This is a genomic window from Paraburkholderia sp. HC6.4b (assembly GCF_014200875.1).
Taxonomy (GTDB): Bacteria; Pseudomonadota; Gammaproteobacteria; order Burkholderiales; family Burkholderiaceae; genus Paraburkholderia; species Paraburkholderia tuberum.
This window is the reverse complement of the sequence record NZ_JACHDC010000003.1, coordinates 1-226,722: the sequence shown is the minus strand read 5'-3', so window position 1 is coordinate 226,722 and position 226,722 is coordinate 1. Positions and strand designations below refer to the sequence as shown.

Genomic DNA, 226,722 nt, shown 5'->3' with positions numbered 1-226,722 from the left:
ACCCGTCATCCCGAAGCGCTGGATCCATTGCCTGATCAGCGCCTGCCGCTCGAAGTGCGGCCGCTCGTGCGTGCGCTGAACGGGCTGCTGCAGCGGCTCGCGACCGCGCTCGATATCCAGAAGGCGTTCGTCGCCGATGCCGCGCACGAATTGCGCACGCCGCTCGCCGCGGTACAGATTCAGGCGCAACTGGTCGCGCGCGCGAAGGACGACACAGCCCGCAGCGAGGCGCTCGTCGATCTGCAGGCCGGTGTCACGCGCGCGACGCGCCTCGCCGAGCAACTGCTCGCGCTCGCGCGCGCCGAGCCGGACGGCGCCGCCGGCGCAGTGATGCTCGATCTGCGCGAGCTGCTGCAGGAGTGCGTCGCGACCTACGCGCCGCTCGCGATGAATCGCGGCGTCGACCTCGGCATCGAGGCGAGCGAGGCCGCCAGCGTGACCGGCGACGCCGAAGCGCTGCGCGTGATGTTCAACAACCTCGTCGACAACGCGACCAAGTACACGCCGCGTGGCGGCCGCGTCGACGTCAGCCTGCGTGTCGAGGACGGCCATCCGGTCGTGCGGATCGCCGATAGCGGCCCCGGTATCGATCCCGCCGATCGCGAGCGCGTGTTCGACCGGTTCTATCGCGCGGGAGCGGGCGCGAATCGCGCGCGCACCGACGTGGCGGGCAGCGGCCTCGGTCTCGCGATCGTGCGTCGGATCGCCACCCAACATCATGCGCAAGTGTCGCTCGATGACTCGCCGGCCGGTGGTTTGCAGGTCATCGTACGCTTCTGATCATGGTGATTTACTGTTCGGCCAACGCTGGCGTTCGTGCTGACGCGGCGGTCCGTAGCGGCCGGTCCGATAAGGTTCCCATGATCTGGCGCTGCTTAAGACTCTTTTAAGTGATGCCCCTTACGCTCCTCGACATCCAAAGTCACTTTGTCCAGTCAGGAGCTCATGATGAACGCGAAAACCTTGTCCCGCGGCGCCGTTGCGGTAGCTGTGGCCGCTGCGCTTTCAGCCGGCTATGTGGCGGGCCATCGCGACGTGCCAGCACCGCAGATCATCTCGCCGGCGCAAGCCGCCGCGATGATGCCAGCCGAAGCAGCCGCCAAAACCGGTATCCCCGATTTCTCCGGGCTCGTCGAGACCTACGGTCCGGCCGTCGTCAACATCAGCGCGAAGCACGTGGTCAAGCAAACCGCGATGCGTGGTAATGGCGGCAACCTCAACGGCAACCAGCTGCCGATCGATCCGAACGATCCGTTCTATCAGTTCTACAAGCGGTTCTTCGGCGGCGTGCCCGGCATGCAGGGCGGCGACGGCGGAGACGCGCCCGACCAGCCGAGCGCGAGCCTCGGCTCGGGCTTCATCATCAGCAATGACGGCTACATTCTGACGAACGCGCACGTGGTCGATGGCGCGAACGTCGTCACCGTGAAGCTCACCGACAAGCGCGAATTCAAGGCGAAGGTGGTCGGTGCCGACAAGCAGTCCGACGTCGCCGTGCTGAAGATCAACGCGAGCGATCTGCCGACGGTGAAGATTGGCGATCCGCGCCAAAGCAAGGTTGGTCAGTGGGTCGTCGCGATCGGCTCACCGTACGGCTTCGACAACACCGTGACCTCGGGCATCATCAGCGCGAAGTCGCGTTCGCTGCCTAACGAGAACTACACGCCGTTCATCCAGACCGATGTGCCGGTGAACCCTGGCAACTCGGGCGGTCCGCTCTTTAATCTGCAAGGCGAAGTGATCGGCATCAACTCGATGATCTACTCGCAGACGGGCGGCTTCCAGGGCCTGTCGTTCGCGATCCCGATCAACGAGGCGATCAAGGTCAAAGACGATCTCGTCAAGACCGGTCACGTGAGCCGCGGCCGCCTCGGCGTCGCAGTACAAGGCTTGAACCAGACGCTCGCCGAGTCGTTCGGCATGCAGAAGCCGCAAGGCGCGCTGGTCAGCTCGGTCGACGCCAACGGGCCAGCGGCCAAGGCTGGCTTGCAGCCGGGCGACGTGATCCTGTCGGTGAATGGCGACGAAGTGAGCGATTCGACGGATCTGCCGGCGAAGATCGCAGGTCTCGCGCCGGGCAGCTCGGCCACGCTGAAAGTGTGGCGTGACAAGGCCAGCAAGGACGTGAAGGTGACGATCGGCTCGTTCTCGGACGCAAAGGTTGCGTCGGCGAACAAGACCGATCAGCAGACCCAGTTGCAAGGCCGTCTCGGCGTCGCGGTGCGGCCGCTGACGCCGGAAGAGAAGAGCAGCGCGTCGGTGTCGCACGGTCTGCTCGTGCAGCAGGCAGGCGGCGCGGCGGCGAGCGCCGGCATCCAGGCGGGCGACGTGATTCTCGCGGTCAATGGCCGTCCGGTCACGAACATCGATCAGCTGAAGCAGATGATTTCGGGCGCAGGCAACAGCATTGCGCTGCTGATCCAGCGGGATAACGCGCAGATTTTCGTGCCCGTAGATCTCGGCTGATCCAGTATCCGGGCGGTTCGAACGGATCGCCCATCCCAGTTTGAGCTGTAGTAGCGATTGCCGGTCCTTTGCATTTACTGCAAGGACCGGTTTTTTTTCGCCTGTCCGCCCCGTGCTACGGCGAGCAGCGCGGACAGGGCGAAACGCGCCACGCGGCTTGTTGCCACGGTCGCGCATGTCCAGTCGACGCAACCGGATGGTTGGCACGCAGGTTGCTTCGACCTTGATTTGGGCCTGTTCGGGGACTGGGCAAGGACTGCAACAAGGAGAGCGAACCGATGAAAACCCAACGCAATCAGCAAAGGATCGTAGCCGTCGCGCTGTGCGCGGCGCTCGCGCTCGGACTGGCGGGCGGTGCGTACGCGCAGCAGGCGGGCGTGACCGGTGGCTCGACGACCGACAACACCAGCGCGGGCAACACCAACGGCGGCGGTCTGCCGCAAGTCCAGCAGCAGGGCGACGTGTCGTACGTGTCGGGCGGCGTCGGCCTCGACGAATCGCGGGCGTTGCGACAAGCGCAAAGCCAGTGGCCACTGACGTTGCGCTTCACCGGACCCAACGCCGAGTTTCTCGCGGATGTGCACGTGCGTATCGTCGATGCCCATAACGGCGAAGTGCTGAACACGACGTCGCGCGGACCGTTCATGCTGGTGCGCTTGAGCCCCGGCCGCTATACGGTGCACGCGAAATACAACGACAGCGAGCAAACCCGCTCGGTTAGCGTGCCGGCGCACGGCAACGTCAAATCCGCGTTCATCTGGAACGCGAAGTAACGGGTCGATCGGTCCGCCGCCGCGCAGTAAGCTTGCGCAATCGGCCGAAGTTTGGCCGATAATGAAGCCACGGGCCGCTCCCGTGGCTTTGCCGTTCCGGCGGCAACAGCCGGCAGTGCAGCACCCACCCCATCACGGAGCCTGGACATGAGCGATGCGTCGACATCTGCGGGACGGCTGGACGGCCATACCATCGTGATCCGCGACAACGGTCACCGCGTGCGCGTGATTCACGGCGGCGTGACGATGGCCGACACCAAGGCCGCGCTGACGCTATCGGAGACCGGCCTCGCCGACGTGTTCTATTTCCCGCGCGAGCACGTGAACATGGCCCGGCTCGAACGCTCGACGCACACGTCGCATTGCCCGTTCAAGGGCGACGCGTCGTACTTCCATCTGCGCACCGAAGATGGCGTGATCGAGAACGCGGTGTGGTGCTACGAGGCGCCGTTCGAGCCGGTCAGTCGCATCAAGGGCTATCTCGCTTTTTACGCATCGCGCGTCGACCGCATCGATCAGACGTCCTGATCCCGCAGTCGGCGCGTTCATCGGGGAGGTTGTCATGGAACTGAACGACGCGTTACGGATTCCGCTGGCGCCGTCCGAGGTCTGGGACGCGTTGCAGGACCTCGCGCTGTTGCGTGCCAGCCTCGACAACTGCGAGTCGTTCGTGCGTCTCGCCCACGGCGAATACGCGCTGACGATGACCGTGCCGCTCGGCCCGTTGCGCGCGCATTATCAGGCGCGCGCGCACGTCGCCGGCCAGGATTCCGGCCCGGCGGACGCGCAGCGCCGCACCATCAACTTCAAGGCCTTGGCCGAGGGCATCGGCGCGTTGCGCGGTCAGATCGAAGTGCGTTTGCGCGCGGACGAGGGGCGGGAGCGCGGCACGCGCATCGACTACACACTGTGGGCAACGTCGTCGGGACCGCTAGCCGAGCTGCCGACGCGCCAGCTCGAGAACGCCTTGCGTCAGATCGCCGACGATTTTTTCGCCGAGTTCGACGCCGTCGTGCGCGCCAAGCACGGCAAAGGGCCGAACCGCGCGCGTGGCACGGCGCCGCGTCGCCAGTACGTGTTTTTGCGGCCGATCACGCTCGGCGGCATCGCGCGGCGAGCGCGCATCGAGCACAGCCATGCGCTGTCGGGGCGCGCGGCGAGCGCGTCGCATAGCTGGTCGCATCACGAGCCCGGTCAGCATGTCGTGCCGTACTGGGCGTGGGCCGGGATGATCTTTCTGGTCGCACTATTGTTGTATGTCGCGCGCTGGTTCAGCGAGCATTGAGGCCGCGAGCCGCGCGCAGCCCCTGATGGAACGCGCGACAAACATCCCGCGCGACTACGAAATCCCGGTGACGCACTACGAAATAGCGGTGCTCCCGCCGCCTTCATCTAATCCCCGCGAAACTCCCGCCGCCAAGCGCTCGGCGACGTGCGAAACGCGTCCGCGAAATGCTGCCGCAGCGATGCGGCCGAGCCGAATCCGGCGCTCGCCGCGATCGCTTCGACCGACCCGTCGGTGCTTTCCAGCAGCTGTTGCGCACGCGCGAGCCGCTGCGCGAGCAGCCACGCGCCGACGGTGGTGCCGGTCGCGAGCCGGAAGCGCCGCGTGAAGGTGCGGCGGCTCATCAACGCGCGCGCGGCGAGCGTGTCGAGCGTATGCGGCGCGGCCAGGTTGCCGCTCACCCAGTCGAGCAGGCCGGACAGGCGATCGCCGCGCGGGTTCGGCGGCATCGGCTGCTGCACGTATTGCGCCTGGCCGCCCTGGCGATGCGGCGATACGACGAGCCGGCGCGCGACGTGGTTCGCCACCCGCGCGCCGCAGATCTTGCGCAGCACATGGAGGCAGCAGTCGAGGCCGGCGGCGGTGCCGGCCGAGGTCAGCACGTTGCCGTCGTCGACGTACAGCACGTCGGCGTCGAGCCGCACGCGCGGGTAGCGGCGCGCGAAGTCGTCGGCCCAGGCCCAGTGCGTCGAAGCGGGCCGTCCATCGAGGATGCCCGCGGCGGCCAGCACGAAAGCGCCGAGGCACAGGCCGACGAGCAGCGCGCCGCGCGCATGCGCGGCCCTCAGCGCGTCGAGCAGCGCGGCGGGCGGGGTTTCGGCGGGATCGCGCCAGCTCGGCACGATGATCGTCTGCGCGTCGGCAAGCGCTTCGAGTCCGTGTATGACCGCGATCGAAAAGCCCGCGGTCGTCGCCAGCGCGCCTGTCTCCGCGGCGCAGACGCGGAAGTCGAAGTCGGGAACACCGCCGCCGCGACGGTCCTCGCCGAACACGACGCACGGAACCGACAGATGGAACGGGCTGATGCGGTCGAACGCGACGACGGCGACGACGTGGCGCGGCGCCTGATCGGAGACGTCGTCGGAAGATGCGAAGGTGGTCATGCCGGGCGCCTCATGAAAGCCATAAGTATGGCCCGATTCTAGCGAAGGTTGACATTCGGGCCGCTGTCGACAGGCGGGCAGCGGAGCAACAATGCCGTCATTGCCGTTGCGCCGCGGCCACCGCGCTGGGCGCGCACCATCGACCGCTTTTTCTGACAAGGAGCCTTGCCATGAGCACACCCGCGCCGCGCCGTGCGCTGATCGTCATCGACGTGCAGAACGAATACGTGAGCGGCGACCTGCCGATCGAATTTCCGGACGTGCGCACGTCGCTCGCCAACATCGGTCGCGCGATCGATGCAGCGCGCGCCGCCAGCGTGCCGGTCGTGATCGTGCAGAACGTTGCGCCCGCCACCTCGCCGCTGTTCGCGCGCGGCAGCGCGGGCGCGGAACTGCACACGGTCGTGAGCTCGCGCGCTCATGATCATTTCGTCGAGAAGTCGCTGCCGAGCGCATTCGCTGGGACCGATCTGGGCGACTGGCTCGCCGCCCGGCAGATCGATACGCTGAGCGTCACCGGCTACATGACCCACAATTGCGATGCCTCGACGATCAACCACGCGGTGCATGCTGGCCTCGCCGTCGAGTTCCTGCACGACGCAACCGGCTCGGTGCCGTATGAAAACAGCGCGGGCTTCGCGAGCGCGGAGGAGATTCATCGCGTGTTCAGCGTGGTGCTGCAGTCGCGCTTCGCGGCGGTCGCGAGCACCGATCAATGGATCGCGGCGCTAAAGAGCGGCGCGCCGCTCGATCGCGGCAACATCTATGCGTCGAATCAGGCGGCGCGAGCGCGCCGGGCGGTTGCCTGAACCCGGCGCAGGGGCGGTGGTCCGGTCCAAAAACAGAAACGGGCGGTTCACCGAACCGCCCGCTGTTCCAATCCGTCACCCTCGCGCGCCTTCTACGCCGCCTTCCTGCGCAACGCCGGACTCAGGCGCAAGGCGTCGAACATCGCTTCCACCATCTGCTGCGCATGCGCGCCGAAGTCGGTCGCGTCGGGCAAAAACAGCATGTCGCGTAACGAGCCGCCGACGAACGCGTGGACCATCGCCGCGGCAAGCTTCGTGTCGAGGTCGGCGGGCATCTGGCCTTTGGAGATCGCATTGCGCAGACCGCCCTCGATCTTCGCGAGCCCCTCGCGCATATTGGTCTGATACCGTTCCATCACCGGCCCCATGTCTTCGACCAGCTCGCACTTCAGAAACAGGATGTCGAACACGCGGCGGCGGCGCGGATCGTTGGCGGTGTCGCGCAGGCAGACGATGCAGACTTCCATCAGTCGCCCGAGCGGGTCAGCTTCGTTGGGATCGAGCGACGCCGCCTTCAGTTCGTCGAGCGGCAGCAGCACGCGGTCGAACATTTCGGTGAACAGCTCGCTCTTATGCGCGAAATGCCAATAAATGGCGCCGCGCGTGACGCCCGCGGCCTGGGCGATATCGGCCAGCGACGTGCGCGATACACCCTTCTCGAAGAAGACCAGTTCGGCCGCGTCGAGAATCCGGTTGCGCGTCTCCAGCGCCTCTTCTTTGGTTCTTCTGACCATATTGGTGTAGCCTGCGCTGATCCTGGGGTTTATGCGGACAGTTTTAAGTCAGTCTGATGACGCTTTGACTACTTCTGAAGCGAATTGCGACGCGAATCTGCGGTACCCCACCCTCGGAAGATATAAATGCACTTTTACATGCATTCATGAATGTATATATAATAGCACCCCACGATCGGATAGCCCAAGCCGTGACGAGCGGTTAATATCCGTCACTGTTGCCTTTCGAAAGCGCTTTCGCGGCCGCCAAACGGCGGCGTTGCGCGGCATTCCCCGGTATGGCGCATTCGTAGCAGGGTGCCCTGCAGGCGCAGGTTTGCATCCATGGGCTTCCGGTCGAGCGTCGCGAGACGCTTGTGTGCGCTGTCGTCCCCGGGGTAGGGATGCGCGCACTTTTTCATTACTCAGTCTTTGACAGAGGTCGCTCCATGCGCGTCGAACGGGTTCCATTCCGCTTAATCAGTGCCGCGACGGCTGCCATCTTGCTGGCGGCGTGCGGACCAAAACAATCTGCCCCGCCGCCACAGACGCCCGAAGTCGGCGTCGTCACCCTCCAGCCGACGACCGTGCCCGTCGTCACCGAACTTCCCGGCCGTACCAGTGCCTTCCTCGTCGCGCAGGTGCGCGCGCGGGTCGACGGCATCGTGTTGCGCCGTGAGTTCACCGAGGGTAGTGAGGTCAAGGCCGGCCAGCGTCTGTACAAGATCGATCCGGCGCCGTACATCGCGTCGTTGAACAACGCGAAGGCATCGCTCGCGAAGGCGCAGGCGAACCTGGTGACGACCACCGCGCAGGCCAATCGCTACAAGGTGCTGGTCGCGGCGAACGCGGTCAGCAAGCAGGACTACGACAACGCGGTCGCCGCCGAAGGCCAGGCCGCCGCCGACGTCGCCGCGGGCAAGGCCGCGGTCGATACCGCGCAGATCAACCTCGGCTATACCGACGTGACCTCGCCCGTGACCGGCCGGATCGGCGTGTCGCAGGTCACGCCGGGCGCATTCGTGCAGCAGAGTGCGGCCACGCTGATGGCCACGGTCCAGCAGCTCGACCCGGTGTACGCCGACCTCACGCAATCGAGCCTCGAAGGTCTGAAGCTGCGCCGCGACATGCAGGAAGGGCGTCTCAAGACGACCGGCCCGGGCGCCGCGCAGGTCACGCTGGTGCTGGAAGACGGCCGCGTCTACTCCGAGAAGGGCAAGCTGCAGTTCACCGACGTGACCGTCGACCAGGGCACCGGCTCGGTCACGGTGCGCGCGATCTTCAAGAACCCGAACCACGTGCTGCTGCCGGGCATGTTCGTGCGCGCGAAGATCGACGAGGGCGTCAACCAGAACGCGCTGATCGTGCCGCAAGTCGGCGTCACGCACGACCAGAAGGGTCAGCCCACCGCGCTCGTCGTCGGCAACGACAACAAGGTCGAGCTGCGTCAGCTCGTCACCTCGGGCACCTTCGGCTCGTACTGGGTGGTCTCGGACGGCCTGAAGCCGGGTGACCGCGTGGTCGTCCAGGGCACCGACAAGGCGCGTCCCGGCCAGCAGGTCAAGCCCGTGCCGGCGCAGCTGCCCGGCAACCCGGCTTCCGAGGCCGCCGCAAACGGCGCCCAGACAGGTCAACCCGCGGCTCAGCCTGCCTCCGCCGCTTCGGGCGCGTAATAACAGGGAGCCCGCCTCATGGCAAAGTTCTTTATTGATCGCCCGATTTTTGCATGGGTGATCGCCATCATCCTGATGCTCGCGGGTATCGCGTCGGTGTTCACGCTGCCGATCGCGCAATACCCGACCATCGCGCCGCCGTCCATCCAGATCAGCGCAACCTATCCGGGTGCTTCGGCGAAGACGGTGGAAAACACCGTTACGCAGGTGATCGAGCAGCAGATGAGTGGTCTTGACCACCTGCTGTACCTCGCGTCGACCTCGGACGACTCAGGCACGGCCACCATCACGCTGACGTTCGCGGCCGGCACCAACCCTGACATCGCGCAGGTGCAGGTGCAAAACAAGCTGCAGCTCGCCACGCCGCTGCTTCCGCAAGCGGTGCAGCAGCTCGGCACCAAGGTCACGAAGTCGAGCAGCAGCTTCCTGATGGTGATGGCGTTCGTGTCGACCGACGGCAGCATGAACAAGTACGACCTCGCGAACTACGTGGCGTCGAACATTCAGGATCCGATCAGCCGTATCGACGGCGTGGGTACGGTGACGCTGTTCGGCTCGCAGTACGCGATGCGGATCTGGCTCGACGCGAACAAGCTGAACAACTTCGGCCTGACGCCGCTCGACGTCTCCTCCGCGCTGCAGGCGCAAAACGTGCAGGTCGCGGGCGGCTCGCTCGGCGGTACGCCGTCGGTGCCGGGGCAGGTGCTGCAGGCCACGATCACGCAGGCCACGCTGCTCAATACGCCCGAGCAGTTCGGCAACATCCTGCTGAAGGTGAACCAGGACGGCTCGCAGGTGCGTCTGCGCGACGTGGCGCGCGTCGAACTGGGCGGCGAAAACTACAACTTCGACACCAAGTACAACGGTCAGCCGACGGCAGGCTTCGGTATCCAGCTGGCCACGGGCGCGAACGCGCTCGCCACCGCGAAGGCGGTGCGCACGAAGATCGCCGAACTGTCGAAGTACTTCCCGCACGGTCTGGTGGTGCAGTACCCGTACGACACGACGCCGTTCGTGCGCCTGTCGATCGAGGAAGTGGTCAAGACGCTGCTCGAAGGTATCGTGCTGGTGTTCCTCGTCATGTACCTGTTCCTGCAGAACCTGCGCGCCACGCTGATCCCGACGATCGCGGTGCCGGTGGTGCTGCTCGGTACCTTCGCGATCATGAGCGTGGTCGGTTTCTCGATCAACGTGCTGTCGATGTTCGGTCTCGTGCTCGCGATCGGCCTTTTGGTGGACGACGCGATCGTGGTGGTGGAAAACGTCGAGCGGGTGATGCAGGAGGAGGGCTTATCGCCTCGCGAAGCAACCCGCAAGGCGATGGACCAGATCACCGGCGCGCTCGTTGGCGTGGCGCTCGTGCTGTCGGCGGTGTTCGTGCCGGTGGCGTTCTCGGGCGGCTCGGTGGGTGCGATTTACCGGCAGTTCTCGCTGACGATCGTCGCGGCGATGGTGCTGTCCGTGCTCGTCGCGCTGGTTCTGACGCCGGCGCTGTGCGCGACGATCCTGAAGCCGATTCCGAAGGGTCATCACGAAAAAGCGACCGGCTTCTTCGGCTGGTTCAACCGTACCTTCAACACCAGCCGCGACAAATACCACTCGGGCGTGCACCACGTGATCAAGCGCTCGGGCCGCTGGCTCATCATCTACATGGTGGTGATCTTCGCGGTGGGGCTGCTGTTCGTGCGTCTGCCGAAGTCGTTCCTGCCTGACGAAGACCAGGGCACGATGTTCGTGCTGGTGCAAACGCCATCGGGCTCGACGCAGGAAACCACCGCCCGCGCGCTGAAGGACGTGTCGGACTATCTGCTGAACGACGAGAAAGCGATCGTCGAATCGACCTTCACGGTGAACGGCTTCAGCTTCGCGGGTCGTGGCCAGAACGCGGGTCTCGTGTTCGTGCGGATGAAGGACTACGCGCAGCGTCAGCACGCGGACCAGAAAGTGCAGGCACTGGTTGGGCGTCTGTTCATGCACTTCAGCAGCTACAAGAACGCGGTCGTGTATCCGGTCAATCCGCCGTCGATTCCTGAACTCGGCACCGCGGCGGGCTTCGACTTCCAGCTGCAGGACCGCGGGGGTCTCGGTCACGCGAAGCTGATGGAAGCGCGCAACATGCTGCTCGGTCTGGCGGCGAAAGATCCGACGCTCGCGCAGGTGCGTCCGAACGGCCTGAACGATACGCCGCAGTTCAAGGTGAGCATCGACCACGAGAAGGCTTCGGCGCTCGGCGTGTCGCTTGCCTCGATCGACCAGACGTTCTCGATCGCTTGGGCCTCGTCGTACGTGAACAACTTCCTCGACACGGACGGCCGGATCAAGAAGGTTTACCTGCAGGGCGACGCACCGTTCCGGATGAAACCGGAAGACGTGAATGCCTGGTTCGTGCGCAACGGCGCGGGCGCGATGGTGCCGTTCTCGGCCTTCGCGAGCACCGAGTGGACCTACGGTTCGCCGAAGCTCGAGCGCTACAACGGTATTTCGTCGGTTGAAATCCAGGGTGCGGCCGCGCCGGGCAAGTCGACCGGTCAGGCGATGGCGGCGATGGAACAGATCGTCACCAAGCTGCCGGCGGGAGTCGGCTACGAGTGGACGGGTCTGTCGCTGCAAGAGCGTCAGTCGGGTTCGCAGGCGCCAATCCTGTACGGCATCTCGATTCTCGTCGTGTTCCTGTGTCTCGCGGCGCTGTATGAAAGCTGGTCGATCCCGTTCTCGGTGATCATGGTGGTGCCGCTCGGCGTGATCGGCGCACTGCTGGCCGCGACGCTGCGCGGGCTCGAGAACGACGTGTTCTTCCAGGTGGGTCTGCTGACCACCGTGGGTCTGTCGGCGAAGAACGCGATTCTGATCGTGGAATTCGCGCGAGAACTGCAGCAGGGTGGAGGCATGGGACCGATCGAAGCCGCGCTCGAAGCGGCGCGTCTGCGGTTGCGTCCGATCCTGATGACCTCGCTTGCGTTCATTCTCGGCGTGCTGCCGCTCGCGATCAGTAACGGCGCGGGGTCGGCCAGCCAGCACGCGATCGGTACCGGCGTGATCGGCGGCATGTTGACGGCGACCTTCCTCGCGATCTTCATGATCCCGATGTTCTTCGTCGTGATTCGCGCGAAGTTCGGCGGTGAGAAGGAAGACCCGGATGAGGCGCTGCGCCACTATGAACAGCACCATCCGCACGATCCGCAAGGCGGCGCGGCGGGTGGCACGACCGACGGGTCGGATGGCAATGGCTCGGGCAAGGATGGGCATTGAGATGCAAAAACACTCTTTGATTGCAGTAGCGGTCGCGCTGCTCGCCGCGGGTTGCACGCTGGCGCCGCACTACCAGCGGCCCGCCGCGCCCGTGACGGCGACTTTCCCGACGGGCGGCGTGTACGACCAGCAGCCGGGCGCGCAGGGCGCGCGCGGCGCGAACGGCCTGGCTGCCGGCGACATCGGCTGGCGCGACTTTTTCGTCGATCCGCGTCTGCAGCAGCTGATCGAAATCGCGCTGAAGAACAACCGTGATCTGCGTGTGTCGGTGCTGAACATGCAGGCGTCGGCGGCGCAGTACCGTATCGTGCGCGCGGGCCTGTTCCCGACGCTCGACGCCGCGGCTTCGCAAAGCCGGCAGCGCACGCCGCGCGATCTGCTGGCGTTGCCCAACGGCCCGACGATTAGCAACACGTATTCGGTGGGCTTGAACGCGTCGTGGGAAATCGACTTCTTCGGGCGCGTGCAGAGCCTTAAGGATCAGGCGTTGGCCACGTACCTCGGCACCGCGCAGGCGCGCAAGTCCGCGGAAATCGCGCTGGTGTCGCAGGTGGCGAACCAGTACATGACGGTGCTCGAACTGGACGATCTGCTGAAGGTCACGCAGAACACGCTGAAGACGGCGCAGGAGTCGTTTCGGATCACCAAGCTGCAGTTCGACAACGGCACCGGTTCGGAACTCGATCTGCGCCAGTCGCAAACGGTTGTCGAAACCGCGAGCGCGGACCTGCAGGCGCAGATGCGTTTGCGGGCTCAGGCTGACAACGCGCTGGTGCTGCTGATCGGCGAGCCGTTGCCGGCTGATCTTGCGCCAGGCCTGCCGCTGAGCGACCAGAGCCTGCTCACGGATATTCCGGCGGGCCTGCCGTCCGATCTGCTGACGCGCCGTCCCGACATCATGGAGGCCGAGGAAAATCTGCTCGCGGCCAACGCGAACATCGGCGCGGCGCGCGCCGCGTTCTTCCCCAAGGTCACGCTGACCGGCAGCGCCGGCACGCTGAGCCCGACGCTCGGCGGGCTGTTCAAGCCGGGTTCGGCGGCGTGGAGCTTCGCGCCGTCGATCACGCTGCCGATCTTCGAGGGCGGTCAGAACATGGCCAACCTCGATCTCGCCAACATCGAGAAGAACGTGCAGATCGCCACGTATGAAAAGGCGATCCAGACGGCCTTCCGCGAAGTGGCGGACGGACTGGCCGCGCGCGGCACGTACGACGAGCAGATCGCGGCGCTCGAGCGGGATGTCGCGGCCGAGCAGCGCCGGCTGGATCTGTCGACCCTCCGTTATACGAACGGTGTCGACAGCTATCTTTCGGTGCTGACCGCGCAGACCTCGTTGTACGTGGCTCAGCAGGCGCTGGTCACCGCGCGCATGGAACGTCTGCAGAACCTGGTCACGCTGTACCAGGCGCTCGGCGGCGGCTGGATCGAGCACAACGGCGACCAGCCGCGTCCCGCCGACGCGCCGGTCGACTACGGTGCGGCGAGCGCACCGGTCGCGGCTTCGGCGGCGACGGCAGGCTAAGCGCTGCGGCTCGACGAACCGCTGAAGTGAAGCAAAAACGCCACGGCATGCCGTGGCGTTTTTGTTGATTCGCGGCGTTCGGTGCCGCTCGCCGCATCATCGCTGCATCAAAAGCTCAATGCAGATCCGCCGCCCGCAGCATCTCGTTGCTCTGCGGTGCGCCGCCCGCGCTGGCGTCGAGATCGTGCCCGGCGCGGCGAAGCTCGCTCTTCGCCTTCTTCTCGCTCTTCACGCCGTTGAAGATCAGGTTCAGCGCGACCGCCGACACCGACGCGAGCAGAATCCCGCTATGTAGCAGCGGCGACAACGCCGGCGGCAGTTGCGAGAAGAAGTGCGGCGAGACGACCGGCACGAGGCCGAGCCCGATGCTGACCGCGACGATGAAGAGGTTGTGCTGATTCCTCACGAAGTCGACGCGCGACAGCACCTTGATGCCGTTCGCCGCGACCATGCCGAACATCACGATGCCCGCGCCGCCGAGCACGAACGCCGGCACCGACGCGACCACCTGCGCCATCTTCGGGAAGAGGCCGAGCAGCACGAGGATCACGCCGCCCATCGCGCACACGAAGCGGCTCTTCACGCCGGTCACGCCGATCAACCCGACGTTCTGCGAGAACGACGTATGCGGGAACGAGTTGAAGATGCCACCGATCAGCGTGCCGAGACCGTCGACGCGCAAGCCACGCACCAGCGTTTTCTGATCGACCGGACGATCGACCATGTCGCCGACCGCGAGAAACATGCCGGTCGATTCGATGAACGTGACGAACATCACGGTGACCATCGTCGCGATCGACAGCGCATCGAAGTGCGGCAGACCGAAGTGGAACGGCATCACGAAGCCGACCCACGGCGCGTGCATGACGCCGTCCAGGTTGACGCGGCCGAGCATCAGCGCGATCGCGAAGCCCGCGACGATGCCGAGCAGCACCGAGATATTGGCGACGAACCCCTTGGCAAACTTGTTGATCAGCAGGATCAGCGTCAGCACGAGCAGCGCCAGGCCGAGATAGACCGGATTGCCGTAGTCGGGATTGCCGACACCGCCGGCCGCCCAGTTGATGCCGACCTCCATCAGCGACAGGCCGATCACCGAAATCACGACGCCGATCACGACCGGCGGGAAGAAGCGCAACAGCTTGCCGACCGCGGGCGCGAGCAGAATGCCGATCACGCCGGCCGCGATCGTCGAGCCGAAGATGTCGAGGATGCCGAGCGAAGGATTGGTGCCGATCGCGACCATCGGGCCGACGGCCGCGAACGTGCAGCCCATGATGACGGGCAGGCGGATGCCGAAGATCCACAGTCCGAGCGTCTGGATCAGCGTGGCGATGCCGCAGGAAAACAGATCGGCGCTGATCAGGAAGGCGACCTGGTCTTTCGGCAGCTTCAGCGCCGCGCCGATGATCAGCGGCACCGCGACCGCGCCAGCGTACATGACCAGCACGTGCTGGATGCCGAGAGTGAGCAACTGGCCCGCCGGTAGGCGCTCGTCGCACGGGTGAACCGTGTTCGCTTGCATATCGTCTGTCTCCACCATCTCGTTTTGGGATGACTCCAAGGTATCGGGGACGAAAAGTCGCAACAAGACCATACGTGGCTATTCCGGCATTCCCGGCGGCGATATGCAGAGACCTGTTTTGAAAGGCAAATTAAAGCCACGCGTGGGACGGATCGGCCGTCGGATGCCAGAGAACCCTATGCAGTGGGGGCCGCGGGCGGTGCATGGCGTGCGCGGCGCGGGTTCGTCGCGCGAGGGGATATGTGTGAGAATCAATGACGTGTATCACGCTTCACGCATAGTCCTGTTTTGATGACGCTCGCAGCACGGCGGGGTTAACCCGCGAATGGTTTTTTTTCGCGTGTTTTCCGAGCCGTTTGTTCAACGTTCGCGACGTCTGTGCAGCTTCGCCTTTGAGCTTCGCTTTCCCACTTCGTCGCCAGTCTCGCTGGCTCCTTCTTCACCTCGTTTCAACGTCCCTGCGCTCATGAGTTTTCTCGGCATCGATCTCGGCACCGGCTCCCTGAAAGCGGCAATCGTCGACGAACATGGACGCGAGCAGGCGGTATCGAGCGTCGCTTATGCGCTCGTTACGCCGCACGCGGGTTGGGCCGAAATCGACGTCGAGACCTGGTGGAACGCGCTCGTCCATGCGATGGCGGGCCTGCCGCGCGAGCTGCGTGACGGCGTGCGCGCGATTGGCTTCTCTGGCCAGATGCACGGCGTCGTGCTGCTCGATGCAAACGGCGCAGCGGTGCGGCGCGCCATGCTGTGGCCGGACTCGCGCGCGCTCGCCATGCTCGACGCGTGGCCCGAGCCGCAACCGAATCCGGTCGCGCCCGGCATGGCCGGACCGCTGCTGCGCTGGCTCGTGCTGCAAGAACCGGAAGCCGCGCGCCGCACGCGCTGGGCGCTGCAGCCGAAGGACTGGCTGCGCGTCGCGCTCGGCGGCGCGTGCGTGACCGATGCGTCCGACGCGTGCGCGACCGCGCTCGCCGATCCCGCCGGCGCGTGGGACACGGCGCTGCTGCAACGCCTCGAGATTCCGTCTGAGTGGTTCGCGCCTGTGGCGCCGTCGTATGCGGCGGCGGGCGCGCTGTCGCCGCAGGCCGCGCAGGCACTTGGCTTACGGGCCGGTATCGTGCTCGCAGCCGGCGCCGCGGATACGCCGTGCGCGGCGCTCGGCAGCGGACTCGTGCGTGACGGCGACGCGCTGCTGACGACCGGCACCGGCGGACAGATCGTCGTGCTCGCGAACGACGAGCCTGCGCCGCTGAAGGGCTTGCATCGCTATCGCGCGGCGAGCGATCACTGGTATCGGATGGCGGCGATGCAGAACGTCGGCATCGCGCTGGAGCGGGTGCGCGGGTGGCTGTCGTTTGGGTGGGCGGAGGCTTACCGAGAGGCATTTGACGATGCGGCTGATGCAAGCGCTCATGCCGCCGCTGAAGTGGCGTCGACGCTGAGCTTCCTGCCGTACCTGACGGGCGAGCGCACGCCGTGGCTGAACCCGCAGGCGCGCGGCGGCTGGCTCGGTTTGTCGCTCGAGCATACGCGCGGCGCGATGATGCGTGCCGCGTTCGAGGGCGTCGCGTTCTCGTTGCGCGCGGGGCTCGACGCGATTCGCGCGAGCGGCGCGCCGGTGACGGCGCTCAAGCTCGCGGGCGGCGGCTCCGTCGATGCGCGCTGGCGACAACTGCTCGCCGATGCGCTCGACGTCGACCTGCATGCGGTCGATTGCCCGAACGCGGCGCCGCGCGGCGCGGCGATCCTCGGCGGTCTCGCGTGCGGCCACTGGCAGACGCGCGATCTCGCCGCGCTCGCGCCGGGCGCGACGCGCGTCGCGGGTCCACGCGGCGATGCGGCGCTCGCTGAACGCTATGCGCGCTTCGTCGATCTGTATGGCCTGGTCGAGCCGTGGTTCGGTGGTAGCGCGCCGGGCGAACCGCAGTGACAGCGACGGCGTTGAACACGGTGCCGAGCGCAGCCATCGGCGAGGCAGCCTTCACGCACTATGCAATACCATGACGCTTTTCGCGCGCCACGTAGTCGCCGGCACGCGATGCCATTTCGCATTCACGGACTCACGGACTCACAGGAGCATTGACGATGAAGACCAAAGCAGCAATCGCATGGAAAGCCGGCGCCCCGTTGACGATCGAGGAAGTCGATCTCGAAGGTCCGCGCGCCGGTGAAGTCCTGATCGAAGTGAAGGCGACGGGCATCTGCCACACCGACTACTACACGCTGTCGGGCGCCGATCCCGAAGGCATCTTCCCGGCGATTCTCGGCCACGAAGGCGCGGGCGTGATCGTCGATGTCGGGCCGGGCGTCGGCACGCTGAAGAAGGGCGATCACGTGATTCCGCTCTACACGCCCGAATGCCGTCAGTGCAAGTTCTGCCTGTCGCGCAAAACGAATCTCTGCCAGGCGATCCGCGCGACGCAGGGCAAAGGCCTGATGCCCGACGCGACCTCGCGCTTCTCGCTCGATGGCAAGCCGCTGTTTCACTACATGGGCACGTCGACGTTCTCGAACTACATCGTCGTGCCGGAGATCGCGGTCGCGAAGGTGCGTGAAGACGCGCCGTTCGACAAGATCTGCTACATCGGCTGCGGTGTGACGACCGGCGTCGGCGCGGTCGTGTATTCGGCGAAGGTCGAGGCGGGTGCGAACGTGGTGGTGTTCGGGCTCGGCGGTATCGGGCTGAACGTGATTCAAGGCGCGAAGATGGTCGGCGCGGACAAGATCATCGGTGTCGATCTCAACCCGGGCCGCGTCGAGCTAGCGAAGAAGTTCGGCATGACGCACTTCATCAACCCGAACGAAGTCGAGAACGTCGTCGATCACATCGTGCAGCTGACCGACGGCGGCGCCGACTACTCGTTCGAATGCATCGGCAACGTGAAGGTGATGCGCCAGGCGCTCGAATGCACGCACAAGGGTTGGGGGCAGTCGTTCATCATCGGCGTCGCGGCGGCGGGCGAGGAGATCAGCACGCGGCCGTTCCAGCTGGTGACGGGCCGCGAGTGGAAGGGCTCGGCGTTCGGCGGCGCGCGAGGCCGCACCGACGTGCCGAAGATCGTCGACTGGTACATGGAAGGCAAGATCAATATCGACGATCTGATTACGCACCGTCTGCCGCTCGAGCGCATCAACGAGGGCTTCGAGCTGATGAAGAAGGGCGAGTCGATCCGCTCGGTCGTGCTCTACTAAGCGAGGAGGGTCGCGATGCTCGAACTACTATCGTCGCACGCCTGCCACGGCGGCGAGCAGCGCTTTTACCGGCACGAGTCGCGCACCGTCGGTCTGCCGATGCGCTTCTCGGTCTATCTGCCGCCGCAGGCGTTGCAGGGCAATGCGAAGGTGCCCGCGCTGTTCTACCTAGCGGGGCTGACCTGCACCGAAGAGACCTTCGCGATCAAGGCCGGCGCGCAGCGCTTCGCGGCCCGGCACGGCATCGCGCTGATCGCGCCGGATACGAGCCCTCGCGGCGCGGGCGTGCCAGGCGAGAGCGATGCGTGGGACTTCGGCGTCGGCGCGGGCTTTTATGTCGACGCGACCGAGCAGCCGTGGGCGCGGAACTACCGCATGTACTCGTACGTGCGCGACGAGCTGCGCGAAACGGCGCTTGCGAACCTGCCGATCGATGGCGCGCGTCTCGGCATCTTCGGTCATTCGATGGGCGGGCACGGCGCGCTGATGCTCGCGCTGCGAAATCCGGACATTTATCGGTCGGTGTCGGCGTTCGCGCCGATCGCGGCGCCGATGCGTTGTCCCTGGGGCGAGAAGGCGTTTAGCGGTTATCTCGGCGAGAACCGTCAAGCGTGGAAGCAGTACGACGCGAGCGAGCTGGTTTCGCACGCGACGCACAAGTTCGCGGAAGGGATTCTCGTCGATCAGGGGCTCGCGGATCAGTTCCTGCCCAGGCAGCTCAATCCCGACGTATTCGAAGCGGCGTGCAAGGCCGCGGGTCAGCCACTGACGTTGCGCCGGCATGCGGGTTACGACCACGGCTACTACTTCATCTCGACGTTCGTCGAGGATCATCTCGCGCATCACGCGAAGGTATTGCTCGGCTGAACAACGTCGTAAAACGCGGGGCAAAAAAAAACGGCGGCACTTCATGTGCCGCCGTTTTTTCATTTGCTCGGCGTAAGCGCCGCTCAATGCCGCTTCAACAGACTCCCGCCATACACCACCGCCGACAGCGCGGTGATCCAGAAGCTCGTCGGGCAATCGGTATAGAACGCGAGCGTCAGCCCGAGCCACGCCTGCGCGAGCGCGAACCCGGCCGCGAGCACGAGACCCGTCGACAGCCGCGTGCTCAGGTTCTGCGCGGCGGCGGCCGGCCCCACCATCAGCGTGAACACGAGCAGCACGCCGACGATCTGCGTGCAAGCGGCGACGGCTAGCGCGGCGATCGCGAGAAACAGCACCGACACGCGGCGCAGCGACACGCCCTTCGCTTCGGCCAGCTCCGGTTGCAGCGACGCGAACAGCAGCGGCCGCATGATGGCCGCGAGCGCGGCCAGACTGACGACGCCCAACGCCGCGAGCACACCGAGCGTCGCTGCATTGACGCCGAGCACGTTGCCAAACAGCAGCGCCGTCACCTGCGTCGCGTAGGCGGTGAAGAAATGCAGAAACAGCAGCCCAAAGCCGAGCGACAAGGAAAGGATTACGCCGATCGCGACGTCGCGGCCGGCGAGCCGTTCGCCGAGCGCGCCCATGCCCACACCGGCCGCGAGCGTGAAGCCGATCATCCCCCAGAGAGGCGGGAGGCCGATCAGCACCGCGCCGGTCGCGCCGGTGAAGCCGACGTGCGACAACGCGTGGCCCGCGAACGTCTGTCCGCGCATCACGAGAAAATAGCCGACCACGCCTGCCAGCACCGCGACGATCCCCGAGGCCGCGAAGGCGTTCACCATGAAATCGTATTCAAACATCGTGCGTGTGTCCGTCGCGTGAGTCTTGCGGGTCTGGATGACTGTGTGAGTGGCTGTGCGAATGCGTATGTCCGCCGTCCTCGTCGTGTTCGTGCCCGTGATCGTGCTTCTCGACTTCGACGCCGCCCGACATCACGAAGATGCGGCCGTTCACGCGCATCACGTCGATCGGCGAGCCGTACAGACGCGACAGCACCGGCCGTGTGATCACTTCGTCGACGGTGCCGAGCGCCGCGACGCCGCTGCCGAGATACAGCACGCGATCGATCGAGTTCAGCAGCGGATTGAGTTCGTGCGCGGAGAACAGCACCGCGATGCCGAGCTCCTGCTGCACGCGCCGCACCAGTTCGACGACGCTCTTCTGGTGATGCGGATCGAGACTGATCAACGGTTCATCGAGCAGCAGCAGTTTCGGATTGCCGAGCAGGCATTGCGCGAGCAGGAGCCGCTGCCGTTCGCCGCCCGACAACTCCGACAGTGGCCGCTTCGACAGAGTCGTCCCGCCGACGAGCTCGAGCACCCGATCGACGTCCGCGCGCGTTTTTGCATCCGCATGCGGCAAGCCCCAGCGATGACCATCGGCTGCCATCGCGACCAGATCGCGGCCGCGCACGCGACGGCCGGCGAGCGCGCTGCGCGTCTGCGGCATATAGCCGATCGACGCGTTGCCGCGCTCGACCGTCTGCCCGAGCACGCGGATCGCGCCGCCCGCGGCCGGCACGAGGCCGAGCACCGCGCGCATCAGCGTCGTCTTGCCCGCGCCGTTGGGCCCGAGCACGCCGATGAACTCGCCCTGGTTCACGACGAAGCTGGTGTCGCGCAGGATCGTGCGGCCGCCCAGATCGAGCGTCACGTTGTCGAGTTCGAGCACGGGCCGGTCGCCGCGCGCGGTGGGTGCGCCTGATTGCGCACCTGCTGGCGTTTGATGGCCAGTCGGAATCATGGAGCCTTGCCTTTCGCGCTCGCGCTGGTCGCGCCGATCGCGCCGTTCGTGTCACCCGCCGCGAGCGCTTTCTGCAACGCATCGAGCTGCGTCAGCATCCACGTCTGATAGGTCTTGCCGGGCGGCAGGGTTTCGGTGACGCTCATCGTCGGTACCTTCGATTGTTGCGCGAGCTTCAGCATGCGTTTGGTCAGCGCCTCGGTGGCCTGGCTGTTATAGATCAGCACGCGCACGCGCCGCTCGCGCAGATCGCGTTCGAACGCGGCGATATCGGCCGCGCTCGCTTCGGTGTCGTTCATCGTGGCGAGCTGGAAGCGCTGGTTGCGCATGGCGAGGCCAATCGCGTCAGACATATAGCCGAACACCGGCTCCGTCGCCGTGACCGGCAAGCCCGCATAGCGGCCGTGCAGCTCGGCGACCTTCGCGTCGATCGGCTTCAGCGAATCGAGAAACTTCGCGAGGTTCGCATCGTACGCCGGCTTGTGCGCCGGGTCAGCAGCGCCGAGTGCGTCGCAGACCGCGCGCGCGACTTTCGGCATCGTCGCCGGGTCGTACCACAGGTGCGGATTGTCGCCGCCTTTTTTGCCGACGAGGTCGGCCGCGATGATCACCGTGCGATGCGCGCCTTTCGACGCGGCCAGCAGCTTCACCATCCACGGATCGTAGTCGGCGCCGTTGTAGACGACGAGGCTCGCATGCTGTAACGCGCGCGCGGTGGCCGGGCTCGCTTCGAACAGATGCGGGTCCTGGTCCGGGTTGCTGAGGATGCTGGTCACGTCGACGCGATCGCCGCCGAGTTGCCGGACCACGTCGCCATAAAAGTTCTCCGCGGCGACGACCGGAATTTTCGCGTCGGCGGCGAACGCGTTGTGGCCGAAGCCGAGCGCCGCGATCGCGAGCAGGCAGGTGCACAGATGGGTGCGCACAGACATCGAACGCTTCAGCGCGCGGTGCGCTCTAGACAACATCGAACCGATTGTTTTCATCGTTGTTTCCTGCTGGGTGAGAGTTGAATCAGCCACTCGCGGTGGCAAGGCCAAATACGGGGTGGCACGGGGTGGTGCTTAGCGCGGCGCCGCGCCTCTGATCACGACGAATTGCCTGCTGCGCCGCCGGCGCCGCCAGGCTTCGCCGCTCGCGCACATGGCCCGCACAGTCCACTTAGCTCGATCACCTGACGATGCACCTCGAAGCCATGCGCGGGTGAGCTGTGCGACAGGCGGTCGGCGAGCTCGTCGCCGGGAATCTCGACGGTCGCGCCGCAACCGTCGCACAGCAGGAACTGGCTGCGATGCGGCACGCCGATTTCGCAGCAGGCGACGAACGCGTTCTTCGATTCGATCCGGTGTACGAAGCCGTGCACGACGAGGAAGTCGAGCGCGCGATAGACGGTGGTCGGCGACATGCGACCGCGCTCGGGGGCGAGCGCGTCGAGCAACTCGTACGCGCCGACCGGCCGCTCGCTCGCGACGATCGCCGCGTACACCTGGCGGCGCAGCGGCGTCAGCGCGAGCCCCTGCGCCGCGGCGTGCGCGTCCGCATGCGCGAGCCGCATGGCGTGCTGTTCGGCGAGCGAGGTAGTCATCGGCGTGAATCTCCTGACATGGCGGCCCCCGAGCGGGCTGCAAGGTCGAAATGATATAACGTAGCGCGATTTTTTGTCAGCGGTGCGAATCTTCGCACGGCGGCACGCAGCGAACGCGTCGTGGCGACCGATGGCGCAATGGGCTTGCTCCTGCCGCGCTGCACCATCGAAATTCGTCCGCGTGCCTTGACATGATCCGGTCCGTATCCGATCATTCGATCACTAGCCGAGCAATTGTTCGCGTGATGAGCGTTCGCTCACCGCGCGCCAAAATGTAAAAACGAAGCGGAGACAGGCAGTGGCACGATTGCAGGACAAAGTCGCCATTCTGACGGGCGCGGCCAGCGGTATCGGTGAAGCGGTAGCCCTGCGCTATCTCGACGAGGGCGCGCGCTGCGTGCTGGTCGACGTGAAGCCGACCGACAGCCTCGGCGGCGCGCTGCGCGGCATCTACGGCGAGCGCGTGTTGAGCGTCAGCGCCGACGTCCGGCGCCGCGAGGACATCGAGCGCATCGTCACGAGCACGCTCGGCTGCTTCGGCCAGATCGACATCCTGTTCAACAATGCGGCGCTGTTCGACATGCGCCCGCTCCTCGACGAATCCTGGGACGTGTTCGACCGCCTGTTCGCGGTCAACGTGAAGGGCATGTTCTTCCTGATGCAGGCGGTCGCGCGGCAGATGGTCGAGCAGGGCCGCGGCGGCAAGATCATCAACATGTCGTCGCAGGCCGGGCGCCGCGGCGAGGCGCTCGTGTCGCACTACTGCGCGACCAAGGCGGCGGTGTTGAGCTATACGCAGTCCGCGGCGCTCGCGCTCGCGCCGCATAAGATCAATGTGAACGGCATCGCACCGGGCGTCGTCGACACGCCGATGTGGAACGAGGTCGACGCGCTGTTCGCGCGCTACGAGAACCGGCCGCTCGGCGAGAAGAAGCGCCTCGTCGGCGAGGCCGTGCCGCTCGGCCGCATGGGCGTGCCCGACGACCTGACCGGCGCCGCGCTGTTCCTCGCGTCGGCCGATGCCGACTACATCACCGCGCAGACGCTGAACGTCGACGGCGGCAACTGGATGAGCTGAATAAAGAGCAGGGAGCGGGCACGTTGACTGCTCTGAGCGGCGCGTCATTCCGTCAAACGAACGCAGCATCACATAACGTACGAGAAAGGAGACAACGATGAAACCAGCTTTCAAATTCGTGCTGAAGGCGGCCGGCGCCGGCGCGGCCACCTGCTTCGCGCTGAGCGCATCGGCGGCGACGGTGACGATCGCGACGCTGAACAATCCGGACATGATCGAGTTGAAGAAGCTGTCGCCCGCGTTCGAAAAAGCGAATCCGGACATCAAGCTGAACTGGGTGATCCTCGAGGAAAACGTGCTGCGTCAGCGCGCGACGACCGACATCACGACCGGCAGCGGCCAGTTCGACGTAATGACGATCGGCGCGTATGAAACCCCGCAATGGGGCAAGCGCGGCTGGCTCGCGCCGATCACCAACCTGCCGGCGAGCTATGACCTCAACGACGTCGTGAAGACGGCCCGCGACGGCCTGTCCGCGAACGGCCAGCTGTACGCGCTGCCGTTCTACGTCGAAAGCTCGATGACCTATTACCGCAAGGATCTGTTCGACAAGGCCGGTCTGAAGATGCCCGACCAGCCGACCTACGACCAGATCGCCCAATTCGCCGACAAGCTCACCGACAAGTCCAAGGAGCAATACGGCATCTGCCTGCGCGGCAAGGCGGGCTGGGGCGAGAATATGGCGTACGCCACGACGGTCGTGAACACCTTCGGCGGCCGCTGGTTCGACGAGAAGTGGAACGCGCAGCTGACCTCGCCGGAATGGAAGAAGGCGATAACGTTCTACGTCGATCTGCTGAGGAAGGACGGTCCTCCGGGAGCGAGCTCGAACGGCTTCAACGAAAACCTGACGCTGATGTCGTCGGGCAAGTGCGCGATGTGGATCGACGCGACGGTCGCGGCCGGCATGCTCTACAACAAGCAGCAGTCGCAGATCGCCGACAAGGTCGGATTCGCGGCCGCGCCGATCGAGGTCACGCCGAAGGGCTCGCACTGGCTGTGGGCGTGGGCGCTCGCGATTCCGAAGTCGTCGAAGCAGCAAGATGCGGCGAAGAAGTTCATCGAGTGGTCGACCTCGAAGGAGTACATTGAAATGGTCGCGAAGGATGAGGGCTGGGCCTCGGTGCCGCCGGGCACGCGCGAGTCCACCTACGCGCGCCCCGAGTACAAGCAGGCCGCGCCGTTCGGCGACTTCGTGCTAAAGGCGATCCAGACCGCCGACCCGGATCATCCGACCTTGAAGCCGGTCCCGTACACGGGTGTGCAGTTCGTCGGAATTCCCGAATTCCAGTCGTTCGGCACGGTGGTCGGGCAGAGCATCTCCGGCGCGATCGCCGGTCAGATGACGGTCGACCAGGCACTCGCGGCCGGCAACGCGGCCGCGAATCGCGCGGTCAAGCAGGCGGGTTATCAGAAGTAACCCGGCAGGTCCGCCGCATCGACCGATGCGGCTCATGCAGCAGGGCGGCCGTTCGTCTGCGCCCGATGCGATGCGGCGCGTGTCGTGCGCCATTCAGGCACGGCACGCCGCGTCGCACATACGCGGCTCCGGCGAACGCTCCGCGCATTACCGAACAGGTGGTCCATCATGCGTCCTTTGCGCCTACCTCTGATGCAAACCCATCCCCAGACAGAAAAAGAACGCGAGGAGCGTAAGGCCAATTCGGCCCGCTGGCTCGTGGCGCCGTCGGTCGGCGTGCTCGTGCTGTGGATGGTCATTCCGCTCGCGATGACGATCTGGTTCTCGTTCTCGCACTACAACCTGCTCAATCCCGATCTGCGCGGCTTCGCCGGCTTCGACAACTACCGCTATCTCGCGACCGATCCGTCGTTCGGTCCGTCGATCGCGCATACGATCGAGCTGATCGTGTGGGTGCTCGTGATCACCGTGGGCGGCGGCGTGCTGATGGCGATCCTGTTCGATCGCAAGTTCTACGGGCAGGGCGTGGCACGCCTGCTCGCGATCGGCCCGTTCTTCGTGATGCCGACGGTCAGCGCGTTGATCTGGAAGAACATGATCCTGCACCCGGTGTACGGCCTCGTCGCGCAGGGCATGCGCGCGCTCGGCATGCAGCCGATCGACTGGTTCGCCGACTATCCGCTCACCGCGGTGATCATGATCGTCGCGTGGCAGTGGCTGCCGTTCGCGTTCCTGATCCTGTTCACGTCGATCCAGTCGCTCGACCAGGAGCAGAAGGAAGCCGCGAAGATCGACGGCGCCGGTCCGTTCTCGATGTTCTTCTACATCACGCTGCCGCACCTGCGACGTGCAATCGCGGTCGTCGTGATGATGGAGACGATTTTCCTGCTGTCGATCTTCGCCGAGATCTATACGACCACGGGCGGCGGTCCGGGCAACGCGACCACCACCCTGTCGTACCTGATCTTCGCGCTGGGCCTGCAGCAGTTCGACGTCGGTCTCGCCTCGGCGGGCGGTATTCTCGCGGTCGTGCTGGCCAACATCGTGTCGATCTTCCTCGTGCGGATGCTCGCGAAGAACCTGAAAGGGGAGTACGAAAAATGAGCCACGTTGCCTCCACTACGGCATCGACGACGCAGCCGGTCGCGGTGCCGACCAAATCGCCGTTCGACACGATTCGTCGCGGCATTCCCGGCGTGATCGCGTGGCTCGTCGCGCTGCTGCTGTTCTTCCCGATCTTCTGGATGACGATCACCGCGTTCAAGACCGAGCAGCAGGCCTATGCGTCGTCGCTGTTTTTCGTGCCGACGCTCGACAGCTTCCGCGAGGTGTTCGCGCGCAGCAACTACTTCGCGTTCGCGTGGAACTCGATACTGATCTCGGTCGGCGTCACACTGCTGTGCCTGATCCTCGCGGTGCCGTGCGCGTACGCGATGGCGTTTTTCCCGACGCGCCGCACGCAGAAAGTGCTGCTGTGGATGCTGTCGACGAAGATGATGCCGTCGGTCGGCGTGCTGGTGCCGATCTATCTGCTGTGGAAAAACACCGGCCTTCTGGATACCGTGTCGGGCCTGATCATCGTCTACACGCTGATCAATCTGCCGATCGCGGTCTGGATGGCGTTCACGTACTTCGCCGAGATTCCGCGCGACATTCTCGAAGCCGGGCGCATCGACGGCGCGGCGACGTGGCAGGAGATCGTCTATCTGCTGATGCCGATGGCGCTGCCCGGGCTCGCGTCGACCGCGCTGTTGCTCGTGATCCTGGCGTGGAACGAGGCGTTCTGGAGCATCAACCTGTCGAGCTCGAACGCGGCGCCGCTGACCGTGTTCATCGCGTCGTATTCGAGTCCTGAAGGTTTGTTCTGGGCCAAGTTGTCGGCCGCTTCGTTGCTGGCGGTCGCGCCGATCCTGATCGTCGGCTGGCTGTCGCAGAAGCAGTTGGTGCGCGGGCTCACGTTCGGGGCCGTCAAATGACGGCTGGCCCGGGCATCGCGCGCTATGCGTTGATTTGCGATTGCGACGGCGTGCTGATCGACAGCGAAGCGGTGGCCGCGCGCATGCTGGTGCGCGAACTCGAGGCGCGCTGGCCCGGCATCGACGCCGCGCCGGTCGTGCTGCCGCTGCTCGGGCTGCGCATCGAGCGCGTGTTGCAGGACACCGCGACTCAGCTCGGCAAACAGCTCGGTGCCGACGATATCGATGCGATCCGCCGCGCGGTCGAAGCGGCGGCGATCGAGGCGCCCGCGGTCGATGGCATCGAGATGGCGCTGACCCAGGTGCCGCTCGTCAAAGGCTGCGCGAGCAATAGCTTCCGGCCCTACGTCGAGACGGTGCTGGCGCGCACGGGCCTGAAGCGTTTCTTCGGCGAGCGGCTGTTCTGCGCCGACGCGGTGCCGAATCCGAAGCCCGCGCCGGACGTGTACCTGGCGGCGGCGCAAGGCTTCGGGCTCGCGCCGGGTGCGTGCCTCGTCGTCGAGGACAGCGTGACCGGCGTCACGGCGGCGGCCACGGCGGGCATGGCGGTGCTGGGGTTTATCGGCGGCGGTCATGCGAGCGATGCGCAGATCGATCGATTGCACGCGGCGGGCGCGCGTCATGTGTTCGAGGACATGCGGCAGTTGCCCGACCTCGTCGCGCAATGGACGCTCTCCGCGACGGCCGCGGCGCCATGAGCGCACGAATGCACGCGACGTGACACGGCATCAGGTAGCAGCACGAAGTAACGAGCAGCATCGAACAGCATTACACGGAGACACATCATGGCAAGCGTAACCTTGCGCGACATCAGAAAGGCCTACGACGACAACGAAGTGATGCGCGACATCAATCTCGACATCGCCGATGGCGAGTTCGTCGTGTTCGTCGGGCCGAGCGGTTGCGGCAAATCGACCCTGATGCGGATGATCGCGGGCCTCGAGGACATCACGGGCGGCGATCTGAACATCGACGCCGTGCGCATGAACGACGTGCCGCCGGCCAAGCGCGGCATCGCAATGGTGTTCCAGTCGTACGCGCTGTATCCGCACATGACGCTGTACGACAACATGGCGTTCGGCCTGAAGCTTGCCGGCGCGAAGAAGCCGGAGATCGACTCAGCCGTGCGCAACGCGGCGAAGATCCTGCACATCGACCATCTGCTCGATCGCAAGCCGAAGCAGCTGTCGGGTGGCCAGCGTCAGCGCGTCGCGATCGGCCGCGCGATCACGCGCAAGCCGAAGGTGTTCCTGTTCGACGAGCCGCTGTCGAATCTCGACGCCGCGCTGCGCGTGAAGATGCGCCTCGAGTTCGCACGCCTGCACGACGAGCTGAAGACGACGATGATCTACGTGACGCACGACCAGGTCGAGGCGATGACTTTGGCCGACAAGATCGTCGTGTTGTCGGCGGGCAATCTGGAGCAGGTCGGCAGTCCGACGATGCTGTATCACGCGCCGGCGAACCGCTTCGTCGCCGGCTTCATCGGCTCGCCGAAGATGAACTTCATGGAAGGCGTCGTGCAGTCGGTGTCGCATGACGGCGTCTCGGTGCGTTACGAGACCGGCGAGACGCAGCGCGTGTTGGTCGAGCCGGGCGCGGCCAAGCAGGGCGACAAGGTGACGGTCGGCATCCGCCCCGAGCATCTGCACGTCAGCACGACCGAGGATGGTATCGAGGCACGCACGATGACGGTCGAATCGCTCGGCGATGCCGCGTATCTGTACGCGGAGTCGAGCGTCGCGCCCGATGGTTTGATCGCGCGGATTCCGCCGCTCGAACGGCATGCGAAGGGCAATACGCAGAAGCTCGGCGCGACGCCCGAGCATTGCCATCTGTTTGATAGCGAAGGCAAGGCGTTCCAGCGCAAGATTGTTGAGGTGCTGGCGGCGTGATCGCGCGATGACGCATTGCATAAGCAGGCGGCGCACGCAAGGCGCTGTCCGTGGAAGGTGTTAGGCGCGTTCGCTTGCCAAGGTGAAACGAACGCACGAAAAACCTACCGGACGGCGGGGAGTCGTCCGGTTCGGGGAAAACGAGGTTACTCGCTCATGAGACGCTTAAGTTCATTAAGAAAAGACTCGGTGGTGTGTCCCCACAGTGTCGGATCAAAACCCGCTCCATAGCTTGTTTCGAACGCAGAATCCAGATCGGTCGAGTGCTCATCCATGAACGAATTGATTTCACGAATCAAATCCGAATATGTGTGGGGACTGTCCTTCTTGTAACAAGCCACGATTTCAGCAATGGTTTCGCCAAACAGGTCAAAATCCTGACCAAAATACACGTGGAATATGCGGCGCATCGCCGGGTAGCGTTCGGGCGACATCGTTTCCCTTCAGTCAATGTAAGCGGTAAGCACGTAATATGACATGCCATTATAGGGTTCGTACTTTAGAAAGACTGTAACCCTGTTCATCTTCGTTAGCTTTCCTGTTGCCCTCGATATCCCATATCCAACGTCACCCGCGACGTGCTTAATCAGTGTGAGAGTAATATCTCGCGTCGGATTCTGCGCCCACGTGCGGATTCTACCTACGTTTGAAGACATAACTTCCGATATAGCCCATTCCGCAGTCCCGCGGCTTGTGAACGACGACACGATTTTCCGCTTCGGCTCATTTACCAATCTTTCCCGCAACTGCGCTTCGGTCCGTCCGACATGTTTCAAGAGCGTATGTCCACCGATCCGGCTGCCCGCCTTCGCCTCATGCATGTCCAGGTTGATCCGGCCCATCGTGACGCGCGCAGCGCGTGCCGCCTTGATCGAGCCGGCAAAGCCGAATGGCACGGCGATATCGAGCGACAGGCCGATATTGTTCGCCATGTCGGGGCTCGCCTTCATCGCTTCAGCGAGTTTCGTCGTGCCCTGCTGGGTCAGCGTGGCCGTATCCTGACCAGTCCAGACCTGCCGCAGGCCCGCCGCCGCCGAGTCCGAACCATGTACCCCGAACACGACACACCCGGCTTTGCTCGCCATCGTCGGGTCGGGCAAAACGCACAGCGCACCCGCACCGACCATTTCCAGCACGCCGCCGACGAGCTGTAACCCGCCCCAAAGCCGGTTGGAAAGCATCTCGGTCTGGCTGATCGACTGGCGGGATAGCACGGCCGCGAGTTGCGGAGCGCTCAGTACAACCTTCACTCCGTCGGCATTATCTGCACCGGGCATATCGAACCCCTCTGATGTTTTTATGGGGTTCCGATGCTGCCGTGCGGACCGTCTCTCAAGATTCGGACGACTCCGAATTTTCCGTAGCCCGATGCACGAGACCCGTTCTGCATCAAGCAGGAATAGCCGCAGCATGATGCTCGCCGTGACTGTTTCGTCATAACGGCGCTACAGGCAGGGAATCGACATTTGATTCGGGTACTGTGATAAGTAGTGGAGATGGTCAATATTTCTGTATCTGGCTTGAAGATGAAGACTGATTTGGCAAGCGAGTAGACAATCGCTCTGGATAGATTAAACAGAAGGCACGCTTCTTCTGCGGGCGCTTTTTTATGCCTTGCGTTGAAAGAATCATGCGTGTCAAAGGCACGCACTGCAGATCGTCAAGCGTGAGCGGTGCTTGCGGGCGTTGACGCGATAGAGCGCGACCGGCACGCATTCGAAACTCACGCCTCCAACGCCGCCCGCGCACACAACTCATCGGTCACGAGCCCCGACAACCACCCCCCCTTGAGCACCGCGATCAGCGCCTCGCGCTTGCGCAGCCCGCCCGCGAAGCCGATGGTCGGCCGGCGTGGCGGCGTGTCGAGCGCGATGCTCGTCACGCGTCGGCCGGTCGGCGATTCGACGTGCGCGCCGGCCGCATCGATCGGCAGGCCGAGCATTTCGGCGACCGCGCCGTTCTGCATCAGCTCGTTCACCTCGCCTTCCGTGATGAAGCCGTCCTCGTGCAACGGACAGGTCATCCCAATGTTGCCGATGCCGACGAACGCGACATCGGCCTGCGCCGACAGCGATTCGACGATCCGATAGAGACGGTGATTGCACCACTGCGCGCGCTCGGCCTCGCTGTCGGCGAGCAGCGGCGCGGGCAGCAGAAAATGCTTGCCCCCGGTCTTTTCCGAAATGTGCAGCGCGACGTCGTAACGGTTCGAGGAGCCGTCCTGCGCGATCGCGCCGACCATCGATACCAGCCGATGCTGCGGACGGTCAAGCTGCGCGATCTGATCGACCGCGGCCTTCAGCGTGCGGCCGCTGCTGACCGCGACGACCATCGGCTTTTCCTCGCTCAGATAGCGCTCCATTACCTGCGCGCCGGCCACCGCAAGCTTGCGGTCGACTTCCTCGGGCGTATCGCCGTCGATCGGCACGATCTCGCATAGGCTGAGGCCGTAGCGCTTCGACAGCTGATCGGCGAGCGACAGGCAATCAGCGAGCTTGTGATCGACCCGCACGCGGATCAGGTTCTTTTCGACCGCGAACGCGACGAGCCGCTGCGCGACCGGCCGCGATACCTGCAGCTTCTCGGCAATTTCGTTCTGGGTATTGCCCGCGACGTAATAAAGCCACGCGGCGCGTGTGGCGAGATCGAGTTTTTCTGTGGACCTGGGCACGATGAGGTTTCGGTTGAAGTGCGCCGATGATAGCGGCCGGCGGCGCGTCTGTCGCGCGGGCCGGCCGCGGTTGACGCTCAGGCGAGCGGTGCGCGCGCGGGATCGAACAGCGGCCGTACGTGTCGATACAGCGCGCGATACGCTTCGAGCCGGGTGCGCAATTGCGCGTGGCGGCGCGGATTCGGTGTGAACTCCTTTTCGACAGGCGGCTTGGTCAGCACGGTGGCCGGCTCGCCACCGGCGGCGAGCCAGCCGAGACGCGCCGCGCCGAGCGCCGCGCCGGTTTCGCCGCCGCCGTGCTTGACGGTGACGGTGTCGAGCGCATCGGCGAGCAACTGGGCCCAGTAGTCGCTGCGTGCGCCGCCGCCGAGCAGCGACAACACCTTCGCCTCGGTGCCGGCCGCGCGCAGCGCGTCGAGGCCGTCGGTCAGCGCGAGCGTCACGCCTTCGAGCACCGCGTAGCCGAGCAGCGCGCGGTCGGTTGCGTGAGTCATGCCGAAGAATACGCCTTGCGCATAGGGGTCGTTGTGCGGCGTGCGCTCGCCCGACAGATACGGCAAAAAGAGCGGCGCGGTGGTCAAGGCCTCGGCGGGCAGCGCCTCGATTTCGGCGAGCAGCGTCGGCTCGTCGGTCGACGTCAGCTTGCAGACCCAGCGCAAACAGCTCGCCGCCGACAGCACCACGCTCATCTGATGCCAGCGGTCCGGGATCGCATGACAGAACGCGTGCACGGCGGAGGCCGGGTTCGGGCGGAAGCTGTCGCCGACCACGCACAGCACGCCCGAGGTGCCCAACGACACGAAGCCGTCGCCCGGTTGCGTCGCGCCGATGCCGATCGCGCTGGTCGCGTTGTCGCCGCCGCCGGCCGCGACGATCACGTCGTCGCGCAGGCCGAATTCGCGCGCGAGTTCCGGCAGCAGCGTGCCGGCCGGCGCGCTGCCTTCGCGCAGCGCCGGCATCTGCGCGCGCGTCATGTTGCAGGCAGCGAGCAGCGAATCGGACCAATCGCGTTTCGCGACGTCGAGCCACAATGTGCCGGCCGCGTCCGATGGATCGGACACCTTGCCGCCCGTCAGTTGCAGGCGCAGATAGTCTTTCGGCAGCAGCACGCAGGCAGTCCTCGCGAAAATCTCCGGCTCGTGACGCGCGACCCACAGCAGCTTCGGCGCCGTGAAACCGGGCATCGCCAGATTGCCGGCGACGCTGTGCAGTTCCGGCGCGCGCTCGGTCAGCTCCGCGCACTCCTTGTCGCTGCGCATGTCGTTCCACAGGATCGCGGGCCGCAGCACGCGGTTTTCCGCGTCGAGCAGCACCGCGCCGTGCATCTGCCCCGACAGGCCGATGCCGCGAATCTGCGCGAATTCGTCGGGATGACGCGCGCGCAACGCGGCGAGCGCCGTGCGCGTGCCGGCCCACCAGTCTTCGGGATTCTGCTCGGCCCAGCGCTGGTGCGGACGCGAAACGGTGAACGGCGAGCCTGCGGTGCCGATCACGCGGCCGTCGGAGGCGAGCAGCAGAACTTTCACTTCGGACGTGCCGAGGTCGATGCCAAGGTACATGGGAGCGAAACCTTCGTCGTTGGGGATGCGCTACTTTAGCGGTTCATCGCGCGCGCTGTCATGCGCATTAAGCCTGGCTAGTCGCGCCGCGTTCGGCGAGCCATGCGTCGACCCGCGCGAGCGCGCCCGCGAGCGCCGCTTCGAGCTCGGGCGTCTGCGCCATGCCGCCCCACAGCAGCCGGTCGGCCGCGAACGCGCGCAGCGGATCGGGCGCCGTGAAAAAGGCGTGCGCGACGCGCTCTTCCATCACGCCGTCCTGATACGCGTAGGGCAGCTTGCCCGTGTGCCAGCGTTGCAGAAAGCGGAAGAACAATGCGGGCAGCATCGCGCTCGCCGCCGGCGTGACGCCGCGCTCGAAGCATTCGGCGAGTGTCGGCGCGATGAAGCCGGGCAACTTCGAGAAGCCATCGGCGGCGACGCGCTGGTTCGTGTCGAGGATATGCGGGTTGCTGAAGCGCTCGAGCACGACGTCGCGATAGCGTTCGAGATCGAGCGGACTCGGTGTCAGACACGGGATCACGTCCTCGGTCACGTAGTCATACGCGAACTGGCGGATGTCGGCATCGAGCGTGCCTTCGTGGATGTAGTTCAGGCCGACCAGCGTGCCCGCCCACGCGATGCAGCTATGCGTCGCGTTGAGAATGCGGATCTTCGCTTCCTCGTACGGCAGCACCGAATCGACGAGTTCCGCGCCGACCTTCTCCCAGGCGGGCCGTCCCGCGATGAAGCGGTCTTCGATCACCCACTGGATGAACGCCTCGCCCATCACCGGACTCGCGTCGTCGACGCCGGTCGCGGCCTTCACGCGCTCGCGCACGTCGGGCGTCGGACGCGGCGTGATGCGATCGACCATCGAACACGGGCATGACGTGTTGTCGTCGAACCATTGCGCGAGTTCGTTCGCGCCGCGTCGTTCGAGAAACTCGCTCATGCCCGCATGAAAGCGCTCGCCGTTGCTGCGCAGGTTGTCGCAGGTCTGCAGCGTGACGGGTCCCGCGCCGCGCTTCACGCGCGCGTCGAGAATCGCCGCGAGCGCGCCGTAGATCGTCGTGTGGCCGCCGGCGAGGTCGGCGGCGAGATCGGCATTCGCGGTGTCGAGCCGGTCGTGTTCGTCGAGGTAATAGCCGCCTTCGGTCACGGTGAACGCGATGATCTTGCAAGCTGGATCGGCGCCCGCGTCGATCAGTCCGTCGAGGCTTTCGCTCCACGGCAGCACGCGCTCGATCGAGCGGATCGTCTCGTAGGCGCGCTCGCCTTGCGGCGTGACGGTTTCGAGCGTGTAGACGCCGTTCTGCGCGGCGAGCGCTTCGAGCACCGGGTTCATGTCGCCGCGGATATTGCCCACGCTCAGCGACCAGCGCGGCTCGCCGGCCGTGCTCGCTTCGTTCAGCCGGTGCAGATACCACGCCTGATGCGCGCGATGAAACGATCCCGCGCCGATGTGCAGGATCACGTGTGCGGCCGCGCCACTGTCTTGCCCGCTGTTCATGTTGTGTCTCCAAAAACTTGTCCGCGGCGCTCGCGGCGCGCGTTCTGTGCGTGCAGAGCATTTGCTCTGTATGTGAGCGAATGATCGTACCCGGAGAAACGAAAGTCAAGGCAAGGGGCGGGCTTTTGATGGCGCAGCGCGGCATGGGCGATGCGCCGGCGGCAGCGACGAGCGCCCGAGGCGAGAAAACGAGTCGCGCCGCTCATATTGCATTGCATCAAATTTGACCGCGCACGCGTCGGGGCTAACCCGAATACAAAAAAGTATCGGTCCGCGGTTTCTTTTAAAGTGGTCGCCAACGCGTTTGGCGGTTACTTTTCGCTTTACAAGATCAAGATCGGCGGCGCCTCCCGCGCGCCGCTTCATGGAGGCAGACTGTGCAACCTGATCTCGAAATCGTGGCCGTACGCCACGACGAATCGTTCAAAGTGTGGTCGCATGGCTATCCGTATCGCACGGTGCGCTGGCACTTTCATCCGGAGTACGAAATCCATCTGATCGTCGCGACGACCGGCAAGATGTTCGTCGGCGATCACATCGGCAGCTTCGCGCCCGGCAACCTCGTGCTGATGGGGCCGAACCTGCCGCACAACTGGGTCAGCGACGTGCCCGAAGGCGAGAGCGTCGCGCAGCGCAATCTGGTCGTGCAATTCGGCCAGGAGTTCGTATCGAACTGTCTCGAGAGTTTTCCGGAGTGGCGTCAGGTCGAGGCGCTGCTCGCCGATGCGCGTCGCGGCCTGTCGTTCGGCCTGGAGACATCCGCGCAGATCAAGCCGCTCTTTCTCGAACTGCTCGCGGCGCGCGGGCTGCGCCGGCTCGTGCTGTTCATGTCGATGCTCGAGATCCTGATCAACGCGCCGGATCGCGACACACTCGCGAGTCCCGCTTATCAGGCCGATCCGACCAGCTTCGCGGCGACCCGCATCAATCACGTGCTCGCGTATATCGGCATGAACCTCGCGAACGAGTTGCGCGAGTCGGAGCTTGCGCAACTCGCCGGCCAGAGCGTCAGCGCGTTTTCGCGTTATTTCCGCCGCCATACCGGGCTGCCGTTCGTGCAGTACGTGAACCGCATGCGCATCAATCTCGCGTGCCAGTTGCTGACCGATGGCGAACTGAGCGTGACCGACATCTGCTTCAAGGCGGGCTTCAACAACCTGTCGAATTTCAACCGGCAGTTTCTTGCGATGAAGGGCATGGCGCCGTCGACGTTTCGCCGTTATCAGCAACTGAACGATGCGAGCCGCGATGCTTCCGAGCAGGCGGCCGCGCATGGCAGGGGCATCGACAACGCGCCGGCGATCGTGCTCGCGCCGGGCTTGTCGCGTAGCGGCGTCGCGTACCCGGTCACATAGTGCCCATCCGGTAGTTCACAGCTTTATTCCACTCGCGTTTCAACACGCATCGATCGCGCTGTGCGCCCACAGCGCGACGGGGCGTGCTCACTTCAAAAAATGGAGACAACCATGAAGCCGTCTACTCTTTCGCTTAACCCTTCGATGATGTTCGCGCGCCGTGTCGCCGCGCTCGCGTTCGGTTTGTCGCTAGTCGCTGTGTCGGCCGCGCAGACCGCGCAGGCCGCGCCGCTGAAAATCGGCATGACGTTCCAGGAACTGAACAACCCGTACTTCGTGACGATGCAGAAAGCGCTGAACGACGCGGCCGCGTCGACTGGCGCGACGGTCATCGTCACCGACGCGCATCACGACGTCAGCAAGCAGGTCAGCGACGTCGAAGACATGCTGCAAAAGAAGATCGACATCCTGCTCGTCAATCCGACCGACTCGACCGGCATCCAGTCGGCGGTCATGTCGGCGAAGAAGGCGGGCGTCGTCGTGGTCGCGGTCGATGCGAACGCGAACGGTCCGGTCGATTCGTTCGTCGGCTCGAAGAACTACGACGCGGGCGTGATGGCGTGCGACTACCTCGCGAAGTCGATCGGCGGCAGCGGCGAAGTGGCGATTCTCGACGGCATTCCGGTCGTGCCGATTCTCGAACGCGTGCGCGGCTGCAAGGCGGCGCTCGCGAAGTCGCCGGGCGTGAAGCTCGTCGATACGCAGAACGGCAAGCAGGAACGCGCGACCGCGTTGTCCGTCACCGAGAACATGATCCAGGCGCATCCGAATCTGAAGGGCGTGTTCAGCGTGAACGACGGCGGCTCGATGGGCGCGCTGTCGGCGATCGAATCGTCGGGCAAGGACATCAAGCTGACGAGCGTCGACGGCGCACCGGAAGCGATCGCCGCGATCCAGAAGCCGAATTCGAAATTCGTCGAGACGTCTGCGCAATTCCCGGCCGACCAGGTGCGCATCGCGCTCGGCATCGCGCTCGCGAAGAAGTGGGGCGCCAATGTGCCGAAAGCGATTCCGGTCGACGTGAAGATGATCGACAAGAGCAACGCCAAGGGCTTCAGCTGGTAATGCAAGCGCAGGCTGCCGCGCGTGCGGATCATGCGCGGCGGCGCGCGGCACAGGAACACGCGATGGACACGATTCTGAAGCTCGACAACATCAGCAAGAGCTTTCCCGGCGTGAAGGCGCTGCAAGGCATTCACCTCGAGATCGCGCGCGGCGAGATTCACGCGCTGCTCGGCGAGAACGGCGCGGGCAAGTCGACGCTAATGAAGATTCTGTGCGGTATCTACCAGCCCGACGAAGGCACGATCACGCTCGACGGCGAGCAACGCCATTTCGCGAACTATCACGACGCGGTGGCCGCGGGCGTCGGTATCGTGTTTCAGGAGTTCAGCCTGATTCCGTATCTGAACGCGGTGGAGAACATGTTTCTCGGCCGTGAATTGCGCAACCGCTTCGGTCTGCTCGAACGCGGCAGCATGCGGCGCGCGGCGGCGCGGATTTTTGAGCGGCTAGGCGTAGCGATCGATCTGTCGGTGCCGATCCGGGAACTGTCGGTAGCGCAGCAGCAGTTCGTCGAAATCGGCAAGGCGTTGTCGCTCGATGCGCGCGTGCTGATTCTCGACGAACCGACCGCGACGCTGACGCCCGCCGAGGCCGCGCATCTGTTCACGATCATGCGCGAGCTGAAGCAGCAGGGCGTCGCGATGATCTTCATCTCGCACCACCTCGAAGAGATTTTCGAGGTGTGCGACCGCATCACGGTGCTGCGCGACGGCCAGTACGTCGGCACGACCGAGGTCGCGCAATCCGACGTGAGCCGGCTCGTGCAGATGATGGTGGGACGCCGCATCGAAAGCAGCTTTCCGCCGAAGCCGACGCCGCGCGCCGACGCGAAGGTCGTGCTCGACGTCGTGCGCTTGCAGCTGTTCAAAGACAGCCCCGAGCTGAGCTTCACGCTGCGCGAGGGCGAGATTCTCGGCTTCGCGGGACTCGTCGGTTCGGGGCGCACCGAGACCGCGCTCGCGGTGATCGGCGCGGACCGTGCGTACGCGAAGGAAATTCGCGTCAACGGCGCGGCCGCGAAGCTCGCCGACCCGGCCGATGCGCTGCGCGCGGGCGTCGGCATTCTGCCCGAGAGCCGCAAGACCGAAGGGCTCATCACCGAGTTCTCGATCAAGCAGAACATCTCGATCAACAACCTCGGCAAGTACCGGTCGCTACGTTTCTTCATCGACCAACGTAGCGAAGCGCGCGCGACCGCCGACATCATGAAGCGCGTCGGCGTGAAGGCCCCAACGATGCACACCGAAGTCGCGACGCTGTCGGGCGGCAATCAGCAGAAGGTCGTGATCGCGCGCTGGCTCAATCACCACACCAACATCCTGATCTTCGACGAACCGACGCGCGGCATCGACGTCGGCGCGAAGGCCGAAATCTATCTGCTGATGCGCGAACTGACCGCGCGCGGCTACTCGATCATCATGATCTCGTCCGAGTTGCCGGAGATCGTCGGCATGTGCGACCGCGTCGCCGTATTCCGGCAGGGCCGCATCGAAGCGCTGCTCGAAGGCGACGCGATCGAATCGAATGCCGTGATGACCTATGCGACCGCCGGTTCGGCTGGAGCCTCTCATGAACATGCCTAATCCTTTCTCTTCGCCGAAAACATCGAGTGTCAACAGCGACACGCCGGGCGCGCCGGTGCGCTTCACGTGGGCCGCGCTCAAGCGCTCGACGCTGTTCTATCCGTTCATCGGCCTGCTGGTCGTCTGCATCGTGATGGTGTTCGCGAGCGACAGCTTTCTGTCGGCCGCGAACATCGAGAACGTGCTGCGCCAGGTGTCGATCAACGCGATCATCGCGGTCGGCATGACCTGCGTGATCCTGACGGGCGGCATCGATCTGTCGGTCGGCTCGGTGATGGCGCTCTCGGGCACGCTGTCGGCCGGCCTGATGGTCGCCGGCATGAATGGGGTGGCCGCGCTTGCGGTCGGCCTCGCGGTCGGTCTCGGCTTCGGCGCGGCCAACGGCTTTTTCGTCGCGTTTGCCGGCATGCCGCCGATCATCGTCACACTCGCGACGATGGGTATCGCGCGCGGCCTCGCGCTGATCTACACGGGCGGCTATCCGATCGATGGTCTGCCCGACTGGGTCAGCTTCTTCGGCAGCGGCAAGATTCTCGGCGTCCAGGCACCGGTCGTGATCATGGCGGTGATCTATCTGATCGCGTGGGTGTTGCTCGAACGGATGCCGTTTGGCCGCTACGTGTATGCGATCGGCGGTAACGAGCAGGCGACGCGATTGTCCGGCGTGCGCGTCGCGCGCGTGAAGCTGATCGTCTACACGATCGCCGGCTTGACGTCAGCGTTTGCCGCGATCGTGCTGACCGCGCGCCTGATGAGCGGCCAGCCGAACGCGGGCGTCGGTTTCGAACTCGACGCGATCGCCGCCGTCGTGATGGGCGGCACGTCGATCTCCGGTGGGCGCGGCTCGATCATCGGCACGCTGATCGGCGCGCTGTTACTCGGCGTCCTGAATAACGGCCTGAACATGGTCGGCGTGAATCCATACGTGCAGAACGTGATCAAGGGCGGAATCATTCTGCTCGCAATCTATATCAGCCGCGACCGCAGAAAGTAACGCTCGCTTCCCCACATCCCTCTTTTCGCAGGACCATGCAATGACGACTCAATCCGACCAGCAGAACATGACCGCCATCGTCTGTCATGCACCGAAAGACTATCGAGTCGAGCAGGTACAGAAACCACGCGCGCGCGCGCACGAACTCGTGATCCGCATCGCCGCGTGCGGCATCTGCGCGAGCGACTGCAAATGCCATTCGGGCGCGAAGATGTTCTGGGGCGGCCCGAGCCCATGGGTCAAGGCACCGGTGATTCCGGGTCATGAGTTCTTCGGCTATGTCGAGGAACTGGGCGAGGGCGCGGCCGAGCATTTCGGCGTGCAGAAGGGCGAGCGCGTGATCGCCGAGCAGATCGTGCCGTGCGGCAAGTGCCGCTACTGCAAATCCGGCCAGTACTGGATGTGCGAAGTGCACAACATTTTCGGCTTTCAGCGCGAGGTGGCGGACGGTGGCATGGCCGAGTACATGCGCATTCCGCCGACCGCGATCGTCCACAAGATTCCCGACGGCATCTCGCTCGAAGACGCCGCGATCATCGAGCCGCTCGCGTGTGCGATTCACACGGTCAATCGCGGCGATCTGCAACTCGACGACGTGGTCGTGATCGCGGGCGCGGGGCCGCTCGGTCTGATGATGACGCAGGTCGCGCATCTGAAGACGCCGAAGCAGCTCGTCGTGATCGATCTCGTCGAAGAACGGCTCGCACTCGCGCGCGAATATGGCGCGGACGTGACGATCAATCCTCGGAAGGACGACGCGCTCGCGATCATCCATTCACTGACGGACGGCTACGGCTGCGACGTCTATATCGAAACGACGGGTGCGCCGATCGGGGTGAATCAGGGGATGGACCTGATCCGCAAGCTCGGGCGCTTCGTCGAATTCTCGGTGTTCGGCGCGGATACGACGCTCGACTGGTCGGTGATCGGCGATCGCAAGGAACTCGACGTGCGCGGCGCGCATCTTGGGCCCTATTGCTATCCGATCGCAATCGATCTGCTCGCGCGCGGGCTCGTCACGTCGAAGGGCATCGTCACGCACGGCTTTTCGTTGGAAGAATGGGACGAAGCGATCAGGATCGCGAACTCGCTCGATTCGATCAAAGTGCTGATGAAGCCGCGCGCGTGAATCTGGGGCGCGGCGTTTCAACGGAGACTCTATGAACTACGTCATCGGCGTCGATATCGGCACGCAGAGCACGAAGGCGCTGCTGGTCGACGAGCAAGGCGCGATCGTCGCGCAGCATGCGTCGAGCTATCAGCCCGATACGCCGAAGCCATTGTGGGCCGAGCAGTGGCCCGCGGTGTGGCTGAAGGCCGTGGTCGAATGCGTGGCCGCGTGCGTGGGCGACGCGAAGGCGGCCGGCATCGCGCCGGGCGCGATCAAGGCACTGTGCGTGAGTAGCCTTTACGGCGGCTCGGGCATTGCGGTCGACAACGACATGCGGCCGCTGGCGCCGTGCCTGATCTGGATGGACCGGCGCGCGACCGCGCAGGTCGACTGGGTGCGCGAGAACATCGATCTCGAACGGCTCTATACGATCACCGGCAACGGAGTGGACAGCTACTACGGTTACACGAAGATGCTGTGGCTGCGCGAGAACGAGCCGGACGTGTGGGCGCATACGCGCTATTTTTTGCCGCCGAACGCATACGTGATCTACATGCTGACCGGCGAGGTCGCCGTCGATCACAGCTCGGCCGGCAATATCGGCGGCGTCTACGATATCGCGCGGCGCGACTGGTCGGACGAAGCGCTCGACATGCTCGGCATTCCCGCGACGATGATGCCGGAGCGGCTCGTCGAATCGTCGGAGGTGGTGGGCGGGCTGTTGTCGCAATGGACCGCGCAGCTCGGGCTCGACGCGGGCACGGCGATCGTCGCGGGTGGCGTCGATGCGGCGATGGCGACGTTCGCGGCCGGCGTCACGCGCGCGGGGCAGCACGTTGCGATGATCGGCACCAGCATGTGCTGGGGTTACATCAATCAGCGTGTCGACGCACGGCACGGTTTGATCAGCATGCCGCACGTTTTCAACGGGCAGCACGACATCTACGTATTCGGCGGCGCGATTACCGCGGGCGCGTCGGTCACCTGGTATCGCGAGCAGTTCTGTCATGCGGAGATCGAGGCCGCGCGCGCGACACCGCATGGCGATCCGCATCGGCTGCTCGAAGAGAGCGCCGCGCAAGTGCCGGCCGGCGCCGACGGCGTGCTGTTCCTGCCGTATCTGATGGGCGAGCGCAGCCCGGTGTGGGATGCGAAAGCGAGCGGCGCGTTCGTCGGGCTGTCGCTGTTTCATACGCGCGCGCATCTGTATCGCGCGGTGCTCGAAGGCGTGTCGTTCGCGCTGAAGCACAACATCGAGGCGGGGCGCAAAGGCGCGCAATCGCTCGACGACAAGCTGATCGTGGTCGGCGGCGCCGCGCATTCGGACCTGTGGATGCAGATCATCGCCGACGTCACCGGCTATCCGGTCTACACGATCGAGCAGGACGTCGAAGCCGCGATGGGCGCCGCGCTGCTCGCCGCGCTCGGCGTCGGTCTCGTGTCGCGCGAAGCGGCGCAAGGCGGCTGGGTCACGCTGATCGAGCGCGCGCAGCCCGAGGCACGGCGCATGGCGCTATACAAAGAGCGCTTCGGCGTGTACACGGACCTCTATCCGGCGTTGAAGCCAGTCATGCATCGCTTGCAATCATCATGAACGCTACTTTCGATTTTTCCGGCCGCTCGATTCTGGTGACGGGCGCCTCCAGCGGCATCGGCCGCGCGACGGTCGAGGCGCTGTGCGCGAGCGGCGCGTCGGTCGTCGCGGCCGCGCGCAACCTGAACGAGCTCGCGCGGCTCGCCGAGGAAACCGGCTGCGAGACGTTGAGGCTCGACATCAGCGACGAAGCCGTGATCGACGAAGCAATGGCCTCGCTCGAACCGTTCGACGGTCTGGTGAATTGCGCGGGCATCGCGTTGCTCGAACGCGCGGTGGAAACGACGGCCGCAAGCTTCGATCGCGTGATGGCGGTGAATGCGCGCGGGGCGGTGCTAGTCGCGAAGCACGTCGCGCGTGGCATGCTCGACGCGGGGCGCGCGGGCAGCATCGTCAACGTGTCGAGCCAGGCCGCGCTCGTCGCGCTCGACGATCATCTGAGCTATTCGGCATCGAAGGCCGCGCTCGATGCGATCACGCGCGCGTTGTGCATCGAGCTGGGGCCGTACGGAATTCGCGTGAACAGCGTGAACCCGACGGTCACGCTGACGCCGATGGCGGTGCTGGCGTGGAGCGATCCTGTCAAACGCGATCCCGCTTTGCAGGCGATTCCGCTCAGGCGCTTTGCCGAATCGGCGGAAGTCGCCGCGCCGATTCTGTTTCTGTTGAGCGACGCGGCGTCGATGATCAGCGGGGTGTGTTTGCCGATCGATGGTGGTTATACCGCGCGCTAGCGGGTGTCAGGCACTGTCGGTTGCCGGGTGAAATGGAAGTACGCGGAGGCCCTACCAGACGGTGTGGGGCCGTCCGGTGGGAGGAAGTGCGGGCTACTCACTCAGAAGAAGACGCTTAAGTTTGTCGAGAAAAGCCTCAGTGGTCTGCTCCCACACGGTCGGATCGCACTGGTAGCCAAAATTTTCCTCAAACGCTGCGTCAAGGTTCCCCGCATGATCGCTCTTGAATCGGTCTATCTCGGCCACCGTCGCGTAAATCTCTTCCGGTGTGCATTCGCATGTAAAAGACAAAACCAATTCCTCAATTGTGTTTCCGAACAAGTCGAAATCTTCATGGAAGCGGCCACCAATCAATTGATACAAATTTTCGTATCTCAGATTGATCGACTGGCCGGATAGCACAGCCGCGAGTTGCTGAGCACTCAGTACAACCTTCAGTCCTTCGTCGTCATCGGCACCGGGCATATCGAAACACTCTGATGTTTTTATGGGGTTCCGATGCTGCCATGCTGACCATCTCTCAAGATTCGGATAACTCCGAACTTGCGTAATAGTGTTGGCTTGCTCTTTGTTCCCCGCCAGGATGCCAGGTTTGCCCGGGAAGTGCCTTACGCGCGCTAACCGCTACAGCATCGTCCGCACGTGCCACAGCTCGGGAAACAGCACCACGTCGAGCATCTTGCGCAGATACTGCGCGCCGCTCGTGCCGCCGGTGCCCTGCTTGAAGCCGATGATGCGCTCGACCGTCGTCACGTGGCGGAAGCGCCACTGGCGGAACGCATCCTCCAGATCGACGAGTTCCTCGGCCATCTCGTACAGATCCCAATGCTCGGACGGATTGCGATACACCTCGAGCCACGCCGCTTCGACCGATGCATCATGTTCGGTCGGCTTCGTCCAGTCGCGTTCGAGCCGCGCGGGCGAAATCCTGAAGCCGCGGCGCGCGAGCAGCCTCACCACTTCGTCGTAGAACGACGGCGCTTCGAGTGATGCCTTCACTTGCGCGTACACGTCGGCGCGATGCGCGTGCGGCTTCAGCATCTGCTCGTTCTTGTTGCCGAGCAGGAATTCGATCTGCCGGTACTGATACGACTGAAAGCCCGACGAACTGCCGAGGTACGGCCGCATCGCCGTGTATTCGGACGGCGTCATCGTCGCGAGCACGCTCCACGCCTGCACCAGCTGCTCCATGATTCGCGACACGCGCGCAAGCATCTTGAACGCGGGCGGCAGGTCGTCGCGATGCACGGCCGCGAGCGCCGCGCGCAGTTCGTACAGCGCGAGCTTCATCCATAGCTCGCTCGTCTGATGCTGGATGATGAACAGCATCTCGTTGTGATCCGGCGACAACGGATGCTGCGCGTCCAGCACCGTGCCGAGCGACAGATAATCGCCGTAGCTCATCGACTCCGAGAAGTCGAGCTGCGCGTCGTGCCAGCCGCTGTCGGCCGCGCTCGCGGACGGCGCCGACGCCGTCCGTCCGTGCCCGAACGGGCAGCCTTGTGCCGCCGGTTCTTCTGGCAAGCCCGGCGTGTGCATGTGATCGGTCATTCTGTCGTCCTCAGGTAACGGCGCCGCGCTGGGCGAATTCAGGAGCCCGCCAGGTCTCGCGGGTGAGCACGTCGCGCAAGATTTCGACGGCGTCCCATACGTCGACGAAGCGCGTGTACAGCGGCGTGAAGCCGAAGCGCAGCACGTGCGGCTCGCGATAGTCGCCGATCACGCCGTGCGAGATCAGCGCCTGCATCACCTCGTAGCCGTGCGGATGTTCGAAGCTAGCGTGCGAGCCGCGCTGCGCATGCTCACGCGGCGTCACGAGCTTCAGTGGAAATTCGCTGCAACGTGTCTCGACGAGTTCGATGAACAGATCGGTCAGCGCGAGCGACTTCTGGCGGACCGCCTGCATAGACGTTTGCAGGAACACGTCGAGCCCGCATTCGACGAGCGCCATCGACACCATCGGCTGCGTGCCGCACAGGTAGCGGCCCACGCCGTTGTCGGGCTGATACGTCGGGTTCATCTCGAACGGCGCGCGATGCCCCCACCAGCCCGACAGCGGTTGCGCAAACTCGTTCTGGTGACGTCTGGGCACCCACACGAACGCGGGCGAACCGGGACCGCCGTTCAGGTACTTGTACGTGCAGCCGACCGCGTAGTCGGCACCGACGTCGTTCAGATCGACCGGCACCGCGCCCGCCGAATGCGCGAGATCCCACAGCGCGAGCGCGCCCCTGTCGTGAATCAGCTTCGTCAGCGCGGCCATGTCGTGCATGTAGCCGGTGCGGTAGTTCACGTGCGTGATCATCGCGATCGCGGTGTCCTCGCCGATCGCGTCGGGCAGTTCGGACGGATCGTCGACGAGGCGCAGCTCGTAGCCGCGATCGAGCTGCTCGATCAGGCCCTGCGCGATATACAGATCGCTCGGGAAGTTCGAGCGCTCGGACACGATCACGCGACGTTTCGGATCGCGCGCATTGGCGAGCCGCACGGCGGCCGACAGCAGTTTGAACAGGTTGATCGAGATCGTGTCGGTAATCACGACTTCGTCTTCGGCCGCACCGATCAGCGGCGCGAGCTTGTTGCCGAGTCGGCGCGGCAGCGCAAACCAGCCGGCATTGTTCCAACTGCGGATCAGTCCTTCGCCCCATTCGGCGGCGATCACGGTCTGCGCGCGCTGCGCGGCGGCGGCCGGCGGCACGCCGAGCGAGTTGCCGTCGAGATAGATGGTCGTCGGCGACAGCGCGAACTGTTCGCGCAGCGCTGCGAGCGGGTCGGCGCTGTCGAGCGCCACGGCTTCATCACGATGGTTCATGGTGGTTCGATGGGTTGGGTTGTCGGGTAGATCGCTCGCCGGGGAGCGTGCCTGAGCGCGAGCCGGGCAGTGCACGCAGCACCGCGCGCACCGGGCTCGCGTCGAGCGTGGTCAGCTTCAGCGGCAGCGCGATCAGCTCGTAGTCGCCGGGTTCGACCGCGTCGAGCACGATGCCCTCGAGAATCGCCATCCGGTGCGCGCGAATGCGGTGATGCGCATCCATCGTCTTCGATTCCTGCGGATCGAGCGACGGCGTATCGATGCCGAGCAGCGTCACGCCGCGCGCGGCGAGCAGGTCGACGGTCTCGGGCGCGACCGCGCAGAACGCACTATCCCACTCGCGCGTCGGCGCTTTTCTGTAAGTGCGCAGTAAGACTCGCGGCGGCAAATCGTCGAGCGAGCCGGCCAGATGTTGTGGCGTCACAACAGGCAACGCGCCGATACAGTCAATCACTCTGCATAAACCGAGATATGCGTCGAGCGGCACGTTGCCGATCGCGGCGCCGTCGGCGTCGTAGTGCAGCGGCGCGTCGGTATGCGCGCCGGTGTGCGGCGAGATCGTCAGACGCGCGACATTGACCGGCGAGCCAGCCTCCATGCGCCAGACGCGCTCGATGCCGACCGGCGTGTCGCCCGGCCAGACGGGCGTGGCGGTATCGACGGCGGGGGTGATGTCCCAGAGTGCTCGCATGAGGGTGTCGACGGTTGGTGACGATCTCTAAATGATAGAGGTCAAGCTGTGAAATGTGATTGCGAAAAAATCTCCTTACCAGCCGTGTCTTGGAACATAATTTGAGTCAAACAGGAAAGGGAGACCGAATATGAACGCGATCTCGCTCGACGCCACCGATTGCCGTATCTTGACGGTGCTTCAGCAGGAAGGACGGATCAGCAATCTCGACTTGGCGGAGCGCATCTCGCTCTCGCCATCGGCCTGTCTGCGACGCCTGCGTCTGCTGGAAGAGCAGGGCGTCATCGAACACTACCGAGCGTGCCTGAACCGCGAAGTTTTGGGGTTCGAGCTGGAAGCGTTCGTGCAGGTATCGATGCGCAACGACCAGCAGAACTGGCACGAGAGTTTTGCCGAAGCGTTGCGCGACTGGCCCGAAGTGGTCGGCGCTTTCGTCGTGACCGGCGAAACCCACTATCTGCTGCGCGTGCTCGCGCACAACCTCAAGCACTATTCGGACTTCGTGCTCAATCGCCTGTACAAGGCGCCGGGGGTGATGGACATCCGCTCGAACATCGTGCTCGAAACGCTGAAGGAAGATTCGGGCGTGCCGGTGTCGCTCGTGAAGAAGAACAGCGGGCACGGAGCCACGCATAGCGACCGTTCAGGATGATGAGGGCGGGGCGCGCCGTTTTCGACGCGTCCGACCGACAGGCGCTACAGACGCCAGGGAAGCGCCGAGCCGCTCAAAGCGGCTTCAGGCCGTGGAACTGCGCGCTCTGGAACACGAGCGGCAGCATGTCCGCGGCATTTTCATGCACACCGCAGCGCTCCACTTCGCCGACGAAAATCACGTGGTCGCCTTCCTCATAGCGGCTGCGGTTATGGCATTCGAACCACGCGAGTGCGCCGTCGAGCACCGGCATGCCGCTGTCGCCCGCCGCGTGCGACACGCCCTCGAAGCGGTCGCCCTTCACGGTCGCGAAGCGCTTGCACAGATCGAGCTGCGTCGAGGCCAACACATTGATCACGTAGTGACTGTTGGCGCGGAACACCGGCATCGACGCGGAGCGCGTCGCGAGACTCCACAGCACGAGCGGCGGAGAGAGCGACACCGAGTTGAACGAACTGGCCGTGATGCCGATCAGTTGGCCGGACGCGGCGCGCGTCGTAATCACGGTGACGCCGGTCGCGAACTGGCTGAGCGCCTGTTTGAACGCGGACGGGTCGAAGTTGGGTGGGCTCGCGCGCTTCATCGGGGCGAGGCCCCCGTCGCGCGCCGTGTGAAAGAACGACTGCAGCGCGAATCAAGGCGCGAATTGAAGCGCGAATTGAAGCGTATACCCGCGCGGCGGGAAGCGGATGTTTCGAAAGTCATGGTGAAAATCGTTGATTTCCGCCAATTTTAACTGCAATCGCCGCGCGCGCCGCAGCACAATGCGTGCGGCGCGTGGCAGCCGGGCGGTTGCATCGACGATCTCCTCGAAAGGCTGCACCCGAAAATTTGCCGATCGTGCTGGATCGAGGCGCGGGCGCGGCGCTTGCGGGTGTGAGGCACGGTTATTCACACGTCGCGTGCCGGCGTTTCTATACTCGATATCTGCACGGCCGGATTTGCGGTCATTGCGCGACGGGTGCCTGACTCGTGCCTGACTGCGCCTTTCAGAACGCGTGTTCGGCCATATATTCGGGTGCGGTGGCAGATACGGCGGCGCTACGCAGGCCGGCTGCCGATCATTGTGTGAATCTGATCCTGGGGTGAAGCTTATGAACGAGACAGCAACGCTCGGCGGTGGGTGTTTCTGGTGCCTCGAAGCGGTGTATCTGGGCGTCGAGGGCGTCAATGCGGTGGAGTCGGGTTATGCGGGCGGTCACGCGCGCCATCCGAGCTACGAGCAGGTCTGCGACGGCGACACCGGTCACGCGGAAGTGGTCAAGGTCGACTTCGATCCGGCCAAGATCAGCTATCGCGAGATTCTCGACATCTTGTTCGCGATCCACGATCCGACCCAGCTGAACCGGCAGGGCAACGACGTCGGCACGCAATACCGCTCGGTGATCTTCACGCATTCCGACGCGCAGCACGAAACCGCGCTGCAGGCGATTCGCGAGATCGGCGAACAGCGCATCTACGACGGCAAGCTCGTGACCGAGGTGCTGCCGCTCGGCGACAACTACTGGCCCGCCGAGGCCTACCACCAGAACTATTTCGCGCAGCATCCGAATCAGGGCTACTGCTCGTTCGTGGTAGCGCCGAAAGTCGCGAAATTCCGCCAGAAGTTCGCGCATCGGATCAAGGCGGGTTAACGGCGCAGCGTGGGGATTGGAGTCGGCAACGGGCGGATGCGGGAGACCGCCCGCTGCTGTTCGTCACTGCGGTTCCTGTGCTCGCGATGGCACCTCGTCGCCGTTATCGCCGCGTCCCTGCGTGACACGCACGCAGGCTTCGACGATTTCTTCGGCCAGTTTCACGCAGCTGAGCGGCGCCGATCCCTCCGCCTTGTTGTTGACCGCGATCACGACCGGCTGACCAGCGAGCGCGTAACGCGCGGCCAGTTCGGCGAGCGATTCGCGCGTCGCCGGATCTTCGTCGACGAGCCGGTTGAACGGCTCGTACTTCGCCTTCGCCTGTTCGTACTTGAAACCGCCGTGCAGGCTCCAGCGCACGATCAGCGGACCGGCCGGCTCGCCATCGAGCAGCGCGAGCGCCGCGGCCTGGCGCAGCGGATCGGGCATCCGCGCATGAACGCCGACGCAGTAGCGCACGCCAGCCGTCTTCAGCATGCGGATGAAGCGCGGCGTGAGCAGGCTCGCGTCGCGAATCTCGACCGCGTAGCAACTGCCGTCGGGCAGCCCGGGCAGCGCGTCGAAAAACTCCCCCAGTCGTTCGATGAATACCGCCGGCTGCGCGAGCATCTGATCCGGCAGCGGCGAGAACTGGAACACCAGCGCGCCGGCCTTTGCGCCGAGGCCTTCGAGGCAGGGCGTGACGAAATCGTCGATCGCCATCTGTGCGTTCAGGAAGCACGGGTTCAGCGACACCGGCTCGCCGCGCTCGGCGCGCACGGTGGCGTCGGTGATCGTCATCGGCGCCTTGACGATGAAGCGGAAGTGCTCGGGCACCTGCTGCGCGTAGCGCAGGTATTCGGTGACCGTCAACGCCTGGTAGAACGAGCGGTCGATGCTGACCGTCTTCAGCAGCGGATGTGCGCCGTACGCACTCAAGCCCTCGCGCGACAGTTTGCTGTTGCTGTAGTCGTCGCCGTAGACGATGCCTGTCCAACCCGGGAACGACCATGTCGACGTGCCGAGGTGGATCTGCGGCGGCAATTGCGCCGCGAGCGCGAGCAGCTCAGGCGAGGGCGGTGCAGCGAGCACGGCGCGGCTGCGGCGCTTTTTCGGGGCGTCGGCGGAGACCGGGGCGCAGTCTGGTTCAGGAGCGGGGCTGTCGGGCGGGGTGTCGGCTTCGAACAGCGACGCGGGGGCGTTGGATATTGCGGTCTTCGGCGTGCGCTTGTGCTCTGGCTGCGCGGCAGCGCTTGCGGCCGAATCGGCTTCACGTGCGGACATGGCCGGCGCTTCAGCCGCGGCCTCCACCGGCATCCCGAACAGATCGAACTGCTGCGCGGCCTGATGCGCCGCATCGTCCGCGCTGCCGTCCTTGCCGTTTAACGGCTCTTCAACGTCACTCGTCCTGCTCTGGTCCATCAATGTTCGGCCTGCTGTTCATCAGAATTGCGCCGCGGCGGGCGCTCCATGCACGCCGCCGCGGCGCGACCGGTCACAAACCAGGTCACAGCCGGGTCACAGCCGGGTCACAGCGGTTTTTCGTACATGTAGCGGCGCGACCACGGCAGGGTTTTCGCGCTGCGGCCGGCTTTGCGGCACACCACCTGGAAAATCGACACGTCGTCGTTTTCGAACGCATACGCGCAGCCGGCCAGATACACGCGCCAGATGCGGAATTTTTCGTCGTCGACGAGCTTGCGCGCCTGGTCTGCGTGGGCTTCGAAATTTTCCGCCCAGATGTCGAGCGTGTGCGCATAGTGACGGCGCAGGCTTTCGACGTCAACCGGTTCGAGCCCGCCGCGCTGCATCGATTCGAGCGCGAGGCTGATGTGCGGCAGTTCGCCGTCCGGGAACACGAAGCGGTCGATGAACTCACCGCCGCCGAGCGCGGTTTCGCCGCTATCGGCGTCGCTCGACGTGATGCCGTGGTTCATCGCGATGCCGTCGTCGGCGAGCAGATCGTGCATCTTCTGGAAATAGCCGGGCAGGTTCTTGCGGCCGACGTGCTCGAACATGCCGACGCTCGTGATGCGGTCGAACTGCCCCTTGATGTCGCGATAGTCCTGCAGGCGGATATCGATCTGGTTTTCGAGGCCCGCCGCTTTCACGCGCGCGGTGGCGAGATCGAACTGGTTCTGCGACAGCGTGACGCCGACGCACTTCGCGCCGAACTTTTGCGCGGCGCGCAGCACGAGCGCGCCCCAGCCGCAGCCGATGTCGAGCAGACGCTGCCCGGGCTGCAGCTGGATTTTGGTCAGAATGTGATCGATTTTCTTCAGCTGCGCGGTCGCGAGGTCTTCGCTGCCGGTCTCGAAGTACGCGCACGAGTAGACCATGTTCTCGTCGAGCCACAACCTGTAGAACTCGTTCGACACGTCGTAGTGATACTGGATCGCTTTCTTATCCGACGTCTTCGAGTGATTGAAGTAGCGCCGCACGCGCGCGAGCTTGCCGGCGCTCGTCACGGTGCTGCGCGCGAGCTGATAGCCGATATTGATGATGTCCGACAGCTTGCCCTCGATGTCGATCTTGCCTTTGACATAGGCTTCGCCAAGATTGTCGAGGCTCGGTTCGAGCAGATAGGGCAGCGCGGTTGCGCTCTTCACGTGTAGCGTGACCCGGGGCGCGGCGAACTGCCCGAAGTCGTGTTGCTGACCGTCCCACAGCACGAGGCGTGCGGGCAGGTTAGCTGTGGTTTTGACATCTTCAACCCACTGCGCCAGCTTTTTCTCCCAGAACATGTGATCTCTCCGTGTTCGTTGATTTAAAGCAAAGCTATGTGGATCGCGACATGGCGCGGCGCATTCCGCGGGCCGCGCAACGCAATCCCGCCGACGCGCGCCGCTACGTTGGCGCCGCCGCCGGCCTCATTCGTCCGGTCGTCGACCGGTCAGGGCGACAGGCGTGCGATCAGCCAGTTGGCGCTTTCTTCCGCGCGCGTGTAAAGCAGACGATCGTGCAGCCGAGACGGCCGCCCCTGCCAGAATTCGATCGCGTCGGGCACCAGACGGTAGCCACCCCAGTGCGGCGGACGCGGAGGATTTTCGCCGTATTGCAGGCTGATTTCGCGTTCGCGTACTTCGAGCTGCGAACGGCTTTCAATCACCTGACTCTGATTCGATGCCCATGCGCCGATCCGCGAGCCGAGCGGACGGGACGCGAAATACGCGTCACTGTCTGCCTCGCTCGTTTTGACGACGCGGCCCTCGATGCGCACCTGGCGTTCGAGTTCGATCCAGTGAAACAGCAGGCTCGCGTAGGGGTTCACGTTCAGTTCGCGGCCCTTGCGGCTTTCATAGTTGGTGAAGAATACGAAACCGCGCTCGTCGACGCCCTTGATGAGCACGATGCGTGCCGAAGGCCGGCCGCGCGCGTCGACCGTGGCCAGCGTCATTGCATTCGGCTCGGGCAGCTTGGCGTCGATGGCCTGCTGGAACCACGTGTCGAATTGACGGAACGGATCGTGGTTGACGTCGGCAACGTCCAGTGAACCCAGCGAGTAGTTTTTTCGAAGCTCGGCGAGTGAGATCATGTTCTTATGCGAACGCTACAGTGTGGGCCAAGTATAGCTAAGGCGTCAGGTTTTTGCGCGCGAACGGAGCAACGTATGGCACGGCGCATGTTGCGCCGGCGCAAGTCTGCAACATTGCGTCGCTGCTCGTGGTCCTGCGCGGCTGTTTTCACGTGTTCAGGCAAAATACGGGCTGCGCGCCCCATTTGCCAAAGCAATTTGCCCAGGCGAATTGCCAAAGCGCCGCCGCCTGCTTTGTTCCGCCTGTGTTTTCGAGCCCTGCCATCATGTCCAGCACCGCCGCGCAATCCGATCTTACTACCAGCCTCGACGCGAACGAAACCGCCGACCGCGCGCGCCGTTTCGGCGGCATCGCCCGTCTGTATGGCGCGCCCGCGCTCGCCGCATTCGAGGGTGCGCACGTCGCGGTGATCGGCATCGGCGGGGTGGGGTCGTGGGTCGCGGAGGCGTTTGCGCGCAGCGCGCTCGGCACGCTGACGCTGATCGATCTCGACAACGTCGCGGAAAGCAACACGAACCGGCAGATTCACGCGCTCGACGGCAACTACGGAAAACCGAAGGTCGAAGCGATGGCCGAACGCATCGCGGCAATCAATCCGTACTGCGAGGTGCGGCTGATCGAGGACTTCGTCGAGCCGGACAATTTCGCGGCCACGCTCGGCGGCGGCTTCGACTATGTGATCGACGCGATCGACAGCGTGCGCACGAAGACCGCGCTGATCGCATGGTGCGTCGAGCGCAACCAGCCGCTGATCACGGTCGGCGGCGCGGGCGGTCAGCTCGACCCGACGCGGATCCGCATCGACGATCTCGCGCTGACGATCCAGGACCCGCTGCTGTCGAAGGTGCGCGGGCAGTTGCGCAAGCAGCATGGCTTTCCGCGCGGGCCGAAGGCGAAGTTCAAGGTGAACGCCGTGTATTCCGACGAGCCGCTGATCTATCCGGAAGCGGCCGTCTGCGATATCGATGAAGAAGCCGAACACGTGAGCACGTCGCCGGGACATACGGGGCCGGTCGGCTTGAACTGCGCGGGGTTTGGCTCCAGCGTGTGCGTGACCGCGAGCTTTGGTTTTGCGGCCGCGGCGTACGTGTTGCGGGAGCTGGCGAAGAAGGCGACGGTTTAGGTGGCAGCCCGGGCGGCGGTTTCAACCGCGCTGACCCAGGCTGCCATCGGGCAAAACATCACAATCGATCAATACAACGACGCGCTCAGCCTGCGCCGCCACTGCGACACCAGCTCCGGCTGATGTGCGGCCAGATCGAACACCGACAACATCGTCTTGCGGCCGATATCGTCGCGGAACGCGCGGTCGCGTTGCACGATCGCGAGCAGATGTTCGAGCGCCTGCGCGTATTTGCGTCGCGCGATAAACGCATTCGCAAGATCGAAGCGTGCTTCGAGATCGTCGGGGTGGCCGGCGACGCGCGCTTCGAGCGCATCGGTGGGCGGCAGGTCCGCGGCGGCGTCCACCGCGTCGAGCCGAGTCTTGATCGCGTTGAAACGCGCGTCGATGCCTTGCGTGGTTTTCGGCGACAGCAGATCGACTTCGTTGCGGGCCTCATCGATGCGGTTGTCTTCGAGCAGTAACTCGATGCGGTCCATGCGCGCGTCGTCGAAGCCCGGGTCGTAAGCGAGCGCCGCTTGCAGCAGGTCGTAGGCGTCGTCGCGGCGGCCTTCGGCGAGCGCGGTCTGCGCTTCGATGCGCGCGGCCGGCGCCCCTTGCGGCACGAGCCGGTCGAGGAACTCGCGCAGCTGTCCTTCCGTCAGCACGCCGACGAACTGATCGACGGCCTGGCCGTCGGCGAACGCGATCACGTGCGGAATGCTGCGCACCTGGAAGTGCGCGGCCAGCTCGTGGTTCTCGTCCACGTTGACCTTCACGAGCTTCCATTTGCCGGCGGCTTCGGCTTCGAGCTTTTCGAGCATCGGGCCGAGACTCTTGCAGGGGCCGCACCACGGCGCCCAGAAATCGACCAGCACGGGGGCCAGCATCGACGCCTTGATGACGTCCTGTTCGAAAGTGGCCAGAGTGGTGTCCATTGCGTCCTCGTCGATAGAAACGGTTTGTGGCTAGCTGGGGCCGAATCGCACGAATTCAATGCCCACCCTGGCGCGTGGCCCGGCGCCGTCACTTGCGCTGCGGCAGCGGAATCCATTCGGTTTCGCCGGGCACGTGGCCCATTTCCTGATTGGTCCACGCGAGCTTCGCGGCTTCGATCTTCTCGCGCGAGCTCGCGACGAAATTCCATTCGATGAAGCGCTCGCCGTCGAGCTTCTCGCCGCCGAGCAGCATCGCGCGCGCGCCGTGCGTGCTGGCGAGCGTGACGGTTTCGTCGAGCGCGAGCACGGCCATCTGGCCCGCTTCGAGCGGCGTGCCGTCGATCTCCAGATCGCCTTCCACCAGATATACACCGCGCTCCTCGTGCTCCGGTTCGAGCGCGAACGCGCTGCCCGGCGTGAAGTCGGCGGCGACGTACAGCGTGCCCGAAAACGTCGCGACCGGCGACACCGCGCCGAACGCGGTGCCCGCGATCACGCGCAGCGTCACGCCGTTGCGCTCGACGACCGGCAAGGTCGCCGCCGCGTGATGCGCGAACGACGGTTCGGCGTCTTCATCGGCGAGCGGCAGCGCGACCCAGGTCTGGATGCCGTGAATCGTCTGGCCGCGCGCGCGGTCTTCCGGCGGCGTTCGCTCCGAATGGACGATGCCGCGCCCGGCCGTCATCCAGTTGACGTCGCCGGGGACGATCTTCTGCTCGGAGCCGAGGCTGTCGCGATGCATGATCGCGCCGTCGAACAGATAGGTGACGGTCGCGAGGCCGATATGCGGATGCGGGCGCACGTCGAGGCCGCTGCCGGGTTCGAGGGTCGCGGGGCCCATGTGGTCGAAGAAAATGAACGGGCCGACGAGGCGCGCCGCCATCGCAGGCAGGACACGCCGCACGGTCAGATTGCCGATGTCGCGTAAGTGCGGTTTGAGGACGGCTTTGATCGAGGAAGTCATGGGCAAGCTCGACGGGAAAGTGAAGGAGAAGACTCGAATGGTCGATTCTACTGCGCGTCGCGCGCTGCCGACGGCAACGGCGCACGCTCGCCACGAGCGGGCGCAACGAAGCGAATTTGCGGCCTCCGTTACACTGCCAGATCGAACCATTTCTTTGGAGACCCGGATGTCGCCCAGGGACTTGCTGCTCGCGCTGATCGTCGTGCTCGCGTGGGGCGTCAATTTCGTCGTGATCAAGGTCGGCCTGCACGGCGTGCCGCCGATGCTGCTCGGCGCGCTGCGCTTTACGCTCGCTGCGGTCCCGGCGGTGTTTTTCGTCAAGCGGCCGCAGATGCCGTGGCGGTGGCTGTTCGCCTACGGCGCGACGATCTCGTTCGGGCAATTCGCGTTCCTGTTCTCGGCGATGTACGTCGGCATGCCGGCGGGGCTTGCATCGCTGGTGCTTCAGGCGCAGGCGTTTTTCACGCTGATCTTCGCGGCGCTGTTTCTGCACGAGCGCTTCCGTTTGCCGAACGTCGCGGGTCTGCTGATCGCCGCGGCGGGGCTCGCGGTGATCGGCCTGCAAGGCGGCCACACGATGTCCGTCGCTGGTTTCCTGCTGACGCTGTGCGCCGCGTGCATGTGGGCACTCGGCAACATCGTGACGAAGAAGGTCGGCAAGGTCGATCTGGTCGGACTCGTCGTGTGGGGGAGCCTGATTCCGCCGCTGCCGTTTTTCGCGGCGTCGTTCGTGTTCGAAGGGCCCCGCGAGATCGCCGCCGCGTTGACTGGTATCAGCGCGCTGTCGATCTTCGCGATCGTCTATCTGGCGTTTATCGCGACGCTGGTCGGCTATGGCTTGTGGAGCCGTCTGCTGTCGCGCTATCCGGCGAGCCAGGTCGCGCCGTTCTCGCTGCTGGTGCCAATCGTCGGACTCGCGTCGGCGTCGTGGCTGCTCGGCGAGCAACTGTCTGCGATGCAGGTGGCGGGCGCGTTGCTCGTGATGGCGGGGCTCGCGGTCAACGTGTTCGGCGGCTGGGTCGTGCAGCGCTTGATACCGGCACGCTGAGCAACCGTTGCGCCACGGGTTGCGAGCGTGAATCACAAAACGGCCGGAGGGCCGTTTTGTGATTGGTTCGTGTGTGCCGACATCACGTCATGCGGCCCTTTGCGAGCGGCGGATTCGCCGCGAAATAGCGCTTGATGCCGGTCAGGATCGCGCTGGCCATCTTGTCGCGATACGCGTCGTCGTTCAGGCGACGCTCTTCGTCCGGATTGCTGATGAACGCGGTCTCGACGAGGATCGACGGAATGTCCGGCGCCTTCAGCACCGCGAAGCCGGCCTGCTCGACCGAGCCCTTGTGCAGCTTGTTGATGTCGCCGATCTCTTTGAGCACGAAGTTGCCGTAGCGCATCGAGTCGCGAATCTGCGCGGTGGTCGACATGTCGAACAGTGCGCGATTCACGGTGGCGTCGGCGGACTTGATGTTGATGCCGCCGATCAGATCCGACGAGTTCTCCTTGTTCGCCATCCAGCGCGCGGCCGCGCTCGACGCGCCGTGCTCCGACAGCGCGAACACCGAGGAGCCCTTCGCCTCGGGCGTCGTGAACGCGTCCGCGTGGATCGACACGAACAGGTCCGCGCCGACGCGGCGCGCTTTCTGCACGCGCACGTTCAGCGGCACGAAGAAGTCGGCGTCGCGCGTCATCATCGCGCGCATGTTGGGCTGCGCGTCGATCTTCGCGCGCAGCTTCTTCGCGATGTCGAGCGCGACGTGCTTCTCGTAGGTGCCTGCGCCGCCGATCGCGCCCGGGTCCTCGCCGCCATGACCCGGATCGATTGCGACGGTGAGCAGTCGCACGGTGTTGCTGCGGCTCGACTTCGGTGTGGTGAATGCGTAGGTGTCGCCGCTGTCGCCGAGGTTGTCGTTGTCGCTGTCGAGACCGCGTGCGGTGCTGTTGCTGTTGGCGTTGCCACCCTTGTTGCGCGCCAGTGCGGCAGGCGGCGCGGAGGGCGCGGACGGCGACGCCTGCCTGCCGGCAATGACCGGCGCGGACGGCGCCGTCGTGCCATGCGTGGGCGGATGCGGTACGCCCGCGGCGCCATTGCCGGCGCCACCGTTCTGCGCGTAGTGCTCGAAGAACGCTTCGCTGTTGTCGACCGGCGGCGCCGTGCCGGGGCCGGCAAGCGTCGCGGGCGGCGCGCTGTTTTCTTCGTTGAGCGCCTGCTGCTTGCGCTCGGTCTGCGCGAGCAGGTCCATCAACGGATCGGGCGCGACAGCCGGATACAGGTCGAACACGAGCCGGTACTTGTACGCGCCGACCGGCGGCAGCGCGAACACCTGCGGCTTCACCGAGCCCTTCAGGTCGAACACCATGCGCACCACGTGCGGCTGATACTGCCCGACCCGCACCGACGAAATCTGCGGATCGTTCGGCGTGATCTTCGAGACCAGCTCCTTCAGCGCCTGATCGAGGTCGAGGCCGTCCAGATCGACGACGAGCCGGTCCGGTCCCTGCAGCAGTTGCTGTGTGTTCTGCAGCGGCTGATCGGATTCGATCGTCACGCGCGTGTAGTCGCGCGCGGGCCACACGCGCACGCCGAGCACCGAGCTCGCAAACGCGAGACGCGGGGCGACGAGGCCGAGCACCAGCGTCGACGCACCGGCGCGCAGGATCTGCCGGCGCCGCCAGTTATGCGTTGCGCCCGCCGCCGATTCGATCGAATGGAATGGTTTGATTAACATCTTTCGAGACATGCCTTTCCTGATTCGCTATAAGCGCGTGCGACGAGTACGCGTGCGTCCGCGTTTGCGTCTGTGTTGCCGACGAGCCCGAGCGAGAAGACGAGATCCGGCACGCCGAGCAGCGCTCCCGCGCGTTGCGGCCATTCGACGAGGCAGACCGCGCCGCTGTCGAAATATTCGCGAAAGCCCGCGTCGGCCCATTCGGCCGGATCGGTGAATCTGTACAGATCGAAGTGATAGAGCGCGAGTTCCCCGGCGGGCCGCTCGAGCACATACGGTTCGACGAGCGTGTAGGTCGGACTGCGCACGCGGCCGGTGTGGCCGAGGCCGCGCAAGGTCGCGCGCACGAGCGTGGTTTTGCCGGCGCCGAGGTCGCCGACCAGTTGGACTTGCAGGCCGTGGAACGCGGGGCCGCTTACAGCGCCAGGCTGGGCTGGCTGTGCCTGATGCGAGGCCGCGCGCACGCTTTCGATCGCCTGTGCGAAGCGCGCGCCGAACGCCTGCGTGGCGGCTTCGTCCGCGAGCGCGACAGAGCGTTCGAGCAGCACGGGAGCGGACGGTAGGGGCGCGTGATCGGGATTGACAGGCATTCTCGTAAAATGGCGTGATGAACCGAAGTCCGAAGTCCCCTGTTTTCTGCACGCCCGCATCGGCCGATGATGCCATGCGAGCTTCTGGCGCAACGTCCCGTTTCGACGAGGCGGCGCTTCGTGCGCTCGCGCTCGACATCAAGACGTGGGGCCGTGAACTCGGTTTCGGGGCGATCGGCATTAGCGATACCGATCTGTCGGCCGCCGAAGCGCCGCTTGCAGCGTGGCTCGAAGCGGGTTGCCACGGCGAGATGGATTATATGGCCAAACACGGCATGAAACGCGCGCGGCCGGCCGAGCTTGTGGCCGGCACGCGACGCGTGATCACCGCGCGCATCGCCTATTTGCCTGCGCAGACGCTGGAAGCAGAGGCGGCTGAAGGGGCGCATGAAGGGGGCCATGAAAGCGCGCCTGAAAGCATGCCGCAAGACGTAACGCAACCCGCCTCACGCGCGACACCCCGCGCGCGCGACTGGCGCGCGGCCGAGCACGCGCGGCTCGCGGACCCGTCGACGGCGGTCGTGTCGATCTACGCGCGCGGCCGCGACTATCACAAGGTGATGCGTCAGCGCCTGCAACAACTGGCCGACCGGATCGAAGCGGCGATCGGGCCGTTCGGCTATCGCGTGTTCACCGATTCGGCGCCGGTGCTGGAAGTCGAGCTTGCGCAGAAGGCCGGCATCGGCTGGCGCGGCAAGCACACATTGTTGCTGCAGCGCGACGCCGGCTCGCTGTTTTTCCTCGGCGAGATCTATGTCGACGTCCCGCTGCCGACCGACGCCGAAACCTCGCCCGAGGCCGCGCCCGAAACGCCGGGCTCGCATTGCGGCAGCTGCGCGCGCTGCATCGGCGCCTGTCCGACCGGTGCGATCGTCGCGCCGTACAAGGTCGACGCGCGGCGTTGCATCTCGTATCTGACGATCGAGCTGAAGGGCAGTATTCCGCTCGACCTGCGGCCGCTGATCGGCAATCGGGTGTACGGCTGTGACGATTGCCAGCTCGTGTGTCCCTGGAACAAGTTCGCGCAGGCCGCACCGGTCGCCGATTTCGACGTGCGGCACGGGCTCGATCGCGCGTCGCTGGTCGAACTGTTCGCGTGGAGCGCCGAGGAGTTCGATACGCGCATGCAGGGCAGCGCGATTCGCCGCATCGGCTACGAGAGCTGGCTGCGCAATCTCGCGGTCGGCATGGGTAACGCGTTGCGCGCCGCGCCAGCAAGTCTCGACCTCGATGCCCGTGCCGCGATCGTGCTGGCTTTGAGGCAGCGAGCCGACGATCCGTCGGCGGTCGTGCGCGAGCATGTGGAGTGGGCGCTCGAAGCGGCGTAAAGTCGTGGCAATTCGGTGCCGGCGATCTGGCACGCTAGGGTCTGTTTACATATGGAACGCACGTGCGTTGCCGCGAGAAGGGCCGCTCGCAAGGATTGTGACGCCGCGAATACTCGACGTATTCGCAAGGAGCATGACGCAGCGAGCGGCCCTTCTCGCGGCAACCCCAGTTCTGAATTTCATTCCAGGGGAATGCCCACTATCGGCCGTCCCTTGGGGGACCGCCGATAGTGGGCATTCGCACGTGCGTTCCATATGTAAACAGACCCTAGAGGAGCAGGCAATCATGTTCAACGCAGTGATCGATGCGCCGTTCGGCAAGATCGGCATCCGGCTCGAAGGCGAAGCCGTGCGCGAGATCGTCTATCTGCCCGACTCGACGCCCAACGTCGCGCCCGACACGCCGCTCGCACGCGAGGTGGCCGAACAGATCGAGCGTTATTTCGAGCACGCCTCAGCGAAATTCGAGCTGCCGCTCGCCGAGTGCGGCACCGCGTTCCAGCGGCGCGTGTGGCAGGCGATCAGCGACATCCCGCCCGGCGTCGTGCTGACTTACGGACAACTCGCGAAGCAGCTCGGCAGCGTGCCGCGCGCGGTCGGCCAGGCGTGCGGCGCCAATTTCTTTCCGATCGTGATTCCGTGTCACCGCGTGGTGAGTTCGAGCGGCATCGGCGGCTTCGCGCATGATGGCGGCGACGGCTTCTTCCGCAACGTGAAGCGCTGGTTGCTCGCGCATGAAGGTGTGCCGTACGTATGAGCACGAGCACCACCACCAATACCGCCGTATACGTCGAAGACACAGCCGCCGCATCACCGCTGCTGCTGACCAGCTCCGCATCGATCGACGCCTTCTGCGACGCGCTGTGGCTCGAGCATGGCCTGTCGCGCAACACGCTCGACGCGTATCGCCGCGACTTGCGGCTCTTCTGCGAATGGCTCGCGCACGCGCGCAATGCTTCGCTCGACACCGCGAGCGAAGCCGACCTGAGCGCCTACAGCGCGGCGCGGCAAAAGGACAAGGCGACTTCGGCGAACCGCCGGCTGTCGGTGTTTCGCCGCTATTACGCGTGGGCGGTGCGCGAGCATCGCGCGGCCGCCGATCCGACCTTGCGCATCCGCTCGGCGAAGCAGCCGCCGCGATTTCCTTCGACGTTGAGCGAGGTCCAGGTCGAAGCGTTGCTCGGCGCACCCGACATCGACACGCCGCTCGGCTTGCGCGATCGCACGATGCTCGAGTTGATGTACGCGAGCGGCTTGCGCGTGACCGAACTGGTCACGCTGAAAACCGTCGAGGTGGGACTCAACGAAGGCGTCGTGCGCGTCACTGGCAAGGGCTCGAAGGAGCGGCTGGTTCCGTTCGGCGAAGAGGCGCACGCGTGGATCGAGCGCTATCTGCGCGAGGCGCGCCCGGCGCTCCTCGGCCCGCGCGCGGCCGATGCGCTATTCGTGACGACACGCGCGGAAGGCATGACGCGCCAGCAGTTCTGGAACATCATCAAGCGACACGCGCAGGCCGCGGGCGTCCATGCGCCGTTGTCGCCGCACACGCTGCGGCACGCGTTCGCGACCCATCTGCTCAATCACGGCGCGGATCTGCGCGTCGTGCAATTGCTGCTCGGTCACACCGATATTTCGACGACGCAGATCTACACGCACGTCGCGCGAGAGCGGCTGAAATCGCTGCATGCGCAGCATCATCCGCGCGGGTGAGCACGACGTGAAGCGCGCGGGTGCCCGCGCGCTTCACACGAACTCGCGTAACCGGTGCTTGAGAATCTTGCCGGTCGATGCGGCCGGCAGCGCCGCGAGCACCTTCAGCTCGGCTGGCCGCTTATACGGCGCGAGCCGCTCGCCGCACCACGCGATCAACTCCGCGGGCGTGACCGTCGCGCCGGAAACCAGTTCGACGAACGCGATCACCTCCTCGTTGCCCTCGACCGCGCGTCCGATCACCGCCGACTGCACGACCTGCGGATGCGCGTTCAGCACGTGCTCGACCTCGGCCGGATACACGTTGAAGCCCGAGCGGATGATCAGCTCCTTGCTGCGCCCGACGATATGCAACGCGCCGTCCGCGGCCTGCCGCGCGAGGTCGCCGGTCTTCAGCCAGCCATCCTCGGTGACGCTCGCGCGAGTCTGCTCGGGGTTGCGGTAATAGCCGAGCATCACGTTCGGCCCGCGCACCCATAGCTCGCCGATCTCGCCCGGCGCGGCTTCGGCGCCGTCGAGCCCGACGAACTTCACTTCGACGCCCGGAATGACTTCGCCGACCGAGCAATCGGCGCGCGGCGCGTCGACCATCGTCTGCGACACGGTCGGGCTGCTTTCGGTCATGCCGTAGCCGTTGTGCAGCGGCAGACCGTACACCGCTTCGGCCTGCGCCTTCAGCGCGGCGTCGAGCGGCGAGCCGCCCGAGTACGCGAAGCGCAGTCGCGGCGCGGACCATGCGTGGCCGTGCGTGTGCAGATGTTCGAGCAGCTTCGCGTGCATCGCCGGCACGCCCTGGAAGATCGAGACGTGCTCGGTGGCGAGGGCGAGGCGCACCGCTTCCGGCACGAAGCGCGGCGCGAGCCGCAACGTCGCGCCCGCACGCAGGCTGCCGAGACACACCGACGCGAAGCCGTACACATGCGAGATCGGCAGCACCGCATAGACGACGTCGTCGGGCCCGACCTGGCGCAGCCGGCTCGACACGGCCGCGATGTACAGCAGATTGCGATGCGACAGCATCACGCCTTTCGGCGTGCCGGTGGTGCCGGTCGTGTAGATCAGCGCCGCGCATTGGCGGTCGCTGGCGGCTTCGACGGCTTCGGCTTGCACGCTGCTGTCCACAGCATACGACCATGCGCCGATGTCCGGCGACAGCGTGGGTGCGTGCGTCGCTCGATGCCGCTCAGCATGCTGGCGTGCGTCGGGCGAGCTTTCGAGCACATACGCGACGACGCGCGGTTGCGCATGCGCGCGGATCGAATCGAGTTCGGCGGCCGACAGTCGGGCGTTCGACACGAGCGCCCACGCATCGAGCTTCGCGGTCGCGAACAGCAGCACGATTTGCGCGATGCTGTTCTCCGCGACGATCATCACGCGATCGCCGCCGCGCACGCCCCAGTCGCGCAGCAGCGCGGCGGCCGCATCGACGGCCTCGCGCAGTTGCGCGTTGGTCAGGCGGCGCGCATCTTCGATCAACGCGACATGCCGCGGATCGCGTGCGGCGGCGAGCGCCGGAATGTCGCCGATGCGCGCGGGCAGGGCGGCGAGCAGCGCGGGGATATCGATCGTGGAACGGATGGATGAAGCCTGCTTCAACACTGTCTCCTCTTTACCAATTCGTAGCCTGCGCGCAGTATCTCGCACCACGCCGGCATATTTTCGAACGATCGTGCCACAAGTGTCGAACCCGCACAATTGGCCATCCGGCAAATAGCCGTTGTGCAAACTCGCCATTACAATGCGCCGATGAGCAAATCCAGACATGTGTCGGAAACACCCGCCACGCAGCTGCTGCGCCGTCACGGCGTCACGTTCGGCGAGCATCCTTACGACTACGTCGAGCATGGCGGCACCGCGGAATCGTCGTGCCAGCTCGGCGTTGACGAGCATCACGTCGTGAAGACGCTGGTGATGGAAGACGAGCACGCGAAGCCGTTGATCGTGCTGATGCACGGCGATCGTACCGTCAGCACCAAGAACCTCGCGCGGCAGATCGGCGCGAAGCGCGTCGAGCCGTGCAAGCCCGAGGTCGCGAACCGGCATTCGGGTTATCTGATCGGCGGCACGTCGCCGTTCGGCACGCGCAAGCAGATGCCGGTGTACGTCGAATCGACCATTCTCGAGATGGACAAAATCTGGTTGAACGGCGGGCGGCGCGGCTTTCTCGTCAGCATCGAGCCGAAGGTGCTCACCGATCTGCTCGCGGCGAAGCCGGTGCAATGCGCGAGCGTGGACTGACGCCGATGAGCGGGTTGACGTTTGCCTGAATGTTTTTCGCGCGGACGCGTTCGGTAAAATGTGCGCCGCCCTGATTCGACGGGCATGCCCTGTTGCGGTTGGGGTATCGAATGTCAGACCGCGATCCTTATAAGAGTCCCAGATGCAAAACCTGATCGTCGCTGTCGTTGCCTATCTGATCGGTTCGTTGTCGTTTGCCGTGATCGTGAGCGCCGCGATGGGTCTCGACGACCCGCGCTCGTACGGCTCGGGCAACCCGGGCGCCACCAACGTGCTGCGCAGCGGCAGCAAGAAGGCCGCGATTCTGACGCTGATCGGCGACGCCTTCAAGGGCTGGCTGCCGGTATGGCTGGTCGTGCATTTCGGCGCGCGTTACGGGCTCGACGAGCGCGCGATCGCGATTGCGTCGCTTGCGGTGTTTCTCGGTCACCTGTATCCGATTTTCTTCCGCTTCAAGGGCGGCAAAGGCGTCGCGACCGCCGCGGGCGTGCTGCTCGCGATCAACCCGACGCTTGGCGTCGCGACCTTGCTAACCTGGCTGATCGTCGCGTTCTTTACGCGCTACTCGTCGCTCGCGGCGCTGTGCTCGGCGCTGTTCGCGCCGCTGTTCTACGTGTTTCTGTTCGGGCCGCGCATCGTCGCGCTCGCGGTTCTGGTGATGAGCCTGCTGCTCGTGTGGCGGCATCGCGGCAATATTGCGAAGCTGATGCGGGGGCAGGAGAGCCGTATCGGCGACAAAAAGAAGGCAGCCGGTCCGGCGGCGGGCAACGATCTTTGAAGTGGGCTGAGCGCTTCGCCCGGCCCGATGGCCCGATGCGAAGCGCTTCCGGGTCCGCGTGAGGCTCGTTGCAAGCCAGGCGCGCCGTGCCGCTTAGTCGCGGAAGTTGTTGAAGTCGAGCGGCGTGTCGGTCACGTCCTTGCGCAGCATCGCGATCACGCTTTGCAGATCATCGCGCTTCGCACCGGTGATGCGCACCGCATCGCCCTGAATGCTCGCCTGCACCTTGATCTTGCTGTCCTTCACCAGACGCACGATTTTCTTCGACAGATCGCCCGAGACGCCCTTCTTGATCTTGATGACCTGCTTGACCTTGTCGCCGCCGATCTTCTCGATCTTGCCGTAGTCGAGGAAGCGCACGTCGACGTTGCGCTTGGCCATTTTCGACAGCAGCACGTCCTTCACCTGGCCGAGCTTGAAGTCGTCGTCGGCGTACGCGGTGATTTCGTTTTCCTTGTGTTCGACGCGCGCGTCGGACCCCTTGAAGTCGAAACGCGTCGAAATTTCCTTGTTGGACTGCTCGATCGCGTTCTTGACTTCGATCATGTTCGCTTCGCAGACGACGTCAAACGATGGCATTGCTTTCTCCCAATAGTGCGGCAGTGCGCGACACAGCCGGTCGGCTGAGCGCGAGGCACTCGCTATAATCACGGACCGGACGTCATTTTACCGACGCCGCTCTCTTTTGCCCAAGGCCGCCGCGCGGCGTCGCGACGGCGGGCAATCCCGCGTCGGGCGGCGCCGCTCGTGTCGTCAGGCGCGTCATTGGTGGTTTTTGTCGTTTCCTGTTGCTTCCCGTCGTTGCCCTGTTGCCATTCCGATGTCCCAATCCGCTCTTGCCGCTCCCGCTGTCGCGTCCCTCATGGCCGGCTATCCGCTGAAGGCCCACAACACCTTCGGCTTCGACGTGCGCGCGCAGTTCGCGTGCCTGATCGAGCGTGAGGAACAGTTGCTCGCCGCGGTGCGCGATCCGCGCGTCGAGGGCCTGCCGCGCCTCGTGCTGGGCGGTGGCAGCAACGTCATGCTGACCGGCGACTTCGCCGGGCTCGTGCTGCTGGTGGCGCTGCGCGGGCGCCGCGTGGTGGGCGAGGATCAGGATGCGTGGTATGTCGAGGCGGCTGGCGGCGAGCCGTGGCACGAGTTCGTCGCGTGGACGTTGGCGCAGGGCATGCCCGGCCTCGAGAATCTCGCGCTGATACCTGGCACGGTCGGCGCGGCGCCAATCCAGAACATCGGCGCGTACGGGCTCGAAATGTGCGAACGCTTCGCGTCGCTGCGGGCGATCGAGCTCGTGACCGGCGAGGCCGTCGAACTCGACGGCGATGCGTGCCGGTTCGGCTATCGCGACAGCCTTTTCAAGCGGGAAGGGCGCGAGCGCTTCGTGATTGCGTCGGTGACGTTCCGTTTGCCGAAGGCGTGGCAGCCGCGCGCGGGCTACGCGGATCTCGCACGCGAGCTGGCGGCGCGCGGCCATGCGGCGAGCGCTGGCCAAGCCGAGGGTGCGGCCGCGCAGCCGACCGCGCAAGCCATTTTCGATGCGGTCGTCGCCGTGCGGCGTGCGAAGCTGCCCGATCCGCTCGAACTGGGCAACGCGGGGAGCTTCTTCAAGAATCCGGTAATCGATGCCGCCCAGTTCGAGGCGCTGAAGCGTCGCGAGCCGGAAGTCGTGTCGTATGTGCAAGCGGATGGGCGGGTGAAGCTGGCGGCCGGCTGGCTGATCGACCGATGCGGCTGGAAGGGCCGCGCGATGGGCGCGGCGGCCGTGCATGAGCGACAGGCGCTGGTGCTGGTGAATCGCGGTGGCGCGAGCGGCACGGAAGTGTTGGCGCTGGCACGGGCGATCCAGCACGACGTGTTCGAGCGATTCGGCGTGGAACTGGAGGCGGAGCCAGTTTGCCTGTGAGCGGCAGTTCTCTCTTTTCGCGCTGAGTTGCCCCGCGGAGCGTCGCCGCCGACGAATGCAAAAGGCGCCGGGAGTTTCCTCCCGGCGCCTTTTTTGTGCCCGCGGTTCCGGCGCGTGTATGGACCAGCGGCTCGCTCAGTGATTGAGCTTGCCGAGCAGCAGGTATTCCATCAACGCCTTCTGCACGTGCAGACGGTTTTCCGCCTCATCCCACACGACGCTCTGCGCTCCGTCGATCACTTCCGCGCTGACTTCTTCGCCGCGATGCGCGGGCAGGCAGTGCATGAAGAGCGCGTCGGGATTCGCGCGCGCCATCATGTCGGCGTCGACGCACCAGTCTGCGAAGGCCTTCTTGCGCGCTTCGTTCTCGGCCTCGAAGCCCATGCTGGTCCACACGTCGGTGGTGACGAGATCGGCGCCCGTGCAGGCTTCGTTCGGGTCGTCGAATTCCTCGTAGAACGACGCGCTTTGCGCCGCGACGAGCGCGCGGTCGAGCTTGTAGCCGGGCGGCGTGGAGAGGCGCAGCCTGAAGCCGAGAATCTGCGCGGCTTCGATCCACGTGTACAGCATGTTATTCGCGTCGCCGACCCACGCGACCGTCTTGTCGCGAATTGGACCGCGATGCTCGAAGTACGTGAAGATGTCTGCGAGCACCTGACACGGGTGGTATTCGTTCGTGAGCCCGTTGATCACCGGCACGCGCGAATTCTCGGCGAAGCGCTGGATGATGTCCTGGCCGAACGTGCGGATCATGATGATGTCGACCATGCGCGAGATGACCTGCGCGGCGTCTTCGATCGGCTCGCCGCGGCCGAGCTGCGTGTCGCGCGTGCTCATGAACACGGCGTGGCCGCCCAGCTGGAAGATGCCGGCTTCGAACGACAGGCGCGTGCGTGTCGAATTCTTTTCGAAGATCATCGCCAGCGTGCGGTCATGCAGCGGGTGATAGGTCTCGTAGTTCTTGAATTTGCGTTTCAGGATGCGCGCGCGCTCCAGCACGTACTCGTAGTCTTCCAGCGAGAAGTCCTTGAACTGCAGGTAGTGGCGAATTTTCTTGGCGGTCATGAAACAAATACGGCGGTCTCACCCGGCAGGGTTGCCGGACTGCGCCGCCGTCGGTTTGGTGGTAACTCCATGCAGCATAAAGGATTTCGCCTCGTTTGACGAGTCGGCGGGAGGGCGCAGAAAGCGATTCGAAAGCGTCGTATCGGGCTTCGCGGGGTCGTCGGAAGGCGCTTGTGTGCGCTGCGGAAAAGGGCCCGCTGCGCTATAATCTGCGGGTTATCCCAAAGCCCAGCAGGCCGGCGTTTCGCTTGAAGAAACGCGGCTCGCGCGGCGCGGAAAGCCTGTCACGGCGTGGCCGTCATGACAGACGCCAGAGCGGTTCAGCCGGTTCGCCGCAGCGGTTCTCGTGGTGCGGTTCGTCATTGTTGCGTTAGCGCCAGATCCCACGCACGTCGCAGGTGGCTGCAAGCGCTTGCCGTACATGCCGCTTGCGGTGAGTTCGAGCGTACAACTGGCGTCGCCGGTTGGTCGTCATTCCGCTGGGCAGTCACACAGGTATTTCTACATGGCCGAAGCAGCTCCAATCGAATATTTCATTCAGGGCATTACGTCGACCGGAAAAAAATTTCGGCCGAGCGACTGGTCGGAGCGGCTCGCGGGCGTCATGTCGTCGTTCGGGCCCGGCGTGAGGAAGGGGCCGAACGCCTATATGCAGTACTCGCTGTACGTGCGGCCGACCATGATCGGCGACCTCAAATGTGTGATTCTCGATTCGCGGCTGCGCGACATCGAACCAATGGCCTTCGATTTCGTTATGAACTTCGCGAAAGACAACGACCTGCTGGTCACCGAGGCGTGTGAGCTGGAACTCGAGCATGCGCCTGCGCCGCAAGCCAAACGGCACGTCATCTGATGTAAGTCGACCGGATCGGCAAAAGCAAAAAAACCAAAACCCGCAAGCAGCGGGTTTTTTTGTGGCTGGCAATTCAACCAAAACAAAAAAGCCCGCCAAAGCGGGCTTCTTGTGCAGCGGAAACAGGAGGTAGCCCGCCGAAGCGGGCCGACCGGAATTACTGCGCTGCGGGCGCTTGCAGACCCTTGACGGCTGCAGCGAGGCGGCTCTTGTTGCGAGCTGCCTTGTTCTTGTGAACGATGTTCTTGTCGGCGATGATGTCGATGGTCTTCGACGATGCCTTGAAGATTTCGGCGGCCTTAGCGTGATCGCCTGCGTCGATTGCCTTGCGGACAGCCTTGATAGCCGTGCGGAACTTCGAGCGCAGTGCCGAGTTGTGCGAGTTTGCCTTCGCGGCCTGGCGGGCGCGCTTGCGTGCTTGTGCGGAGTTAGCCATGACGGTTCCTTATCCTGTTCCTGTTTCCAGTACCCGGCCTTCAATGATGAGGCGAGGTGCTGCTTCTCGATCCGAACCCTTGGAAGCGATTGCCCAAGGGCGCAAAAGTGTCGAAAAAATCGATCGAACTACGCGAAGGCGGGCCCGTGTTTCAAGGCATCCGGATGTATTGACAGGCGGCGCTGCGCCAACCTGAGAACCGCGTCCGAAGACCATTCGAAAACTGAGCAAGCTTCGAAACCGACGATTATAGCAACAAAATCAGGCACGTGACAACGGAAAACACGCGCCGGCGCCACAATGACCGGAGCGGCGTCATGTCGGCGCGTATGTGCTGGCCCTCCTGCGAGGGCGCCGATGGAAGGCGGGGGCGCTGCCGGGAAGACCGCAGAAAACACAAAAAATCGCGCTTTCCAGCCGATCGCGGCGAACGTCCGCGTGGCAAATCGGTCCGAATCGCGTTCTGGCTCGTCGCCCGCATTGGCGGGACCCGTATAATAAGCGCCCCATGAATCTATTACGAGCCCTGCTGACGGTCAGCGGCTTCACGCTGCTGTCGCGCGTGACCGGACTGGCCCGTGAAACGTTGATCGCCCGTGCGTTCGGCGCCAGTCAATACACCGACGCTTTCTACGTCGCCTTTCGCATTCCGAACCTGCTGCGTCGCATTTCCGCCGAAGGCGCGTTCTCGCAGGCCTTCGTGCCGATCCTCGCGGAGTTCAAGAACCAGCAAGGCCACGACGCCACCAAGGCGCTCGTCGACGCGACCTCGACCGTGCTCGCGTGGGCGCTCGCCGTGCTGTCAGTGATCGGCGTGGTCGGCGCGTCGGGCGTCGTGTTCGTCGTCGCGTCGGGCCTCGCGCACGAGGGCCACGCGTACCAGCTTGCGGTCGCGATGACGCGCATCATGTTCCCATACATCATTTTCATCTCGCTGACGTCGCTGGCGTCGGGCGTGCTGAACACGTACAAGAACTTTTCGTTGCCCGCGTTCGCGCCCGTACTGCTGAACGTCGCGTTCATCGTCTCCGCCGTATTCCTCGCGCCGCGCCTGCAAACGCCGGTCTATGCGCTCGCCTGGGCAGTGATCGTCGGCGGCGTGCTGCAATTCGTCGTGCAGCTGCCGGGCCTCAAGAAGATCGACATGGTGCCGCTCATCGGCCTGAACCCGCTGCGCGCGCTCGCGCATCGCGGCGTAAAGCGGGTGCTCGCGAAGATGGTGCCGGCGATGTTCGCGGTGTCGGTCGCGCAGATCAGCCTGATCATCAACACCAACATCGCGTCGCACATCGGCCCCGGCGCGGTGTCGTGGATCAACTACGCCGACCGGCTGATGGAGTTTCCGACCGCGCTGCTCGGCGTCGCGCTGGGCACGATCCTGCTGCCGAGCCTGTCGAAGGCGCACGTCGATGCCGACTCGCATGAGTATTCGTCGCTGCTCGACTGGGGACTGCGCGTCACGTTCCTGCTGGCCGCGCCGAGCGCGATCGCGCTGTTCTTTTTCGCCCAGCCGCTGACAGCGGTGCTGTTCAACTACGGCAAGTTCGACGGCAATGCGGTCGTGATGGTGAGCCGCGCGCTCGCCGCCTACGGAGTCGGCCTGATCGGCCTGATCCTGATCAAGATCCTCGCGCCGGGCTTTTACGCGAAGCAGGACATCAAGACGCCAGTGAAGATCGGCATCGGCGTGCTGGTCGTCACGCAGTTGAGCAACTACGTGTTCGTGCCGGTGTTCGCGCATGCGGGTCTCACGCTGAGCGTAGGGCTCGGCGCTTGCGTCAATGCGTTGCTGCTATTCATTGGTCTGCGCAAACGTGGCATTTATATGCCGTCGAGCGGCTGGCTCAAGTTTTTCGTGCAGTTGCTTGGGGCGTGCCTCGTGCTCGCCGGCGTGATGCGCTGGCTCGCGATCAGCTTCGACTGGATCGGCATGCATACCCAGCCGGTCAGCCGCATGGTGTTGCTCGGTGCGTGTCTCGTGCTGTTCGCCGCGCTGTATTTCGGTATGCTTTGGCTGATGGGCTTCAAGTACGCGTATTTCAGAAGGCGAGTGAAGTGATCACCATGTCGCGGGTTCTCGATTATTTCAGTACGCTCGTCGCCGAAGACGAGAGCCTGCCGCTGACCGAGACGGCGCTCTCGATCGCGCAGGATGCCTATCCCGACCTCGATCTGCAGTCGGTGCTCGCCGAGATCGACGAGCTGGTGCTGCGTCTGCGGCGCCGCATGCCCGACGATGCCGACATCCGTCAGAAGGTTGGCATCCTCAATCGTTTCTTTTTCCGCGAACTCGGTTTCGCGAGCAACCTGAACGATTACTACGACCCCGACAACAGCCATCTGAACGTCGTACTCAAACGTCGCCGCGGCATTCCGATTTCGCTCGCGGTGCTCTATCTGGAGATGGCCGAGCAATTCGGCGTTCCGGTGCGTGGGGTGTCGTTTCCAGGCCACTTCCTGCTGCGCGTGACGATGCCCGACGGCGACGTGATGCTCGATCCGACCAGCGGTCATTCGCTGTCCGAAGCGCAGATGGTCGAGATGCTCGAGCCGTACGTCGCGTCGGCTGGCGATTCGGTCGGGCGCGCGCTACGCATGCTGCTGCAACCGGCCACGCATCGCGAGATCGTCGCGCGGATGTTGCGCAACCTGAAGGCGATCTATCTGCAGACCGAGCGTTGGCAACGTCTGCTCGCGGTGCAGCAACGGCTCGTCATTCTGCTGCCGGACAATATCGAGGAAGTGCGGGATCGCGGTTTCGCGTATGCGCGGCTCGATTATCTACGGCCCGCGCTCGAGGACCTCGAAAGCTATCTCGGCGATCGCCCCGATGCGGAAGATGCCACCGTGGTCGAGTCGCAGTTGCATGAATTGCGGCAGCGCACGCGGCATGATGGCGGCGAATAGCGACGCGCGTTTTCACGCTGCATAAAGCACAAACGCCTGCACATGTCGCACATGCACAGGCGTTTTTTTATCACCGGGTGTAGGCCTTGGCCTAGCATCGGCGACCAGATCGATCGCTAAGCGATCCTCACTTCGGCTGCATGCGGATCGCGCCGTCCAGCCGGATCACCTCGCCGTTCAGCATCGGATTGTCGAAGATCTGCTTGGCGAGCATCGCGTATTCGGCCGGTTTGCCGAGGCGCGGCGGGAACGGCACCATCGCACCGAGCGCGTCCTGCACTTCCTGCGGCATGCCGAGCAGCATCGGCGTTTCGAAGAGGCCGGGGGCGATCGTCATCACGCGGATCGCGTTGCGCGACAGGTCTCGCGCGATCGGCAGCGTCATACCGACCACGCCAGCCTTCGACGCGGAGTAGGCCGCCTGGCCGATCTGGCCGTCGAACGCGGCGACCGATGCGGTGTTGATGATCACGCCGCGCTCGCCGTTGGCGTTCGGCTCGTTCTTCGACATTTGCACCGCGGCGAGCCGGATCATGTTGAACGTGCCGATCAGATTGATCGAGATCGTGCGCGTGAACAGATCGAGCGAATGGGGGCCATCCTTGCCGACGGTCTTCGCGGCCGGCGCGACGCCCGCGCAGTTGACGAGACCGCGCAGCGTACCGAGCTTCGTCGCGGCTTCGACGGCCTGTTGCGCGTCCTCTTCCCGGCTCACGTCGCATTTGACGAAAGCGCCGCCGAGTTCCTTTGCGAGCGCCTCGCCCGCGTCCAGATTCAGGTCGGCGAGGACGACTTTGCCGCCGTTCTCGACGAGCAGGCGCGCGGTGGCAGCGCCGAGCCCTGATGCGCCGCCGGTGATCAGGAACACGTTGTCACGAATTTCCATGTCTTCTCCTTTGCTACGGTTGTTCAGTGCGGTCTCGAGCGAAGCATTTTTCGACGACGATCGATTGTAGCGGCTGTGCTGCGCTGCGGAAAGCAAAGCGGGCGGCGGCATGCAAGCGCTATGGAAACCTAACTGGTTCCACTGGGCGTTCCCCACCGCTTGCCGCTTTTGGTTTGCGCACCAAGCCAAATAAAAAAACCCGCCCAACGTGGGCGGGTTTTGGTCAACGAAAACAGCGGTAATGTTTGGACCAAGCCGGCTTACTTCAGCGCGTCGAACGCGCGGGCGCGAATTTCATCGACGCTGCCGAGGCCCGAAATGCGGCGATATTGGGGCGCCTTCACCGAGCTCGACGTATCGCCGTTCTTCGCCCAGCCGTTGTAGTACTCGATCAGCGGCTTGGTTTGCGATTCGTACACTTCCAGACGCTTCTTGACCGTTTCTTCCTTGTCGTCGTCGCGCTGGATCAGCGGCTCGCCGGTCACGTCGTCGATGCCCTCGACCTTCGGCGGATTGAACGTCACGTGATAGGTGCGGCCCGACGCGGGGTGCGAGCGACGGCCGCTCATGCGCACGATGATCTCGTCGAACGGCACGTCGATTTCGAGCACGTAGTCGATCGCGACACCGGCCTGCTTCATTGCTTCGGCTTGCGGAATCGTGCGCGGGAAGCCGTCGAACAGATAGCCGTTCGCGCAGTCCGGCTGCCGGAGACGTTCCTTCACGAGGTTGATGATCAGCTCATCCGTGACGAGCTCGCCGGCGTCCATAAAGCGCTTTGCTTCGAGGCCGAGCGGCGTGCCGGCCTTGACGGCCGCGCGCAGCATGTCGCCGGTCGAAATTTGCGGGATGCCGAACTTTTCCTTGATGAAGTTGGCCTGAGTGCCTTTGCCGGCACCCGGTGCACCCAACAGGATCAAACGCATGGATATCTCCAGATCTATGTGAATTCTTTGTTGACGCGGCATGCTTCCCGGCGATTCTCGCAGGTTCCGCATCGGCTACCGTTGGCTACCTCGCGCTGCACGTCGAATACGACGGCGCTGCAAGATCCGCACGGCGCGACCGGGATAACCCGAGTGTCGCCTGCGCTGGGAGGCGCGCATAACCGTTCGATTATGCCACGGCTTCCCGCGCTCAAGACCCGAATAAGGCCCGTACGCGCGCGAGATCGGCGGGGGTATCGACCCCCGCCAACGGTACGTCTTGCGTGACGAGGACCGCGATGCGCTCGCCATGCCACATCGCGCGCAGTTGTTCGAGCGCTTCGACCTGCTCGATCGGCGAGATCGCGAGGCTCGGGTACGTGCGCAGAAATTTCGCGCGATACGCGTACAGGCCGATGTGCCGGTATACGACGGCGGGCGCGGCCGGCGTCGGCATCGATGCGACGTTGGGCCAGTGCGGTTGCCATGCGTCGCGCGCCCACGGGATCGGCGCGCGCGAGAAATACAGCGCGACGCCGCGCGCATCGGGCACGACCTTGACGACGTTCGGATTGAAAATTTCGGCGGGATCGGTGATCGGATGCGCGGCCGTCGCGATCGCGCAGTCGCTCGTCGTTGCCAGATGCGCGGCGACGCCGCGCACGAGCGCCGGGTCGATCAGCGGCTCGTCGCCCTGCACGTTGACGACGATCGTGTCGTCGCTCCAGCCGAAACGCGTCGCCACTTCCGCGAGACGGTCGGTGCCCGACGGATGGTCGGCGCGCGTGAGTACCGCGTCGAAGCCGTGGTCTCGCGCCGCGTCGAGCACTTCCTGCGCGTCCGACGCGACCAGCACCTGTTGTGCGCCCGATTCGCGCGCGCGCTCCGCGACGCGCACGACCATCGGTTTGCCGCCGATGTCCGCGAGCGGCTTGTTGGGCAGACGCGTCGACGCGAGGCGGGCCGGCACGACGGCGATAAACAACGAATGAGGGGTGGTGTGGATCATCGGATCAGGAACGGTCGGCGATCAGGCCGGAGGAAGAGGCTGCGCGCGCGACGCTCACGCAGGGTCGGACATGAGCCGGAGCGGCGAAAACGGCTGCGGATCGATTTTGGAGCGCATGCGGGTAGGGGGCGGTGGCATCGATGAAGCCTGCCTTGACCCGCGCGCGAGCGAGACGTCGCGGCGCCTCGGTGCCGCGACGCGGCGGGTCAGGCGACCGAGCCTGGATTCAGATCGACCGGCGTGCCTTCGACGGTCTGCCTCGCTTCGTCGACGAGCATCACGGGAATGCCGTCGCGGATCGGATAGGCGAGCTTGTCCGCGTTGCAGATCAGTTCCTGCGCGGCGCGGTCGTAGCTGAGCGGGCCCTTGCAGATCGGGCAGACGAGGATTTCAAGCAGGCGAGCGTCCACGGACTTTCTCCACAACTAATGCAGTGAGGCGGTGATCAAGCGCGGCTTCGACCGGGACTACCCAGATGCGCGCGTCGTGCCAGGCCCCCAATTTTACCGCATCCTTTTCCGTAATCAGGATCGCGTCGGCGTCGACGTCGGTGAACGGATTGCGCTCGAACGCGTAGTGGTCGGGCAGCGCGCGCGTCGTGGGCGCGAGGCCGGCCGCGCGCACTGTCGCGAAAAAGCGTTCCGGCGCGCCGATGCCGGCCGCGGCCAGCACGCGTTGACCGGCGAATTGCGCAAGCGGGCGGCGCAGCGCGGGATTGTCGAGATGCCACGCGTCGGCAGGGGCGAGCTGCAGTGCGAACGTATTCGGCCACGCGGGCAGCGTGCGCGCATACGGATCGTTGATCAGCGTCGCGTCGCGGCGGCGCGACAGCGGCTCGCGTAGCGGCCCGGCCGGTAGCAGGAAACCGTTGCCGCCGAGCCGGTGATCGAACACGACGAGTTCGACGTCGCGCGCGAGGCGATAGTGCTGCAAGCCGTCGTCGCTGACGATCACGTCGACGTCGCGATGCGCGGCGCACAGCGCCTGCGCGGCGGCGACGCGGTCCGGACAAACCCACACGGGTGCGCCGGTGCGGCGCGCGATCAGCAACGGCTCGTCTCCGCCGACCCGTGCCGACGAACCGGGCGTGACCCGGGTCGGCGTGCTCACGCGCGCGCCGTAGCCGCGCGACACGATGCCGGGCGTTAAGCCCGCGGCGCGCAACGCTTCGACCAGCGCGATGACGGTCGGCGTCTTGCCAGTGCCCCCGACCGTCACGTTGCCGACCACCACCACCGGCACGCCGACGCGCACCGATTTCAGCCAGCCGAGCGAAAACACGGCGCGGCGCGCGGCCGCGACTGCGCCGAACACGCAGGCGAGCGGCGTCAGCGCCCAGGCGAGCGGTCCACGTTGCTGCCATTCGCGCGCGAGGCGCGCTCCGAGACGGTCGCTGAGTTCGCTCATGGGCGGGTTGCGAGCACGGACTGCGCGCCGTGCGCACTACGCGGGATCAACATCAACGCGGTTCTCCGGGCAATCGAGTGCGAATACGGGTCGAAAAACGAGGTGCGAGCGGCGCGGCGAAAGGCCCGCGCCCAGTGGCCTCGGGCCGGGCAAGCTCTCCGCCGCGCTGCGCGATCGACATGCCGTCGAACCCGGCACTGTAGCGCGCGGGCGTCCCGCCCGGCAAGTCGCGTAAGGTCCAACGCGCGCCGCTCCACGCTATGTGCGGTTGCTCACAGTCTGTGGATAACTTTGTGGAGAACCTGCCGTCCGATCGTCCCGAAGGGCCATTCCGTGCGCTTTGGATCGTAGTACTCGCTCGCTATCGAGATGCAAACGCCATATAAATCAAGGCTCTGCCAGGAATTTATTGACGTTGGCGGGCGTTCTGGCGGAATTCGTCAGGCGGTTCCCGCCATGTGGACACTTTTAACAATCCTGCGATTCCGGCTGGACGCCGCTCTTCGCTCGGTCTATCGTCTGTCCGGCCAGCGCTATTTATTCCTTGCATGAACCCCGAAAATCCTTTTGCTTCTGCGGCCACACCTGGCGGTGAGGTCGTCGTTCCCGTCTCCGCGCTCAATCGCGCGATCGGCACGATGCTCGAACGCTCGTTTCCACTCGTTTGGGTCGCGGGCGAAGTGTCGAACTTCACGCGCGCCGCGAGCGGCCATTGGTACTTCTCGATCAAGGACGCGCAGGCGCAGATGCGCTGCGTGATGTTCCGCGGTCGAGCTCAGTACGCCGAATTCATGCCGCGCGAAGGCGATCGCATCGAAGTGCGCGCCCTCGTCACGATGTACGAGCCGCGCGGCGAACTGCAGCTTAATGTCGAAGCGGTGCGCCGCACCGGCCAGGGGCGTCTGTACGAAGCGTTTCTGCGGTTGAAGGCGCAACTCGAGGCCGAGGGGCTGTTCGCCGCCGAGCGCAAGCGCGCGCTGCCGACGCATCCGCGCGCGATCGGTATCGTCACGTCGTTGCAGGCGGCCGCATTGCGCGATGTGCTGACGACGCTGTCGCGTCGCGCACCGCATATTCCGGTGATCGTTTATCCGGCGCCGGTGCAGGGCGCGGGCGTCAGCGCGAAGCTCGCGGCGATGATCGAGGCGGCTGGCGCGCGCCGCGAGGTCGACGTGCTGATCGTGTGTCGCGGCGGCGGCTCGATCGAAGATCTGTGGGCGTTCAACGAAGAAGTGCTCGCGCGCGCGATTGCGGAAAGCGTCATACCCGTGGTGAGCGGCGTCGGTCACGAGACCGATTTCACGATTGCCGATTTCGCCGCCGACGTACGGGCACCGACGCCGACCGGTGCCGCCGAACTCGTCAGTCCACAGCGCGTCATGCTGCTGCGCGAACTCGATCATCGGCACGCGACGCTCGCGCGCGCGTTCGGCCGCATGATGGAGCGGCGCGCGCAGCAGCTCGACTGGCTGGCGCGCCGGCTCGTGTCGCCCGCCGAGCGGCTTGCTCGGCAGCGCACGCATCTGCAGCAGTTGCGCGTTCGGCTCGCGTCGGCGGGCGCCCGGCCGGTGCGCGACGCTCGTGCGCGATTTTCGTTGCTGCAGGTGCGCTGGCAACGCTGGCGTCCGGATCTCGCGGCCGAGCGCACGCGCGTCAACGTGTTGGCGCAGCGTCTGAATGCGGCGCTATCGCGCCGGCATGAACGACAGGTCGCGCGCATCGACATGCTCAGCGCGCGACTCGAAGTGCTGAGTCCACAGCGCACGCTCGAGCGCGGTTATGCGGCCGTGCTCGATGCGCAAAGCGGTCGGGCGATTCGCACGCCGTCGTCGCTGAACCCTGGACGTCGTCTGACGATGCATCTCGCCGAAGGCTCGGCCGATGTCGCGCTCGCCGACGTGCAGGCGCGTCTGACCAACGGTTTCTGACGTTTCGCCGGTGGGCGCGTGACGCCTGTTTACGGTCTTCCGATGAGCCGGGCACGCGCCATGCGCGCCCTTCTCATGGGCCATGCGCACGGCGTGTTCGACATGCCGGACATAAAGGCCGTTGGTTTGCGGGGTTATTCCAACTCGCCTACAATCGAGTGCTCGATAGCGTCATCCGCAGACTCCCCACAACAGATACAGAGAAGGAAAGCACCATGGAACATACGCTCCCGCCGCTGCCGTTTGCGAAAAACGCGCTCGCTCCGCACATGTCGGAAGAGACGCTCGAGTTTCACTATGGCAAGCATCACCAGACCTATGTGACCAACCTGAACAATCTGATCAAGGGCACCGAGTTCGAGAACCTGTCGCTGGAAGAGATCGTCAAGAAGTCGTCGGGCGGTATCTTCAACAATTCGGCTCAGGTGTGGAATCACACGTTCTTCTGGAACAGCCTGTCGCCGCAAGGTGGCGGCGCACCGACCGGCGCGCTGGCTGACGCCATCAACGCGAGGTGGGGTTCGTTCGACAAGTTCAAGGAAGAGTTTGCGAAGACCGCGGTCGGCACGTTCGGCTCGGGCTGGGCATGGCTCGTGAAGAAGGCTGATGGTTCGCTCGACCTCGTGTCGACGAGCAACGCCGCCACGCCGCTCACCACCGACGCGAAGGCTCTGCTGACGATCGACGTGTGGGAGCACGCTTACTACATCGACTATCGCAATGCGCGTCCGAAGTTCGTCGAGGCGTACTGGAACATCGTCAACTGGGACTTCGCAGCGAAAAACTTCGCTTGAGATTGCCGGTTGCGGCTCGCCGTCTGATGTCGTGATCCTTGCGGTCGAGATTGAAGATGGTAGCCAGAGACGAAAGCCCTCCATCGCGAGGGCTTTTTCTTTCTGGAGGCGATTGGAAGGGGAGGGATTGGTATTGCTTACCACCGAGGGATGCCCTTCTTACGCGCTCCTGAAAGAAGTTTGTCACAGTTGGTAACTGCGGTTTGGCGGGGCCCGGCGCTAAGTGAAATTGCCCTGCGGCTAATCGTCGGGGCCAGAATTCGTGGACATCTGTCGATGCCGATGAGCCCGGTCCCCGCTCGTCGACTTCGCCGAACTGGCGGGGGCGGGCGCTGGCGGCGGATGGTTCATGTACTGGAAGTTCTGCGCGGTCGCGGCGCTCGGGAAGGTCGTCGTGCCCGGTTGATGGGAGTACGACGTTCGGCGCGGCCGGCGTCGTGTCAATCGATTGCCCGCTCATCTACAAGCATTACTTGATATAACGTACCAATCGCCGCAGCGGACTCACAGCAAGGTCGAGGCCAGCCAGCCGGGCAAAAAACTTTCTGTAACTGAGCCGTAACCACGGAATTTCGCGATTAGCCTAACGTTTGAACTCCAAACCTCCGAAGTGCACCACCATGATTCCCAGCAATAAAACGATCAGCCTGGCGATTCCCGCCACCGTCATCGCGCTCGCGTTAGGCGGTTGCGCAGTGGCGCCACCGAGCGGCCCGAGCATAGCCGCGATGCCGCGCAGCGGCGAGCCGCTCAGCCAGTTCCAGCAGAACGACTACGCCTGCCGCGACTACGCGAATCAATCGACGAATCCGTCCGGCGCTGCGCAGGCGGCCACCACGAACAGCGTGAACAGCGCGGCGCTCGGCACGCTCGGCGGCGCAGCGATCGGCGCGCTGTTCGGCGCCGCGGCGGGCAACGCCGGCGCGGGCGCGGCGATCGGCGCCGGCAGCGGTCTGCTGATCGGGGGCGCGAACGGCGCGAATGGCGCCCAGTATTCGGCGGCCGGCATGCAGGCGCGCTACGACACCGCCTACGCCCAGTGCATGACCTCGAAGGGTGAGACGATCGTTCAGCCGCAGCCTTACTATTCGACGCAGCCGGTGTACGTCGCGCCCCGTCCTTATTACGCGCCGCCTCCGCCCGTCATGTACGCGCCTTATCCGGCTTACTGAGCGGTGATAGCTGAGATCGGCCGGCTTGCTTGTCTTGCATTGTCGGCCGGTACTGCATTTCAAGTCTGAAGGACGGTTGGGCGGTAGCTTTTAGCGACGATCGTCGAATCCGTGCCGCTCCTTATTCCGCGCTGTCGGTTGATGCCGCTTTGCGCGGGCGACGGCTCCGGGACGCCGTTTTACGGGCTGCTGCCTTCCTGGCGGCCTCAGACCCTTCTTCCGAGTTGATTGCTGGAGCAGGGGGCGCGGCCGGCGCTGCGATCTCAGGTACTTCCTCGATCGTGCCTGGCGTGCTTTTCTTCACTTTCTTCGCGGCCGTTTTGCGCGATGCGCGCTTTTTGGCGCTTTGACGCAGCGCGGGTTGGTCGCTGTCGGTGGAATGGTCGGTTCCTTGGCCGAATACGACTTGTTCAGCGGCTGTATCCGCTTTCCCTGTTACAGCGCGAGCTTTGGACTCTTCAGTTATCGGTTCAGTGACGAACTCATGTGGGAGCGGCGCGTGTTCACGCGGTTCCTGCCGCTCGACCTCTTCGGCGGGTTCCGCGTGTTCGGTGAGAGCCGGAGCGGTAGCCGCATGCTCTTCATCAGCCGTTTCGTGGTGACCGCGCTTGCCGTGCGCGGCCTCCTGCTGACCCCGCCCCAGCTTGCGGTTGTTGCGCTCCTTGCGCCGCGACTTGTGCTTGCCGCCCGACTCGGACGCGGCCGCTTGCGCAGCCTGCGCTTCATACGAATGTTCGGCCGCCTGTTCGGCCGATACCGCTTCAGCCGACCCCGTTTCGGCAGACTCCGCCGCGGTTTCGCCGATGGTTTCACTTGCCGCTTCACTCGCAACGTTCACGGCTGTGCTTCGATAGACGTACGCGCCTGACTTTTCATCGCGGCCGAATTCGAGCAGCCCGCGCGCCTGCGCTTCTTCCAGCAGATTGCCGAAAGCGCGAAACCCGTAATACGTCTCGTTGAAATCCGGTTTGCGCCGTTTGATCGCGTTCTTCAGCACGGACGCCCAGATCTTGCCGCTGTCGCCACGTTCGGAAGCGAGCGCGTCGAATGTCTGCACCGCAATTTCAACGGCCTTGCTGCGGCGCTTCTCCAGATCTTCCTTGGGCGGAGCCTTCTCTTCGTCAGGCGCACGTTTGGCTGCCTGCTGGGTGTTCTGCTGCTGACGCGACGATTCGGGCCTCGCGACTGCGCGCTGACTTTCGCGTACGAGATCGTCGTAAAAGAAGAACTCGTCGCAATTCGCAATCAGCAGATCCGAGGTGGACTGTTGCACACCGACGCCGATCACCTGTTTGGCGTTCTCGCGCAGCTTCGACACGAGCGGCGAGAAATCCGAGTCGCCACTGATGATGACGAACGTATTGACGTGCGATTTCGTATAACAGAGATCGAGCGCATCGACGACGAGCCGGATGTCGGCGGAATTCTTGCCCGATTGGCGTACGTGCGGAATTTCGATCAACTCGAAATTGGCCTCGTGCATCGCGCCTTTGAAGCTCTTGTAACGGTCCCAGTCGCAATACGCTTTCTTGACGACGATGCTGCCCTTCAGCAGCAGGCGCTCGAGCACCAGCTTGATGTCGAACTTGTCGTACTTCGCGTCGCGCACGCCAAGCGCGACATTCTCGAAGTCGCAGAACAGCGCCATGCTGACGTTTTCGTTGGATGACGCCATGTGTATCTCCATTGAAGCGGTCGTCGAAGTCGACGAATCGCGACATGATAGCGATTCCAGCGAAGGTGAGCAGCTTTTGTGGTGCGCTCGCACCGATCGGTAGGTGGGAATTTGCAGCCAGCAGTCCAACCGGTGGTTCAGCGGGCGGCTCGATGTCAGTTCCGTTACAGGGTGTCGCGACGGCCTGCGTTGTTCCATGTCGCGCGAGCTTCCAGCACGTCATCGATCAATCCGTATTCCCTCGCTTCGAGCGCCGACATGAAGTTGTCGCGGTCGGTATCGCGCGCGATTTCTTCGATGCTGCGTCCGGTCCGCTCGGCCATCATCGCATTGAGACGCGCTCGTACATACAGCACCTCCTTGGCCTGGATTTCGATGTCCGCCGCGGTGCCCTGACCGCCGCCCGACGGCTGGTGAATCATGATGCGCGCATTGGGTAGCGCATACCGTTTGCCGCATTGACCCGCGGTGAGCAGAAAGGTGCCCATGCTCGCGGCAAAACCCGTGCACAAGGTCGAGACCTCCGGTTTGATGAACTGCATGGTGTCGTAAATCGCTAGGCCGTCATACACGGAGCCGCCGGGCGAGTTGATGTAAAAAGAAATATCCTTGTCGGGGTTCTCCGATTCGAGAAACAGCAATTGCGCGACGATCAGACTGGCTGACTGCTCGTTCACGGGCCCGACAAGAAAGACGATGCGCTCGCGCAGCAGGCGGGAGTAGATGTCATAGGCACGTTCGCCCCGGCCGGATTGTTCGATCACCGTGGGCACAAGGCCGAGGCCGGAGACAGACGGGTAACTGGAAGGCATGGATTCCTCGTTCAGGATGGATGGCGCGGGCATTCCGGGATGCGCAGGCCGCCGCGGATCAGAAGCCGCGTGACATGCGCCGGTTGTTGCTCATTTGACGAAGCAGCCGCTGGCGTTGTGACAGGTTGTGACAGCGAATTTTTTTGCGCCGCGCTGTCACATCACCGGTTGCCCATGCGTCAAGCTCAGGAATACCGAGCATGACGCGCGCCTGAGCCATGCCACCGGTATGCAGCCGCTTTTTCACCACGCACCATCGGGAGGTCTACGCATGACGGAACAGGGAATCGACAAGGCATCCAGTTTCGAGGCCGCGCGCGCCCGTCTGCTGGCACTCGCATATCGGATGCTCGGCAGTCGCGCGGAGGCCGAAGACGTGGTGCAGGATGTCTGGCTCAAATGGCACCTGGCCGATACGCAGGCGGTGCAAACGCCGGTCGCGTGGCTCACCACGCTCACCACGCGCACGGCGATCGACCGTCTGCGTCATGCACAGCGCGAGCGTGCGTCACAGGCTAGCGGCTGGTTGCCGGAGCCGTGGCTCGACGAGGTCGCGCCATCGGCGGAGGAGTTGGCGTTGCGAGCGGCAGATATGTCGTACGGCGTGATGCTGCTTCTCGAACATCTGAAACCAGACGAACGTGCGGCGTTTGTCCTGCATGAAGCGTTCGAGTGCGGTTATGCGGAAATCGCCTCGATTCTCGAGCGCACGCCGGCCGCTTGCCGGCAAATGGTTCATCGCGCCAAGGAGCGTCTGAGACGTGCGGGGGCGCCGTTGGAGCGGCCCGATCCGGCGGTGCATGGGCGAATCGTCGAGCGTTTGCGCGCGGCGCTCGAAGCGCAAGACCGGGCGGGCCTGCTACAGCTTTTCAGCGATGCGCCGCAACTGATCAGCGACGTACCTTTGTACGTTCCGCCCCCTCAGTTCCCCACAGCCAACCCGGCCCTTCGAGCACAAGGGCCAACGCCTGAAACCGAAGCGCAACGCGACCGCGAACCGGGTTCAGGTCCGAAGTGGATGGCTGTAGTCACATCGCTCGCGCAACAGGCGAGCCATGCGGAGGTGGTGTCGATGGCGGGTGCGGTGTGCATCGCACTGTTCTGCGACGGCGAGATCGTCGGGTTAATCGACGTGGTGACGGATGGAAAAACGGACCTTTCGGCGAAAATCGTCTCGCTGCGCATCCTGACCAGCGCCGCGCATCTGCAGGCGGCCAACCGGATGCTGGGCCGTGATGCGATCACGGAACTGCTTGCCCGCATCAAGGACCATCCGGGGGCGTCAGTTACGGTGAGCCGCGACTTCCCAGTTGATGTCGACGCATAGCACCTGCGTACCATGCGACGTGTGCGCGGCAATCGAGGCGGTCACGCACAGATGCGCTTCGTTGATCGACAGATACGGCGGCGTCAGATTAACCCGCCCCGGTTGACGCATCGCCTGAATGAAGTACGGGCGGCGCTCCCAACTCGCGCCTTCGGAATGCAGCAGCGGGCTGAAGCGCTTTGCGCGTTGCGATGTGCGCCCCGGCGGCAGCACGTTGTCGCCGATCTGCCGCCCCGAACCGTCCAAAACAAAGCAGCGCGCCGTTTCTCCGAGCGCGAGCAGAGGTGCGCTCGCCTGCGTGATCGATTCCCCGGCAACCAGCTGCGCGGCGGCTGCCTCGAGCGCCGTGACATACGGCGCGAGCCGCGCGGATTGCGCTTTCTCTCGAGCGGCAACGCGTTCGCGCAACGAAGCGGAGAGCGAATCCATCAGGCCAGCGGCAACTTGCGGCTTGACGGGTTCGACGCTCGGACCCGCGAAAAATGCGCCCTGGACGAAGTCGACATTGCATTCGAGCGCGATCAGCGCATCACGTTCGGTGCTCAGACCGCCCATCAGCACCAGTTGCCCAGACTCGTGCAACAGAGAGACGAGGCCCGGCAACACGCGCTCGATATGCGAGTGTTCACTCGCTTGCGCGAGGATGCAGCGGTCGAGCGTGACGATGTCCGGCCGCAGATTCCACACCCGGTCGATGTTCGAATGCTTGGCGCCAAAGCCGTCGAGCGCGATCAGGAAACCGGCCTTGCGCAGCGAATCGACGATTTCGGCGAAGCGCGTGGTTTCGCCGCCAGCCTGTTCGGATACTTCGAGCACCACGCGCTGCGGCGGCAGGCCGAGCGCCTTCAGGCTGGCAAGCAGCGCGTCGCCGTAGCTGGTGTCCATCAGTGCGGCCGGATGCAGGCTGAGGAAGAGCCATTCGTCGTGGCTGTCGAATGCGTTGAAGTTGCCGAGGTGCAGCGATTCGGCCAGCCGTCCGAGTTCCAGCAGATCGCCGCGTCGCGCGGCCTGCGTAAAGACTTCGTGCGAGGGCACTTGCCGCTCATGCTCGTCGTGCACGCGCAGCGACGCGTGATACCCGATCGCGCGCCGGTGCGATACCGAAAAGACCGGCTGAAACACGCTGAAAACGGTGTAGCCGCCATAGAGAACGGTACGCCGGGAGCCTTCGTCGCCGGCCATCGGGCGTGGTGGCTGGAAGCCGGGAGGATCGAGTTCGATCATGCTCATCGTGTCAGTCGTGTGGAAATGGCGGCGCTTGCTGGGCCAGGCAGGAGTTCGCGCGCGCAGACCAAGAGTTTACAGGATAGACGAGCAAGAACTATGCGCGTGTTCGAACAAAGCTCGAGCGTCCACCAGCAATGCTCCGAGGAAATCGTTGTGCGCCCGCCGCGGTACGAAGGCGATAACGCGCACTTCGCTGGTGCGGGACGCGCCCTGTTGCGGGTCGGCGACGCTGTGCAAGCGTGCTGCGTGCGGCGCGCGCGGAGCGATGCCCGGAAATCCGTTCGCGACTGCACGAGGATGCGTCGTCCTGGCTCGTGCGGCTTTCAAGTTCGCTCCGAAGGATCGGTCTTTTTCGCGGGCGTGCGAATCTCCGGCGACAACTGCGCAAAGATCCATGACGAGCATGCGGTGATGATGCCGACACAGAGGAACGTCGCATGAAACGCGGGCAGCGAATTGGCGCCAGTCGCGCGTTGCATGATGCCGGTAAAGGTTGTCAGCAACGCACCGGCCACCGTCACGCCGAGACTCATCGAAAGCATCTGCACGAGCGAAAACAGGCTATTGCCGCTGCTGGCGCCGCCGGTGCCGAGGTCCTTCAACGTCAACGTGTTCATCGCGGTGAACTGCATCGAGTTCACGCCGCCGAAGATCGCCAGTTGCACGAGCCGCAGCCACAGCGGCTGATGCGTGCTCGTGAGCGCGAAACTCGCCATCATCAGACCGACCAGAATCGTGTTCGCCATCAGCACGCGCCGGTAGCTGTACTTCAGAATCAGCTTCGTCACGAGGCGCTTCGTCGCCATGCCCGCGGCCGCCACGGGCAGCATCATCAGCCCGGCTTCGAATGCGCTATAGCCGAGGCTCACCTGCAACAGCAGAGGAATCAGGTAGGGCATCGAGCCGCTGCCGATCCGCGCGAACAGATTACCGAGCAGCCCAACGCTAAACGTGTGGATCTTGAACAGATCGAGCGGGAAGATCGGCGCGGGCACGCGCACCGCGTGCAGCCCATACGCAACGAAGCACGCCATGCTCAGAATCAGCAGCACCAGCACCGTCGCATGTTGAATGCCGAACTCGGTGCGGCCGTCGAGCGCGAACGAAATCGCCACCATGCCCACCACCAGCAACAGGTAGCCGCCAAGGTCGAATTTGCTCGTGTGTTCGTTGCGGCTATCCGGCATGAAGATAAACGTCGCGATGCAGCCCACGATGCCCACCGGCACGTTGATCAGAAAGATCCAGTGCCACGACGCGATCTTGACGAGCCAGCCACCGAGCGTCGGTCCGATCAACGGTCCGATCAGCCCCGGAATCGCCACGAACGACAACGCCGGCAGATAGCGCTCAGCCGGGAAGGTTCGCAGCACCGCGAGCCGCCCAACCGGCAGAAGCATCGCGCCGCCCACGCCTTGCAGAACACGAAAGAGCACCAGTTGGTTCAGCGTATGCGCGTTCGCGCACAGCAACGAGCCCACCGCGAACACGAGGATCGCACTGAAGAACACGCGCCGCGTGCCGAGTCGGTCGGCGAGCCAACCGGACACGGGGATCATCACCGCCATCGTCAGCGAGTAGGCGATCACCACCGATTGCATGCGCAGCGGCAGTTCGCCGAGGCTTGTCGCCATCGCGGGCAGCGCGGTGTTGACGATCGTCGAATCGAGCGTCTGCATGAAGAAGCCGGTGGCGACCAGCCACAGCATCACGGTCAGCGAGCGGGGCGAAGGACCCGAGGGGATATCGGGAGCGAGGGCGGGCGGAGGCGGCGTCGTGGACATATGAGGCGGCTGGGCGCGCTCGGTCGGGTTGGGACTCGCTATTCTAGGGAAAAGCGGGTCCCGGCGCAGCGGGCGGCGCAGCGTTGCGCGGGTGTCGGCGCTGCGTCACGGCCGCGCTCCGCGCCGTGTTCACGCATCAGGCGGCAACTGCGCCGCCGCATGAAAAAACGCCTGCGCCCGTGGCTCGTTGCCAAACGCCACATGAATCCTGATCCACGGGCTCACCTCCCGGTTCGGCCTGAAGTGTTGTCCAGGCAGCACCGTCACTCCGAGGGGCACGCCGCATTCAACGAGCCGCTCGGCGTCCGCGACATGCGGCACGCGTGCCCACACGAACTTGCCACCCGCTGGTTCTTCGAAGATCTCCCAGCCGGCATCTTCGAGTGTCTGGACGGTCGAGCCGAGCGCGCCGCGCATCTGGCGGCGCAGTCGCTCCAGATATTTGCGATATGCGCCGCGCTCCAGCATCGACACCGCCACCGCTTCGGCAAAGCGCGAACAGCCGATGCTCGTCAGCATCTTGATGTCGACCAGGTCCTTGATGATCGCGTGACTCGCAACCACGTAGCCGACCCGCAGCGAAGACGACAGCGTTTTCGACAATCCGCCGATGTAGATCACCTGTTCGAGTTGGTCGAGGGTGGCCAGGCGGTCGGTGAGCTCGGTCTGAAAATCCGCGTAGATATCGTCCTCGATGATCTGGAAGCCATGCTCTCGCGCCATTTGCAGCAAACGGAATGCGACCTGCGGTGCGACCGTGGTGCCGGTCGGATTGTGGAACACGGTGTTGATGAGCAGCAATCTGGGCCGGTGCAGCTTCAGTTGCGCCTGCATCGTGTCGAGGTCGGGACCATTGCCGGTGCGTGGAATGCCGATTAGCTTCATGCCGTGCAGGCGCAACAGGCCGTACAGGTTGTAGTAACCGGGGTCCTCGACAAAGATCGTGTCGCCTGGCTTGAGCATGTAGCGCACCAGCAGATCGAACGCCTGGCTTGCGCCATTGGTGATCAGAATCTGCGATGCGTCTGCCTGGATGCCCAACTGGCCAATGCGGCCGCGCAACTGTTCGCGCAAGACCGGGTTGCCGAGCGGCGTCGCGTACTCGACCATGCTAGCCGGATCGGTTCGCGACACGTGGCGGATCGCTTGCGCAATGCCATCGATGTCGCGCCAGCTTTCGGGGATGAAACCGGTGCTGAGCTTCAGCGTCTCGCCCGGAAAGTTGAATTGCTCGAGCAGATGGTCCGACTCGACATCGGCGCGGCGCGGGTCCGAAGTGCCCTGGCAGCGCATGTCGGTCGGTTGGCGATCGGCGACGTAAAAGCCGGAGCCGTGGCGCGAGTCGACATAGCCGAGCGACACCAACCGGTCGTATGCCTCGATCACCGGAAAGCGGCTTACGTCGAAGTCGGCGGCGAACTGGCGGATCGACGGCAGCTTTGAGCCAGGATGCGCATTGCGCGAGCGGATCCACGCCGAGACGCCCGCGACGATCTGCTCGGTCAGCGGCACGCCGTTGTCCCGATCGAGCTGGATTTCGAGTTTCATACGCCTGCCTTCTGTCGCCGGCCTGCGAGCGCGAAAGTCTTAAACCTGCGCCGCGCGAGCGATGTCAACTGTTCGGTTTTTTGACTGAACAGTTCCGATGAAAGTGTTCGGAACTGTGCATGGGTCTCCGATCATCGCACGTCAATAATCGGTACAACAGAAAGTTCATCGAGGAGAACGGCGATGCGAGAAGTGCGAGTTTTCGAGCTGGAACATGGCGAGCCCGTCAGGGCCTGGCGGGTTGCGCGTCCGACGATTTTCAAGGTGATCGGCGGCAACGTCTGGCTGACCGTCGAGGGCGAGCATGAGGATCACTGGCTGGCGGAGGGGCAGTCGATCGAGTTGGCGCGTGGATCGGTGGCATGGATCAGCACCGGGCGGGCCGGGGCGTGTTTTGCGCTGGCGAGCGGCTCGGAACGCCGGTTGCCGACGCTGCTATTCGGCTGGCCGATGCCGGCCTGGCTGGCGCGTCGGCCGGGCGTGGTCTGATGCAGGGCGAACGGCGAGCCGCCTCTTCCTGGTCCCTACGCAGCACCTCCCGCCTCATACTCCCCGATATACCGCGCCCGCGGCCGGATCAACCGGCCATCGCGCGCCTGCTCCATCGCGTGCGCGATCCAGCCGACCACCCGCCCGAGCGCGAACAGCGTGAACGCGGCCCCGCTCGGCAAGGCGAGCACGCGCTCGATCGCGGCAAGCGCGAAATCCACAGTCGGCTCCGCGCCGGTCGTGTCGCGCACCGCTCGCGCGACCTGCAGCACCTCGTTGAGCGGCGAGCGGGCTGGCGCGCAGTCGGCGAGCATCGCCAGCAATAATCGCGCGCGCGGATCACCGTCCGGATAGAGCGGATGACCGAAGCCCGACAGCACCGGCCCTTGCGCGCCGTGCTCGTAGCGCGCGAGACGGTTCGCCAGATAGCGGTCCAGCTCGGGCGAGCGCGATGCCTCATCGAGCAGCGCGGCGATGCGCACGGTTTCGCCGCCGTGACGCGGCCCAGAAAGCGCCGCGAGCCCGCCCGCGACCGCACCGAACAGGTGCGTGCCCGTCGACGTGATGCAACGGACCGTGAACGTCGACGCGTTCAGTTCGTGATCCGCGCAGGCGACCAAGGCCGCGCGCAGCAGTCCGCTTTGCTGACGGCTGCGCACCCGCCAGGCCGTCGCGATCTGCCGATGCAGCGGTTCGTTCGACGGCGCCGCCGTCAGCATCGCGGCGGCCAGCAGCCGCATCACGGCGCACGCGGTGTCGAGCTGCGCATCGCGGCCGAGCGCCCACACGCGCGGCATCTGCGCGGCGGCGGCCGGCAGCAGCACCAGCGCGCGATCGAGCGGCGCGCTGTCACTCCACAGCTTGAGCCACGCGGCCCATTGCGCGGGGGCGAGCGGCACGACGGGCGCATCGGCGATGCGCCGCGCGCTGCATTCCCACAACAGCGCCGCGACCTCTTCGAGTGACGCACTGCGCGCGAGCTCGATCGCATCGTGCCCGCGATACAGCAGCCGACCGTCCGCGACCAGCGTGATCGACGATTCGAGCACCGGTACGCCCCAGTCGAGCACCTTCTGCGCGACCTTGCCGGCGCGTTTGCCGTCCGCCTTGCGACGCGCGAGGCGGCGCACCTCGGCGGCATCGTAGAGCCGATGCCTGCCTTGCGCATCCGGCGACGAGCCGAGCATGCCTCGGCTTACATACGCGTACAGCGTCGGCAAGCTGACGCCGAGCGTTGCGGCCGCTTCGGCGGCGCTCAGGTAAATCGGGGCTGGCATAAAAGTGCGTATAAACCGAAGAAATCAATATATGTTGATTATCATAATCAAGATTGATTGCCGCAAGGCTCAAATTTAGACTCGGTGTACCTGCTTCCTGTCCGCGCGGCCAGCGCGCCCGATCCCATGACGCCCGAACTCGCCCTCAAGCACATCTGGACCCTCGCCGGCTGCGATCCGGTCGCGCTGCACGCCGTGTCGCTCGCCGGCGCGGATCCCGGCTTGCCGTCGGTCTACCGTGTCGGCAGCCTCGCGGCGTCGACCATCGCCGCGACGGGCCTCGCCGCCGCCGAATACTGGCGCTTGCGCAGCGCTCGCCTGCAGCAGGTGTCGGTGCAGATGCGTCGCGCGCTGGCGGCGTTTCGCAGCGAACGCTATTTGCGGATCGACGATGGGCCGCCGCCCGCGCTGCGCGATCCGGTCACCGGCTTCTATGAAACGGGCGACGGCCGCTGGATCCAGCTGCATACGAATTTCGCGCATCACCTGAAGGGCGTGCTCGAGGTGCTCGGCTGTGACAATGGGCGGCCCTCGGTGGCGGCCGCGATTCGCGGCTGGGAGGGCGCGACGCTCGATCAAACGCTCGCCGACGCGGGCCTGTGCGCCGCCTTGATTCGCACGCCCGACGAATGGGCCGCGCTCGAGCAGGCCAAAGCGATCGCGCGCTTGCCGCTGTTCGAGATCGAGCGCATCGGCGACGCCCCGGCCGAGCCGCCGCGCCACGCCGCCGCTGGCGCTGACCCCGGTATCGACCGCCCGCTCGCAGGTGTGCGGGTGCTGGATCTGTCGCGGATCATCGCGGGACCGGTGGCCGGCCGCGCGCTCGCGCATCATGGCGCGGACGTGTTGACGATCAACGGGCCGCATCTGCCGAACATCGCGCCGCTCGTGATCGACAACGGCCGCGGCAAGCGTTCGGCAATCGTCGATCTGCGCGAGGCGGCAGGCTGCGACACGTTGCGCGGACTCGCGCGCGACGCCGACGTGTTCCTGCAGGCCTATCGTCCGGGCGCGCTCGAGGCGCGCGGCTTCGGGCCGGACGAGCTGGCACGGCTGCGGCCCGGCATCGTCTATGTCTCGGTGTGCGCGTACGGGCACACAGGGCCGTGGGCGCAGCGACGCGGCTTCGATAGTCTGGTGCAGTCGGCGAGCGGCATCGCGTGGACCGAGCGCGCGGCGGCGGGTTCAGCCGAGCCGCGGCATCTGCCGTGTCAGGCGCTCGATCACGCGACCGGCTATCTGGCCGCGTTCGGCGCGATGGTCGCGCTCGCGCGGCGCGCTCGCGAGGGCGGCAGCTGGCATGTGAAGGTGTCTCTTGCGCAGACGGGGCGTTGGCTGCGGTCGTTCGGGCTGCTGGCCGACGGGCAGCAGGCGCCCGAGGTGTCGCTCGACGATGTGCGCGATTGCGTCGCGAGCGTGCAATCGGAGTTCGGGCGTGTGCTTGGCGTGCTGCCGGCGGAGGAACTGGAGCAGACGCCTGCGTTTTATGCGCTGCCGCCGGCGCGCATCGGCGCGCACGAAGCCCGGTGGACGTGACGGTTGGAGCGGGCGGCGCGTTCAGATTGGGAACGCGGCGTACCTGACCGCCCGCCGTGTCGCAGCTTACTTTCGCAACTCCGCCACGAAGTCGTAGTAATCGTTGCGGCAGTACGTGTCCGTCAGTTCGATCGCGCGTTGATCCGCCGTATAACCCACGCGCGTGATCAACAGCAACGCCTCGTTCGGCGCGATGCTCATCTGCTGCGCGATCTCGTCGCTCGCGTTCACCGCGCGGAAGTGCTGCAACGCGCGCACGATCGTCAGTCCGCGATTCTCCAGATACGTGTACAGCGAGTCGCCGATTGCCTGTGGATCGGGAATCACCGCGGCCGGGAACGTCGAATTCTCGACCGCCATCACGATGCCGTCGGCGAGCCGCAGCCGCCGCAGCCGCGTGACCGCGGCGGCCGGCGACAGACCCAGTTGGATCACCTCATCGCGATTGGCCGGCGAGATTTCGCGCGACAGCCACTTCGAACTCGGCGTGAAGCCGCGCCGCCGCAGCATTTCGCTGAAGCTCGACAGACGCGACAACGGATCTTCGTAGCGCGGCGTGATGAAGCTGCCCGCGCCTTGGGTGCGGCGGATCAAACCCTGCTCCACGAGCAGCGCGATCGCCTTGCGCGACGTGATGCGCGACACGCCGAGCGCCTCCGACAGCACGCGCTCCGAAGGCAGCGCCTCGCCGGCGTTCCAGCGGTTTTCGTGGATCGCGCTGCCGAGCTTGCGGGCAAGTTGCAGATAGAGCGGCGTGTCGTTTTCCGGGTCCGGGCGCAGGTCGCGCCAGCGGTCTTCCGAGGCAGAGGTCATGGGGCTCACGCAAGATGGGCAAGCGGCAATTTTAAAACATCGGCGCGTCCCGTTATAGCGGGCTTTTGCCAGGCGCGCCGTTGCGAGGCCGCGGAGCCGCTAAACTCGTAGCCAGGTTTTTAGTAGCATGCGTTGCGTGATGAGGCGGCGGGCCAGCGCATCGCATCTGGATCGAGCCACTTTCGAGGAGTCAGCATGACGAGCGAGATCGCAAGCGTGAGTCTGCCGGGCGGCGAGCGCATGCCAGCACTGGGGCAGGGCACGTGGGAAATGGGCGAGCAGCGGGCACGACGCGCGGCGGAAATCGCTGCGCTGCGCTGCGGCATCGAACTCGGCATGACGCTGATCGATACCGCCGAAATGTACGGCGACGGCGCGACCGAGTCGCTGCTCGGCGAAGCGCTCGCGGGTTTGCGCGACAAGGTGTTTCTGGTCAGCAAGGTGTATCCGCACAACGCCAGCCGGCGCGGCGTGATCGCCGCGTGCGAGCAGAGCCTGAAGCGTCTGAAAACGGACCGGCTCGATCTGTATCTGCTGCACTGGCGTGGTTCGGTGCCGCTCGCAGACACCGTCGACGGCTTCGAGGCGCTGCGGCGCGCGGGCAAGATCCGTCACTGGGGCGTCAGCAACTTCGATACCGACGACATGGAAGAACTCGTCGCGACGCCAGGCGGCGACGCGTGCGCGACCAACCAGATTCTGTACAACGTGGCGCGGCGCGGGCCGGAGTTCGATCTGTTGCCGTGGCTCGCCGCGCGCGGCATGCCGGCGATGGCGTACAGCCCGGTCGATCATGCGCGGCTGCCGAAACGCTCGCCGCTCGACGATATCGCCGACGCGCGCGGCGTCTCGGTGTTTCAGGTGGCGCTCGCGTGGGTGCTGGGCAAGCCCAATGTGTGCGCGATTCCGAAGGCGGCGCGCGTCGAGCATGTGCGCGACAACCATCGCGCGTCGCAACTGGTGCTGGAAGCCGGCGAACTCGCCGCGCTCGACGCGTACTTCACGCCGCCGCGCGGCAAGCGTGCGCTGGAGATGTTGTAAGCGCCGGCGCGGCCGCCGTCCGTTGCGCAACGGCGGCGCGCGAGGCTCGAAGCGCTGTGGGCGTCGATGACGCCGCTCGCGCTGACGCGGCGTTCAGGTGCAGGGATGGTGCTGATGCACGGAGCCGAGCACGGCGACTTCGGCGGGGGTGTGCTGCAGCGCGTCGTCCGGCACCTGGGCGGCATCGGCGAGGAAGTCGTCGACGATCGACGACACCGCCACGTCGCGCAGGCATAGCGACACGCGCTGCGTTTCGTTGGCGGGGAGGGTTGCTCGTTGCGAGAGGAACAGCACGCCGTATTGATAACCGTGGATGATGCCGCGGATCGCGCCGACGCATTGCCCTTGCGCGACGTTGTCGTGGCGCTGTTTGCAGCTCTGGACGAGCGAGTAGGCGGAGAAGCTCGGGTCGACCGGTGGTGCCGCTTGCGACAAGGTTTGCGCCATTGGCTGCGCGGGTGTTTGCGCATTGGCGAGCGATGCGAGGCCCAGGGCGGCAGCGGTCAGCACGGCGGCTGCCGTGCGGGTCGCGGAGGGGGGGACGCTTCTATGCATGTTGTGGGCCCTCATATCGAACGATGAATTTGATATGAGGCGGTCGTCTCGGATTGGTTCCATAACACTCGCACGCAATGGAGGTTGTGTTTCCGCCGCTCGCGGTGCGGTTCGCGCGATGGCGCGAGGCGCGGCGCGCGCGCGCTCCGAGCCATTCCGTCAGCGCGCGCCGAAGGCGGGCGGGCCGCTCCGACCGGCCTCCGGCGGTGACGCCCGACCGGGGGATCGGGACATCACCGCCGTTGCCAGCGGATAGCGGACAGTATGCCGGGACATGTCGCTGGCGGGTAGGGCGCGGGGGCTCCCTACCCGGGGCAACGGGCGACGCCTAGTGCCCGTTCCCGCCACCGTTGCCACTGCCGCCGCTGCCGCCACCCTTGCCTCCGTGACCGCCGCCGAAGCCTCCGCCAAAGCCTCCGCCGAACCCGCCACCGAAGCCACCACCGAAGCCACCACCATTCGCACCGCCGAAACCACCGCTAGGGCCACCGCTGGAGCCACCACCTGGGCCACCGCTGGAGCCTCCGCAACCGCAGCCGCCGCTCCCGCTGCCGCCGCTGCTTCCGCCTCCGCCGCTGCCTCCACCGCCGCCACCGCCTCCACCGCCTCCACCGCCGCCACCGCCTCCGCCTCCGCCTCCGCCTCCGCTTCCACCGCCACCACCACTACCGCTATTTCCCTTACTGCCCGTGCCCGCACCGCCACTCCCACTTCCGCTCCCTGAACCCGCCGCCCCGGCGCCGCTGTTGCCGCTTGCGCCAGCACCGCTATTGCTCGAACTCGCCGCGCCGCCATTACCGCTGCCGTTGCCACTGCCGCCGCCGAGCCGCCCGCAGCCCGGACCGCCGAGCCCGCCGCAGCCGGCCGGCGCGAACACCGAGGCGGCATCGTCGGCGGCCGTGGCCGTGCCAGCCTCGGCGCCGGTTGCCGCGCCGTCGTTCTGCGCGAGCAGCAGCGGCGTTGAATCGCCGGGTTGCACCCGCAACGCGTCGGCCAGCACAATCCAGCGAGGGATCACGTCCGTCGACGCCCCGTACGCGGTCCCGCCCGCCAACACCGCGACCCCCGCGAGGACCACCGCGCCGCGCATCATTGCACAGTAGTACTGATCTGATTTTCCGGTCTTCATCGCGCGTCTCCAGAGCGAAGGACGGTACCTCGCTGCCGCCTTCGCGAGCTGCCCCAGCGCCGGCCAACCTGTCTGCACGCGGGTCTTGTCGAACCCCCGGTCCGTTGTGTCGAAGTTGTCCGTGCGTCGCTGCCGTGCTGATCGCGCGAGGTCGCGCCATCGCGTGGTGACGCTCGTCGTGCGGATATGCGCGGCGTTGCGCGCCCGGTTTGGCTTCGAATCTCTGGCCGCTAATTTAGCGATATCCATGCCACGCGTCGCAAAGCCTTGAAGCGACACGGGCGATATCGGGATGTGCGATGCGCACGCCGGAAAAACGCCTCAAAACGTTGCGACGATGAAACGCGCGGACGCAAAAGCGTGTTCCGACGCGGGATTCGTTAAGAGGGGCGGTGTGAGTCGATGAGGTTCGAGTCGACGCTAGCTGGCGTTTTCCGCCGCATCGTCGGAGTTGCCGCCATTCGTCGGGTCGCCCGCGTTGTCGTCGCGCGGCTCGCTTTGCAGCTCGCGAAGTGTGGCGACCGGAATATGGCAGCGAATCCGGTGCGCGCAAGACGAATCGGCGGCGCCGTCCGCGTCGAGAAACGGCGGGTCCTGCTGCTCGCAGATCGCGCCGAGCTTGCGTGGACAGCGCGTGTGAAACACGCAGCCCGACGGCATCGCGCCGGGCCCGGGCAACTCGCCGGTGAGACGGATACGCGTACGTTGATGCACCTCGCCGGACGCGCCGTCGCCCGGCAGCGTCGGCACGGCGGACAGCAGCGCCTCGGTATAGGGATGCTGCGGTCCATCGAACACGGCCGCCGCCGGCCCGATTTCGAGCAGGCGGCCGAGGTAGAGCACCGCGATGCGATCCGACACATAGCGGACCACGTGCAGATCGTGCGAGATGAATACGTAGCTGACGCCGCGCTCGCGCTGCAGATCGGCGAGCAGGTTCAGAATCGCGGCCTGCACCGACACGTCGAGCGACGAAGTCGGCTCATCGCACACGACGACGCGCGGTTCGCCGGCGAACGCGCGCGCAATCGCGACGCGCTGCTTGAGTCCGCCCGAAAGCTGGCGTGAACGTGCGTCCAGATAGCGCTCGGGCAGCCGCACGGCGTCCGTCAGCGTGGCGAGCCGTGCGTCGATCTCGGGCCCGCGCAGCGCGGTGAAGCGCGCGAGCGCACGGCCGATCAGCCGCTTGACGGAATGCGCGCGATTGAGCGCCGAGTCCGGATTCTGGAACACGATCTGCAGCGATTTCAGCTGCTCGTCGCTGCGTCGTGTGACGCGCGCGGCGAGCGGGGCGCCGTCGAGTTCGAGCACGCTGCCGGCATCGGGTGCGAGCAGGCCGAGCAGCAGCCGCGCGAGCGTTGTCTTGCCGCTGCCCGATTCGCCGACGAGGCCGAGCGTCTCGCCGCTCGCGAGTTCGAGCGACACGTCGTCGACCGCGCGCAGCGGGACGCCCGATACGTGGAATGTTTTCGACAGGTTCCGGGCGCGCAAGACCGGCCCAGAGGGCGCGCGCGGCGCCGCATTGGATGATGCGGCCGCCACCGGCGCCGCGCTCGATGTCGCACGCGGCAGTTCGATCGCACGCTCGTGATAGTGGCAGCGCGCCATCTGATCGCCATGCCGGGCGCCGAGGCGATAGGGCGGCGGCGCGTCGCGGCGGCAGCGCTCGTCGGCGAGACGGCAGCGCTCCGCATAGATGCAGCCCTGCGTGACCGAGCCCGGCAGAGGCAGGCCGCCCGCGATCGTATCGAGCCGCTCGCTGTCCTTGCTGCGTCCGGCCGTCGGCAGGCAGCGCAGCAACCCGACCGTGTACGGATGACGCGGCCGTGCGAACACGTCCTGGGTCGCGCCTTCCTCGACCAGCTTGCCCGCGTACAGCACGCCGACGCGTTCGCACATGCGGCCGATCACCGCGAGGTTGTGGCTGATGAACAGCACCGCGGTGCCGAGTTCCTCGCGCAACCGTGCGACGAGGTCGAGCACTTCCGCTTCGACGGTCGCATCGAGGCCGGTAGTCGGTTCGTCGAGAATCAGCAGCGCGGGGTTCGACGCGAGCGCCATCGCGATCACGACGCGCTGCTGCATGCCGCCCGACAATTGATGCGGATAGCTGTTCATCACGCGCTCGGGCGCCGCGATGCGGACGCGTTTGAGTATCTCGAGCGTGCGTTGCAGCGCCTCGTCGCGCGCGACGCCGGCCGCCTCGAATGCTTCGGAAACCTGACGGGCGATCGTCAGCGATGGATTCAGTGCGCGCCCCGGGTCCTGGTAGACCATCGAGACGGTCGTCGCACGCATGCTGCGCAGCGCGTCGGCACCCAGCTTCTGCACGTCCTCACCGGCGATTACGATCTTGCCGGCCTTCACCTTGCCGTTGCGCGGCAGATAGCGCAGCGTCGCCATTGCCACGGTCGACTTGCCGCAACCGGATTCGCCGACGAGCCCATACGCCTCGCCGCGTCGCACGCGAAACGATACGTCCTGCAGCACTTCGCGATCGCGTCCGCGGATCCGGTAGGTGACCGTCAGGCCGACCACGGTCAGCGCATCGGTGCGATCGCTTTTCGACACGTCGAACGCCGCGAACGAGGAGGGCGGTGGGCCGTTCATTGGTCGAGCACTCCCTGCACGCCGTCGGCGATCAGATTGACGCCGACCACCAGTGACGCGATCGCGCCCGCCGCAAACACGACGGTCCACCACGCGCCCCCCGCCATCAACGTGTACGACTCGGACAGCGCGAGCCCCCAGTCGGCCGACGGCGGCTGGATGCCGAAGCCGAGAAACGACAGCGTCGCGACTGCGAAGATCGCATAGCCGAGCCGCACCGTTGCTTCGACGACGATCGGCGGCAGCACGTTCGGCAGGATCTCCGCGAACATGATGTACGGCGCGCGTTCGCCGCGCAGCTGCGCGGCGGCCACATAGTCGAGATGCCGCTCTGCGAACACGGCGGCGCGCACGGTGCGGGCTGTTATCGGCGTGAAGGTGGTGCCGATCACGAGAATCACCGTGAAGTTCGACGCACCGACCGCGGCGAGCGCGAGCAGCGCGACGATCACGAGCGGCAGCGCGAGCACCGCGTCGATCATGCGGCCGATCACGTCGTCGACCCAGCCGTCGAAGTAGCCGACCACCAGGCCGAGCGCGGTGCCCGCCGCGGTGCCGAGCAGTGTTGCGAGCGGCGCGATCGTCAGGATGTCGCGCGCGCCGACGATCACGCGCGAGAATACGTCGCGGCCGAGCTGATCGGTGCCGAACCAGTGTGTGCGATCGGGCGGCGTCAGCGAATTGAGCGGATCGGACGCGTATGGATCGAGATGCACGAACCACGGCCCGGCGATCGCGCAGACGATCCACCACGCGACGATCAGCGCGCCCACGATGAAGGTCGGCGAACCGAGCAGCAGGAGGAGGCGCGGGAAACGCGGCTCGGAGCCCGGTGCGCCTGGCGCGGGCGAGCCTGGTGGCGTCGATGAAGCCGGCGGCACGGTCGTATTCATTCGGCGGTCCTTACCCGCAGTCGCGGATTGAGCAGCACGTGCAGCGCATCGGCGACCAGATTCGCGAGCGTATAGACGACGCCGATCGTCAGTACGCCCGCTTCGAGCATTGGAAAATCCTTCGCCTTGGCGGCGTTGTAGATCAGCGAGCCGATGCCCTGGTAGCGGAACAGCGTCTCGACCACCACGAGTCCGCCGATCATGTAGCCGAGTTGGGTGGCGGCGACGGTGATCGTCGGCAGCAGTGCATTGCGCAGCACGTGCCGCCAGATCACGACGTGGCGCGGCAGGCCCTTGAGGATCGCGGTGCGCGTGTAGTCGGCGTCGAGCGCTTCGACGGTGCCCGCGCGTGCCATTCGCGCGATGTAGCCGAAGAACACGAGGACGAGCGGCAGCACCGGCAGCACCAGATGGCGCAGCTGTTCGAGCACGCTCGCATCGGGCGGAGATGAGGCCTCGATGGGCAGCCAGCGCAGCCACACGCCGAACACGAGAATCAGCACGATCGACGACACGAACTCCGGCACCACGGTCGCCGACAAACCGGCGATGCTGATCGTGCGATCGAGCCAGCGCCCCGCATGCATCGCCGACCACACGCCGCCTGCGATGCCGAGCGGCACGACGACGATGAACGCGAGCAGGCCGAGCTTCGCCGAATGCCCGAGCGCATCGGCGATGAACGGCCTGACCGGTTCGCGATACGCGTACGACAGCCCCATGTTGCCGCGCACGAAATGCGTGATCCAGTCGATGTATTGCGTGAGCAGCGGCCGGTCGGCGCCGAGCTGATGATCGAGCGCGGCGACCGCGCGCGCATCGGCGAGCGGCCCGAGCACCGCGCGGCCGATATCGCCGGGCAGCAGCTGGCCGCCCGCGAACACGATCACCGACAGCAGCCACAGCGTGATCAGCGAAAGACCCGCGCGCGTCGCGAGAAAACGCGCGACGCGGCCCGCGTTGCCGTTCGTCGCGCGCGGCGGACGCGATGTATTCGAGGCGGGAGAGGGCGCCGGAGCCGACATCGTGAGTTCTCCTGCGAAAAGCGAGACGGACAGCGCGCTGCTTACGCGCTGAGCGTCGCGCGATCGAAATACAGTTGCGCGAGCGCAGTGAAGCGCACGCCGTTCACGCCCTTGCGCATCGCGATCAGCTGATCGTAGAAGAACGGGATGATCAGCGGCGTTTCGTCGAGCAATAGCGTCTGGATCTGCCCGGAGATTTTCTTTTGCGTGGCGAGATCGATCGCCGCGACGAACTGCGCGACCAGTTGATCGTATTGCGGATTCTTGAAGTGCGCGGCGTTCCATGTGCCGTTGCTCGTCAGCGTCGCGGTGAGGAACACGTTCGGCACGCCGCGATGGCCGTAATCGGTGATGCCGAGCGGCGAGTCGAGCCAGTCGGATTTGCCCGGCGTGCCCGCGCCGTAGTAGAGCGATTGGCTCTCGACCTTCAGATTGATGCGCACGCCGATCGCCTTCGCGGCGTTCTGCACGACGACCGCGAGGTCGGGGATCTCCATGTATTTTTCGGTGGTCAGCGTGACGTCGAAACCGTTCGGCACGCCAGCCTGCGCGAGCAGCTGCTTCGCCTTCGCGACGTCGATCCTGCGTTGCGGCACGCCCGCATCCGACGATGGAAACACCGGCGCGAACGGGCTGTCGTTGCCGAGTTGTGCGCGACCCTTGAAGAGACCGCGCACGATCACGTCGCGATCGAGCGACAACGCGAGTGCCTGACGCACGCGCTTGTCCTTGAAGAGCGGGCTGTCGTTGCGCATGTGAATCTGGCGGTGCGCGCTCGACTTGACGCCGACCGCCTTGTAGTCCGGATTGTTCAGGATGGCCGCGCCGCCCTGCACGGTGAACGTGCCCATCACGTCGGCCTGATGGCCTTGCAACGCGAGCAGTTGAGCCTGCTCGTCGGCGTAGAACGAAAACTGTACACGTTGCGGTAACGCTTTTTCGCCCCAGTAGTCGGGATTGCGCACGAACGACGCGCCAACCTTCGGCTGATACTTTTCGAATTTGAACGGACCCGTGCCGATGAAACTCTTTTCGTAGTTGCCCGCGAAGTTCGCGGGCAGGATCACCGCGTTGTAATTATCCGAGGAAACGTAGTACGGGAAATTGCCGGTCGGCGCGTCGAGATGAAACTCCACCGTGTGTTCATCGACGACCTTCGCGCCGCCTTTCGACAGCACGCCCTTTAGTACCGATAGCGCGGCCGAGCCGCTCGCGGGATCGGCGAGACGGTCGAAGGTCGCGACCACGTCTTTCGCGCCGAAGCTCTGGCCGTCGTGGAATTTCACGTTGGGGCGCAACTTGAAGGTCCACACGTCGCCCTTGTCGTTCGGCTTCCACGACAGCGCGAGCGCGGGCTTCAGCATCAGCTTCTCGCCGTCGTCGTCGATCAGGAATTCGCCGGTCTGGTTCAGCAGCGCGAGACTCGCGGCGTCAGTCACCGTCAGCGGATCGACAGCGCCCGCCGGCGTCAGATGCGCGACGCGGATCGTCTGGTTCGACGTGGGCGGTGCACCTTGCGCCCGCGATCGCGGCGCGCCGAGCAGGCCGCCACCCGCGAGCGACAGACCGATCACGCTCGCATGTCGTAGCAGCTCGCGGCGCGTGATGCGGCCGGCGACAAACTCGTCGAGGGCGTGGTTGCCGTAGGCGTCGGCTGTGAGGCGGGCTGCGTCCAATGCGTCAGGTGCGAGAAATCGGTCCGCTGGCGTTTTCATCGATGGCGTGTCCAACCCGTTCTGTTGCTGGTTCGGAGGCGTCGCGCGAGCCGCGCGACGGCGCGAGGGCAGCGCGCCTTCCGATGGGCGATGGGATGTGGTGGGGCCGCTATCGCGAAAGGGCAACGCTGTGCAGAGCGGTCTCAGTGTAAGCGATTGCTCGCGGCTCTGGCGCACCCGGGGCGCGCCGCGCTAGTCGATCGGCCGATAAATGACGCGCGGTGTGTCGTCGTCACAACGGTTACCGGACGCGTGCTCGCGAGGGGCGGCCGCGATTGTGGACGGATTGGCGGAGCAACACGGTGCGAAATGCGGTTTCGAACTCCACAAGGTGGAACTCTCAAAGAAACCTACGGTGTAGATCGGTTTCCCGGTAGGCCAGATCACTTATCGTGCCGCCGTATCCGGCCGTCTCCAGCGATGAAACAGCACCGAGCCGATCCAGCACGCCATGAAGGCCGCGACGATCGCATAGCCGAGCGCGCCGAAATGATCGTTGATTCCGACGATCGCATCCGACACCCCGCCGCTCCAGCCGAAGCGATCCGACAGCAGCCCCAGCGCCTCGACGCCGCCAATCACGATCGCGACCATCGCCGACACGAACGTGATGCTCGCGTTGTAGTAAAGCTTGCGCTTCGGGTCGTCCATCGCCCAGCCGTACGCGTGCACCATCAGCACGTTGTCGGTCGAATCGACAAGCGTCATGCCGGCCGTGAAGAGCGCGGGGAACACGAGGATCGAATAGAGCGGCAGGCCAGTGCTGGCCTGCGACGCAGCGATCGCGAGCAGGCCGACCTCGGTCGCGGTGTCGAAGCCGAGCCCGAACAGCACGCCGACCGGATACATGTGCCAGCTTTTCGTGACCAGCCGAAACAGCGGCCGCAATGCGCGCGACAGCAGCCCGGCTGGGGCGAGCGCATCGGCTGACGCTGTGCTCGCAACGTCGCCACGTTGCGTGTGCCGGTAGCGGCGCCACACGTCGCGCAGGACCACGAGATTGACCGCCGCGAGCACCAGCAGGAACGACGCGGAAACCAGTGTCCCGAGCGTGCCGCCAACTTCCTTGAAGCTTTCGAAGCGCCCATTCAGCGAATGCGTGGTCCAGGCGATGCCGATCGTCGCCGCGATCACGATCGTCGAATGGCCGAGCGAAAACGCGAGCCCGATCCCGACCGGTCGCACGCCGGTTTGCATCAGCTTGCGCGTAACGGCGTCGATCGCCGCGATGTGGTCGGCGTCGACCGCATGACGCAGACCGAAGCCATACGCGAGCAGCGCGGTGCCGAGCAGCAGCGGGTAGTGGCGAAACGCGATTAGCGCCCACAGCCATGCGCCGAGGTTGGCGGCGAGCAGCACCGCGTAGAGCGCGACGAGGCGAGGGCGCAGCGAGGCGTTAGGCGTCATGTGGCACGAGCGGATGAATGGATAGGTTGATGAGCGGCTTAGTGATCGTGCGGATGCTTGTGGATCGGATCGACCCAGTAGACGGTTTCCGGCTGCTCGACCGCGTCGATGTTCAAATTGACGACGACCGCTTCATTGTCGCTGCGCACGAGCACGCATTCGAGCGGCTCGTCGGTGCTCGCGTTGATCTCCTGATGCGGCACATAGGGCGGCACGAAGATGAAGTCGCCGGGACCGGCCTCGGCGGTGAATTCCAGATGCTCGCCCCAGCGCATGCGCGCCTGGCCGCGCACAACGTAGATCACGCTTTCGAGCGCGCCATGATGATGCGCGCCGGTCTTCGCATTCGGATGGATCGTCACGGTGCCGGCCCAGATTTTCTGCGCGCCGACGCGCGCCGCGTTGATCGCGGCCGCGCGGTTCATGCCCGGCGTTTGCGCGGTGTTGGTGTCGAGCTGATCGCCGCGGATGACCTTCACGCCGTGTTCGCGCCAGTCGATCTGCTGGCTGGCTTCGGCGGCGTCGTGCTCGGCCCGGTAATGCGGATGTTCGTGATCCTGGCTCATCGTGTCTCCTCCTCGGCTGGCGTGCCGCGTTCGAGTCGTTCGCTTCGGTCTTACGATTCAGGGGCGTGCCGCATGGCTGATCAACATTCTGGCACGTTCAAAAAACGGGTGCGTGGCTCGACGATGCAAACGGCGCCGTAAAAAAAAGCCCGCTCACAGGGAGCGGGCTTCGGCTTGTCGCGCTCAACGCCGCCGCGTCAGCGTCATTGCTTCTTCGCGTTGATCACGGCCTCGGCGACATTGCTCGGCGTCTCGGCGTAATGCTTGAACTCCATCGTGTAGGTCGCGCGGCCCTGGGTGGCCGAGCGCAGCGACGTCGAATAGCCGAACATCTCGGCGAGCGGCACCTCCGCGCGCACCAGCTTGCCGCCGCCGCCCGCGATGTCTTCCATGCCCTGCACCATGCCGCGTCGGCTCGACAGGTCGCCCATCACGTTGCCCATGAAGTCCTCAGGCGTTTCCACCTCGACGGCCATCATCGGTTCGAGCAGGATGGGCTTCGCCTTGCGCATCGCTTCCTTGAACGCTATCGAGCCGGCCATGCGGAACGCGTTTTCGTTCGAGTCGACGTCGTGGTACGAACCGAAAGTCAGCGTGACCTTCACGTCGACGACCGGATAGCCCGCGAGCACGCCGGCTTTCAGCGTTTCCACGATGCCCTTGTCGACTGCGGGGATGAATTCGCGCGGAATCACGCCGCCCTTGATCGCGTCTACGAATTCGTAGCCCTTGCCCTGCTCGGACGGCTCCAGCGAAATCACCGCGTGGCCATACTGACCGCGGCCGCCCGACTGCTTGACGAACTTGCCTTCGACGTCCTCGACCTTGTTGCGCACGGTTTCGCGATACGCGACCTGCGGCTTGCCGACGGTCGCTTCCACGCCGAACTCGCGCTTCATCCGGTCGACCAGAATTTCGAGGTGCAGCTCGCCCATGCCGGAGATGATCGTCTGTCCGGATTCCTCATCGGTCTGCACGCGGAACGACGGGTCTTCCTGCGCGAGACGGTTCAGCGCGATGCCCATCTTTTCCTGGTCGGCCTTGGTCTTCGGTTCGACGGCCTGCGAGATCACCGGGTCCGGGAAGATCATCTTTTCAAGGATGATCACATGATTAGGATCGCAGAGCGTGTCGCCGGTGGTCGCTTCCTTCAGGCCGACGGCCGCGGCGATGTCGCCCGCGTAGACCTCCTTGATTTCCTTGCGCTCGTTCGCGTGCATCTGCAGGATCCGGCCGAGGCGTTCCTTCTTTTCCTTGACCGCGTTGTAGACCGTGTCGCCCGAGTTGACGACGCCCGAGTACACGCGGAAGAAGATCAGCTGACCGACGAACGGGTCGGTCATGATCTTGAAGGCGAGCGCCGAGAACGGATCGTCGTCGTTGGGATGACGCTCGATTTCCTTGTCGTGCTCGTCGTGACCGGTGATCGCGGGCACGTCGACCGGCGACGGCAGATAGTCGATCACCGCGTCGAGCATCGCCTGCACGCCCTTGTTCTTGAACGCGCTGCCGCACAACATCGGCACGATCTGGTTGGCGATCGTGCGCGCGCGGATGCCGTGCTTGATTTCGGCTTCGCTCAGCGGTTCGCCGCCGAGGTACTTCTCGAGCAGTTCCTCGTTCGCCTCGGCCGCGGCCTCGACCATCTTGTCGTGCCATTCCTTCGCGGTGGCCGCGAGTTCAGCCGGGATGTCGCGGTACTCGAACTTGATGCCCTGGCTGTCGTCGTCCCAGTAGATCGCCCTCATCTTCACGAGGTCGACCACGCCCTGGAAGTGCTCTTCCGCGCCGATCGGAATCTGGATCGGCACGGCGACCCCCTTCAGACGATCGCCGATCTGCCGCTGCACGCGGAAGAAGTCCGCGCCGACGCGGTCCATCTTGTTGACGAATGCGATGCGCGGCACCTTGTACTTGTTCGCCTGGCGCCACACGGTTTCCGATTGCGGCTGCACGCCGCCGACCGAGTCGTACACCATGCAGGCGCCGTCGAGCACGCGCATCGAGCGCTCGACTTCGATCGTGAAGTCGACGTGCCCGGGGGTGTCGATGATGTTGATCCGATGCTCGGGATAGTTGCCGGCCATGCCCTTCCAGAACGCGGTCGTGGCCGCCGACGTGATCGTGATGCCGCGCTCCTGCTCCTGTTCCATCCAGTCCATCGTCGCCGCACCGTCGTGAACCTCGCCGATCTTGTGGGTCACGCCGGTGTAGAACAGGATCCGTTCGGTGGTGGTGGTTTTGCCGGCATCGATGTGAGCGCTGATGCCGATATTCCGGTAGCGCTCGATGGGAGTCTTGCGGGGCACGTGAATCTCCTTGTAATGGCGCGCCTGAAACGCATGCCGGGCGACCGCGTGGGCCGCCCGGGGAGTCTGAGTGGTGCTTTATCTGGCGTTACCTTATCGAGATTACAAGGATAGCGCGTCGATTGGTCTTTTGCATGAATCCTGCCAGCCGGCGCGAAGGCTGGTGGCGCGGGGCTGAGCGGGCGAAAAAAAGCCGGCGCCTCGGGTCGAGACGCCGGCTTTTCGCGGGATAGCGTGGCGGGACGGTGCCCCCGCTCAGAGGCCGCTCCGGGGCCATTTACGGGGCTGCACGGACACGCGGACCGGCGGTGAGAGGGTCTTACTGCGTGATACCCGGCACCGGCGGTAAGCCCTGGACCTGCATGCCCGGCTTGATGCCCTTCGCCGAGAACCAGCCCTTGGGCATTTCCAGCGCGAACACGCCGTTGTGCGTTGGGCAGTGGTTGTTGGTGGTCTCGGCCTGCATCTCGTCGATGTCGGTGATCGTGCCGTCGGCGCGCATGAATGCGATCGACAGCGGGATCAGCGTGTTCTTCATCCAGAAGCAGTGGCCCGCGTTCTCGTTGAACACGAACAGCATCCCTTCGTTCGGCGCGAGCTTCGTGCGATACATCAAGCCCTGTTCGCGGTCCGCGTCGTTGGCGGCGACGGCCGCGTCGATCACGAACATGCCAGCGGTCAGCTTGACGCGCGGAAACTCGCTCGGCTGCTTGGCGCCCGGCGGCATCTGCTGCGCCTGGGCGGGAGCCGTGGTGACGACGAACGACAGCGCCGCGAGCGGCAGTGCTACGGCAATGGCGAAACGCGCCATCGACGAGCGCATGGAAAATCGCACGGCAAGACTCCTTGCTGAAATTGACTCGCGCATGTTACGCGAGCGCGTCAAAAACAAAAAGGCAGATCGCCTTGCGGTGATCTGCCTTACAACGCCGTAAGAACGGCAATGAAGCTGGTTCTTTACTGCGTTTTTACAAGCAACTTACTCCGAAGCTGCCGAAGCTGCAGCTGCTGCCTTCTTGTGCGACTTCTTGTGAGCGTGCTTGGTGGTCTTCTTTGCCGACGAAGCTGCTGCTGCCGGAGCTGCCGGAGCTGCTTCCGGTGCCGAAGCTTGTGCGAATGCTGCCGTTGCGAAGAGGCCAGCGACCAGAGCGGCGATCAGTTTGTTCATTTTGTGAATCCTCAGCTTGAGTTAATTAACCAAATGACCCGGCATATGTAGAGTCATGTCGGTAAACGTGCCATCCACCTTTCGGTTGACAGCCGCATCGAACAAATTTTTCGACGCGTCTGCTAGCGTTCGGACTTTCGTACTCGCCGCGAAAACGGCGTATGCAAATGTCTTTAAGGCTGAATGCCGGATAGCTTCGGCGGCATCTGCGTCGGATAACGCGTGGAGTTGTACGGCGGTTGACGCGAATTGCGCGGAAATTTTGATCGTGATGACACGCGCTCAAACCGCGTGACGCAGGCTCGCGGCGAGCCCACTTGTTTCACGCATTTCGGGCCTGCGTTTCACGCATTATTTTGCGTGCTGCTACAACGAGTTAGCTTGATTGTCACAGCCGTGAAACGGGTTTGGAGTGAGCACGTCCAGGCTGATTCGCGCGTGCGTGAGTTCGGCACGCGGTGTTGCGGCGATAAACGAACAATCGTCAAATAATGTTCAGGCGACGCCATCCCATGGCGCGTTCGCTCGCAACTCCGTGCTCTGTCCAGGTTGCAGTCCGAGTGAAAAAATGTCAAGCGCACCGATGCCGACGCGCACGAGACGCAGCGTCGGAAAACCCACCGCCGCCGTCATGCGACGCACCTGACGGTTCTTGCCTTCGGTGATCGACAGCTCGACCCATGTGGTCGGGATCGCGGCGCGATAGCGGATCGGCGGCGTGCGCGCCCACAGCGAGCTGGACGGTTCAACATAGGTCGCCTGACATGGGCGTGTCACGTAGTCGCCGAGATCGACGCCGCGCGCGAGCTTTTTCAACGCGGCGTCGTCGAGCGCGCCTTCGACTTGCGCCCAATAGCGTTTGACGAGCTTGTGACGCGGCTCGGCGATGCGCGCCTGCAGCGCGCCGTCATCGGTGAGCAGCAGCAGGCCTTCGCTATCGGAGTCGAGCCGGCCAGCCGGATAGACGCCGGGTAGCCTGACCCAGTCGGCAAGCGACGTCCGCGTCTCGTGTGGCGAAAATTGACAGATGGTGCCGAACGGCTTGTTGAGGGCGAGAAGGCGCATAGGAGAGCGATACGGCAGAGCGATACGGCGCGATGATAATGCATAAACCGGGACGCAGATTCTTCTATCTTATAGAGGAACGTGGCGCGTTCGAGAGGCCGTCTATGTTGGAAAACCCGGAGCTAGGGGCGGCCGCGTCGCGCGTGGGACGTGGGCTAGAATAGCGGCCAGGCCGCTCGCGGCGGTTCGGCATTGCGCGGCGAGGGCGTCTCTTTCGCAGTCTCCCATCAGCTTTTGCACAGCTTTCACTGGAGTCCGATCATGCCGTATCAGCACATCAAGATTCCGACAGGTGGCGATAAGATCACCGTCAACGCCGACTTCTCGCTCAACGTTTCCGACGAGCCGATCATCCCGTACATCGAAGGCGACGGCACTGGTCTGGACATCACGCCGGTCATGCTCAAGGTCGTGGATGCGGCGGTCGAAAAGGCGTACGGCGGCAAGAAGAAAATCCACTGGATGGAAATCTACGCGGGCGAGAAGGCGACCCGGGTGTACGGCCCGGACGTATGGCTGCCGGACGAAACGCTGCAGGCGGTCAAGGAATACATCGTGTCGATCAAGGGGCCGCTCACCACGCCAGTCGGGGGCGGCATCCGCTCGCTGAACGTCGCGTTGCGCCAGGAACTGGACCTCTATGTGTGCCTGCGCCCGGTGCGATATTTGAAGGGCGTGCCCTCGCCGGTGCGCGAGCCCGAGAAGACCAACATGGTGATCTTCCGCGAGAACTCGGAAGACATCTACGCGGGCATCGAATGGCCAGCTGAATCCGAGCAGGCGAAGAAGATCATCAAGTTCTTGCGCGAAGAAATGGGCGTGAAGAAGATCCGCTTTCCGGATTCGTCGGGTATCGGCATCAAGCCGGTGTCGCGCGAAGGTACCGAGCGTCTGGTGCGCAAGGCGATCCAGTACGCGATCGACAATGAACGCCGCTCGGTCACGCTGGTGCACAAGGGCAACATCATGAAGTACACCGAAGGCGCGTTTCGCGACTACGGCTACGCGCTCGCGCAGAAGGAGTTCAACGCGGAACTGATCGACGGCGGTCCCTGGATGAAAGTCAGGAATCCGAAGACCGGCGGCGATGTCGTCGTGAAGGACGTGATTGCCGACGCGTTCCTGCAGCAGATCCTGCTGCGCCCGGCCGAATACGACGTGATCGCCACGCTGAACCTGAACGGCGACTACATCTCGGACGCGCTCGCCGCGCAGGTCGGCGGAATCGGAATCGCGCCGGGCGCGAACCTGTCGGATTCGGTTGCGATGTTCGAAGCGACGCACGGCACGGCGCCGAAATACGCGGGCAAGGATTACGTGAATCCCGGCTCGGAAATCCTGTCAGCGGAAATGATGCTGCGCCACCTGGGTTGGTTCGAGGCGGCGGATCTGATAATCAGCTCGATGGAAAAATCGATCCTGCAAAAGCGCGTGACTTACGATTTCGCCCGCCTGATGGAAGGCGCGACCCAGGTGTCGTGCTCGGCATTTGGGCAAGTGATGATCGAAAATATGTAATTGACGCGCCGGGATTATCCGGTTCGCATAAAATCCCCGGCGCCAGCAAACGGCCGGGGTATTTTTTTACCAGGAATTTTCGCGCGGCTTTCCGGCCGGAAAATCCGTTGCAATAGAAAGCTGCCACAAAAAAGAAACCCGGCGCGGAGCCGGGTTTCAAAAAGGACGGGTATCGAAACGTTTCAGGCTGGCGCCTGAATGTTCGATGCCTGCTTGCCTTTCGGGCCTTGCACGACTTCGAAGGTGACCTTCTGGCCTTCCTTCAGCGTCTTGAAGCCATTCATCTGGATGGCCGAGAAGTGTGCAAACAGATCCTCGCCGCCCTCGTCAGGCGTGATGAATCCGAAACCCTTTGCGTCGTTAAACCATTTGACCGTACCAGTTGCCATTCCAACTTCCCCTGTAACTCATGTCACTACCACGAGCCCTCGAAAAGCCACGACCACGCGAGGCAGTCGTTCCCTCCTCACAAGCTCACCATCGGCATTTTTTCGAGATTATGGCTTGGTGAAAAAAGTGCCAGCTTGATTGTTGGGGCTCTTTATTCGAGTGTCAAGAAAATTTTGAGACGTCGTTGTCGCGTTGCAAACAGGCCGCTTTCCAGGGTTTTTACCGCTTCCGTATGTGCGGTGGCGCAAGCGGCGTGGCTTGAAAAGTCGCATAATCCACTCACATGCTGACTGTGCCCGCGGCGCCGACGCCCAGCGCGGCGAGCGCTCGCAGCCAGTACCGGCAGGTTGTGCGATACTCGATCCGACCGCGGTGCAGCACGCGCCGCGCATGACAGGATCGGGGCCGGCACCGCAATCGGCCCGTCGAAAACGCGCAGGCCTGGCCGAACATGACAGCGTCGTGACCGCCGGGTGGCAGCGAACGGGCTCATCGGCCGGGCGGCCGGGTTCTGACAGGATTGCGGGCCTGTCCTAGTTGTTTAGAATGGGTGTATGGCGATTATCCCGGACAAGCAGGACGGCACCGTACTGGAGCGGCAGGAGCAGAAACTCAAGCCGCCATCCATGTACAAGGTGGTGCTGCTGAATGACGACTTCACGCCGATGGAATTTGTCGTGATGATCGTGCAGGAATATTTCAATAAGGATCGTGAAACCGCAACGCAGGTCATGTTGAAGGTGCATCGCGAGGGCAGGGGAGTTTGTGGGGTCTATACGCGGGACATCGCGTCGACCAAAGTCGAGCAAGTCGTTACCCACGCACGGCAGGCCGGGCATCCGCTGCAGTGTGTGATGGAGGAAGCATGATTGCCCAGGAACTGGAAGTCAGCCTGCATATGGCGTTCATGGAAGCGCGCCAGGCAAGGCACGAGTTCATAACGGTCGAGCATCTTTTGCTCGCGCTGTTGGATAACCCGACGGCGGCAGAGGTACTGCGCGCTTGCGCGGCCAATATCGAGGATCTGCGCCAGAACCTGCGCAACTTCATTCATGACAACACGCCGACCGTGCCGGGCACGGACGACGTCGACACGCAGCCCACGCTCGGTTTCCAGCGTGTGATCCAGCGCGCGATCATGCATGTGCAGTCCACCTCGAACGGCAAGAAGGAAGTGACCGGCGCGAACGTGCTGGTCGCGATCTTCGGCGAGAAGGACTCGCATGCGGTGTACTACCTGCAGCAGCAGGGCGTCACGCGTCTGGACGTAGTCAATTTCATCTCGCACGGCATCGCCAAGACGAGCAGTTCGGACGCCGCGAAGGCGAGCGATGCGAATGCCGAGTCCGACGAAGCCGCCGCGCAGAAGGAAACGCCGCTCGCCCAGTTCACGCAGAACCTGAACCAGATGGCGAAGGACGGCCGCATCGATCCACTGATCGGACGTGAGTCGGAAGTCGAGCGTGTGGTGCAGGTGCTGTGTCGCCGCCGCAAGAACAATCCGCTGCTGGTCGGCGAGGCCGGTGTCGGCAAGACCGCGATCGCCGAAGGGCTCGCATGGCGCATCACGCGCGGCGAAGTGCCGGACATCCTGGCCGATGCCCAGGTGTATTCGCTCGACATGGGCGCGCTGCTCGCGGGCACCAAGTATCGCGGCGATTTCGAGCAGCGTCTGAAGACGGTGCTGAAGGAACTGAAGGAGCGTCCGCACGCCATTCTCTTCATCGACGAAATCCATACGCTGATCGGCGCGGGTGCCGCGTCGGGCGGCACGCTGGACGCGTCGAACCTGCTGAAACCGGCGCTCTCGTCGGGCACGCTGAAGTGCATCGGCGCAACCACCTTCACCGAATATCGCGGCATCTTCGAAAAGGACGCGGCGCTGTCGCGTCGTTTCCAGAAGATCGACGTGACCGAGCCGACCGTCGAGCAGACGGTCGCGATCCTGCGCGGGCTGAAATCGCGCTTCGAAGAGCACCACGGCGTCAAGTATTCGTCGGGTGCACTGTCGGCGGCGGCTGAGTTGTCGGCGCGCTTCATCACCGATCGTCATTTGCCGGACAAGGCGATCGACGTGATCGACGAAGCGGGCGCGGCGCAGCGCATTCTGCCGAAGTCGAAGCAGAAGAAGACGATCGGCAAGAACGAGATCGAGGAAATCATCTCGAAGATCGCGCGCGTGCCGGCGCAAAGCGTGTCGCAGGACGATCGCAGCAAGCTGCAGACGCTCGACCGCGATCTGAAGAGCGTCGTGTTCGGTCAAGATCCGGCTATCGATGCGCTGTCGGCCGCGATCAAGATGGCGCGCGCGGGCCTCGGCAAGCTCGACAAGCCGATCGGCGCATTCCTGTTCTCGGGTCCGACCGGCGTCGGCAAGACCGAGGTCGCGAAGCAGCTCGCGTTCACGCTCGGCATCGAGCTGATCCGCTTCGACATGTCGGAGTACATGGAGCGTCACGCGGTGAGCCGGCTGATTGGCGCGCCGCCGGGCTACGTCGGTTTCGACCAGGGCGGCCTGCTGACCGAGGCGATCACGAAGAAGCCGCACTGCGTGCTGCTGCTCGATGAAATCGAAAAGGCGCATCCGGACATCTTCAACGTGCTGCTGCAGGTGATGGACCACGGCACGCTGACGGACAACAACGGGCGTAAGGCGGACTTCCGCAACGTCATCATCATCATGACGACGAACGCGGGCGCCGAGGCAATGGGCAAGTCGGTGATCGGCTTCACGAACCGCCGCGAGGCGGGCGACGAGATGGTCGACATCAAGCGCATGTTCACGCCGGAGTTCCGCAACCGTCTGGACGCGACGATCAGCTTCCGTTCGCTCGATGAGGAAATCATCATGCGCGTGGTCGACAAATTCCTGATGCAGCTGGAAGATCAGCTTCACGAGAAGAAGGTCGATGCGCTCTTCACCGATGCGCTGCGCAAGCATCTGGCGAAGCACGGTTTCGATCCGCTGATGGGCGCGCGGCCAATGCAGCGCCTGATCCAGGACACGATCCGTCGCGCGCTCGCCGACGAGCTGCTGTTCGGCAAGCTGATGAACGGCGGCCGCGTGACGGTCGACGTCGATGCCGACGACAAGGTGCAGTTGACCTTCGACGAGCATCCGGCGCCGCGCAATCCGAATCCGGAGGCGGTGGAAGTCGAGTGATGTCAGTCAGGCCGACGTTGGGTTGAGCTGGCCGGACACCAAAGGCAGAACGGCGCGGGTTTTATCCCGCGCCGTTTTTTTATGCTCTGGTTTTTTCTCACGGCGCTCGCTGAAGGCGCCAGCCGCCGCGTCGCAGCAATCGATCAATGCTTGCCGGTGCTCCCAAACCCGCCCGCGCCGCGCACGCTTTCCTCGAAGTCATCGACGATATTGAACCCGGCCTGCACGACGGGCACGATCACAAGTTGAGCGAGGCGTTCCATCGGATTCAGCACGAATGTCGTCTCGCCGCGATTCCACGTCGAGATCATCAGTTGGCCCTGGTAATCGGAATCGATCAGGCCGACCAGATTGCCGAGCACGATCCCATGCTTATGGCCGAGACCCGAGCGCGGCAGAATCAACGCCGCATAACCGGGGTCGCCGACGTGGATCGCGAGTCCGGTCGGCACCAGCGCGGTTTCGCCGGGTTTCAGCGTCAGCGGTTCGTCGAGGCAGGCGCGCAGATCGAGGCCGGCGCTACCGGTCGTCGCGTAAGCGGGGAGCTGTTCGCGCATGCGCTGATCGAGAATCTTCAGGTCGAGTTTCATTCAGGTTCGATAGTTGGGGGTGAGATTGGGGAAGGGGGCACGCGGCTGACTGGCAACGCCTTTGCGATCAAGCCGCCTGGTTCGAGCCGAGCTGAAATGCGTCGGCGAGCAGTTCGTAGGAGCGCAAGCGCGCACGATAGCTGCCGGCGACGGTCAGCACCATCAGCTCGTCGGCCTGGAACTGCTGCTGTAAATCCGTGAGCCGTTCGGTCACGCGCTCAGGCGTGCCGATGATGCTGCGCGGCTTTTCGCGGTCGATCACGAGCTGTTCGCGCTCGCCATATTCCTGCGCGATGCCTTGCTCGATCGAGGGTATCGGTTCGTTCAGACCATACGCCATCTGCACGCGACGCAGATCGACGGCTTTTTCGAGGTCCGCGGCTTCCTGCTCGGTATCCGCGCAGATCACGAAGACCGCGGCCGCCAGATACGGCCGCGACGCGTCTTTGCCAGGCTGGAAGCGTTCGCGATACGCCAGCGCGACCTGTTTGCCGAAATGCGCGTTGATGAAATGCGCGAACGAAAAGCGGATGCCGAGCTGCGCCGCGAGCAAACCGCCGAAGTCGCTCGAGCCGAGCATCCACAGCTGCGGGCGCGTATCGATCTGCGGCTGCAGCAGCACGCCCTGCGCGAGATGATCGTCGGGCAGCGCGCCGTGCATGAGGCCGAGCAGCTCGGCGACCTGCTGCGGAAAATGCTCGCCGCGATTGTAAGCGCCGGCGGCGACCGCCTGCGCGGTGCGCATGTCGCCGCCCGGCGCGCGTCCGACGCCGAGATCGACGCGATTCGGAAACAGCGCCTCGAGCATCATGAACTGCTCGGCGACCTTGAACGGGCTGTAGTACGGCAGCATGATGCCGCCCGAGCCGATGCGAATGCGTTTGGTCACGCTGCCGAGGCGCGCCAGCATCACTTCAGGGCAGGGATTCGACACGCCGCGCAGGCCGTGGTGCTCGGCGCACCAGTAGCGCGTGTAGCCGAGGTCGTCGGCGAGTTGCGCGAGTTCGACGGTCGCGGCGATCGCGTCCGCCACCGAATGGCCGGCGATCACCGGTGTTTGATCGAGCACGGAGAGTAGCGTCATGGCAGTAGTGCTCCAGGTGATTCCGGTCGGCTAACCGGGCAAAGATGGCAGGGCCACACGGGCCCACTGCCGCTCGCTCGTTCAGCCAACCGGACTGATGCCGGGCGGCAGACGCTTCGCGATTTCCGCGATCAGCGCGCGCGCCAGCGTCTGCTTGTCGGCGCGTGGCAGCTTCGTCGCGCGGCCTGCTTCGAACAGAATCACTTCGTTGTCGTCGAGCCCGAACGTTTGCGGTCCCAGATTGCCGATCAGCAGCGGCACGTTCTTGCGCGCGCGCTTTTCCTCGCCGTGGACTTCGAGGTTGTCGCTTTCGGCGGCGAAGCCGACCGCGAACGGCGGCTTCGGCCGTCCGGCGACCGCGGCGAGGATGTCTGGATTCTCGACGAATGAAAAGCTCGGCAGCGCGTGCTCGGCGGTCTTCTTGATCTTCTGATCGCTGACGTGGTCGACGCGCCAGTCGGCCACCGCCGCGACGCCGATGAAAATGTCCGCCTCCGCGACCGCGCGCATCACCGCGTCGTGCATCTGCTGCGCGGTCTGCACGTCCTCGCGCAAGACGCCCCACGGCGTGTCCAGCGCGACCGGACCGGCCACCAGATGCACGTCGGCGCCGGCCTGCTGCGCGGCGCGCGCGAGCGCGAAGCCCATCTTGCCGCTCGAACGATTGGTGATGCCGCGCACCGGGTCGAGCGGTTCGAAGGTCGGCCCGGCGGTCAGCAGCACGCGCCGGCCGGACAGGATTTTCGGCGCGAAGAACGACGCGACCGCCTCGTAGGTCGCGGCCGCTTCGAGCATGCGCCCATCGCCGATTTCGCCGCAGGCCTGCGGGCCCGAATCGGGGCCGAGCACCTCGACGCCGTCCGCGCGCAGTTGCGCGACGTTGCGTTGCGTGGCCGGGTTCTGCCACATCTGCCGGTTCATCGCCGGCACGACGAGCAGCGGGCAGTCGCGTGCGATGCACAGCGTCGACAGCAGATCGTCGGCCATGCCGTGCGCGAGCTTGGCGAGGAAGTCGGTCGACGCCGGCGCGATCACGATCACATCGGCTTCGCGCGATAGATCGATGTGCGCCATGTTGTTCGGCACGCGACCGTCCCACTGGCTCGTGAAGACCGGCCGCCCCGACAGCGCCTGCATCGTGACGGGGGTAATGAACTGGGTGGCCGCTTCGGTCATGACGACCTGCACGGTCGCGCCTGCCTTGGTCAGCAGACGCGTGAGTTCGGCGATCTTGTAGCAGGCGATGCCGCCCGTCATGCCGAGGACGAGGTGTTTGCCTGCGAGTTCTGCGGTTGCCAACGAAAGCCTCCGACAAAGCGTGATCGCGCGGCGGCGCGAGGGCGTTGCCCGTCGTCGCCGCGCGCTTCAAACCGGACCTGAGGCACGGCTCGCGCAGCCGCGACCGTGCCTCACGTCGGCGACGTTAGCGTGTGCCGCGTACCCGCCGCAGCTCGTCGATCACGAGCAGGATCGCGCCGATCGTGATCGCGCTGTCGGCGAGATTGAACGCCGGCCAGTGCCAGCCGCCCACGTGGAAATCGAGGAAGTCGATCACGTGGCCGTACGCGAGCCGGTCGATCACATTGCCGAGCGCGCCGCCGAGAATCAGCGCGAGCGCCGTGCAGAACATTTTCTGCCCGCTATGCCGCTTGAGCAGATAGCAGATCACGAGCGCCGCGACCACGCCGAGCGCGGTGAATGCCCAGCGCTGCCAGCCGCCCGCCATCGCGAGGAAGCTGAACGCGGCGCCGCGGTTGAACACGAGAATCAGGTTGAAGAACGGCGTGACCTCGTGCGGCACACCGTAGGCGAACACCTTGCGCACGGCGATTTTCGTCAACTGGTCGAACAGGATGACGATCAGCGCGATGCCGAGCCAGGGTGCGAGCGAACTGCTTCCGGTGCGCGTTTTCGACATGGTTCTCGCCATTATGCCGCGCTCCTCGATTCGCCACTGCCGAACAGGTTGCTGAAGCAGCGGCCGCACAGCGACGGATGCCCGGCGTTCGCGCCGACGTCCGCGCGATAGTGCCAGCAGCGCTCGCACTTCAGGTACTTCGACGCGATCACTTCGACGCCTTCGTCGGCTTCGCTGTCGACCTTGACGACGTTCGCCGCCGACGTGATCAGCACGAACTTCAGGTCGTCGCCGAGGCTCGCGAGTGCGTCGTAACGCGCGCCGCTCGCGCGGATTTCGACTTCCGCCTGCAGCGACGAGCCGATCAGGTTCGCGACCCGCGCCTCTTCGAGCGCCTTGGTCACGTCGCCGCGCACCGCGCGCAGCAGCGTCCACTTGTCGAGCAGCGCGCCCGCGTCCGGCACGGCCGGGTACGCGTGGTACGTCTCGGTGAAGATCGTCTCGCTATTGGGCTGGAACACCTTCCACGCTTCTTCCGCGGTGAACGACAGGAACGGCGCCATCACGCGCAGCAGCCCGTGCGCGATGTGGTAGAGCGCGGTCTGCGCCGAGCGGCGGGCGACCGAATCCGCCGCGCTCGTGTAGAGGCGGTCCTTCAGCACGTCGAGGTAGAAGCCGCCCAGGTCTTCCGAGCAGAACGTCTGCAACTTGGCGACGACCGGGTGGAACTCGTACTTCTCGTAGTGCGCGAGGATGTCGTTCTGCAAATTCGCCGACAGCGTCACCGCATAACGGTCGATTTCGAGCCAGTCTTCGACCGGACGCGCGTGCTGCGCGAAGTCGAAGTCCGACAGGTTCGCGAGCAGGAAGCGCAGCGTATTGCGGATGCGGCGATAGCCTTCCGTCACGCGCTTCAGGATTTCCTCGGAGATCGCGAGCTCGCCCGAGTAGTCGGTCGACGCGATCCACAGGCGGATGATTTCCGCGCCGAGGCGGTTTGCGACTTCATGCGGATCGATGCCGTTGCCGAGCGACTTGCTCATTTTGCGGCCTTCGCCGTCGACGGTGAAGCCGTGCGTGAGCAGCGCGTTGTAGGGCGGGCGGCCGTCGAGCATCGACGCGGTCAACAGCGACGAATGGAACCAGCCGCGATGCTGGTCCGAGCCTTCGAGGTACAGGTCGGCCGGAAACTGCAGCTCGTCCTTGTGCGAGCCGCGCAGCACGTGCCAGTGCGTGGTGCCCGAATCGAACCACACGTCGAGCGTGTCGCGGTTCTTTTCGTACAGGTTGGCGTCCTCGCCGATCAGCTCTCGCGGATCGACCGTCTGCCATGCCTCGATGCCTTCCTTCTCGATGCGCTGCGCGACCTGTTCGAGCAACTCCAGCGTGCGCGGATGCAGCTCGCCGGTTTCCTTGTGCACGAAGAACGCCATCGGCACGCCCCACTGGCGCTGCCGCGACAGCGTCCAGTCCGGGCGGTTCGCGATCATGCTGAAGAGGCGCTGCTTGCCCCACGACGGATAGAACGCCGTGTTCTCGATGCCTTCGAGTGCGGTCTCGCGCAGCGTCCTGTCGCCGTCGTTGGGCTTCACGTCCATGCCGGCGAACCACTGCGAAGTGGCGCGGTAGATGATCGGCGTCTTGTGGCGCCAGCAGTGCATGTAGCTGTGCGTGTACTTCTCGGTGCGCAGCAGCGAGCCGGCGCCTTGCAGCGCCTCGACGATCTGCGGATTGGCAGCCCAGATCGACAGGCCGCCGAACAGCGCGAGCGATTCGATGTAGCGGCCGTCGCCCATCACCGGGTTGATGATGTCCGAGTCGGCCATGCCGTGCGCCTTGCACGACACGAAGTCTTCCACGCCGTACGCCGGTGACGAGTGCACGATGCCGGTGCCGGTTTCGGTCGTCACGTAGTCGCCGAGGTAGACCGGCGCGGTGCGCTTGTAGCCCGGATGCGCGGACGCGAGCGGGTGGTTGAAGCGCAGGTTCACGAGCTTTTCGCCCGGCGTCGTCGCGACGACCGTGCCTTCGAGGCCGTACAGCTTCAGGCACGCCTCGACGCGTTCCTCAGCGAGGATCAGCAGGCCGCGCCGCGTGTCGACGAGCGCGTAGACGAGTTCCGGATGCAGGTTCAGCGCCTGGTTGGCGGGGATGGTCCACGGCGTAGTGGTCCAGATCACGATGCCGCCTTCGTTGCGCGGCAGCGCGGCGAGGCCGAACGCCTGCGCGGTCTTCTCTGGTTCGGCGAAGCTGAACAGCACGTCGATGGTCGGATCGGTCTTGTCCTTGTACTCGACTTCGGCTTCGGCGAGCGCCGAGCCGCAGTCGAAACACCAGTTGACCGGCTTCAGGCCGCGGAATACGTAGCCTTTTTCCATGATTTTCGCGAGCGCGCGGATTTCGCCGGCTTCATTCGCGAAGTTCATCGTCTTGTACGGATTGTCCCAGTCGCCGAGCACGCCCAGACGGCGGAAGCCCGCCTTCTGCTTCTCGATCTGCTCGGTCGCGTAGGCGCGCGCCTTCTGCATCACTTCGGCCGCCGGCAGCGACTTGCCGAACTGCTTTTCGATCTGGATTTCGATCGGCATGCCGTGACAGTCCCAGCCCGGCACGTAGACCGCGTCGAAGCCCGCCAGATTGCGCGCCTTGACGATCATGTCCTTCAGGATTTTGTTCACCGCGTGACCGAGGTGGATGTCGCCGTTCGCATACGGCGGGCCGTCGTGCAGGATGAACTTCGTGCGGCCCCTGGAGGCGGCGCGGATCTTGTCGTACACCTTGCGTTCCTGCCAGTCCTTGACCCATTGCGGCTCGCGCTTGGGCAGGTCGCCGCGCATCGGGAACGGTGTGTCGAGCAGGTTGACCGGGTAGCGGGACTGCGGTTTCGAATCAGCTTTCTTGTTGCTCATGATGTGGGTGGCGGTGAATTCGTTTCTATGCGTAGCGGCGCGCGGATTGCGCGCTGCGCGAGGAGCGTGGGACGCGCCCGGCAGGCGGCTCCGCGTGAAGCACGGACGCCCTTCGATGCGCGCGGCGACGGTTCGTGCGGCGCGGCGCACCGGCCCGAACCGCGGTGGTTATCTAATTCGGTCGGTGGCCGAGGTGGCGAAACCGGTGGAACGGCTGCCCGGCGTGCCGGCGCCGACCGCAGCGAACCATGCGCGCGCATTGGCGACGTCGCGCGCGATCGCGGCGGTCAGCGTTTCGAGATCGACGAACTTCTCCTCGTCGCGCAGCTTCTTCAGAAATTCGACGCGCACGAGTTTGCCATACGCGTCGCCGTGCCAATCGAGCAGGTGCACTTCGAGCAGCACACGGCCGGAATCGTCGACGGTGGGGCGCAGGCCGAGGCTCGCGACGCCCGGCAGCGGTTGCTCGGCGATGCCATGCACCTGTACGACGAAGATGCCGGCCAGTGCCGGACGCTTGTGCGCGATCGGCAGATTGAGCGTCGGAAAGCCGAGATCGCGGCCGAGCTTCATGCCATGGGTGACGTGGCCGCTGATCAGATAGTCGCGGCCGAGCGCTGCGCGCGCCGAGTCGAGGTCGCCCGCGACCAGCGCCGCGCGCACGCCCGAGCTCGAGATGCGCGCGCCTGACGGATCGGCGACCGTCGCCATCTGTTCGACTTCGAAACCGTACTGCTTGCCGGCCGTGCGCAGCGACGCGAAATCGCCGGCGCGCTTCGCGCCGTAGCGGAAGTCGTCGCCGATCATGATCCAGCGCGCGTGCAAGCCGTTGACGATGATCCGCTCGACGAACGCATCTGGCGACTGGCTCGCGAACGTGTGATTGAAGTGCTCGACGACGACCCGGTCGACCCCGTTGGTGCGCAGCGCCTCGAGCTTGTCGCGCAGCATCGCGATGCGCGGCGGCGCGCCGGCCGGGTTGAAGAACTCGCGCGGGTGCGGCTCGAAGGTCATCACGCAGACGGGCAGGCCACGCGCGTTCGCGGCCGCGCGCACGTGGGCGAGCAGAGCCTGGTGGCCGCGGTGGACACCGTCGAAGTTGCCGATGGTCAGCGCGCACGGCGCGCGGCTCTCGGCATTGGGAAGGCCGCGGAAGACTCTCACGATAGTGGGTTGCAGGCGTTGCTGCGATTGCAATAGGGGCGCGGGCGGGGTGCCACAAAACAATCGATTATAAACGCTTGGCGCAACAGACGGCTGCGCGGTCGCGGTCCGGCGATTGCCGAATGATAAAATCCGCGCATGAAAAAACTCGTCATCCTGATTTCCGGGCGGGGTAGCAACATGGAAGCCATCGTGCGCGCCTGCGCGAGCGAGGGCTGGCCGGCGCGGGTCGCCGCCGTGATTGCTAACCGTCCCGATGCCGCGGGGCTCGCGTTCGCGGCGTCGCATGGCATCGCCACGGCGGTGGTCGACCACCGCCAGTTTCCGGATCGCGACAGCTTCGACGCGGCACTCGCCGAGCAGATCGACGCCATCGCGCCGGACCTCGTCGTGCTCGCGGGCTTCATGCGCGTGCTGACCGAGCGCTTCGTCGATCACTACGCAGCGCGCATGCTGAACGTGCACCCGTCATTGCTGCCGAGCTTTCCGGGTCTGAAGACCCATCAGCAGGCGCTCGACGCCGGCGTGCGGTTCCACGGCGCGTCGGTGCATTTTGTCACATCAAAGCTGGATCACGGGCCGATCGTCTTGCAGTCGGCGGTGCCTGTCGAGGCGGGCGATACCGCACAGACGCTCGCCGCACGCGTGCTCGCCACCGAGCACATCATTTATCCACGCGCGGTGCGCTGGTTCGTCGAAGGGCGTCTCGCTCTGGACGGCTCGCGCGTCACGCTTACGCCGTCGGAGCCGCAATGGCTCTTTGCCGGTCACACCGCCGGAGAGGGCGCATGAGATTGCATGGTTTCCTGATTGGACAAACTGAAACGCTGCTGGCCGAAGTGCTGCGGCTGAACGGCCCCGCCGACGCCACCACGAGCCGCTTCTTCCGCGCGCATCCGAAGCTCGGGCACGCCGAGCGTGGCGTGATCGCCGAGGCGGTGTTCGCCGTGCTGCGCCGCCGGATGGAGTTCGCGCATCTGGCCGAAAGCGGCACTGGCAGCCCCGCGCGCCGCATGGCGCTGCTGGGCCTGATGCAGACGGCCGGACGCTCGGCGCTCAAGCCGTTCGTCACCGAGGCCGAGGCGACGTGGCTCGAACACGTGGCGAAGATCGACCCGGAAAGCCTGCCGCTGCGGATTCGCCTGAACCTGCCCGACTGGATCAGCCAGGCGCTCAGCTCGCGCTTCGAGGCCGCCGAGCTCGCGCAGCTGGCCGCCGCGCTGAACTACCCGGCGCCGCTCGATCTGCGCGCGAACCCGATCAAGGCGAGCCGCGACGACGTGCTGGGTGCGCTGTCGAAGGCGGGCATCGAGGCGGGCGCGACGCCATTCGCGCCGCTCGGGGTGCGCGTGGTCGGCAAGCCGGCGCTCACCAAGCTCGACGCGTTCCAGCAGGGCTGGCTCGAAGTGCAGGACGAGGGCAGCCAGCTGCTGTGCTCGCTGGTCGCACCTCGGCGCGGCGAGATGATCGTCGATTTCTGTGCGGGCGCGGGCGGCAAGACGCTGGCGCTCGGCGCGGCAATGCGTTCGACCGGCCGGCTCTACGCGTTCGATATCTCCGAGCGGCGTCTCGCGAAGCTGAAGCCGCGTCTCGCGCGCAGCGGCCTGTCGAACGTGAACCCGGTGCTGATCGACAGCGAACACGACGCGAAGATCAAGCGTCTGGCTGGCAAGATCGACCGCGTGCTCGTCGATGCACCGTGCAGCGGCCTCGGCACGCTGCGCCGCAACCCGGATCTGAAGTGGCGCCAGTCGCCGGAGTCGATCGCCGAGCTGGCGCCGAAGCAGGCGTCGATTCTCACGAGCGCGGCGCGTCTCGTGAAGAAGGGCGGCCGGCTCGTCTATGCTACGTGCTCGATTCTCGAAGCCGAAAACGAGGCGGTCGTGCAGCAGTTCCTCGCCGATCACCCTGATTTCGCGCTGGTGCCGGCGCGCGACGTCCTTGCCGAGCAGCGTATCGAGCTGGAGATGGGCGACTACCTGTCGCTGTGGCCGCACCGCCACGCGACCGACGGCTTTTTCGCCGCCGTGCTCGAGCGCCAGAGCTAGGCAACCGGCTGCAGGCCGGCGCGCGGATTGGCGGATGAATCCGCGCGCGCCGGCCATTCCGGCGACATCGATGCCGGCGCGGCACTGGTGTGGCTCGCGCGGGCGATCGCCGGCCAGTTCATGGACACCGCGCTGCTCGATCTGGCGCTGGTGCCGCTCGCCGGCATCGGCTGATCTGCATCGTGTTCTTCTTCGCGCGGCGGGTGTTCAACCGCGAAGGTGGCGAGCATCCGTGGCTGTTTCTCGTCGAGAAGATCGTGTCGGTAGTCGTTTGGATCGGCATGGTACTCACGCTGTTGGGCATTCAGAACGCCGTGATCGCGTGGATGGACAGCGTGAGCTTTGGCGTCGGTAATGCGCATATGACGTTGCTGTCGCTGATCACGGGGCTGTTGTCGGTCGCCGTCACGTTGATCGTCGCGATGTGGCTCGGCTCGTCGGTCGAAGATCGCTTGATGCGCTCGAAGACGCTCGACGCGAATCTGAAGGTCGTGGTCGCGCGCGTCGGCCGAGCGGCCTTCGTGCTGGCGGGGCCGGGACGGCATCAATCTCGAGTTGGGTTTCTGGATCGAAGATGCGGCGAGCGGCACGCGTGGCGTGCTCTCAACCGTCAACTGCAATATCTGGCGTCTCTTTTCCGAGCACGGCGTCACTATTGCGTTCCCGCAACGCGAGGTGCGCATCGTCGGTCAGGCAAGCGGCGCAATGCCGCACCCGGTGGCGATGACCGATCCGGTTTCCGACACGACGTCCGATCCCGCGCTCAGGCCCGCCAACCGTGCCGCCAACGACGGCCGTTAAGCCCCATTTCGCGCCGCGGCAAGGCATGCGCCAGTGCCCAGTCAGTCGCTATCGACTTGATTGCGCACAAAAAATCCCTATTTGTTACAAACACTTGGAACCCTTCAAGTAGAATATCGTCCTATCCCGCTGTATGCTTTCACTTTCATGACACGCGTGCCGCGTGTGCTTCGTATCTCTCGTTCTGCAGGTAACTTACCTTGTTGAATTCTTTGCTCGATTTCCTTGCCCACGGGCTGCTGCATTTATCGTGGTGGCAACTCGTCGTGTACACGCTGATCGCGACGCACATCACGATTATCGGCGTGACCGTCTATCTGCATCGCTGCCAGGCGCATCGCGCGCTGGATCTGCACCCGATCGCCAGTCATTTTTTCCGTTTCTGGCTGTGGATGACCACCGGCATGCTGACCGGCCAGTGGGCCGCAATTCACCGCAAGCACCACGCGAAATGCGAGACTGAAGAGGATCCGCACAGCCCGCAGACGCGCGGCATCTGGAAGGTGCTGCTCGAAGGCGCCGAGCTCTATCGCACCGAAGCGAAAAACGAAGAAACGATGCGCAAGTTCAGTCACGGTACGCCGAACGACTGGATGGAGCGCAACGTCTACACGAAGTACCCGATTCTTGGCGTGAGCCTCATGATGGTGATCAACGTCGCGCTGTTCGGCGTCGTCGGCCTGACCATCTGGGCCGTGCAGATGGTGTGGATCCCTTTCTGGGCCGCGGGCGTGGTCAACGGCCTCGCGCACTTCTGGGGCTATCGCAACTTCAATTCGTCGGATGCGAGCACCAACATTTTCCCGTGGGGCATCATCATCGGTGGCGAAGAGCTGCATAACAATCACCACACGTATGCGACGTCGGCGAAGCTGTCGAACAAGTGGTACGAGTTCGACATTGGCTGGATGTACATCCGCATCATGCAGGCGTTTCGTCTGGCCAAAGTGAAGAAGGTCGCACCGACGCCGCGCCTGACCACCGGCAAGCTCGTGCTCGATCAGGACACGCTGCAGGCCGTGCTTGCGAACCGCTACGAAGTGATGGCGCGTTACGCGAAAGCGATCAAGCGCGCATACCGCCAGGAGCTCGCGCATCTGAAGGAAGTCGGCGCGCGCGAAAAGTATCAGGTGATGCGTGGTGCGCGCAGCTGGTTCCACAAGGAAGAGGCGGGCCTGAACGAGCCGCAGAAGCTCCAGCTGCCGCAGATTTTCGCGAACAGCCAGAAGCTGAAGACCTACATCGACATGCGCAACGAACTGGCGGCAATGTGGGAGCGCTCCAACGCGTCGCGCGAGCAATTGCTGGTGCAATTGCAGGACTGGTGCCATCGCGCAGAGCAGAGCGGTATCAAGGCGCTGCAAGACTTCGCGATGCGACTGCGTCGCTATGCCTGAAATCCATTAAAATTTCAGGACGTCACAAAACCCCGCGTTGGCGGGGTTTTGCGTTTTCGGGCCGTGGAAATGCATTGCGCGTGTAGCGCGATCGGCAAGCCGCGGCGGCCAGGTGAGGGCAGAGGAGATGATGGAGCAGCAGGCGATCAGGACCGTCGAATTCGATCGGCCACAGGCGCAGGGCACGACCTGCGGGATCGGGCAGGCGTGGGCGAAGGTGCCCGAGACGCCGTCGGCGGAAGAAAAGCGGGCGCTGAAGGCGCGCATTCGCGAATTACTCAAGCGCGAGAAAGCGGTGCTGGTCGCGCACTATTATGTCGACGCCGAATTGCAGGAACTCGCCGACGAAACCGGCGGTTGCGTGGCCGATTCGCTGGAAATGGCGCGCTTCGGCCGCGATCACGAGGCGCAGACGCTGGTGGTCGCGGGCGTGCGCTTCATGGGCGAGACCGCAAAAATCCTCAGTCCAGACAAGCGCATTCTGATGCCGGATCTGGATGCGACCTGTTCGCTCGACCTCGGTTGTCCGGTCGACGAGTTCTCGGCGTTCTGCGACGCACACCCGGACCGCACGGTGGTCGTGTACGCGAACACGAGCGCGGCCGTGAAGGCGCGCGCGGACTGGATGGTGACGTCGTCGATCGGGTTGGAGATCGTCGCCGATCTGCATGCGCGCGGCGAGAAGATCATCTGGGCGCCGGACCGTCATCTCGGCAGCTACATCCAGGGCAAGACCGGCGCGGACATGCTGATGTGGCAGGGCTCGTGCCTCGTGCACGACGAATTCAAGGGCATCGAACTCGATCTGCTGCGCGCCGATTATCCGCACGCGAAGGTGCTCGTGCATCCGGAGTCGCCGGCCAACGTGATCGCCCAGGCGGACGTGGTCGGCTCGACCACGCAGTTGATCGACGCCGCGCGGAAGCTCGACGCGACGCACTTCATCGTCGCGACCGACCTCGGCATCCTGCACAAGATGCAACTCGCCGCGCCCGGCAAGACGCTGATTGCCGCGCCGACGGCCGGCAACAGCGCGACCTGCAAGAGCTGCGCGCATTGCCCGTGGATGGCGATGAACGGACTCGCGAATCTGGCCGATGTGCTCGAGCGCGGCCACAACGAAATCTTCGTCGAGCGTGGGATCGGCGAGCGTGCGCGTCTGCCTATCGATCGCATGCTCGATTTCGCCGCGCGTCACAAGAAGCGCGTGCAGGCGAGCGGCGATCTCGCGCGCGACGCGCAACTGTATTCGAATGTGGGGGCAGCGTAATGAAGGTGGTGGAGAAGGCGCCTGAGCAGGTAGTGGCGCGCGAAGGGGCCGACACAGTGTCGCCGCTTTTCGCGGCGATTCACGCGCAATATGGCGTGGCGTTCGACGCGGCGCTCGCACGCAATGTCGCCGATGCACTCGCCGAAGATATCGGCACCGGCGATCAGACCGGCCGCCTCGTGCCTGCCGATGACGTTCGCGATGCGCGCATCATCGTGCGCGAGGAAGCGGTACTGTGCGGCGTGCCGTGGTTCGACGCGGTGATGCGCGCGGTCGATCCTCGCATCGTAGTTCAATGGCGTTATCGCGAGGGCGACCGCATGAGCGCCGACACGACGGTCTGCGATCTTCGCGGGCCGGTGCGCGCGCTGCTGACCGCCGAGCGCAACGCGATGAATTTCCTGCAGCTGCTGTCGGGCGTGGCGAGCGCGACGCGCCGCTATGTCGACGCGATTGCTCACACGCACGCGCGCGTTCTCGATACGCGCAAGACGCTCCCGGGCTTGCGGCTCGCGCAGAAGTACGCGGTGCGCATCGGCGGCGGTGCGAACCAGCGGCTCGCGCTGTACGACGGCATTCTGATCAAGGAAAACCATATCGCCGCGGCCGGCGGCGTGGGCGCGGCGATGGACGCGGCGCTCGCGTTGAATGCGGGCGTGCCGATCCAGATCGAAGTCGAAACGCTCGAACAACTGGAAACTGCGCTCGCGCATGGCGCGCAGTCGATCCTGCTCGACAACTTCTCGTTCGACATGATGCGCGACGCGGTTCGCATCACGGCCGGGCGCGCGGTGCTCGAAGTGTCCGGCGGCGTGAATTTCGAGACCGTGCGCACGATCGCGGAGACTGGCGTGGACCGCGTGTCGATTGGCGCACTGACCAAAGACGTGCGCGCGACCGACTACTCGATGCGGATCGTTTGAGCGCCGCGCGTTTTAGCGCGACAGTCGACGCTCGTGACGACTTAACAAGGCCATTGCCGGAGCTTACCGGCAATGGCCTTGTCGTTTGTGGCGTCATTTCAGCGTGTATTTCGGCCCAAGGCTGTCAGGGATTCGGCCTGCGTACATACTTCGGCGTGAGCACCGTCGGTAGCGCCTTGGGTAATGTGGACGGCCAGTCGCGGCTGAAATGCAGGCCGCGGCTTTCGCGCCGCGAGCGCGCGCTGTCCACGATCAGCGACGCCACATCGACCAGATTGCGCAGTTCCAGCAGATCGCGGCTCACCTTGAAGTTCGCGTAGTACTCGTGGATCTCGTCGCGCAGCAAGGCGAGCCGATGCTTCGCGCGCTCGAGCCGCTTGTCGGTGCGCACGATACCGACGTAGTTCCACATCAGCCGGCGCAGTTCGTCCCAGTTGTGCGCGACCACGACCTCCTCGTCCGGATCGGACACGCGGCTTTCGTCCCAGGCCGGCAGCGGCGCGTGAACGGCGGCAGCGAAGCCTTCCGCTTCGATCGCCTTGGCGGCGGAGCGGCCGATCACGAGGCATTCGAGCAGCGAATTGCTGGCAAGTCGGTTCGCGCCGTGCAGGCCGGTGCAGGACGTTTCGCCGACCGCGTAGAGACCCGCGAGATCGGTGCGGCCCGCCAGATCGGTGACGACGCCGCCGCACGTGTAATGCGCGGCCGGTACCACTGGAATCGGCTCCTTCGTGATGTCGATGCCGAACTCGAGGCAGCGCGCCAGGATCGTCGGGAAATGCTCGTGCAGGAACGCGGCCGGCTGGTGGCTGATGTCGAGGTACACGCAATCGATGCCGCGTTTCTTGATCTCGAAGTCGATCGCCCGCGCGACGATGTCGCGCGGCGCAAGCTCCGCGCGCTCGTCGTGATTGGGCATGAAGCGCGTGCCATCCGGCAGTTTCAGAATGCCGCCTTCGCCGCGCACTGCTTCCGAAATCAGGAACGACTTCGCGTACGGGTGAAACAGGCACGTCGGGTGGAACTGGATGAATTCCATGTTCGACACGCGGCAGCCGGCGCGCCATGCCATCGCGATGCCGTCGCCGGTCGCGGTGTCGGGGTTGGTCGTGTACAGGTAGACCTTGCCGGCGCCGCCGGTCGCGAGCACCGTATGCGGCGCTTCGATCGTAACGGTGCGGCCGCTTTGCAGATCGAGCGCATACAGACCATGGCAGCGGCGGCCGGGCAGGCCGAGGCGTTCGGACGTGATCAGGTCGATTGCGTGATGGTCTTCGAACAGCGTGATGTTCGGATGCTGGCGCACCTGCTCGCTGAGCGTGGCGACGACCGCATGGCCGGTCGCGTCGGCCGCGTGAATGATCCGGCGATGGCTATGGCCGCCTTCGCGCGTCAAATGAAAGCCCAGTTCGGCGGCCTCGTCTTTCGTGAACGGCACGCCCTGTCCGATCAGCCATTCGATCGCGGCGCGCCCATGCTCGACGATAAAGCGTGTCGCCGCCTCGTCGCACAGGCCGCCGCCTGCGGTCAGCGTATCGCGCACGTGATTCTCGACGCTGTCCGCCGAATCGAGCACCGCGGCGATGCCGCCTTGCGCCCAGTCGCTCGCGCCTTCGGTCAGCGATCGCTTGGCGATCACAGCAACGCGCCGTGTCTGCGCGAGATTGAGCGCGACGCTCAAACCAGCCAGACCGCTACCGACAATCGCCACATCGAATTCCATTGCCCACATCTCCGTCTTTCGTTTTGCGATGACGGCGCGCGAACCGCACGCCGCGAAAACGACAAAGGATACGCGCCGCATCGCCCTGGCGAAAGCTGGCCAAACGGAATAGGACGATTCGCGCGCGCCTTGCGGAGCTATCGCGAGGTCCGCGCAAAAACAAAAAAGCCTCGCACGAATGCGAGGCTTTTCATGTTTTTGCCTTCGTCAGGCTGGAGAGCCAAGATTACTTGATCTTGGTTTCCTTGTAGTCAACGTGCTTGCGGATGACCGGATCAAATTTCTTGATCAGCATCTTTTCCGGCATGTTGCGTTTGTTCTTCGTGGTCGTGTAGAAGTGACCCGTGCCTGCGGTCGATTCCAGCTTGATCTTGTCGCGTGCGCCTTTCGCCATGATTTACTCCTTAGGCTTCACCGCGTGCGCGCAAATCTGCGAGCACAGCGTCGATACCGTTCTTGTCGATCAGGCGCAGGCCGGCGTTCGAAACGCGCAGACGCACCCAACGGTTTTCGCTTTCCACCCAGATACGGCGGTTTTGCAGGTTCGGCAGGAACCGGCGCTTGGTCTTGTTGTTCGCGTGGGAAACGTTGTTGCCGCTCATCGGCGCTTTCCCAGTTACTTGGCATACGCGTGCCATGAGAGCACTCCTAATACGCTAATTCTGAGTTCGAACGCCGTGAAAGTTTCCCGAAAAGAGCCGCGCTGAAAGTGTGCGAAGTTGCGCCGAATTTGCATCGAGACACTTCGCTACCACAGCTGCCTGACCTTTGCGGAACGCCTTGATGGCTTCGGAACAGGGGGTTGGAAATAGGCAAACCGGAATTCTAGCAGAAAAAAAGCCGCAAAATCAAACCTTATTTGCGATGCGGGACGCTGCGCCGTACGGCGGCCATTCCGCTTCCCGCGCTCGAGCGGGCTTGCGCGCGAGCCCCGGCCAGCCGGCGCGGGCGAACGAATATACGGTGTCCGCGCCGATCACCAGATGATCGATCAACTGCACATCGACGAGCGCGAGCGCGTCGCGCAGGGTCTGCGTGAGGCGGCAGTCGCTGGCACTCGGCTCGACGGCGCCGGACGGATGATTATGCGCGACGATCAGGCTGGCCGCGTTCGCGGCGAGCGCCCGCCGCACGATCTCGCGCGGATACACGGCCATGCGCGTGAGCGAGCCGCGCGCGCTTTCCTCGCAGCGGATCAGCCGATGCCGGGCGTCGAGAAACAGCGACACGAACACCTCCTGCGGCTGTCCGCCGATCAGAAGGCGCAGATAACTTTCGACCGCTTCGGGCGAATTCATTAGCGGGCGCTTGCGCATCTTGTCGACCAGCGAGCGACGCGCCATTTCCATGATCGCGAGTAATTGCGCTTTTTTCGCGGGGCCGATGCCGCGAATGCCGTCGAAGTCCGCATAGGTCGCGTCGAGCATCGCGCGCAGGGAGCCGAAGCGATCCAGCAGCGCCCGCGCGACGCTGAACACGTCGTGACCGGGCAGGCCGGAGCCGAGCACGAGCGCGATCATTTCGGTGTCCGACAGCACGTCGGGGCCCTGCTCGATCAGTCGCTCGCGCGGCATGTCGCGCCGGAGCCATTTACCCCGAAACAGTTGCCGCCGGCAGCGGGCGGTGGAGTCGGCGGCTTCTGACGGGGCCTCGGCCGACCGATTCGCGGGGGCTTTCACGCCGCCTCCGGCGCGTGCCAGCGCCTTCGGTCGCAGCGTTGGCGCAGGTGTTTCGTCGATTGTGCTGGCGAAATCAGCCATATATATAGAGTCCTCCGCGTAAGGTTGACGGCGCACGCGGCGCAATGCGCCGCTGGGCCGTGCCGCCCTCGCGCGCGACGGACTCAAGCCGGCGCCCGCTAGGTGGCTTACAATAGACACTTTGCGCACGGCACGCCGACGGTTTGCCACACGCGTCGACTGCCCCGCGGCGCACGCGTGCAGCGCTTCGACTGAGCGAGCATTGCATGAGCATCATCGATATTTCCGAGGTGAAACCCGGTTCACACGTCACGCTGCATTACCGGCTTTCCCTTGCCGATGGCGCCGAAGTGATCAACACGTTCAACGACAAGCCGGCCACGCTGCTGCTCGGCGCCGGTCAACTGGCGCCGCCGCTGGAAGATATTTTGCTGGGTTTGAAGGTGGGCCGCCATTCGACCTTTCAGCTAGCGCCGGGCCAGGCGTTCGGCCCGCGCAATCCGGATCTGATCCAGCGCGTGTCCCTCGCCACGCTGCGGGAGAACAGCATGATCGGCGAGGATTTTTCCCCGGGTGACCTGGTCGAATTCAACGCGCCGGGCGGCGGGCGCTATGCCGGCGTACTGAAGGAAGTTGGCGAAACGTCGGCCCTATTCGATTTCAATCACCCGCTTGCCGGCCAGGCGCTGGCGTTTGAAGTGAAAATCATCGGGATTCTGTAAACATGAGCATCACGGATACGACTCTTGCCGAAGCGGAGATCCTGCTGGCCCAGCCACGCGGGTTCTGCGCCGGCGTCGACCGGGCGATCGAGATCGTCGAGCGGGCCATCAAGCTGTATGGCTCGCCGATCTACGTGCGTCACGAAATCGTCCATAACGCCTATGTGGTCGAAGACCTGCGCAAGAAGGGAGCGATCTTCATCGAGAACCTGGACGAAGTGCCGGCGGGCAACACGGTGATCTTCAGCGCGCATGGCGTGTCGAAGGCCGTGCGCTCGGAGGCGGAGTCGCGCGGGCTGCGGGTGTACGACGCCACTTGTCCGCTCGTGACCAAGGTGCATATCGAAGTCGCGAAGATGCGCCAGGACGGTTTCGACATCGTGATGATCGGCCACAAGGGCCACCCGGAAGTCGAAGGCACGATGGGCCAGGCGGCCGAGGGCATGCATCTGGTCGAGGACATCGAGGATGTGCAGGCGTTGCAACTCGCCGATCCGGAGCGGATCGCCTTCGTCACGCAAACCACGCTGTCGGTCGACGACGCCGCCGAAATCATCGGCGCGCTGAAGGCCAAGTACCCGTCCATCCGTGAGCCGAAGAAGCAGGACATCTGCTACGCCACGCAGAATCGCCAGGACGCAGTGAAGTTCATGGCGCCGCAGTGCGACGTCGTGATCGTCGTCGGCAGTCCGAACAGCTCGAATTCGAACCGCTTGCGCGAACTCGCCGAGAAGCTCGGCGTGCCAGCCTATATGGTCGATTCGCCCGATCAGATCGATCCGGTTTGGGTCGAGGGCAAGCGCCGCATTGGCGTGACCGCCGGTGCGTCGGCGCCGGAGGTGCTTGCGCAGGCGGTGATCGCGCGTTTGCGCGAACTGGGTGTGCGCAACGTGCGCGCGCTCGAGGGCATCGAGGAAAACATCGCGTTTCCGCTGCCACGCGGGCTCGGTCTGCCAGCCTGACAATCCGTTAGCTACACTGAAAGGAAAGCGCGCCCGTGGGCGCGCTTTTTTTATGCCCGTGCCCCGACGAACCTCCGATTAAATTAAGTGCCACATCGAATGACCGGTCGACTTTCGGTGGTCTCGCGCACAAATTATTTTGAATTGTGATCGGGGCTTTTATCGATTTTGGCACGATGCGTCCCCGCTTTAAGCTCGCCAAAGCCTTAAGAGGGATTGAGTATGCACTGAATTGGTGCAATTTACCGAGCGCGCGCTAAATGGTCATACCGACGCAAAGCCCGGCCTATCCGGGATTCGCGCCGATCGCCCGCAACACTTGATGCCAGCGGGTTCGGCGCCGGTGCAACTGGTGCACGAAAACGGATCGCAACCAGGTTGCGCCTTTTAACGGATTTCGCTCTCAAAATCAGGTTGCAATGCAGGAAAACCCCACCGGTTCAACAATATTGCCACCCGCATAATTGGAGTTACAATGCGCGCGTTCTCAAGGCCTTGAGGTCCTGGACAGTGGATTTTGCAAGGCGCAGGAGACCTTACTTGATGCGAGTCAAATTTGCTTACGCCGTGTCCATCGCGGCCACGGTTGCGATGCTGACCGCGTGCGGCAAGAAACAGGATGGCGAAGCGGGAACGGGCGCATCGGCGGCCTCGGCCGCGGCGGTTGCCGCCGCGAGCGAAGCGACTATCGTGAAGATCGGTCATGCGGCTCCGTTGACGGGCGGCATCGCGCACCTGGGCAAGGACAACGAAAATGGGGCGCGCCTCGCGGTCGAAGAAATCAATGCGCAGGGTTTGACGATCGACGGTCGCAAGATCCAGCTGCAACTCGACGCGCAGGACGATGCGGCGGACCCGAAAACCGGCACCGCCGTCGCGCAGAAGCTGGTCGACGATCACGTGGTCGCGGTGATCGGACACCTGAACTCCGGGGTCTCGATTCCGGCGTCGAAGATCTATAGCGACGCGAGCATCGTCGAGATCTCGCCGTCGTCGACGAATCCGGCCTATACGCAGCAAGGGTTCAAGACGACCTATCGGGTGGTCGCGACCGACGCGCAGCAGGGTCCGGCGCTCGCCAATTACGCGACGAAGGCGCTGGGCGCCAAACGCATCGCGGTCGTGGACGATGCGACCGCCTACGGCAAAGGTCTCGCGGACGAGTTCACGAAGACCGCCGAGGCGAGCGGCGCGAAGATCGTCGCGCGGGAGGCGACGAGCGACAAGGCCACGGACTTCCGGGCCATTCTCACGAAGATCAAGAGTGTTCAGCCGGACGCCATCATGTTCGGCGGCATGGACGCGACGGGCGGGCCGTTTACGAAGCAGGCGGCGGCGCTCGGTATCAGGGCAAAAATCCTTGGCGGCGACGGTGTGTGTACCGACAAGGTAGGTGAGCTGGCGGGTACCGCCGTGCAAAACCTGGTCTGTTCGGAAGCAGGACTCGCGCTTTCGAAAATGACCAATGGAGCGGACTTCGAAAAGAAGTACGAGGACCGCTTCCACACGCCGGTGCAGATTTACGCGCCGTTCACGTATGACGCTGTGTACGTGATCGTCGATGCAATGAAGCGCGCTAATTCTATCGAGGCGCCCAAGGTGCTGGCTGCGATGCCTTCGACCGATTACAACGGGGTAATCGGCCACATCGCGTTCGACGACAAGGGTGATTTGAAAGAGGGCGCCATTACGCTTTACGACTTCAAGGACGGCAAGAAAGCAGTGCTCGACGTCGTAAAGATGTGATGACGGGAAGTTCGGCCTGACGGCACCGACACCATCCAACGGTGCCGTTTTTGCATCCGCCCAAGGTGAGCTCGCGACCGCATCACGGTCGTCAGGGCAAGCCGGCAACGGATAACCCTTACCGGTCTTTTACATCAGTACCCGCAGTGCCGTTGAGATTCGTAGCGCATCACCGCCCACCGGCAGATGAAAAACGCGAATCCAGTCGCACGGGCTAAGGAGCATTAAATGGATATCTTCATCCAGCAGATCATCAATGGACTGGTGCTTGGCAGTGTCTACGCCATCATCGCACTGGGCTATACGATGGTTTACGGCATTCTGGGCATCATCAACTTCGCCCACGGCGACGTGTTGATGGTGGGCGCGATGGTTGCGCTCTCCGCCATAGGTGTGCTGCAGAACCACTTCCCCGGCCTCGGCAATGTGCTGACGCTCGTGATCGCGTTGATCATCGCGGCGGCGGTCTGCGCGGTGGTCGGCTACACGATCGAGCGGGTCGCCTACCGGCCGTTGCGGCGTGCGCCGCGTCTCGCGCCGCTGATCACCGCGATCGGTGTATCGATTCTGCTGCAGACGCTCGCGATGATGATCTGGTCGCGCAATCCGCTGCCGTTCCCGCAGTTGTTGCCCACCGACCCGCTCAACGTGATCAAGGCCACCGACACGACGCCCGGCGCCGTGATCTCGATGACTGAAATCGTGATCATCGTGGCGGCGTTCCTCGTGATGGGCGGCCTCCTGCTGCTCGTGCACAAGACCAGGCTCGGCCGTGCGATGCGCGCGATCGCCGAGAACCCGAACGTCGCGAGTCTGATGGGTGTGAACCCGAACTTCGTGATTTCGGCGACCTTCATGATCGGCTCGGCGCTGGCTGCGCTCGCCGGCGTGATGATCGCGTCCGAATACGGCAACGCGCACTTCTACATGGGCTTCATCCCTGGCCTGAAGGCCTTTACCGCGGCGGTGCTCGGCGGTATCGGCAATCTCGGCGGCGCGATGGTCGGCGGCGTGCTCCTCGGCCTGATCGAGCAGTTGGGTGCCGGCTATATCGGCGACCTCACGGGCGGCGTGTTCGGCAGTAACTACCAGGACGTGTTCGCGTTCATCGTGCTGATCGTCGTGCTGGTGTTCCGTCCGTCGGGTCTGCTCGGCGAACGTGTCGCGGATCGCGCCTGATCCCGGGCCACAAGGAGTCAACAATCATGACCTCAATTCAACCGATCGAGCCGTCCACGACGCTCATCCCCGAAAAGAACCGCACGAAGACGCTGACTATCGGTATTCTCACGGCGATCTTCGTGATCGCCGCGCCGATGGTCATCGGTGCCGCGGGCGGCAACTACTGGGTCCGCGTGCTCGACTTCGCGATGCTGTACGTGATGCTCGCGCTGGGCCTGAACGTGGTGGTCGGCTTTGCCGGCCTGCTGGACCTGGGCTACATCGCGTTCTACGCGATCGGCGCCTACACGGCCGCGCTGCTGAGCTCACCGCACCTCGCGACGCAATTCGAGTGGATCGCGCATCTCGCGCCGAACGGCATCCACGTGCCGATCTGGATCATCGCGCCGATCGCGATGGCGCTCGCCGCGATGTTCGGGATTCTGCTCGGTGCGCCGACACTGCGTCTGCGTGGCGACTACCTCGCGATCGTGACCCTCGGCTTCGGGGAAATCGTGCGGATCTTCATGAACAACCTCGACCGTCCGGTGAACATCACCAACGGCCCGAAGGGGATCACCGGGATCGATCCGGTGTCTGTCGGCGGCTTCAGCCTCGCGCAGACCCACTCGCTGTTCGGCATGCAGTTTCCGTCGGTGTACCTGTACTACTACCTGTTCGTGCTGTGCGCGCTGTTCGTGATCTGGACCTGTACGCGTCTGCAGCATTCGCGTATCGGCCGCGCGTGGGCCGCGATCCGCGAAGACGAAATCGCCGCCAAGGCGATGGGCATCAATACCCGTAACGTGAAGCTGCTTGCGTTCGCGATGGGCGCGTCGTTCGGCGGCCTGTCGGGCGCGATGTTCGCCTCGTTCCAGGGTTTCGTGTCGCCGGAATCGTTCACGTTCTGGGAATCGGTCGTGGTGCTCGCCTGCGTGGTGCTCGGCGGCATGGGCCACATTCCGGGCGTGATCCTCGGCGCGGTGCTGCTCGCGGTGTTCCCCGAGTTCCTGCGCTCGACGATGGGTCCGCTGCAGAACATGATCTTCGGCCATGAAATCGTCGATACCGAAGTGATCCGTCAGTTGCTGTACGGCCTCGCGATGGTCGTGATCATGCTGTACCGCTCGGAAGGCCTGTGGCCCGCGCCGAAGCACGAAGACAGGATTGCGAAGCTGGCGAAGCGTGGCGGCAAGAAGCCGGTGCGCGCATAAGGTCCGGTGGAGAAAAAGACATGAGCGATAACGTAAGCAACAACGCGACGACCCGGCTGTCGGTGAAGGGCGTCAACAAGCGCTTCGGCGGCCTTCAGGCGCTTTCCGAGGTCGGCCTGCAGATCCGCGCGGGCGAGATCTACGGCCTGATCGGCCCGAACGGCGCCGGCAAGACCACCTTCTTCAATGTGATCACGGGTCTGTACACGCCGGATTCAGGCGAGTTCAAGCTCGACGGCGAGAGCTACACGCCGACCGCGGTCTATCAGGTCGCGAAGGCGGGCATTGCGCGCACGTTCCAGAACATCCGTCTGTTCGGCGGCATGACCGCGCTCGAAAACGTGATGGTCGGTCGTCATGTGCGCACGAAGCACGGTCTGCTCGGCGCGGTGTTCCAGACGCCGGCCGAACGCCAGGAAGAGCGCGAGATCAAGGAGCGCGCGCTCGAACTGCTCGACTACGTCGGCATTACGCAGTACGCGGACTATACGTCGCGCAACCTGTCGTATGGCCACCAGCGGCGGCTCGAAATCGCGCGTGCGCTGGCGACCGATCCGAAGCTGCTCGCGCTCGACGAACCGGCGGCCGGCATGAACGCCACCGAGAAGGTCGAGCTGACCAGGCTGCTCGACAAGATCCGTGCGGACGGCAAGACGATTCTGCTGATCGAACACGACGTGAAGCTCGTGATGGGTCTGTGCAATCAGATGACGGTGCTCGACTACGGCAAGGTGATTGCGCAAGGTCTGCCGCAGGACGTGCAGAAGGATGCGAAGGTGATCGAAGCTTATCTGGGTGCGGGGGTCCACTGATGTCCACGACGCAAGCAATGTTGAAAATCAAGGGCCTGCAGGTCAACTACGGTGGCATCCAGGCGGTCAAGGGTGTCGACCTCGAGGTCGGGCAGGGCGAACTCGTCACGCTGATCGGCGCGAACGGCGCGGGCAAAACCACGACGATGAAGGCGATCACCGGCCTGAAGGCGTATGCGGCCGGCGACATCGAGTACATGGGTCAGTCGATCAAGGGCCTGCCCGCGCATGAGCTTCTGAAGCGCGGTCTCGCGATGGTGCCGGAAGGGCGCGGCATTTTCGCGCGCATGTCGATCGTCGAGAACATGCAGATGGGTGCGTATCTGCGCAATGATACCGACGCCATCAAGTCGGACGTCGAGCGCATGTTCGGCTTCTTTCCGCGTCTGAAGGAGCGTGCATCGCAATACGCGGGCACGCTGTCGGGCGGCGAGCAGCAGATGCTCGCGATGGCACGCGCGATCATCTCGCGGCCCAAACTGCTGCTGCTCGACGAACCGTCGATGGGTCTGTCGCCGATCATGGTCGAGAAGATCTTCGAAGTGGTGCGCCTGATTTCCTCTGAAGGCATGACCGTGCTGCTCGTCGAGCAGAACGCGCGGCTCGCGCTGCAGGCGGCGAATCGCGGCTACGTGATGGACTCCGGTCTGATCACGATGTCGGGCGACGCGAAACAGATGCTCGACGATCCGAAGGTTCGGGCCGCCTATCTGGGTGAATGAGTGGGTGAATGAGTGGGTGAATAGTTGGACGTATGCCCTTTGCGCACACGTCCGGCTTGCAACGCGCCCCGCGATGCAATGTCGCGGGGCGCGTTTTATTTTTCTGGTTGGGACGTGAATTAAGGGAGTCGCCCGATAACCGAACTGATTTCGTCTTTTGTGAACGCACGCAGCGTTTGCGAGCGGACATTGCCGGCCGAGCCGAGTGCGAAGCCGAAGGCGAGGAAGCTCTGCTCGTCTGCCGCTTCGACGACCGAGACAACGTCGTATGCCCCTAACGTCCAGTAGATCTGCTTCATCTCGCAGCCAAAAGATTTCGCCATTTCCGCCGCCTGCCCGGCTCGCTCTGCACTGTTCTTGATCGTGCGGATACCCTGATCCGTAAATTGCAGGAGCACCACATAAGTCGCCATGAAGATTCCCCTTAGGATTCCAACGCGTTGGGACTCAGACGCATGAGCCGCCCCCGGGGGGGAAGGGTCGCGATTCGCCGCAAACCTGTCTTTCCAGCGCCGGCGTCGTCTCGTGCGTAAACGATTTTAGGCAATCCGACTGCTCGCCATCTGCTATTTGTCCGAATCCGCCGATATGTGCGCTGCTTGCGGGAGAACCATTGAAAAAGCCGCATGCGTCAAGCAACGCATGCGGCTTTCTTTAATCAGGCGTACGACGCGAATCAACTGGCCGGGGCCGCGTCGGCGTATTGGCCGAGCCGCTTGCCGAGGCTGATCACCGCATCGGCGCGATACCCGAGCGCATCGTAGAACGCCCGTATTTCAGCCGTTGCCGACGACAGTACCTGCAGGTTCAGCTTCGGACAACCAAGCTTCGTCAACTCGCTCTCGACGTGCGCGACGAGCCGCGTGCCGATGCCATGACGTCGCAGCGATGCGTCGACCGCGAGCGAATACAACCAGCCGCGGTGTCCATCATAGCCGCCCATTACGGTGCCGACGATGCGTCCATCGAGCACCGCGACGAAGAACAGCTCCGGTTGCGTCGCGAGCTTATTGGCGATCGACTGACGCGGGTTGCGCTGCGGTCGCGTCACGTCGCGATACTCGGGAAACACGTCCTGCCATAGCGCAATCACGGCTTCGGTATCGGTCGCGTCGAAGCGGCGGATCGACAGCGTCGTGTTCGTCGTCATCGGTGCGCTCCGTGGTTGATTACAGCGAGTCGAGAACCGAGCGCAGCATCGCCAGCATCTGGTCGATTTCTCCGGTCGTCACGTTAAGCGCCGGCATGAAGCGCAGCAGGCTCGGACGCGCGGCGTTCAGCAGCACACCGTCGGGTTGCATGTCGCGCGCCTTCTCGACAATCTGGTAGCCGATGTCCTTGCCGAGCAGCAGCGCGCGCAGCAGACCCTCGCCGCGCTCGCCCTTGAAGCCGCGCTCCTCGGACAGCTCGAGCAGCTTCGTGCGCAGATATTCGCCGCGCGAGCGCACGCCTTCGAGGAAGCCCGGCGCCGTCAGCTGCGAGATCACCGAGTAGCCGACCGCGGTCATCAGCGGATTGCCGTTGTAGGTGCCGCCCTGATCGCCCGCTTCGAACACGGCGATTTCCGCCTTCGACAGCAGCGCCGCGAGCGGCACGCCGCCGCCGATGCCTTTGCCGAGCGTCATGATGTCCGGCTCGATGCCCGACAGCTGATACGCGAACAGCGTGCCGGCGCGACCACAGCCGCTTTGCACTTCGTCGACGATCAGCAAGATGTTCTGTTGTTTCGTCAGCTCGCGCAGTTGCTGCATGAACTCGCGGGTTGCGGGGATCACGCCGCCTTCGCCCTGGATCGGCTCGAGCATCACCGCGACGGTCTTCGGGTTGATCAGCTTTTCCACCGACGCGATGTCGTTCAGGTCCGCCTTCGGGAAGCCCGGCACCTGCGGCGCGTAGATCGTGTCCCAGCCCGGCTTGCCGCTGGCCGACATCGTCGCGAGCGTGCGGCCGTGGAAGCTGTGGTCGAACGTGATGATCTCGAACGCGCCGCCCTTGAACTTCCTGCCCCACTTGCGCGCGAGCTTGATCGCGCCTTCGTTCGCCTCGGCGCCGCTATTCGCGAAGAACACCTTGTCGAAGCAGCTGTGCTGCGTGAGCAGGCTCGCGAGCTTCGCCATCGGCTCGTTGTAGAACGCCGGCGACGGGTTGATCAGCAGCTTGGCCTGCTGGTTCAGCGCTTCGATCATGCCGTCGTTGCAGTGGCCGAGGCTATTGACCGCCCAGCCCTGAATGAAATCCAGGTAGCGCTGGCCGTTGTTGTCGTAAATCCACGAGCCTTTGCCGTGCGTGAAAACGATTTCAGGTCGGTTCGTGATGTACATCAGCGAATCGATTGGATACTCATTGAAATTCATGACGGCAGGCTCCAGGCAAAAGGGTAAGAGCAGGGTGAAGAAACGGTGACGGTTTGGCCAATAAGAAAGGCGGCCGGAAAAACAGAAAAGCCACGGCATGCCGTGGCTTTCATGATTCGAACAGCTTGCGCCCAGGTTTTGTGTGGCGCGAGTCCGTGACGAAGCCAGCGGCGTCCCTAAGGGAGCGGCGAGCGGCGACGTCGGAATTCGGACTGGATACGGTTCATGCGCGAAAGAATACGATAAGAAAAGCGCTGGTGTAAACCATGAATTTGCACTGGCGCTGCATCGGGGGGAATTTGCCGCCGTGCAATCAGACCGCGTTCGCGAGATCGGCCGCGCTGGTGAACGAGTCCGCGTAGAACTCGTCTTCCGGCAACTGATGATGCTGCGTGAAGTCGCGCAGCGCCGATTCGACCATCACCGGCGCGCCGCATGCATACACCTGGTAGGCCGACAGATCGGGCAGATCCTCGATCACCGCCCGATGCACGAAGCCCGTGCGGCCCGTCCATGCGTCGCCCGCATCGGGCTCGGAGAGCACCGGCACGAACTTGAAGTTCGGAATCTCGCGCGCCCATTGCTCGGCGAGTTCGAGCAGATACAGGTCTTTCTTGCGGCGCGCTCCCCAGTAGAGCGTCATGGGGCGCGTCATGCTCTTGAACACCGCATGCTCGACGATCGCCTTCAGCGGCGCGAAGCCGGTGCCCGACGCGAGCAGCACGATCGGCTTGTCCGAGTCTTCGCGCAGGAAGAACGTGCCGAGCGGCGCTTCGAAGCGCAGGATGTCGCGCTCCTTCATCGTGTTGAACACATGGTCGGTGAACGCACCGCCGGGCATGTGGCGGATGTGCAGCTCGACCGGGCCTTCGACGTGCGGCGCGCTCGCCATCGAATAGCTGCGACGCTTGCCGTCCTTCAGGATGAATTCGAGGTACTGGCCGGCCAGATATTGCAGACGTTCGTTGGCGGGCAGTTGCAGCTTCACGACGATCACGTCGTCGGCCTTGCGCTCGATCGCGTTCACGCGGCACGGCAGCTTCTTGACCTGCACATCGCCGACGCCGGCCACTTCGCGGATGTCGACTTCGAGATCGGAGCACGCGCTCGCGCAGCACAGGAGCGCCATGCCGCGCGTCTTTTCGTCGTTCGACAGCGCCGACGACGAGTGCGCGCGCTGTTCGACCTCGCCGCTCACGACCGTGCCTTTGCACGAACCGCACGCGCCGTTCTTGCAGCCGTACGGCAGGCCGATGCCTTGACGCAGCGCTGCGGAGAGCACCGGTTCGTCCTGTTCTACCTGAAACTGCCGGCCGGTTTGCCGGAGCGTGACGTTAAATGCCATAAAGTGTTCGGAATCGAAAATTCGGAATCGTAATGGGACCCGCCGGATCAACCGCGCGGTACCTGTTGCGTGTGACCGCTACAATGCGCCCACCATGAAAGCGACACGAAACTTCCGCCGGCCGCGCGTGCTGATCGTAGGATGCGGCGACGTCGGCATGCGCTGCGTGCCCCTGTTGCGGCCGCGCGCGCGTATCTTCGCGTTGACGAGCCATGCCGCGCGCTGCGATGAGTTGCGCGCCGCGGGCGCGACGCCGCTCGTCGGCGATCTCGACGCGCGCGGCAGCCTCAAACGGCTCGCGCGCCTCGCGCCGACGGTGCTGCATCTCGCGCCGCCGCAGAAGTCCGGCGACGACGATCGACGCACTCGCGCGCTGCTTGCGACGTTAGGTGCCGCGGGCCGCATGAACGCTTGCGCGGCGAGGTCGTCCGTCGCGCCGATCGCGCGGTTGCGCCGTGCGCGCGCTTCAGGTCTGGACGCTGAAACACCCGATATTGTACCCGACGGGGTGCGCCGGACCGGCGCTTCGCGCGCACCGGTGCGCATCGTTTACGCGAGCACGACGGGCGTCTACGGCGATTGCGGCGGCGCGTGGATCGACGAAACGCGCGCGCCGCGACCCGCGAATGCGCGCGCCAAACGTCGCGTGTCGGCCGAGCGGCAGTTGCGGCGCGCGACGGCGCGCGGCAGCGTCGCCACGAGCATCGCGCGGATCCCGGGCATCTATGCGCGCAACCGTCTGCCGCTCGCGCGGCTCGAAAGAGGCACGCCGGCGCTCGTCGATGCCGACGACGTCTACACGAATCACATCCACGCCGACGACCTCGCCGCGATCCTCGTGCGTCTCGCCACGCATGGCCGGCCCGCGCGCGCACTGCACGCGTCCGACGATTCGTCGCTGAAAATGGGGGAGTATTTCGACGCGGTCGCCGATGCGTTCGGGCTCGCGCGCCCGCCGCGCATCACGAGAGAGCAGGCGGAGCAGCAGATCGATCCGCTGCTGCTGTCGTTCATGCGCGAGTCGCGCCGGCTCGTGAACCGGCGTCTGAAGGAAGAATTGCGGGTACGTCTGCGCTATCCGAGCGTCGAGGATTTTTTGCGCGAGGCGAACGGGAAACGCGGCTAGGCCGGCAGCAGAAACAAAATATCGCCTCGCGAGGGCGGAGTTGCCCCGCAAAGCGTATCCGCCGCACCGCCTCAATGCGCCGCGCAACACGAGCTGCGCGGTCCAACCGGCATCAGGTCAGCGCAGGCAGCACTTCCAGCAACAGGAAGCACAGCATGCCGCCGATCAATGCGCCGATCAGATTCGGATGGTACTTGTGCCGCAGCCGCATGATGACCAGCAATCCGCCGACCAGCAGCAGCGCAAGGCAGATAAACGAGATCATCGCGTGCGAAAACGCCATCGTGCCGTCGATTTGCATGGCGCCCCTCCTTGAAACCTTTGTAGTCGTTTGTTTAGACGAGTATAGGGCGACATGTAAGCAACGGCATGCTGCAACGCAACGGCCTATGTTCGGTGCACCGCAATGCGCGCGGGCTTTCTCCGGCGCATCAAGGGCTTAGGCGGGCCCTCATTGCGGCTAGTCGTTTACCCGGCCCGCAGCGCGGCAAGACCCGCTTCGTCGAGCCATTGCCATGCGCCGGGCGCGAGCGCCGCGGGAAGCGCGAGCCCACCGATCCGTTCGCGATGCAGCGCCTCGCAGCGGTTGCCCGAGGCCGCGATCATCCGCTTGACCTGGTGGTATTTGCCTTCGAGCACGGTGAGCGCGAGCGTGTGAGTGTCGCGCGCCTGGGCGTCGAGTGCGGCGCTCGCTTTCGTTTCGCCGTGCAGCAGCACGCCGTCGCGCAGCGCGGCGAGCTGCGCGTCGTCGAGCGGATGGCGCGTGGTCGCGACGTAGAGCTTCGGCATCTTGCGTTTCGGCGACGTGAACTGATGCACGAACTTGCCGTCGTCGGAGAGCAGCAGGAGGCCCGTGGTGTCCTGATCGAGACGGCCGACACACTGCACGCCGCGCTCGGCGAACTGCGGCGGCAGCAGGCTGAACACGCTCAGATGATGCTGCGGATCGCGCGAGCATTCGTAGCCGATGGGCTTGTTCAGCAGCAGATACGCATGCTCGCGATACGGCCATTCGACGCCGTCGACGCTAAAACGCAACGCGCCGCCATCAACAGCGAAATCGGCGTCGGCATCGGTGCAAATCGCACCGTCGACGCTGACGCGGCCGTCGCCGATCAGCGCACGGCATTGGCGGCGCGAACCGAAACCTTGAGTAAAGAGAATGCTTTCGAGATTCATGGCGAGCGAAGAATAACACCGCAAGAAGCGGAGCGCCCCGCAAGTCCCAAGCGCCGACGATGAATGCCTCACGTCAAACCTCGGGAGTGCATCGATGTCCGCCACGTCTTCCCCTTCGTCGTCTTCGCCGTCCAATGCGCAACGTCTGCCCCGCGCATTCCAGCGCCTCGCCTGGTCGAACCTGTGCGCGCAATCGGCCGGAGCAGATCAGCCTCGCCGCCGCACCGCTCGTCGCGGTGTTCGCGCTCGGCGCCGACGCGCGCGATACCGGTCTGCTGCAAACCGCGCAGACGCTGCCGTTCCTGTTGCTGTCGATGCCGCTCGGCGTCTGGGCCGACCGCCGCTCGCGCCGCGTGCTGATGACGCTCGCCGAGAGCGTGCGGGTCTGCGCGATGCTGTGCGTGCTGCTGCTGGTGCTCACGCATGCGCTGAACCTGCCGCTGCTCGCCGCGCTCGGCTTCGTCGCCGCGACGGGTACGGTCGCCTACAACGTTGCGGCGCCGTCGCTGGTGCCGTCGATCGTGCCGCGCGACGCCTATGCGAGCGCGAACGGCCGGCTCGAACTCGCGCGCAGCGTCGCGTATTCGGCGGGGCCGGCGCTGGGCGGCGTGCTGGTCGGCTGGATCGGCGCGGGCTGGGCGTATGGCGGCGCGGCGATGTTGTCGGCGTTCGCGGTCGCGTTGCTGGCGGGATTGCGCGAGCCGCCGCGCGCGGCCGCGCCGCGGCGGCACTTCATGCTGGAGCTGCGCGACGGCACGCGCTTCGTGCTGCGCGATCCGTTGCTGCTGCCGATGCTGCTGACCGCCGTGTTCTTCAATCTCGGCTTCTTCATCCTGCAGGCGGTCTATGTGCCTTACGCGGTGCATCGGCTGGGGCTCAATGCCTCGGCGGTCGGCGTGACGCTCGGCGCGTACGGGGTCGGCATGGTCTGCGGCGCGCTCGCCGCGCCCGCGGTCGCGCGGCGTCTCGCATTCGGCCGTCTGCTGATCGTCGGACCGTCGTGCGGGCTGCTCGCGTCGCTCGTGATGGTGGCGACGCTGATCGTCCCATCGTTCTGGCTCGCGCTCGCGAGCTTCTTCCTGCTCGGCGCGGGACCAATCCTGTGGGTCGTCGGCTCGACCACGCTGCGTCAGGCGATCACGCCCGAACGGATGATCGGCCGCGTGTCCGCGCTGATCAGCACCGCCACCTACGGCGCGCGGCCGGTGGGCGCGCTGCTCGGCGCCGCGCTCAGCGCGCGCTGGAGCATCGACGTGTGTCTGGTCGCGGCGTCGCTCGCGTTCGTCGTGCAGGCGCTGATCATCGTGATGTCGCCGGCGGCGCGGCTGCTGGGCATTCCCGAACAGAGCGCGGCGGCGTGCTGAGCGGCGGAGCGCGGCACGCGATGAAGCCAGCCATCGCCCCGATGAAAATGGGTTTTCATCGGGGTGCGGCATGGCGTGGATGCTGAACTCCATTGTCTGAAGACCTTCGGTCGGTGAAAACCCTCGAAATAATGAAAATGAATTTTTTTCGGCGCGTGTTTCATGTAAATATAATTTCATCCCATTCGCATAGAACAACCGCGCCTGTCCGTTCGCATGATCCATCACCCGTCCGCTGTGTCGAACCCCGCCGAGCAGGCCATTGCCGCGCGCATCACCGCCGCGATGCCGACGCTCACGCCGATCCACCAGCGCATGGGCGAGTACGTGCTGGCCCATCTGTTCCGCGCGGCGACGATGCGTATCGACGAGCTCGCGAGCGTGGTCGGCGCGTCGGTCGCGAGCGCGAATCGCTTTGCGCGCGCGCTCGGCTTCGACGGTTATCCGCAGTTTCGCGAGGCGCTCGTGCGTGGCTTCGAGGCGACGCTCGCGCCGGTCGAGCGGCTGCGCAGCGCGCAGGAAACGCTCGCGGCCGGTGACGATCTGATCGACGCGTCGCTCGAGCAGGCCGCCAACAATCTGCACGCAACGCGTACGTCGATCGATCGCGCGACCGCCGACGCCGCCGTCGACGCGATCATCGCCGCGCGTCGCGTATTCGTGATCGGCTTCGGCGCCAGCGCGTTTCTCGCGAGCCTGATGGAGCACGGACTGCTGCCGTATCACGACAACGTGCATTCGCTGGCGCTGAGCGGCGGGCCGTCGCATGCGGCGCGGCACCTCGTGGGTTCGGGCCCGGGCGATCTCGTGATCGGCATCGCGTTTCCGCGCTATGTCGAGGACACGATCGAGCTCGCGCGCCGCGCCTCCGAACGCGGCGCACGCGTGCTCGCGCTCACCGACGGTCCGCGCTCGCCGCTCGTGCGGTTCGCGGACCTGTCGCTGTATGTCCGCACCGACCGGCGTCTCGCGTCGAATGCCGATTCGGCCGTGCTCGCGGTCATCGAGGCGTTGTGCGACGCGGTCGCGTATCGCGCGCAACGCTCGGTCAAGGCGGCCGCCGAGGTCAGCGAGTTCGTGCTGCCGTGGCTGTTCGATCCGCAGTCGGGCGCGGCCGGCGCCGCGCAGGAGCCGGCGCGCGCCCTGAGCAAAGCCGCGCGCGCGAGGGCTGCAAGGCTAAAACACAGCGACGGCGCGAAGGCCGACAGCACCCAAGCCAGAAGCACGAAAGCCAGGGATGCCGAAGCAAAAGCCATCACAGCACCCCGCGCTCCCCGAACCACCCGCACTCCACGATCCAAACGATGAACTCCAACGCAGTCATTGCCATTCACGGCGGGGCCGGGACGATCCTGCGCACGTCGATGTCGGCCAGCGCCGAAACCGGATATCACGCGGCGCTCAACGCGGTGCTGAGCGCTGGCCAGCGCGTGCTCGCCGACGGCGGCAGCGCACTCGACGCGGTCAGCGAAGCGGTGCGGCTGCTCGAAGACTGCGCGCTCTTCAATGCGGGCCACGGCGCGGTCTACACGGCGGCCGGCACGCACGAGCTCGACGCCGCGATCATGGACGGCCGCACGCTCGACGCGGGCGCGATCTGTTGCGTGACGCGCGTGCGCAATCCGATTCTCGCCGCGCGCCGCGTGCTCGAGCGCAGCGACCACGTGCTGTTCACCGGTGACGGCGCGGAAGCGTTCGCGGCCGCGCAGGGGCTCGAGTTCGTCGACAACAGCTACTTCGATACCGACGCGCGCTATCGCCAATGGCAACTGGCGCGTGAGCAGCAGCGTCCGATGCTCGATCACGACGCCGCGACGCTCGCGTCCAAGGCTTCGAGCAGCGACGACCCGACGCCGCACGAGCCGATCGATCCGAATCGCAAGTTCGGCACCGTCGGCGCAGTCGCGCTCGACCGCCACGGGCATCTCGCCGCGGCGACCTCGACGGGCGGCGTGACCAACAAGCAGGTGGGCCGCGTCGGCGATACGCCGCTGATCGGCGCGGGCTGCTACGCGGACGACGCGACCTGCGCGGTATCGACCACCGGCGCGGGCGAAATGTTCATGCGCATGGTCGCCGCCTACGACGTGGCCGCGCAGATGGCCTATCGCCAGGTCTCGCTCGAAGAAGCCGCGCACGAAGTCGTGATGAACCGCTTGCCGAAGATCGACGGACGCGGCGGCCTCGTCGCCGTCGACGCGCGGGGCAACGTCACGCTGCCGTTCAATACCGAGGGTATGTACCGCGGTTTCGCGCGGCTCGGCGAAGCGCCCGTGACGGCGATCTATCGCTAGCCGCTGGCGCGTGTCGCCACCTGCCTGAGGCCCCGATAGCCGCGTTCGAATTCAAAGCAAAGGAACCACCGTGCCGACTTCCTCGCACACCGCCAGCCCGCTTATCGAAACCCTGCCGCCGCTGCGCGTGCTCGCGGTCGACGATCTGACGGTCGCGTTCCGCCGCGGCGACTCGACCTTCAACGCGGTGCGCAATCTGTCGTTCACCGTCGAGCGCGGCGAGACGCTCGCGATCGTCGGCGAATCGGGCTCCGGCAAGTCGGTCACGTCGCTGGCGCTGATGCGGCTGATCGAGCATGGCGGCGGCCGTCTTGCCGGCGGCAGCATCGCATTCCGGCGGCGCGACGGCAGCGTGCTCGATCTCGCGAAGGCGTCGTCCGGCACGATGCGCACAGTTCGCGGCGCCGACATCGCGATGATCTTCCAGGAGCCGATGACCTCGCTCAATCCGGTCTTCACGGTCGGCGATCAGATCAGCGAGGCGATCGCGCTGCACCAGGGCAAGAGCCGCGAGGCCGCGCGCGCCGAAACCTTGCGTCTGCTCGAGATCGTGCGGATTCCCGAGGCAAGGCGCGTCGCGGCGCGTTACCCGCATCAGCTGTCGGGCGGCATGCGCCAGCGCGTGATGATTGCGATGGCGTTGTCGTGCAAGCCCGCGCTGCTGATCGCCGATGAACCGACCACCGCGCTCGACGTGACGATCCAGGCGCAGATCCTGCAACTGATTCGCGGCTTGCAGGACGAGATGAACATGGGCGTGATCTTCATCACGCACGACATGGGCGTGGTCGCCGAAGTGGCCGACCGCGTGCTCGTCATGTATCGCGGCGAGAAGGTCGAGGAGGGCGCGTCGGACACGCTGTTCGCCGCACCGTCGCATCCGTACACGAAGGCGCTGCTCGCGGCGGTGCCGCGGCTCGGCTCGATGCACGGCACCGATCAGCCCGCGCGCTTTCCGATCCTGAGCGTCGAGCAGGCCGGCGCGAACGGCGCCGATGCGGCGGTGCAGCCGGCGGCGGCTGTCGCCGAAGAAGCGCAGCCGCTGGTGCGCGAAGACACGCCGCCGATCCTGCGCGTGCGCGATCTGGTCACGCGCTTTCCGGTCCGTAGCGGCCTGTTCGGCCGTATGACGGGCCGTGTGCATGCGGTCGAAAAAGTCAGCTTCGATCTGCGGCCCGGCGAAACGCTCGCGCTGGTCGGCGAGTCGGGCTGCGGCAAGTCGACCACGGGCCGCTCGCTGCTGAGGCTCGTCGAAAGTCAGAGTGGCTCGATCGAATTCGCTGGCAAGGAGATCAGCTCGCTGACCGGGCCCGCGTTGCAGGCGCTGCGCCGCGATATCCAGTTTATTTTCCAGGACCCGTTCGCGTCGTTGAATCCGCGCTTGACCGTCGGCTTCTCGATCATGGAGCCGCTGCTCGTGCATGGCGTCGCGCAGGGTGGACAAGCGCAGGCGCGCGTCGCATGGCTGCTCGAGAAAGTCGGTTTGCCGGCCGAGGCCGCGCGCCGCTATCCGCATGAGTTTTCGGGCGGGCAGCGTCAGCGTATCGCGATTGCTCGCGCGCTCGCGCTGAATCCGAAGGTCGTGATCGCCGACGAATCGGTGTCCGCGCTCGACGTCTCCGTGCAGGCGCAGATCGTCAATCTGATGCTCGACCTGCAGCGCGAGCTCGGCGTCGCGTATCTGTTCATTTCGCACGACATGGCGGTGGTCGAGCGGGTCAGCCATCGCGTCGCGGTGATGTATCTCGGCCAGATCGTCGAGATCGGTCCGCGTCGCGCGGTGTTCGAGGCGCCCCAGCATCCGTACACGAAGAAGCTGATGAGTGCGGTGCCGGTCGCCGATCCCGCGCGCCGTCACGCGCAACGCATGCTCGCCGCCGACGATATTCCGAGCCCGATCCGCGCGCTGCACGACGAGCCGGTCGTCGCGCCGCTCGTCGCGGTGGGCCCGGATCATTTCGTCGCGCAGCATCGCGTCGGCGGCGCTTATTGAGCGAAGCGCCGCATCGCATTGAAGCGGAAGACCTGAAGCGCGAGACCCGAAGCATCGGCAATCGAAGCAACAGCAAGAGAAACATCAGCAATTGAAGCCACGCCAACCATAACGGCCCTGTCACATCCTTAACTCGCAGCCTGGAGCAATCTCATGAACCTGCTGTTCCCGTCCTCTCCGTTTCGTTTGCGCGCGCTCGTCAGCGGCGGCGCGGTGGTGTTCGCGACGCTCGCGGGCAATCTGGCGCACGCCGAAACGACGGCCGTGATGGCCGTCGCGTCGACCTTCACGTCGCTCGATCCGTACGACGCGAACGACACGCTGTCGCAGGCGGTCGCGAAATCGTTCTATCAGGGGCTGTTCGGCTTCGACAAGGACATGAAGCTCGTCAACGTGCTCGCCGACAGCTATGAGGCGAGCCCCGACGCGCGCGTCTATACGATCAAGCTGCGCCATGGCGTGAAGTTCCAGGACGGCACCGACTTCAATGCGGCCGCCGTGAAGGCGAACTTCGACCGCGTGACCGATCCGGCCAACAAGCTGAAGCGCTACAACATGTTCAGCCGCATCGAGAAAACGGAAGTGGTCGATCCGTACACGGTGCGCGTCACGCTGAAAACGCCGTTCTCGGCGTTCATCAACGTGCTCGCGCATCCGTCTGCGGTGATGATCTCGCCGGACGCGCTGAAGAAGTACGGCAAGGACATCGCGTTTCATCCGGTCGGCACGGGCCCGTTCGAACTCGTGAAGTGGGACCCGGCCGGCGACCTGACCGTGAAGAAGTTCGCCGGCTACTGGAAGAAGGGTTATCCGAAGATCGATGCGATCGACTGGAAGCCGGTCGTCGACAACAACACGCGTGCCGCGCTGATCCGCACCGGCGAAGCGGACTTCGCGTTCCAGGTGCCGTTCGAGCAGGCCGCGCAACTGCAGTCGAGCCCGAAGGTCGATCTGATCGCGGCGCCGTCGATCATCGAGCGCTACATCAGCATGAACATGAACCAGAAGCCGTTCGACAACCCGAAGGTGCGTGAGGCGCTGAATTACGCGGTCAACAAGGAAGCGCTGACGAAGGTCGCGTTCGCCGGGTACGCGACGCCGGCCGACGGCGTCGTGCCGCAGGGCGTCGACTATGCGGTCAAGCTCGGACCCTGGCCGTACGATCCCGCGAAGGCGCGCGAACTGCTGAAGGAAGCGGGCTATCCGAACGGCTTCGAAACGACGCTGTGGTCCGCGTATAACTACTCGACCGCGCAGAAGGTGATCCAGTTCGTGCAGCAACAGCTCGCGCAGGTCGGCATCAAGGCTAGCGTCGAGGCGCTCGAAGCGGGTCAGCGCGTCGCCAAGGTCGAAAGCGCGCAGGACCCGGCGACCGCGCCGGTGCGGATGTACTACGCGGGCTGGTCGTCGTCGACCGGCGAGGCGGACTGGGCGATCAGCCCGCTGCTCGCGGGCTACTCGATTCCGCCGAAGATGGTCAACACGTCGTACTACAAGAGCGACGCGGTCGACAACGATCTGAAGCAGGCGCTCGAAACCACCGACCGCACGCAGAAGGCCGCGCTCTACACCGATGCGCAGAAGCGCATCTGGGCCGACGCGCCGTGGATCTTCCTCGTCAAGGAGAAGGTCGTGTATGCGCGCAGCAAGCGTCTGTCGGGCGCTTACGTCGCGCCGGACGGCTCGTTCAACTTCGACGAGATCGCGATCAAGTGATGAGCTGACGAGGCGGCATGCGCAGGCGGCGGTTCACCCAGCCCGCCGCCGCGCCGCCGCCGCACACGAGTCCTCGTTGCCCGCCTGATTTGCCGCTCATTTGCCGGACTGGTTTCATGCTGAACTTCCTCGTCAAACGTCTGCTAGGCCTGCTGCCGACGCTCTTCATCGTCGCCGTGCTGGTGTTCCTGTTCGTGCATCTGCTGCCGGGCGATCCGGCGCGGCTCGCCGCCGGTCCCGAAGCGGACGAGGCGACCGTGGCCCTCGTGCGCTCCGACCTCGGGCTCGACAAGCCGCTGCCGCAGCAGTTCGTCCGTTTCTTCTGGCGGATGGCGCATGGCGACTTCGGCGTTTCGACGCGCAGCAAGCGGCCGGTGAGCCAGGAGATTGCGGAACGCTTCTTCCCGACGTTGTGGCTGACGATCGCGAGCATGGTGTGGGCGGTCGTGATCGGCATGGCAATCGGCATCGCCTCGGCGGTGTGGCGCAACCGCTGGCCGGACCGCCTGGGCATGACGCTCGCGGTGTCGGGCATTTCGTTTCCGGCGTTCGCGCTCGGCATGCTGCTGATGCAGATTTTCTCGGTGCAACTCGGCTGGCTGCCGATCGTCGGCGACGGTTCGTGGCGCAGCTACGTGCTGCCGTCGCTGACGCTCGGCGCGGCGGTCGCGGCCGTGATGGCGCGCTTCACGCGGGCCTCGTTCGTCGAGGTGCTGCACGAGGACTTCGTGCGCACCGCGCGTGCGAAGGGCGTGCCCGAGCGGCTCGTGATCATCAAGCACTGCCTGCGCAACGCGCTGATTCCCGTCGTCACGATGATGGGGTTGCAGTTCGGCTTTCTGCTCGGCGGCTCGATCGTCGTCGAAGTGGTGTTCAACTGGCCGGGCCTCGGCCGTTTGCTCGTCGATGCGGTGTCGATGCGCGACTATCCGATCATTCAGGCCGAGGTGCTGTTGTTCTCGCTCGAATTCATCATCATCAACCTGATCGTCGACGTGCTGTACGCGGTGATCAACCCGACCATCCGTTTCAAGTGAGGTCCGCATGAGCACCACTGCCACCGGGCCGAATGCGGCCACTCCCGCTGCCGTCGAACGCGCGATCCGCACACCGTGGAGCGAGTTCTGGCGCAAGTTTCGCAAGCAGCATGTCGCGCTGGCCGCCGGCGTGTTCGTGCTGCTGCTGATCGTGGTCGCGATCATCGCGCCGCATATCGTGCCGTACGACCCCGAGAACTTCTTCGACTACGACGCGCTGAACGCGGGGCCGTCGGCCGCGCACTGGTTCGGCGTCGATTCGCTGGGCCGCGATATCTTCAGCCGCATCCTCGTCGGCTCGCGCATTTCGCTCGAGGCAGGCTTTCTGTCCGTTGCGATCGGCGCGGTGATCGGCACGTTCTTCGGTCTGCTTGCCGGTTACTACGAGGGCTGGTGGGATCGCATCACGATGCGCGTGGCCGACGTGCTGTTCGCGTTCCCCGGCATTCTGCTCGCGATCGGCGTGGTCGCGATTCTCGGCAACGGCATGATCAACGTGATCTGCGCCGTGGCGATCTTCAGCATTCCGGCGTTCGCGCGGCTCGTGCGCGGCAATACGCTGATGCTCAAGCAGCTCACCTATGTCGAGGCGGCGCGCAGCATCGGCGCGTCGGACTGGACGATCATGGCGCGGCACATTCTGCCGGGCACGATTTCGTCGGTCGTCGTGTATCTGACGATGCGCATCGGCACGTCGATCATCACGGCGGCGAGCCTGTCGTTTCTCGGCTTGGGCGCGCAGCCGCCGACGCCCGAGTGGGGCGCGATGCTCAACGAAGCTCGCGCCGATATGGTGACCGCGCCGCACATCGCGCTGTTTCCGAGCCTCGCTATCTTCCTGACCGTGCTCGCGTTCAACCTGCTCGGCGACGGTCTGCGCGACGCGCTCGATCCGAAGCTGGATCGGCCATGAGCATGAGCAACCATCATTCGGCCGAGCGCGCGCCGCATCTCGGCACGTTGCCGGCCGGAGCGCTCGGCACGATCGCCGACGTGGACGGCGTCAGCGTCGGTCATTGCACGCTTGCCGAAGGCGCGCTGCAAACCGGCGTGACCGTGATCCGGCCGCATCGCGGCGATCCGTTCGTCGACAAGGTGCCGGCCGCCGCGTCGGTGATCAACGGCTTCGGCAAGAGCGTCGGGCTCGTGCAGCTCGACGAACTCGGCACGCTGGAGACGCCGATCGCGCTGACCAACACCTTCGGCGTCGGTACGGTCGCGCAGGCGCAGATCCGCGCGGCGATTCGCGGGAATCCGCGCATCGGCCGCGAATGGTCGACGCTCAATCCGCTCGTGTTCGAATGCAACGACGGCTATCTGAACGACATTCAGGCGCTTGCCGTGACCGAACAGCATTTCAACGAAGCATTCGACGCGGCAAGCGCCGATGTCGCGAGCGGTGCGCTCGGCGCAGGGCGCGGCATGTCGTGTTTCGATCTGAAGGGCGGCATCGGCACTGCGTCGCGCCTGTTCAGTGCGGCGGGCCGCGACTACACCGTTGGCGCGCTCGTGCTTGCCAACTTCGGCCGTCTGCCGATGCTGACGATCGACGGCACGCCGCTCGGCCGCATTCTGGCCGAACGCGCGGCCGTCGCTGAGGCGGCGAATACTGCCAGTGCCGCTGCTAATGCGACCCCCGAGCAACCCGAGCAAGGCTCGATCATCATGATCGTCGCGACCGATGCGCCGCTCGACGCGCGCCAGCTGAAACGCCTGTCGTTGCGCGCGGCGGCCGGTCTCGCGCGCACCGGCTCGGTGTACGGCCACGGCAGCGGCGATATCGCGCTGGCGTTTTCGACCGCGTACACGGTGCCGCACGGCGCGGACTTCGTCGCGCTGCCGCCGCTGGTCGCGGATCACTGTATGGACCCGCTGTTTCGCGCCTGCGCCGACAGCGTCGAGCAGGCGATCGTCGATGCATTGTGGAGCGCCGAGTCGGTCACCGGTCGCGACGGCCATCGGCGGCTGTCGCTGCGCGACAGCGTGCCGGACCTTGCCCACCTGCTGAGGAATTCCGCGCGATGAAAGTCCTGATCTCCACCGACATCGAAGGCATCGCCGGCGTGTTCCATGCCGAGCAGACGCGCGCGGGCAACGGCGAATACGAAGCCGCGCGACGCTGGATGACGCTCGAAGCCAACGCGGCCATCGAAGGCGCGTTCGCGGGCGGCGCGACCGACGTGTGGGTCAATGATTCGCACGGCGGCTTTCGCAACCTGCTGCCCGATCTGCTCGATCCGCGCGCCCAGCTCGTGCTCGGCAAGCCGCGCACGCTCGGCATGATGGCCGGGCTCGAATACGGTGCGGCGCTGGTCTTCATGATCGGCTATCACGCGAAGGCGCAAACGCGCGGCATCCTCGCGCACACGATCAACAGCTTCGCGTTCGCGCGCGTGGCGTTCAACGGCGTGGAGCTGGGCGAAGCGGGGCTGTACGGTGCGCTCGCCGAAGAATATGGCGCGCGTGTGGTGCTTTTATCGGGTGACGACGTGTTCGCCGAGGAAACCGCGCCGCGTTTTCCCGGCGCGCGTTTCGTCGTCACGAAGACCGCAACCGGGCAAGCAAGCGGCGTCACGCAGTCGCCTGCGAGCGTGCGCGAGGCGCTGCGGGCCGCCGCGCGCGACGTGGTCCGTCAGCATGTCGAAGCGGGCCGCGCGCCTGCCGCGACGCGCGCGGAGCCGCGAACGATCGACTGCGAACTGCGCGTGCAAACGAGCGGGCTCGCCGATCTGTTCTGCCAATGGCCGACGCTTACGCGCGTGGATGGCGTGAGGTTGCGCTTCAGTGCGGCGTCGGCCGAGCATGCGGTGCGGATGCTGAACTGTCTGTCGGCGATGTCCTTCATGCTGCGCTGAGCCGCGCGGCGTCGAGCCGCCGGCTTACTGCTGCTGCCGGCTCAACTCGCGCGCCGCGTGATCGATCGCCTCCGCCACCGCCCCGGCGTGCGACACCGGCGCGAGATGGCTCGACGCGACCGGCACCACCTTCGCGCCGATGCGCGCGGCGATCATTCTCTGCAGATCGGGCGACACCGCGTGGTCTTTCGTCGTCAGCACGTACCACGACGGTTTGTCCTTCCAGCCGACCTGATCGACCGGTTCGTCGAATGCGCTCGCGGCGATCGGCACCTGCGCGGCGGCGAGCACGCGTGCGACGGTCTCGGGCACGTCGGCGGCGAGATCGGCGTGATAGCGCGCGCGGTCGATCCACAAAAACCCGTTCGCGTCCTTGCTGATGCTCTGGCCGGCCGACATCGGCCCGCCGGCCTTCATCACGTCCATCGCCGATTCGTGCAGTTGCGGCGCAAGCGCGGCGACATACACGAGCCCGGCGACGTTCGGCGCGTTCGCGGCGACCTCGGTGATCACGACGCCGCCCCAGGAGTGCCCGACCAGCAGCACCGGACCGTTCTCGCGATCGAGCACGCGGCGGGTCGCGGCGACGTCGTCGGCGAGCGAGGTCAGCGGGTTCTGCACCGAGCTCACGTGATAACCCTTTTGCTGCAGCTTCGCGACCACGCCGTTCCAGCTCGATCCGTCGACGAACGCGCCATGCACGAGCACGATGTTGCGCACCGGGCCGCCGAGCGCGGCGGCAGGCGGCTTGCTGGCAGTAGCGGGGGCAGGCGCTGGCGCTGGCTGGCCGCTTGCCTGCGACGCGGCGTCATCGGCCGGTTGCTGGGCGGCGGGCACCGTCTGCGCGAGCGCGGACGTACTGACGCCTGCGAAACAGAGGCACAACACGGCGGCGCAAAGCAGACGTTTGGGCAACATAGCGAAGCTCCGCGGCGTGAAAAGTGGACTTCGGCAACATACCCGGGCGCGATCCCCGTGACAATCACAATCCGCGCGCTTAAGTGCGGCGCAGAACGAAGCGGGCGGCTCCGAATGTCAGAGGAATATCGGTCGGGGTAAAGTTAGCGGTTTTGCCAGACCGGACCGTACGGTCCAGCCGTGCAATCTGCCACAGCGCTGCCTTCGACAGCGTTCCACGCCCAGCGGCGACATGCGGCGAACACAGGGGCGCTGACGCCGGGCTGGTCGGTCTCGGTGTGGCTGGTGCCGGCATGGCTCGTACTGATGTGGGGCGGCTACATGATCAAGCGACGCCGCGAGGTTGCGCGCGCTGGCATGGGGGCCGCGAGCCGATAAGCGCCGATCGGCGCGACGTGCGTGGCATTCCGCAGCGAACACGGCGATTCGCCGCCAACGAACGATCTTCGCGCGCCGAAGTTCCCGACATAGGTCGGTCTCGTGTGGGCGAGCGCACAGATCGATTTTTGCGAATCGGTAATCTCTGTCCGGTCGTCCGGCACGAAGCCGGGATGGCTGGCCGTGCCGGCCATCCCCGGACCGTACCGGCGACATGGTCTGCTGGTACGCCCCCGCTAGCGCGGGTCTCAAGGGCGCAGCAACTCCCACGTTGATTGACGTACCGCGGAGAGACACCATGTTCAACGCAGGCGCCGTACGGACCAGGTCGAACTTCGGCGCGGGTGCCGCGCTCCTTTTGCTGATTGCGGCAGCCTGCCTCGCGCTGCGTATCCTTCACGTCGTCGCCAAGTTTCGTGGCAACGTCCCTGACGCCTTCGGCGATTTCAATTTCTACCTGTACGCCTTCAACGTCGTGCTGCATGACCCGGCGCGCCTGTACGACCACGACGCGCTCATCGCGTTTTTGCAGGGCATCGGCGCGCGCTCGACGGGCGACGACATCTTCTACGCCTACCCGCCGCAGTTCGCGCTGGTGTTTGCGCCGCTCGCGCTGCTGACGCCGCTCGCCGCGAAAATCGTCTGGGTGAGTGCGTCGATCGTGTTGTTCTCGGTGGCTTTGTATCTCGTCGTCACGATGGCGTACCGCGGCACGGAGCGCAGCGTGAACCTGCTGCTGGTGGCGGTCGCGCTGCTGAGCTTTCCGCTCGTCGAAGATACCTACGACGGCCAATCGAACGAACTGCTGTTCTTCCTGTTGGTTGCGACTTTCGCGCTGATCGAGCGTGGCAAAGGTTATGCCGCTGGACTCTTTCTTGGCTTTGCGATCGCGATCAAGCTCACGCCCCTGGCCGTCGCCGGCCTGCTGTTGCTGCGTCGCGAATGGCGGACGTTCGTGATGGCGAGCGTCGTTGCGATTGCGTTGACGTTGATCACCGGAGCGCGCCTCGGCTTCGACGTTTTGTGGCACTACTTCGTGTCGGACATGCCGCGCCTGAACGGCATGGCACTGGCGATGAGCGGTGGCGGCGCGCCGATGAACAATGCCGTGAGGGGCGCGCTGCAGACGCTATCGGCGACGATCGGCATGCCGGTGTCCGGTGCGTTGCTGTCGATTGCTTCGCGTGCGTTGGTGCTGGCTGCTTGCCTGCTGTCCGCGTATCTGGTGTTTCGCCGCCATCGGGACAGCCGCATCGACTACGCGCTCGCTTCGATGACGATGCTCGTGGCTTATCCGATCCTCGAGCCGATCCACATGGTGCTCGCGCTGATCCCGTTGCTGATTTTGCTGGGGACCGCCTTCGAAGCGCGCGGCGGGCAGCTGTCGGCGCTCGGTCCGAGACTGGAGATGCTGCTGGCCGCGATCGTCGTAGTCTTGCTGTTCTTTGCGGCGCGATTCGTGTCGTACACAGTCGCGGCGCTGATCATTTACGGGCTCTGTGTCGCAAGGTACTTTCCACCGTCGGGAGTGAGGCGGCGAGGGCGTGCTTACCAGCCTGGATGAATGATCCCGGTGTGGCTAAAGGGTTTTTGATGGGAGATGCGACTGGCGATGTCTTCCGGACGATTGGGAATCGGGAAGATTGTTTGATGGCAGGGCCGGAATGAAAAAATTCCTGCTATCGCTTTGCTTGAGCGGGTTTGAGGAATTTTGCCGGTACGGATACCACCAAAAATACTACCGGGCGTGCGTATTTGCCGGAATGAGCGAGCGAAAACTTGTCGGCGAACCGAGCATATTGCAGTCGGCCGAGTTCGACCCACAACCGACGTTCGCCGGTACAGCGCGCCGGCGGCAGCTTTAAAAACTGTATCGGCCATTCGGTCGTTCCTTCGGGATCTGCAAAGGCGCGTATCCGCAGATCCGCTTTGTGGCGCTGGCCGAATGTGCGACGCACGCGCTGTGTGAGGTCCAGATGGGCGGGGTGCGCGAGAACAGCGAACAGGCGCTCACGCGGCAGCTGTTTCCGGCGTTCTCGAGCGAGATGCTGGTGCTGGCCGATCGCCTATTCTATGGGTATGACATGTGGCGCGACGCGGTGGCCACGGGAGCGAAGCTGCTGTGGCGGGTGAAGTCGAATGTCCGACTGCGGTGCGAGGTGCCGCTGGTAGACGGTTCGTACCTGAGTACCGTATATGCCAGCGACACCGACCGGCGACACCAGCGCAACGGCATGCAGGTGCGGGTCATCGAGTACCGCCTGGAAGGTGTGCCTGACGCCGAGCCGCAGTATTGTCTGGTCACCAATCTGCTGGACCCGGTAGTAGGACCTGCCGTCGAACTGGCGGCGCTGTATCACCGGCGCTGGAAAATAGAAGAAATGTTCGATGAGATCAAGACGCATCTGTGTGATGGGAAGAAGGTGCTGCGCAGCAAGACGCCTGATCTGGTACGTCAGGAGTTCTATGCGTTAATGCTCGCGCATGCGGCGATCCGCCGCCTGATGTACGAGGCTGCCCAGGACAGCGGGCAGCGACCTGAAGACCTGTCGTTTGTCCATGCCCTGCGTGTGCTAAACCGACGCCTGCCTGAGGCGGCGGCAATTTCCCCCTGAGCAGTGGCAAAGCTGGAAACAGAGTCTGCTGCGCGAACTCGCCAGCGGGCCCGTGGTGCAAAGCCGCGGCAAACGTAATCCCCGCGGTGTGAAGCGAAAGATGTCGAATTTCCGGATACGCAGACGATCGGAGCCGCTGAATCAGCGAATTTCATCGAAGGTGATCATCAAGTGAACAGTATTGGGCCTTGAGCGCGAACCGGCCGTGCGCCGATTCGGTGGACTCCGAGTATTCGCTGGGGTAGCGGCGATTGCGGCAAGGACAGTCGCGAATGCACCGGCCCGCAAAGTGGTCATTCTGGAATCAACCATCCGGTTTCTTCAGTTGAATAGGCGAGAGTGAACGGCCTTACGCGAATGGGTCTGCGATCGCGGCGTCCGCTGCGGCGCCAATGACTCTCGCGGGCACGGTGGCCGATGCGTGAATGGGCGCACAGGCGGGTGGTTTCTCATGGAGCCCTGCGCAGCATGCACATCGATTGTCGATCGTTGTTGACCTTGTCAATCGCGGCGGCAGGACATACGCTTATCGCTAGTATGAAGAAGAGACGAATGAGAACGTCTTACGAGCGATGGCAGCAGGGAAAGGTTGACGTCTGACGCGGCATCCTGCGCAATTCCAGGTGCGCCGAAAAACAAAAATAAATGTAGAGAATCCCGTTCTCTCCTCGCGCAATGGCGCGACAAAGTACCAACCGAAAGAAAAATAATAATCTGCTCAGCTCGGCATCCCGTATCGAAAGCGCAATCGCGTGAGGGCACGATGAGTAAAAACTCATTTGAGAATCGGAACGAGACTTCACGCTAAGAGCCGAGGAAGCGGACGGAACCTTGATCGGCTGATTCAACACTCTACTATTTCCCGCACCATGAGCGTACCTGACTATTGGCAACACCTGAAATGGACGAACGGCTGGGACAAGCAACAACCCACGGTCGTTGCGATCTCGGAACGCAAGGATGACAGCGGATCGCGAAAGATCAAGAACGGCACCAAGCACCGTCGTGCGAAGCCCCTGTCAGAAGTGGAATTGATAGCGGCGGTCGCTGATCGAGGGTCGTATGACACGGCGTTCCTCGATCCCGGCAGCGACCTGTTCCGCCGGATCGCTGAGTATCTGTGCGCCAACGCCGCAGCGCGAACCCTCGCACCGCCACAGGGGGAGCGCACACGCATGGTTCGGGCCCAGAACAAGATCGACGAGCTGATCCAAAAACCCGCTCTGTCGGACAATGAAAAGCTTGTGCTCAAAACCAACCTGAATACGCTGCGAGAAGACCCCTCATTCATCAAGGCCAACTATGGCACGTATTACACGAAGTACGGCATCCCGCAGAGTAAGCAGGCGCCACCAAAATCCGGCAACGTCGAGATTACCAAAATCCGGGTGATCCGCCATCAGGCACTGTGGGATCAATACGAGGCGGCGGCGGCGCGCATCAGGGACGACATCGCCAAAACACAGGATATCTACGACAAGGTCAACGCCGAAGCGGTAGAACTCAGGATGGGCACCTACATAACCCCGCCTCGGGCGCTCTCGACCGGCGGCAAGGTATTTGGACGTAGCGCGGTCAAATTTACCACGCAGTCAGACGAAGGGATCAGCGCTTCATCGACCGAACGGCTGCCCGTGCTGGACCGCAGCATCGGAGAGGTGCTGTTGATGCACGGAACGCTGCCCAACGTCATCAAGATCATTGTCGATAAAGGATTCGATCCTAACTTCAACAAGGGAGCACCATCGGGGAACGTCACGAAGTACGGCGCGCTGGGGCAGGGTACCTATTTCGGCGACTCGTTTGCGAAGGTGCAGACCTATACCGGCTGCCCAATCTGCAATGCGTTGAAATGCGATTGCACCGACCAGGACGATAAACCGGTGGACCGGATGCTGATTCTCGCGCGATGTCTACTGGGAATTCCTACGAAGGCCCGCACGCATGACAGCCACCGCACACAAGACACCTCCACGGTCAAGGCGGGCAAACATTCGGTGATCGGGCAGGAAAGGGGCTTCACCAAGAGCTGGACCTTCTTTGGCAGCAATGAGTTCATGCTGAAACAGGCCGATCAGATGTACCCGGAATTCGTGGTTTACTGGCATCGGGTTTAGATCGGCCTAGACCCCTCAAGCCGTGCACGCTTACGTAGTTCAGTACGCACAGTTAGACTGGGTGGGCCTGCTGGCTTTGTAGCCTTAGGCGAGGTCGTTATTAAAACGGTGGCTCCAGCGTCGAACCCTGCGGTATTGATAACGGTCGCAGGGACAGGGGTAATGGTTCCGTCAATGTCGCATAAGGCCGGGTGCTCAAGGAGCGGGACCGCGACGCGAGGGTCCGTTGTCTGATGTGGTTCGGTCATCCGAATGTCCGCGCGAGTATGTTGGTCAGCGGCCGCTTGTGGCCGAACCTTGCCAATCGTTGTGCGATCGACAAGTGTCGTGTCATGACCGGCAGCACGCGACCCGTAAGCGACAGAGGTAAATCGCGAGAGTAGCCGCACAAAGGCTGTGCTGCCACGCGGTTCGACGCGTGCGGTTGTTGGCTCTCGGCCCACATGCTCTAATGGGGTCATCTATTTCCGGTGCCCCGCCCCCGTCATGCCATTATTCGAGCCCGTCACGCTGACTACCCCACGCCTCGTTCTGCGGCCGCTTCGTCATGAAGACGCACAACCACTGTTCGCGATCTGGTCGGACGCGGATGCGATGCGCTATTTTTCGTTTCCGGCGATGACTTCCCTGGATCAGGCAACGGATCGAGTCGCACGTAAATTGAAGACGTCAGCTGGCGGCCAGGACTTCATCTGTGCAGTCGAGTTGCAGACAACCGGCGAAGTGCTCGGTGATTGCGCTCTCTTTCATGCAGACGAGCAATGCCGACGCGCAGAGATAGGCTTTGGTCTGCAACGCAAGCATTGGGGAAACGGATATATGAGTGAGGCGGTTTCCGCGCTGATCGAGCACGCATTCGGCACGCTGAATTTACGCCGGATTGAGGCGGATATCGACCCACGAAATGTAGCCTCGGCACTTCTTCTCGAACGGCTCGGATTTGTCCGCGAAGGGTTGTTGCGTGATCGCTGGATAGTTGGCGATGAGGTGTCGGATAGCGCGCTGTACGGGCTGCTCGAAAGTGATCGTCGGGCGTAGATGGCCACTCGCTGACGCTAGGTTGTGAACTTGACGCTGCGCCGTGAGCGACCGGAATTCTCTCTGATTGTCGCGAATTTACGCGGCAGCGTCGACTGACCGGAGTTGGCTGAAACCGGCGAGACTGGTCCCGACCGTCATTGACGAAAGATTCTGCCGCACGGCTCAGGTTTGCCGCTACCGGATTTCCTCGTAACCCGCGTGCTCGAACGATAAAGCACCCCAGACTACAGCGTGGTCCCTTTATGAAGAATTACTTCGACAGCCCCTTCAAGGGGAAGCCGCTTTCAGCGCAGGTAACCAATCCCAACATCATCGTGGGGCGTTACAGCTACTACTCTGGCTACTATCACGGACACTCCTTTGATGACTGTGCGCGCTACCTGTTGCCAGACCGCACAGGTGTCGACCGGCTGATCATCGGTAGCTTCTGCTCTGTCGGAAGTGGTGCGACGTTCATGATGGCGGGCAACCAGGGGCACCGGAACGATTGGGTAACCACATTTCCCTTCTTCTACATGACGGAAGAACCGGCGTTTGCTGACGCCTGCGATGCATTCGAACCCGCCGGCGATACGGTTGTCGGGAATGACGTCTGGATCGGTTCCGAAGCGATGATCATGCCAGGTGTTCACATCGGTCACGGTGCCGTGATCGGGAGTTGCGCCGTTGTCACGAAGGACGTTGAACCCTATACGATCATCGGTGGGAATCCGGCAAAGCCGATCCGAAAGCGCTTTTCGGACGATGAGATCGGGATGCTCCTCGAGATGAACTGGTGGGACTGGCCGCTGGACGAGATCGGCAAGTCGATGAAGTTGCTCTGTGCCACGGATATCGCAGCATTGTATGAACGCTGGAGCAGCTCATCGTTATCGGGTCGCTAATACTCGCGTCGACCGACACGCACGCAGTTGACGATCTGGGCGTTGACCTTGACTGACCGATCTTGGCCGACGGAAGCCAGCCCACAGGCAGAATCGCCTATACCTCGCTTGCGACTGGCTGGCGAGGAATTCTGTAAACCACAGACTTGTACTTTGGCGTCGCGCGGCTTTCCACAATGACGCCACCTAGCGTTTCGGCGATGCGCCGGCTGGGACGGTTCTCTTCGGCAACCGGATAGGTAAAGCTTTCACAACCAATGGTTCGCGTTGCCCAGTGTGCAACAAGGGTCACAGCTTCACAACCAAACCCATTTCGATGACGATCTTCACGAATCCAGATACCGAGTTCCGGGCTCTCGGTGCGGACGCGGTGAAGCCCGGCTAACCCAAGGAAACTCCCGTCGGTGCGTTGACGTATCGCGAACACATAGTCTGACCCATCGTCAATCGACGGTACCCAGGACCGCCAAACACCATCAAAATCCTGCCGGGATGCTGGCGGCTCCCACGCCATATGACGGGTGAGCGAAGGGGTGATGAACGAGAACACAGCATCCGCGTCGTTGGCCGAGAACGGTTTGATCAAGAGCCGGGTTGATTCAATTTGGATTTCTGTCGGCCGCAGCATCATCTCAAGTCTTCCGTCGAGGTTTGTCTATATTCACCGATTGTCGACGAATCAGAAACGTGTGTCGAATGTCTCATCCTGACCGGACAGCGTCCGATTGCTGTCCGGCGATCACCACTCAGTCTTCCGTCTGTTCGGCCATCTCAAGCGCGTCGTCAACCTCGATGCCAAGATATCTGAGGGTACTTTCAAGCTTCGTATGACCAAGCAAAAGCTGTACGGCTCTGAGATTCTTCGTACGGCGATAGATCAACGAGACCTTCGTCCGACGCATCGTGTGCGTGCCATAGGCGGAGTCGTCGAGCCCGATCGATTTTATCCAGCGATGGACGATCCGTGCGTACTGACGGGTCGAAAGATGGGGCGACGCGTGTATTCGCCCCGGGACCAGGAAATCTGAAGGACACAGAGCTGCTGCCTTGATCCAGCTTTCCACGCTATCCCGCGTTTGCTCGGTGATCTCGAATTGCACCGGCCGCTGCGTTTTCTGTTGCATAACGGTCGCCCGGGGCGCTATGTGTGCCCAGACAGACATCGCGGACTCGAAGTTTTGTCAGGTCGCACGCTCGAAGTTTGCTGTCGATCGCCAGATTGAACATCGCCAGATCACGGGTTTTCGCCCCCAATTGCAGGCGAATCCGAATGGCCCAAATCTCCTTGAGCTTCAGCGGCGACTTCTGCCCGGTTAGCTTGTCATTGTTCCACGGCACGCGCGGCACGTTGCCGATGATGATCGCGTCCATTTCGACTCTTCTTTCAAGTGAAGAGAAAATCAGTCTGCGCCAACCTCGATGGGCGATACCCGACCCGCAAGGGTCGTTCAATTTTCTCCATAACGGTTATCAGTTCGCGCTCAGTTCCTGCTGTCGCCGCACTCGCGCGTCTTCGTCAAGACGTGTCTCTTCGAGTTCCTGCAGCACGCTATCGAGGTCGACAGGTCGCGTGTCGAGCTCGATGCGGCCGGTCAATTTGACATCGACTTTCAGCTCGCCTGCTTCGAACAGCGCCCAGATCTCCGTTCCGTAATCCGCGCCGAGAATTTGCGGTGCAAACCGTCCGAAGTACGCAGCGAGGTTGTCGACGTCACGCTTGAGCATCGAGGCGGCTTCGTTGTTGGCGGCGGCGTCGATGGCCTGAGGCAGATCGATGATCACCGGTCCATCAGCCGCCAGCAGGATGTTGTATTCGGACAGGTCGCCGTGAATCACACCCGCGCAGAGCATGCGGACAACCTGGTTGAGCAGCAGGGCGTGCAGTTCAAGGGCGCGCGCTTCAGTCAGATGGACGTCGTTGAGGCGTGGCGCGACGTCACCCGTTGCGTCGACCACCAGTTCCATCAGTAACACCCCATCGGTACAGATATAGGGTTGCGGCACTCGCACGCCCCCGTCGGCAAGTCGGAACAGTGCGTCGACTTCGGCGTTTTGCCACGACTCCTCCTGCATCTGGCGCCCATAGCGAGTACCTTTTTCCATCGCACGCGCCTGCCGGCTGTTCTTGACCTTGCGGCCGTCCCGATACGATGCGGCTTGCCGGAAACTGCGCTGCTTCGCGTCCTTGTAGACCTTTGCACACCGCATCGAGTCGCCGCTGCGCACGACGTAGACGGTTGCTTCCTTGCCGCTCATCAACTGGCCGATCACTTCGTCGATGAGTCCTTCGTCAAGAAGCGGTGCAAGCCGTTTGGGTATTTTCATACGACCGACCAGTGCGGCTCGTGGCGCGTGCGTTCGAAATGCGTGGAAGGCGAATGGGTCGCTGAGGTGTGCGGAATCGGCGAACCGATGAATCGCGTGGGCGGTTCCGCTCGTCGGGTTGCTACGTGGGGAGTGGAGGAAGTCATGCCGGATTATAAAGGGAGCGAGGGGGAGGCGACTCAAATCAAATTTCCTGGCGACTGCGCAGATGCATTGTCGCCGCTCCTGGCCGCTGGCTACTTGCCACGACGGGCAGCGCCCGACCCACAACGCGCATTCGACTTTCTCCAAAGCGACAACGGTTGCGCAGGTGTCGATTTTTGGTCTCGTCGAGGATGCGCTCGCGGACGTACGCGCCGTATTGGCGCGAACAGCGGCTTCGGGCGAATGATCTGCTGCGCGAGTGCCGCCAACGGCTGGAAAGGTCATAGACCAGCGGTACGGTCGCTGCCCGCGAGCATCCGCGCTACGGGCGCGAAAAACCGCAATGTTCTTGCGGGCGCTTTTTTCCGTTTCATCGAGAGCCGTGGAGATTTTGGGCTGTCGCCCATGTACGGACTGCCTGTCGCACGGTAACTATCTGACTGCTGGCAACCCCGGCAGCGACTTCAGATAGACCATCGACACACCTATGTCCCTGTCCGTATTTGAGATGCACTCCGTGGAGCTGTTCTGCCAGCGGCCACCGGGTGCCTGTTATGTATGTCATCTGCGACGAATGACACTATAAAGCGTGCCTCGGCAAGGCCGCAGACCTTCAGAGGGCCAGTGCGGAGACGCGGGAATTTCTTGCTATCGCCGCACTGAATCGCAGGAAGTGGGAGGAGGACCGGAAGCTGGTCAGGAATCTCATTGGCCGCAGCTGGCTGTTTTTTCATAGGGTCCGGGACCGCGATCCTGACGCCGATGGCTGGTGGGTCATCGTTGCGCTTCTCGAAGAGGTTCGCCGGGGCAAACTGCTTGCCGTTAAGGTCCGCGTCACGGCCTGTTTCCGTCACCGTACAGCAGCACGCCGTTAATGAATCCCGTAGCGAAGGCCGGCAGTCAGCCGAACGGCGAACCCATTCTGTCTGTGCAGTACGATCCGGCCACCTGGCAAACCCAACTGAACGCTGCCCGCGCAGCCAGAGCTAGCGATAGAGGCGCATCAACGCTGCTCGGCGACGCGCAGCCGTTTGAGTATGTGCCTGACGCGTTGAGCGGCGATGTCGTTGAACTCGCCGCGAGCACGAACAACCCAAACTACGCGGCGAAGATGCTGGGGTATGACCGCAAGACGTTTGGGGCTATCTTGCACAGGTTCAAGCCAGGCAATGGCTTGGGGCCAGCCGATAACGTCATCTGGCATGACAACGGCGACGTGTACTTTAATGGTAACCACATCGGAAATTTTCATGACTGGGCAAACTGAGGCCGCTCCAATGGCAGATCACCAACTTGCGCACGCGACCTTTTACATATCCGGCGACTCATTGGAGCCAGCCTTTTGGACGGCGTATTTCGACATCAAGCCGGATACAGCGATTACCAAGGGACAGCCGTTCACCACACCGTCTGGGCGACCGAGCAGCGCGCCGGGCCGCGTTGGCCTTTGGGGCGTGCGCAGTGAGGGCGCAGTTCGTAGCGATTCACTTGAGCCGCATTTGCGTTACCTGATTGGGCGCCTGAATCTGCCGAGAGCGGAACTTGGCCAACTGCTCGCAGACAAGGGACTTCGGATGCGCTTCTTCTGTTACTGGTACAACGAGAGCGGCGACCGCGTGCCTGATGTGCCCGACGATATTCGCACCATGATGGAAGCCATGGGCGGCACGGTTGAGATTGATGAATATCGATAGAGCCTCGCTCGAATGCACAAGCCGATCCTCGCGAGTCGGCTTTTTTGTGCGAGCTTGTAAGGCACAGCGCGAGTGTTACGGGCCGCACTTCTGAATTAATCCTCTATGCCGCAAACATACACGGCCCACGCTTCCATCATCGGGCGGCGCTGTTCCAAATGGTTGTCCCGCTGAGGTAGTAAGGCGACCGTCCCGCCTTTGATCGGAATGACTTCGGCCCCGGCCTTGATCCGGTCAAGGTAATCGGCCCAGCGATATCGACCCGCTTTCAACGGACTGACCGCGCTCTTCCATCCAGGCGAGCGCAACGGCTTCGAATGAATTGGCAGCAGCAAGGCGGGCGGCGCGTTTCCCGGCCTTTTTAGCTTCCTCCGGATCAATGTTTGCTGCCAGTTTTTCGCGGGCGTAGTCCCGACGCTTGCGGGCATCGGCAAGCGGCACGTCTGGATAGACGCCAAGTGCGAGGCTCTTTTCCTTTCCGGCGAAACGGTACTTGAAAATCCATCGCTTGCTGCCCGTTGGCGTGACAAGCAGCAGCAGGCCGCCACCGTCGTACAGCTTCTGCTGTTTTTCACCCGGCTTCGTGTTACGGATCGTGGCATCCGTCAGCGCCATGTTTGCGTCTCCGGTTGTCGCGCCGCTGCTGGGGGCGTTTTCCATCCGACGGGCGCTTGAATCGTGGCAACCCCCCAAATGACCCCTTGGTGGGGGTTGTAATCGCTGGTGAACCCTTGGAGACTGCAGCAAACAAAAGCCCCGCTCAGCGCTAGCTGTCGGGGCTTCGTGGTGAACCGTTGAAACCGGTTGATGAGTGTTTGGTGCCCAGGGCCGGAATCGAACCGGCACGCCTTGCGGCGGGGGATTTTGAGTCCCCTGCGTCTACCAATTTCACCACCTGGGCAGATACTGCAGCGCGCGCATCGGGAGTTCAGCGCGCGAGGAAGACGCAGATTATGGCCGAAAATCGGTAGACGGGCAAGTCGATTGCCTTCACCCGCCACAGCGCGTTCGCGCCGAGCGGTGCTCAGACCGTCCGCGAGAATCGTGTGAGCGTCTGCTCGCCCAGATAGCGGTCAAATACCATCGCGAGATTGCGCACGAGCATGCGGCCGGCCATTCGCACTTCGAGCTTGCGTGCGCCGAGCGAGATCAGCCCGTCGTCCTCGAATGAACGCAGACGCGCGAGTTCCGGCGCGAACGTGTCGGCGAAGTGGATGCCGTACGCCGCTTCGAATTCGTCGAAGCGCAGTTCGAGGTTGCACATCAGCTGCGTGATCACGTCGCGCCGCAGACGGTCGTCGGCGGACAGGCGGATGCCGCGCGCGATCGCGAGCCGGCCCGCATCGATCGAGTCGGTGTAAGCGGGCAGCTCTCGCGCGTTCTGCGCGTACACGTCGCCGACCTTGCCGATCGACGAGGCGCCAAAACCGATCAGATCGCACTCGGCCCGCGTGCTATAGCCCTGGAAATTGCGATGCAGCGTGCGCTGCGCCTGCGCGCGAGCGAGCTCGTCGGTGGGCAGCGCGAAGTGATCCATGCCGATGTACACATAGCCCGCTTCAGTCAGCCGTTCGACGACCCGTTGCAGCAGAGCCAGCCGCTCCTCGCTCGACGGCAGCGTCGCGGGATCCATCTGGCGCTGCATCTTGAAGAGCTGCGGCATGTGCGCATACGCGAACACCGACAGCCGGTCCGGCGCCAGTTCGAGCATCGTGTCGAGCGTGCGGCTGAAGCTCACGACGGTTTGATGCGGCAGCCCGTAAATCAGATCGACGCCGATCGAATGAAAACCGTACGCGCGCGCCGCCTGCATCACCGATGCGGTCATCTCGAACGGCTGGATGCGATTGATCGCCTGCTGCACGCGCGGATCGAAGTCCTGCACGCCGAGGCTCAGCCGGTTGAAGCCGAGGCGGCGCAGAAGCGCGACCGTGTCGGGCGACGCCTCGCGCGGATCGACCTCGATCGAATATTCGGCTCGATCGTCGGGCAGAAGTTTGAAGTGCTCGCGCGTCGCGGCCATCAGCTCGGCCATCTCGTCATGCGACAAAAACGTCGGCGTGCCGCCGCCCCAATGCAATTGCGAGACGGGCCGCTGTGTATCGAAACACGCCGCCTGCAAGCCGATTTCGCGTTTGAGCCGCTCAAGGTACGGCCGCGCATGCGCGCGATTTCTCGTCACGACCTTGTTGCAGCCGCAGTAGAAGCACACGGTGTCGCAAAACGGAATGTGGAAGTACAGAGACAGATCGGTCGACGCGGCACCCGGGTCGGCGGCGGCGCGGTGATAGTCGGCGGTGTCGAACGATTCGCGGAACTGCGGCGCGGTCGGATAGGACGTATACCGGGGACCGTTCGCGCTGTAGCGCGCGAGCAGGTCGGGGCGGAACAGGGTGTCGGTTTGGGACATGAGCGGTGTCGGACGGTGGGCGGCTCTCGCAGCGTGCCGCGTGTCATGGTCAGTCAGCAGCTTCGAGGTTACGGGCGTGCCCGCGGGCGGGACCCGATGGTGTAGAAAGGTCGCACAGACAGGCAGTGGCACAATGCGGGTCTGGCAACACGTTGCCAAGGTTTGAGTTCAGGAAAGATGACGTGGATCAAAGGTTGAACAGTGCACGGGTGGACGCTCACGCGTGCCGTCCCTATTGCGGCGCGTGCTGTATCGCGCCGTCGATTTCGAGCCCGATTCCGGGCATGCCGAACGGCAAGCCGGCGGGCGTGCGCTGCGTGCAACTCGGCGACGATCTGCGCTGCGCGATCTTCGGCCGGCCGGAGCGGCCCGCATGCTGCTCGGGTCTGCAGCCGCAACTCGAGATGTGCGGCGCGAATCGCGGCGAAGCGCTCGCGTGGCTCACGCAACTCGAGGCGCAAACACAACCGGCATCCCATCCATGACGCGCGGCATGCGGTAAACGCCGTCGCTGACCACACCCGTCAACGCAAGCCGATGTCCGCAAGGGCTTCCACAGGAGATTTCGCATGACTCGACCCGCAGCGCCGGCCCGGCGCCGCTTTCTGCGCGCTGCGCTGACCGGCTGCAGCGCGCTTGGCATCACTGTGTCGCTCGCGGCTTGCGCGAGCCCGACGTTTCCGTTCATGCCGTCGCACTACACGTTCTCGCAGAAGCAGGTGCAGGAGGCCGTGCAGCGCAAGTTCCCGTATCAGCGCACGGTGTCGCAGGTGTTCGATGTCGCGCTGAGCAATCCGGTGGTGGGCATGCTGCCCGATGCGAACCGCGTGCAGGTGAAGCTCGACGCGCGTTTCGCGAGTCCGTTCCTGCAGCAGCCGGTCGATGGCGTGTTCACGCTGTCGAGTGAACTTGCATACGACGCGGCGAGCCGTTCGGTGATCCTCAAGTCGCCGAGTGTCGACAACGTCAGCGTGAGCGGCGAGGCGCAGATGTACACGCAGCAGATCAACGCGGCCGCGGCGCTGCTCGCGACCCAATTGCTGACCAACTATCCGATCTACACGTTCAAGCCCGAGCAACTGCAATTTGCCGGCGTCAACTACGAACCCGGTACAATCACGATCCTTACAAACGGCATACGCGTGCAGATCGTCGAAAGATGACTGGCATGCGCGGCCACGTGGGCCGCGCATGCCAGTCATGACCGTGCGGGCCCATTTCGTTGCGACAACCTACCGCGATAAGGGGCACGGATGGACTGGTTACTGGCTTGCAAGGCGCTGATTCTCGGCGTGGTCGAGGGTTTGACGGAGTTCTTGCCGGTGTCGAGCACCGGGCATCTGATCGTCGTCGGCAGTCTGCTGGATTTCTCCGACGAGCACGCGAAGACCTTCGATGTCGTGATCCAGCTCGGCGCGATTCTCGCCGTGTGCTGGGAGTTTCGCCGCCGCATCGGCAACGTGATCGTGGGGCTGCCGAGCCGGCCCGAGGCACGCCGCTTCGCGCTGAACGTGATCATTGCGACGATTCCGGCAGTCGTGCTCGGCCTGCTGTTCGAGAAGTCGATCAAGGAGGCGCTGTTTTCACCGGTGCCGGTCGCGTTTGCGCTGGTCGCGGGCGGCGTCGTGATCCTGTGGGCGGAGGCGCGTCAGCGCGCGCGCGGCGACGCGGCGGTGCGGGTGCGCAGCATCGACGATCTGAGCCCGCTCGATGCGTTGAAAGTCGGCCTCGCGCAGTGCTTCGCGCTGATTCCGGGGACCTCGCGCTCGGGCTCGACGATCATCGGCGGCATGCTGTTCGGCATCGAGCGCCGCGCCGCGACCGAGTTTTCATTCTTTCTCGCGATTCCGATCATCTTCGGCGCGACGGCCTACGAGCTGTACAAGGACTGGCACCTGCTCACCACCGACGCGCTCGGCAGCTTCGCGCTCGGCTTCGCGGCCGCGTTCGTCAGTGCGTTCGTCTGCATCCGCTGGCTGCTGCGCTATGTCGCGTCGCACGACTTCACGGTGTTCGCGTGGTATCGGATCGGCTTTGGCCTGCTGATCCTGCTGATCGGTTATAGCGGCGGGTTGAGCTGGGCCGATTGAGATTTGCCGTGCGATGAAAAAAGGTCCGCGTATGTGCGGACCTTTTTCGTTGGCTTGCCGTCCCGTCGCGTTACGCGGCGCCGCGCTTGCGGAACACGAGGTCCCACACGCCGTGGCCGAGCCGCAGGCCACGCCGTTCGAACTTCGTCACCGGACGATAGTCGGGCCGCGGCGCGTAGGTGTCGGCGGTGTTTTCGAGCAGCGGATCGGCGCCGAGCACTTCGAGCATCTGTTCGGCGTAGTTCTGCCAGTCGGTCGCGCAATGCAGATACGCATCCGGCTTCAGACGCGACACGAGCAGCGCGACGAACTTCGGCTGGATCAGCCGGCGCTTGTGATGGCGCGCCTTGTGCCACGGGTCGGGGAAAAAGATGTGCACGCCGTCGAGGCTGTCGGGCGCGATCATGTGCTCGAGCACTTCGACCGCGTCGTGCTGGATGATGCGGATGTTCGTCAGCGACTGCTCGCCGATCAGCTTCAGCAACGCGCCGACGCCGGGCTCGTGGACTTCGACACCCAGGAAGTCGTCGGAGGGACGGTGCGCGGCGATCTCCGCGGTGGTGGCGCCCATGCCGAAGCCGATCTCCAGCACGCGCGGCGCTTCGCGGCCGAACACGCCGGTCCAGTCGGGTTGTTGTGGCGCATAGGGCACGACGAAGCGCGGGCCGAACTCATCGAGCGCGCGGCGCTGGCCGGTCGACACGCGACCCGCGCGCGTGACGAAGCTGCGGATGCGGCGGTGATGAAGCGTGTCTGCCGGCGTTGCACCCGGCGTGCCGTCGACGTCGTTCGTCTCGTTGCCGGCGGGCTGGTCGGTTGCGCTCGTGGGGGGCGGGGCGTCGTCCGGGAGACCGGAGTCGTTTGGATCGTGGATCATCGTCGATGCTGCTGCAAGGGTGAGGGCTGCGCGGCTTGCGCGCTGTGCCGGGCCGTTGCCACTACAAAAAAGCCGCCTTCAGGGAGGCGGCTCTTGCTGGATTCCGCTGAACACTCAGCGGGAAAGTGGAGCGGGCGATGGGAATCGAACCCACGGCTCTAGCTTGGGAAGCTAGGGTATTACCATTATACGACGCCCGCAGAGCGCGCTATTTTACAGGCTTTTGGGCCGTTTGGGCAGGGGTATGGCTCGCGCGCACGAGCAGCCGACCCGTCTTTCGCTTCTGCGGTTCGAACGGCGCGAGCCTTCAGACTTTGTCTGCGCCTGCCGTTAATCCGAATACTGCCCAACACCGTGCGCTTGCGCACCCACAAGCCGGCACGAACCCGGCGCTTCCCATCCCGATCAAGAGATTTTCCCAAGATGCAGTGGCTTTCCAATCTGAAACTGAGCCAGAAGCTTGTCGGCTCGTTGATGCTGTGCGCGTTCGTGACGGCCATCGTCGGCACGGTCGGTGTGCTGAAGGTGCGCGAAGTCGCGACGATGCAAACCGAAATGTACGACCGCGAATTCGTGCCTGTGCGCGACGACGGCACCGCCGCGTGGCAGGCCGCTTCGCACTTCCGGCGCCTCTATTCGTACATCCTGAATCCGGAGCCGGCAGGCCGCGCCGATACGGTGCGCCTGAATCACGGCGGTGAAGCGGCGATCCTGTCGGCATTCGACTACGAGCGCAAGCACGCGACCACCGACGCGCAGAAGCAATTGCTGAGCGACTTCGACGCCGCCTATCCGGCCTATATGAGTTCGGTCGCGAAGGTGATGGCACTGGCCGATCAGGGCGATCAGAGCGGCGCGCTCGCCGAGCTCAAATCGACCACCGACCCGCTGCACGTCAAGCTGCGCACGCTGATGATCAAGCTGTCCGACGTGCGGGATGAGTTGGCCAGACAGCGTGTCGCGAACGGCCTCGAGATGGTTCGCACGGTGACGTGGTGGATCGCGAGCTGCGCGGTCGTCGGCGTCGCGGTTGCGATCGGCCTGGGGCTGCTGGTGACGCGCGCGGTCGTGCGGCAGATCGGCGGCGAACCGGCCGAAGTCGCGAAGGTCGTCGAGCAGATCGCGGGCGGCGACTTGAGCCAGCGACTGCACACCGGCGCCGCCGACGACGGCAGCATCTTGCGCGCGGTCGCGCACATGCAGGAGCGTCTCGCGGCGACGATCGGTTCGATTCGCGAAAGCGCCGAGTCGGTCAGCATCGCTTCGCAGCAGATCGCGAGCGGCAACATCGATCTGTCCGCTCGCACCGAAGAGCAGGCCGCTTCGCTCGAACAGACCGCGGCGAGCATGTCGGAATTGACGCAGACCGTCACTCGCAACAGTGACAACGCGCGCAACGCGAGCGCGCTCGCGACTGAGGCTGCACAGGTCGCCAACACCGGCAACACTGCCGTCGAGGGCATGGTGCGCACCATCGGTGATATCAGCGGCAGTTCGACGAAAATCTCGGAGATCACCGGCGTGATCGAGGGCATCGCGTTCCAAACCAATATTCTCGCGTTGAACGCGGCGGTCGAGGCCGCGCGCGCGGGCGAGCAGGGGCGCGGTTTCGCGGTGGTCGCGAGCGAGGTGCGCAACCTCGCGCAGCGCTCGGCGAGCGCGGCCAAGGAGATCAAGGAGATGATCACGACGTCGGTCGCGATCATCGAAGGCGGCACGCAGCAGGCAGCCGAAGTCAGCACGACGATGGCGGATATCAAGGCCGCGATTCATCGCGTGTCGGATATCGTCAGCGAGATCGCAACGGCCTCCGAAGAGCAGAACCGCAGCATTCACCAGGTCGGCCAGGCCGTCACGCAGATGGACGAGACCACGCAGCGGAACGCGGCGCTCGTCGAACAGGCCGCGGCGGCCGCGCAATCGCTCGAGACGCAGGCGCGCAAGATGAAGCAGACGGTGTCGGTGTTCCGGACGGGGGAGAGCCGCGGTTTCGCGGCACCCGTGTAGAAGCCGCGCCGACTCAAGCGGCCGCCGCGCGTCAGCCCAACTTTCCCGCGCAATCAGCTTAGATCACAAAATAAGTCAGCTGAACCGCCGCGCGCGTGACGACCATCTGCAGCACCTGCACGATCACGAACAGCAGGATCGGCGACAGATCGATACCGCCGAATTTCGGCAGCACGCGACGCAACGGATTCAGAAACGGCGCGGTCAGCTGATACAGAATCGGCATCGCGGGCGAACGAGGATTGAGCCACGACAGCAGCGCCATCAGGATCGTCATCCAGATGATCAGATTGAGCGCCCACTTGATCGCGGTGAGCACCGCGACGATCAGCAGCGTCGGCACGAGCGTCAGCGGATCCGCGCCCGTCAGCACGATCATCAGGACGACGTAGATGATCGCGGCGATCAGCGTCGCGACCACGCTCGCCCAGTCGATGTTGCGCGTGCTCGGCAGGATGTGCCGCAGCGGCAGCACGATCCAGTTGGTCGCCTGCAGCACGGCGTTCGAGACCGGGTTGTACGGCGGCAGGCGCACAACCTGCAGCCACGCGCGCAACAGCAGCGCGGCGCCAAACAGCGTGAAAACGGTATTGAGCAGAAAACGGGCGATATCGCCAAACATCTCGTGTCCTTATGCTTCTGATGACGGCCGCCGACCGGCCGCGGGCTGCCGGCGTCGCCCGATCGGTGCGTGCCGGCGGTTTTCTGGATTTACCCGGTTAGCCAACCGGAGGTTCGACGTCATTGCGCGCCGCCTCCCGATGGCTGTCTGTCCGGCATCACACGGAAATCCGGACCTCGCTGATCAGGATTGTGCCGTTGCCGCCGTCGGTGTAGTTCGGGATATCCGCTAATAGTTGCTCGGACGCGGGCTTGAACACTTTATAGAAGTCGTCCGCGCTATCGAACAGGAAGTGTCCCGCGGCCACGTAAGGCGGTGGCGTGCCGGGCGGCCCGGCGTTCAGGCCCGCGTCGACCGACCAGCCTTTCAGCGCCGGCGCGAACAGCTTCGCCGCGAGCGGCATATGGGTCGCGCAGTAGTAGTCCATGTCGAAACGGCCGTTTTCCCGGTACGGGTAGAGGATGCTGACCTTGATCATTGTGCGTTCTCGTCTGTTGGTCCCGAAGCGCGGCGCGGGTCGTCGCGTGGTTCGCCCGGCGTGCCGGACGTCACATTATCACGGCTTACTTGACGCTTGCACCTGCCGCGGCCTGATTCAGCGAGCGGCCCAGCGATTCTTCCACAGCTTCGGAGATCGCTTCAATCGTCGCGGCCGGCGTTGCGCGACGTCGGGCGAGGTTGACCGCGCGGCGCGTCAGCAGACCATACAGCGCGGCATGGTCGCCGCCGAGGCCTTCGAGCAGCGCGAGCTGCTTCTCGACGACACCCGTGTCGCCGCGCGATACCGGCCCCGCGAGCGCGTTCGGCAGGCCCTTGTCGCGCGCGGTTTCGATCGTGCCCGCGAGCATCGGCAGCAGCGCGCGCAGCGCGTCGTCTTCGGCGAAGCCGAGCGTGCGCCACAACGCCACGCATTCGGCGAGGCTGCAGAGCGCGAAGCTCGCCGCGTAGTGCGCGGCGGCGTGATACAGCATGCGGCCGCCCGGCGGAATCGACAGCGGATGGCAGCGCAGCGCGAGCGCGAGCGCGGTCAGCGTCTCCTTCAGTTCGCCGTCGGCTTCGATCGTCACCGAGCAGCCCACGATACGCTCGAGATCGGCGAGTTCGCCGCTAAATAGATACAACGGATGAAAGCCGCCGATCGCCGCGCCCTGATCGCGCGCTGGCGCGAGCAGTTCGACCGGCGAGGCGCCGCTGCAGTGCACGAGCGCTTTGCCGGGGTGGCTTGCCGCATCGCCTCCAAAGCGGAGTGTGTGCGCTGTCGTACCGATGCTGTCGTCAGGAACGGCTAAAAAAACGATATCGGCGGCGTCGACGGCCTGTTGCGGGTCGTCAGTGGCCGCGCAGTGTGCGATCTGGGCGGCGAGCCGGCGCGCGGAATCGGCCGAGCGGCTCGCCACCGCGGTGACCGGATAGCCGGCGCGCGCAAACGCGAGCGCGAGACAACGCGCGAGCCGCCCCGCGCCGATGAAGCCGACGCGCGGCAAGGAAGACTGGGACATGGTCACCTGCTCCAGACGGATCGTGTGAACGGGAAAGCAGCAGTATCTCGCATCCGGCGAAGCGCGGCCGCGATCCGGCCCCTTGCACGGTTCGACAGCGGTCGTCGGATAAGTTTGCGGGCGATATGGCGCCAACGGTCGGTCATCGGGTGGCGTGACGCCCACGGTTGTGAAAACTGCTCACAATCGTACGTGACAGGAACAGTGGTCGATGAGCCGGTTTGGCGGTCGTATTTTCCGTACTTCGTTCGCAGTCAGAAATTCGGGAGGGTCGAGATGAGTATTTTTTCTTACCGAAAGCACTTGCGGTTCCTGACGCGCGCCCAGCGCCGTCGCTGGTGGGATCAGAAAAAGCGCCTTACGCCGCGCGTGCGGATCAGCGGCGCATACGTGCCGCCCAACGTGTCCCGCGAATTCGTGTACGTGAAGGTCGGCTAGTCGCGCGGTCTTCGCAGGTGACAAAATGCCCGGCCTCGAGCAATTGAGCCGGGCATTTTTTGTTGGGAATTTTCTTCCGGCTGTCAGGATTGAAGCGAATTTGTAATTAAAGATTACCGATGCGCGAACTCAAACCCCCGCGCTCGATCAGACCTGTGACGCGCGGCCCGTCGCCCGCGTGCAACCCCTTGATTCCCGGCTGATTTCGCTCAGGTCGCGGCGGCGCGTAGGCGCGCTCGCGCCGCGCTCGGCAAAACGCTTCGGCTCGCCCTTGCAATTTGCAACAAATGCGAACATTTCGGCTGGGGCTTTTTAGATACATTGATTTCACAGCATGCGAGGCATGCGCAGTCGGCGACCTTGGCAGGCCGCGCTAGGAGAATAGAAGTGAAAAAGATCGTTCCGTTTGTCGTTGCAGCCGCACTCGGCTTGGGACTTGCCGGGGCCGCTGAGGCAGGTGTTTCCGTCGGTATCGGCCTTGGGGTGCCGATCGCGCCGGCCTATCCGGTCTATGCGGCGCCGCCGCCTGTCTATTACGCCCCGCCGCCTGCGCCGGTGTACGCGCCGCCGGTTGTGTTCGCACCGGCTCCGGTGGTGGTCGGAGGCTATTACGGCTATGGCCGCCCTTACTATCGTGGCTACTACCACGGCTACCGTGGCTACTATCGCGGCTATGGGCACTCGTACTATCGTCATTAAGAAGTGCGGGCGCGCTTGACGCGCGTGGGAACGTCTACGGCGTAACGCCGGCTTGTGCCGGGTTACGCCGTTTCTTTTTGTGTCGCTGGTTTTTGCTTTCCGCAGCGTTCCTGGCTGGTGTCGCGCGCTCGCGCGAGCGCCGTTCCAAAGCATCGAGGAAGCTGGGAGAATGGCTGCTTCGCCACCGCTCCAGGAGAGTTTCGCCGATGCAAGCGCTTCCCGCTCCCACCTTCGATGACGTCCTCGACGCCGCCGCGCGTCTCGAAGGCGTCGCGCACCGCACCCCCGTTCTGACATCGAGCACGTTCGACGAGCGCACTGGCGCGTCGGTGTTCTTCAAGTGCGAAAACTTCCAGCGCATGGGCGCGTTCAAGTTCCGCGGCGCGTACAACGCGATTTCGCATTTCGACGCGGAGCAGCGCAAGGCGGGCGTGCTGACCTATTCGTCGGGCAATCACGCGCAGGCGATCGCGCTGTCGGCGCGCCTCGCCGGCATTCACGCGACGATCGTGATGCCGCACGACGCACCCGAGGCCAAGGTCGCCGCGACCAAAGGCTACGGCGGCGAAGTGATCAGCTACGACCGCTACAAGGAAAATCGCGAGGAAATCGGCCGCCGGCTCGCCGAAGAGCGCGGCATGACGCTGATCCCGCCGTACGATCATCCGCACGTGATCGCCGGCCAGGGCACCGCGGTCAAAGAACTGATCGACGAAACCGGCCCGCTCGACATGTTGTTCGTGTGCCTTGGCGGTGGCGGGTTGATCAGCGGCAGCGCATTGTCGGCGGCCGCGCTGAGCCCGGCCTGCACGGTGATCGGCATCGAGCCCGAGGCGGGCAACGACGGCCAGCAGTCGCTCGCACGCGGCGAGATCGTTCATATCGACGCGCCGCGCACGATTGCCGATGGCGCCGCCTCGACGCATCTGGGCCACTACACGTTCGCGGTCATCCGCCGGCTGGTCGCGCGAATCGAAACGGTCAGCGATGCGCAACTGATCGAGACGATGCGCTTTTTCGCGCAGCGCATGAAGATCGTCGTCGAACCGACTGGTTGTCTCGCGGCGGCGGCGGTGCTGAACGGCGTCGTGCCGGTGAACGGCAAGCGCGTCGGCGTGGTGGTGAGCGGTGGCAATGTCGATCTGCCGAAGCTCGCGCAGTACCTCGCATGAGCGGCTCACGTCGAGTCGCATGAAGAAAAACGGCTCGCCGATGCGAGCCGTTTTTTGTTCGCGAGCCGCTTCAGCTTGCCACTTGCGCGGTGCTCTGCACGATCAGGTCGCGATACCCGTTGACGATCACGCTGTACGAGAAATAGGCGAACAGCAGCGCCGACAGAACGTGACACGCGCGCAGCAGACCGGCGCCCGCGCGCTTGCGTCCCTGGCTGCCGAGCCCGCAGATGAAAAGCGTCCAGCACAGGCCGCCCAGAAAGAATCCGCCGAGGAAGATCAGCGCGGTTGTCGGGCTCGTTGCGCCGGCCTTCGCGATCAGCGCGCCGCCGACCGCTGCGAACCACAGGATCGCCGACGGCGACGACACCGCGAGCAGCACGCCGCGCACAAACCCGCGCCATGCCGACTGATGCGGCGCAGCCGCGTCGCCTTCGCCGGCAACAGCTTGCGCCGTGGCCGGGAACATCGCTTCACACGCCATCTTCCAGGTGAGAAACAGGAGGATCGCCGCGCCGCCGATCCATACGACCCAGCGCACCGATTCGAACTGCAGCAGCGCGGCCATGCCCGCGAGCGCGAGCGTCGCGTAAATGAGATCGCCGACGCACGAGCCGAGGCCGAGCCAGAAGCCCGGCCGGAAGCCGTGCGACAGCGTCAGCGAAATGATCGCGACGTTGACGAGACCGATATCGAGGCACAGCGACAAGGACAGAAAAAAGCCGTCCGACATCATTGAAAAAGCGTGCATCCGCGCGAGCGCTCCATCCGTTATTGATTGTGTTGTCCCGCGCGCGTTACAGGCCGAGGCCCAACTCGTTCCACAAGCTATCGATGCGCTGTTTGACCGCGTCGTCCATCACGATCGGGCGGCCCCATTCGCGGTTGGTTTCGCCCGGCCACTTGTTGGTTGCGTCGAGCCCCATCTTCGAGCCGAGGCCGGCTACCGGCGACGCGAAATCGAGATAGTCGATCGGCGTGCGGTCGACGAGCACCGTGTCGCGCGTCGGGTCCACTCGCGTGGTGATCGCCCAGATCACTTCCTTCCAGTCCCGGATATTGACGTCCTCATCGACGACGACGATGAACTTCGTATACATGAACTGCCGCAGGAAGCTCCACACGCCGAACATCACGCGTTTCGCGTGGCCGGGGTAGCTCTTCTTCATTTGCACGATCGCCATGCGGTAACTGCAGCCTTCGGGCGGCAGATAGAAGTCCGTGATCTCGGTGAACTGCTTCTGCAGCAGCGGTACGAACACTTCGTTCAGCGCGACGCCGAGCACCGCCGGCTCGTCGGGCGGTCTGCCGGTGTAGGTGGAGTGATAGATCGCGTCGCGGCGCATCGTGATGCGCTCGACCGTGAAGACCGGGAACCACTCCTGTTCGTTGTAGTAGCCGGTGTGATCGCCATACGGGCCTTCGAGCGCGTGTTCGTACGTGGCCGACGCACCCTTCGACGGACGCGGCGGTGCGCCGGCCGGGGCGGGCGAGGGTGCGCCTTCCTGCGGATAGATGAAGCCCTCGAGCACGATCTCGGCGCGCGCGGGGACCTGCAGACCGTCGACGCCCGGTGTGACGCATTTCGCGAGCTCGGTGCGCCCGCCGCGCAGCAGGCCGGCGAACTGGTATTCGGACAGCGTGTCGGGCACCGGCGTGACCGCGCCGAGAATCGTCGCCGGGTCCGCACCGAGCACGACGGCCACCGGATACGGCTTGCCGGGATTTTTAAGCGCGAACTCACGAAAATCGAGCGCGCCGCCGCGATGCGCCAGCCAGCGCATGATCAGCTTGTTACGCCCGATCAGTTGCTGGCGATAGATACCCAGGTTTTGTCGACTCTTGTTCGGCCCTTTCGTGACGGTCAGACCCCAAGTGATCAACGGCCCGGCATCGCCGGGCCAGCAGGTCTGAATGGGCAATTTGGCAAGGTCGACGTCATTGCCTTCCCAGACGATTTCCTGGCAGGGCGGTGCGTTGACCGTCTTCGGCGCCATGTCCCACACGGCCTTCGCTAGCGACAGCAGCTTGCCGGCGTCCTTGAGCCCTTTCGGCGGCTCGGGTTCCTTCAACGCGGAGAGTAGCCGACCGACATCGCGCAGCGATTCGAGCGCCGCCTGGTCGCCCGCGCCCGCTTCGGCATCGATGCCCATGCCAAGCGCGACGCGACGCGGCGTGCCGAACAGATTGCCGAGCACCGGGAACGCGTGCCGCTCGGTGTTCTCGAACAACAGAGCCGGGCCGCCCGCGCGGAGCACACGGTCGCAAAGTTCGGTCATTTCGAGATTCGGCGACACTTTTTGCGAAATTCGGCGCAATTCACCGATCGCCTCGAGGCGGCCGATGAAATCGCGTAAGTCTTTGTATTTCATCTGTGACGGTTCAGGGCCGCATGCACGGCGCATAGGACGGGGAGGCAGGAGGAACGGCGTTGGTACCTATCTGACGCAAAAAACGATTGTCGATTTTACCTGCGTTAGCCACCGCACGTAGATCAACCAAATGGTCTAGTCCAAATAGCCAGGGTCGGATCGCCCGAAACGCGCATTGAGCGCGGTTCTCGGGTGACTGAACACTGTTCATAATTACGAAAAGTTATCATTCTTGAATTCTATAGTGTTGACGATCTATAAAACCGTGCATAGAATCCGTCCACATTGGTTGCAGGGCGTTAACCTTTTTACCGTCGCCCCCGGTCCTCAGACGCAACGCGTCACCGTTTTGCTTCCCTGCAGGGTAGAACGGCATGATTGAAGTCCCTCACCAGCGTCCACCAACGCTGGTTTTTCGCGTGGGAGCCAAGCCTGATACACATCGAGTATGTGTGGGCTGTTTTTGAGATGGCTCCCAAAACGGTATATGTTGCCGTTTTCCCGACGTCGCTGCTGCCCAACCAGAGAGCACGCGATGTCTTGACTCTGCGAGCGCGCCGTACCGCCTGATTTGTCCCGGCGGAGTTCGCGGATCATGCAAGATGGGAGATCTGAATGAACGCCTGGTTATCGTGGCGTCCCGATGAGCGTATTGCGCAGGTTGTGCGCGGTGCGCTGCGCAGCGGGACGCGACTGAGTCATCACCTGTTCAGCATTGTCGGCGGGATCGCCGTGGTGCTGGCTCTCGCACTGTGGCTGATGCCGACCTGGCGCGGCGCGCTCGCCGCGCGTCTGATGCCGGTCATTTCCGCCGCCGTGCAAGCGGGCCCCGCCCGCCTGCTGCAAGGCAATCCGCTGCCCGCCATCGGACCGACCAGAAACGCCGACGCATCCTCCGACGAATCGCTGTCGGCCAATTCGCCGAACACGCTGACCACGCCGAGTCCCACCGATGGCTCGAACGACGGCAGCATGACCCTCACCGCGGCCACCACCGGCTTCGACGGCGCGTTCGACGGCGCCGGCACGTCGGGCACGAGCGCCGCCGCGCTCAACGGCCTCGATCCGCGCACGATGCAGGGCGTCAGCGCGCTCGCACGTCTGATTCCGCAGCAGCGCGTGTCCGCCGATGCACGCGATGACCGCGTGCTCGTGTCGAGCCACGAGCAGGACCTGGTCGCGTCGTACCTCGCGCGGCGTTATCGCGTCGCTCAGGAGCCCGTCGGCGAGCTCGTCAAAGCCGCGTTCGACACCGGCCGCGAAGTCGGCCTCGATCCGCTGCTGCTGCTGTCAGTGATGGCGATCGAATCGGGCTTCAATCCGTACGCCGAGAGCGGCGTCGGCGCGCAGGGCCTGATGCAGGTGATGTCGAAGGTGCATTCGGACAAATTCCAGTATTTCGGCGGCCAACGCGCGGCGCTCGAACCGCTCGCGAACATCAAGGTCGGCGCGCTCGTGCTGAAGGATTGCATCGCGCGTGGCGGCTCGCTGCCGGGCGGCCTGCGTCTGTACGTCGGCTCGACCACGCCGGATGACGGCGGGTACGGCGCGAAGGTGATGGCCGAGCGCGGTCGTCTGCGCGACGTCGCGCGCGGCCGTAAGGTGCCGATCAATGCGCCGCAAGCTCCGGTGCTGACCGCGTCGGCCACGCCGGCGCCAGCCGCGGCGACGAGTGGTGGCAACGGCAAGCGCGTTCAGGTGACGCTGCAAGGCGGTCACGCGCTGAGCCCGGCGACGTCGGCGGTGCACACGCAGCCGGCCGATCAGGACGACGCGAACGCCAATTCGACGACGCGCCACGTGGCGTCGGCGTCGGAGCTTGGGGCTTGAGTTAGACGTTGCCGTGCCGCATGAAAACAAGGACACCTTCGGGTGTCCTTTTTTGCGTCTGGCAGGCCGGTTGCTGCCGAATCAATCCCGATGCGTCAATGCCGCCCGAACAGCTTTGCCAGCCGCTCGACCGCCTCTTCGAGCTTTGGATACGCGGTCGCATACGACAGCCGGATGTAGTCCTTCGGCGCGTGCGTGCCGAAGTCCATGCCCGGCACCAGCACGACCCCGGCATCGTGCAGCATCGCCTTCGTGAGCGCCGCGCTGTCGCCGGCCGCCGGATGCGCGACGCCACGGCAGTCCGCGTACACGTAGAACGCGCCGTCCGGCATCACCGGCACGGAGAAGCCGAGCGATTCGAGCGCCGGCGCGATGAAGTCGCGGCGTCGCTTGAATTCGAGGCGCCGCGCTTCGTAGATCGCGATCGTCTCCGGCTCGAAACAGGCGAGCGCCGCGTGCTGCGCGAGCGCCGACGCGCAGATGAACAGGTTCTGCGCGAGCTTTTCGAACGCGCTGACCATCGCGGGCGGCACGACGAGCCAGCCGAGGCGCCAGCCGGTCATGTTGAAGTACTTCGAGAAGCTGTTGACGGTGACCACGTCGTCGCCGAACGACAGCGCCGACACCGGCTTGGCGTCGTAGCTGAGGCCCTGGTAGATCTCGTCGACGATCGTGAAGCCGCCGCGCGCGCGCACGGCCTTGACGATGCGCTCGAGTTCGGCCGGCTCGATCGACGTGCCGGTCGGATTCGACGGCGACGCGAGCAGCACGCCGCGGGTGCGCTCGCCCCACAGGCGTTCGACGTCGGCGGCGGTCAGCTGGAAGCGCTCGGCCGGCCCGCTCGGCACCATCACCGGCTTGCCTTCGGCGGCGATCACGAAATGGCGGTTGCACGGATAGCACGGGTCGGGCATCAATACTTCGTCGTCGCGATCGACGAGCGCCGCGCACGCCAGCAAGAGCGCGGCCGATGCGCCCGCGGTCACCACGATCCGCGCCGGATCGACGTCGATGCCGTAGAACTCGGCGTAATGCGCGGAAATCGCATCGCGCAGCGCGTGCACGCCGAGCGCGCTGGTGTACTGCGTGACGCCGCGGCGCAGCGCGCTCGCGGCCGCCTCGATGACCGGCTCGGGCGCCGTGAAATCCGGCTCGCCGATGCCCATGTGAATGATGTCGCGCCCCGCGCGTTCGAGCAGCACGGCCTCCTTGGCCAGTTCCATCACGTAGAAAGGCTGGATGGCATCGACGCGCGCGGCAAGCCGCACGAGAGGTTCGGTCACGGAGTTCATACGGTCAGTCCAGTTCAGAAGCAGGACGGCGCCTACCCATCAAATGATGCGTTCATCGATGCGCGCAGCGCCGTCCTTGCGGGCGATCGAGGTGCTTCGCCCTGTGCAGCGCGACGTGGCAGGGAGCCGATGCGCGGCATGGCCCCACCGGCGCCGCGCTCAGCTCTTGCGAGCCGCCTGCGTCTCGGTGGCGCGCAGTTGCGCCGAGAGCTTGTCGAGCACGCCGTTCACGTACTTGTAGCCGTCCGAGCCGCCGAACGTCTTGGTCAGCTCGACCGCTTCGTTGATGACCACGCGATACGGAATGTCGACGTGATTCTTCAGTTCGAACGCGGCGACCAGCAGCACCGCGCGTTCGACCGGCGACAGTTGATCGATCGGACGGTCGAGGCACGGCGCGATCGCGGCGGAAAGTGCTTCGGAGTCGCGCATCACGCCATGCAGGATCGCGTCCAGGTGCTCGTGATCGGCCTTGTCGTAACCTTGCGCGCCGCGTAGTTGCGCGTCGATCTCAACGCCGGGCGAGCCCGACAGCAGCCACTGGTAAAGCCCCTGCGTGGCCAGTTCGCGGGAGCGTCGGCGTGCGCTCTTCATGCCTCTTCCTCGTCGTCTTCGTCTTCATCTTCGTCGTCATCGCCGCCGAGCTGCTCGAGCGCGACCGCGAGGTTCGCCATTTCGACAGCCACGCGCGCGGCGTCGCGACCCTTCTCGGTCATGCGCGCGACGGCTTGCTCGTCGTTCTCGGTGGTCAGCACCGCGTTCGCGACCGGAATGCCGAAGTCGAGGCCGATGCGCGTGATGCCCGCGCCGCTTTCGTTCGAAACCAGCTCGAAGTGGTAGGTCTCGCCGCGGATCACCGCGCCGAGCGCGATCAGCGCGTCGAATTGCGCGCTTTCCGCGAGCTTTTGCAGCGCGAGCGGGATTTCCAGCGCGCCCGGCACCGTGACGAGCAGCACGTCCTGGCCGGTCACGCCGAGGCGTTCGAGTTCTTCGATGCAGGAGTCGGCGAGGCCGTTGCAGACGGGTTCGTTAAAGCGCGCCTGGACGATGCCGATGCGCAGTCCGTCGCCGTCGAGATTCGGTTGGTATTGTCCGATTTCCATATGAATTCCGTAGTGTTTGAGTGGGCGCGAGGCGCGTGAGTGGCCGGATCAGAGTTGCGGGGCTTGCGTTTTGCTGCCGGGCATCGGAATGAAGCCCGTGACTTCGAGACCATAACCCGACATGCTGCCGAGCTTGCGTGGGTTCGACAGCACCTGCATCTTGCCGACGCCAAGTTCGCGCAGAATCTGCGCGCCGATGCCGTAGGTCTTGAAGTCGACCGGCCGGCGCTTCAGCGCGTCCGCTTTTTCCTTCGAGTCGAACGCCTTGAAGACGTCGATCAGATGGTCTTTCGAGTCGCCGCAGTTCAGCAGTACGACCACGCCGAGATCGCGTTCTGCGATTTCTTTGATGGCCGCGTCCAGCGTCCACGAATGGGTGGATTCGCCGACTTCGAGCAGATCCAGCACCGACAGCGGCTCGTGCACGCGCACCGGCGTGTCGCGATCGGGCATCGGCGTGCCGCGCACCAGCGCGATGTGCGGCTGGCCGCTCGGCTGATCGAGATACATGACTGCGCGGAACGCGCCGTGCGCGGTTTGCATCGTACGTTCGCAAACACGCTCGACGATCGACTCGGTGCGGCTGCGATAGTGAATCAGATCGGCGATCGTGCCGGTCTTCAGGCCGTGCTCCTTGCCGAACTCGAGCAGGTCCGGCAGACGCGCCATCGTGCCGTCGTCCTTGATCACTTCGCAGATCACCGCGGCAGGCGTGAGGCCCGCGAGCCTCGTGAAGTCGCAGCCGGCCTCGGTATGGCCGGCGCGCACCAGCACGCCGCCCGGCTGGGCCATGATCGGGAAGATATGGCCCGGCTGCACGATGTGCTCGGCCTTGGCGTCCGGCGCGACCGCGGCCGCGATCGTGCGGGCCCGGTCGGCCGCCGAGATGCCGGTCGTCACGCCTTCGGCCGCTTCGATGCTGACCGTGAACGCGGTGCCGTACTGCGTGCCGTTGCGGTAGGTCATCAGCGGCAGGTTCAGCTGCTGGCAGCGATCCTGGGTCAGCGTCAGGCAGATCAGGCCGCGGCCGTAGCGAGCCATGAAATTGATCGCTTCCGGAGTGACAAACTCGGCGGCGATCACGAGGTCGCCCTCGTTCTCGCGGTCTTCTTCGTCGACGAGGATCACCATCCGGCCGGCTTTCAGTTCGGCAATGATCTCTTGGGTGGAGGCGAGCGTCATGTTGGCGAGTTTTTCGGGAAAGCGCGTATTTTACGCCACGCGCGAGCCCAAGTCGCCTCCGCCAGACGACATAGACCGTTTGGCCGACTGTGACGAGCCGGGCGGGGTTGCCATGCTCGTCGAAACGGTGGGCGAGCGCGCGAGTGGCGTTGGCGGCAACGCGAAGTGTGCTCCAGCGCGGCCCGCTTTACGGATTGCAATAGTGCGGAACGGTACTTGCGACGCGGCAAGCAGCTTCGTCTCACTACCACCTGGAGACCGGAATGTCGGGGACCGTCGGCTGTTGCATCGATGAAGGGCGTCACGCGTGCGCGCAAGGAGCGCGTCGATGAAGCGCGGCGCCACGAGCGGGGGCTCGTCGCAAGCGCCCGTGAGCGCGCTGCGCGCGAGCGCGTACCGCATTCCGACCGACGCGCCGGAGGCCGACGGCACGTTCGCGTGGGACGCGACCACGCTGGTCGTCGTCGAGGTCGACGCGGGCGGCGACACCGGCATCGGCTACACGTACAGCGATGCCTGCATCGTCGCGCTGATCCAGGGCGCGCTCGCCGCCTGCGTGCTGAATCACGACGGATTGGACGTCGGCGCGCATTGGCAACGGTTGCAACGCCAGGTGCGCAATCTCGGCCGCGCGGGACTGGCCGCGACAGCCATTTCGGCAATCGACTGCGCGCTGTGGGACCTGAAGGCGAAGCTGCTCGGCGTGCCGCTCGTCGGGCTGCTCGGCGCGTTGCGCCCGGCCGTGCCGGCTTACGGCAGCGGCGGCTTCACCACGTATACGAACCAGCGCTTGCAGCAGCAGTTCGCCGGCTGGGTCGCGCAGGACGGCTGCCGGTGGGTAAAGATGAAAATCGGCAGCGAGCCGGACAAGGACCCGGCGCGCGTCGCGGCGGCGCGCGCGGCGATCGGCGGTGCGGGCCTGTTCGTCGACGCGAACGGCGCGTTCACGCCGCAACGGGCGCTGTACTACGCGCAACGTTTCGCCGAGCACCAGGTGAGCTGGTTCGAGGAGCCCGTGTCTTCGGACGACGAAGCGGGCCTGCGCGGCGTACGCGAGCGCGTGCCGGCCGGCATGGAGATCGCCGCCGGCGAATACGGCTACACGCTCGACGACTTCCGCCACCTGCTCGCGGCGGGGGCCGTCGACGTGCTGCAGGCCGACGCGAGCCGTTGCGGCGGCATCACCGGCTTTCTGCAGGCCGCCGCGCTGTGCGACGCGTATCACGTGCCGCTGTCCGCGCATTGCGCACCGGCGCTGCATCTGCACGTCGCGTGCGCGGCGCCGCGCTTGCGCCATCAGGAGTGGTTCCATGACCACGCCCGGATCGAAGCCATGCTGTTCGACGGTGCGCCGCGGTTGCGCGACGGCCAGATGGAGCCGGACCTGTCGTGGCCCGGTTGCGGGCTCGAGTTCAAGCATGGTGACGCCGAGCGCTACCTCATCAAATAAAGCAGGCCACGACACGGAAGCGATATCTATGAGCTCTTCACGCGTACCCGGATTGCTGTACACGGCGGCGGCCGTGACGGCCGTCGCGGCGTTGGCCGCGCGCCGCGCGGGAAGACCGGAGTTGCATCGCGAACGGCGTGAGACCGGTCCGCAACACCACGAGCATCGGGCATCCGTGACGTTCCCGAGGTGTGCCGCCCGCAGCCATCAGCGCGCGCCGGCGCGCGTGCACGCGAGCGAACCCACCGCCGAGGTGGAGGCACACGTCGAAGCGGCCCGCACCTTCAACCACAGCTCCGCGCTGCTCGCGCTGTCGGTGCTCGCCGACAGCGCGATGGAGCACTACCGCGGCTCGTTCGACAACCCTGCGATGTTCATGCCACTCGTCAGCGCGAGTCTGTCGCTCGCCGCGGGCCTGCATGGTGGCGCGGATCGTCGCGGCCAGACGCATCGCGCGCGCCATGCGATCTATCTGACCGCGGCGGCGACGGGCCTCGCCGGCACGGGCTTCCATTTCTACAACGTGATGAAGCGGCCGGGCGGCTGGAGCTGGAACAACCTGTTTCACGCGGCACCGCTCGGCGCGCCGAGCGCGTTGCTGCTGTCAGGCGCGCTCGGTGCCGTCGCCGAACGCTTGCGCGACGAGCCCGCAGACGACCCGCAACTGCTCGGCATGCCGGCCGGTCAGGCGCTCGGTCTGCTGGTCGCGGCGGGTCTCGTCGGCACGGTGGGGGAGGCCGCGCTGCTGCATTTTCGTGGCGCGTTTCAGCATCGCGCGATGTACGCGCCGGTCAGCATTCCGCCCATCACCGCCGCGCTGCTCGCGCATGCCGCGCTGTCCGCTCCGCGCGAGCGCTGGTACACGCGGCTCTGGTTACGCATCACGACCGTGCTCGGCTTTGTCGGCGCGGGTTTTCACGCGCGGGGGATCGCGCGTCGTCAGGGCGGCTGGCGCAACTGGAGCCAGAATCTGTTCGACGGGCCGCCGCTGCCCGCGCCGCCGAGCTTTTCCGCGCTGGCGCTCGCCGGGCTCGCCGCACTGCGTCTGCGGGAGACTGAAAAATGACCAACCGACCACGCTCGACCCGAGCCACCCGCTATCCCGGCTACGACGTGCTCGACAAACGCACGACGCCGTCGTGGGACGCGCACACCCGCGCGGTGATCGCCGAACGCCTCGCGACACCGCTCGAGCCGCGCTTTTTCAACGCGGTCGAATGGCTCGCGGTCACGTCGCTGTGCGCCCGCATCGTGCCGCAAGCGAATGCGCAACCGGTGGTGCCGCTCGCCGCCCTGCTCGACGCGCGGCTCGCCGGCAATGGCAACGACGGCTACCGCGACGCCCGTTTGCCGCCGATGCGCGACGCCTGGCGCATCGGCCTCGCCGCGCTCGATGCCGAGTGCCGCGAGCGCGGCGGCCTGCCGTTCGCGAGCGTCGCGGAGGACACGCAGATCGCGCTGCTCGGCGAGATGCAGCGCGGCGAACTGACGAACCCCGCGTGGCGCGGCATGCCGTCGAAGCTGTTCTTCGGCGAGCGCGTGCTGCACGACATTTGCGGGCTCTACTACTCGCACCCGCACGCGTGGAGCGAGATCGGCTTCGGCGGCCCGGCGAATCCGCGCGGCTATGTGCGCATGTACCTGAATCGCCGCGATCCGTGGGAGGCGGTCGAAGCGACGCCCGACACCCATGAGCAGGCCGCGAAGGAGAACCGCCGTGTCCGATGACGCGCAGCAGCGGCCGCGCGGCAAGGACGGCCGCGCACCCGACGTGTTCCAGCGCGGCGGCTGGGTGCCGATGCGCACGTACCCTGACGGCGAGGAGGTCGATTTCGCGATCGTCGGCACCGGCGCCGGCGGTGGCACGCTTGCGTCCCGGCTTGCGGAAAAAGGCTTCAAGGTCGTCGCGTTCGATGCCGGCGCGTGGTGGCGTCCGCTCGAAGAGTTCGCGTCTGACGAAGCGCATCAGGAAAAACTGTTCTGGACCGACGAGCGCATCTGCGACGGCGACAATCCGCTGAAGCTCGGCAACAACAACAGCGGCAAGGCGGTGGGCGGCAGCACGGTCCATTTCGCGATGGTGTCGCTGCGCTTTCGGCCCGAGTGGTTCAAGTCGCGCAGCGTGCTCGGCTATGGCGCCGACTGGCCGCTCGACTGGCGCGAGATGTGGCACTACTACGGCGAGGTCGAGGACGCGCTGAAAATCTCCGGACCGGTGAACTATCCGTGGGGGCCGAAGCGGCCGCGCTATCCGTATCGCGCGCATGAGCTGAACGCGGCGGCGCTGGTGCTCGCGCGCGGCGCCGAGGCGCTCGGCATCGGCTGGAGCCCGACGCCGCTCGCGACCCTCTCCGCGCCGCGCGGCCGCGCGCATCCGTGCGTGTACCGCGGCTTTTGCGTATCCGGCTGCGCGACCAACGCGAAGCAAAGCGCGCTCGTCACGTGGATCCCGCGTGCGCTGCGAGCCGGCGCCGAGGTGCGCGATCTGGCGATGGTCGGCCGCGTCGTCACCAACGACGCGGGGCTCGCCACCGGCGTCGAATATCTGCGCGAAGGACGCTGGCGATTCCAGCGCGCGAAGCACGTGGTGGTGGCCGGCTACGCGATCGAAACGCCGCGCCTGTTGCTGATGTCGGCCAACAGCCGCTTTCCCGACGGACTCGCGAACAGTTCGGGACTCGTAGGTAAAAACCTGATGGCGCAGTCGAATCAGGCCGTCTACGGCACCTTCGATGAAGACATCCGCTGGTACAAGGGGCCGCCGTCGCTCGCGCTCACCGAGCACTGGAACTACGAAGACAAGGGCAAAGATTTTTTCGGCGGCTACTGCTACATGAGCCAGGGGCCGCTGCCGAACGGATGGGTCGCGGTGCAGAACGGCCGCGGCTTGTGGGGCGACGCGCTCGGCGCGGAGATGCTCAAGTACAACCACCAGGCGGGGCTGAAGATCGTCGGCGAGATGCTGCCGCAGCAGCGCAACCGCGTGACGCTTGCCGACGAGAAGGACCAGTACGGGCTGCCGATCGCGCGCGTCACCTATTCATGGTGCGACAACGACAAGCGGCTCATCGCGCATTCGCTCGACTTCATGGAGCAGGCGCTCGCGGCCGCCGGCGGCAAGGAGATCTGGCGCGAGACCGACGACACCTGCCACCTGAACGGCACCGCGCGCATGGGTGACGATCCGTCGACGAGCGTCGTCGACGCGGACTGCCGCAGTTGGGACATCCGCAACCTGTGGGTGTGCGACGGCTCGGTGTTTCCGACCGTGGGCGGCGTGAATCCGTCGCTGACGATTCAGGCGATCGCGTGTCGCACCGCCGAGCGCATCGCCGCGCTAGCCGCGCGCGGCGAGTTGTAGGGGCAGTGTTGCCCGCGCGCATGAACCGCAGTCCGAAACGATGGAGTACTCACTGCGCGATCCGGATGGTTACACAACATGCTCTCCATGCATCGAACATTGACCCAAGTCATGTTTGAGGCGCAAAAACGGCCTCTTTTTCGATGCCCCACCTGCATGGTGCAATGCAAAATCCATAGAAAGGCCGGGCTTGCTGGCCTCACCATACCCTGCAGGTATGAAAAAGGACAGGAAAAGTATTGGACGGGCCAAACGGGCGAAGGGTATAAAAACATCCAATGAACTCACTTCCCGCCGCAGCCGCCATGCCCCAAGCGACCATCAAACGTATCGAAACCCGCCTCGTCGATCTGCCGACGATCCGTCCTCACAAGCTGTCGGTCGCCACGATGCACGGGCAGACGCTAATGCTGGTCAAGGTGTACTGCAGCGACGGCATCGTCGGGATTGGCGAAGGCACCACGATCGCCGGCATGGCCTACGGCCCGGAAAGCCCCGAAGCAATGAAGCTCGCGATCGACGCCTACTTCGCCCCGGCGATGATCGGCAAGGAAGCGACGCAGATCCAGGCGCTGATGGCGCACCTCGGCAAGCTGGTCAAGGTCAATCATTTCTCGAAGAGCGCGCTCGAAACCGCGCTGCTCGACGCGCAAGGCAAACGTCTCGGCGTGCCGGTGAGCGAACTGCTCGGCGGCCGTCGCCGTGAGCGCCTGCCGGTTGCGTGGACGCTCGCGTCGGGCGATACCGCGAAGGACATCGCCGAAGCCGAGCACATGCTCGACGTGCGCCGCCACAAGGTCTTCAAGCTGAAGATCGGCGCGAAGGAACTGAAGACCGACATCAAGCACGTCGCCGAGATCAAGAAAGCGGTCGGCGAGCGCGCCGCGGTGCGCGTCGACGTGAACATGGCGTGGAGCGAGACCCAGGCCGCCTGGGCGATTCCGGCGCTGGCCGACGCGGGCTGCGATCTGGTCGAGCAGCCGGTCGCGTCCGCCGCGGCGCTCGCGCGACTGATGCGCCGCTTCCCGGTCGCGCTGATGGCCGACGAAGTCTTGCAAGGCCCGGACAGCGCGTTCGAGATCGCGAAGAACGGCGGCGCCGATGTGTTCGCGATCAAGATCGAGCAGAGCGGTGGTCTGTTCGCCGCGCAGCGCGTGGCCGCGATCGCAGATGCCGCCGGCATCGAGCTGTACGGCGGCACGATGCTCGAAGGCGCGTTCAGCACGGTGGCGTCGGCGCATCTGTTCGCGAGCTTCGCGAATCTGCAATGGGGCACCGAGCTGTTCGGGCCGTTGCTGATCACCGAAGAAATTCTGACCACGCCGCTCGACTACAGCGACTTCGAACTGACCGTGCCGAACGGCCCGGGTCTCGGTATCGAACTCGACGAGGCGAAGGTCGAACGATTCACGCGAGACGGGCTGATGAAGGTCACCCGCTAAACGGATTCAGATCAAGAGGATTCAACGATGCTTTTCCATGTACGAATGGACGTGCACCTGCCGGTCGAAATGCCGGCCGAAGTGGCGAACGAAATCAAGACCCGCGAGAAGGCTTACTCGCAGGAGCTCCAGCGTAGCGGCAAGTGGCGTCATATCTGGCGCCTCGTTGGCGAGTACGCGAATTACAGCATCTTCGATGTAGAGAGCAATGCCGAACTTCACGACATTCTGTCCGGCTTGCCTCTGTTCCCGTACATGAAGATTTCGGTGACGCCTCTGTGTCGTCACCCGTCGTCGATTCGGGACGGCGACATCTGAGCCCAGGGGCCAGGCGCTTTTGACGGCGAGCGCATCCAAAGCCATCTTTTCCCCCTATACCAACTGGAGACAGTCATCGTGAGCGTCAAAGTATTTGAAACCAAAGAAGTGCAGGATCTGCTGAAAGCCGCTTCCAACGTCGATGCCGGGAGTGGCAACGCGCGTTTCCAGCAGATCGTTTTCCGTCTGCTGGGCGACCTGTTCAAGGCAATCGATGACCTCGACATCACGCCCGACGAAGTCTGGGCCGGCGTCAACTATCTGAACAAGCTCGGTCAGGACGGCGAAGCGGCGCTGCTCGCGGCCGGCCTCGGTCTCGAGAAGTATCTCGACATCCGTATGGACGCTGAGGACAAGAAGATCGGTCTCGAAGGCGGCACGCCGCGTACGATCGAAGGCCCGCTGTACGTCGCCGGCGCGACGGTGCGCGAGGGCGTCTCGAAGATCGACATCAACCCGGACGAAGACGCGGGCCCGCTCGTGATTCGCGGCACGGTCAAGGATCTGGACGGCAAGCCGGTCGCCGGCGCGGTCGTCGAGTGCTGGCACGCGAACTCGAAGGGCTTCTACTCGCACTTCGATCCGACCGGCGCGCAGAGCGACTTCAACCTGCGCGGCGCGGTGAAGACCGGCGCCGACGGCAAGTACGAGGTCCGCACGCTGATGCCGGTAGGCTACGGCTGCCCGCCGCACGGCTCGACGCAGCAGCTGCTGGACGTGCTGGGCCGTCACGGCAACCGTCCGGCGCACGTGCACTTCTTCGTCAGCAGCGACGGCCATCGCAAGCTGACCACGCAGTTCAACATCGAAGGCGATCCGCTGATCTGGGACGACTTCGCGTATGCAACGCGCGAAGAGCTGATTCCGCCGGTCGTCGAGAAAAGCGGTGGCGCGGCGCTGGGCCTGAAGGCCGATACGTACAAGGAGATCGAGTTCAACTTCACGATCACGCCGCTGGTCCAGGGTAAGGACAACCAGCTCGTCCATCGTCTGCGCGCTTCGGCCGAAGCGTAATCGCACGAGGCGGCGCCGTGGCGACACGGCCGCCGCCTTTCGTTGCCAACGGCCGGCGGTCTTGCCGGCCGAATTCCTGAAGCGTCGAGGAGTTGTGACGCCGGACAACGCCGCGTTGACGCGGCGCTTCACCGATAGCGCCGATGGTGTGTTGTGGCTCACCAGCTCCACGTCGCCTGGCCAGGTGCAGGAGCTCGACGAGCTCGGCCGCGAATTGCACCGGAACAAGCCTTTGCTGCCGGTCGTCACGCGTAGCGACGAGTACGAGGAAGACGAAGTCGACGGCGAACTCGTCAAGTGTCTGTGCAACAAGAGCGCGCCGCGTCGCGCGCTGCAGGAGCACATCACCGCACTTGTGTTTGTCAGCTTCGGATCGTGCACGCGCGCTGGGTCACGGCCCCGCATTCGCCTCGCTCAAACCGGCTTGCTGCGCAGTTCGATCGCTTTCCCGATACGCACCGAGCATGCGCTCCAGGTATCGCGTAACGGTCTCGAGGGAAGTGGCCAGGTTACGTCGAGGATGGATCGCCATCGCGCGGCGCATTGAGCATCCGTTCGACATACCGCGCAATCAGATCGATCTCCAGATTCACTTTTACCCCGTCGTGCAGATGCTTGAGCGCCGTCACCTGCACGGTATGCGGAATCAGATTGATCGAAAACTCGCAGCCGTCGTCGCGATCAACGACGGAGTTCACGGTCAGGCTCACGCCATTGACCGTAATCGATCCCTTGTACGCGAGATAACGACCGATGTCGCGCGGCGCGAGAATGCGCAGCTCGTGCGATTCGCCGACCGGGGCGAAACGCGTGACGATACCGAGTCCGTCGACGTGTCCGGACACGATATGTCCACCGAGCCGGTCATGCGCGCGCAGCGCTTTCTCGAGATTGACCTCGCCGGTTTCGCCGAGACCGGCCGTGCGGTTCAGGCTCTCGCGCGACACGTCGACCTCGAACGAATGAGCGGTCTTCGCGACCACCGTCATGCAGGCGCCCTGGATCGTGATGCTGTCGCCGAGCTGCACATCGGCGAGGTCGAGCCCGCCCGCCTCGACGTTCAGGCGCACGCCCGCGTCGCCGCCCGTGCCGAGCGGCTTGACTGATTCGATGCGGCCCACTGCCGCGACGATTCCTGTAAACATCGTGCTAGTCCTTGATCATTTCGAAACGGTGGGAGACACGGTGTCGGTCCCGGGTAAGGCTGTCGGCGCGAAACGCGCGAGGATCCGCAGATCGTCGCCGATCCGCTCGACCGTGTGGAAATTCAGCTTCACGCGGTCTTCGAGCTGGTCGGGCGCGTCCAGATTGAACATGCTCATCGAGTCCACGCCGAGCAGGCTCGGCGCGAGATAGACCAGCAGTTCATCGACGCAGCCTTCGCGCAACAGCGAACCGTTCAGCTTGTAGCCGGCTTCGACGTGCAGCTCGTTGACGTGACGCTCGCCGAGCACGCTCAGCATGCGCGGGAGATCCACCTTGCCGAACGCGTTCGGCAGCGGCACGATCTCGGCGCCGCGCTCGCGCAGCGCGCTCGCGCGTTCTTCGAGACGCGCGTCGAGCTCGCCGCAGAAGATCAGCGTCGGCGCGCCGGCCAGGATCAGCGCGTCGAGCGGCACGTCGAGCTGGCTGTCGATCAGCACGCGGTGCGGTTGGCGCGGTGTATCGACCGCGCGCACGGTCATGCGCGGATTGTCCTCGCGCACAGTGCCGATGCCGGTCAGGATCGCCGACGCGCGCGCACGCCACGCATGACCGTCGGCCCGCGCGGCCGCGCTCGTGATCCACTGGCTCTCACCCGACGGCAAGCCGGTGCGGCCATCGAGCGACGCCGCCACTTTCATGCGCACCCACGGACGGCCGCGCGTCATGCGCGACACGAAGCCGATGTTCAGCTCCCGCGCTTCGTTCGCGAGCAGCCCGCAGCGCACTTCGATACCGGCTTCGCGCAGCATCGCGAGACCGCGGCCGGAGACCTGCGGGTTGGGATCTTCCATCGCCGCGATCACTCGGCCGATCTGCGCTTCGATCAGCGCGTTCGCGCACGGCGGCGTGCGGCCGAAATGGCTGCACGGTTCGAGCGTCACGTAGGCGGTCGCGCCGCGCAGGTCGTGGCCGCGCGAGCGCGCGTCCTTTAGCGCGCGAATTTCGGCGTGATCCTGGCCGGCCGGCTGCGTGAAGCCTTCGCCGATCACCTCGCCGTTTCTGACGAGCACGCAACCGACCCGCGGATTCGGGTCGGCCGTGTACATGCCGCGCTTCGCGAGCGCGAGCGCGCGTTCCATGTGGACGAAATCGGTTTGCGAGAACATCGGTGTCCGTTGTGGTGCGGTGTCTGGGTCGTGCGAGTTGCGGCCTTTGCTTCGGGCCCGGCTTCAGCCTTTCAACGCTGCGAACGCGCCGCGCGCGGCGTCGATCGTCGCGTCGATCACCGCGTCGTCGTGCGCGCTCGACACGAAGCCGGCCTCATACGCGGACGGCGCGAAGTACACGCCCGCGTCGAGCATCTTGTGGAAGAACGCGTTGAAGCGCGGCACATCGCTCTTCGTGACGTCGGCGAAGCTCGTCGGGATCGATTCGCGAAAGTAGATGCCGAACATGCCGCCGAGCGCATCGGCCGCGAACGGCACGTCCGCTTCGCGTGCCGCCCGCGCGAGCCCTTGCGCGAGACGCGTGGTGCGCGCGGCGAGCGTGTCGTAGAAGCCGGGCGCCTGGATCAGCTGCAGCGTCTTCAGGCCGGCCGCGACCGCGATCGGATTGCCCGACAGCGTGCCCGCCTGATAGACGCCGCCGAGCGGCGCGAGGTGAGCCATGATGTCGCGCCGGCCGCCGAACGCCGCCGCCGGCATGCCGCCGCCGATTACCTTGCCGAGGCAGGTGAGGTCCGGCGTGATGCCGTAGAGTTGCTGCGCGCCGCCGAGCGCGACGCGGAAGCCGCACATCACTTCGTCGAAAATCAGCACCGCGCCGTACTCGGTGCACAGGCGCCGCAGCGCCTGCAGGAATTCAGGGGTCGCGCGCACGAGGTTCATGTTGCCAGCGACCGGCTCGACGATCACCGAGGCGATCTCGTTGCCGAACGCCTTGAACGCTTCTTCGAGCTCGGCGACGTTGTTGTATTCGAGCACGGTGGTGTGCTTCGCGATATCGACCGGCACGCCCGCCGAGGTCGGATTGCCGAAGGTCAGGAGGCCCGAGCCGGCCTTCACGAGCAGGCTGTCCGCGTGGCCGTGATAGCAGCCTTCGAACTTGACGATGCGGCTGCGGTTCGTGAAGCCGCGCGCGAGACGCAGCGCGCTCATCGTCGCCTCGGTGCCGCTCGACACCATGCGCACCTGTTCGATCGACGGCACCAGCTTGCAGATTTCCTCGGCGATCTCGACTTCCGACTCGGTCGGCGCGCCGAACGAAAAGCCATTCACGAGCGCGCGCTGCACGGCTTCCAGCACTTCGGGATGAACGTGGCCGAGGATCATGGGGCCCCACGAGCCGATGTAGTCGGTATAGCGCTGGCCGTCCGCGTCCCAGAAGTACGGGCCTTGCGCGCGCTCGATGAAACGCGGTGTGCCGCCGACGGAACGGAAAGCGCGCACCGGCGAATTCACGCCGCCGGGGATCGTGCGTTGCGCGCGTTCGAAGAGGGTTTCGTTTCTGGACATGGCGATGGCTGGAATAGGGAGCAGGGGTTGCGCAGCGGCGCAAAGGGCCTCGGACGATTCCCGCGGACCCTTCGCGCGATGCTGGGATGGATCGAGAAATTGTACCGGAGTCGGCGCCGGCGGGCTGTGCGGGCGGGCGGTCACGGCGGCGCGTGTTTCGCCTGGCTGCCCGGTGCGGGTATCGTCGGCGGCTTGCGCCTGCCGGTCAATTCGGCCCAGCGCTTCTCCAGCGCGCCTTCGGCGATCGGCTTGATGATCGTGCCCGAGCTTTGCGCATCCCACGTCTGCACCGAGAACGGATGCACACGCAGCTGATCGCGCGTGATGACCGGCGCGTGATGCGCATCGACGAGCCAGTCGTAGACGAAATCGATGCACAGCCGGTAGCCACGTTTGGTCGACGCGTCGGGGACTTCGTAGGGCGCGCGCGTCACGTAGCCCGAACCGAAGATGCCCTTCGGCTCCTGCGCGACGCGATGCAGGAACACGCGATCGCCGGGCAGGATGCCGCGCGCAAAGCCGCAGCCCCACACGTCGGCCACCGCGTCGCCGGCCGCCACGCGTTTCGCGATGTCGGGCAACTCGGGCCACGGCCATTTTTTGGGGCTCCAGATGAGCAGGAAGGCGGTCATCGCGGGTTCGAACGGGATCAGGGGAAGGGCGTTGCGCGACGTCGATCTTTTATGTCGGGCCGTCAAGCTGCGCATACGGAAGCGCGTTGGGCATGCTGGCGGCAGCTTAACCGATCGAAGCGGATTGCGCCGCGCGGCGCTGTCGCGCAACGTCCACGCAGCGGGCCACGAGCGCCGTCAGCGGATTAACCGTCGCGTACAATCGAGCCGGTCAACTGATGGCCGTTCCCGCTTCACCCGTTCCGCTGCCGATGCCGGCGCGGCGTTCCATCCGGATTTCCCATGTCTCACGTCGTCAGACGCCGGCCCGATGGCCGGCTGATCCTGTTGCTCGGCGCGCTGGCCGCGTGCGGGCCGATTTCCATCGACATGTATCTGCCGAGCCTGCCGACCATCGCGCAGGCCTTCGCGGTCGGCACGGGCGCCGCGCAATCGACGCTCACGAGCTTCATGTTCGGCTTTTCGATCGGCATGCTGCTGTACGGTCCGCTGTCCGATACCTATGGCCGTCGGCCGATCCTGCTTGGCGGCATCATCATGTATGCGCTCGCGAGCATCGCCTGCTCGCTGTCGGTCTCGATCGGCTCGCTGGTCGGTTTCCGCTTCGTGCAGGCGTTGGGCGCGGGCGCGGCGTCGGTGCTGGCCCGCGCGATCGCGCGCGACGCGCACGAGCCGGGCGACGCGGCGCGCGTCCTGTCGATGATCGCGATCGTCACGGCGATCGGTCCACTGCTCGCGCCGCTGATCGGCGGACAGTTGCTGCTGCTGGGCGGCTGGCGCGCCGTGTTCGTCGCGCTGACGCTGTTCGGTTCCGTGTGCGCGGTGACCGCATTCCTGAAGGTGCCGGAGACGTGGCCGCGCGAGATGCGCGCGCAGTCGGCGCTGCTGAAGTCGTTCGGCGCGTATGGCACGCTGCTGCGCGATCCGGTCGCGTGGGGACACATGTTGTGCGGCGGCATGGCGTTCGCGTCGATGTTCGCGTACATCACGGCGACGCCGTTCGTATACATCGAGTATTTCCACGTGTCCGCGCAGCACTACGGCTTCCTGTTCGCGCTGAACATCGTCGGCATCATCTTCGGCAATTACCTGAACACGCGGCTCGTCGGCCGGCTCGGGCCGGTGCCGATCATCTCGTTCGCGGCGACCGTGAGCTTCGTCGCGTCGCTGTTCGTGTCCGTCGTGTCGCTGACGGGGTGGGGCGGCTTATGGTCGATCGTGTTCGGGCTGTTCTTCGTCGTCAGCGTGGTGGGCGTGTTGTCCGCCAACTGCACGACCGATCTGATGCATCGCTATCCCGCCAACGCGGGCGCCGCGGCGGCCGTGTTCGGCGCGGTGCAGCTCGCGCTCGGCGCACTGTCGAGCCTCGCGGTCGGACTGTGGCAGGACGGCACGCCGAAGGGCATGGGTATCGTGGTCGGCGTGGCGGGCTGTCTGTGCTTTGTCGGACGCATGCTCGTGATGCGTTGGCACGGGACGAAGTCGCCGGTTGCGGCTGTGTGAGCGTGTTGTCCGGATATCGAGGGTGAGCGCTGCGCGAGCGCTGTGAAAACGGCGTGAAAACTGGATGACGATCGTGCTATTGCGGCTGTGGGCATCGGCCGACGCGTGAGTTCATCGGACGCGTCTCCGGAAAACACCTGGTGTTGCGCGCGCACCACCGTGCGTCGCGCTTTGCATTGCTATGATGAAGTCACTGTTCCTCGGAGCGGCACTCATGGCGATCAAAGACCTGATGAACGGCGAACGGCAATTTGCCGCATTCGCCGAAGCGCAACGGCTGGCCGACAGCGGCGCTTATTACGATTACACCGACATCGAATACGTCTTGCGCTTTGATCACGGTTTGACGGATGTATCGGCTCTGCTCGATAGCCAGTTGATGCATCGCGATCTGAATCGTCGTTGCGCGGATGCGCGCGAAAAGCTCGAGATGGCGGACGCGTGATGCGTGTTGCGTCGTGCGCGGGTTCGTGCTGAATGAAGCACGGCGATGAATCGCTCCGAGATTTTCACTTCTGGAGTGGTCGATGACCGATAGCACCCACGCCTCACGTTTGCCCCACACCGACAATCCGGCCGCGCTGGCGAAACCCGGCGGCCATTACAGTCATGTCGCGGTCGCGAATGGCTTCGTCTTCGTGTCCGGGCAATTGCCGATCAACGCGCAAGGCGAAAAGCTCGCCGATGCGTCGTTCGACGCGCAGGCCGAACAGGTTCTGGCCAATGTGAAGGCGGCGCTCGAAAGCGTCGGCAGCAGCGTCGCGCAACTGGTGCAGGTGCGCGTGTATGTCGTCGATGTCGAACATTGGGCGAGCTTCAATCAGATCTATGCGGGCTGGGCCGGCGAGGCAAGGCCGGCGCGCGCGGTCGTGCCGGTGCCGCAGTTGCACTATGGGTTCAAGATTGAGGTTGAGGCGGTGGCGGTGGTTTAGGTCGTGATGGTGGGTACGGGGGCCGTGCCTGTTTGCAGCATAGAGGATTAATTCAGAAGTGCGGCCCATAACACTCGCGCTGTGCCTTGCAGGGTTGAAAAAAAAGCCAATTCCCGAGCATCGGCTTGTGCATTCGAGCGAGGCTCTATCGATATTCATCGATCTCGACCGTGCCGCCCATGGCTTCCATCATGGTGCGAATATCGTCGGGCACGTCAGGCGCGCGGTCGCCGCTCTCGTTGTCCCAATAGCAGAAGAAGCGCATCTGCGCGCAAGTGCGCTCGATGAGTTCTCGCAAATCGGCACGGGGTAGCCCGAGGTGGCCCACCAGATAGCGAAGATGAGGCGTCAGATCGTCGCTCATTATTGCCTCCGCGCTCGAAACGATCCATGTGCCTTGCCGCCAAGGAATGCTGCTCATCATGCCGGACGGCATTAACCTGGGCTGCCCTTTGGCTCCCGCGCGAGATGGTGATACGCCAAAATAGTTCGTCCAGAATTCGGGCGGCTCGGTGTCCTGATAGATCGTGAACGCTGCGTGGGCGAGTTTGTGTTCGGGTGCCATCTCTGTTTCTCTCAGGGTGCCCAGCTATGCATGTTGTCGATGATCGCGCCTCTGAACTCGACATTCCCATCGTCGTGCCAAATAACGTTGTCGTCCCCGCGCATTCGATTGTCTTCTTTCATCATATGGATCATCCTGCCGAAGGTCTTGCGGTCATACCCCAGCATCTTCGCCGCGTAGTTTGGGTTGTTCGTGCTCTCGGCGAGTTCAACCACATCGCCGCTCAACGCATCAGGCACATACTCAAACGGCTGCGCGTCGCCGAGCAGCGTTGATGAGCCTCTATCGCCAGCCCTGGCTGCCCGCGCAGCGTTCAACCGGGTTTGCCAGGTGGCCGGATCATACTGGACGGACAAAATGGGTTCGCCGTCCGGGTGACTACCTGTCCTCGCTACGGGATTCATTAACGGCGTGCTGCTGTACGGTGACGGAAACAGGCCATTACGCGGACCTTTAACGGCAAGCAGTTTGCCCCGGCGAATCTCTTCGAGAAGAGCAACGATCACCCACCAGCCATCGGTATCAGGGTTGCGGTCCCGTACATCATGAAAAAACAGCCAGTGACTGCCAATGAGATTCCTAATCAGTTTCCGGTCCTCCTCCCACTTCCTGCGATTCAGTGCGGCGATAGCAAGAAATTCCCGGGTCTCCGCCCTGGCCCTCTGAAGGTCTGCGGCCTTGCCGAGGCACGCCTTATAGTGCCATTCGTCGCAGATGACATAACAGGCACCCGGTGGCCGCTGGCAGAACAGCTCCACGGAGTGCATTTCAAATACGGACAGGGACATGGGTGTGTCGATGGTCTATCTGAAGTCGCTGCCGGAGTTGACAGCAGTCAGATAATTACTGTGCGACAGGCAGTCCGTACATGGGCGACCGCCCAAAATCTCGACGGCTCTCGACGAAACGGAAAAAAGCGCCCGCACGAACATTGCGGCTTTTCGCGCCCGTAGCGCGGATGTTCGCGGGCAGCGACCGTACCGCTGGTCTATCAGAGCGGAGAACTGCTCCACCTCGGGCCAGAAAAACAAAAACCCCGTAAGTCACTGAACTTACGGGGTTTTTCTTGAAAGCCTGGCGGAGGCGGTGAGATTCGAACTCACGGAAGGATTGCTCCTTCGCCGGTTTTCAAGACCGGTGCCTTAAACCACTCGGCCACACCTCCAAGCCGCAAATTGTAACCTGAAAAGACTTCGCTGCCGAGTCTAGGTGACCCGCCATCACTGCGGATCTTTCAGGAACAGCGCCTGCAAGTCGTTCAGGAACGCCTGCCCAAGCGGCGTCGGCGCGATCCGTTCGTGGTCGCGTGTGATCAGCTTGCGCTGTTCCGCTTCCTGCAAGGCCGGCTCGATCGTCGTGATCGACAGGCCCGTGCGCTCGATGTACCGATGCACCGGAAATCCTTCTACCAGGCGCAGCGCGTTCAGCATGAACTCGAACGGCAGATCGCGCGGCCCGACCTCATGCTCTTCCTGCACGCTTGCACCAGCCCTGGCCTGCTCGATGAACGTGGACGGATGTTTGTAGCGCGCCTGGCGCACGATGCGATTAGGAAACGACAGCTTCGTATGCGCGCCCGCGCCGATGCCGAGATAGTCGCCGAAGCGCCAGTAGTTCAGATTGTGTTTGCTCTGCCGATGCGGCTGCGCATACGCGGACACCTCGTAGCGCCCGTAGCCGGCCTCGGCGGTGCGTTGATGAATCCAGTCCTGCATGTCTGCGGACGCGTCATCGTCGGGCAACGCGGGCGGAAACTTGGCGAATAGCGTGTTCGGTTCGAGCGTCAGGTGATACAGCGACAGATGCGGCGGGGCAAACGACAACGCCGTTTCCACGTCGGCCTGACATTCGGCGAGCGTTTGCCTGGGCAGCGCGAACATCAGGTCGAGGTTGAAGTTGTCGAACGTGGTCGCGGCGACTTCGACCGCGTGGCGTGCCTGCGTCGCGTCGTGAATGCGGCCGAGCGCCTTCAGATGCGTTTCGTTGAAACTCTGGATGCCCACCGACAGCCGGTTCACGCCGCTCGCGCGAAACTGCGCGAACTTGTCGGCTTCGAACGTGCCGGGGTTCGCTTCGAGCGTGATTTCCGCGTCGGCGTCGAGCGGCAGCAGCGCGCGAATATCCGACAGCATGCGATCGAGCCCCGCCGCCGACAGCAAACTAGGCGTGCCGCCGCCGATGAACACCGTATGCACCTGGCGGCCCCAGATCAGTGGCAAGGCCATTTCCAGGTCGGCGCGCAACGCGTCGAGGTAGTCGTTCTCCGGGAACGTCTCGCCTTTCCACTCGTGCGAATTGAAGTCGCAGTAGGGGCACTTGCGCACGCACCACGGGAAATGCACGTACAGCGCAAGTGGCGGCAGCGACGTCAAACGGATGCTGCCCGGCGACGTGAACGCACTGACGACACCCTTGCCGATGTCCGCCGGCGTCGATCGGATCGGAATCACGCTTCCTCCGACAGACGCGCGAGCAGTTGCCGCAGCGCGATCGCGCGATGGCTGCTCGCGTTCTTGACCGCCGGCTCGAGTTCGGCGGCGCTCGCGTTCAGCGACGGCAGATAGAAGTACGGGTCGTAACCGAAGCCATGCTCGCCGCGCGGCGCGTCCAGGATTTCGCCATGCCAGCGGCCTTCGGCGATCAGCGGTTCGGGATCGTCCGCGTGACGCACGAGTGCGAGCACGCAGTAGTAATAGCCGCGGCGGTCGCTCACGTCCCGCAGTTCGTCGACGAGGCGCGCGTTGTTCGCCGCGTCGCTTTTCTCGCCGCCGGCGAGTTGCGCGAAGCGGGCCGAGTAGACGCCCGGCGCGCCGCGCAGCGCGCGCACGCAAAGGCCCGAGTCGTCGGCGAGCGCGGGCAGGCCGGTGAGCCGCGCAGCGTGACGGGCCTTCGTCAGCGCGTTTTCGACGAAGGTGGGATGCGGTTCTTCCGCTTCCGGCACGTTGAGCTCGCCTTGCGCGATCAACTCGATGCCGGCCGCGCCGAGCAGCGCCGCAAATTCGCGCAGCTTGCCCGCGTTGTTCGACGCGAGCACGACCTTTTTCAGTGGCATTGCCGACGTTACGCCGTGAGCATTGTTCCCGCCACTGTCCTGACGAACCTCATTCACTGCTGCACTCCCAGCGCCTCTTTCTGCTTCGCGATCAGCGTGCTGATGCCGTCGCTCGCGAGATCGAGCAGCGCATTCATTTCTTCGCGCGAGAACGGCACGCCTTCCGCGGTGCCCTGAATTTCGACGAAGCCGCCCGCCCCCGTCATTACGACGTTCATGTCGGTGTCGCACTGCGAGTCTTCGTCGTAGTCGAGGTCGAGCACCGGCACGCCGTCGTACACGCCGACCGAAATCGCGGCGACGTAGTCCAGGATCGGCGAGCTTTCGATGCGGCCCGTGGCAAGCAATCTGGCGACCGCATCATGCGCGGCGACGAACGCGCCGGTGATGCTCGCGGTGCGTGTGCCGCCATCGGCCTGGATCACGTCGCAGTCGAGATTGAGCGTGCGCGCGCCGAGCTTCTCGAGATCGAACACCGAGCGCAGCGCGCGGCCGATCAGCCGCTGGATTTCCTGGGTGCGGCCGGTTTGTTTGCCGCGCGCGGCTTCACGGTCGCTGCGGGTATGCGTGGCGCGCGGCAGCATGCCGTATTCGGCGGTGAGCCAGCCCTGGCCGCGATCGCGCAGAAACGGCGGTACGCTCTCGCTGACGCTCGCGGTGCAGATCACCTTGGTGTCGCCGAATTCGACCAGCACCGAGCCCTCCGCATGCTTCGTGTAGTGACGCGTGATGCGCACGTCGCGCAACTGGTGGGGCTGGCGGCCGCTGGGGCGTTGGGTGTCGTTGCTCATGTCGGAATGGGTCGGGATGGGCTGGAGGAGGGCGGAGGAAAAACCCTAATTTTACCGCCGATCGGATAGGGCGGTTGCCCATACGGATGGCTGCGACAAAAATGGGATAATGCCGATTCCCCGCCCCGCGTCTCGTACACGCCGGGCGATCCGCTTCTCAGGCCATCGTCTACCGCATGGCCCCAATCGCGAGAAATACGATGATCTACAGCATGACTGGCTATGCGAGCGCCACGCGCGAACTCGTGGCAGCCTCGGGCACGGGTGGCGTCAGCGTGTCGGTCGAATTGCGCACGGTGAACTCGCGCTTTCTCGATCTGAACTTCCGCATGCCGGAAGACGTGCGCGTCGTCGAACCGACGCTGCGCGAGATGCTGATGAACAAGCTGTCGCGCGGCAAGGTCGACATTCGCGTGAATCTGCAGCGCAGCGAGCAGTCGGCGAACGCGGGCGCGATCAACCGCGACGCGCTCGCGCAACTCGCGCAGCTGGAACGCACGGTGCTCGGCACGTTTCCTGAAGCCGGCCGTCTGCGCACCGGCGAAATTCTGCGCTGGCCGGGCGTGCTCGCCGAAAGCGGCATCGCGCCCGAGACGCTGCGCGAAGCGGTGCTCGGATGCGGCAAGCAGGCGATCGCGGACCTGATCGACGTGCGCGCGCGCGAAGGCGCGCAACTCGCGACGATGCTGCTCGCCAACGTCACCGAAATGGAGACGATCGTCGTGAAGATCACCCCGCTCGTGCCCGAGCTGATTGCGCGACATCAGCAGAAAATCGTCGAGCGTCTGCAGGAAGCGCTCGGCATCGCCGCGCCGGATGCGGCCGTGACGATCGTGTCGCGCGAAGAGATCAACGAGCGGATTCGCCAGGAAGTGACGATGTACGGCATTCGCATCGACATCGCCGAAGAGCTGTCGCGCCTCACCGCGCACCTGAACGAAACGCGTCACGTGATCGAGAAGGGCGGCAAGGTCGGCAAGCGGCTCGACTTCATGATGCAGGAGCTGAACCGCGAAGCGAACACGCTCGGTTCGAAGGCGGCGGCGAAGGAACTCGCGGATTCGTCGATGACGCTGAAGCTCTTGATCGAACAGATGCGCGAGCAGGTACAGAATCTCGAATAAGGCTGGAGCACGACACATCATGACCGACCACCATCCACGCGAAACCGGCGCGGCGCGCCATTCGTACGCCGGCGCTTATCCCGGCAACCTGTTCATGGTCGTCGCGCCGTCGGGCGCGGGCAAGTCGACGCTCGTGAACGCGTTGCTCGCGAGCGACGACGCGATCCGTCTGTCGATCTCCTACACGACGCGCCCGCCGCGTCCGAAGGAGCAGGACGGCGAGCACTATCACTTCACGAGCGTCGAAGATTTCATGCAGCGTCACGACGCGGGCGAGTTTCTCGAAAGCGCGGAAGTGCACGGCAACTATTACGGCACGTCGCGCGTGTGGATCGAGGAGCAGATGAAAAACGGCCATGACGTGCTGCTCGAAATCGACTGGCAGGGTGCGCAGCAGGTGAAGAAGCAATTCAACAACGCGGTGGAGATTTTCATTCTGCCGCCGTCGCTCGAAGCGCTCGAAGAGCGTCTGAAAAAGCGCGGCCAGGACGAGCCGAACGTAATCACGCGACGCTTGCTCGCGGCGGGCGGCGAGATCGCGCACGCGGCCGAAGCGGAGTACGTCGTGATCAACGAGAATTTCGATCGCGCGCTGGCGGAGTTGCAGTGCCTCGTCGGCGCGACGCGCTCGCGCTTCGCGTCGCAGTACGCGCGTCACACGCAGCTTTTCATGCAGCTCGGCATCCACCTGCCGCACGCGTGAGCGCGGCGTGGTGTCAAGCACATAAGGTAGAATAAGCAACATACTGAGAAGGAACCCAACATGGCCCGCATTACCGTCGAAGACTGCCTCAAACAGATCCCGAACCGTTTCGAACTCGCGCTTGCCGCAACCTATCGCGCGCGTCAGCTCGCTCAAGGCCACACGCCGAAAATCGAAAGCCGCGACAAGCCCACCGTCCTCGCGCTGCGTGAAATCGCATCGGGTCAGGTCGGCGTCGAAATGCTGAAGAAGGTGCCGGTCTAAGGCGCACGGATTTTCGTTTTCGACTTGCCGGTATTCGCCACACCGGATTGCTCAACGTGCAGAACTGCGTCCAACCCTGACCGCTACCGGAGGCGACCATGAGTGCTACCCCGCCCACCGCCACGGAAGCGGAGCACGACACCGACTCGCCGTCTTCTGCACGCAAGTACATCGACGCGGTCCTCGAGCAGTCGTTTCGCCATCTGTTCGGGCCGACCGCCACGCCGGAGCAGCCGCGCCGGCATGACGTCGTCTCCATCGCCAATCTGACGTCTGCGCTGTCCGGCTATCTGCAGCCGGAAGAGATCAAGGACATCAAGGCGGCGTTCCACTTCAGCGACGAAGCCCACCTCGGCCAGTATCGCCAGAGCGGCGAGCCCTACATCACGCATCCGGTCGCCGTCGCGGAAATCTGCGCGGGCTGGAATCTCGACGCCCAGGCGATCATGGCGGCGCTGCTGCACGACGTGATGGAAGACCAGGGCGTGACCAAGGCGGAGCTCGCCGAGCGCTTCGGCGCGAAGGTCGCGGAACTGGTCGACGGGTTGTCCAAGCTGGACAAGATGGAGTTTCGCAATCGCGAGGAAGCGCAAGCGGAGAACTTCCGCAAGATGCTGCTCGCGATGGCGCGCGACGTGCGCGTGATCCTCGTGAAGCTCGCCGACCGGCTGCACAACATGCGCACGCTCGGCGCGGTGCCGTCGGAGAAACGTCGCCGTGTCGCGCGCGAAACGCTAGACATTTACGCGCCGATCGCTCACCGGCTCGGCCTGAATAATACCTATCGCGAGCTGCAGGACCTGAGTTTCGCGAACTTCAACCCGCACCGTTACGCGACACTCGAAAAAGCCGTGAAGGCGGCGCGCGGCAATCGTCGCGAGGTGGTCGGCAAGATTCTCGAATCGGTGCAGCGCGCGATTGCGGACGCGAAGCTCGACGCCGAAGTCACCGGTCGCGAGAAAACCATCTTCAGCATTTACAAGAAGATGCGCGACAAGCAGCTGTCGTTTTCGCAGGTGCTCGACGTGTATGGTTTTCGCGTGGTCGTCGAGAGCGCGCTCGAGTGTTATACCTGCATCGGCGCGTTGCATGCGCTTTTCAAGCCTGTTCCGGGCAAGTTCAAGGATTACATCGCGATCCCGAAGGTGAACGGCTATCAGTCGCTGCACACCACGCTCGTCGGCCCGTTCGGCGCACCGATCGAGTTTCAGGTGCGCACGCGCAAGATGCACGAGATCGCCGAGGCGGGCGTTGCCGCGCACTGGCTGTACAAGAACGGCAGCGCGGATCTGAACGACGTGCAGATGCGCGCACACCAGTGGCTGAAGTCGCTGCTCGACATTCAGAGCGAAGCGGGCGATTCGAGCGAATTCCTCGAGCACGTGAAGATCGACCTGTTCCCGGATGCGGTCTACGTGTTCACGCCGAAGTCGAAGATCATGGCGCTGCCGCGCGGCGCCACCGCGCTCGACTTCGCGTACTCGATCCACAGCGACCTCGGCAACCAGTGCGTCGCGGTGAAGATCAACAACGAGCTGTTGCCGTTGCGTACCGAGCTGAAGAGCGGCGACATCGTCGAAGTCATCACGGCGCCGTATTCGAAGCCGAACCCCGCATGGCTCGGCTTCGTGCGCAGCGGCAAGGCGCGCTCGGCGATCCGTCATTATCTGAAGACGATGCGTCTGAACGAGTCGGTGCAGCTCGGCGAGCGTCTCGTCGATCAGGCGTTGAAGGGCTATGGCCTTGCGCTATCGGATGTGACGCCGGAGGCGTGGGAAAAGCTCGTGCAGTGGACGGGCAACAAGAACCGTCAGGAAATTTTCGCGGACATCGGTCTCGGCCGGCGGGTCGCCGCGGTGATGGCCAAGCGCATCGAAGTGCTGATGAGCGGGCGCGACGCCGACGACGACGGCTCGCGCTCCGAGTCCGGTTCGACGCCGCACGCGCCGCCGGTCGTCATCACCGGTACCGAGGGCATGTCGGTGCAGCTGTCCGCGTGTTGCCGTCCGATTCCGGGCGACGACATCATGGGCTATATCGGCATCGGTCTCGGCATGGCGATTCATACCACCGACTGCCGCGTCGCGCAGCGTATCCACCGGCGCGATCCGGGCCGCTGGATCGACGTCGCGTGGGCGCCGCAGCCAGGGCGGCTGTTCGATGTCGCGGTCAAGGTACTGGTCAAGAACACCAAGGGCGTGTTCGCCCGCGTAGCGGCCGACATCACATCGGCGGACGCGAACATCGTCCATATCGCGATGGACGAAGATCTGTCGCAGGAATCCACGATTCTGCGCTTCGTGATCCAGGTCAGCGACCGGGTGCATCTGGCCAATGTGATGCGGCGCGTGCGCACGAATCCCGATGTGATGCGCATCACGCGTGAGCGGCCGAGCGAAGAGGGGCATCACCGCCACGACGGCGGCATGCGCATCGACCGCGAGCGCGCGGACTACTGAACGGCTTCCGGCTGGGCGTCGGCGCGGCTTGGACTGGCGCTTCACGCCAGTCAGGCATCTTTCGTGCGGCGGCTCAGGATACAACTCAAGGCAGGTCTCACCTGAACTCCAGGGGGAACGCAGATGAACGTGTCCGACCTTGCTGGCGTGGCGCTCGATTACTGGGTGGCGCGCAGCCTGCACGACTTCGTGCGCGAAATCTACTTTACCGATAGTGGCGAGACTGTTGCGATCCGCGGCAACGATCGTGGTCGTCCGTGGGACGGGCGTTTCACGCCTTCCGCATCATGGGAGGCGGCTGCCGTTGTGCTCGAGCGCGCGATGCGGATCGACGTGCGCGAGCAGAGCGATAAAGGCGCGGTATGCGTCGCTGAGTTCAAGGGCGGGCAGCGAGCCTCGGAGGGAATGGGCGACTCGCTGCGCATTGCTTTGCTGCGGGCGTTTGTCGTGAGCCGTTTCGGCGATACCGTCGACGACGTGCTGCGCGAGCGCCAGGCACTGACCGGCATGCGGACCGACACGATCAGCGAGCAAACGGTGGGCGGGGTCGTCGAGGACTTGCCGCACCCGGATGGGCAAATTGGGGATATGCAGTCGCCGCCGCGATGAGTTGCTGGCGCACGGGCACGGCATGGTGCGCCAGAAAAAACAAAGGGCCTTCCGGTTGGAAGGCCCTTCATAGGTGGTGCGGCTGGCAGGATTCGAACCCACGACCCCTTGGTTCGTAGCCAAGTACTCTATCCAACTGAGCTACAGCCGCACGCAAAACGGTGATGCTTACTATAAAAACTGACGAAACCTGAGAGCTCCCTGTAAGGGCGCTCTCGAATAAGGTGGTGCGGCTGGCAGGATTCGAACCCACGACCCCTTGGTTCGTAGCCAAGTACTCTATCCAACTGAGCTACAGCCGCACACAGAAACGAGATTATAGCCAACAGATTTGAAAAACGGAAGCCCATCACGGCGATTTGTGTCGCCGGGCCGATCGTGTAACCTCTTATGAGATTGTTGCTAGTTGCTGTTAACGGATGATTATGAACAAGGCCTTTGTCAAAGAGTCGAGCGAAGACAACGATGACGATCTCGACATCGCCCAGCCCGACGTGCCCGCAGGCACCAAAAACTACATGACTCCCGCCGGTCATCGGCGTATGCGTGATGAATTGCTGCATCTGATCGATGTCGAGCGGCCCGAGGTTGTCAAGCTCGTGTCGTGGGCGGCGTCGAACGGCGACCGCTCGGAGAATGGCGACTACATCTACGGCAAACGCCGTCTGCGGGAAATCGACCGGCGCATCCGTTTTCTGACCAAGCGGCTCGATCTAGCCGAGGTCGTCGATAGCAGCCGGCAGGAAAACGTCGACCAGGTGTTTTTCGGCGCGACGGTCGACTATGCGACCGAGGACGGCGAAGAGCATCAGGTGACGATCGTCGGTGTCGACGAGGTCGACCTGGACATCGGGCACGTAAGCTGGATTTCGCCCATTGCGCGTGCGCTGCTAAAGGCTAAAGTGGGCGATACGGTCACGCTGTTCACGCCGGCCGGTCCGCAGTCGATCGACATTCTCGACGTCAAGTATCCGCTGCCTGATAGCGGCCGCTAGGCCTCTGGCGAGGACCTGGGCTCACGTGCACGCACGCAGGCCTGCGCACAAAGCGGCAAAAACCCACGTCGGCACGGACATAAAAAAAGGCGCCGCGAACGGCGCCTTCTCTACTGCCAGTCCTTGCGCAGTGCTTAGAAGCGGTGACGCAGACCTGCGGTCACAGCGACTTGCTTGTTGTTGCCCGAAGCACCGCCCACGCCATTGATGTAGGCGTTAACGATCGAGTCTTCGTTTGCTGCCTGATACACGCCTTGCAGATACACGTCGGTACGCTTGGACAATGCGTACGCGGTTTGCAGGTTGACCTGGTTCCAGTGCACGTGCGAGCTCGACAGGTTGGCGCGGGTGTACGTGTACGCGCCAGCGATGCTGATTGCCGGCGTCAGCGCGTAACGGGCGTTGGCTTCAAAGTTCTGGAACTGAGCGCTGTTGGTCGGGAAGCCGATGCCGCTCGTTATGCCCGATGCGGCCGCGCTGATACCTGCCAAGCCATGCAGGTTCGTCTGCGAGTACACGAGGCCGACCGTTGCCGGGCCGAACGCGTAGTTGGCGCCTGCGCCCCACGTTTGCTGACGCTGAGCGAAGAACGTGTTGTCGCCCGACACCGCGCCACCCGAGTTGAACGCAGCGGCTGCGCTGTTCGCGCCATTGCTGTTCAGTTGCATGTACGCAGCGGCAACGTTCAGGCCGCCCCAGTTATACGACGCGCCCGCACTGTAAGCGCGGTTGTTGGCGAAGCCCGCAGCCTGGTTCGAGAAGCCGTACAAGCCGCCAAACTTGAAGCCGCCGTAGTTCGCGCTCTGGAATTTGGCCGAATTGTTGATACGGAACGAGTTGTTCAAGTTGTCGTTGTCGAACGGGTGCGCGAACTGCGTGCCGCCGTACTGCGTGCCGGTCAGTGCCAGCGGGCCGACGTAGTCGACCATGCTGTCGTATTGACGGCCGAGGGTCACGGCACCGAACTGGTCGCTCGACAGACCGACGAAGGCCTGACGGCCGAACAGACGGCTGTTCTGCTTGAGCGTGCCGTCATTGATGCCGAAGCCGTTCTCCAACGTGAAGATGGCCTTCAGACCGCCGCCCAGATCTTCAGCGCCACGCAGGCCGAAACGGCTGCCGTTCACCGAGCCGCTCGTCATCGCCACGTTGGCGCCGTGCTGGTTACTACTCGGATTCGGATGCTGGTTGTTCGTATAAGTGATTCCGGCGTCGATCAGGCCATACAGGGTGACGCTACTTTGCGCGTGCGCTGCCGTTACGAAAACGCCCGACAGGGCAGCGACCATGAGTGTCTTCTTCATTGATATAACTCCAAGAGCGAGAGAGATATAAAACCCTGGCTTAGGAGACCTTCACGCGAGCGCTGCGAGAAGCGGAATCCGCGTGAGAAGCGCGTTGACCAGATCCGCGCCGGTTTCCGATTAGGCAGAGTGTAGAGAGACACTTCCGGGAGTTGGCGTTCCGATTCGCGCAATAAAGTATTACGCGAGGAGAAACGATCGTTAATCGCCATTCGAGCCTTATGGATAAAGGCTTTGCGCCGACTGGGCGGATTCGGCGTCTGAATTTTCCTAAAGCGCGTTGCTGATTCGCGACACCGAACGATGCGGAAAAACAACGGGAAGAAATGCGGGAAAACGATTGTTGTGGTTGCGGCAATAGACGATTGTTAATTGTGTGAATAATCGAACTTGCATATGACCGCTATACTGTTATCTCTGCTTTCCGAAGCAGACTTTTTCGTTGACGAAAAAGATCTCCAAACCTTTGTCAGCGCGACCTTCCAGTCGCGCTTTTTTTATGGCGGACGAGTTTCGCGAATGTCTCTAATGAGCGGGCGCAGTACCTTCCACGTCGTCCCAGTCCGCCTGCGCGGGAACGCTCCAGTCTTCCATCACATAACGGCGCGCATCCATTGGCGAGGAGAGCAGGTTCTGCCAGTGGTCTCCGTGCCACATCGGATCGAAGTCGAAAACGGTGCGTGAATCCCCGATCTGTGCGGGCTGGTCTGATATGACCTTTGCGTGCGAATGAGTGAGCCAGGTGAAGAGACGGTGAATTTCCTTGGACAGCATGGCAACCTCCTGAAGCGCATCGCTACAACTGACTTGCATCATGCGAGTGAGGCGGCGCCGCAACAAGTCGGACAAACACTTACGCAAAGATAGACTTTGTTACATTCGTATTGCATATTTTCGCAAATTTTCCCGTTTGCGGACTCGGATTATTTTCGTTCAGGTAAATTTGACGCGCCGACCTATATCCGTGTAGTTTGAAGTCTTATCTTTTTATACGCTAAACGCATATGAAAAGTTTACTTGACGGTCATTCTCTGTTCCCCGTATAACGGCAAAGCCGAATTTGATTGGCTGTTTCTGTCTTGATCAGATATAGGCAATTGAATCGGGGTTGGATCGATTCAAGGGCAACGCCCGCTTTGGATAAATCACCGAGGGAAAACAGGAAATGGAAACTGGTGTCGTCAAATGGTTCAACGATGCTAAGGGTTTTGGCTTCATCACGTCGGATGTGGGTGGCGAGGATCTGTTCGCGCACTTTTCGGAGATCCGCAGCGAGGGCTTCAAGTCGTTGAAGGAAAATCAGCGCGTGTCTTTTGAAATCAAGACCAGCCCGAAGGGCAAGCAGGCGGCCAACATTCAGCCGCTGTAAATGCGCTGCGCTGGCGCGCCGCCCGCGCAGTCGGGAGCGAAAAACCCTCGCCGTCGCGCGAGGGTTTTTATTTTTATCTAGATGTCTCCCCAGCTCGGATCTTCGGTAACTGCGTGGTTCAACAATACGCATTATTGTCGGAAGATAATCCATCGAAACGAATTGACTACGTCTGGCTTAATGGTCTGGTTTAAGCGTCTGCGGGATTTCAGCGCAAAATCGACGGCCCGTGCCGACGCAGTTTCCAGCTGCGCACGCGGCGCTGTCTGGATGCGCAACGTCCAACTGGTGCATACTTGCCGCAAATTCATGCGCCCGAATCCCTTGTCCCATGTCTGAACTGCTTTCGCCGGAACCGGCACTCGATGCACCCATCGTTTTCGTAGATCTCGAAACGACCGGCGGCTCCACGAGCGAGCACCGCATTACTGAGGTTGGCGTCGTCGAAGTCGGGCTGGCCGGCGTCTCGCGCTGGAGCAGCCTGATCGACCCGCAGCAGCCGATTCCGTCGTTCATCCAACAGCTGACCGGCATCACGAACGACATGGTGCGCGGCGCACCGACGTTCGAGTCGATCGCGCCCGCGTTGTTCGAGCGTTTGAACGGCAAGCTGTTCGTCGCGCACAACGCGAGTTTCGATCGCGGATTTTTACGCAGCGAATTTCGTCGCGCGGGAATCGCGTTCGATCCGGACGTGCTGTGCACGGTGCGGCTGTCGCGCGCGCTGTTTCCCGGCGAAAAGCGCCACGGTCTCGATGCGCTGGTCGAACGCCATGCGCTGGTGCCGTCCGACCGCCACCGCGCGCTCGCCGACGCCGATCTGATCTGGCAGTTCTGGCAGCGTCTGCCGACGCTCGTGCCGCTGGAAGCGCTGCGCGCGCAGATCGAGCGCACGACGCGTCGCTACCGGCTCGCCGGCGACATCACCGAAGATTTGCTCGACACCGCGCCGGCTGGCTGTGGCGTGTATGCGTTTTATGGCGAAGACGATGCGCCGCTGTATGTCGGTCGCAGCGTGCGCGTGCGTCAGCGGCTGCGCTCGCATCTGACTGGCGAGCGGCGTTCGTCGAAGGATATACGGCTAGCGCAGCTCGTGCGACGCGTCGAATGGCACGCGACTGGCGGCGAACTCGGCGCGATGCTCGCGGAGGCGCAGTGGATCGCAACGCTGCGGCCGGGCCACAACCGCTTGCCGCGCGTGACGAAGAGCGATCCCGCGAACGCGCCGTGGCCGTTCGAGGGGCCCATCGTGTTCGAGGAGCGTGAGGACGCGCAGGGTATCTTCCACGTGGTCGATCGCTGGCGCTACCTCGGACACGCGCCCTCGCTCGTCGCGGCGGCGCAGCTGCATGCGTCGACGCTGGCTGGGTCGTTCGAACTCTCGACGTACCGTATCCTGCAAAGCCATCTGGCGCGAGGCCTGCGCGTGATGCCGTTGAGCGTGTCGCGTGACAGCCCTGAGTCGAGCGTCGTCGCGTGACGCTTATGCGACGTGCGCGCGCCGTGGCGTTACCGGAATCAGCCGGTGGCGCCGACTCCGCCCGTCTCGCACACGTGACCTAGTGCGTGCGTCAACGCGCTCGAATGCGCAGAGTCATAGCGCGTCAGCGCCTTCCAGTTAGCCAGCGATTGCGCGACCCGCGACGGACAATCGTCCGCCGCGCGCAGCGGCTGCACGCGCGCCAGACTCGCCATCAACGACTGTGTCAGCTTGTCGAGCTGCGGTCGGGTGCTGGTTGCGAGATCGGGTGCGGGACCTTGCGGTGGCTGGGTGCGACGCCAGTTCGCGAAGAGCGCGTTCTGCACGTCTTTGCTCGCATCGATCTGATCCTGGAAGAACGCGCGGGCGAACGCCGGGTCGACGTTTGCCGCCGCGGCGCGCTTTTCCACCTCGGCGAGCAGCGCGTTTTCACGCGGCGTATCGGTGATCGGCTGGTGGTTCGCCCACTTCCAGCGTGCGACCGGTTCCGCGAGTGCAAGGCGCTGCGAAACCAGCGCGATCAGGCTCGTGAGCGCGGTGTCGTCACCGTCGGCGAGGGCGGGGGCGGGCGAGAAGGCGAAGGCGGCGGCGATGACGAGCGCGCATGACGCGCCGAAGCGATGCAAATGGTTCATGAGGTGGACGTGGCCGGGCGGCCGTTGACGGAAAAACCAGAAGAATAAATGATGCGCCGCAACCTGCGAGCACCGGGTCGATTCACACGGATCGTCGGGGCGAAGTGGGCGAGAGAAGGACGCGCGTACACGCTCGAGCCGCGTGGCCCAGTGCAACTGCTGTGCTCAGGCGAGCTGATCCAACGTCATGACGGAGATGTCGGACGCGTAATGAGGACGCGAGTATTCGCTGCGCGTGAAATCAACGAGCGCGAATGCTGCGCCGCGCCAAGGAACCGTTACTTCGGATCGCACGACTTGCGTTGTTCGTCAAAGAAAGCGCGAACATGCTCGGGCAGCTCGGCTCCCAAAAACTCGACGGCCACAGGTTCCGGATCCGGGTAAAGAACTTTGTCCGGGGTCGGAATCTTCGGTGGTTTGGCATCCATGATCTTTCTCCTTTGCGAATCGATTATCGGCCTCGTTCCCTGCATCGCACCAGTGTCCGATGCGAGTCATACACACTCTGTTGCTTTAACGGCACAAGCCGACACACCAGCGGAAGGATTGAATAAAATTTATCGTCTGACTATTGCCTGCGTTTCGCGGTCTGCTTGATCCGCTTAATTGCCAGCGCGAAATCAACTCCTTCCCGCTCCTTCTGCCAGTCCCTCTGAGCCTTGCCCAGCGTAGGCTTTAGCACGACCGATCGATATTTTCGCCGCGCTGCATCTAACGTTGTCGCATGACTAAAACGTGACAAACTTGTGCATTGCCGCATCGACAGGTTTTGCGCTTTTCCTGAACTGAACGTACGCAATTTGCCGATTGCATAACTTGCAGTCTAATTCTTTGTAAACGACCCATTCCCCATCGCGTTGACCGCGCAAAACACTATTTAAAGATTTGGTCGTTAATCAACTGACTGACAGGGGTTGGCAAACAGATTCCCGCATTGCTGTGACAAAAGGACCTCATTTGGTGACAAGTCATGCGCAGCGCACCGGGCCACCTATGATTGAAGCGACTACTGATGGCTCGACGTGCGCTGGCAGACGGACACGCGAGGCGCAGCGCGGATGATGACGTTGTTCATGTTCGGGGAGAGGTCGCGATGGAAAACGCTGTCTACTGGAACGGACGTCAGGTTGGCATCGAATGCGCCGGCAGGATCTTGTGGTTCGCGTCGGCACCCGCGCAAGCGATAGCGGCATACGGCGCGCCACGCCAGCAGCCGAGCGCACAGGCCGATACCGTCGTTGCGCGCAACCTCGCGATGCCACGGTCGTACGACCCGCTCCACGTTCCCGACCAGGCTGGCCATGCGTTGCGCCACGACGTCGCGCCGGACGCGGCGCAACGCTGACCGCAAACGGCTGTATCAGGCCCGAAGCGACTCGTCGGCGCACCCTCGAGACCTTACCGATCAGGTGGGGTGTTAGCGCACACACCGCGTTGCGGCGAACTTATACGATGCATTTGCCGTGCTGCCGTCGGCCGCTCACCCGTTGTCGGGTGAACCGGCAACCACACCCGCATCAGTCTGCAAACAGCCGATACCGAAGACCGGCTGCGCGAGGAGGGTAGGCCTGTCTCGCAACATCGTTGCATCAACACTATTTGCCGCTGGGAGCCGCGCATCGCGTGGCCGCACCTCTTTTACCTGGCGCTGCGTCGTGCTCACTTGCGTGATCGCCGGGCAATTCAATGCGAAAGATCTACGGCCTGACTGGGCTGCGTGCATTCGCGGCGTTGCTCGCCGTCGTTCATCACTTTGCCGACAACGAAGGGGGCTGCCACCGGGCATTGTTCAACTCGTCGATAACTGGGCTTGGGGCGTTGACATCTTTTTCATGCTGCGCGGCTTCATCCTTGCCTATACGTATCTTCCTTCGCGAGCGACCGCGTTCGGCTGGGTCGACTATCGATCGTTTATCGTCAAGCGGTTTGCGCGCGTGTATCCGCTGTATCTGGTGACGTTTCTGGTGTTCGTCGGCCGATGTTTCGTCGCGAAGCGAACTGGAACTTCGTGTCGTGGTCGATCAGCGCCGAATGGTTCGCCGTTCTGTTTCTGTTTTCGCTGTGCGCGAGAGTGCTGAGCCGGCTGTCGCGCGTGACTTTCGGTGTGATCGTGCTGGTGTGCTGGCTGACGTTGTGCGTGTACTGCTTCCTCTATAACGACGGCGATGTCGGGCTGACCACGTTCGGTATGCTACGGATCGTGTTGCAGGCATGGCGCGGGACATCTGGGATGACTTTGCCCGACGAAATGGCGCTCCCAGAGTGCGATGCGAAACTACCCACCGAGGCTGGTGAACCGGCGAATCGGGATAACCGGCAAACGGCGGCGCAGCGGATAGCGGATGAGTTGTTCGAGCGCGATACCGCAAATGGTTGTCGTGACTCGCTCGCTGGCTATTCGCAACGGGTGGTAGAGGAAATGAACGAGCGCTGGCGGTGTTTCAACGCGTATTTGCGCACGAACTGGCCACTGCGCTCCGCGATGCCAATGCGGCGGTTTCGGCAAATCTCGTACGTGGGTCGCATATGCGTGCATTGATGCGTCGGACAGCGAAGCGCAGGACGGGGCGCGATGAGGCGCCTAAAATCTATTTCCACGTCACGCATACCATGCACTAGTACTTGCGTGGCCTCGCGCGAGCACGCAGAGGAACTTCTGGTTTCGGCCCAGTTTGGGTCGTTCAACAAACAAGAGTTGAGTCCTGATCTCATTGTCAACGAGCGAACCCGGCATCCATCAGCGGCTCTTTTAGCGGTCGCGGTTTAAGCGCGTACAGCACCGCATCTACAGCTCGTTCCCAGATGACCAGCGCGTTCCTCCTTGCCCGTCCGCTCAGGCGACGAAGTGTAGTTGAACGAGCCAGTTTCAGCGCTACGCCGGTTGAGCACCTTTCCTTACCGGCTTCACCTGAGTGGAGCGAAAGGCCTAGTCGCGAGTGGCGCGCTGGATTGCGCCATACCTATCAATGCGCGGATCTTTGCGGCAGGCCTTTCGGTGCGCTCAAGAATCGGTATAAGCGGATACCGCACCACTCCGAATACTCCACCAAATAAGTTGTGACTGGCTTGAATTCAACCGGCCTTAACTCACGATGCACCACTGGCAGCGAGCTTGACAAATAGTCTGGCTGCTTCGTTGCCATGGGACAAAGCGCGCAGTGCAAGGGAGAGCGCTAGCTGTGCGTCGTGGGAGGCCGCGCTACGATCCTGATCGAAGAGCTTGACGGCGTGGCGCATATGCTGCGCCGCCTGCATGTGAAGCTCCACGGCCGCCGCATGATGTTTTGCCACGTCCGCGGCACTTGCGGCTGAGCCGGTCGATGGAGGCGTTATTGATGGCGTATTGGCGCTGTGCGCGCCAGCGTCGTGTGCCTGATCGATCGCATGCAACGTGTGGCCATGGGCCATCATCGCCTGATGTGCGGCGTGGGCAAAGTCTTGACCGTCATCGAAATGCCGCGACGCCTCGCGGTGATGTCGCGCGGCCTGCTCGTGGTGTGACGCCGCGGCTTCGAGATGACCTTTCTTGCTGTGCTTCGTGTTCATGCCGGCTCCTGTGCAACTTCAGGACTGGTTCGGATGGCGACCGATTCGAAGACACAGTGGCGGGTCGCAACAAGATCCTAATCTACACGCCCTTGCGCCTTCTGTGGCATTTGCGTCTCGCGGAGAATCGTCGCGCTGTGGCGATCACCGCGCGGTCAGCATCCGGAGGATTTTCTGCACGATGCGCTCTTGCTGCTCCAGCGCCTCATCGAGCGTACTTGCTCCGTAGCTCGTGTTGTCTCGCGCTTCCATTCCGGCGATGCGCGTCACGAACAGCGAAACCTCCCCGGTTTTCGGTTCGGACACACCGCGGAAGCGGGTCGTGACCATCACGCCGGATTCGTCCAGCAGTGTGCGGCGGAAGACCAGTTCGTTTTCAGTCATCCAGCGCGACCACTCGCCGCGGTCGAACACCTCGACAGGCCTGCTCTTCGCATCGAGGACATAGAAGCGTTTCCAGCTCGACGGGACGGAGCGTGCTTTCATATTTCAATGCGAAGGCGTGAGCAGGAAGCCGATCGCCTCCCGCCACGAGGTTTCGTCGACGCGGCCCATCCAGTCGTTATGTTCAGCCGCCTTCACCACCATCAGTTGTCTCGGTTCGGCCAGCGAGTTGTAGAGCGCTTCGCCGAAGCGCGGGACTGCTGCGCGCTTGCCGCTATACTTCCCCCTCCACCAACGGACACGTAGCCGGCACACATGGCCACGTTCGTGCAATTCGTCTTGCAACTGGACCAGGACCTCGAAGCGCTGCTGGTCCAGCATGGGCCGTTGGCCTACGCAATCCTCGGGGCGATCGTCTTCTGCAGTGTCGGCGTACTGCCGCTCGTCATTCTGCCCGCGGACATGCTCCTGTTCCTGTCCGGCGCGCTCGCTGCCGTCGGCGTGCTGCAGCCTGTGTGGCTCGCGCCGTTGCTGGTCGCGGCCGCGGTTGCAGGAAAAGTGTTCAACTATGCGCTGGCACGTGCCGTCGCGTCGGTATGGAACCCGAAGCGCAGCGGCTGGATCGACAAGGTGACTGCGCGAACGCGCGCGCTCTACGTACGTCACGGCGCCGCGCTGCTGCTGTACTCTCCGTTCATCGCAATCGTCCGGGCGGTCGCGCCCGCGCTCGCCGGCGCGACGAAGATGCCGTTTCGCCGCTTTGTGCGCTTCGCGACCGGCGGCGCGGTGATCTGGATATGCTCACTTGCGGGTCCCGGGTATTTTTTCGGCAACGTGCCGTGGGTCCGCTCGCACCTGCCGGCTGCGATGGCGATCGTGATCGGCGCGGGTGTCGTCGCGCTCGTCGTCAGCCTGCTGTGGCGAGGACGGCGCAAGCGCCGGACCGCCGACCCGACGCTACCCGACGAAAAGTCCCCCTGCGACTGACGCGGCGGCCCACAACCCGCCAGGCAGCGCTGCTCGCGAGGAAACGCATGGACCCGGGCCTGCTGAAATGCACATGTGCGGCCGTGCTCGCCACACTGCTCGGGTGGGGACTGTATGTCGGCCGCCCCGTGCTGGTGCCAATTGCGTTCGGCATCATCGCGACGTACGTGGTCTTCGGTCTTGCCAACCTGCTGCGCCGCATTCCCTACCTCGGTGCACGCCTGCGGGACGGCCTGCGCCACGCGATCGCTGCGACGCTGATGCTCTTCACGGTCTACCTGTCGGTCGACCTGCTGCTGTCCGACAGGGACCGGCTGACGGCCGTCGCGCCGAAGTACGAGGCGACGCTGCTCGTACTGTTTACGAAGTTCGCCGCGCTGCTGCACATCGAAACGGAGGCCAACTGGGCTGCGATCCGCCGCGACCTGTTAGCGAGCGTCAACGTGCAGGCGATCATAACCGCCACGCTGTCGTCGGTGTCGTCGCTGCTCGCGGCGATCATCGTCGTGCTGCTTTATGCGACGTTCTTTCTCATCGAGCACGCGAAATACCGCCGCAAGCTCGTGAACTTCGCGGGCGACTCGACGCGGATCGTGTCGGTAATCGACGAGATCAACTCGAAGATCGGCGTCTATCTCGCGATGAAGACCCTGCTCGGCGCGATCCTTGGCATCGCCAGCTGGGCCTGCATGCGGCTCGTCGGACTCGAATTCGCGGTGCTTTGGGCGGTGCTGGCCGGCCTACTGAACTTCATCCCGTATGTGGGCTCGTGGATCTCGGTCGCGGTGCCGACGCTGCTCGCCGCGCTGCAGTTCGGCCAGTGGAACGCGGCGATCGTGCTGTTCATCTCGCTCACGCTCGCGAACTTCGTGGTCGGCCATCTCCTCGACCCGTGGCTGATGGGCGGCTCACTGAACCTGAGCCCGCGGTGATCCTGATCAGTCTGGCGGTGTGGTCGTCGATCTGGGGCATCGCGGGCGCCTTCCTCGCAGTGCCGATCACCGTCGGCCTGGTCATTGCGTTTTCCACGTTCGAATCGACACGTCGTTTCGCAGTTCTCCTGACGAACGATGACTAACGTTGTTGGCCTGTCGGTGACGTCCGTTAATTTCAGGGATACTTCGTGCGCGTGGCGCGCGCCTCATCACTCTCATAAAGGGATGCGATACTGGCGAACCGAGGACGTATGTCCGCTGGACCTTTAGATGGGGACGCTGGCGCCCGTTATGCGATGGCCAACCGCTTCGGGTCGGGAGCCGGTGTTCCCTACGCGCTACAGCTGTAGGCTGCCGCCTCGAAGAGGTTGGGCGTCGCGGGCAATCGGTGCCTCGAGGAGACAACCAAACTCGCGGGCAAAGTCGACAGAGACGCGCGCGTGGACGGCGCCCTGCTTGTCAAAGAACCGCTGGGTTCCTTCGAGAGTGAACACACCTTCATGCCAGATGTTTGGATGGATGTAGAGGCCCTGCTGTCCATCAAAGCGAAAGCACACGAACTTCTCTGGCGCTATGTCGTCCCCGGGCAGCGCCAAGGGAACGTAGAACGGGCGATGGTCGAGAGGAAAGAACAGTTGTCCACCGTCTGGGTGGTAGTTCGCGTGCCAAAGCAACATGCGCTCCGGTACATTGGTGTTGTCGTCACGGGCTGCTTCAGGCTCCACTGCGTACGCAAGGATGTAGTTGCCGCCCACAGCCTCGTTTCGACCGTACAGAATGTCCCCGCGCCATTCGCTCACAAATGTGCCTTCGGTCGTGCCTGCCTCATCACCGGTTCCAGGGTCAACGGGCCTTGCACCCACTGCCGGCCACTGCACAATCTCGATCGAACACTCGCTCGGGTCTGCTACAAGCCTGCCGAATCCATCAAGCGTTGTGGGGTTCGCATCGACCACGGGCATTGACACGCGCCGAAGACCAGAAGGAAGGCTGGGATTGAGGTAATCGATTTCTTGGGTCATTGCGGCAGTCTACAGGAGTAGAACGTACCGACCGCCGATGATCGAACAAAGAGTTTGACCGCCGCTTGTCCACGTGGAAACGGCCACTGGCACAACGTCGGACCTGACGTGGGAAGTGGGTCGGCTACGGAAGTTGGCGGCGATGCTGCGGCGCAACCGCAGCAACACAGGTCGACCGTCCGGGCCCGGCCCTTTCGGCCGTTCGACACAGCGGGCTGGATTGTCAACAATGCGTTCTGGAACGCACTAGCGAGGCGATCTATCACTCTGTCCAAATCGTGCATGCCGTCGAACGTGAAAAGAATTTTCGACGGCGCGAATTGCTTGATTATCGTTTGAAGTAACGAATGTCCTGCGCCTTCCAGACAAAAGACTACCAGGTCGATATCAGAGGGACGGTCTGCGCTGTCCTTTGCAACGACCCCACAACCACCGCACCGGCGCATTCAGGCGATTCTCGAAGAGCATCGGCGATCCGAATGAGAAGCGCGATCACTTCTATAAAGAAATCCGCTCAACCTCTTCAAACCGGATCGCGCTCGAATGTTGGTCGTAGCGTTGCGTCGTGCGCGTCGACGCGTGAGTTTCCACGCTTGCAACGTCATCAGGCGTCTGTTCGCGCGAAGCGTTTGCGAACAACGAGGCTAAAACTTTCCTATTACGTCATAGTTGACGAATACATCAATATTGGGTGTAATATCACAATACGTCCCAGACAGGTCGACTGACGACATAGCTGGCTGGCCGTTGGCAGGCGGCGATACCTGAAAGGTTCCCTTGTAGCCTAAGGCGCCTGGTGGCTGTAGTTTCCCGACTCCTCGTTGGCTCTCGTTTAAATGGATTGAACGCAAAAATGAAGAAGATTTTGATCGCCGCCGCAGTTGTTTTCAGCACTAGCGTGTTTGCAGGCGAAGCCCTCGTACCGAAGGTCTATCGCGAAATCGCCGTGGCGCCGACGAATCAGCGCGACGCTGAAATCGCGTCGCTGTTCGATCGGTGGAATGAGGCGCTCGCAACGGGCGACGCCGACTCCGTTGCCAGACTGTACACACCCGATGCCGTACTGGAGCCAACGGTTTCCAATGAAGTCCGCACGACTCCCGCCAGCATCAAGGACTATTTTGTGAAGTTCCTGAAGCTGAAACCGCACGGTACGATCAACCTCCGCGAGATCCGCTTGCTGAGCGACGATTCGGCGCTGGACACGGGCGTCTATACGTTCGACATGGTGAAGAACGGCAAGCATCAGAAGGTGCATGCGCGCTATACATTCGTGTACAAGAAGGTTGATGGGGAGTGGAAGATCCTCAATCACCATTCGTCGGCGATGCCGGAGTAACACTCCATTGAACAACGGGTCCGTGCCAGGCGATCAGATGTAAATGGCTGAGCGCGTTAGACGCCTCACGCCAATTGCTGCCGCGCATGCTTCACGCGCAGAATCGAGGGGGATTTCGGCCGCCAACCCTCATAGATCAAATGAAACTGTCAACTGGCGATTGAGTCCGGCTAGCCCCTCGATAAGAATTTAAGTTCAACGAATTCCAGGCGCCGCTCGGCCCTGCCGCCAGAATTCTGGATTGACACAATTAATTTGCACTACAAACCTCATGGCGGCCTCCGGAAACTTTCTCGAAGTCGACGCGCTCAGGATCGGCCTCCGCACGGTCAGGCTGCTTCCCCGGGTCGATACCGATACGCGGCACGATGTCGTGGCTACGCTGAGAGCTGCCTAAAAGCGAGGCCAGCGATCCGGCCGGCGGCAACACCAACCGCGTGCGTTCCAGAGTCCGTTCCATCGCCATTCAAAGCGAACACATGCCACATTCAGTTGAAATCGCCGGCACAGTCATCTTCGGACTGGCCCTGCTTCATACGCTCCTTGCGAAACGCTTCGAGGTTCTGGCCCACCGGCACCCGCACCACGCGGGCCTGTTTCACTTTCTCGGCGAAGTGGAAGTCGTCTTCGGCCTCTGGGCCCTGATCCTGTGTCTGGCTATCGTCGCGCTGGCCGGTTCTGCGCAGGCCGTGGCCTATGCTGAATCGCGCTCCTTCACCGAAGCCCTGTTTGTCTTCGTGATCATGGTGATCGCCGCGAGCCGGCCCATTCTCGACGCGGTCACGACGCTCGTGTCGCACATCGCGCGTGTCCTTCCCGTCAAGACGGAAACAGGCGTCATCTGGCTTTCCCTGACCCTAGTTCCGTTGCTCGGCTCGTTCATCACGGAGCCGGCCGCAATGACGCTGGCAGCGCTGATCCTGCGAGACCGGCTTTTCAGGTCGCCGATCGCCGAACACTGGAAATATTTCACGCTCGCGGTGCTGTTTGTCAACGTGTCGGTCGGCGGCATGCTGACCGCCTATGCCGCGCCTCCGGTGCTGATGGTTGCCGCCGCCTGGGGATGGGACAGCGCGTTTATGGCGGCGCAGTTTGGCTGGAAGGCGGCCATTGCCGTGCTGGTCAACGCAACAGGCCTGCTGCTATTCATGCACCGCAAGCTCCCGAAGCACGCAGAGCGCAACGACGCGCCCGCCGCCGCGGTTCCCGTTCCGACGGGCGTCACGCTGATACACACCGGCTTTCTCGTCGCGGTGGTGCTGTCGGCCCATCACCCGGTTATCTTCATCGGCCTCCTGCTTTTCTTTTTGGGCTTCACGCAGGCATACGAGCAGTACCAGTCGCCGCTGATGTTGCGCGAGAGCCTGCTGGTAGCGTTCTTTCTCGGAGGCTTGGTCGTGCTCGGGGGTTTGCAGCGATGGTGGCTGCAGCCGGTCGTCGCATCGCTCGATGCTTACGCACTTTATGCCGGCGCGCTTGGCCTGACGGCGATCATGGACAACGCGGCGATTACCTATCTCGGCTCGCTGATCGCGGGCCTTCCGGACCAGGCGAAGTACATGCTGCTGGCCGGCGCAGTCGCTGGAGGCGGACTCACAGTGATCGCCAACGCGCCGAATCCCGCAGGACTCGCCATCGTGCACAAGGGATTCCATGATGAGTCAGTCAGCCTGCTCGGCCTGTTGCTCGCTGCCGTCGTGCCGACGTGCGTCGTCTCGGCAACGCTGCTTTTGCTGTAGGCTGCCGCACCGCTGTCCGGCAGTGCGCCCAACTGGGTGCGATTCGATGGCGCGCAGTCGCAGGACGCCGGGCCACGATGAATAACGTCTTGCGGCGATAACCAACACCGGGCTGGATTTTGCACGAGACCACTTAGTCTCTAGTTCCAAGTGCAACACCTTGAATGAGGTAGGGTGTTGCGATGAAGAAGAACTACAAGCATTTGAGTGCGGAAGAACGCGCGGCG

Annotated in this window: 214 protein-coding genes, 5 tRNA genes and 5 pseudogenes (1 of these 224 only partly in view); 114 read left to right on the top strand and 110 right to left on the bottom strand. The window is 64.2% G+C overall.

The features are described 5' to 3' along the window. The 5 genes from HDG34_RS05530 to HDG34_RS05510 all read left to right on the top strand — a co-directional run. On the top strand, positions 1-780 hold the 3' portion of the coding sequence (locus HDG34_RS05530) for an ATP-binding protein (protein WP_184058313.1). It extends 519 nt beyond the left edge of the window; 780 of the gene's 1,299 nt are visible here — the last part of the coding sequence; the start codon falls outside the window, past its left edge; it ends in the stop codon at positions 778-780. 168 nt (positions 781-948) lie between these two features. Beyond that, entirely contained in the window at positions 949-2,466 is a 1,518-nt protein-coding gene (locus HDG34_RS05525; protein ID WP_184058614.1) for a DegQ family serine endoprotease, read from the top strand. Positions 2,467-2,744: 278 nt separating this feature from the next. Then, positions 2,745-3,239 carry a carboxypeptidase regulatory-like domain-containing protein gene (locus HDG34_RS05520; RefSeq protein ID WP_184058311.1) on the top strand — a complete coding sequence of 165 codons (495 nt, stop codon included), beginning with the start codon at positions 2,745-2,747 and terminating at the stop codon, positions 3,237-3,239. Positions 3,240-3,386: 147 nt separating this feature from the next. Further along, positions 3,387-3,767 carry a DUF427 domain-containing protein gene (locus tag HDG34_RS05515; protein ID WP_184058309.1) on the top strand — a complete coding sequence of 127 codons (381 nt, stop codon included), beginning with the start codon at positions 3,387-3,389 and terminating at the stop codon, positions 3,765-3,767. 34 nt (positions 3,768-3,801) lie between these two features. After that, positions 3,802-4,524, top strand: a complete 723-nt coding sequence (locus HDG34_RS05510) for a CoxG family protein (RefSeq protein WP_018421687.1) — start codon at positions 3,802-3,804, stop codon at positions 4,522-4,524. A 107-nt stretch (positions 4,525-4,631) separates the two neighbouring features. Here HDG34_RS05510 and HDG34_RS05505 read toward each other — a convergent pair whose 3' ends face one another. Beyond that, positions 4,632-5,627 carry a helix-turn-helix domain-containing protein gene (locus HDG34_RS05505; protein WP_184058306.1) on the bottom strand — a complete coding sequence of 332 codons (996 nt, stop codon included), beginning with the start codon at positions 5,625-5,627 and terminating at the stop codon, positions 4,632-4,634. Positions 5,628-5,797: 170 nt separating this feature from the next. On the opposite strand from HDG34_RS05505, the gene HDG34_RS05500 reads away from it, so the two are divergent. Continuing rightward, positions 5,798-6,436 (top strand): cysteine hydrolase family protein, encoded by a 639-nt coding sequence (locus HDG34_RS05500; RefSeq protein WP_184058304.1) that lies wholly within the window; start codon positions 5,798-5,800, stop codon positions 6,434-6,436. A 92-nt stretch (positions 6,437-6,528) separates the two neighbouring features. Here the strand turns inward: HDG34_RS05500 and HDG34_RS05495 are convergent, their stop codons facing one another. Next, positions 6,529-7,170 (bottom strand): TetR family transcriptional regulator, encoded by a 642-nt coding sequence (locus tag HDG34_RS05495; protein ID WP_184058302.1) that lies wholly within the window; start codon positions 7,168-7,170, stop codon positions 6,529-6,531. A 428-nt stretch (positions 7,171-7,598) separates the two neighbouring features. On the opposite strand from HDG34_RS05495, the gene HDG34_RS05490 reads away from it, so the two are divergent. From HDG34_RS05490 to HDG34_RS05480, 3 genes are read left to right on the top strand one after another with little or no spacing between them, the layout of a single operon-like run. After that, positions 7,599-8,822: an efflux RND transporter periplasmic adaptor subunit gene (locus HDG34_RS05490; protein WP_184058300.1), complete on the top strand. Its 1,224-nt coding sequence runs from the start codon at positions 7,599-7,601 to the stop codon at positions 8,820-8,822. Positions 8,823-8,840: 18 nt separating this feature from the next. Next, positions 8,841-12,071 carry an efflux RND transporter permease subunit gene (locus tag HDG34_RS05485; RefSeq protein WP_184058298.1) on the top strand — a complete coding sequence of 1,077 codons (3,231 nt, stop codon included), beginning with the start codon at positions 8,841-8,843 and terminating at the stop codon, positions 12,069-12,071. 1 nt (position 12,072) lies between these two features. Further along, entirely contained in the window at positions 12,073-13,593 is a 1,521-nt protein-coding gene (locus tag HDG34_RS05480) for an efflux transporter outer membrane subunit (RefSeq protein ID WP_184058296.1), read from the top strand. Between the two features lie 115 nt (positions 13,594-13,708). Here the strand turns inward: HDG34_RS05480 and HDG34_RS05475 are convergent, their stop codons facing one another. Further along, complete coding sequence (locus HDG34_RS05475) at positions 13,709-15,118, bottom strand: nucleobase:cation symporter-2 family protein (RefSeq protein WP_184058294.1); 1,410 nt, start codon at positions 15,116-15,118, stop codon at positions 13,709-13,711. 466 nt (positions 15,119-15,584) lie between these two features. On the opposite strand from HDG34_RS05475, the gene HDG34_RS05470 reads away from it, so the two are divergent. The 3 genes from HDG34_RS05470 to fghA all read left to right on the top strand — a co-directional run bounded on the left by HDG34_RS05470 (position 15,585) and on the right by fghA (position 19,180). Next, positions 15,585-17,051, top strand: a complete 1,467-nt coding sequence (locus HDG34_RS05470; protein WP_184058292.1) for a xylulokinase — start codon at positions 15,585-15,587, stop codon at positions 17,049-17,051. A 155-nt stretch (positions 17,052-17,206) separates the two neighbouring features. Continuing rightward, the gene (locus tag HDG34_RS05465) at positions 17,207-18,313 is read left to right on the top strand and encodes an S-(hydroxymethyl)glutathione dehydrogenase/class III alcohol dehydrogenase (RefSeq protein ID WP_184023024.1); all 1,107 of its coding nucleotides are present in this window, start codon (positions 17,207-17,209) and stop codon (positions 18,311-18,313) included. A 15-nt stretch (positions 18,314-18,328) separates the two neighbouring features. Further along, positions 18,329-19,180 carry an S-formylglutathione hydrolase gene (gene fghA / locus HDG34_RS05460; RefSeq protein WP_184058290.1) on the top strand — a complete coding sequence of 284 codons (852 nt, stop codon included), beginning with the start codon at positions 18,329-18,331 and terminating at the stop codon, positions 19,178-19,180. Positions 19,181-19,263: 83 nt separating this feature from the next. Here the strand turns inward: fghA and HDG34_RS05455 are convergent, their stop codons facing one another. The 4 genes from HDG34_RS05455 to HDG34_RS05440 all read right to left on the bottom strand — a co-directional run bounded on the left by HDG34_RS05455 (position 19,264) and on the right by HDG34_RS05440 (position 22,574). Continuing rightward, positions 19,264-20,046 carry a metal ABC transporter permease gene (locus HDG34_RS05455; protein WP_184058289.1) on the bottom strand — a complete coding sequence of 261 codons (783 nt, stop codon included), beginning with the start codon at positions 20,044-20,046 and terminating at the stop codon, positions 19,264-19,266. Then, entirely contained in the window at positions 20,039-20,989 is a 951-nt protein-coding gene (locus HDG34_RS05450; protein WP_184058287.1) for an ABC transporter ATP-binding protein, read from the bottom strand. The genes HDG34_RS05455 and HDG34_RS05450 overlap by 8 nt, the downstream gene beginning before the upstream one ends. Then, complete coding sequence (locus tag HDG34_RS05445) at positions 20,986-21,921, bottom strand: metal ABC transporter solute-binding protein (protein WP_409259251.1); 936 nt, start codon at positions 21,919-21,921, stop codon at positions 20,986-20,988. Before HDG34_RS05445 ends, HDG34_RS05450 begins: the two co-directional genes overlap by 4 nt. A gap of 155 nt (positions 21,922-22,076) precedes the next feature. Continuing rightward, positions 22,077-22,574 carry a Fur family transcriptional regulator gene (locus HDG34_RS05440; protein ID WP_184058283.1) on the bottom strand — a complete coding sequence of 166 codons (498 nt, stop codon included), beginning with the start codon at positions 22,572-22,574 and terminating at the stop codon, positions 22,077-22,079. A gap of 298 nt (positions 22,575-22,872) precedes the next feature. Here HDG34_RS05440 and HDG34_RS05435 point away from each other — a divergent pair, with 298 nt between their 5' ends. From HDG34_RS05435 to HDG34_RS05410, 6 genes are all read left to right on the top strand, one after another. Further along, complete coding sequence (locus tag HDG34_RS05435) at positions 22,873-23,652, top strand: L-iditol 2-dehydrogenase (protein ID WP_184006440.1); 780 nt, start codon at positions 22,873-22,875, stop codon at positions 23,650-23,652. A gap of 97 nt (positions 23,653-23,749) precedes the next feature. Further along, a complete protein-coding gene (locus HDG34_RS05430; RefSeq protein WP_184058281.1) occupies positions 23,750-25,072 on the top strand; it encodes a sugar ABC transporter substrate-binding protein in 1,323 nt (440 codons plus the stop codon). A 168-nt stretch (positions 25,073-25,240) separates the two neighbouring features. Then, positions 25,241-26,176 carry a carbohydrate ABC transporter permease gene (locus HDG34_RS05425; protein ID WP_026226016.1) on the top strand — a complete coding sequence of 312 codons (936 nt, stop codon included), beginning with the start codon at positions 25,241-25,243 and terminating at the stop codon, positions 26,174-26,176. Beyond that, a complete protein-coding gene (locus HDG34_RS05420; protein WP_184058279.1) occupies positions 26,173-27,048 on the top strand; it encodes a carbohydrate ABC transporter permease in 876 nt (291 codons plus the stop codon). The genes HDG34_RS05425 and HDG34_RS05420 overlap by 4 nt, the downstream gene beginning before the upstream one ends. Next, positions 27,045-27,746, top strand: coding sequence for an HAD family phosphatase (locus tag HDG34_RS05415; RefSeq protein WP_184058277.1), 702 nt, complete (start codon positions 27,045-27,047; stop codon positions 27,744-27,746). The genes HDG34_RS05420 and HDG34_RS05415 overlap by 4 nt, the downstream gene beginning before the upstream one ends. Positions 27,747-27,833: 87 nt before the next feature. Beyond that, entirely contained in the window at positions 27,834-28,943 is a 1,110-nt protein-coding gene (locus HDG34_RS05410; RefSeq protein ID WP_184058275.1) for an ABC transporter ATP-binding protein, read from the top strand. Between the two features lie 146 nt (positions 28,944-29,089). On the opposite strand, the gene HDG34_RS05405 is transcribed toward HDG34_RS05410, so the two are convergent. From HDG34_RS05405 to dalD, 5 genes are all read right to left on the bottom strand, one after another. Beyond that, entirely contained in the window at positions 29,090-29,377 is a 288-nt protein-coding gene (locus tag HDG34_RS05405) for a contact-dependent growth inhibition system immunity protein (RefSeq protein ID WP_184058273.1), read from the bottom strand. Positions 29,378-29,386: 9 nt separating this feature from the next. Further along, complete coding sequence (locus tag HDG34_RS05400; RefSeq protein ID WP_184058612.1) at positions 29,387-30,220, bottom strand: RNase A-like domain-containing protein; 834 nt, start codon at positions 30,218-30,220, stop codon at positions 29,387-29,389. Between the two features lie 446 nt (positions 30,221-30,666). Continuing rightward, positions 30,667-31,614 (bottom strand): sugar-binding transcriptional regulator, encoded by a 948-nt coding sequence (locus HDG34_RS05395; RefSeq protein ID WP_184058271.1) that lies wholly within the window; start codon positions 31,612-31,614, stop codon positions 30,667-30,669. 77 nt (positions 31,615-31,691) lie between these two features. Then, positions 31,692-33,173, bottom strand: coding sequence for a xylulokinase (xylB, locus tag HDG34_RS05390; protein WP_090801671.1), 1,482 nt, complete (start codon positions 33,171-33,173; stop codon positions 31,692-31,694). Positions 33,174-33,240: 67 nt separating this feature from the next. Further along, on the bottom strand, positions 33,241-34,662 hold the full coding sequence (gene dalD / locus HDG34_RS05385; RefSeq protein WP_184058269.1) for a D-arabinitol 4-dehydrogenase: 1,422 nt from the start codon (positions 34,660-34,662) through the stop codon (positions 33,241-33,243). Between the two features lie 377 nt (positions 34,663-35,039). On the opposite strand from dalD, the gene HDG34_RS05380 reads away from it, so the two are divergent. The 7 genes from HDG34_RS05380 (at position 35,040) to HDG34_RS05350 (ending at position 43,098) form a co-directional block, all read left to right on the top strand. After that, positions 35,040-36,017: an AraC family transcriptional regulator gene (locus tag HDG34_RS05380; protein WP_184058268.1), complete on the top strand. Its 978-nt coding sequence runs from the start codon at positions 35,040-35,042 to the stop codon at positions 36,015-36,017. Positions 36,018-36,128: 111 nt separating this feature from the next. Continuing rightward, entirely contained in the window at positions 36,129-37,082 is a 954-nt protein-coding gene (locus tag HDG34_RS05375) for a substrate-binding domain-containing protein (RefSeq protein WP_184051485.1), read from the top strand. A 62-nt stretch (positions 37,083-37,144) separates the two neighbouring features. Then, positions 37,145-38,665 (top strand): sugar ABC transporter ATP-binding protein, encoded by a 1,521-nt coding sequence (locus HDG34_RS05370; RefSeq protein WP_184058266.1) that lies wholly within the window; start codon positions 37,145-37,147, stop codon positions 38,663-38,665. Further along, a complete protein-coding gene (locus tag HDG34_RS05365) occupies positions 38,652-39,659 on the top strand; it encodes an ABC transporter permease (protein WP_184058264.1) in 1,008 nt (335 codons plus the stop codon). The genes HDG34_RS05370 and HDG34_RS05365 overlap by 14 nt, the downstream gene beginning before the upstream one ends. A gap of 40 nt (positions 39,660-39,699) precedes the next feature. After that, the gene (locus HDG34_RS05360; RefSeq protein WP_184023044.1) at positions 39,700-40,788 is read left to right on the top strand and encodes an alcohol dehydrogenase catalytic domain-containing protein; all 1,089 of its coding nucleotides are present in this window, start codon (positions 39,700-39,702) and stop codon (positions 40,786-40,788) included. A gap of 31 nt (positions 40,789-40,819) precedes the next feature. Further along, a complete protein-coding gene (locus HDG34_RS05355) occupies positions 40,820-42,364 on the top strand; it encodes an FGGY-family carbohydrate kinase (RefSeq protein ID WP_184058262.1) in 1,545 nt (514 codons plus the stop codon). Next, entirely contained in the window at positions 42,361-43,098 is a 738-nt protein-coding gene (locus tag HDG34_RS05350; RefSeq protein ID WP_184058260.1) for an SDR family oxidoreductase, read from the top strand. The genes HDG34_RS05355 and HDG34_RS05350 overlap by 4 nt, the downstream gene beginning before the upstream one ends. Before the next feature lie 93 nt (positions 43,099-43,191). Here the strand turns inward: HDG34_RS05350 and HDG34_RS05345 are convergent, their stop codons facing one another. The 4 genes from HDG34_RS05345 to kynB form a co-directional block, all read right to left on the bottom strand. Continuing rightward, complete coding sequence (locus HDG34_RS05345; RefSeq protein WP_260321048.1) at positions 43,192-43,563, bottom strand: contact-dependent growth inhibition system immunity protein; 372 nt, start codon at positions 43,561-43,563, stop codon at positions 43,192-43,194. Between the two features lie 159 nt (positions 43,564-43,722). Further along, positions 43,723-44,649 carry a tryptophan 2,3-dioxygenase gene (kynA, locus tag HDG34_RS05340; protein ID WP_184051495.1) on the bottom strand — a complete coding sequence of 309 codons (927 nt, stop codon included), beginning with the start codon at positions 44,647-44,649 and terminating at the stop codon, positions 43,723-43,725. Positions 44,650-44,659: 10 nt separating this feature from the next. Beyond that, positions 44,660-45,910: a kynureninase gene (gene kynU / locus HDG34_RS05335; RefSeq protein ID WP_184058258.1), complete on the bottom strand. Its 1,251-nt coding sequence runs from the start codon at positions 45,908-45,910 to the stop codon at positions 44,660-44,662. Continuing rightward, a complete protein-coding gene (kynB, locus tag HDG34_RS05330) occupies positions 45,897-46,601 on the bottom strand; it encodes an arylformamidase (protein ID WP_184058256.1) in 705 nt (234 codons plus the stop codon). Before kynB ends, kynU begins: the two co-directional genes overlap by 14 nt. A 130-nt stretch (positions 46,602-46,731) precedes the next feature. Here kynB and HDG34_RS05325 point away from each other — a divergent pair, with 130 nt between their 5' ends. Further along, positions 46,732-47,253 (top strand): Lrp/AsnC family transcriptional regulator, encoded by a 522-nt coding sequence (locus HDG34_RS05325; protein ID WP_090801655.1) that lies wholly within the window; start codon positions 46,732-46,734, stop codon positions 47,251-47,253. Between the two features lie 73 nt (positions 47,254-47,326). Here HDG34_RS05325 and HDG34_RS05320 read toward each other — a convergent pair whose 3' ends face one another. After that, complete coding sequence (locus tag HDG34_RS05320; RefSeq protein WP_090801653.1) at positions 47,327-47,836, bottom strand: flavin reductase family protein; 510 nt, start codon at positions 47,834-47,836, stop codon at positions 47,327-47,329. Between the two features lie 51 nt (positions 47,837-47,887). Then, positions 47,888-48,148 carry a hypothetical protein gene (locus HDG34_RS05315; RefSeq protein ID WP_184058255.1) on the bottom strand — a complete coding sequence of 87 codons (261 nt, stop codon included), beginning with the start codon at positions 48,146-48,148 and terminating at the stop codon, positions 47,888-47,890. 199 nt (positions 48,149-48,347) lie between these two features. Between HDG34_RS05315 and msrA the strand changes: the two genes are divergently transcribed. Continuing rightward, positions 48,348-48,887, top strand: a complete 540-nt coding sequence (gene msrA, locus HDG34_RS05310; protein WP_184058253.1) for a peptide-methionine (S)-S-oxide reductase MsrA — start codon at positions 48,348-48,350, stop codon at positions 48,885-48,887. Between the two features lie 63 nt (positions 48,888-48,950). Here msrA and HDG34_RS05305 read toward each other — a convergent pair whose 3' ends face one another. From HDG34_RS05305 to pdxH, 3 genes are all read right to left on the bottom strand, one after another. Next, entirely contained in the window at positions 48,951-50,288 is a 1,338-nt protein-coding gene (locus tag HDG34_RS05305) for a DUF72 domain-containing protein (RefSeq protein WP_184058251.1), read from the bottom strand. Between the two features lie 107 nt (positions 50,289-50,395). Continuing rightward, positions 50,396-51,610 (bottom strand): cyclopropane-fatty-acyl-phospholipid synthase family protein, encoded by a 1,215-nt coding sequence (locus HDG34_RS05300; protein WP_184058249.1) that lies wholly within the window; start codon positions 51,608-51,610, stop codon positions 50,396-50,398. Between the two features lie 149 nt (positions 51,611-51,759). Beyond that, on the bottom strand, positions 51,760-52,401 hold the full coding sequence (pdxH, locus tag HDG34_RS05295) for a pyridoxamine 5'-phosphate oxidase (protein WP_090801646.1): 642 nt from the start codon (positions 52,399-52,401) through the stop codon (positions 51,760-51,762). Between the two features lie 266 nt (positions 52,402-52,667). Between pdxH and tcdA the strand changes: the two genes are divergently transcribed. Beyond that, a complete protein-coding gene (gene tcdA / locus HDG34_RS05290) occupies positions 52,668-53,525 on the top strand; it encodes a tRNA cyclic N6-threonylcarbamoyladenosine(37) synthase TcdA (protein ID WP_184058247.1) in 858 nt (285 codons plus the stop codon). 68 nt (positions 53,526-53,593) lie between these two features. Here tcdA and trxA read toward each other — a convergent pair whose 3' ends face one another. Next, positions 53,594-54,442 carry a thioredoxin gene (trxA, locus tag HDG34_RS05285; protein WP_090801643.1) on the bottom strand — a complete coding sequence of 283 codons (849 nt, stop codon included), beginning with the start codon at positions 54,440-54,442 and terminating at the stop codon, positions 53,594-53,596. Positions 54,443-54,530: 88 nt separating this feature from the next. After that, on the bottom strand, positions 54,531-55,406 hold the full coding sequence (locus HDG34_RS05280; RefSeq protein WP_184058245.1) for a pirin family protein: 876 nt from the start codon (positions 55,404-55,406) through the stop codon (positions 54,531-54,533). 166 nt (positions 55,407-55,572) lie between these two features. Here HDG34_RS05280 and HDG34_RS05275 point away from each other — a divergent pair, with 166 nt between their 5' ends. Beyond that, positions 55,573-56,454, top strand: a complete 882-nt coding sequence (locus HDG34_RS05275; RefSeq protein WP_184058243.1) for an EamA family transporter — start codon at positions 55,573-55,575, stop codon at positions 56,452-56,454. Between the two features lie 82 nt (positions 56,455-56,536). Here HDG34_RS05275 and HDG34_RS05270 read toward each other — a convergent pair whose 3' ends face one another. Both HDG34_RS05270 and tsaE read right to left on the bottom strand, forming a co-directional pair. Beyond that, positions 56,537-58,144: an N-acetylmuramoyl-L-alanine amidase gene (locus HDG34_RS05270; RefSeq protein ID WP_184058241.1), complete on the bottom strand. Its 1,608-nt coding sequence runs from the start codon at positions 58,142-58,144 to the stop codon at positions 56,537-56,539. Continuing rightward, entirely contained in the window at positions 58,126-58,722 is a 597-nt protein-coding gene (tsaE, locus tag HDG34_RS05265; RefSeq protein ID WP_184058239.1) for a tRNA (adenosine(37)-N6)-threonylcarbamoyltransferase complex ATPase subunit type 1 TsaE, read from the bottom strand. The genes HDG34_RS05270 and tsaE overlap by 19 nt, the downstream gene beginning before the upstream one ends. A 17-nt stretch (positions 58,723-58,739) precedes the next feature. Here tsaE and queG point away from each other — a divergent pair, with 17 nt between their 5' ends. From queG to xerD, 3 genes are all read left to right on the top strand, one after another. Further along, entirely contained in the window at positions 58,740-60,050 is a 1,311-nt protein-coding gene (gene queG, locus HDG34_RS05260) for a tRNA epoxyqueuosine(34) reductase QueG (RefSeq protein ID WP_409259244.1), read from the top strand. Between the two features lie 286 nt (positions 60,051-60,336). After that, complete coding sequence (locus tag HDG34_RS05255; protein WP_090801634.1) at positions 60,337-60,807, top strand: methylated-DNA--[protein]-cysteine S-methyltransferase; 471 nt, start codon at positions 60,337-60,339, stop codon at positions 60,805-60,807. After that, a complete protein-coding gene (gene xerD, locus HDG34_RS05250) occupies positions 60,804-61,760 on the top strand; it encodes a site-specific tyrosine recombinase XerD (RefSeq protein ID WP_184058235.1) in 957 nt (318 codons plus the stop codon). The genes HDG34_RS05255 and xerD overlap by 4 nt, the downstream gene beginning before the upstream one ends. 33 nt (positions 61,761-61,793) lie before the next feature. Here xerD and HDG34_RS05245 read toward each other — a convergent pair whose 3' ends face one another. Beyond that, on the bottom strand, positions 61,794-63,356 hold the full coding sequence (locus HDG34_RS05245) for a class I adenylate-forming enzyme family protein (protein WP_184058233.1): 1,563 nt from the start codon (positions 63,354-63,356) through the stop codon (positions 61,794-61,796). 150 nt (positions 63,357-63,506) lie between these two features. Here HDG34_RS05245 and ybaK point away from each other — a divergent pair, with 150 nt between their 5' ends. Further along, entirely contained in the window at positions 63,507-63,998 is a 492-nt protein-coding gene (gene ybaK, locus HDG34_RS05240) for a Cys-tRNA(Pro) deacylase (protein WP_090801630.1), read from the top strand. Between the two features lie 142 nt (positions 63,999-64,140). Further along, entirely contained in the window at positions 64,141-64,776 is a 636-nt protein-coding gene (gene plsY / locus HDG34_RS05235) for a glycerol-3-phosphate 1-O-acyltransferase PlsY (RefSeq protein ID WP_184023064.1), read from the top strand. Positions 64,777-64,869: 93 nt separating this feature from the next. On the opposite strand, the gene HDG34_RS05230 is transcribed toward plsY, so the two are convergent. Beyond that, entirely contained in the window at positions 64,870-65,355 is a 486-nt protein-coding gene (locus tag HDG34_RS05230; RefSeq protein WP_018421633.1) for a YajQ family cyclic di-GMP-binding protein, read from the bottom strand. Between the two features lie 283 nt (positions 65,356-65,638). Between HDG34_RS05230 and murB the strand changes: the two genes are divergently transcribed. After that, positions 65,639-66,679 carry a UDP-N-acetylmuramate dehydrogenase gene (murB, locus tag HDG34_RS05225; RefSeq protein WP_184058231.1) on the top strand — a complete coding sequence of 347 codons (1,041 nt, stop codon included), beginning with the start codon at positions 65,639-65,641 and terminating at the stop codon, positions 66,677-66,679. 135 nt (positions 66,680-66,814) lie between these two features. Here murB and argF read toward each other — a convergent pair whose 3' ends face one another. Then, entirely contained in the window at positions 66,815-67,744 is a 930-nt protein-coding gene (gene argF / locus HDG34_RS05220; RefSeq protein WP_184058229.1) for an ornithine carbamoyltransferase, read from the bottom strand. A gap of 505 nt (positions 67,745-68,249) precedes the next feature. Here argF and HDG34_RS05215 point away from each other — a divergent pair. Further along, positions 68,250-68,597 carry a DUF3579 domain-containing protein gene (locus HDG34_RS05215; RefSeq protein ID WP_008923011.1) on the top strand — a complete coding sequence of 116 codons (348 nt, stop codon included), beginning with the start codon at positions 68,250-68,252 and terminating at the stop codon, positions 68,595-68,597. A 157-nt stretch (positions 68,598-68,754) separates the two neighbouring features. Here HDG34_RS05215 and rpsT read toward each other — a convergent pair whose 3' ends face one another. Next, a complete protein-coding gene (gene rpsT, locus HDG34_RS05210; RefSeq protein WP_027198671.1) occupies positions 68,755-69,033 on the bottom strand; it encodes a 30S ribosomal protein S20 in 279 nt (92 codons plus the stop codon). Positions 69,034-69,541: 508 nt separating this feature from the next. On the opposite strand from rpsT, the gene murJ reads away from it, so the two are divergent. Next, positions 69,542-71,092 carry a murein biosynthesis integral membrane protein MurJ gene (murJ, locus tag HDG34_RS05205; RefSeq protein ID WP_184023068.1) on the top strand — a complete coding sequence of 517 codons (1,551 nt, stop codon included), beginning with the start codon at positions 69,542-69,544 and terminating at the stop codon, positions 71,090-71,092. A 5-nt stretch (positions 71,093-71,097) separates the two neighbouring features. Then, a complete protein-coding gene (locus tag HDG34_RS05200) occupies positions 71,098-71,940 on the top strand; it encodes a SirB1 family protein (RefSeq protein WP_184058608.1) in 843 nt (280 codons plus the stop codon). Between the two features lie 127 nt (positions 71,941-72,067). Here the strand turns inward: HDG34_RS05200 and HDG34_RS05195 are convergent, their stop codons facing one another. The 5 genes from HDG34_RS05195 to lpxK form a co-directional block, all read right to left on the bottom strand. Further along, a complete protein-coding gene (locus tag HDG34_RS05195) occupies positions 72,068-72,826 on the bottom strand; it encodes a 3-hydroxyacyl-CoA dehydrogenase (protein WP_090805443.1) in 759 nt (252 codons plus the stop codon). Positions 72,827-73,086: 260 nt separating this feature from the next. Beyond that, positions 73,087-73,752 carry an adenylate kinase gene (adk, locus tag HDG34_RS05190; RefSeq protein WP_184058227.1) on the bottom strand — a complete coding sequence of 222 codons (666 nt, stop codon included), beginning with the start codon at positions 73,750-73,752 and terminating at the stop codon, positions 73,087-73,089. Between the two features lie 211 nt (positions 73,753-73,963). Beyond that, positions 73,964-74,761: a 3-deoxy-manno-octulosonate cytidylyltransferase gene (gene kdsB, locus HDG34_RS05185; RefSeq protein ID WP_184058225.1), complete on the bottom strand. Its 798-nt coding sequence runs from the start codon at positions 74,759-74,761 to the stop codon at positions 73,964-73,966. A gap of 206 nt (positions 74,762-74,967) precedes the next feature. Continuing rightward, complete coding sequence (locus HDG34_RS05180) at positions 74,968-75,171, bottom strand: Trm112 family protein (RefSeq protein WP_007180583.1); 204 nt, start codon at positions 75,169-75,171, stop codon at positions 74,968-74,970. Continuing rightward, the gene (gene lpxK, locus HDG34_RS05175; protein WP_184058223.1) at positions 75,152-76,168 is read right to left on the bottom strand and encodes a tetraacyldisaccharide 4'-kinase; all 1,017 of its coding nucleotides are present in this window, start codon (positions 76,166-76,168) and stop codon (positions 75,152-75,154) included. The genes HDG34_RS05180 and lpxK overlap by 20 nt, the downstream gene beginning before the upstream one ends. A 548-nt stretch (positions 76,169-76,716) precedes the next feature. On the opposite strand from lpxK, the gene xseA reads away from it, so the two are divergent. From xseA to HDG34_RS05160, 3 genes are all read left to right on the top strand, one after another. Then, positions 76,717-78,096: an exodeoxyribonuclease VII large subunit gene (xseA, locus tag HDG34_RS05170; RefSeq protein WP_184058221.1), complete on the top strand. Its 1,380-nt coding sequence runs from the start codon at positions 76,717-76,719 to the stop codon at positions 78,094-78,096. Between the two features lie 215 nt (positions 78,097-78,311). After that, entirely contained in the window at positions 78,312-78,890 is a 579-nt protein-coding gene (gene sodB / locus HDG34_RS05165; protein ID WP_184058220.1) for a superoxide dismutase [Fe], read from the top strand. 620 nt (positions 78,891-79,510) lie between these two features. Beyond that, complete coding sequence (locus HDG34_RS05160) at positions 79,511-80,062, top strand: glycine zipper family protein (RefSeq protein WP_184058218.1); 552 nt, start codon at positions 79,511-79,513, stop codon at positions 80,060-80,062. A gap of 121 nt (positions 80,063-80,183) precedes the next feature. Here HDG34_RS05160 and HDG34_RS05155 read toward each other — a convergent pair whose 3' ends face one another. The 3 genes from HDG34_RS05155 to HDG34_RS05145 form a co-directional block, all read right to left on the bottom strand. After that, a complete protein-coding gene (locus HDG34_RS05155) occupies positions 80,184-81,737 on the bottom strand; it encodes an NYN domain-containing protein (protein WP_184058217.1) in 1,554 nt (517 codons plus the stop codon). A gap of 164 nt (positions 81,738-81,901) precedes the next feature. Continuing rightward, entirely contained in the window at positions 81,902-82,549 is a 648-nt protein-coding gene (gene clpP / locus HDG34_RS05150) for an ATP-dependent Clp endopeptidase proteolytic subunit ClpP (RefSeq protein ID WP_184058215.1), read from the bottom strand. 58 nt (positions 82,550-82,607) lie between these two features. Next, the gene (locus HDG34_RS05145; protein WP_184058213.1) at positions 82,608-82,796 is read right to left on the bottom strand and encodes a hypothetical protein; all 189 of its coding nucleotides are present in this window, start codon (positions 82,794-82,796) and stop codon (positions 82,608-82,610) included. A gap of 24 nt (positions 82,797-82,820) precedes the next feature. On the opposite strand from HDG34_RS05145, the gene HDG34_RS05140 reads away from it, so the two are divergent. Next, complete coding sequence (locus tag HDG34_RS05140; protein ID WP_184058211.1) at positions 82,821-83,876, top strand: sigma-70 family RNA polymerase sigma factor; 1,056 nt, start codon at positions 82,821-82,823, stop codon at positions 83,874-83,876. Here the strand turns inward: HDG34_RS05140 and HDG34_RS05135 are convergent. The 3 genes from HDG34_RS05135 to HDG34_RS05125 all read right to left on the bottom strand — a co-directional run bounded on the left by HDG34_RS05135 (position 83,832) and on the right by HDG34_RS05125 (position 88,435). Further along, positions 83,832-85,106, bottom strand: coding sequence for an EAL domain-containing protein (locus HDG34_RS05135; RefSeq protein WP_184058209.1), 1,275 nt, complete (start codon positions 85,104-85,106; stop codon positions 83,832-83,834). The genes HDG34_RS05140 and HDG34_RS05135 overlap by 45 nt on opposite strands. Before the next feature lie 320 nt (positions 85,107-85,426). Then, positions 85,427-86,887 carry a multidrug transporter subunit MdtD gene (mdtD, locus tag HDG34_RS05130; RefSeq protein ID WP_184058207.1) on the bottom strand — a complete coding sequence of 487 codons (1,461 nt, stop codon included), beginning with the start codon at positions 86,885-86,887 and terminating at the stop codon, positions 85,427-85,429. Between the two features lie 129 nt (positions 86,888-87,016). Further along, positions 87,017-88,435, bottom strand: coding sequence for a PLP-dependent aminotransferase family protein (locus HDG34_RS05125; protein ID WP_184058205.1), 1,419 nt, complete (start codon positions 88,433-88,435; stop codon positions 87,017-87,019). A 183-nt stretch (positions 88,436-88,618) separates the two neighbouring features. On the opposite strand from HDG34_RS05125, the gene HDG34_RS05120 reads away from it, so the two are divergent. Next, on the top strand, positions 88,619-88,924 hold the full coding sequence (locus HDG34_RS05120) for a DUF2917 domain-containing protein (RefSeq protein ID WP_184058204.1): 306 nt from the start codon (positions 88,619-88,621) through the stop codon (positions 88,922-88,924). Positions 88,925-88,959: 35 nt separating this feature from the next. Here the strand turns inward: HDG34_RS05120 and HDG34_RS05115 are convergent, their stop codons facing one another. Next, the gene (locus HDG34_RS05115; protein ID WP_184058201.1) at positions 88,960-90,201 is read right to left on the bottom strand and encodes a citrate synthase family protein; all 1,242 of its coding nucleotides are present in this window, start codon (positions 90,199-90,201) and stop codon (positions 88,960-88,962) included. 126 nt (positions 90,202-90,327) lie between these two features. Here HDG34_RS05115 and HDG34_RS05110 point away from each other — a divergent pair, with 126 nt between their 5' ends. Further along, positions 90,328-91,737 carry a CoA transferase gene (locus HDG34_RS05110; protein WP_184058199.1) on the top strand — a complete coding sequence of 470 codons (1,410 nt, stop codon included), beginning with the start codon at positions 90,328-90,330 and terminating at the stop codon, positions 91,735-91,737. Positions 91,738-91,803: 66 nt separating this feature from the next. Here the strand turns inward: HDG34_RS05110 and HDG34_RS05105 are convergent, their stop codons facing one another. Beyond that, positions 91,804-92,550 carry a GntR family transcriptional regulator gene (locus HDG34_RS05105; RefSeq protein ID WP_013090333.1) on the bottom strand — a complete coding sequence of 249 codons (747 nt, stop codon included), beginning with the start codon at positions 92,548-92,550 and terminating at the stop codon, positions 91,804-91,806. A 195-nt stretch (positions 92,551-92,745) separates the two neighbouring features. Between HDG34_RS05105 and HDG34_RS05100 the strand changes: the two genes are divergently transcribed. Beyond that, positions 92,746-93,591, top strand: coding sequence for an aldo/keto reductase (locus HDG34_RS05100; protein WP_184058197.1), 846 nt, complete (start codon positions 92,746-92,748; stop codon positions 93,589-93,591). Positions 93,592-93,684: 93 nt separating this feature from the next. Here the strand turns inward: HDG34_RS05100 and HDG34_RS05095 are convergent, their stop codons facing one another. The 12 genes from HDG34_RS05095 to HDG34_RS05040 all read right to left on the bottom strand — a co-directional run bounded on the left by HDG34_RS05095 (position 93,685) and on the right by HDG34_RS05040 (position 108,033). Beyond that, positions 93,685-94,146 carry a Rap1a/Tai family immunity protein gene (locus HDG34_RS05095; RefSeq protein ID WP_184023091.1) on the bottom strand — a complete coding sequence of 154 codons (462 nt, stop codon included), beginning with the start codon at positions 94,144-94,146 and terminating at the stop codon, positions 93,685-93,687. A 328-nt stretch (positions 94,147-94,474) separates the two neighbouring features. Continuing rightward, on the bottom strand, positions 94,475-95,275 hold the full coding sequence (locus HDG34_RS05090) for a hypothetical protein (RefSeq protein WP_184058196.1): 801 nt from the start codon (positions 95,273-95,275) through the stop codon (positions 94,475-94,477). 420 nt (positions 95,276-95,695) lie between these two features. After that, positions 95,696-97,885, bottom strand: a complete 2,190-nt coding sequence (locus tag HDG34_RS05085) for an ABC transporter ATP-binding protein (protein ID WP_184058194.1) — start codon at positions 97,883-97,885, stop codon at positions 95,696-95,698. Further along, entirely contained in the window at positions 97,882-98,778 is an 897-nt protein-coding gene (locus tag HDG34_RS05080) for an ABC transporter permease (RefSeq protein WP_184051565.1), read from the bottom strand. The genes HDG34_RS05085 and HDG34_RS05080 overlap by 4 nt, the downstream gene beginning before the upstream one ends. Beyond that, positions 98,775-99,803 carry an ABC transporter permease gene (locus HDG34_RS05075; protein WP_184058192.1) on the bottom strand — a complete coding sequence of 343 codons (1,029 nt, stop codon included), beginning with the start codon at positions 99,801-99,803 and terminating at the stop codon, positions 98,775-98,777. The genes HDG34_RS05080 and HDG34_RS05075 overlap by 4 nt, the downstream gene beginning before the upstream one ends. A gap of 41 nt (positions 99,804-99,844) precedes the next feature. After that, on the bottom strand, positions 99,845-101,518 hold the full coding sequence (locus HDG34_RS05070) for an ABC transporter substrate-binding protein (protein ID WP_184058190.1): 1,674 nt from the start codon (positions 101,516-101,518) through the stop codon (positions 99,845-99,847). 387 nt (positions 101,519-101,905) lie between these two features. Continuing rightward, positions 101,906-102,925: a HoxN/HupN/NixA family nickel/cobalt transporter gene (locus HDG34_RS05065; protein ID WP_184058188.1), complete on the bottom strand. Its 1,020-nt coding sequence runs from the start codon at positions 102,923-102,925 to the stop codon at positions 101,906-101,908. A 38-nt stretch (positions 102,926-102,963) separates the two neighbouring features. Next, on the bottom strand, positions 102,964-103,491 hold the full coding sequence (locus HDG34_RS05060; RefSeq protein ID WP_184058186.1) for a cupin domain-containing protein: 528 nt from the start codon (positions 103,489-103,491) through the stop codon (positions 102,964-102,966). 203 nt (positions 103,492-103,694) lie between these two features. After that, positions 103,695-105,800, bottom strand: coding sequence for an elongation factor G (gene fusA / locus HDG34_RS05055; RefSeq protein ID WP_184058184.1), 2,106 nt, complete (start codon positions 105,798-105,800; stop codon positions 103,695-103,697). 319 nt (positions 105,801-106,119) lie between these two features. After that, positions 106,120-106,635, bottom strand: coding sequence for a DUF192 domain-containing protein (locus HDG34_RS05050; protein ID WP_176078905.1), 516 nt, complete (start codon positions 106,633-106,635; stop codon positions 106,120-106,122). Positions 106,636-106,779: 144 nt separating this feature from the next. Further along, positions 106,780-106,968 carry a hypothetical protein gene (locus tag HDG34_RS05045; RefSeq protein ID WP_184058182.1) on the bottom strand — a complete coding sequence of 63 codons (189 nt, stop codon included), beginning with the start codon at positions 106,966-106,968 and terminating at the stop codon, positions 106,780-106,782. A 495-nt stretch (positions 106,969-107,463) separates the two neighbouring features. After that, positions 107,464-108,033, bottom strand: coding sequence for a pseudouridine synthase (locus HDG34_RS05040; protein ID WP_184058181.1), 570 nt, complete (start codon positions 108,031-108,033; stop codon positions 107,464-107,466). Positions 108,034-108,294: 261 nt separating this feature from the next. On the opposite strand from HDG34_RS05040, the gene icd reads away from it, so the two are divergent. Beyond that, positions 108,295-109,551, top strand: a complete 1,257-nt coding sequence (gene icd / locus HDG34_RS05035; RefSeq protein ID WP_090801579.1) for an NADP-dependent isocitrate dehydrogenase — start codon at positions 108,295-108,297, stop codon at positions 109,549-109,551. 182 nt (positions 109,552-109,733) lie between these two features. On the opposite strand, the gene HDG34_RS05030 is transcribed toward icd, so the two are convergent. Further along, complete coding sequence (locus HDG34_RS05030) at positions 109,734-109,940, bottom strand: cold-shock protein (RefSeq protein ID WP_007180614.1); 207 nt, start codon at positions 109,938-109,940, stop codon at positions 109,734-109,736. Positions 109,941-110,495: 555 nt separating this feature from the next. Here HDG34_RS05030 and clpS point away from each other — a divergent pair. Together clpS and clpA are read left to right on the top strand one after the other, a co-directional pair. Beyond that, the gene (clpS, locus tag HDG34_RS05025) at positions 110,496-110,810 is read left to right on the top strand and encodes an ATP-dependent Clp protease adapter ClpS (RefSeq protein WP_008919570.1); all 315 of its coding nucleotides are present in this window, start codon (positions 110,496-110,498) and stop codon (positions 110,808-110,810) included. Beyond that, a complete protein-coding gene (gene clpA, locus HDG34_RS05020; protein ID WP_090801577.1) occupies positions 110,807-113,104 on the top strand; it encodes an ATP-dependent Clp protease ATP-binding subunit ClpA in 2,298 nt (765 codons plus the stop codon). Before clpS ends, clpA begins: the two co-directional genes overlap by 4 nt. Positions 113,105-113,247: 143 nt before the next feature. Here the strand turns inward: clpA and dut are convergent, their stop codons facing one another. The 6 genes from dut to HDG34_RS04990 all read right to left on the bottom strand — a co-directional run bounded on the left by dut (position 113,248) and on the right by HDG34_RS04990 (position 120,709). Beyond that, on the bottom strand, positions 113,248-113,694 hold the full coding sequence (gene dut / locus HDG34_RS05015) for a dUTP diphosphatase (protein WP_018421593.1): 447 nt from the start codon (positions 113,692-113,694) through the stop codon (positions 113,248-113,250). A gap of 67 nt (positions 113,695-113,761) precedes the next feature. After that, positions 113,762-114,778, bottom strand: coding sequence for an LLM class flavin-dependent oxidoreductase (locus HDG34_RS05010; protein ID WP_090801576.1), 1,017 nt, complete (start codon positions 114,776-114,778; stop codon positions 113,762-113,764). An 81-nt stretch (positions 114,779-114,859) separates the two neighbouring features. Continuing rightward, positions 114,860-116,077 carry a bifunctional phosphopantothenoylcysteine decarboxylase/phosphopantothenate--cysteine ligase CoaBC gene (gene coaBC, locus HDG34_RS05005; protein ID WP_184058179.1) on the bottom strand — a complete coding sequence of 406 codons (1,218 nt, stop codon included), beginning with the start codon at positions 116,075-116,077 and terminating at the stop codon, positions 114,860-114,862. A 124-nt stretch (positions 116,078-116,201) separates the two neighbouring features. Next, positions 116,202-116,708 carry a signal peptidase II gene (lspA, locus tag HDG34_RS05000; RefSeq protein ID WP_090801573.1) on the bottom strand — a complete coding sequence of 169 codons (507 nt, stop codon included), beginning with the start codon at positions 116,706-116,708 and terminating at the stop codon, positions 116,202-116,204. Beyond that, positions 116,708-119,545 (bottom strand): isoleucine--tRNA ligase, encoded by a 2,838-nt coding sequence (gene ileS / locus HDG34_RS04995; protein WP_184058177.1) that lies wholly within the window; start codon positions 119,543-119,545, stop codon positions 116,708-116,710. The genes lspA and ileS overlap by 1 nt, the downstream gene beginning before the upstream one ends. 168 nt (positions 119,546-119,713) lie before the next feature. Next, positions 119,714-120,709 (bottom strand): bifunctional riboflavin kinase/FAD synthetase, encoded by a 996-nt coding sequence (locus tag HDG34_RS04990; RefSeq protein ID WP_184051586.1) that lies wholly within the window; start codon positions 120,707-120,709, stop codon positions 119,714-119,716. Positions 120,710-120,847: 138 nt separating this feature from the next. Here HDG34_RS04990 and purN point away from each other — a divergent pair, with 138 nt between their 5' ends. The 6 genes and pseudogenes from purN to nadC all read left to right on the top strand — a co-directional run bounded on the left by purN (position 120,848) and on the right by nadC (position 127,148). Continuing rightward, a complete protein-coding gene (gene purN, locus HDG34_RS04985; RefSeq protein WP_090801571.1) occupies positions 120,848-121,501 on the top strand; it encodes a phosphoribosylglycinamide formyltransferase in 654 nt (217 codons plus the stop codon). Continuing rightward, positions 121,498-122,757: an RsmB/NOP family class I SAM-dependent RNA methyltransferase gene (locus HDG34_RS04980; protein ID WP_184058175.1), complete on the top strand. Its 1,260-nt coding sequence runs from the start codon at positions 121,498-121,500 to the stop codon at positions 122,755-122,757. The genes purN and HDG34_RS04980 overlap by 4 nt, the downstream gene beginning before the upstream one ends. A 75-nt stretch (positions 122,758-122,832) precedes the next feature. Next, a pseudogene (locus HDG34_RS04975) lies at positions 122,833-123,558 on the top strand (hypothetical protein); the annotation flags it as partial. Positions 123,559-123,758: 200 nt separating this feature from the next. Further along, positions 123,759-124,955, top strand: coding sequence for an acyl-CoA desaturase (locus HDG34_RS04970; protein WP_184058173.1), 1,197 nt, complete (start codon positions 123,759-123,761; stop codon positions 124,953-124,955). Between the two features lie 130 nt (positions 124,956-125,085). Next, complete coding sequence (gene nadA / locus HDG34_RS04965) at positions 125,086-126,225, top strand: quinolinate synthase NadA (protein ID WP_184058606.1); 1,140 nt, start codon at positions 125,086-125,088, stop codon at positions 126,223-126,225. Further along, positions 126,225-127,148 carry a carboxylating nicotinate-nucleotide diphosphorylase gene (gene nadC / locus HDG34_RS04960; RefSeq protein WP_184058171.1) on the top strand — a complete coding sequence of 308 codons (924 nt, stop codon included), beginning with the start codon at positions 126,225-126,227 and terminating at the stop codon, positions 127,146-127,148. The genes nadA and nadC overlap by 1 nt, the downstream gene beginning before the upstream one ends. Positions 127,149-127,272: 124 nt before the next feature. On the opposite strand, the gene nadB is transcribed toward nadC, so the two are convergent. From nadB to radC, 4 genes are all read right to left on the bottom strand, one after another. Next, the gene (nadB, locus tag HDG34_RS04955; protein WP_184058169.1) at positions 127,273-128,871 is read right to left on the bottom strand and encodes an L-aspartate oxidase; all 1,599 of its coding nucleotides are present in this window, start codon (positions 128,869-128,871) and stop codon (positions 127,273-127,275) included. 226 nt (positions 128,872-129,097) lie between these two features. Further along, positions 129,098-129,265: a 50S ribosomal protein L33 gene (gene rpmG, locus HDG34_RS04950; protein WP_008919555.1), complete on the bottom strand. Its 168-nt coding sequence runs from the start codon at positions 129,263-129,265 to the stop codon at positions 129,098-129,100. A 10-nt stretch (positions 129,266-129,275) separates the two neighbouring features. Next, entirely contained in the window at positions 129,276-129,509 is a 234-nt protein-coding gene (gene rpmB / locus HDG34_RS04945) for a 50S ribosomal protein L28 (RefSeq protein ID WP_007180631.1), read from the bottom strand. A 210-nt stretch (positions 129,510-129,719) separates the two neighbouring features. After that, entirely contained in the window at positions 129,720-130,631 is a 912-nt protein-coding gene (gene radC, locus HDG34_RS04940) for a RadC family protein (protein ID WP_184058167.1), read from the bottom strand. A gap of 206 nt (positions 130,632-130,837) precedes the next feature. On the opposite strand from radC, the gene HDG34_RS04935 reads away from it, so the two are divergent. From HDG34_RS04935 to HDG34_RS04905, 7 genes are all read left to right on the top strand, one after another. Beyond that, complete coding sequence (locus HDG34_RS04935; protein ID WP_090801560.1) at positions 130,838-131,293, top strand: peptidylprolyl isomerase; 456 nt, start codon at positions 130,838-130,840, stop codon at positions 131,291-131,293. Positions 131,294-131,295: 2 nt separating this feature from the next. Then, complete coding sequence (gene ispH, locus HDG34_RS04930) at positions 131,296-132,255, top strand: 4-hydroxy-3-methylbut-2-enyl diphosphate reductase (RefSeq protein WP_184006365.1); 960 nt, start codon at positions 131,296-131,298, stop codon at positions 132,253-132,255. A 543-nt stretch (positions 132,256-132,798) separates the two neighbouring features. After that, positions 132,799-134,001 carry a branched-chain amino acid ABC transporter substrate-binding protein gene (locus HDG34_RS04925; protein ID WP_184058165.1) on the top strand — a complete coding sequence of 401 codons (1,203 nt, stop codon included), beginning with the start codon at positions 132,799-132,801 and terminating at the stop codon, positions 133,999-134,001. Between the two features lie 228 nt (positions 134,002-134,229). Further along, positions 134,230-135,180, top strand: coding sequence for a branched-chain amino acid ABC transporter permease (locus HDG34_RS04920; protein ID WP_184051600.1), 951 nt, complete (start codon positions 134,230-134,232; stop codon positions 135,178-135,180). 26 nt (positions 135,181-135,206) lie between these two features. Further along, positions 135,207-136,376: an ABC transporter permease subunit gene (locus HDG34_RS04915; RefSeq protein WP_184058163.1), complete on the top strand. Its 1,170-nt coding sequence runs from the start codon at positions 135,207-135,209 to the stop codon at positions 136,374-136,376. Between the two features lie 20 nt (positions 136,377-136,396). After that, entirely contained in the window at positions 136,397-137,188 is a 792-nt protein-coding gene (locus tag HDG34_RS04910) for an ABC transporter ATP-binding protein (RefSeq protein WP_184023151.1), read from the top strand. 17 nt (positions 137,189-137,205) lie between these two features. Continuing rightward, complete coding sequence (locus HDG34_RS04905) at positions 137,206-137,910, top strand: ABC transporter ATP-binding protein (RefSeq protein WP_409259243.1); 705 nt, start codon at positions 137,206-137,208, stop codon at positions 137,908-137,910. A 119-nt stretch (positions 137,911-138,029) separates the two neighbouring features. Here HDG34_RS04905 and HDG34_RS04900 read toward each other — a convergent pair whose 3' ends face one another. From HDG34_RS04900 to HDG34_RS04885, 4 genes are all read right to left on the bottom strand, one after another. Continuing rightward, positions 138,030-138,323: a GYD domain-containing protein gene (locus HDG34_RS04900; protein ID WP_018421572.1), complete on the bottom strand. Its 294-nt coding sequence runs from the start codon at positions 138,321-138,323 to the stop codon at positions 138,030-138,032. A gap of 263 nt (positions 138,324-138,586) precedes the next feature. Beyond that, positions 138,587-139,060, bottom strand: coding sequence for a GNAT family acetyltransferase (locus tag HDG34_RS04895; RefSeq protein WP_184058159.1), 474 nt, complete (start codon positions 139,058-139,060; stop codon positions 138,587-138,589). 19 nt (positions 139,061-139,079) lie between these two features. Further along, entirely contained in the window at positions 139,080-140,264 is a 1,185-nt protein-coding gene (locus HDG34_RS04890) for an acetylornithine transaminase (protein WP_184058157.1), read from the bottom strand. A 313-nt stretch (positions 140,265-140,577) separates the two neighbouring features. Then, positions 140,578-141,609, bottom strand: coding sequence for a CDP-6-deoxy-delta-3,4-glucoseen reductase (locus HDG34_RS04885; protein ID WP_184058155.1), 1,032 nt, complete (start codon positions 141,607-141,609; stop codon positions 140,578-140,580). Positions 141,610-141,703: 94 nt separating this feature from the next. Here HDG34_RS04885 and HDG34_RS04880 point away from each other — a divergent pair, with 94 nt between their 5' ends. After that, positions 141,704-142,735, top strand: a complete 1,032-nt coding sequence (locus HDG34_RS04880) for an SDR family NAD(P)-dependent oxidoreductase (protein ID WP_184058153.1) — start codon at positions 141,704-141,706, stop codon at positions 142,733-142,735. Positions 142,736-142,847: 112 nt separating this feature from the next. Here HDG34_RS04880 and HDG34_RS04875 read toward each other — a convergent pair whose 3' ends face one another. Further along, on the bottom strand, positions 142,848-143,036 hold the full coding sequence (locus HDG34_RS04875) for a hypothetical protein (RefSeq protein ID WP_090801547.1): 189 nt from the start codon (positions 143,034-143,036) through the stop codon (positions 142,848-142,850). Between the two features lie 167 nt (positions 143,037-143,203). After that, the gene (locus HDG34_RS04870; RefSeq protein WP_184058151.1) at positions 143,204-143,914 is read right to left on the bottom strand and encodes a pseudouridine synthase; all 711 of its coding nucleotides are present in this window, start codon (positions 143,912-143,914) and stop codon (positions 143,204-143,206) included. A 94-nt stretch (positions 143,915-144,008) separates the two neighbouring features. On the opposite strand from HDG34_RS04870, the pseudogene HDG34_RS04865 reads away from it, so the two are divergent. The 9 genes and pseudogenes from HDG34_RS04865 (at position 144,009) to HDG34_RS04825 (ending at position 155,173) form a co-directional block, all read left to right on the top strand. Then, a pseudogene (locus HDG34_RS04865) lies at positions 144,009-145,278 on the top strand (MFS transporter). A gap of 216 nt (positions 145,279-145,494) precedes the next feature. Continuing rightward, positions 145,495-146,586 (top strand): MurR/RpiR family transcriptional regulator, encoded by a 1,092-nt coding sequence (locus HDG34_RS04860; protein ID WP_184058148.1) that lies wholly within the window; start codon positions 145,495-145,497, stop codon positions 146,584-146,586. After that, a complete protein-coding gene (locus HDG34_RS04855) occupies positions 146,583-147,572 on the top strand; it encodes an isoaspartyl peptidase/L-asparaginase family protein (protein WP_184058147.1) in 990 nt (329 codons plus the stop codon). Before HDG34_RS04860 ends, HDG34_RS04855 begins: the two co-directional genes overlap by 4 nt. Before the next feature lie 70 nt (positions 147,573-147,642). Then, positions 147,643-149,565: a dipeptide ABC transporter ATP-binding protein gene (locus HDG34_RS04850; protein ID WP_184058145.1), complete on the top strand. Its 1,923-nt coding sequence runs from the start codon at positions 147,643-147,645 to the stop codon at positions 149,563-149,565. Between the two features lie 153 nt (positions 149,566-149,718). After that, positions 149,719-151,281 carry a glutathione ABC transporter substrate-binding protein GsiB gene (gene gsiB / locus HDG34_RS04845; protein ID WP_184058143.1) on the top strand — a complete coding sequence of 521 codons (1,563 nt, stop codon included), beginning with the start codon at positions 149,719-149,721 and terminating at the stop codon, positions 151,279-151,281. A 116-nt stretch (positions 151,282-151,397) separates the two neighbouring features. Continuing rightward, on the top strand, positions 151,398-152,318 hold the full coding sequence (gsiC, locus tag HDG34_RS04840) for a glutathione ABC transporter permease GsiC (protein ID WP_090801536.1): 921 nt from the start codon (positions 151,398-151,400) through the stop codon (positions 152,316-152,318). 7 nt (positions 152,319-152,325) lie between these two features. Further along, positions 152,326-153,231, top strand: a complete 906-nt coding sequence (gene gsiD, locus HDG34_RS04835; protein ID WP_090801535.1) for a glutathione ABC transporter permease GsiD — start codon at positions 152,326-152,328, stop codon at positions 153,229-153,231. Next, a complete protein-coding gene (locus HDG34_RS04830; protein ID WP_184058142.1) occupies positions 153,228-154,343 on the top strand; it encodes a P1 family peptidase in 1,116 nt (371 codons plus the stop codon). Before gsiD ends, HDG34_RS04830 begins: the two co-directional genes overlap by 4 nt. Beyond that, the gene (locus HDG34_RS04825) at positions 154,340-155,173 is read left to right on the top strand and encodes a M55 family metallopeptidase (protein WP_184058140.1); all 834 of its coding nucleotides are present in this window, start codon (positions 154,340-154,342) and stop codon (positions 155,171-155,173) included. Before HDG34_RS04830 ends, HDG34_RS04825 begins: the two co-directional genes overlap by 4 nt. 24 nt (positions 155,174-155,197) lie before the next feature. Here the strand turns inward: HDG34_RS04825 and HDG34_RS04820 are convergent, their stop codons facing one another. Beyond that, positions 155,198-156,091, bottom strand: coding sequence for an alpha/beta fold hydrolase (locus HDG34_RS04820; protein ID WP_184058138.1), 894 nt, complete (start codon positions 156,089-156,091; stop codon positions 155,198-155,200). Between the two features lie 180 nt (positions 156,092-156,271). Here HDG34_RS04820 and HDG34_RS04815 point away from each other — a divergent pair, with 180 nt between their 5' ends. Together HDG34_RS04815 and HDG34_RS04810 are read left to right on the top strand one after the other, a co-directional pair. Continuing rightward, positions 156,272-156,469 (top strand): hypothetical protein, encoded by a 198-nt coding sequence (locus HDG34_RS04815; RefSeq protein WP_184058628.1) that lies wholly within the window; start codon positions 156,272-156,274, stop codon positions 156,467-156,469. Between the two features lie 298 nt (positions 156,470-156,767). Continuing rightward, the gene (locus HDG34_RS04810) at positions 156,768-158,033 is read left to right on the top strand and encodes a glycosyltransferase family 87 protein (RefSeq protein ID WP_184058136.1); all 1,266 of its coding nucleotides are present in this window, start codon (positions 156,768-156,770) and stop codon (positions 158,031-158,033) included. Here the strand turns inward: HDG34_RS04810 and HDG34_RS04805 are convergent. Further along, the gene (locus HDG34_RS04805; protein ID WP_184058135.1) at positions 158,018-158,350 is read right to left on the bottom strand and encodes a hypothetical protein; all 333 of its coding nucleotides are present in this window, start codon (positions 158,348-158,350) and stop codon (positions 158,018-158,020) included. The genes HDG34_RS04810 and HDG34_RS04805 overlap by 16 nt on opposite strands. Between HDG34_RS04805 and HDG34_RS04800 the strand changes: the two genes are divergently transcribed. From HDG34_RS04800 to catB, 4 genes are all read left to right on the top strand, one after another. Beyond that, positions 158,338-159,084 (top strand): IS4 family transposase, encoded by a 747-nt coding sequence (locus HDG34_RS04800; protein ID WP_184058604.1) that lies wholly within the window; start codon positions 158,338-158,340, stop codon positions 159,082-159,084. The two genes, HDG34_RS04805 and HDG34_RS04800, sit on opposite strands and share 13 nt — an antisense overlap. 869 nt (positions 159,085-159,953) lie before the next feature. After that, complete coding sequence (locus tag HDG34_RS04795; protein ID WP_184058133.1) at positions 159,954-161,201, top strand: hypothetical protein; 1,248 nt, start codon at positions 159,954-159,956, stop codon at positions 161,199-161,201. 486 nt (positions 161,202-161,687) lie between these two features. Continuing rightward, the gene (locus HDG34_RS04790; RefSeq protein WP_090801523.1) at positions 161,688-162,239 is read left to right on the top strand and encodes a GNAT family N-acetyltransferase; all 552 of its coding nucleotides are present in this window, start codon (positions 161,688-161,690) and stop codon (positions 162,237-162,239) included. Positions 162,240-162,484: 245 nt separating this feature from the next. Further along, positions 162,485-163,126 carry a type B chloramphenicol O-acetyltransferase gene (gene catB / locus HDG34_RS04785; protein ID WP_184058131.1) on the top strand — a complete coding sequence of 214 codons (642 nt, stop codon included), beginning with the start codon at positions 162,485-162,487 and terminating at the stop codon, positions 163,124-163,126. A 97-nt stretch (positions 163,127-163,223) separates the two neighbouring features. On the opposite strand, the gene HDG34_RS04780 is transcribed toward catB, so the two are convergent. The 3 genes and pseudogenes from HDG34_RS04780 to HDG34_RS04770 all read right to left on the bottom strand — a co-directional run bounded on the left by HDG34_RS04780 (position 163,224) and on the right by HDG34_RS04770 (position 165,451). Further along, a complete protein-coding gene (locus tag HDG34_RS04780; protein ID WP_184058129.1) occupies positions 163,224-163,757 on the bottom strand; it encodes a GNAT family N-acetyltransferase in 534 nt (177 codons plus the stop codon). A 115-nt stretch (positions 163,758-163,872) separates the two neighbouring features. Then, positions 163,873-164,497, bottom strand: a pseudogene (locus tag HDG34_RS04775) (tyrosine-type recombinase/integrase). Positions 164,498-164,596: 99 nt separating this feature from the next. Further along, complete coding sequence (locus HDG34_RS04770) at positions 164,597-165,451, bottom strand: PA4780 family RIO1-like protein kinase (RefSeq protein WP_184058602.1); 855 nt, start codon at positions 165,449-165,451, stop codon at positions 164,597-164,599. Between the two features lie 1,018 nt (positions 165,452-166,469). On the opposite strand from HDG34_RS04770, the gene HDG34_RS38905 reads away from it, so the two are divergent. Next, positions 166,470-166,862 carry a hypothetical protein gene (locus HDG34_RS38905; protein ID WP_260321044.1) on the top strand — a complete coding sequence of 131 codons (393 nt, stop codon included), beginning with the start codon at positions 166,470-166,472 and terminating at the stop codon, positions 166,860-166,862. Between the two features lie 10 nt (positions 166,863-166,872). Further along, complete coding sequence (locus HDG34_RS04760; protein WP_090801512.1) at positions 166,873-167,289, top strand: DUF4279 domain-containing protein; 417 nt, start codon at positions 166,873-166,875, stop codon at positions 167,287-167,289. Between the two features lie 294 nt (positions 167,290-167,583). Here the strand turns inward: HDG34_RS04760 and HDG34_RS04755 are convergent. The 3 genes and pseudogenes from HDG34_RS04755 to hemN all read right to left on the bottom strand — a co-directional run. Beyond that, positions 167,584-167,904, bottom strand: a pseudogene (locus HDG34_RS04755) (Arm DNA-binding domain-containing protein); the annotation flags it as partial. A 201-nt stretch (positions 167,905-168,105) separates the two neighbouring features. Beyond that, positions 168,106-168,190: transfer RNA gene (locus HDG34_RS04750), tRNA-Leu, on the bottom strand. A gap of 123 nt (positions 168,191-168,313) precedes the next feature. Continuing rightward, positions 168,314-169,699, bottom strand: coding sequence for an oxygen-independent coproporphyrinogen III oxidase (gene hemN / locus HDG34_RS04745; protein WP_184058125.1), 1,386 nt, complete (start codon positions 169,697-169,699; stop codon positions 168,314-168,316). Positions 169,700-169,881: 182 nt separating this feature from the next. Here hemN and HDG34_RS04740 point away from each other — a divergent pair, with 182 nt between their 5' ends. From HDG34_RS04740 to HDG34_RS04730, 3 genes are all read left to right on the top strand, one after another. Next, positions 169,882-170,184 (top strand): YkgJ family cysteine cluster protein, encoded by a 303-nt coding sequence (locus HDG34_RS04740; RefSeq protein ID WP_184058123.1) that lies wholly within the window; start codon positions 169,882-169,884, stop codon positions 170,182-170,184. 84 nt (positions 170,185-170,268) lie between these two features. After that, positions 170,269-170,862 carry a DUF1439 domain-containing protein gene (locus tag HDG34_RS04735; protein ID WP_184058121.1) on the top strand — a complete coding sequence of 198 codons (594 nt, stop codon included), beginning with the start codon at positions 170,269-170,271 and terminating at the stop codon, positions 170,860-170,862. Between the two features lie 90 nt (positions 170,863-170,952). After that, positions 170,953-171,789, top strand: coding sequence for an undecaprenyl-diphosphate phosphatase (locus tag HDG34_RS04730; RefSeq protein ID WP_184058119.1), 837 nt, complete (start codon positions 170,953-170,955; stop codon positions 171,787-171,789). 70 nt (positions 171,790-171,859) lie between these two features. Here HDG34_RS04730 and trmB read toward each other — a convergent pair whose 3' ends face one another. Further along, positions 171,860-172,666, bottom strand: coding sequence for a tRNA (guanosine(46)-N7)-methyltransferase TrmB (trmB, locus tag HDG34_RS04725; RefSeq protein WP_184058117.1), 807 nt, complete (start codon positions 172,664-172,666; stop codon positions 171,860-171,862). Positions 172,667-172,792: 126 nt separating this feature from the next. Next, positions 172,793-172,866 (bottom strand) — tRNA-Gly (locus HDG34_RS04720). Positions 172,867-173,089: 223 nt separating this feature from the next. Between HDG34_RS04720 and HDG34_RS04715 the strand changes: the two genes are divergently transcribed. Further along, positions 173,090-174,673 (top strand): methyl-accepting chemotaxis protein, encoded by a 1,584-nt coding sequence (locus HDG34_RS04715; protein ID WP_184058115.1) that lies wholly within the window; start codon positions 173,090-173,092, stop codon positions 174,671-174,673. Positions 174,674-174,731: 58 nt separating this feature from the next. Here HDG34_RS04715 and HDG34_RS04710 read toward each other — a convergent pair whose 3' ends face one another. The 3 genes from HDG34_RS04710 to HDG34_RS04700 all read right to left on the bottom strand — a co-directional run bounded on the left by HDG34_RS04710 (position 174,732) and on the right by HDG34_RS04700 (position 176,794). After that, the gene (locus HDG34_RS04710) at positions 174,732-175,295 is read right to left on the bottom strand and encodes a YggT family protein (RefSeq protein ID WP_184058113.1); all 564 of its coding nucleotides are present in this window, start codon (positions 175,293-175,295) and stop codon (positions 174,732-174,734) included. Between the two features lie 157 nt (positions 175,296-175,452). After that, positions 175,453-175,773, bottom strand: a complete 321-nt coding sequence (locus HDG34_RS04705; RefSeq protein WP_184058111.1) for an EthD family reductase — start codon at positions 175,771-175,773, stop codon at positions 175,453-175,455. 85 nt (positions 175,774-175,858) lie between these two features. Beyond that, complete coding sequence (locus tag HDG34_RS04700) at positions 175,859-176,794, bottom strand: Rossmann-like and DUF2520 domain-containing protein (RefSeq protein WP_184058108.1); 936 nt, start codon at positions 176,792-176,794, stop codon at positions 175,859-175,861. A gap of 276 nt (positions 176,795-177,070) precedes the next feature. Between HDG34_RS04700 and HDG34_RS04695 the strand changes: the two genes are divergently transcribed. The 3 genes from HDG34_RS04695 (at position 177,071) to HDG34_RS04685 (ending at position 179,103) form a co-directional block, all read left to right on the top strand. After that, entirely contained in the window at positions 177,071-177,232 is a 162-nt protein-coding gene (locus HDG34_RS04695; RefSeq protein WP_167368604.1) for a hypothetical protein, read from the top strand. Positions 177,233-177,619: 387 nt separating this feature from the next. Next, positions 177,620-177,931, top strand: coding sequence for a hypothetical protein (locus HDG34_RS04690; RefSeq protein ID WP_184058106.1), 312 nt, complete (start codon positions 177,620-177,622; stop codon positions 177,929-177,931). A gap of 206 nt (positions 177,932-178,137) precedes the next feature. Then, the gene (locus HDG34_RS04685; protein ID WP_184058104.1) at positions 178,138-179,103 is read left to right on the top strand and encodes a threo-3-hydroxy-L-aspartate ammonia-lyase; all 966 of its coding nucleotides are present in this window, start codon (positions 178,138-178,140) and stop codon (positions 179,101-179,103) included. A gap of 70 nt (positions 179,104-179,173) precedes the next feature. On the opposite strand, the gene HDG34_RS04680 is transcribed toward HDG34_RS04685, so the two are convergent. After that, complete coding sequence (locus HDG34_RS04680; RefSeq protein WP_184058102.1) at positions 179,174-179,854, bottom strand: LysE family translocator; 681 nt, start codon at positions 179,852-179,854, stop codon at positions 179,174-179,176. Positions 179,855-179,900: 46 nt separating this feature from the next. Then, a complete protein-coding gene (locus HDG34_RS04675; protein WP_184058101.1) occupies positions 179,901-181,475 on the bottom strand; it encodes a UbiD family decarboxylase in 1,575 nt (524 codons plus the stop codon). 615 nt (positions 181,476-182,090) lie between these two features. Between HDG34_RS04675 and HDG34_RS04670 the strand changes: the two genes are divergently transcribed. Then, positions 182,091-183,305 (top strand): transglycosylase SLT domain-containing protein, encoded by a 1,215-nt coding sequence (locus HDG34_RS04670; protein WP_184058099.1) that lies wholly within the window; start codon positions 182,091-182,093, stop codon positions 183,303-183,305. Positions 183,306-183,400: 95 nt separating this feature from the next. Here the strand turns inward: HDG34_RS04670 and HDG34_RS04665 are convergent, their stop codons facing one another. The 4 genes from HDG34_RS04665 to ribBA all read right to left on the bottom strand — a co-directional run bounded on the left by HDG34_RS04665 (position 183,401) and on the right by ribBA (position 186,882). Next, on the bottom strand, positions 183,401-184,597 hold the full coding sequence (locus HDG34_RS04665) for a pyridoxal phosphate-dependent aminotransferase (RefSeq protein ID WP_184058097.1): 1,197 nt from the start codon (positions 184,595-184,597) through the stop codon (positions 183,401-183,403). Between the two features lie 159 nt (positions 184,598-184,756). Continuing rightward, positions 184,757-185,191 (bottom strand): transcription antitermination factor NusB, encoded by a 435-nt coding sequence (nusB, locus tag HDG34_RS04660; protein ID WP_184023246.1) that lies wholly within the window; start codon positions 185,189-185,191, stop codon positions 184,757-184,759. Then, positions 185,188-185,700, bottom strand: coding sequence for a 6,7-dimethyl-8-ribityllumazine synthase (gene ribH, locus HDG34_RS04655; RefSeq protein ID WP_184058095.1), 513 nt, complete (start codon positions 185,698-185,700; stop codon positions 185,188-185,190). Before ribH ends, nusB begins: the two co-directional genes overlap by 4 nt. Positions 185,701-185,748: 48 nt before the next feature. Next, positions 185,749-186,882, bottom strand: coding sequence for a bifunctional 3,4-dihydroxy-2-butanone-4-phosphate synthase/GTP cyclohydrolase II (gene ribBA / locus HDG34_RS04650; protein ID WP_184058094.1), 1,134 nt, complete (start codon positions 186,880-186,882; stop codon positions 185,749-185,751). A gap of 328 nt (positions 186,883-187,210) precedes the next feature. On the opposite strand from ribBA, the gene HDG34_RS04645 reads away from it, so the two are divergent. The 8 genes and pseudogenes from HDG34_RS04645 to HDG34_RS04610 form a co-directional block, all read left to right on the top strand. Next, on the top strand, positions 187,211-188,332 hold the full coding sequence (locus HDG34_RS04645) for an enolase C-terminal domain-like protein (protein ID WP_184058092.1): 1,122 nt from the start codon (positions 187,211-187,213) through the stop codon (positions 188,330-188,332). A gap of 28 nt (positions 188,333-188,360) precedes the next feature. Further along, complete coding sequence (locus HDG34_RS04640) at positions 188,361-189,398, top strand: hypothetical protein (protein ID WP_184058090.1); 1,038 nt, start codon at positions 188,361-188,363, stop codon at positions 189,396-189,398. Further along, positions 189,395-190,060 carry a gluconate 2-dehydrogenase subunit 3 family protein gene (locus HDG34_RS04635; protein ID WP_184058088.1) on the top strand — a complete coding sequence of 222 codons (666 nt, stop codon included), beginning with the start codon at positions 189,395-189,397 and terminating at the stop codon, positions 190,058-190,060. The genes HDG34_RS04640 and HDG34_RS04635 overlap by 4 nt, the downstream gene beginning before the upstream one ends. Beyond that, a complete protein-coding gene (locus HDG34_RS04630) occupies positions 190,050-191,693 on the top strand; it encodes a GMC family oxidoreductase (protein WP_184058086.1) in 1,644 nt (547 codons plus the stop codon). Before HDG34_RS04635 ends, HDG34_RS04630 begins: the two co-directional genes overlap by 11 nt. 305 nt (positions 191,694-191,998) lie before the next feature. Then, entirely contained in the window at positions 191,999-193,135 is a 1,137-nt protein-coding gene (locus HDG34_RS04625; protein ID WP_184058084.1) for a muconate/chloromuconate family cycloisomerase, read from the top strand. 27 nt (positions 193,136-193,162) lie between these two features. Next, on the top strand, positions 193,163-193,453 hold the full coding sequence (gene catC, locus HDG34_RS04620; protein ID WP_184058082.1) for a muconolactone Delta-isomerase: 291 nt from the start codon (positions 193,163-193,165) through the stop codon (positions 193,451-193,453). A gap of 78 nt (positions 193,454-193,531) precedes the next feature. Further along, entirely contained in the window at positions 193,532-194,467 is a 936-nt protein-coding gene (gene catA / locus HDG34_RS04615) for a catechol 1,2-dioxygenase (protein ID WP_184058080.1), read from the top strand. A gap of 94 nt (positions 194,468-194,561) precedes the next feature. Beyond that, positions 194,562-194,810 (top strand): annotated as a pseudogene (locus HDG34_RS04610) (hypothetical protein); the annotation flags it as partial. Positions 194,811-194,976: 166 nt separating this feature from the next. Here the strand turns inward: HDG34_RS04610 and HDG34_RS04605 are convergent. The 4 genes from HDG34_RS04605 to HDG34_RS04590 form a co-directional block, all read right to left on the bottom strand. Next, entirely contained in the window at positions 194,977-195,612 is a 636-nt protein-coding gene (locus HDG34_RS04605; protein ID WP_184058078.1) for a riboflavin synthase, read from the bottom strand. A 15-nt stretch (positions 195,613-195,627) separates the two neighbouring features. Beyond that, positions 195,628-196,779, bottom strand: coding sequence for a bifunctional diaminohydroxyphosphoribosylaminopyrimidine deaminase/5-amino-6-(5-phosphoribosylamino)uracil reductase RibD (gene ribD, locus HDG34_RS04600; RefSeq protein WP_090801471.1), 1,152 nt, complete (start codon positions 196,777-196,779; stop codon positions 195,628-195,630). Positions 196,780-196,842: 63 nt separating this feature from the next. After that, the gene (gene hemL, locus HDG34_RS04595) at positions 196,843-198,126 is read right to left on the bottom strand and encodes a glutamate-1-semialdehyde 2,1-aminomutase (protein ID WP_184058077.1); all 1,284 of its coding nucleotides are present in this window, start codon (positions 198,124-198,126) and stop codon (positions 196,843-196,845) included. A 140-nt stretch (positions 198,127-198,266) separates the two neighbouring features. After that, positions 198,267-198,758, bottom strand: a complete 492-nt coding sequence (locus HDG34_RS04590; protein WP_184058075.1) for a hypothetical protein — start codon at positions 198,756-198,758, stop codon at positions 198,267-198,269. Positions 198,759-199,040: 282 nt separating this feature from the next. Between HDG34_RS04590 and HDG34_RS04585 the strand changes: the two genes are divergently transcribed. From HDG34_RS04585 to HDG34_RS04575, 3 genes are all read left to right on the top strand, one after another. Beyond that, positions 199,041-200,261, top strand: a complete 1,221-nt coding sequence (locus HDG34_RS04585; RefSeq protein ID WP_184058073.1) for a Bcr/CflA family multidrug efflux MFS transporter — start codon at positions 199,041-199,043, stop codon at positions 200,259-200,261. Positions 200,262-200,475: 214 nt separating this feature from the next. Continuing rightward, a complete protein-coding gene (locus HDG34_RS04580; RefSeq protein ID WP_090805429.1) occupies positions 200,476-200,706 on the top strand; it encodes a hypothetical protein in 231 nt (76 codons plus the stop codon). An 82-nt stretch (positions 200,707-200,788) separates the two neighbouring features. Further along, entirely contained in the window at positions 200,789-201,193 is a 405-nt protein-coding gene (locus HDG34_RS04575) for a RidA family protein (protein WP_090801464.1), read from the top strand. Between the two features lie 145 nt (positions 201,194-201,338). Here HDG34_RS04575 and HDG34_RS04570 read toward each other — a convergent pair whose 3' ends face one another. From HDG34_RS04570 to rph, 6 genes are all read right to left on the bottom strand, one after another. After that, positions 201,339-201,758 (bottom strand): DUF4279 domain-containing protein, encoded by a 420-nt coding sequence (locus tag HDG34_RS04570; RefSeq protein WP_184058071.1) that lies wholly within the window; start codon positions 201,756-201,758, stop codon positions 201,339-201,341. 11 nt (positions 201,759-201,769) lie between these two features. After that, the gene (locus HDG34_RS04565) at positions 201,770-202,546 is read right to left on the bottom strand and encodes a hypothetical protein (protein ID WP_184058069.1); all 777 of its coding nucleotides are present in this window, start codon (positions 202,544-202,546) and stop codon (positions 201,770-201,772) included. A 287-nt stretch (positions 202,547-202,833) separates the two neighbouring features. Then, positions 202,834-202,923: transfer RNA gene (locus tag HDG34_RS04560), tRNA-Ser, on the bottom strand. Positions 202,924-202,978: 55 nt separating this feature from the next. Further along, the gene (gene hemW / locus HDG34_RS04555; RefSeq protein ID WP_184058068.1) at positions 202,979-204,208 is read right to left on the bottom strand and encodes a radical SAM family heme chaperone HemW; all 1,230 of its coding nucleotides are present in this window, start codon (positions 204,206-204,208) and stop codon (positions 202,979-202,981) included. Further along, positions 204,205-204,867 (bottom strand): RdgB/HAM1 family non-canonical purine NTP pyrophosphatase, encoded by a 663-nt coding sequence (rdgB, locus tag HDG34_RS04550; RefSeq protein ID WP_184058066.1) that lies wholly within the window; start codon positions 204,865-204,867, stop codon positions 204,205-204,207. The genes hemW and rdgB overlap by 4 nt, the downstream gene beginning before the upstream one ends. After that, positions 204,864-205,601: a ribonuclease PH gene (rph, locus tag HDG34_RS04545; protein ID WP_090801456.1), complete on the bottom strand. Its 738-nt coding sequence runs from the start codon at positions 205,599-205,601 to the stop codon at positions 204,864-204,866. Before rph ends, rdgB begins: the two co-directional genes overlap by 4 nt. A 200-nt stretch (positions 205,602-205,801) precedes the next feature. Between rph and HDG34_RS04540 the strand changes: the two genes are divergently transcribed. The 5 genes from HDG34_RS04540 (at position 205,802) to HDG34_RS04520 (ending at position 210,760) form a co-directional block, all read left to right on the top strand. Next, complete coding sequence (locus HDG34_RS04540; protein ID WP_090801455.1) at positions 205,802-206,725, top strand: YicC/YloC family endoribonuclease; 924 nt, start codon at positions 205,802-205,804, stop codon at positions 206,723-206,725. A 19-nt stretch (positions 206,726-206,744) separates the two neighbouring features. Beyond that, positions 206,745-207,428: a guanylate kinase gene (gene gmk, locus HDG34_RS04535; protein WP_090801453.1), complete on the top strand. Its 684-nt coding sequence runs from the start codon at positions 206,745-206,747 to the stop codon at positions 207,426-207,428. Positions 207,429-207,488: 60 nt separating this feature from the next. Further along, positions 207,489-207,692 carry a DNA-directed RNA polymerase subunit omega gene (gene rpoZ / locus HDG34_RS04530; RefSeq protein WP_008921215.1) on the top strand — a complete coding sequence of 68 codons (204 nt, stop codon included), beginning with the start codon at positions 207,489-207,491 and terminating at the stop codon, positions 207,690-207,692. Positions 207,693-207,790: 98 nt separating this feature from the next. Continuing rightward, a complete protein-coding gene (locus HDG34_RS04525; RefSeq protein ID WP_184023294.1) occupies positions 207,791-210,151 on the top strand; it encodes a bifunctional (p)ppGpp synthetase/guanosine-3',5'-bis(diphosphate) 3'-pyrophosphohydrolase in 2,361 nt (786 codons plus the stop codon). Positions 210,152-210,274: 123 nt separating this feature from the next. Further along, the gene (locus HDG34_RS04520) at positions 210,275-210,760 is read left to right on the top strand and encodes a phage protein NinX family protein (protein WP_184058064.1); all 486 of its coding nucleotides are present in this window, start codon (positions 210,275-210,277) and stop codon (positions 210,758-210,760) included. Between the two features lie 74 nt (positions 210,761-210,834). On the opposite strand, the gene HDG34_RS04515 is transcribed toward HDG34_RS04520, so the two are convergent. Together HDG34_RS04515 and HDG34_RS04510 are read right to left on the bottom strand one after the other, a co-directional pair. Continuing rightward, a tRNA-Arg gene (locus HDG34_RS04515) sits at positions 210,835-210,911 on the bottom strand. 74 nt (positions 210,912-210,985) lie between these two features. Beyond that, positions 210,986-211,062, bottom strand: a tRNA-Arg gene (locus HDG34_RS04510). A 123-nt stretch (positions 211,063-211,185) separates the two neighbouring features. Between HDG34_RS04510 and greB the strand changes: the two genes are divergently transcribed. After that, positions 211,186-211,755, top strand: a complete 570-nt coding sequence (gene greB / locus HDG34_RS04505) for a transcription elongation factor GreB (protein ID WP_184053119.1) — start codon at positions 211,186-211,188, stop codon at positions 211,753-211,755. Between the two features lie 134 nt (positions 211,756-211,889). On the opposite strand, the gene HDG34_RS04500 is transcribed toward greB, so the two are convergent. Continuing rightward, entirely contained in the window at positions 211,890-213,059 is a 1,170-nt protein-coding gene (locus HDG34_RS04500; RefSeq protein WP_090801447.1) for a porin, read from the bottom strand. 525 nt (positions 213,060-213,584) lie between these two features. Continuing rightward, positions 213,585-213,833, bottom strand: a complete 249-nt coding sequence (locus HDG34_RS04495) for a hypothetical protein (RefSeq protein WP_184058062.1) — start codon at positions 213,831-213,833, stop codon at positions 213,585-213,587. Between the two features lie 391 nt (positions 213,834-214,224). Between HDG34_RS04495 and HDG34_RS04490 the strand changes: the two genes are divergently transcribed. Beyond that, positions 214,225-214,428 (top strand): cold-shock protein, encoded by a 204-nt coding sequence (locus HDG34_RS04490; RefSeq protein ID WP_184058060.1) that lies wholly within the window; start codon positions 214,225-214,227, stop codon positions 214,426-214,428. Positions 214,429-214,759: 331 nt separating this feature from the next. Continuing rightward, positions 214,760-215,908 (top strand): exonuclease domain-containing protein, encoded by a 1,149-nt coding sequence (locus tag HDG34_RS04485; protein ID WP_184058058.1) that lies wholly within the window; start codon positions 214,760-214,762, stop codon positions 215,906-215,908. Between the two features lie 38 nt (positions 215,909-215,946). On the opposite strand, the gene HDG34_RS04480 is transcribed toward HDG34_RS04485, so the two are convergent. Continuing rightward, a complete protein-coding gene (locus HDG34_RS04480; RefSeq protein ID WP_184023301.1) occupies positions 215,947-216,543 on the bottom strand; it encodes a chorismate mutase in 597 nt (198 codons plus the stop codon). Between the two features lie 278 nt (positions 216,544-216,821). Further along, positions 216,822-216,971, bottom strand: coding sequence for a hypothetical protein (locus HDG34_RS04475; protein WP_018421453.1), 150 nt, complete (start codon positions 216,969-216,971; stop codon positions 216,822-216,824). 665 nt (positions 216,972-217,636) lie between these two features. Between HDG34_RS04475 and HDG34_RS04470 the strand changes: the two genes are divergently transcribed. Both HDG34_RS04470 and HDG34_RS04465 read left to right on the top strand, forming a co-directional pair. Next, a complete protein-coding gene (locus tag HDG34_RS04470) occupies positions 217,637-217,888 on the top strand; it encodes a hypothetical protein (protein ID WP_184053110.1) in 252 nt (83 codons plus the stop codon). 633 nt (positions 217,889-218,521) lie between these two features. Beyond that, positions 218,522-219,082 (top strand): hypothetical protein, encoded by a 561-nt coding sequence (locus tag HDG34_RS04465; protein ID WP_184058056.1) that lies wholly within the window; start codon positions 218,522-218,524, stop codon positions 219,080-219,082. 548 nt (positions 219,083-219,630) lie between these two features. On the opposite strand, the gene HDG34_RS04460 is transcribed toward HDG34_RS04465, so the two are convergent. From HDG34_RS04460 to HDG34_RS40065, 3 genes are all read right to left on the bottom strand, one after another. Further along, on the bottom strand, positions 219,631-220,089 hold the full coding sequence (locus HDG34_RS04460) for a hypothetical protein (RefSeq protein ID WP_184058055.1): 459 nt from the start codon (positions 220,087-220,089) through the stop codon (positions 219,631-219,633). Between the two features lie 144 nt (positions 220,090-220,233). After that, the gene (locus HDG34_RS04455; protein WP_184058053.1) at positions 220,234-220,575 is read right to left on the bottom strand and encodes a hypothetical protein; all 342 of its coding nucleotides are present in this window, start codon (positions 220,573-220,575) and stop codon (positions 220,234-220,236) included. A 3-nt stretch (positions 220,576-220,578) separates the two neighbouring features. Beyond that, positions 220,579-220,854, bottom strand: coding sequence for a hypothetical protein (locus HDG34_RS40065; RefSeq protein WP_184058626.1), 276 nt, complete (start codon positions 220,852-220,854; stop codon positions 220,579-220,581). 6 nt (positions 220,855-220,860) lie between these two features. On the opposite strand from HDG34_RS40065, the gene HDG34_RS04445 reads away from it, so the two are divergent. From HDG34_RS04445 to HDG34_RS38895, 3 genes are read left to right on the top strand one after another with little or no spacing between them, the layout of a single operon-like run. Further along, positions 220,861-221,460 carry a DedA family protein gene (locus tag HDG34_RS04445; protein WP_260321038.1) on the top strand — a complete coding sequence of 200 codons (600 nt, stop codon included), beginning with the start codon at positions 220,861-220,863 and terminating at the stop codon, positions 221,458-221,460. 47 nt (positions 221,461-221,507) lie between these two features. Continuing rightward, positions 221,508-222,392, top strand: a complete 885-nt coding sequence (locus HDG34_RS04440; RefSeq protein WP_260321036.1) for an AI-2E family transporter — start codon at positions 221,508-221,510, stop codon at positions 222,390-222,392. Then, positions 222,389-222,538 carry a hypothetical protein gene (locus HDG34_RS38895; RefSeq protein WP_260321035.1) on the top strand — a complete coding sequence of 50 codons (150 nt, stop codon included), beginning with the start codon at positions 222,389-222,391 and terminating at the stop codon, positions 222,536-222,538. Before HDG34_RS04440 ends, HDG34_RS38895 begins: the two co-directional genes overlap by 4 nt. 195 nt (positions 222,539-222,733) lie before the next feature. Here HDG34_RS38895 and HDG34_RS04435 read toward each other — a convergent pair whose 3' ends face one another. Then, on the bottom strand, positions 222,734-223,417 hold the full coding sequence (locus tag HDG34_RS04435; protein ID WP_184058048.1) for an ureidoglycolate lyase: 684 nt from the start codon (positions 223,415-223,417) through the stop codon (positions 222,734-222,736). Positions 223,418-224,213: 796 nt separating this feature from the next. Between HDG34_RS04435 and HDG34_RS04430 the strand changes: the two genes are divergently transcribed. The 3 genes from HDG34_RS04430 to HDG34_RS04420 all read left to right on the top strand — a co-directional run bounded on the left by HDG34_RS04430 (position 224,214) and on the right by HDG34_RS04420 (position 226,495). Continuing rightward, entirely contained in the window at positions 224,214-224,756 is a 543-nt protein-coding gene (locus HDG34_RS04430) for an SgcJ/EcaC family oxidoreductase (RefSeq protein ID WP_311734738.1), read from the top strand. A 271-nt stretch (positions 224,757-225,027) separates the two neighbouring features. After that, positions 225,028-225,153 (top strand): hypothetical protein, encoded by a 126-nt coding sequence (locus tag HDG34_RS40060; RefSeq protein WP_184058046.1) that lies wholly within the window; start codon positions 225,028-225,030, stop codon positions 225,151-225,153. Positions 225,154-225,235: 82 nt separating this feature from the next. Next, positions 225,236-226,495 carry a putative Na+/H+ antiporter gene (locus HDG34_RS04420; protein ID WP_184058044.1) on the top strand — a complete coding sequence of 420 codons (1,260 nt, stop codon included), beginning with the start codon at positions 225,236-225,238 and terminating at the stop codon, positions 226,493-226,495. The last annotated feature ends 227 nt before the right edge of the window (positions 226,496-226,722 follow it).

Coding starts and splice junctions, on each gene's coding strand:
- kynB (WP_184058256.1), bottom strand. CDS start 46,601: ATGCGAGCACTCTGGGACATCACCCCCGCCGTCGATACCGCCACGCCC.
- clpS (WP_008919570.1), top strand. CDS start 110,496: ATGGCGATTATCCCGGACAAGCAGGACGGCACCGTACTGGAGCGGCAG.
- HDG34_RS04890 (WP_184058157.1), bottom strand. CDS start 140,264: ATGAATTTCAATGAGTATCCAATCGATTCGCTGATGTACATCACGAAC.
- HDG34_RS05040 (WP_184058181.1), bottom strand. CDS start 108,033: ATGCGCCTTCTCGCCCTCAACAAGCCGTTCGGCACCATCTGTCAATTT.
- HDG34_RS05415 (WP_184058277.1), top strand. CDS start 27,045: ATGACGGCTGGCCCGGGCATCGCGCGCTATGCGTTGATTTGCGATTGC.
- kynA (WP_184051495.1), bottom strand. CDS start 44,649: ATGACCGATCACATGCACACGCCGGGCTTGCCAGAAGAACCGGCGGCA.
- HDG34_RS05280 (WP_184058245.1), bottom strand. CDS start 55,406: ATGACTTCCTCGATCAAAGCCGTCCTCAAACCGCACTTACGCGACATC.
- hemN (WP_184058125.1), bottom strand. CDS start 169,699: ATGTCCCAAACCGACACCCTGTTCCGCCCCGACCTGCTCGCGCGCTAC.
- HDG34_RS05140 (WP_184058211.1), top strand. CDS start 82,821: ATGACGGAACAGGGAATCGACAAGGCATCCAGTTTCGAGGCCGCGCGC.
- HDG34_RS04705 (WP_184058111.1), bottom strand. CDS start 175,773: ATGATCAAGGTCAGCATCCTCTACCCGTACCGGGAAAACGGCCGTTTC.
- HDG34_RS05155 (WP_184058217.1), bottom strand. CDS start 81,737: ATGGCGTCATCCAACGAAAACGTCAGCATGGCGCTGTTCTGCGACTTC.
- hemL (WP_184058077.1), bottom strand. CDS start 198,126: ATGTCCAGAAACGAAACCCTCTTCGAACGCGCGCAACGCACGATCCCC.
- HDG34_RS05080 (WP_184051565.1), bottom strand. CDS start 98,778: ATGAATACGACCGTGCCGCCGGCTTCATCGACGCCACCAGGCTCGCCC.
- HDG34_RS04695 (WP_167368604.1), top strand. CDS start 177,071: ATGAGTATTTTTTCTTACCGAAAGCACTTGCGGTTCCTGACGCGCGCC.
- HDG34_RS05420 (WP_184058279.1), top strand. CDS start 26,173: ATGAGCCACGTTGCCTCCACTACGGCATCGACGACGCAGCCGGTCGCG.
- HDG34_RS04825 (WP_184058140.1), top strand. CDS start 154,340: ATGAAAGTCCTGATCTCCACCGACATCGAAGGCATCGCCGGCGTGTTC.
- dut (WP_018421593.1), bottom strand. CDS start 113,694: ATGAAACTCGACCTGAAGATTCTCGATCAGCGCATGCGCGAACAGCTC.
- HDG34_RS05500 (WP_184058304.1), top strand. CDS start 5,798: ATGAGCACACCCGCGCCGCGCCGTGCGCTGATCGTCATCGACGTGCAG.
- dalD (WP_184058269.1), bottom strand. CDS start 34,662: ATGAACAGCGGGCAAGACAGTGGCGCGGCCGCACACGTGATCCTGCAC.
- kynU (WP_184058258.1), bottom strand. CDS start 45,910: ATGAACCATCGTGATGAAGCCGTGGCGCTCGACAGCGCCGACCCGCTC.
- HDG34_RS05440 (WP_184058283.1), bottom strand. CDS start 22,574: ATGACTACCTCGCTCGCCGAACAGCACGCCATGCGGCTCGCGCATGCG.
- HDG34_RS05075 (WP_184058192.1), bottom strand. CDS start 99,803: ATGTCGGCTCCGGCGCCCTCTCCCGCCTCGAATACATCGCGTCCGCCG.
- HDG34_RS05030 (WP_007180614.1), bottom strand. CDS start 109,940: ATGGCAACTGGTACGGTCAAATGGTTTAACGACGCAAAGGGTTTCGGA.
- HDG34_RS04435 (WP_184058048.1), bottom strand. CDS start 223,417: ATGACCCAAGAAATCGATTACCTCAATCCCAGCCTTCCTTCTGGTCTT.
- HDG34_RS05270 (WP_184058241.1), bottom strand. CDS start 58,144: ATGTCTCGAAAGATGTTAATCAAACCATTCCATTCGATCGAATCGGCG.
- rpmB (WP_007180631.1), bottom strand. CDS start 129,509: ATGGCACGCGTATGCCAAGTAACTGGGAAAGCGCCGATGAGCGGCAAC.
- HDG34_RS04885 (WP_184058155.1), bottom strand. CDS start 141,609: ATGGCATTTAACGTCACGCTCCGGCAAACCGGCCGGCAGTTTCAGGTA.
- HDG34_RS05095 (WP_184023091.1), bottom strand. CDS start 94,146: ATGCATAGAAGCGTCCCCCCCTCCGCGACCCGCACGGCAGCCGCCGTG.
- HDG34_RS05375 (WP_184051485.1), top strand. CDS start 36,129: ATGAAGCCGTCTACTCTTTCGCTTAACCCTTCGATGATGTTCGCGCGC.
- HDG34_RS04575 (WP_090801464.1), top strand. CDS start 200,789: ATGACCGATAGCACCCACGCCTCACGTTTGCCCCACACCGACAATCCG.
- HDG34_RS04860 (WP_184058148.1), top strand. CDS start 145,495: ATGATCCATCACCCGTCCGCTGTGTCGAACCCCGCCGAGCAGGCCATT.
- HDG34_RS05485 (WP_184058298.1), top strand. CDS start 8,841: ATGGCAAAGTTCTTTATTGATCGCCCGATTTTTGCATGGGTGATCGCC.
- HDG34_RS04645 (WP_184058092.1), top strand. CDS start 187,211: ATGAAGCGCGGCGCCACGAGCGGGGGCTCGTCGCAAGCGCCCGTGAGC.
- HDG34_RS04670 (WP_184058099.1), top strand. CDS start 182,091: ATGAACGCCTGGTTATCGTGGCGTCCCGATGAGCGTATTGCGCAGGTT.
- HDG34_RS04700 (WP_184058108.1), bottom strand. CDS start 176,794: ATGTCCCAGTCTTCCTTGCCGCGCGTCGGCTTCATCGGCGCGGGGCGG.
- HDG34_RS04830 (WP_184058142.1), top strand. CDS start 153,228: ATGAGCATGAGCAACCATCATTCGGCCGAGCGCGCGCCGCATCTCGGC.
- HDG34_RS04605 (WP_184058078.1), bottom strand. CDS start 195,612: ATGTTTACAGGAATCGTCGCGGCAGTGGGCCGCATCGAATCAGTCAAG.
- HDG34_RS04665 (WP_184058097.1), bottom strand. CDS start 184,597: ATGAACTCCGTGACCGAACCTCTCGTGCGGCTTGCCGCGCGCGTCGAT.
- ispH (WP_184006365.1), top strand. CDS start 131,296: ATGAGCATCACGGATACGACTCTTGCCGAAGCGGAGATCCTGCTGGCC.
- HDG34_RS04715 (WP_184058115.1), top strand. CDS start 173,090: ATGCAGTGGCTTTCCAATCTGAAACTGAGCCAGAAGCTTGTCGGCTCG.
- tcdA (WP_184058247.1), top strand. CDS start 52,668: ATGTCCAGCACCGCCGCGCAATCCGATCTTACTACCAGCCTCGACGCG.
- gsiD (WP_090801535.1), top strand. CDS start 152,326: ATGAGCACCACTGCCACCGGGCCGAATGCGGCCACTCCCGCTGCCGTC.
- HDG34_RS05525 (WP_184058614.1), top strand. CDS start 949: ATGAACGCGAAAACCTTGTCCCGCGGCGCCGTTGCGGTAGCTGTGGCC.
- purN (WP_090801571.1), top strand. CDS start 120,848: ATGAAAAAACTCGTCATCCTGATTTCCGGGCGGGGTAGCAACATGGAA.
- clpP (WP_184058215.1), bottom strand. CDS start 82,549: ATGCCTTCCAGTTACCCGTCTGTCTCCGGCCTCGGCCTTGTGCCCACG.
- HDG34_RS05060 (WP_184058186.1), bottom strand. CDS start 103,491: ATGAGCCAGGATCACGAACATCCGCATTACCGGGCCGAGCACGACGCC.
- HDG34_RS05425 (WP_026226016.1), top strand. CDS start 25,241: ATGCGTCCTTTGCGCCTACCTCTGATGCAAACCCATCCCCAGACAGAA.
- HDG34_RS04980 (WP_184058175.1), top strand. CDS start 121,498: ATGAGATTGCATGGTTTCCTGATTGGACAAACTGAAACGCTGCTGGCC.
- HDG34_RS04870 (WP_184058151.1), bottom strand. CDS start 143,914: ATGAATCTCGAAAGCATTCTCTTTACTCAAGGTTTCGGTTCGCGCCGC.
- trmB (WP_184058117.1), bottom strand. CDS start 172,666: ATGATCCACGATCCAAACGACTCCGGTCTCCCGGACGACGCCCCGCCC.
- HDG34_RS05510 (WP_018421687.1), top strand. CDS start 3,802: ATGGAACTGAACGACGCGTTACGGATTCCGCTGGCGCCGTCCGAGGTC.
- nadB (WP_184058169.1), bottom strand. CDS start 128,871: ATGGAATTCGATGTGGCGATTGTCGGTAGCGGTCTGGCTGGTTTGAGC.
- rpsT (WP_027198671.1), bottom strand. CDS start 69,033: ATGGCTAACTCCGCACAAGCACGCAAGCGCGCCCGCCAGGCCGCGAAG.
- HDG34_RS04440 (WP_260321036.1), top strand. CDS start 221,508: ATGGACCCGGGCCTGCTGAAATGCACATGTGCGGCCGTGCTCGCCACA.
- lpxK (WP_184058223.1), bottom strand. CDS start 76,168: ATGAGCGAACTCAGCGACCGTCTCGGAGCGCGCCTCGCGCGCGAATGG.
- HDG34_RS05495 (WP_184058302.1), bottom strand. CDS start 7,170: ATGGTCAGAAGAACCAAAGAAGAGGCGCTGGAGACGCGCAACCGGATT.
- nusB (WP_184023246.1), bottom strand. CDS start 185,191: ATGAAGAGCGCACGCCGACGCTCCCGCGAACTGGCCACGCAGGGGCTT.
- HDG34_RS05345 (WP_260321048.1), bottom strand. CDS start 43,563: ATGCCCGGTGCCGATGACGACGAAGGACTGAAGGTTGTACTGAGTGCT.
- HDG34_RS04590 (WP_184058075.1), bottom strand. CDS start 198,758: ATGACCGCCTTCCTGCTCATCTGGAGCCCCAAAAAATGGCCGTGGCCC.
- HDG34_RS04780 (WP_184058129.1), bottom strand. CDS start 163,757: ATGATGCTGCGGCCGACAGAAATCCAAATTGAATCAACCCGGCTCTTG.
- HDG34_RS04685 (WP_184058104.1), top strand. CDS start 178,138: ATGCAAGCGCTTCCCGCTCCCACCTTCGATGACGTCCTCGACGCCGCC.
- HDG34_RS05515 (WP_184058309.1), top strand. CDS start 3,387: ATGAGCGATGCGTCGACATCTGCGGGACGGCTGGACGGCCATACCATC.
- HDG34_RS05445 (WP_409259251.1), bottom strand. CDS start 21,921: ATGTCTGTGCGCACCCATCTGTGCACCTGCCTGCTCGCGATCGCGGCG.
- trxA (WP_090801643.1), bottom strand. CDS start 54,442: ATGGACACCACTCTGGCCACTTTCGAACAGGACGTCATCAAGGCGTCG.
- HDG34_RS05400 (WP_184058612.1), bottom strand. CDS start 30,220: ATGCCCGGTGCAGATAATGCCGACGGAGTGAAGGTTGTACTGAGCGCT.
- HDG34_RS05455 (WP_184058289.1), bottom strand. CDS start 20,046: ATGTTTGAATACGATTTCATGGTGAACGCCTTCGCGGCCTCGGGGATC.
- HDG34_RS40060 (WP_184058046.1), top strand. CDS start 225,028: ATGGCGGCCTCCGGAAACTTTCTCGAAGTCGACGCGCTCAGGATCGGC.
- gmk (WP_090801453.1), top strand. CDS start 206,745: ATGACCGACCACCATCCACGCGAAACCGGCGCGGCGCGCCATTCGTAC.
- gsiC (WP_090801536.1), top strand. CDS start 151,398: ATGCTGAACTTCCTCGTCAAACGTCTGCTAGGCCTGCTGCCGACGCTC.
- HDG34_RS05255 (WP_090801634.1), top strand. CDS start 60,337: ATGTTCAACGCAGTGATCGATGCGCCGTTCGGCAAGATCGGCATCCGG.
- HDG34_RS04820 (WP_184058138.1), bottom strand. CDS start 156,091: ATGTTGCCCAAACGTCTGCTTTGCGCCGCCGTGTTGTGCCTCTGTTTC.
- HDG34_RS05450 (WP_184058287.1), bottom strand. CDS start 20,989: ATGATTCCGACTGGCCATCAAACGCCAGCAGGTGCGCAATCAGGCGCA.
- xseA (WP_184058221.1), top strand. CDS start 76,717: ATGAACCCCGAAAATCCTTTTGCTTCTGCGGCCACACCTGGCGGTGAG.
- HDG34_RS04935 (WP_090801560.1), top strand. CDS start 130,838: ATGAGCATCATCGATATTTCCGAGGTGAAACCCGGTTCACACGTCACG.
- HDG34_RS04895 (WP_184058159.1), bottom strand. CDS start 139,060: ATGACGACGAACACGACGCTGTCGATCCGCCGCTTCGACGCGACCGAT.
- HDG34_RS05355 (WP_184058262.1), top strand. CDS start 40,820: ATGAACTACGTCATCGGCGTCGATATCGGCACGCAGAGCACGAAGGCG.
- HDG34_RS05125 (WP_184058205.1), bottom strand. CDS start 88,435: ATGAAACTCGAAATCCAGCTCGATCGGGACAACGGCGTGCCGCTGACC.
- HDG34_RS05465 (WP_184023024.1), top strand. CDS start 17,207: ATGAAGACCAAAGCAGCAATCGCATGGAAAGCCGGCGCCCCGTTGACG.
- HDG34_RS04465 (WP_184058056.1), top strand. CDS start 218,522: ATGTTTCGTCGCGAAGCGAACTGGAACTTCGTGTCGTGGTCGATCAGC.
- nadC (WP_184058171.1), top strand. CDS start 126,225: ATGAAGGTGGTGGAGAAGGCGCCTGAGCAGGTAGTGGCGCGCGAAGGG.
- HDG34_RS05085 (WP_184058194.1), bottom strand. CDS start 97,885: ATGAACGGCCCACCGCCCTCCTCGTTCGCGGCGTTCGACGTGTCGAAA.
- xerD (WP_184058235.1), top strand. CDS start 60,804: ATGAGCACGAGCACCACCACCAATACCGCCGTATACGTCGAAGACACA.
- kdsB (WP_184058225.1), bottom strand. CDS start 74,761: ATGATCCACACCACCCCTCATTCGTTGTTTATCGCCGTCGTGCCGGCC.
- HDG34_RS04585 (WP_184058073.1), top strand. CDS start 199,041: ATGTCTCACGTCGTCAGACGCCGGCCCGATGGCCGGCTGATCCTGTTG.
- HDG34_RS04905 (WP_409259243.1), top strand. CDS start 137,206: ATGTTGAAAATCAAGGGCCTGCAGGTCAACTACGGTGGCATCCAGGCG.
- HDG34_RS04495 (WP_184058062.1), bottom strand. CDS start 213,833: ATGCTGTCCAAGGAAATTCACCGTCTCTTCACCTGGCTCACTCATTCG.
- HDG34_RS04900 (WP_018421572.1), bottom strand. CDS start 138,323: ATGGCGACTTATGTGGTGCTCCTGCAATTTACGGATCAGGGTATCCGC.
- HDG34_RS04880 (WP_184058153.1), top strand. CDS start 141,704: ATGAAAGCGACACGAAACTTCCGCCGGCCGCGCGTGCTGATCGTAGGA.
- catC (WP_184058082.1), top strand. CDS start 193,163: ATGCTTTTCCATGTACGAATGGACGTGCACCTGCCGGTCGAAATGCCG.
- HDG34_RS04635 (WP_184058088.1), top strand. CDS start 189,395: ATGACCAACCGACCACGCTCGACCCGAGCCACCCGCTATCCCGGCTAC.
- HDG34_RS05065 (WP_184058188.1), bottom strand. CDS start 102,925: ATGACGCCTAACGCCTCGCTGCGCCCTCGCCTCGTCGCGCTCTACGCG.
- HDG34_RS04500 (WP_090801447.1), bottom strand. CDS start 213,059: ATGAAGAAGACACTCATGGTCGCTGCCCTGTCGGGCGTTTTCGTAACG.
- HDG34_RS05135 (WP_184058209.1), bottom strand. CDS start 85,106: ATGAGCATGATCGAACTCGATCCTCCCGGCTTCCAGCCACCACGCCCG.
- HDG34_RS04770 (WP_184058602.1), bottom strand. CDS start 165,451: ATGAAAATACCCAAACGGCTTGCACCGCTTCTTGACGAAGGACTCATC.
- icd (WP_090801579.1), top strand. CDS start 108,295: ATGCCGTATCAGCACATCAAGATTCCGACAGGTGGCGATAAGATCACC.
- HDG34_RS04915 (WP_184058163.1), top strand. CDS start 135,207: ATGACCTCAATTCAACCGATCGAGCCGTCCACGACGCTCATCCCCGAA.
- HDG34_RS04490 (WP_184058060.1), top strand. CDS start 214,225: ATGGAAACTGGTGTCGTCAAATGGTTCAACGATGCTAAGGGTTTTGGC.
- catB (WP_184058131.1), top strand. CDS start 162,485: ATGAAGAATTACTTCGACAGCCCCTTCAAGGGGAAGCCGCTTTCAGCG.
- HDG34_RS05300 (WP_184058249.1), bottom strand. CDS start 51,610: ATGTTCTGGGAGAAAAAGCTGGCGCAGTGGGTTGAAGATGTCAAAACC.
- HDG34_RS04805 (WP_184058135.1), bottom strand. CDS start 158,350: ATGGCCGATACAGTTTTTAAAGCTGCCGCCGGCGCGCTGTACCGGCGA.
- HDG34_RS05360 (WP_184023044.1), top strand. CDS start 39,700: ATGACGACTCAATCCGACCAGCAGAACATGACCGCCATCGTCTGTCAT.
- murJ (WP_184023068.1), top strand. CDS start 69,542: ATGAATCTATTACGAGCCCTGCTGACGGTCAGCGGCTTCACGCTGCTG.
- HDG34_RS05105 (WP_013090333.1), bottom strand. CDS start 92,550: ATGACCTCTGCCTCGGAAGACCGCTGGCGCGACCTGCGCCCGGACCCG.
- HDG34_RS05230 (WP_018421633.1), bottom strand. CDS start 65,355: ATGCCATCGTTTGACGTCGTCTGCGAAGCGAACATGATCGAAGTCAAG.
- HDG34_RS05480 (WP_184058296.1), top strand. CDS start 12,073: ATGCAAAAACACTCTTTGATTGCAGTAGCGGTCGCGCTGCTCGCCGCG.
- HDG34_RS04525 (WP_184023294.1), top strand. CDS start 207,791: ATGAGTGCTACCCCGCCCACCGCCACGGAAGCGGAGCACGACACCGAC.
- HDG34_RS04580 (WP_090805429.1), top strand. CDS start 200,476: ATGGCGATCAAAGACCTGATGAACGGCGAACGGCAATTTGCCGCATTC.
- plsY (WP_184023064.1), top strand. CDS start 64,141: ATGCAAAACCTGATCGTCGCTGTCGTTGCCTATCTGATCGGTTCGTTG.
- HDG34_RS04920 (WP_184051600.1), top strand. CDS start 134,230: ATGGATATCTTCATCCAGCAGATCATCAATGGACTGGTGCTTGGCAGT.
- HDG34_RS04570 (WP_184058071.1), bottom strand. CDS start 201,758: ATGGCACCCGAACACAAACTCGCCCACGCAGCGTTCACGATCTATCAG.
- adk (WP_184058227.1), bottom strand. CDS start 73,752: ATGCGTTTGATCCTGTTGGGTGCACCGGGTGCCGGCAAAGGCACTCAG.
- ribBA (WP_184058094.1), bottom strand. CDS start 186,882: ATGACGCTCGCCTCCACCCAAGAGATCATTGCCGAACTGAAAGCCGGC.
- HDG34_RS04540 (WP_090801455.1), top strand. CDS start 205,802: ATGATCTACAGCATGACTGGCTATGCGAGCGCCACGCGCGAACTCGTG.
- HDG34_RS05350 (WP_184058260.1), top strand. CDS start 42,361: ATGAACGCTACTTTCGATTTTTCCGGCCGCTCGATTCTGGTGACGGGC.
- HDG34_RS04470 (WP_184053110.1), top strand. CDS start 217,637: ATGGAAAACGCTGTCTACTGGAACGGACGTCAGGTTGGCATCGAATGC.
- ileS (WP_184058177.1), bottom strand. CDS start 119,545: ATGAGCAACAAGAAAGCTGATTCGAAACCGCAGTCCCGCTACCCGGTC.
- HDG34_RS05520 (WP_184058311.1), top strand. CDS start 2,745: ATGAAAACCCAACGCAATCAGCAAAGGATCGTAGCCGTCGCGCTGTGC.
- HDG34_RS04790 (WP_090801523.1), top strand. CDS start 161,688: ATGCCATTATTCGAGCCCGTCACGCTGACTACCCCACGCCTCGTTCTG.
- rpoZ (WP_008921215.1), top strand. CDS start 207,489: ATGGCCCGCATTACCGTCGAAGACTGCCTCAAACAGATCCCGAACCGT.
- rph (WP_090801456.1), bottom strand. CDS start 205,601: ATGAGCAACGACACCCAACGCCCCAGCGGCCGCCAGCCCCACCAGTTG.
- HDG34_RS05200 (WP_184058608.1), top strand. CDS start 71,098: ATGTCGCGGGTTCTCGATTATTTCAGTACGCTCGTCGCCGAAGACGAG.
- HDG34_RS04795 (WP_184058133.1), top strand. CDS start 159,954: ATGAGCGTACCTGACTATTGGCAACACCTGAAATGGACGAACGGCTGG.
- HDG34_RS04680 (WP_184058102.1), bottom strand. CDS start 179,854: ATGCACGCTTTTTCAATGATGTCGGACGGCTTTTTTCTGTCCTTGTCG.
- msrA (WP_184058253.1), top strand. CDS start 48,348: ATGAACGAGACAGCAACGCTCGGCGGTGGGTGTTTCTGGTGCCTCGAA.
- HDG34_RS04640 (WP_184058090.1), top strand. CDS start 188,361: ATGAGCTCTTCACGCGTACCCGGATTGCTGTACACGGCGGCGGCCGTG.
- ribH (WP_184058095.1), bottom strand. CDS start 185,700: ATGGAAATCGGACAATACCAACCGAATCTCGACGGCGACGGACTGCGC.
- greB (WP_184053119.1), top strand. CDS start 211,186: ATGAACAAGGCCTTTGTCAAAGAGTCGAGCGAAGACAACGATGACGAT.
- HDG34_RS05120 (WP_184058204.1), top strand. CDS start 88,619: ATGCGAGAAGTGCGAGTTTTCGAGCTGGAACATGGCGAGCCCGTCAGG.
- HDG34_RS04480 (WP_184023301.1), bottom strand. CDS start 216,543: ATGAACCATTTGCATCGCTTCGGCGCGTCATGCGCGCTCGTCATCGCC.
- HDG34_RS04485 (WP_184058058.1), top strand. CDS start 214,760: ATGTCTGAACTGCTTTCGCCGGAACCGGCACTCGATGCACCCATCGTT.
- HDG34_RS05195 (WP_090805443.1), bottom strand. CDS start 72,826: ATGGAAATTCGTGACAACGTGTTCCTGATCACCGGCGGCGCATCAGGG.
- HDG34_RS04810 (WP_184058136.1), top strand. CDS start 156,768: ATGTTCAACGCAGGCGCCGTACGGACCAGGTCGAACTTCGGCGCGGGT.
- pdxH (WP_090801646.1), bottom strand. CDS start 52,401: ATGATCTCACTCGCCGAGCTTCGAAAAAACTACTCGCTGGGTTCACTG.
- HDG34_RS05370 (WP_184058266.1), top strand. CDS start 37,145: ATGGACACGATTCTGAAGCTCGACAACATCAGCAAGAGCTTTCCCGGC.
- HDG34_RS05320 (WP_090801653.1), bottom strand. CDS start 47,836: ATGAAGCGCGCGAGCCCACCCAACTTCGACCCGTCCGCGTTCAAACAG.
- HDG34_RS04925 (WP_184058165.1), top strand. CDS start 132,799: ATGCGAGTCAAATTTGCTTACGCCGTGTCCATCGCGGCCACGGTTGCG.
- HDG34_RS04710 (WP_184058113.1), bottom strand. CDS start 175,295: ATGTTTGGCGATATCGCCCGTTTTCTGCTCAATACCGTTTTCACGCTG.
- HDG34_RS05010 (WP_090801576.1), bottom strand. CDS start 114,778: ATGACGCTACTCTCCGTGCTCGATCAAACACCGGTGATCGCCGGCCAT.
- argF (WP_184058229.1), bottom strand. CDS start 67,744: ATGACCGCCAAGAAAATTCGCCACTACCTGCAGTTCAAGGACTTCTCG.
- HDG34_RS04520 (WP_184058064.1), top strand. CDS start 210,275: ATGAACGTGTCCGACCTTGCTGGCGTGGCGCTCGATTACTGGGTGGCG.
- HDG34_RS05070 (WP_184058190.1), bottom strand. CDS start 101,518: ATGAAAACGCCAGCGGACCGATTTCTCGCACCTGACGCATTGGACGCA.
- HDG34_RS04625 (WP_184058084.1), top strand. CDS start 191,999: ATGCCCCAAGCGACCATCAAACGTATCGAAACCCGCCTCGTCGATCTG.
- HDG34_RS04730 (WP_184058119.1), top strand. CDS start 170,953: ATGGACTGGTTACTGGCTTGCAAGGCGCTGATTCTCGGCGTGGTCGAG.
- HDG34_RS05045 (WP_184058182.1), bottom strand. CDS start 106,968: ATGAACAAACTGATCGCCGCTCTGGTCGCTGGCCTCTTCGCAACGGCA.
- HDG34_RS05430 (WP_184058281.1), top strand. CDS start 23,750: ATGAAACCAGCTTTCAAATTCGTGCTGAAGGCGGCCGGCGCCGGCGCG.
- ribD (WP_090801471.1), bottom strand. CDS start 196,779: ATGTTCTCGCAAACCGATTTCGTCCACATGGAACGCGCGCTCGCGCTC.
- HDG34_RS05505 (WP_184058306.1), bottom strand. CDS start 5,627: ATGACCACCTTCGCATCTTCCGACGACGTCTCCGATCAGGCGCCGCGC.
- HDG34_RS05100 (WP_184058197.1), top strand. CDS start 92,746: ATGACGAGCGAGATCGCAAGCGTGAGTCTGCCGGGCGGCGAGCGCATG.
- HDG34_RS40065 (WP_184058626.1), bottom strand. CDS start 220,854: ATGCTGGACCAGCAGCGCTTCGAGGTCCTGGTCCAGTTGCAAGACGAA.
- sodB (WP_184058220.1), top strand. CDS start 78,312: ATGGAACATACGCTCCCGCCGCTGCCGTTTGCGAAAAACGCGCTCGCT.
- HDG34_RS05405 (WP_184058273.1), bottom strand. CDS start 29,377: ATGTCGCCCGAACGCTACCCGGCGATGCGCCGCATATTCCACGTGTAT.
- HDG34_RS04910 (WP_184023151.1), top strand. CDS start 136,397: ATGAGCGATAACGTAAGCAACAACGCGACGACCCGGCTGTCGGTGAAG.
- HDG34_RS04760 (WP_090801512.1), top strand. CDS start 166,873: ATGGCAGATCACCAACTTGCGCACGCGACCTTTTACATATCCGGCGAC.
- HDG34_RS04475 (WP_018421453.1), bottom strand. CDS start 216,971: ATGGATGCCAAACCACCGAAGATTCCGACCCCGGACAAAGTTCTTTAC.
- mdtD (WP_184058207.1), bottom strand. CDS start 86,887: ATGTCCACGACGCCGCCTCCGCCCGCCCTCGCTCCCGATATCCCCTCG.
- lspA (WP_090801573.1), bottom strand. CDS start 116,708: ATGGCGAGAACCATGTCGAAAACGCGCACCGGAAGCAGTTCGCTCGCA.
- ybaK (WP_090801630.1), top strand. CDS start 63,507: ATGAGCAAATCCAGACATGTGTCGGAAACACCCGCCACGCAGCTGCTG.
- HDG34_RS04855 (WP_184058147.1), top strand. CDS start 146,583: ATGAACTCCAACGCAGTCATTGCCATTCACGGCGGGGCCGGGACGATC.
- xylB (WP_090801671.1), bottom strand. CDS start 33,173: ATGTACCTTGGCATCGACCTCGGCACGTCCGAAGTGAAAGTTCTGCTG.
- HDG34_RS04875 (WP_090801547.1), bottom strand. CDS start 143,036: ATGCAAATCGACGGCACGATGGCGTTTTCGCACGCGATGATCTCGTTT.
- HDG34_RS05215 (WP_008923011.1), top strand. CDS start 68,250: ATGGCCGAAGCAGCTCCAATCGAATATTTCATTCAGGGCATTACGTCG.
- HDG34_RS05090 (WP_184058196.1), bottom strand. CDS start 95,275: ATGAAGACCGGAAAATCAGATCAGTACTACTGTGCAATGATGCGCGGC.
- HDG34_RS05365 (WP_184058264.1), top strand. CDS start 38,652: ATGAACATGCCTAATCCTTTCTCTTCGCCGAAAACATCGAGTGTCAAC.
- fghA (WP_184058290.1), top strand. CDS start 18,329: ATGCTCGAACTACTATCGTCGCACGCCTGCCACGGCGGCGAGCAGCGC.
- HDG34_RS05275 (WP_184058243.1), top strand. CDS start 55,573: ATGTCGCCCAGGGACTTGCTGCTCGCGCTGATCGTCGTGCTCGCGTGG.
- queG (WP_409259244.1), top strand. CDS start 58,740: ATGAACCGAAGTCCGAAGTCCCCTGTTTTCTGCACGCCCGCATCGGCC.
- HDG34_RS04420 (WP_184058044.1), top strand. CDS start 225,236: ATGCCACATTCAGTTGAAATCGCCGGCACAGTCATCTTCGGACTGGCC.
- HDG34_RS05160 (WP_184058218.1), top strand. CDS start 79,511: ATGATTCCCAGCAATAAAACGATCAGCCTGGCGATTCCCGCCACCGTC.
- rpmG (WP_008919555.1), bottom strand. CDS start 129,265: ATGGCGAAAGGCGCACGCGACAAGATCAAGCTGGAATCGACCGCAGGC.
- HDG34_RS04460 (WP_184058055.1), bottom strand. CDS start 220,089: ATGAACACGAAGCACAGCAAGAAAGGTCATCTCGAAGCCGCGGCGTCA.
- tsaE (WP_184058239.1), bottom strand. CDS start 58,722: ATGCCTGTCAATCCCGATCACGCGCCCCTACCGTCCGCTCCCGTGCTG.
- HDG34_RS38905 (WP_260321044.1), top strand. CDS start 166,470: ATGAATCCCGTAGCGAAGGCCGGCAGTCAGCCGAACGGCGAACCCATT.
- murB (WP_184058231.1), top strand. CDS start 65,639: ATGGCCGGCTATCCGCTGAAGGCCCACAACACCTTCGGCTTCGACGTG.
- HDG34_RS05325 (WP_090801655.1), top strand. CDS start 46,732: ATGAACGCGATCTCGCTCGACGCCACCGATTGCCGTATCTTGACGGTG.
- gsiB (WP_184058143.1), top strand. CDS start 149,719: ATGAACCTGCTGTTCCCGTCCTCTCCGTTTCGTTTGCGCGCGCTCGTC.
- HDG34_RS05475 (WP_184058294.1), bottom strand. CDS start 15,118: ATGCAAGCGAACACGGTTCACCCGTGCGACGAGCGCCTACCGGCGGGC.
- clpA (WP_090801577.1), top strand. CDS start 110,807: ATGATTGCCCAGGAACTGGAAGTCAGCCTGCATATGGCGTTCATGGAA.
- HDG34_RS05115 (WP_184058201.1), bottom strand. CDS start 90,201: ATGCCAGCCCCGATTTACCTGAGCGCCGCCGAAGCGGCCGCAACGCTC.
- HDG34_RS05305 (WP_184058251.1), bottom strand. CDS start 50,288: ATGGACCAGAGCAGGACGAGTGACGTTGAAGAGCCGTTAAACGGCAAG.
- HDG34_RS05410 (WP_184058275.1), top strand. CDS start 27,834: ATGGCAAGCGTAACCTTGCGCGACATCAGAAAGGCCTACGACGACAAC.
- radC (WP_184058167.1), bottom strand. CDS start 130,631: ATGGCTGATTTCGCCAGCACAATCGACGAAACACCTGCGCCAACGCTG.
- HDG34_RS04675 (WP_184058101.1), bottom strand. CDS start 181,475: ATGAAATACAAAGACTTACGCGATTTCATCGGCCGCCTCGAGGCGATC.
- HDG34_RS05110 (WP_184058199.1), top strand. CDS start 90,328: ATGACGCCCGAACTCGCCCTCAAGCACATCTGGACCCTCGCCGGCTGC.
- nadA (WP_184058606.1), top strand. CDS start 125,086: ATGGAGCAGCAGGCGATCAGGACCGTCGAATTCGATCGGCCACAGGCG.
- HDG34_RS04735 (WP_184058121.1), top strand. CDS start 170,269: ATGACTCGACCCGCAGCGCCGGCCCGGCGCCGCTTTCTGCGCGCTGCG.
- HDG34_RS05470 (WP_184058292.1), top strand. CDS start 15,585: ATGAGTTTTCTCGGCATCGATCTCGGCACCGGCTCCCTGAAAGCGGCA.
- HDG34_RS04455 (WP_184058053.1), bottom strand. CDS start 220,575: ATGAAAGCACGCTCCGTCCCGTCGAGCTGGAAACGCTTCTATGTCCTC.
- HDG34_RS05490 (WP_184058300.1), top strand. CDS start 7,599: ATGCGCGTCGAACGGGTTCCATTCCGCTTAATCAGTGCCGCGACGGCT.
- HDG34_RS04565 (WP_184058069.1), bottom strand. CDS start 202,546: ATGTCCCTGTCCGTATTTGAAATGCACTCCGTGGAGCTGTTCTGCCAG.